This window comes from Nitrosospira multiformis (assembly GCF_900103165.1).
GTDB classification, from domain to species: Bacteria; Pseudomonadota; Gammaproteobacteria; order Burkholderiales; family Nitrosomonadaceae; genus Nitrosospira; species Nitrosospira multiformis_D.
In genome coordinates, this window is sequence record NZ_FNKY01000001.1 from 1,268,772 (window position 1) to 1,499,457 (window position 230,686).

The 230,686-nt window shown below is 52.4% G+C and carries 202 protein-coding genes, 1 tRNA gene, 1 pseudogene and 1 CRISPR repeat array (2 of these 205 only partly in view); of the genes and pseudogenes, 99 read left to right on the forward strand and 105 right to left on the reverse strand.

Annotation, left to right across the window (positions count from 1 at the left end):
* Window positions 1–249, forward strand: partial view of a cytochrome B6 gene (locus BLR00_RS05675; protein WP_074631396.1) — the 3' portion only. It extends 1,296 nt beyond the left edge of the window; the window shows 249 of its 1,545 coding nt (coding positions 1,297–1,545); its start codon lies off the left edge, out of view; its stop codon occupies window positions 247–249.
* Window positions 250–345: 96 nt separating this feature from the next.
* Here BLR00_RS05675 and asd read toward each other — a convergent pair whose 3' ends face one another.
* The 6 genes from asd to BLR00_RS05710 all read right to left on the reverse strand — a co-directional run bounded on the left by asd (window position 346) and on the right by BLR00_RS05710 (window position 7,883).
* A complete protein-coding gene (gene asd / locus BLR00_RS05680; RefSeq protein ID WP_074631398.1) occupies window positions 346–1,203 on the reverse strand; it encodes an archaetidylserine decarboxylase in 858 nt (285 codons plus the stop codon).
* 435 nt (window positions 1,204–1,638) lie between these two features.
* Entirely contained in the window at window positions 1,639–3,477 is a 1,839-nt protein-coding gene (locus BLR00_RS05690; protein ID WP_074631402.1) for an ABCB family ABC transporter ATP-binding protein/permease, read from the reverse strand.
* Between the two features lie 44 nt (window positions 3,478–3,521).
* Window positions 3,522–4,580: a transporter family protein gene (locus tag BLR00_RS05695; RefSeq protein ID WP_074631404.1), complete on the reverse strand. Its 1,059-nt coding sequence runs from the start codon at window positions 4,578–4,580 to the stop codon at window positions 3,522–3,524.
* A 242-nt stretch (window positions 4,581–4,822) separates the two neighbouring features.
* Entirely contained in the window at window positions 4,823–5,779 is a 957-nt protein-coding gene (gene cbbX / locus BLR00_RS05700; protein ID WP_074631407.1) for a CbbX protein, read from the reverse strand.
* A 177-nt stretch (window positions 5,780–5,956) separates the two neighbouring features.
* Window positions 5,957–6,391 (reverse strand): ribulose bisphosphate carboxylase small subunit, encoded by a 435-nt coding sequence (locus BLR00_RS05705; protein ID WP_074631410.1) that lies wholly within the window; start codon window positions 6,389–6,391, stop codon window positions 5,957–5,959.
* Between the two features lie 22 nt (window positions 6,392–6,413).
* Window positions 6,414–7,883: a ribulose-bisphosphate carboxylase large subunit gene (locus BLR00_RS05710; RefSeq protein WP_074631412.1), complete on the reverse strand. Its 1,470-nt coding sequence runs from the start codon at window positions 7,881–7,883 to the stop codon at window positions 6,414–6,416.
* A gap of 148 nt (window positions 7,884–8,031) precedes the next feature.
* Between BLR00_RS05710 and BLR00_RS05715 the strand changes: the two genes are divergently transcribed.
* Window positions 8,032–8,955: a LysR family transcriptional regulator gene (locus tag BLR00_RS05715; protein WP_074631414.1), complete on the forward strand. Its 924-nt coding sequence runs from the start codon at window positions 8,032–8,034 to the stop codon at window positions 8,953–8,955.
* A 6-nt stretch (window positions 8,956–8,961) separates the two neighbouring features.
* On the opposite strand, the gene BLR00_RS05720 is transcribed toward BLR00_RS05715, so the two are convergent.
* The 6 genes from BLR00_RS05720 to BLR00_RS05745 form a co-directional block, all read right to left on the reverse strand.
* Window positions 8,962–10,362, reverse strand: a complete 1,401-nt coding sequence (locus BLR00_RS05720; protein WP_074631416.1) for an efflux transporter outer membrane subunit — start codon at window positions 10,360–10,362, stop codon at window positions 8,962–8,964.
* A gap of 23 nt (window positions 10,363–10,385) precedes the next feature.
* Window positions 10,386–13,562 (reverse strand): multidrug efflux RND transporter permease subunit, encoded by a 3,177-nt coding sequence (locus BLR00_RS05725; RefSeq protein ID WP_074631419.1) that lies wholly within the window; start codon window positions 13,560–13,562, stop codon window positions 10,386–10,388.
* Entirely contained in the window at window positions 13,559–14,722 is a 1,164-nt protein-coding gene (locus tag BLR00_RS05730) for an efflux RND transporter periplasmic adaptor subunit (RefSeq protein ID WP_256324059.1), read from the reverse strand. The genes BLR00_RS05725 and BLR00_RS05730 overlap by 4 nt, the downstream gene beginning before the upstream one ends.
* 213 nt (window positions 14,723–14,935) lie before the next feature.
* Window positions 14,936–16,348, reverse strand: coding sequence for an efflux transporter outer membrane subunit (locus tag BLR00_RS05735; RefSeq protein ID WP_256324189.1), 1,413 nt, complete (start codon window positions 16,346–16,348; stop codon window positions 14,936–14,938).
* A gap of 110 nt (window positions 16,349–16,458) precedes the next feature.
* Window positions 16,459–19,575 carry an efflux RND transporter permease subunit gene (locus tag BLR00_RS05740; protein ID WP_074631424.1) on the reverse strand — a complete coding sequence of 1,039 codons (3,117 nt, stop codon included), beginning with the start codon at window positions 19,573–19,575 and terminating at the stop codon, window positions 16,459–16,461.
* Between the two features lie 11 nt (window positions 19,576–19,586).
* Window positions 19,587–20,810: an efflux RND transporter periplasmic adaptor subunit gene (locus tag BLR00_RS05745; protein ID WP_074631427.1), complete on the reverse strand. Its 1,224-nt coding sequence runs from the start codon at window positions 20,808–20,810 to the stop codon at window positions 19,587–19,589.
* Between the two features lie 150 nt (window positions 20,811–20,960).
* On the opposite strand from BLR00_RS05745, the gene BLR00_RS05750 reads away from it, so the two are divergent.
* From BLR00_RS05750 to BLR00_RS05790, 9 genes are all read left to right on the forward strand, one after another.
* Window positions 20,961–21,578, forward strand: a complete 618-nt coding sequence (locus tag BLR00_RS05750) for a TetR family transcriptional regulator (RefSeq protein WP_074631429.1) — start codon at window positions 20,961–20,963, stop codon at window positions 21,576–21,578.
* A gap of 344 nt (window positions 21,579–21,922) precedes the next feature.
* Entirely contained in the window at window positions 21,923–22,432 is a 510-nt protein-coding gene (locus BLR00_RS05755; RefSeq protein WP_074631431.1) for an Rrf2 family transcriptional regulator, read from the forward strand.
* Window positions 22,433–22,503: 71 nt separating this feature from the next.
* Window positions 22,504–22,845: a HesB/IscA family protein gene (locus BLR00_RS05760; RefSeq protein WP_074631433.1), complete on the forward strand. Its 342-nt coding sequence runs from the start codon at window positions 22,504–22,506 to the stop codon at window positions 22,843–22,845.
* 101 nt (window positions 22,846–22,946) lie between these two features.
* Window positions 22,947–24,383, forward strand: a complete 1,437-nt coding sequence (gene sufB, locus BLR00_RS05765; protein ID WP_074631435.1) for a Fe-S cluster assembly protein SufB — start codon at window positions 22,947–22,949, stop codon at window positions 24,381–24,383.
* Window positions 24,380–25,168 carry a Fe-S cluster assembly ATPase SufC gene (gene sufC, locus BLR00_RS05770; protein ID WP_074631437.1) on the forward strand — a complete coding sequence of 263 codons (789 nt, stop codon included), beginning with the start codon at window positions 24,380–24,382 and terminating at the stop codon, window positions 25,166–25,168. Before sufB ends, sufC begins: the two co-directional genes overlap by 4 nt.
* A gap of 8 nt (window positions 25,169–25,176) precedes the next feature.
* On the forward strand, window positions 25,177–26,481 hold the full coding sequence (gene sufD, locus BLR00_RS05775) for a Fe-S cluster assembly protein SufD (RefSeq protein ID WP_081346828.1): 1,305 nt from the start codon (window positions 25,177–25,179) through the stop codon (window positions 26,479–26,481).
* Between the two features lie 3 nt (window positions 26,482–26,484).
* Window positions 26,485–27,744: a cysteine desulfurase gene (locus tag BLR00_RS05780; RefSeq protein WP_074631440.1), complete on the forward strand. Its 1,260-nt coding sequence runs from the start codon at window positions 26,485–26,487 to the stop codon at window positions 27,742–27,744.
* The gene (gene sufU / locus BLR00_RS05785) at window positions 27,744–28,226 is read left to right on the forward strand and encodes a Fe-S cluster assembly sulfur transfer protein SufU (protein WP_074631442.1); all 483 of its coding nucleotides are present in this window, start codon (window positions 27,744–27,746) and stop codon (window positions 28,224–28,226) included. The genes BLR00_RS05780 and sufU overlap by 1 nt, the downstream gene beginning before the upstream one ends.
* A 20-nt stretch (window positions 28,227–28,246) precedes the next feature.
* Complete coding sequence (locus BLR00_RS05790) at window positions 28,247–28,807, forward strand: NifU family protein (protein ID WP_074631444.1); 561 nt, start codon at window positions 28,247–28,249, stop codon at window positions 28,805–28,807.
* Between the two features lie 27 nt (window positions 28,808–28,834).
* Here the strand turns inward: BLR00_RS05790 and BLR00_RS05795 are convergent, their stop codons facing one another.
* Window positions 28,835–29,185, reverse strand: a complete 351-nt coding sequence (locus tag BLR00_RS05795) for a DUF488 domain-containing protein (protein WP_074634157.1) — start codon at window positions 29,183–29,185, stop codon at window positions 28,835–28,837.
* Between the two features lie 291 nt (window positions 29,186–29,476).
* On the opposite strand from BLR00_RS05795, the gene hemJ reads away from it, so the two are divergent.
* From hemJ to BLR00_RS05850, 10 genes are all read left to right on the forward strand, one after another.
* On the forward strand, window positions 29,477–29,890 hold the full coding sequence (gene hemJ / locus BLR00_RS05805) for a protoporphyrinogen oxidase HemJ (protein ID WP_004178352.1): 414 nt from the start codon (window positions 29,477–29,479) through the stop codon (window positions 29,888–29,890).
* Between the two features lie 125 nt (window positions 29,891–30,015).
* Complete coding sequence (gene aroB / locus BLR00_RS05810) at window positions 30,016–31,116, forward strand: 3-dehydroquinate synthase (RefSeq protein WP_074631449.1); 1,101 nt, start codon at window positions 30,016–30,018, stop codon at window positions 31,114–31,116.
* On the forward strand, window positions 31,109–32,230 hold the full coding sequence (locus tag BLR00_RS05815; RefSeq protein WP_074631451.1) for a deoxyguanosinetriphosphate triphosphohydrolase: 1,122 nt from the start codon (window positions 31,109–31,111) through the stop codon (window positions 32,228–32,230). Before aroB ends, BLR00_RS05815 begins: the two co-directional genes overlap by 8 nt.
* A gap of 372 nt (window positions 32,231–32,602) precedes the next feature.
* Entirely contained in the window at window positions 32,603–33,670 is a 1,068-nt protein-coding gene (gene hemE / locus BLR00_RS05820) for a uroporphyrinogen decarboxylase (protein ID WP_074631453.1), read from the forward strand.
* Between the two features lie 377 nt (window positions 33,671–34,047).
* Window positions 34,048–34,731 (forward strand): response regulator transcription factor, encoded by a 684-nt coding sequence (locus tag BLR00_RS05825; RefSeq protein WP_074631455.1) that lies wholly within the window; start codon window positions 34,048–34,050, stop codon window positions 34,729–34,731.
* Entirely contained in the window at window positions 34,691–35,989 is a 1,299-nt protein-coding gene (locus tag BLR00_RS05830; protein ID WP_074631458.1) for a sensor histidine kinase, read from the forward strand. Before BLR00_RS05825 ends, BLR00_RS05830 begins: the two co-directional genes overlap by 41 nt.
* A gap of 635 nt (window positions 35,990–36,624) precedes the next feature.
* The gene (locus tag BLR00_RS05835; RefSeq protein ID WP_308811293.1) at window positions 36,625–36,966 is read left to right on the forward strand and encodes a carbonic anhydrase; all 342 of its coding nucleotides are present in this window, start codon (window positions 36,625–36,627) and stop codon (window positions 36,964–36,966) included.
* Window positions 36,967–37,159: 193 nt separating this feature from the next.
* Window positions 37,160–38,110: a sodium-dependent bicarbonate transport family permease gene (locus BLR00_RS05840; RefSeq protein ID WP_074631461.1), complete on the forward strand. Its 951-nt coding sequence runs from the start codon at window positions 37,160–37,162 to the stop codon at window positions 38,108–38,110.
* 157 nt (window positions 38,111–38,267) lie between these two features.
* Window positions 38,268–38,585, forward strand: a complete 318-nt coding sequence (locus BLR00_RS05845) for a P-II family nitrogen regulator (protein ID WP_074631462.1) — start codon at window positions 38,268–38,270, stop codon at window positions 38,583–38,585.
* 834 nt (window positions 38,586–39,419) lie between these two features.
* Window positions 39,420–39,911, forward strand: a complete 492-nt coding sequence (locus tag BLR00_RS05850; RefSeq protein ID WP_074631463.1) for a winged helix-turn-helix domain-containing protein — start codon at window positions 39,420–39,422, stop codon at window positions 39,909–39,911.
* Window positions 39,912–40,113: 202 nt separating this feature from the next.
* Here BLR00_RS05850 and BLR00_RS05855 read toward each other — a convergent pair whose 3' ends face one another.
* Window positions 40,114–40,455 carry a carbonic anhydrase gene (locus BLR00_RS05855; RefSeq protein ID WP_308811292.1) on the reverse strand — a complete coding sequence of 114 codons (342 nt, stop codon included), beginning with the start codon at window positions 40,453–40,455 and terminating at the stop codon, window positions 40,114–40,116.
* A 922-nt stretch (window positions 40,456–41,377) separates the two neighbouring features.
* Here BLR00_RS05855 and BLR00_RS05860 point away from each other — a divergent pair.
* The 5 genes from BLR00_RS05860 (at window position 41,378) to BLR00_RS05880 (ending at window position 45,006) form a co-directional block, all read left to right on the forward strand.
* Window positions 41,378–42,733 carry a SulP family inorganic anion transporter gene (locus tag BLR00_RS05860; protein WP_074631467.1) on the forward strand — a complete coding sequence of 452 codons (1,356 nt, stop codon included), beginning with the start codon at window positions 41,378–41,380 and terminating at the stop codon, window positions 42,731–42,733.
* A 75-nt stretch (window positions 42,734–42,808) separates the two neighbouring features.
* On the forward strand, window positions 42,809–43,234 hold the full coding sequence (locus BLR00_RS05865) for a universal stress protein (RefSeq protein WP_074631469.1): 426 nt from the start codon (window positions 42,809–42,811) through the stop codon (window positions 43,232–43,234).
* A gap of 176 nt (window positions 43,235–43,410) precedes the next feature.
* On the forward strand, window positions 43,411–43,617 hold the full coding sequence (locus BLR00_RS05870) for a hypothetical protein (protein WP_107797639.1): 207 nt from the start codon (window positions 43,411–43,413) through the stop codon (window positions 43,615–43,617).
* A 128-nt stretch (window positions 43,618–43,745) separates the two neighbouring features.
* Window positions 43,746–44,174 carry a hypothetical protein gene (locus tag BLR00_RS05875; protein WP_074631473.1) on the forward strand — a complete coding sequence of 143 codons (429 nt, stop codon included), beginning with the start codon at window positions 43,746–43,748 and terminating at the stop codon, window positions 44,172–44,174.
* Between the two features lie 298 nt (window positions 44,175–44,472).
* Window positions 44,473–45,006: a gamma-glutamylcyclotransferase gene (locus tag BLR00_RS05880; RefSeq protein ID WP_074631475.1), complete on the forward strand. Its 534-nt coding sequence runs from the start codon at window positions 44,473–44,475 to the stop codon at window positions 45,004–45,006.
* 129 nt (window positions 45,007–45,135) lie between these two features.
* Here BLR00_RS05880 and rsgA read toward each other — a convergent pair whose 3' ends face one another.
* From rsgA to BLR00_RS05895, 3 genes are all read right to left on the reverse strand, one after another.
* Window positions 45,136–45,933, reverse strand: coding sequence for a ribosome small subunit-dependent GTPase A (gene rsgA, locus BLR00_RS05885; RefSeq protein ID WP_256324060.1), 798 nt, complete (start codon window positions 45,931–45,933; stop codon window positions 45,136–45,138).
* Between the two features lie 110 nt (window positions 45,934–46,043).
* Complete coding sequence (locus BLR00_RS05890) at window positions 46,044–46,385, reverse strand: 4a-hydroxytetrahydrobiopterin dehydratase (RefSeq protein WP_074631479.1); 342 nt, start codon at window positions 46,383–46,385, stop codon at window positions 46,044–46,046.
* 279 nt (window positions 46,386–46,664) lie between these two features.
* Window positions 46,665–47,921 (reverse strand): M48 family metallopeptidase, encoded by a 1,257-nt coding sequence (locus BLR00_RS05895; protein WP_074631481.1) that lies wholly within the window; start codon window positions 47,919–47,921, stop codon window positions 46,665–46,667.
* A gap of 95 nt (window positions 47,922–48,016) precedes the next feature.
* Between BLR00_RS05895 and orn the strand changes: the two genes are divergently transcribed.
* From orn to BLR00_RS05990, 18 genes and pseudogenes are all read left to right on the forward strand, one after another.
* Window positions 48,017–48,562 (forward strand): oligoribonuclease, encoded by a 546-nt coding sequence (gene orn / locus BLR00_RS05900; protein WP_074631483.1) that lies wholly within the window; start codon window positions 48,017–48,019, stop codon window positions 48,560–48,562.
* A gap of 210 nt (window positions 48,563–48,772) precedes the next feature.
* The gene (gene glgP, locus BLR00_RS05905) at window positions 48,773–51,328 is read left to right on the forward strand and encodes an alpha-glucan family phosphorylase (protein ID WP_074631485.1); all 2,556 of its coding nucleotides are present in this window, start codon (window positions 48,773–48,775) and stop codon (window positions 51,326–51,328) included.
* Window positions 51,329–51,682: 354 nt separating this feature from the next.
* Window positions 51,683–51,907: pseudogene (locus BLR00_RS05910) on the forward strand (IS3 family transposase); the annotation flags it as partial.
* 714 nt (window positions 51,908–52,621) lie between these two features.
* Window positions 52,622–52,864 (forward strand): type II toxin-antitoxin system Phd/YefM family antitoxin, encoded by a 243-nt coding sequence (locus BLR00_RS05920; protein ID WP_074631491.1) that lies wholly within the window; start codon window positions 52,622–52,624, stop codon window positions 52,862–52,864.
* On the forward strand, window positions 52,861–53,274 hold the full coding sequence (locus BLR00_RS05925; RefSeq protein ID WP_074631493.1) for a type II toxin-antitoxin system VapC family toxin: 414 nt from the start codon (window positions 52,861–52,863) through the stop codon (window positions 53,272–53,274). The genes BLR00_RS05920 and BLR00_RS05925 overlap by 4 nt, the downstream gene beginning before the upstream one ends.
* A gap of 203 nt (window positions 53,275–53,477) precedes the next feature.
* Window positions 53,478–55,016: a glycerol kinase GlpK gene (gene glpK, locus BLR00_RS05930; protein ID WP_074631495.1), complete on the forward strand. Its 1,539-nt coding sequence runs from the start codon at window positions 53,478–53,480 to the stop codon at window positions 55,014–55,016.
* A gap of 35 nt (window positions 55,017–55,051) precedes the next feature.
* Entirely contained in the window at window positions 55,052–55,597 is a 546-nt protein-coding gene (locus tag BLR00_RS05935) for a hypothetical protein (RefSeq protein WP_143007625.1), read from the forward strand.
* 235 nt (window positions 55,598–55,832) lie between these two features.
* Window positions 55,833–57,065, forward strand: a complete 1,233-nt coding sequence (gene sucC, locus BLR00_RS05940; protein ID WP_074631497.1) for an ADP-forming succinate--CoA ligase subunit beta — start codon at window positions 55,833–55,835, stop codon at window positions 57,063–57,065.
* A gap of 2 nt (window positions 57,066–57,067) precedes the next feature.
* Window positions 57,068–57,952 carry a succinate--CoA ligase subunit alpha gene (gene sucD, locus BLR00_RS05945; protein WP_074631499.1) on the forward strand — a complete coding sequence of 295 codons (885 nt, stop codon included), beginning with the start codon at window positions 57,068–57,070 and terminating at the stop codon, window positions 57,950–57,952.
* Between the two features lie 25 nt (window positions 57,953–57,977).
* On the forward strand, window positions 57,978–58,901 hold the full coding sequence (locus BLR00_RS05950; protein ID WP_074631501.1) for a CobD/CbiB family protein: 924 nt from the start codon (window positions 57,978–57,980) through the stop codon (window positions 58,899–58,901).
* Window positions 58,902–59,099: 198 nt separating this feature from the next.
* Complete coding sequence (locus BLR00_RS05955; RefSeq protein ID WP_074631503.1) at window positions 59,100–60,635, forward strand: helicase HerA-like C-terminal domain-containing protein; 1,536 nt, start codon at window positions 59,100–59,102, stop codon at window positions 60,633–60,635.
* Window positions 60,636–60,744: 109 nt separating this feature from the next.
* Window positions 60,745–61,020, forward strand: coding sequence for a hypothetical protein (locus BLR00_RS05960; protein WP_074631505.1), 276 nt, complete (start codon window positions 60,745–60,747; stop codon window positions 61,018–61,020).
* 70 nt (window positions 61,021–61,090) lie between these two features.
* Entirely contained in the window at window positions 61,091–62,242 is a 1,152-nt protein-coding gene (locus BLR00_RS05965; RefSeq protein ID WP_074631507.1) for a D-alanyl-D-alanine carboxypeptidase family protein, read from the forward strand.
* Window positions 62,243–62,284: 42 nt separating this feature from the next.
* Complete coding sequence (locus tag BLR00_RS05970) at window positions 62,285–63,157, forward strand: D-amino acid aminotransferase (RefSeq protein WP_074631510.1); 873 nt, start codon at window positions 62,285–62,287, stop codon at window positions 63,155–63,157.
* Between the two features lie 12 nt (window positions 63,158–63,169).
* The gene (locus BLR00_RS05975; protein ID WP_074631513.1) at window positions 63,170–63,538 is read left to right on the forward strand and encodes a YbeD family protein; all 369 of its coding nucleotides are present in this window, start codon (window positions 63,170–63,172) and stop codon (window positions 63,536–63,538) included.
* Between the two features lie 61 nt (window positions 63,539–63,599).
* Complete coding sequence (lipB, locus tag BLR00_RS05980; protein WP_074631515.1) at window positions 63,600–64,250, forward strand: lipoyl(octanoyl) transferase LipB; 651 nt, start codon at window positions 63,600–63,602, stop codon at window positions 64,248–64,250.
* Window positions 64,251–64,358: 108 nt separating this feature from the next.
* Window positions 64,359–65,303 carry a lipoyl synthase gene (gene lipA / locus BLR00_RS05985; protein ID WP_074631517.1) on the forward strand — a complete coding sequence of 315 codons (945 nt, stop codon included), beginning with the start codon at window positions 64,359–64,361 and terminating at the stop codon, window positions 65,301–65,303.
* Window positions 65,304–65,362: 59 nt separating this feature from the next.
* Window positions 65,363–66,043 carry a DUF4197 domain-containing protein gene (locus BLR00_RS05990; RefSeq protein ID WP_074631520.1) on the forward strand — a complete coding sequence of 227 codons (681 nt, stop codon included), beginning with the start codon at window positions 65,363–65,365 and terminating at the stop codon, window positions 66,041–66,043.
* Window positions 66,044–66,056: 13 nt separating this feature from the next.
* Here BLR00_RS05990 and BLR00_RS05995 read toward each other — a convergent pair whose 3' ends face one another.
* Genes BLR00_RS05995 through BLR00_RS06010 form a run of 4 tightly spaced genes read right to left on the reverse strand, consistent with a single transcriptional unit; the run spans window position 66,057 to window position 69,559 of the window.
* Window positions 66,057–66,710 carry an ABC-type transport auxiliary lipoprotein family protein gene (locus BLR00_RS05995; RefSeq protein ID WP_074631522.1) on the reverse strand — a complete coding sequence of 218 codons (654 nt, stop codon included), beginning with the start codon at window positions 66,708–66,710 and terminating at the stop codon, window positions 66,057–66,059.
* Window positions 66,707–67,630: an MlaD family protein gene (locus BLR00_RS06000; protein ID WP_074631525.1), complete on the reverse strand. Its 924-nt coding sequence runs from the start codon at window positions 67,628–67,630 to the stop codon at window positions 66,707–66,709. Before BLR00_RS06000 ends, BLR00_RS05995 begins: the two co-directional genes overlap by 4 nt.
* A 9-nt stretch (window positions 67,631–67,639) precedes the next feature.
* Complete coding sequence (locus BLR00_RS06005; protein WP_074631527.1) at window positions 67,640–68,443, reverse strand: ABC transporter ATP-binding protein; 804 nt, start codon at window positions 68,441–68,443, stop codon at window positions 67,640–67,642.
* 9 nt (window positions 68,444–68,452) lie between these two features.
* Window positions 68,453–69,559, reverse strand: coding sequence for an MlaE family ABC transporter permease (locus BLR00_RS06010; protein ID WP_256324062.1), 1,107 nt, complete (start codon window positions 69,557–69,559; stop codon window positions 68,453–68,455).
* A 549-nt stretch (window positions 69,560–70,108) separates the two neighbouring features.
* Here BLR00_RS06010 and xdp1 point away from each other — a divergent pair.
* Window positions 70,109–70,915 carry an exosortase-dependent surface protein XDP1 gene (xdp1, locus tag BLR00_RS06015; protein ID WP_074631529.1) on the forward strand — a complete coding sequence of 269 codons (807 nt, stop codon included), beginning with the start codon at window positions 70,109–70,111 and terminating at the stop codon, window positions 70,913–70,915.
* Window positions 70,916–71,283: 368 nt separating this feature from the next.
* On the opposite strand, the gene BLR00_RS06020 is transcribed toward xdp1, so the two are convergent.
* The 5 genes from BLR00_RS06020 to rluD form a co-directional block, all read right to left on the reverse strand.
* Complete coding sequence (locus tag BLR00_RS06020; RefSeq protein ID WP_256324063.1) at window positions 71,284–71,754, reverse strand: hypothetical protein; 471 nt, start codon at window positions 71,752–71,754, stop codon at window positions 71,284–71,286.
* A 166-nt stretch (window positions 71,755–71,920) separates the two neighbouring features.
* Window positions 71,921–73,258, reverse strand: coding sequence for a 30S ribosomal protein S12 methylthiotransferase RimO (gene rimO / locus BLR00_RS06025; protein ID WP_074631534.1), 1,338 nt, complete (start codon window positions 73,256–73,258; stop codon window positions 71,921–71,923).
* A 110-nt stretch (window positions 73,259–73,368) separates the two neighbouring features.
* Window positions 73,369–74,175: a ZIP family metal transporter gene (locus tag BLR00_RS06030; protein ID WP_074631537.1), complete on the reverse strand. Its 807-nt coding sequence runs from the start codon at window positions 74,173–74,175 to the stop codon at window positions 73,369–73,371.
* 226 nt (window positions 74,176–74,401) lie between these two features.
* On the reverse strand, window positions 74,402–75,151 hold the full coding sequence (gene pgeF / locus BLR00_RS06035; protein ID WP_074631539.1) for a peptidoglycan editing factor PgeF: 750 nt from the start codon (window positions 75,149–75,151) through the stop codon (window positions 74,402–74,404).
* Window positions 75,148–76,074 (reverse strand): 23S rRNA pseudouridine(1911/1915/1917) synthase RluD, encoded by a 927-nt coding sequence (rluD, locus tag BLR00_RS06040; protein ID WP_256324190.1) that lies wholly within the window; start codon window positions 76,072–76,074, stop codon window positions 75,148–75,150. The genes pgeF and rluD overlap by 4 nt, the downstream gene beginning before the upstream one ends.
* A gap of 113 nt (window positions 76,075–76,187) precedes the next feature.
* Here rluD and BLR00_RS06045 point away from each other — a divergent pair, with 113 nt between their 5' ends.
* Window positions 76,188–76,994, forward strand: a complete 807-nt coding sequence (locus BLR00_RS06045; protein ID WP_074631541.1) for an outer membrane protein assembly factor BamD — start codon at window positions 76,188–76,190, stop codon at window positions 76,992–76,994.
* Between the two features lie 76 nt (window positions 76,995–77,070).
* Here BLR00_RS06045 and BLR00_RS06050 read toward each other — a convergent pair whose 3' ends face one another.
* From BLR00_RS06050 to BLR00_RS06060, 3 genes are all read right to left on the reverse strand, one after another.
* Window positions 77,071–77,580, reverse strand: coding sequence for a universal stress protein (locus BLR00_RS06050; protein WP_074631544.1), 510 nt, complete (start codon window positions 77,578–77,580; stop codon window positions 77,071–77,073).
* Between the two features lie 392 nt (window positions 77,581–77,972).
* A complete protein-coding gene (locus BLR00_RS06055; RefSeq protein ID WP_074631547.1) occupies window positions 77,973–78,677 on the reverse strand; it encodes an MIP/aquaporin family protein in 705 nt (234 codons plus the stop codon).
* A gap of 93 nt (window positions 78,678–78,770) precedes the next feature.
* Complete coding sequence (locus tag BLR00_RS06060; protein WP_074631549.1) at window positions 78,771–79,442, reverse strand: arylesterase; 672 nt, start codon at window positions 79,440–79,442, stop codon at window positions 78,771–78,773.
* Between BLR00_RS06060 and BLR00_RS06065 the strand changes: the two genes are divergently transcribed.
* The 3 genes from BLR00_RS06065 to BLR00_RS06075 all read left to right on the forward strand — a co-directional run bounded on the left by BLR00_RS06065 (window position 79,441) and on the right by BLR00_RS06075 (window position 84,612).
* Window positions 79,441–80,127, forward strand: a complete 687-nt coding sequence (locus tag BLR00_RS06065; protein ID WP_074631552.1) for an ABC transporter ATP-binding protein — start codon at window positions 79,441–79,443, stop codon at window positions 80,125–80,127. The two genes, BLR00_RS06060 and BLR00_RS06065, sit on opposite strands and share 2 nt — an antisense overlap.
* Window positions 80,088–81,326 carry an efflux RND transporter periplasmic adaptor subunit gene (locus BLR00_RS06070; RefSeq protein ID WP_256324064.1) on the forward strand — a complete coding sequence of 413 codons (1,239 nt, stop codon included), beginning with the start codon at window positions 80,088–80,090 and terminating at the stop codon, window positions 81,324–81,326. Before BLR00_RS06065 ends, BLR00_RS06070 begins: the two co-directional genes overlap by 40 nt.
* Before the next feature lie 187 nt (window positions 81,327–81,513).
* Window positions 81,514–84,612: an efflux RND transporter permease subunit gene (locus BLR00_RS06075; protein ID WP_074631555.1), complete on the forward strand. Its 3,099-nt coding sequence runs from the start codon at window positions 81,514–81,516 to the stop codon at window positions 84,610–84,612.
* A gap of 31 nt (window positions 84,613–84,643) precedes the next feature.
* On the opposite strand, the gene BLR00_RS06080 is transcribed toward BLR00_RS06075, so the two are convergent.
* From BLR00_RS06080 to BLR00_RS06090, 3 genes are read right to left on the reverse strand one after another with little or no spacing between them, the layout of a single operon-like run.
* A complete protein-coding gene (locus BLR00_RS06080; RefSeq protein ID WP_074631558.1) occupies window positions 84,644–85,924 on the reverse strand; it encodes an amidohydrolase family protein in 1,281 nt (426 codons plus the stop codon).
* A gap of 59 nt (window positions 85,925–85,983) precedes the next feature.
* On the reverse strand, window positions 85,984–87,129 hold the full coding sequence (locus BLR00_RS06085; RefSeq protein WP_074631561.1) for a glucuronyl hydrolase: 1,146 nt from the start codon (window positions 87,127–87,129) through the stop codon (window positions 85,984–85,986).
* Between the two features lie 13 nt (window positions 87,130–87,142).
* Window positions 87,143–88,594 (reverse strand): alginate export family protein, encoded by a 1,452-nt coding sequence (locus tag BLR00_RS06090; RefSeq protein ID WP_074631563.1) that lies wholly within the window; start codon window positions 88,592–88,594, stop codon window positions 87,143–87,145.
* Window positions 88,595–88,741: 147 nt separating this feature from the next.
* On the opposite strand from BLR00_RS06090, the gene BLR00_RS06095 reads away from it, so the two are divergent.
* Window positions 88,742–89,563 carry an alpha/beta fold hydrolase gene (locus BLR00_RS06095; RefSeq protein ID WP_074634161.1) on the forward strand — a complete coding sequence of 274 codons (822 nt, stop codon included), beginning with the start codon at window positions 88,742–88,744 and terminating at the stop codon, window positions 89,561–89,563.
* Here the strand turns inward: BLR00_RS06095 and BLR00_RS06100 are convergent.
* The 8 genes from BLR00_RS06100 to BLR00_RS06135 form a co-directional block, all read right to left on the reverse strand.
* Entirely contained in the window at window positions 89,513–90,754 is a 1,242-nt protein-coding gene (locus tag BLR00_RS06100; protein ID WP_074631564.1) for an MFS transporter, read from the reverse strand. The genes BLR00_RS06095 and BLR00_RS06100 overlap by 51 nt on opposite strands.
* 129 nt (window positions 90,755–90,883) lie before the next feature.
* The gene (locus BLR00_RS06105) at window positions 90,884–92,098 is read right to left on the reverse strand and encodes an acyl-CoA dehydrogenase family protein (RefSeq protein WP_256324065.1); all 1,215 of its coding nucleotides are present in this window, start codon (window positions 92,096–92,098) and stop codon (window positions 90,884–90,886) included.
* The gene (locus BLR00_RS06110) at window positions 92,086–93,750 is read right to left on the reverse strand and encodes a class I adenylate-forming enzyme family protein (protein WP_074631565.1); all 1,665 of its coding nucleotides are present in this window, start codon (window positions 93,748–93,750) and stop codon (window positions 92,086–92,088) included. Before BLR00_RS06110 ends, BLR00_RS06105 begins: the two co-directional genes overlap by 13 nt.
* On the reverse strand, window positions 93,747–95,630 hold the full coding sequence (locus BLR00_RS06115; protein ID WP_107797646.1) for a CoA transferase: 1,884 nt from the start codon (window positions 95,628–95,630) through the stop codon (window positions 93,747–93,749). The genes BLR00_RS06110 and BLR00_RS06115 overlap by 4 nt, the downstream gene beginning before the upstream one ends.
* Window positions 95,631–95,669: 39 nt before the next feature.
* Window positions 95,670–95,942: a MoaD family protein gene (locus BLR00_RS06120; RefSeq protein ID WP_074631567.1), complete on the reverse strand. Its 273-nt coding sequence runs from the start codon at window positions 95,940–95,942 to the stop codon at window positions 95,670–95,672.
* Between the two features lie 116 nt (window positions 95,943–96,058).
* Window positions 96,059–96,502, reverse strand: a complete 444-nt coding sequence (locus tag BLR00_RS06125) for a M67 family metallopeptidase (RefSeq protein WP_074631568.1) — start codon at window positions 96,500–96,502, stop codon at window positions 96,059–96,061.
* A gap of 192 nt (window positions 96,503–96,694) precedes the next feature.
* Window positions 96,695–97,867: a molybdopterin-synthase adenylyltransferase MoeB gene (moeB, locus tag BLR00_RS06130; protein ID WP_074631569.1), complete on the reverse strand. Its 1,173-nt coding sequence runs from the start codon at window positions 97,865–97,867 to the stop codon at window positions 96,695–96,697.
* Window positions 97,868–97,968: 101 nt separating this feature from the next.
* A complete protein-coding gene (locus BLR00_RS06135) occupies window positions 97,969–99,843 on the reverse strand; it encodes a TonB-dependent receptor (RefSeq protein WP_256324066.1) in 1,875 nt (624 codons plus the stop codon).
* Between the two features lie 526 nt (window positions 99,844–100,369).
* On the opposite strand from BLR00_RS06135, the gene BLR00_RS06140 reads away from it, so the two are divergent.
* Both BLR00_RS06140 and dinB read left to right on the forward strand, forming a co-directional pair.
* Entirely contained in the window at window positions 100,370–102,874 is a 2,505-nt protein-coding gene (locus BLR00_RS06140) for an ABC transporter permease (protein WP_074631570.1), read from the forward strand.
* Between the two features lie 167 nt (window positions 102,875–103,041).
* Window positions 103,042–104,205 (forward strand): DNA polymerase IV, encoded by a 1,164-nt coding sequence (gene dinB / locus BLR00_RS06145; RefSeq protein WP_074631571.1) that lies wholly within the window; start codon window positions 103,042–103,044, stop codon window positions 104,203–104,205.
* Between the two features lie 14 nt (window positions 104,206–104,219).
* Here dinB and BLR00_RS06150 read toward each other — a convergent pair whose 3' ends face one another.
* From BLR00_RS06150 to BLR00_RS06160, 3 genes are all read right to left on the reverse strand, one after another.
* The gene (locus tag BLR00_RS06150) at window positions 104,220–104,513 is read right to left on the reverse strand and encodes a hypothetical protein (protein WP_074631572.1); all 294 of its coding nucleotides are present in this window, start codon (window positions 104,511–104,513) and stop codon (window positions 104,220–104,222) included.
* Between the two features lie 235 nt (window positions 104,514–104,748).
* Entirely contained in the window at window positions 104,749–106,401 is a 1,653-nt protein-coding gene (locus tag BLR00_RS06155) for an MFS transporter (protein ID WP_074631573.1), read from the reverse strand.
* A 149-nt stretch (window positions 106,402–106,550) separates the two neighbouring features.
* Window positions 106,551–107,612 carry a phytoene/squalene synthase family protein gene (locus tag BLR00_RS06160; protein ID WP_256324067.1) on the reverse strand — a complete coding sequence of 354 codons (1,062 nt, stop codon included), beginning with the start codon at window positions 107,610–107,612 and terminating at the stop codon, window positions 106,551–106,553.
* 472 nt (window positions 107,613–108,084) lie between these two features.
* Between BLR00_RS06160 and BLR00_RS06165 the strand changes: the two genes are divergently transcribed.
* The 9 genes from BLR00_RS06165 to BLR00_RS06205 all read left to right on the forward strand — a co-directional run bounded on the left by BLR00_RS06165 (window position 108,085) and on the right by BLR00_RS06205 (window position 123,300).
* Complete coding sequence (locus BLR00_RS06165) at window positions 108,085–108,306, forward strand: HD domain-containing protein (RefSeq protein WP_218124308.1); 222 nt, start codon at window positions 108,085–108,087, stop codon at window positions 108,304–108,306.
* Between the two features lie 128 nt (window positions 108,307–108,434).
* Entirely contained in the window at window positions 108,435–110,918 is a 2,484-nt protein-coding gene (locus tag BLR00_RS06170) for a CRISPR-associated helicase/endonuclease Cas3 (protein WP_074631575.1), read from the forward strand.
* Window positions 110,911–111,642 carry a type I-C CRISPR-associated protein Cas5c gene (gene cas5c, locus BLR00_RS06175; RefSeq protein ID WP_074631576.1) on the forward strand — a complete coding sequence of 244 codons (732 nt, stop codon included), beginning with the start codon at window positions 110,911–110,913 and terminating at the stop codon, window positions 111,640–111,642. Before BLR00_RS06170 ends, cas5c begins: the two co-directional genes overlap by 8 nt.
* Complete coding sequence (cas8c, locus tag BLR00_RS06180) at window positions 111,639–113,621, forward strand: type I-C CRISPR-associated protein Cas8c/Csd1 (protein ID WP_074631577.1); 1,983 nt, start codon at window positions 111,639–111,641, stop codon at window positions 113,619–113,621. The genes cas5c and cas8c overlap by 4 nt, the downstream gene beginning before the upstream one ends.
* Window positions 113,622–113,631: 10 nt before the next feature.
* A complete protein-coding gene (gene cas7c, locus BLR00_RS06185; RefSeq protein ID WP_074631578.1) occupies window positions 113,632–114,477 on the forward strand; it encodes a type I-C CRISPR-associated protein Cas7/Csd2 in 846 nt (281 codons plus the stop codon).
* Between the two features lie 45 nt (window positions 114,478–114,522).
* A complete protein-coding gene (gene cas4, locus BLR00_RS06190; protein WP_074631579.1) occupies window positions 114,523–115,146 on the forward strand; it encodes a CRISPR-associated protein Cas4 in 624 nt (207 codons plus the stop codon).
* A 6-nt stretch (window positions 115,147–115,152) separates the two neighbouring features.
* Complete coding sequence (cas1c, locus tag BLR00_RS06195; protein ID WP_074631580.1) at window positions 115,153–116,187, forward strand: type I-C CRISPR-associated endonuclease Cas1c; 1,035 nt, start codon at window positions 115,153–115,155, stop codon at window positions 116,185–116,187.
* A gap of 2 nt (window positions 116,188–116,189) precedes the next feature.
* Complete coding sequence (cas2, locus tag BLR00_RS06200; protein ID WP_074631581.1) at window positions 116,190–116,480, forward strand: CRISPR-associated endonuclease Cas2; 291 nt, start codon at window positions 116,190–116,192, stop codon at window positions 116,478–116,480.
* Window positions 116,481–116,661: 181 nt separating this feature from the next.
* Window positions 116,662–122,497: direct repeats of the CRISPR family, unit length 37 nt; unit sequence GTAGCGCCCAGCGAACTGGCTGGGCGAGGATTGAAAC.
* A 266-nt stretch (window positions 122,498–122,763) separates the two neighbouring features.
* The gene (locus BLR00_RS06205; protein ID WP_074631582.1) at window positions 122,764–123,300 is read left to right on the forward strand and encodes a dihydrofolate reductase family protein; all 537 of its coding nucleotides are present in this window, start codon (window positions 122,764–122,766) and stop codon (window positions 123,298–123,300) included.
* Between the two features lie 160 nt (window positions 123,301–123,460).
* On the opposite strand, the gene BLR00_RS06210 is transcribed toward BLR00_RS06205, so the two are convergent.
* Window positions 123,461–124,726 (reverse strand): PQQ-dependent sugar dehydrogenase, encoded by a 1,266-nt coding sequence (locus BLR00_RS06210; RefSeq protein WP_074631583.1) that lies wholly within the window; start codon window positions 124,724–124,726, stop codon window positions 123,461–123,463.
* Between the two features lie 339 nt (window positions 124,727–125,065).
* Here BLR00_RS06210 and BLR00_RS06215 point away from each other — a divergent pair, with 339 nt between their 5' ends.
* Window positions 125,066–125,560: a macro domain-containing protein gene (locus BLR00_RS06215; protein WP_074631584.1), complete on the forward strand. Its 495-nt coding sequence runs from the start codon at window positions 125,066–125,068 to the stop codon at window positions 125,558–125,560.
* A gap of 97 nt (window positions 125,561–125,657) precedes the next feature.
* Here the strand turns inward: BLR00_RS06215 and BLR00_RS06220 are convergent, their stop codons facing one another.
* The 4 genes from BLR00_RS06220 to BLR00_RS06235 all read right to left on the reverse strand — a co-directional run bounded on the left by BLR00_RS06220 (window position 125,658) and on the right by BLR00_RS06235 (window position 130,227).
* Complete coding sequence (locus BLR00_RS06220) at window positions 125,658–128,063, reverse strand: penicillin acylase family protein (RefSeq protein ID WP_074631585.1); 2,406 nt, start codon at window positions 128,061–128,063, stop codon at window positions 125,658–125,660.
* Window positions 128,064–128,175: 112 nt separating this feature from the next.
* Complete coding sequence (locus BLR00_RS06225) at window positions 128,176–128,664, reverse strand: DUF1499 domain-containing protein (RefSeq protein WP_074631586.1); 489 nt, start codon at window positions 128,662–128,664, stop codon at window positions 128,176–128,178.
* Window positions 128,665–128,837: 173 nt separating this feature from the next.
* Window positions 128,838–129,146 carry a c-type cytochrome gene (locus tag BLR00_RS06230; RefSeq protein WP_074631587.1) on the reverse strand — a complete coding sequence of 103 codons (309 nt, stop codon included), beginning with the start codon at window positions 129,144–129,146 and terminating at the stop codon, window positions 128,838–128,840.
* Window positions 129,147–129,330: 184 nt separating this feature from the next.
* Window positions 129,331–130,227 carry a carotenoid biosynthesis protein gene (locus BLR00_RS06235; protein WP_256324068.1) on the reverse strand — a complete coding sequence of 299 codons (897 nt, stop codon included), beginning with the start codon at window positions 130,225–130,227 and terminating at the stop codon, window positions 129,331–129,333.
* 205 nt (window positions 130,228–130,432) lie between these two features.
* On the opposite strand from BLR00_RS06235, the gene BLR00_RS06240 reads away from it, so the two are divergent.
* Window positions 130,433–133,573 (forward strand): transglycosylase domain-containing protein, encoded by a 3,141-nt coding sequence (locus BLR00_RS06240; protein WP_074631588.1) that lies wholly within the window; start codon window positions 130,433–130,435, stop codon window positions 133,571–133,573.
* A gap of 302 nt (window positions 133,574–133,875) precedes the next feature.
* Here the strand turns inward: BLR00_RS06240 and BLR00_RS06245 are convergent, their stop codons facing one another.
* The 10 genes from BLR00_RS06245 to BLR00_RS06290 all read right to left on the reverse strand — a co-directional run bounded on the left by BLR00_RS06245 (window position 133,876) and on the right by BLR00_RS06290 (window position 142,548).
* Window positions 133,876–134,079, reverse strand: coding sequence for a DUF2905 domain-containing protein (locus BLR00_RS06245; protein WP_074634166.1), 204 nt, complete (start codon window positions 134,077–134,079; stop codon window positions 133,876–133,878).
* A gap of 125 nt (window positions 134,080–134,204) precedes the next feature.
* Window positions 134,205–134,879, reverse strand: coding sequence for an alpha/beta hydrolase (locus BLR00_RS06250; protein WP_371130370.1), 675 nt, complete (start codon window positions 134,877–134,879; stop codon window positions 134,205–134,207).
* A gap of 27 nt (window positions 134,880–134,906) precedes the next feature.
* Window positions 134,907–135,218 (reverse strand): (2Fe-2S) ferredoxin domain-containing protein, encoded by a 312-nt coding sequence (locus BLR00_RS06255; protein ID WP_074631589.1) that lies wholly within the window; start codon window positions 135,216–135,218, stop codon window positions 134,907–134,909.
* 109 nt (window positions 135,219–135,327) lie between these two features.
* On the reverse strand, window positions 135,328–136,446 hold the full coding sequence (locus tag BLR00_RS06260) for an ABC transporter substrate-binding protein (protein ID WP_074631590.1): 1,119 nt from the start codon (window positions 136,444–136,446) through the stop codon (window positions 135,328–135,330).
* Window positions 136,446–137,249, reverse strand: a complete 804-nt coding sequence (locus BLR00_RS06265) for an ABC transporter permease (protein WP_074631591.1) — start codon at window positions 137,247–137,249, stop codon at window positions 136,446–136,448. Before BLR00_RS06265 ends, BLR00_RS06260 begins: the two co-directional genes overlap by 1 nt.
* Window positions 137,246–138,160 (reverse strand): ABC transporter permease, encoded by a 915-nt coding sequence (locus BLR00_RS06270; RefSeq protein ID WP_256324069.1) that lies wholly within the window; start codon window positions 138,158–138,160, stop codon window positions 137,246–137,248. The genes BLR00_RS06265 and BLR00_RS06270 overlap by 4 nt, the downstream gene beginning before the upstream one ends.
* Complete coding sequence (locus BLR00_RS06275) at window positions 138,153–139,238, reverse strand: ABC transporter ATP-binding protein (RefSeq protein ID WP_074631593.1); 1,086 nt, start codon at window positions 139,236–139,238, stop codon at window positions 138,153–138,155. Before BLR00_RS06275 ends, BLR00_RS06270 begins: the two co-directional genes overlap by 8 nt.
* 208 nt (window positions 139,239–139,446) lie before the next feature.
* Window positions 139,447–140,961: a ubiquinone biosynthesis regulatory protein kinase UbiB gene (gene ubiB, locus BLR00_RS06280; protein WP_074631594.1), complete on the reverse strand. Its 1,515-nt coding sequence runs from the start codon at window positions 140,959–140,961 to the stop codon at window positions 139,447–139,449.
* A 106-nt stretch (window positions 140,962–141,067) separates the two neighbouring features.
* A complete protein-coding gene (locus BLR00_RS06285; RefSeq protein WP_074631595.1) occupies window positions 141,068–141,670 on the reverse strand; it encodes a ubiquinone biosynthesis accessory factor UbiJ in 603 nt (200 codons plus the stop codon).
* A gap of 11 nt (window positions 141,671–141,681) precedes the next feature.
* Window positions 141,682–142,548 (reverse strand): Tim44 domain-containing protein, encoded by an 867-nt coding sequence (locus tag BLR00_RS06290; protein ID WP_074631596.1) that lies wholly within the window; start codon window positions 142,546–142,548, stop codon window positions 141,682–141,684.
* Between the two features lie 504 nt (window positions 142,549–143,052).
* Between BLR00_RS06290 and BLR00_RS06295 the strand changes: the two genes are divergently transcribed.
* Window positions 143,053–143,958, forward strand: coding sequence for a GGDEF domain-containing protein (locus tag BLR00_RS06295; RefSeq protein ID WP_081346659.1), 906 nt, complete (start codon window positions 143,053–143,055; stop codon window positions 143,956–143,958).
* A 60-nt stretch (window positions 143,959–144,018) separates the two neighbouring features.
* Window positions 144,019–144,921 (forward strand): universal stress protein, encoded by a 903-nt coding sequence (locus tag BLR00_RS06300; protein ID WP_074631597.1) that lies wholly within the window; start codon window positions 144,019–144,021, stop codon window positions 144,919–144,921.
* Between the two features lie 354 nt (window positions 144,922–145,275).
* Here the strand turns inward: BLR00_RS06300 and BLR00_RS06310 are convergent, their stop codons facing one another.
* From BLR00_RS06310 to ppsR, 3 genes are all read right to left on the reverse strand, one after another.
* Window positions 145,276–145,620 carry a DUF1360 domain-containing protein gene (locus BLR00_RS06310; RefSeq protein WP_074634169.1) on the reverse strand — a complete coding sequence of 115 codons (345 nt, stop codon included), beginning with the start codon at window positions 145,618–145,620 and terminating at the stop codon, window positions 145,276–145,278.
* Window position 145,621: 1 nt separating this feature from the next.
* Complete coding sequence (locus BLR00_RS06315; protein ID WP_143007626.1) at window positions 145,622–147,787, reverse strand: hypothetical protein; 2,166 nt, start codon at window positions 147,785–147,787, stop codon at window positions 145,622–145,624.
* Window positions 147,788–147,903: 116 nt separating this feature from the next.
* Entirely contained in the window at window positions 147,904–148,743 is an 840-nt protein-coding gene (ppsR, locus tag BLR00_RS06320) for a posphoenolpyruvate synthetase regulatory kinase/phosphorylase PpsR (RefSeq protein WP_074631600.1), read from the reverse strand.
* Window positions 148,744–148,851: 108 nt separating this feature from the next.
* On the opposite strand from ppsR, the gene ppsA reads away from it, so the two are divergent.
* The 3 genes from ppsA (at window position 148,852) to BLR00_RS06335 (ending at window position 153,208) form a co-directional block, all read left to right on the forward strand.
* Window positions 148,852–151,263, forward strand: coding sequence for a phosphoenolpyruvate synthase (gene ppsA, locus BLR00_RS06325; RefSeq protein WP_074631601.1), 2,412 nt, complete (start codon window positions 148,852–148,854; stop codon window positions 151,261–151,263).
* 29 nt (window positions 151,264–151,292) lie between these two features.
* Window positions 151,293–151,907, forward strand: a complete 615-nt coding sequence (locus tag BLR00_RS06330) for an undecaprenyl diphosphate synthase family protein (RefSeq protein WP_074631602.1) — start codon at window positions 151,293–151,295, stop codon at window positions 151,905–151,907.
* An 899-nt stretch (window positions 151,908–152,806) separates the two neighbouring features.
* Window positions 152,807–153,208 carry a hypothetical protein gene (locus BLR00_RS06335; RefSeq protein ID WP_074631603.1) on the forward strand — a complete coding sequence of 134 codons (402 nt, stop codon included), beginning with the start codon at window positions 152,807–152,809 and terminating at the stop codon, window positions 153,206–153,208.
* Between the two features lie 339 nt (window positions 153,209–153,547).
* Here the strand turns inward: BLR00_RS06335 and BLR00_RS06340 are convergent, their stop codons facing one another.
* On the reverse strand, window positions 153,548–153,826 hold the full coding sequence (locus tag BLR00_RS06340) for a hypothetical protein (protein WP_074631604.1): 279 nt from the start codon (window positions 153,824–153,826) through the stop codon (window positions 153,548–153,550).
* Window positions 153,827–154,199: 373 nt separating this feature from the next.
* On the reverse strand, window positions 154,200–154,532 hold the full coding sequence (locus tag BLR00_RS06350) for a hypothetical protein (protein WP_074631606.1): 333 nt from the start codon (window positions 154,530–154,532) through the stop codon (window positions 154,200–154,202).
* 612 nt (window positions 154,533–155,144) lie between these two features.
* Between BLR00_RS06350 and BLR00_RS06355 the strand changes: the two genes are divergently transcribed.
* On the forward strand, window positions 155,145–155,324 hold the full coding sequence (locus tag BLR00_RS06355; RefSeq protein WP_074631607.1) for a hypothetical protein: 180 nt from the start codon (window positions 155,145–155,147) through the stop codon (window positions 155,322–155,324).
* Window positions 155,325–155,531: 207 nt separating this feature from the next.
* On the opposite strand, the gene BLR00_RS06360 is transcribed toward BLR00_RS06355, so the two are convergent.
* The 10 genes from BLR00_RS06360 to petA form a co-directional block, all read right to left on the reverse strand.
* The gene (locus tag BLR00_RS06360; RefSeq protein WP_074631608.1) at window positions 155,532–156,377 is read right to left on the reverse strand and encodes an aldo/keto reductase; all 846 of its coding nucleotides are present in this window, start codon (window positions 156,375–156,377) and stop codon (window positions 155,532–155,534) included.
* A gap of 159 nt (window positions 156,378–156,536) precedes the next feature.
* Window positions 156,537–156,947, reverse strand: coding sequence for a hypothetical protein (locus BLR00_RS06365; protein ID WP_074631609.1), 411 nt, complete (start codon window positions 156,945–156,947; stop codon window positions 156,537–156,539).
* 190 nt (window positions 156,948–157,137) lie between these two features.
* The gene (locus tag BLR00_RS06370; RefSeq protein ID WP_074631610.1) at window positions 157,138–157,677 is read right to left on the reverse strand and encodes a DUF1269 domain-containing protein; all 540 of its coding nucleotides are present in this window, start codon (window positions 157,675–157,677) and stop codon (window positions 157,138–157,140) included.
* A 484-nt stretch (window positions 157,678–158,161) separates the two neighbouring features.
* Window positions 158,162–159,211 (reverse strand): DUF4394 domain-containing protein, encoded by a 1,050-nt coding sequence (locus BLR00_RS06375; RefSeq protein ID WP_074631611.1) that lies wholly within the window; start codon window positions 159,209–159,211, stop codon window positions 158,162–158,164.
* A gap of 899 nt (window positions 159,212–160,110) precedes the next feature.
* Window positions 160,111–160,186 (reverse strand) — tRNA-Thr (locus tag BLR00_RS06380).
* Window positions 160,187–160,258: 72 nt separating this feature from the next.
* Complete coding sequence (locus BLR00_RS06385) at window positions 160,259–160,687, reverse strand: ClpXP protease specificity-enhancing factor (protein WP_074631612.1); 429 nt, start codon at window positions 160,685–160,687, stop codon at window positions 160,259–160,261.
* Window positions 160,684–161,283, reverse strand: a complete 600-nt coding sequence (locus tag BLR00_RS06390; RefSeq protein WP_074631613.1) for a glutathione S-transferase N-terminal domain-containing protein — start codon at window positions 161,281–161,283, stop codon at window positions 160,684–160,686. The genes BLR00_RS06385 and BLR00_RS06390 overlap by 4 nt, the downstream gene beginning before the upstream one ends.
* Before the next feature lie 55 nt (window positions 161,284–161,338).
* Window positions 161,339–162,076, reverse strand: a complete 738-nt coding sequence (locus BLR00_RS06395; RefSeq protein WP_074631614.1) for a cytochrome c1 — start codon at window positions 162,074–162,076, stop codon at window positions 161,339–161,341.
* Window positions 162,073–163,320: a cytochrome b gene (locus BLR00_RS06400; protein WP_074631615.1), complete on the reverse strand. Its 1,248-nt coding sequence runs from the start codon at window positions 163,318–163,320 to the stop codon at window positions 162,073–162,075. Before BLR00_RS06400 ends, BLR00_RS06395 begins: the two co-directional genes overlap by 4 nt.
* A complete protein-coding gene (gene petA, locus BLR00_RS06405; protein ID WP_074631616.1) occupies window positions 163,320–163,922 on the reverse strand; it encodes a ubiquinol-cytochrome c reductase iron-sulfur subunit in 603 nt (200 codons plus the stop codon). Before petA ends, BLR00_RS06400 begins: the two co-directional genes overlap by 1 nt.
* Window positions 163,923–164,191: 269 nt before the next feature.
* Here petA and yacG point away from each other — a divergent pair, with 269 nt between their 5' ends.
* On the forward strand, window positions 164,192–164,380 hold the full coding sequence (yacG, locus tag BLR00_RS06410) for a DNA gyrase inhibitor YacG (protein WP_074631617.1): 189 nt from the start codon (window positions 164,192–164,194) through the stop codon (window positions 164,378–164,380).
* Window positions 164,381–164,449: 69 nt separating this feature from the next.
* Here yacG and BLR00_RS06415 read toward each other — a convergent pair whose 3' ends face one another.
* Together BLR00_RS06415 and BLR00_RS06420 are read right to left on the reverse strand one after the other, a co-directional pair.
* On the reverse strand, window positions 164,450–165,391 hold the full coding sequence (locus BLR00_RS06415) for a Nudix family hydrolase (protein ID WP_074631618.1): 942 nt from the start codon (window positions 165,389–165,391) through the stop codon (window positions 164,450–164,452).
* A 15-nt stretch (window positions 165,392–165,406) separates the two neighbouring features.
* A complete protein-coding gene (locus tag BLR00_RS06420; RefSeq protein WP_074631619.1) occupies window positions 165,407–166,285 on the reverse strand; it encodes an ATP-binding protein in 879 nt (292 codons plus the stop codon).
* A 406-nt stretch (window positions 166,286–166,691) separates the two neighbouring features.
* Between BLR00_RS06420 and BLR00_RS06425 the strand changes: the two genes are divergently transcribed.
* A complete protein-coding gene (locus BLR00_RS06425; protein WP_074631620.1) occupies window positions 166,692–167,171 on the forward strand; it encodes an EF-hand domain-containing protein in 480 nt (159 codons plus the stop codon).
* A gap of 180 nt (window positions 167,172–167,351) precedes the next feature.
* On the opposite strand, the gene argJ is transcribed toward BLR00_RS06425, so the two are convergent.
* The 6 genes from argJ to BLR00_RS06455 all read right to left on the reverse strand — a co-directional run bounded on the left by argJ (window position 167,352) and on the right by BLR00_RS06455 (window position 171,510).
* Entirely contained in the window at window positions 167,352–168,590 is a 1,239-nt protein-coding gene (gene argJ, locus BLR00_RS06430) for a bifunctional glutamate N-acetyltransferase/amino-acid acetyltransferase ArgJ (RefSeq protein ID WP_074631621.1), read from the reverse strand.
* A 107-nt stretch (window positions 168,591–168,697) separates the two neighbouring features.
* Window positions 168,698–168,925, reverse strand: coding sequence for a sulfurtransferase TusA family protein (locus BLR00_RS06435; RefSeq protein ID WP_074631622.1), 228 nt, complete (start codon window positions 168,923–168,925; stop codon window positions 168,698–168,700).
* A 96-nt stretch (window positions 168,926–169,021) separates the two neighbouring features.
* Window positions 169,022–169,975 carry an ADP-ribosylglycohydrolase family protein gene (locus BLR00_RS06440; protein ID WP_074631623.1) on the reverse strand — a complete coding sequence of 318 codons (954 nt, stop codon included), beginning with the start codon at window positions 169,973–169,975 and terminating at the stop codon, window positions 169,022–169,024.
* Between the two features lie 74 nt (window positions 169,976–170,049).
* Window positions 170,050–170,229, reverse strand: coding sequence for a Trm112 family protein (locus BLR00_RS06445; protein ID WP_074631624.1), 180 nt, complete (start codon window positions 170,227–170,229; stop codon window positions 170,050–170,052).
* A 216-nt stretch (window positions 170,230–170,445) separates the two neighbouring features.
* Window positions 170,446–170,859: an ExbD/TolR family protein gene (locus BLR00_RS06450; protein ID WP_074631625.1), complete on the reverse strand. Its 414-nt coding sequence runs from the start codon at window positions 170,857–170,859 to the stop codon at window positions 170,446–170,448.
* A gap of 36 nt (window positions 170,860–170,895) precedes the next feature.
* Window positions 170,896–171,510, reverse strand: coding sequence for a MotA/TolQ/ExbB proton channel family protein (locus BLR00_RS06455; protein ID WP_074631626.1), 615 nt, complete (start codon window positions 171,508–171,510; stop codon window positions 170,896–170,898).
* 380 nt (window positions 171,511–171,890) lie between these two features.
* On the opposite strand from BLR00_RS06455, the gene xseA reads away from it, so the two are divergent.
* From xseA to htpX, 6 genes are all read left to right on the forward strand, one after another.
* Complete coding sequence (xseA, locus tag BLR00_RS06460; protein WP_074631627.1) at window positions 171,891–173,234, forward strand: exodeoxyribonuclease VII large subunit; 1,344 nt, start codon at window positions 171,891–171,893, stop codon at window positions 173,232–173,234.
* 217 nt (window positions 173,235–173,451) lie between these two features.
* Window positions 173,452–173,826, forward strand: coding sequence for a DUF423 domain-containing protein (locus BLR00_RS06465; protein WP_074631628.1), 375 nt, complete (start codon window positions 173,452–173,454; stop codon window positions 173,824–173,826).
* Between the two features lie 46 nt (window positions 173,827–173,872).
* A complete protein-coding gene (locus tag BLR00_RS06470) occupies window positions 173,873–175,051 on the forward strand; it encodes a THUMP domain-containing class I SAM-dependent RNA methyltransferase (protein WP_074631629.1) in 1,179 nt (392 codons plus the stop codon).
* 105 nt (window positions 175,052–175,156) lie between these two features.
* Window positions 175,157–175,822, forward strand: coding sequence for an epoxyqueuosine reductase QueH (locus tag BLR00_RS06475; RefSeq protein ID WP_218124349.1), 666 nt, complete (start codon window positions 175,157–175,159; stop codon window positions 175,820–175,822).
* Between the two features lie 317 nt (window positions 175,823–176,139).
* Window positions 176,140–176,652, forward strand: a complete 513-nt coding sequence (locus BLR00_RS06480) for a disulfide bond formation protein B (protein ID WP_256324070.1) — start codon at window positions 176,140–176,142, stop codon at window positions 176,650–176,652.
* 64 nt (window positions 176,653–176,716) lie between these two features.
* Entirely contained in the window at window positions 176,717–177,598 is an 882-nt protein-coding gene (gene htpX / locus BLR00_RS06485) for a protease HtpX (protein WP_074631631.1), read from the forward strand.
* 228 nt (window positions 177,599–177,826) lie between these two features.
* Here htpX and BLR00_RS06490 read toward each other — a convergent pair whose 3' ends face one another.
* Together BLR00_RS06490 and murJ are read right to left on the reverse strand one after the other, a co-directional pair.
* Window positions 177,827–178,720, reverse strand: coding sequence for an MlaA family lipoprotein (locus BLR00_RS06490; RefSeq protein WP_074631632.1), 894 nt, complete (start codon window positions 178,718–178,720; stop codon window positions 177,827–177,829).
* A 523-nt stretch (window positions 178,721–179,243) separates the two neighbouring features.
* Window positions 179,244–180,782, reverse strand: coding sequence for a murein biosynthesis integral membrane protein MurJ (murJ, locus tag BLR00_RS06495; protein ID WP_074631633.1), 1,539 nt, complete (start codon window positions 180,780–180,782; stop codon window positions 179,244–179,246).
* Between the two features lie 209 nt (window positions 180,783–180,991).
* Here murJ and rpsT point away from each other — a divergent pair, with 209 nt between their 5' ends.
* Window positions 180,992–181,255 (forward strand): 30S ribosomal protein S20, encoded by a 264-nt coding sequence (gene rpsT / locus BLR00_RS06500; RefSeq protein WP_074631634.1) that lies wholly within the window; start codon window positions 180,992–180,994, stop codon window positions 181,253–181,255.
* A 167-nt stretch (window positions 181,256–181,422) separates the two neighbouring features.
* Here the strand turns inward: rpsT and BLR00_RS06505 are convergent, their stop codons facing one another.
* Window positions 181,423–182,196 (reverse strand): slipin family protein, encoded by a 774-nt coding sequence (locus BLR00_RS06505; protein WP_074631635.1) that lies wholly within the window; start codon window positions 182,194–182,196, stop codon window positions 181,423–181,425.
* Window positions 182,197–182,295: 99 nt separating this feature from the next.
* Entirely contained in the window at window positions 182,296–183,714 is a 1,419-nt protein-coding gene (locus BLR00_RS06510) for an NfeD family protein (protein WP_074631636.1), read from the reverse strand.
* 357 nt (window positions 183,715–184,071) lie between these two features.
* On the opposite strand from BLR00_RS06510, the gene BLR00_RS06515 reads away from it, so the two are divergent.
* From BLR00_RS06515 to BLR00_RS06535, 5 genes are all read left to right on the forward strand, one after another.
* Window positions 184,072–186,051, forward strand: coding sequence for an aminotransferase class I/II-fold pyridoxal phosphate-dependent enzyme (locus BLR00_RS06515; RefSeq protein WP_074631637.1), 1,980 nt, complete (start codon window positions 184,072–184,074; stop codon window positions 186,049–186,051).
* A 270-nt stretch (window positions 186,052–186,321) separates the two neighbouring features.
* Complete coding sequence (locus tag BLR00_RS06520; RefSeq protein ID WP_074631638.1) at window positions 186,322–187,494, forward strand: aspartate aminotransferase family protein; 1,173 nt, start codon at window positions 186,322–186,324, stop codon at window positions 187,492–187,494.
* A 90-nt stretch (window positions 187,495–187,584) separates the two neighbouring features.
* Window positions 187,585–188,541, forward strand: a complete 957-nt coding sequence (gene argF, locus BLR00_RS06525) for an ornithine carbamoyltransferase (RefSeq protein WP_074631639.1) — start codon at window positions 187,585–187,587, stop codon at window positions 188,539–188,541.
* Window positions 188,542–188,647: 106 nt separating this feature from the next.
* Window positions 188,648–189,889: an argininosuccinate synthase gene (locus BLR00_RS06530; RefSeq protein ID WP_074631640.1), complete on the forward strand. Its 1,242-nt coding sequence runs from the start codon at window positions 188,648–188,650 to the stop codon at window positions 189,887–189,889.
* A 71-nt stretch (window positions 189,890–189,960) separates the two neighbouring features.
* The gene (locus BLR00_RS06535) at window positions 189,961–190,446 is read left to right on the forward strand and encodes a YajQ family cyclic di-GMP-binding protein (RefSeq protein ID WP_074631641.1); all 486 of its coding nucleotides are present in this window, start codon (window positions 189,961–189,963) and stop codon (window positions 190,444–190,446) included.
* 32 nt (window positions 190,447–190,478) lie between these two features.
* Here BLR00_RS06535 and BLR00_RS06540 read toward each other — a convergent pair whose 3' ends face one another.
* The 6 genes from BLR00_RS06540 to BLR00_RS06565 form a co-directional block, all read right to left on the reverse strand.
* A complete protein-coding gene (locus tag BLR00_RS06540; RefSeq protein ID WP_074631642.1) occupies window positions 190,479–191,180 on the reverse strand; it encodes a type 1 glutamine amidotransferase in 702 nt (233 codons plus the stop codon).
* Between the two features lie 126 nt (window positions 191,181–191,306).
* Window positions 191,307–191,828: a FecR domain-containing protein gene (locus tag BLR00_RS06545; protein ID WP_074631643.1), complete on the reverse strand. Its 522-nt coding sequence runs from the start codon at window positions 191,826–191,828 to the stop codon at window positions 191,307–191,309.
* A gap of 104 nt (window positions 191,829–191,932) precedes the next feature.
* On the reverse strand, window positions 191,933–192,352 hold the full coding sequence (locus BLR00_RS06550) for an ExbD/TolR family protein (protein WP_074631644.1): 420 nt from the start codon (window positions 192,350–192,352) through the stop codon (window positions 191,933–191,935).
* The gene (locus BLR00_RS06555) at window positions 192,352–193,104 is read right to left on the reverse strand and encodes a MotA/TolQ/ExbB proton channel family protein (protein WP_074631645.1); all 753 of its coding nucleotides are present in this window, start codon (window positions 193,102–193,104) and stop codon (window positions 192,352–192,354) included. The genes BLR00_RS06550 and BLR00_RS06555 overlap by 1 nt, the downstream gene beginning before the upstream one ends.
* A 4-nt stretch (window positions 193,105–193,108) precedes the next feature.
* A complete protein-coding gene (locus BLR00_RS06560) occupies window positions 193,109–193,756 on the reverse strand; it encodes an energy transducer TonB (RefSeq protein ID WP_074631646.1) in 648 nt (215 codons plus the stop codon).
* Window positions 193,757–193,760: 4 nt separating this feature from the next.
* Entirely contained in the window at window positions 193,761–194,339 is a 579-nt protein-coding gene (locus tag BLR00_RS06565) for a TlpA family protein disulfide reductase (protein ID WP_256324071.1), read from the reverse strand.
* Between the two features lie 463 nt (window positions 194,340–194,802).
* Here BLR00_RS06565 and BLR00_RS06570 point away from each other — a divergent pair, with 463 nt between their 5' ends.
* Genes BLR00_RS06570 through BLR00_RS06585 form a run of 4 tightly spaced genes read left to right on the forward strand, consistent with a single transcriptional unit; the run spans window position 194,803 to window position 196,562 of the window.
* The gene (locus tag BLR00_RS06570) at window positions 194,803–195,372 is read left to right on the forward strand and encodes an RNA polymerase sigma factor (RefSeq protein ID WP_074634172.1); all 570 of its coding nucleotides are present in this window, start codon (window positions 194,803–194,805) and stop codon (window positions 195,370–195,372) included.
* Window positions 195,369–195,737 (forward strand): DUF3619 family protein, encoded by a 369-nt coding sequence (locus BLR00_RS06575; RefSeq protein ID WP_074631647.1) that lies wholly within the window; start codon window positions 195,369–195,371, stop codon window positions 195,735–195,737. Before BLR00_RS06570 ends, BLR00_RS06575 begins: the two co-directional genes overlap by 4 nt.
* A 20-nt stretch (window positions 195,738–195,757) precedes the next feature.
* On the forward strand, window positions 195,758–196,111 hold the full coding sequence (locus tag BLR00_RS06580) for a DUF3106 domain-containing protein (RefSeq protein ID WP_081346660.1): 354 nt from the start codon (window positions 195,758–195,760) through the stop codon (window positions 196,109–196,111).
* A gap of 28 nt (window positions 196,112–196,139) precedes the next feature.
* Window positions 196,140–196,562, forward strand: coding sequence for an RDD family protein (locus BLR00_RS06585; RefSeq protein WP_074631649.1), 423 nt, complete (start codon window positions 196,140–196,142; stop codon window positions 196,560–196,562).
* A gap of 88 nt (window positions 196,563–196,650) precedes the next feature.
* Here BLR00_RS06585 and tldD read toward each other — a convergent pair whose 3' ends face one another.
* From tldD to BLR00_RS06600, 3 genes are all read right to left on the reverse strand, one after another.
* On the reverse strand, window positions 196,651–198,111 hold the full coding sequence (gene tldD, locus BLR00_RS06590; protein ID WP_074634173.1) for a metalloprotease TldD: 1,461 nt from the start codon (window positions 198,109–198,111) through the stop codon (window positions 196,651–196,653).
* A 37-nt stretch (window positions 198,112–198,148) separates the two neighbouring features.
* Window positions 198,149–199,012: a carbon-nitrogen hydrolase family protein gene (locus tag BLR00_RS06595; RefSeq protein ID WP_074631650.1), complete on the reverse strand. Its 864-nt coding sequence runs from the start codon at window positions 199,010–199,012 to the stop codon at window positions 198,149–198,151.
* 554 nt (window positions 199,013–199,566) lie between these two features.
* Window positions 199,567–203,370: a YhdP family protein gene (locus BLR00_RS06600; protein WP_256324072.1), complete on the reverse strand. Its 3,804-nt coding sequence runs from the start codon at window positions 203,368–203,370 to the stop codon at window positions 199,567–199,569.
* A gap of 323 nt (window positions 203,371–203,693) precedes the next feature.
* On the opposite strand from BLR00_RS06600, the gene glnE reads away from it, so the two are divergent.
* The 5 genes from glnE to BLR00_RS06625 all read left to right on the forward strand — a co-directional run bounded on the left by glnE (window position 203,694) and on the right by BLR00_RS06625 (window position 210,166).
* The gene (gene glnE, locus BLR00_RS06605) at window positions 203,694–206,486 is read left to right on the forward strand and encodes a bifunctional [glutamate--ammonia ligase]-adenylyl-L-tyrosine phosphorylase/[glutamate--ammonia-ligase] adenylyltransferase (RefSeq protein WP_074631652.1); all 2,793 of its coding nucleotides are present in this window, start codon (window positions 203,694–203,696) and stop codon (window positions 206,484–206,486) included.
* A 131-nt stretch (window positions 206,487–206,617) separates the two neighbouring features.
* On the forward strand, window positions 206,618–207,538 hold the full coding sequence (locus BLR00_RS06610) for a branched-chain amino acid transaminase (RefSeq protein WP_074631653.1): 921 nt from the start codon (window positions 206,618–206,620) through the stop codon (window positions 207,536–207,538).
* Window positions 207,539–207,592: 54 nt separating this feature from the next.
* Window positions 207,593–207,799, forward strand: a complete 207-nt coding sequence (locus BLR00_RS06615; protein WP_074634174.1) for a zinc-finger domain-containing protein — start codon at window positions 207,593–207,595, stop codon at window positions 207,797–207,799.
* Window positions 207,800–207,825: 26 nt separating this feature from the next.
* On the forward strand, window positions 207,826–209,202 hold the full coding sequence (locus tag BLR00_RS06620; protein ID WP_074631654.1) for a phosphomannomutase/phosphoglucomutase: 1,377 nt from the start codon (window positions 207,826–207,828) through the stop codon (window positions 209,200–209,202).
* A 247-nt stretch (window positions 209,203–209,449) separates the two neighbouring features.
* Window positions 209,450–210,166, forward strand: coding sequence for a DUF3313 domain-containing protein (locus BLR00_RS06625; protein ID WP_074631655.1), 717 nt, complete (start codon window positions 209,450–209,452; stop codon window positions 210,164–210,166).
* 100 nt (window positions 210,167–210,266) lie between these two features.
* Here BLR00_RS06625 and BLR00_RS06630 read toward each other — a convergent pair whose 3' ends face one another.
* Window positions 210,267–210,737 carry a hypothetical protein gene (locus BLR00_RS06630; RefSeq protein ID WP_074631656.1) on the reverse strand — a complete coding sequence of 157 codons (471 nt, stop codon included), beginning with the start codon at window positions 210,735–210,737 and terminating at the stop codon, window positions 210,267–210,269.
* 70 nt (window positions 210,738–210,807) lie between these two features.
* Window positions 210,808–211,869: a hypothetical protein gene (locus BLR00_RS06635; RefSeq protein ID WP_074631657.1), complete on the reverse strand. Its 1,062-nt coding sequence runs from the start codon at window positions 211,867–211,869 to the stop codon at window positions 210,808–210,810.
* 252 nt (window positions 211,870–212,121) lie between these two features.
* On the opposite strand from BLR00_RS06635, the gene BLR00_RS06640 reads away from it, so the two are divergent.
* Window positions 212,122–212,685: a lipid-binding SYLF domain-containing protein gene (locus tag BLR00_RS06640; RefSeq protein ID WP_074631658.1), complete on the forward strand. Its 564-nt coding sequence runs from the start codon at window positions 212,122–212,124 to the stop codon at window positions 212,683–212,685.
* Window positions 212,686–212,822: 137 nt separating this feature from the next.
* Here BLR00_RS06640 and BLR00_RS06645 read toward each other — a convergent pair whose 3' ends face one another.
* The 6 genes from BLR00_RS06645 to BLR00_RS06675 form a co-directional block, all read right to left on the reverse strand.
* Complete coding sequence (locus BLR00_RS06645; RefSeq protein WP_218124309.1) at window positions 212,823–214,136, reverse strand: hypothetical protein; 1,314 nt, start codon at window positions 214,134–214,136, stop codon at window positions 212,823–212,825.
* Window positions 214,137–214,281: 145 nt separating this feature from the next.
* Window positions 214,282–215,208: an Lnb N-terminal periplasmic domain-containing protein gene (locus BLR00_RS06650; RefSeq protein ID WP_218124310.1), complete on the reverse strand. Its 927-nt coding sequence runs from the start codon at window positions 215,206–215,208 to the stop codon at window positions 214,282–214,284.
* Window positions 215,209–215,458: 250 nt separating this feature from the next.
* Window positions 215,459–215,923 carry a YMGG-like glycine zipper-containing protein gene (locus BLR00_RS06655; RefSeq protein WP_256324073.1) on the reverse strand — a complete coding sequence of 155 codons (465 nt, stop codon included), beginning with the start codon at window positions 215,921–215,923 and terminating at the stop codon, window positions 215,459–215,461.
* A gap of 87 nt (window positions 215,924–216,010) precedes the next feature.
* Window positions 216,011–216,505, reverse strand: coding sequence for a hypothetical protein (locus BLR00_RS06660; protein ID WP_074631660.1), 495 nt, complete (start codon window positions 216,503–216,505; stop codon window positions 216,011–216,013).
* A 378-nt stretch (window positions 216,506–216,883) separates the two neighbouring features.
* On the reverse strand, window positions 216,884–217,687 hold the full coding sequence (locus BLR00_RS06665) for a DUF3313 family protein (protein ID WP_107878352.1): 804 nt from the start codon (window positions 217,685–217,687) through the stop codon (window positions 216,884–216,886).
* 607 nt (window positions 217,688–218,294) lie between these two features.
* Window positions 218,295–221,036: an MGH1-like glycoside hydrolase domain-containing protein gene (locus BLR00_RS06675; RefSeq protein ID WP_074631663.1), complete on the reverse strand. Its 2,742-nt coding sequence runs from the start codon at window positions 221,034–221,036 to the stop codon at window positions 218,295–218,297.
* A gap of 407 nt (window positions 221,037–221,443) precedes the next feature.
* Here BLR00_RS06675 and BLR00_RS06680 point away from each other — a divergent pair, with 407 nt between their 5' ends.
* Entirely contained in the window at window positions 221,444–221,932 is a 489-nt protein-coding gene (locus BLR00_RS06680; RefSeq protein WP_074631664.1) for a low molecular weight protein-tyrosine-phosphatase, read from the forward strand.
* Window positions 221,933–222,200: 268 nt separating this feature from the next.
* Here the strand turns inward: BLR00_RS06680 and BLR00_RS06685 are convergent, their stop codons facing one another.
* Window positions 222,201–225,002 (reverse strand): Rne/Rng family ribonuclease, encoded by a 2,802-nt coding sequence (locus BLR00_RS06685; protein WP_074631665.1) that lies wholly within the window; start codon window positions 225,000–225,002, stop codon window positions 222,201–222,203.
* A gap of 412 nt (window positions 225,003–225,414) precedes the next feature.
* Here BLR00_RS06685 and BLR00_RS06690 point away from each other — a divergent pair, with 412 nt between their 5' ends.
* Together BLR00_RS06690 and BLR00_RS06695 are read left to right on the forward strand one after the other, a co-directional pair.
* Window positions 225,415–226,446 carry an RluA family pseudouridine synthase gene (locus BLR00_RS06690; protein WP_081346661.1) on the forward strand — a complete coding sequence of 344 codons (1,032 nt, stop codon included), beginning with the start codon at window positions 225,415–225,417 and terminating at the stop codon, window positions 226,444–226,446.
* Between the two features lie 229 nt (window positions 226,447–226,675).
* The gene (locus BLR00_RS06695; RefSeq protein ID WP_074634178.1) at window positions 226,676–227,626 is read left to right on the forward strand and encodes a S49 family peptidase; all 951 of its coding nucleotides are present in this window, start codon (window positions 226,676–226,678) and stop codon (window positions 227,624–227,626) included.
* 10 nt (window positions 227,627–227,636) lie between these two features.
* On the opposite strand, the gene BLR00_RS06700 is transcribed toward BLR00_RS06695, so the two are convergent.
* Both BLR00_RS06700 and BLR00_RS06705 read right to left on the reverse strand, forming a co-directional pair.
* Window positions 227,637–228,344 carry an SAM-dependent methyltransferase gene (locus tag BLR00_RS06700; RefSeq protein ID WP_074631666.1) on the reverse strand — a complete coding sequence of 236 codons (708 nt, stop codon included), beginning with the start codon at window positions 228,342–228,344 and terminating at the stop codon, window positions 227,637–227,639.
* Complete coding sequence (locus tag BLR00_RS06705; RefSeq protein WP_074634179.1) at window positions 228,341–228,937, reverse strand: Maf family nucleotide pyrophosphatase; 597 nt, start codon at window positions 228,935–228,937, stop codon at window positions 228,341–228,343. Before BLR00_RS06705 ends, BLR00_RS06700 begins: the two co-directional genes overlap by 4 nt.
* A gap of 204 nt (window positions 228,938–229,141) precedes the next feature.
* Here BLR00_RS06705 and BLR00_RS06710 point away from each other — a divergent pair, with 204 nt between their 5' ends.
* The 3 genes from BLR00_RS06710 to plsX all read left to right on the forward strand — a co-directional run.
* A complete protein-coding gene (locus tag BLR00_RS06710) occupies window positions 229,142–229,639 on the forward strand; it encodes a YceD family protein (RefSeq protein WP_074631667.1) in 498 nt (165 codons plus the stop codon).
* Between the two features lie 27 nt (window positions 229,640–229,666).
* Window positions 229,667–229,846: a 50S ribosomal protein L32 gene (gene rpmF / locus BLR00_RS06715; protein WP_074631668.1), complete on the forward strand. Its 180-nt coding sequence runs from the start codon at window positions 229,667–229,669 to the stop codon at window positions 229,844–229,846.
* Window positions 229,847–229,911: 65 nt separating this feature from the next.
* Window positions 229,912–230,686 carry the 5' portion of a phosphate acyltransferase PlsX gene (plsX, locus tag BLR00_RS06720; protein WP_074631669.1) on the forward strand. It continues 287 nt past the right edge of the window, so only the first 775 of its 1,062 coding nucleotides appear in the window; it begins with the start codon at window positions 229,912–229,914; its stop codon lies beyond the right edge, outside the window.

Genomic DNA, 230,686 nt, shown 5'->3' on the forward strand with positions numbered 1-230,686 from the left:
TGCCATAAGCCGCCCGCTTTCCTCGATCATCAGATGCACGACCTGAAACTTGAGCGTTTTGTCAATGAGCCGGGCGACGGGCCGATGAAGACCTTTACCTTGCGCGGCATCAAGGACAGTCCGCCCTATCTGCATGATGGCCGTTTGCTCACGCTCGAAGATACGGTTGAGTTCTTCAATCTGGTGTTACAGCTCAAGCTCACGGACGAGGAGAAATCTGATCTCGTGGCCTACATGCGGCAGTTATGAGGCTGATTTTGCCCCGGATGCGATGCGGAGATAGTTCGGGCAATCGGCAAAAAGGTGGAACACCTTTGGGTGGTCCGTCTGGTTGCCGATTCAGGATTATTGAATCCCGCCGGCTTCCGTTCCCATCATTTCCCCGAAGCGAATGGTTCGGCCGGGTGTCCAGAGCGGATTAAACACGATTCTGTTTTTGGGGAATAACATTACCACCGTTGAGCCGAGGAGAAATCGGCCCATTTCATCGCCTTTTTCGAACATCCGAGCCTGTGAATCATATCGCCAGTCGCGAAGTTGGCCGGCACGCCGGGGATTCACGACACCATGCCACACGGTGGATATACTGCCCACGATCGTCGCACCTACCAATACCAGTACAAACGGTCCGCGTTCCGATTCAAACACGCACACCACACGTTCGTTGCGTGCAAACAGGCCGGGTACGCCCCGAACCGTACCTGGATTTACCGAGAATAGAGTGCCAGGGATATAGATCATGCGAGTCAACCGGCCACCGCATGGCATATGCACCCGATGATAATCCTTGGGACTTAAATACAAGGTTGCAAAGTTGCCATCATGAAATCTTTCAGCCAGCTCGCTATCGCCGCCCATTAGCGCAGTAGCCGAGTAATTACGTCCTTTAGCCTGAATTATTTGGTTGCTACGGATGACTCCTAACTGGCTGATGGCACCATCAACCGGACAAATATAGCTTGCCTGGGCTATGGGGCGCTTTTCTGTCAGTAGCGCACGGGTAAAAAAATCATTGAAGGTTCGGTAACTATGGATATCAGGATTAACCGCCTCACTCATATCTACCGCGTAATGCTGGATGAAGCGCCGAATGGCAAACGTGGTAAGTCCACCGGCATTGGCTTTGGCAAACTTGCCCGCCAATTCGGTGAGCGTCTGCTTTGGCAGCAGATATTGAGGAAGTACTGATAAAGCAGTGAACACTTGGAATACCCGAAGCAAAAATAGGGAGGATTATAATGGTTTGAGTTCATTAAGTCTCGGCATGATCGTTCAGGATTGCGTTTATCGTTTATGGAACATGAAACCGATCGGTCCGAAAGGTATGTACCGGTGATACGAATCAATTCTGGGTGTCAAACATATACGTTTACGCGTCCCGCACAGATTTTCAAGCCCATCAGCTTTCGGCTGCATCTCTTTCTTATGACACATGCTCACGATAAAAAATCCGGGACGGATGTCTTGGAACCCAACAATCTTTCGTTTACGGAAAGCAACCTCCCGGATGCTCAATCTATTGATAGCTCTCGCGGCGGGATCAGGGATGCGGAGTTCGCGCACCATTTGGTAAAGCCGATCGACCCGGATGCGATCCATAAGCTGATAATTCCGCTAAGATTGAATGGCGGCTGAGCATTAACCAAGCGTTGGTATGGCGTCCGGTTTTTGCGTGATGTCGTTTATCCCTTGCAGCCGCGTCTGTTCTTCCTGCTGCTGGAGTTCCCACATCTGCGCATAGGCGCCGCTTGCCGCGAGTAGCTCCCGATGGGTGCCACGCTCGATAATACTACCTTTGCTCATAACCAGGATCTGATCTGCATCAGCAATAGTGGACAGCCGGTGAGCAATGGTCAGCGTGGTACGGTTGATGGCAACACGTTTTAATTCCGCCTGGATGGCCTTTTCCGAGTTTGAATCCAGTGCTGAGGTGGCTTCGTCAAAGATCAGTATCTCAGGTTCTTTCAAAATCGCGCGGGCGATCGCAACACGTTGCTTTTCCCCGCCAGATAGTTTCAATCCACGTTCTCCCACCATGGTTTCGTACTTATCTGGCAGACTTTCGATAAAATCGTGAATGTGTGCCGATCGGGCAGCTTCGAGTACCTCTTCGCGGCTTGCATCAGGTCGTCCGTAGGCGATGTTGTAATAAATGCTATCGTTGAACAGGACAGTATCCTGCGGGACGATGCCCACCGCCTTACGCAGGCTTTGCTGTGTCACGTGGCTGATGTTCTGGCCACTTATCAGAATCCGGCCACTGGTGACATCGTAAAAGCGGAATAGCAGCCGTGCCAGTGTCGACTTGCCTGAGCCGCTGTGTCCGACCACGGCTATGTTGCGGCCTGCAGGGATATCGAAACTTACATCAAACAGAATCTGGCGATTAGATTCATAGCTGAAATCCACTCCCTCGAAGCGAACCGCCGCATCTCCCGGAATGAGACTGGTTGCGCCCGGCTTATCCTTGATTTCCTCACTCTCAGCCAGTAAATTGAACATTTTTTCCATGTCCGCCAGCGAATGTTTAATTTCACGGTAGACAAATCCGAGAAAATGCAACGGCATGGATAGTTGCAGCATGAATGCATTGATCAGTACCAGGTCGCCCAGTGTCATGCTGCCCTTGATCACCCCATCGGCCGCCAGCCACAACAGCAAGGTGACGCCTACCGCGATAATGGCGCTTTGCGCGGAGTTGAGTGCGGCGAGCGAAGTCTGGTTACGCACCGCTGCGGCTTCCCATTTCTGCATGTGCTCGTCATAGCGCCGCGCTTCCCAGGATTCATTGCTGAAATATTTGACCGTTTCGTAGTTCAGCAAGCTATCAATCGCCTGGGTATTGGCTTTTGAATCCATATCGTTCATGGTCCGGCGGAAAATCATACGCCATTCCGTAACAATTAGCGTGAGCGCAATGTAGGCGACAAGTGTCACAAAGATGATCACTGAGAACCAGATGTCATATCTGGAAAGGAGGATAGCCGCCACCAAACCGATTTCGAGCAATGTCGGCAGGATGTTGAATAGCATGAAATTAAGCAGAAAGGAAATGCCGCGCGTCCCGCGCTCGATGTCGCGCGATACGCCGCCGGTCTGACGTTCCAGATGAAAGCGCAGTGACAGTGCATGCAGGTGGCCAAACACCTTGATGGCTACCCGCCGGATCGCGCGCTGTGTCACCTTGGCGAATATCGCATCGCGCAATTCGCCGAACAGCGTACTGCACAGGCGCAGCGCACCGTAGCCCAACAACAGCAGAACCGGCAGGACCAGCAGGGTTTGCGGCTGGTCGAGTGCATCGACAATTTCTTTCAGAACCAGTGGTACGGCGACATTGGCGAGCTTGGCCATCAACAGGAGTGCCAGTGCCACCACTACCCGGCCTTTAAATTCCCACAGATAGGGCAGCAAGGCGCGAATGGTTTGCCAGTCGTTGCGATTAGCCGATGGTTTTTCCAGGCGAGTGGGACGCATTATCCTAAATCCGGTAGCTGGGTGGGTGAAATGGAATATCCGGGCTAAAAACTGGGGAACATATAGCGAATGCCACCTTCGATGTTCCAGTCATAGGCACCGCGAAGATTCTGTCCAAAAATTCCGATACCTGGACGTACGAATACCCCTAATTTCCCCACTACATTCCGGCCGACTTCGAGTTCAAGGACCATGCTGCCGGCCGTGCTTCGTTCCCAATCGATCTGCCACGCGGCCTGCGCGATGGTCCACCATTTGTCGGCCCAAATTGTGTTGACTTGAACCACTGCTCTCGAAAGATTGACAGGATTTCTCACAGAATCACCGGCAACGGAGATTTGTTGTGTAATTGACCCTATCAGCAAGGATTTCCATCTGGGAAGAAATCGGGCTGTGGCGATGGTCGGGCCGACCGTATACCTGCCAAGGCCCAATCGCGCATCCTCAGCGGTGGGTAATGTCGTTATCACGCCAAGCAGCACGGCGTATTCGGGCGTGTTGTACGCACGCCATGCAGTCAGGATGGAAAGGTCACCGAAGCCTTGCGTGGTCATGGTACCCGAACGACCTGGAATGCTCGTACTCACATACGGCGCTGATATGCTGAGCACGTAATTTCGCTGGAATGGTAGATCGACACGGCCCGCGCCAAAGAGGACTCGCCCGCCTTCCGGGGCATCAATGTATTGGGAGGTGAACTGTACCCGTCCCACGATCGCCGTGGGGTCGGTTCCGAACTTGGCGGCCTGTTGTCTGAGATGCTCCGCTTCTTCCCGCTGCTCCGGCGTGAGGTGCTGAGGTCCCAGCCGAGGAAAGAGTCGACGCTCCCGAGCCGGGCCATCATGCTCTTCCGCGGGATCGTTTATTTCCGTCTGCGGGGCTGAGGCGGGTTCGCTCCGCACCGGCGGTTTTGGCACTGATTGTTGTCCCAGCGCTAGAGGAGAATATACCGTCAGTAGCGGAATTATCGCTATAAGCCCACCGCATGCTGTGGCGAGACTACAACTCAAGTCCTTTACCTGATGCAGCATTTGGGAATGGTAGCGTATGGCGAAAGGTTCTTTCAGAACCGGGGGTACGGCGATATTCGCGAGCTTGGCCATCGCCAGAAGTGCCAGAAAGGAGCAAATGGTTAGTTATAATTAGCCAATGGTTTTTTCAGACGGGTAGGGTGCCTCACCTACTGGCCCGGAGAGGAAATAGTATACCGGGGAAAGCCGGTATTGCGGGGGTTCAAGGTAAGTTAGTGCTAGGTTGGACTGGATTTTAGGATCAAGTCCTGTACGAAGAATTTCAGGTGAATCTGCCAACCCAGACTGCACCTGAAGAATCTATATCAGATCAATCAGTTGGCGGGTGGTATCTGGTTCGCACCTTCATCGCCATCCAGATCAACCGCTCCTTCCTTGAAGACCCGGCTCGCGCGAATGTCCTCGGCCTCGATAGTCATCAGGTCGATCCGCGAAAGATTTTTCTTTGCTCCTCCGAATAAGCGATTGGCCTGCCGCAGGCGTGCCCGGTCAAGGGCGTTGCGAATGGAGCGCGCATTGGCAAAATGCTCCAGCTTCATTCGTAGCCGGATATACTCGCTGAATGCATTTTCGCCCTCGGGACTGAGGCGGTAGTTCTGTGCAGCCAGCATGAGTTTGGCGATCGCAAGCAATTCATCGGCGCTATAGTCGGGGAAGTCGATATGATGGGCGATACGTGAACGCATACCGGGATTGCTGTGGAAGAACTTGTCCATCCGGTCTTTATAGCCCGCCAGGATGACAACCAGGTCTTCACGATTGTTCTCCATTGCCTGCAAAAGGATTTCTATCGATTCCGCACCGTAATCACGCTCGTTCTCAGGTTTGTAAAGGTAATACGCTTCATCAATGAACAATACTCCACCCATTGCCTTCTTCAGTACTTCCTTGGTTTTGGGGGCGGTATGTCCGATATATTGTCCAACCAGGTCATCACGGGTGACAGAAACAAGATGTCCTTCACGCACATAACTCAGACGGTGCAAAATTTCGGACATGCGTAGCGCCACGGTGGTTTTTCCGGTGCCTGGATTCCCGGTGAAACACATGTGTAAACTTGGCGCACCAGCGGTCAAATCCAGTTTCTTACGCACGCGATCTACGAGCAGTAGTGCCGCAGTTTCGCGGATGCGGGTTTTCACGGGCTTCAGGCCAATCAATTCGAGATCAAGCTTATCCAGCACTTCCTTGATATTGGAAGAACGAAATTCGGCGTCCAGATCGACTGAATCATTATCGGAGGCAGCGGGTTCTTTAGTCTGTTTTTTCACGTTTAATCCACATGGCAAAGCACGTAAGCTTTTTAGCCCGCGCTCTGATTCAATATTGGTTTAGAGGAAAGAATTAACATAAGAAAACGGGGCGCAAGTAAATTACAGCAGCTAATCAATTACTCCACCTGCACCCCGATTAATAGATCCCCTTACTTGAAAGTAAGGGGGTCTTCCTTAATACCGCTCGGATTCCGGTTTGTCGGTTGCGTAGGAGTGGATGGTGTAGCGAATGCTACGGCCTTCCGCTTCCTGGCGAACTACCTTGAAGCCAGGTTCTGTCTTCGGACGGTTGACAATATACGACATAGTCGGGCTTTCCACCCCACGCGTGGAATTGAACGCGGTGACACGAATATAATGATTCGGATAGGTCTTCCGGCAGTCATTGATTTCCGAGAGGATCCCGGCAGGATCTTTCAAGTCAAACATCGGGTTGCCGAACATTTCCCAGTAGGTATTGCGCGGATGGGGGTCGTCGGTATACTCGACTCCGATGGCCCATCCGTTCTTCAGCGCATACTTGATTTGAGCCGCGATTTGTTTATCTGTCAATGGGGGCAGGAACGAGAATTGCCCTTGCGTGACATGATTTCCTACATTGGTCATCATAATTATTTTCTCCTTTTTATGGTTAGACGCTGGCCGTGGTCGAAGGAACGAAGTCGGCAGTGTCGGTGGATTCGTAATTGAAAGTGATATCCTTCCAAGTATCCAGTGCCTGTTTGAGCGGCGTGCACCATTTGGCGGCGGCCTCAAGGATCTTGGGACCTTCTTTCACATAGTCCCGGCCCTCGTTACGCGCCAGCACCATCGCTTCCAGTGCAACACGGTTTGCGACCGCACCGGCCTGAATGCCCATCGGGTGGCCGATGGTACCGCCGCCAAACTGCAGTATCACATCTTCACCCAGATAATCCAGCAACTGGTGCATCTGACCGGCGTGAATACCGCCCGAAGCAACTGGCATCACCTTGTTCAGCGAAGCCCAGTCCTGATCGAAGAAGAGGCCCGTTTCGAGATTCCTGACAGTACGGGTATCGCGCAGGGTATCGTAGAAGCCCTTGATCATGAGGGGATCGCCCTCAAGCTTGCCCACAACGGTACCGGCGTGAATATGATCCACACCCGCCATCCGCATCCACTTGCAGATCACGCGGAAGTTCATGCCATGATTTTTCTGGCGCGAATAGGTTGAGTTGCCGGCACGGTGCAAATGCAGAATCATGTCATTCTTGCGCGCCCATTTGGCCATTGATTGGATTGCCGTATACCCGACTACCAGGTCAATCATAACAATGACAGATCCAAGCGATTTGGCAAATTCAGCGCGTTCGTACATGTCTTCCATGGTGCCAGCGGTGACATTCAGGTAATGTCCCTTGACTTCACCGGTAGCGGCAGAAGCCCGGTTGACCGCTTCCATGCAGTAGAGGAAACGATCCCGCCAGTGCATAAAGGGTTGAGAGTTGATGTTCTCATCGTCTTTCATGAAGTCGAGACCACCCTTGAGACCTTCGTATACCACGCGTCCATAATTGCGGCCGGAAAGTCCCAGTTTCGGTTTGGTGGTGGCACCCAGCAGGGGACGCCCGAATTTATCGAGGCGTTCGCGTTCCACCACAACGCCAGTGGCGGGGCCTTGAAAGGTTTTCAGGTAAGCAACCGGAATGCGCATGTCTTCAAGGCGCAACGCTTTTACGGCCTTGAAACCGAATACGTTACCAATGATCGAGGCCGTCAGGTTGGCGATTGAGCCTTCCTCGAACAGATCCAGATCGTAGGCGATGTAAGCGAAATATTGCGCTTCGTTCTTGGTGCCGGGGCCGGTATTAGGTACCAGTTCGGAACGGTAGGCCTTGGCGCGATAGAGTTCGCAGGCTGTTAACCGGTCGGTCCATACCACAGTCCAGGTCGCGGTGGAAGACTCGCCTGCAACAGCGGCAGCCGCTTCTTCATGATCAACTCCTTCTTGGGGAGTGATACGGAATAATGCAATAATATCCGTATCCTTAGGTACGTAGTCGGAATCCCAATAACCCATTTTTTTGTATGGAATTACGCCTGATTTATAGCGTTCCTTACCGGTAACTTGTCCACTCATGTTCGTTTCTCCTCGTAAAGGTAGATAAAAGTACTACAGAACGAATTCTAGACTGAATTATCATAAATACCAGTCACATGTTTTGATTGTTATGATAATATTTTGCTTATAGATTAGCATTCAAAATACACCTTGGTCGAAATAGCTTATGCTGCATCTCACTCTGCGGCAATTAAAAGTTTTTGAATCGGTTGCCCGCAACCTGAGCTTTTCGCGCGCTGCGGAAGATCTCTTTCTAACCCAGCCCGCGGTTTCCATGCAAATCAAACAATTAGAGGACAACATCGGTCTCCCCCTATTTGAGCAACTGGGCAAGAAAATTTATCTGACGGATGCCGGGCGCGAACTTTATCATTACAGCCGGGCGATTTCCCAGCAACTGGCCGATATGGAACTTGCGCTGGATGAATTGAAGGGTCTCGAGCGGGGTAAGCTCCATATCTCGGTGGTGAGCACCGCCAATTATTTTGCCCCGCACCTTCTGGCCAGGTTTTGCCAGCGCTACAGCGGCATTACCGTCAACCTTAATGTTTCCAATCGCGAAACGGTGTTGAAGCAATTATCCGACAATGTAATCGATCTCGCCATTATGGGCCAGCCGCCGGATGGCCTGGATATCGCCACTGACTCATTCATGGAAAACCCGCTCGTGGTCATAGCTCCACCGGATCACCCGCTATGCAAGGTGCGTCAAATTCCGGTAAAAAGACTGGAGCAGGAAACGTTCCTGGTGCGCGAGCCCGGTTCCGGCACACGTGGAGCGATGGAGCGCTTCTTTATGGCACATCATGTTTCCATTAACCGAGGCATGGAAACCGATACCAGCGAGGCGATCAAACAGGCGGTGCAGGCGGGAATGGGGCTCGGTATCATGTCATTGCACACCGCCGAACTGGAGCTGGAAACCAAGCGGCTGAAAATTCTGGATGTACAGGACTTTCCTATCATGCGTCACTGGCACGTGGTGCACCGGAAAAATAAGCGTCTTTCAAGCGTGGCTCAGGCATTCAGAACGTTCTTACTGAAGGAAGCGCCTGAGCTGATGCCAAGCTTAACAGGCGTGGCAAAATAGAGGCCACTAGCTTGGGGTGGGTGACCAACCTCCACCCAGAGCCCTGTAAAGTTGAACGACGGACACCAGATGCAGACGGTGTGTTGCCGTGAGGGCAAATTCGGCATTGAATAGATTACGCTTGGCAAGAAGTACATCCACATAGCTTGTAATGCCTCCCTTATAGCGAGCGTCGGCCACACGCAACGCTGAGCGCAGCGCGTCAACCTGCTCCTGCTGCGCTTTGCGCTGATCATTGGCGGTGCGGATAGCCACCAGGGCATCTTCTACCTCCTTGAATGCCACCAGGATGGTTTGTTCATATTGTGCCAACACCTGCCTTGCCTGGGCTTCCACGGCCCGTTGATCGAACCCCAGGCTTTGCGCATTCAGCAATGGGCCGGCCAGCCCGAGTCCGCCCGCCCCAAACTCGCTTCCTGAGAGCAGCAAGTTGGATAAAGCCGGACTGGCTACCCCCAGAAAGCCCGTAATCGTAAGCTTGGGAAATCGCGCTGCTTTGGCCATCCCGATTCTGGCGGTGGCCGCCGCCAGCGTTTGCTCCGCCTGGAGAATATCGGGACGCCGTTGCAACAACTCGGAAGGCAGTCCAGCTGGCACTTCCGGCGGCATCAGTTGTGCGGTCAGCGAGTAGCCTCGCGTAATCGGCACCGGGTTTTTTCCGAGCAATACACTCAGTTCATTTTCCTTCTGAACCATTTGCCGTTCCAGTTCCGCCACTCTAGCCATCGCGTTGGCCCGCTCCGCCTCGAACTGATCCAGATCAATGCGGGAAATCAACCCGCCTTGCAATTGCGCCTGTGAAATGGCAACCGATTCTTCCCACGACGACAGGGCGCGGCGGGCAATACTCATCTGCATATCAAATTGCAAAAGATCGAAATAGGATTGTGCCACCGAGCTTACCAACGTCAGCACTATCGCCCGGCGATTCTCCTCGCGCGCCATCAGATCGGCACGGGCAGCCTCATTGGCACGGCGGAGCCTGCCCCAGATATCCAGCTCCCAATTCAGGGTCGTCTGTCCGAAATAATTGAAGGGTGTCGGGAAGCCGGGAATAAGGAAGCCGCCGAGGGTGCCCATCGCAGGTGCATTGGCACTGATGTCCATTTTGGGAAGAAAATCCATGCGCGCTATGCGCAGGCGGGCCTGGAGTTCCTCGACGCTCGCCACCGCCTGTTTGAGATTCCTATTCTCCAGCAAGGCCTGGTTGATGAGCCGCTGAAGTTCTTCATCCTTAAGAAGCTCCCACCAGGGAAGATTGGCGATGGATTGCCCTTCCGTTTCCGACATACGAAACTTCTCGGCGGTGTCGATAGGGGGCCGGAAATAGTCGGGTCCCATGGCGCAAGATGCCAGGAGCAAGCTGGAGATTAATAGAATACTGACCTTATTATGGTGTTGCATCATGCCGTTTCCTGTCGGGTGCACATTTATGATTCTTCTTTTGTGGAGGAAGGGACCTCAGTTAAAACCCGCTGAGTTTCAGCCGTTGAACCCTTACTTCGCCGCACGATCTTTCCAATGGTCACAAAAAAAAGCGGCACAAAAAAGATGGCTAGAAATGTGGCGGCCAACATTCCTCCAAACACGCCCGTTCCAATGGAGTTCCGGCTCGCCGCACCAGCGCCGGAAGCCACCACAAGGGGAAACACGCCCAGAATAAAGGCCAGGGAAGTCATAACAATAGGTCGAAAACGGAGACGTGCCGCTTCGAGCGCAGCATCAGCCAGTGACACCCCCGCTGCATATCGTTGATTGGCAAACTCGACGATCAGGATTGCATTTTTTGCTGCCAACCCGATCAACGTCACCAGTCCGATCTGAAAATAGATGTCATTGGATAGCCCCCGCGTCCATATGGCCAGCAACGCACCCAAAATTCCAAAAGGTATTGCGAGAATGACTGCGAGTGGAATGGACCAGCTTTCGTACAGTGCGGCCAGGACCAGAAAGACCATGAGCAGGGCGAAGGCAAATACCAGGATGGACTGTCCTCCCGCTTTATGCTCCTGGAACGATATCCCGCTCCAATCGATTGCGTAACCCCGGGGAATCAGGATTTCGTTCGCGACCTGTTCCAATGCCTCAAGCGCTTGTCCTGAACTGTATCCTGGCGCGGCGCCTCCCAGTACAAGCGCGGTGTTGAACCCGTTGAAATGCGTGACCGGGTCCGGTCCGCTGGTAAATTCGGTGGTGACGACCGAGTCCAGCGGAATCATGGTGCGCCCTTCGTTATTCTGGGCGCGCACATAGACCTTGCTGATATCGTCGGGGCTGGACCGATACTCCGGAAGCGCCTCCGTTTGCACCCGATAGATACGGCCGAATTTTACGAAATCGTTGATATACAGATTCCCGAAATAAGCTTGCATGGTATCGAAGACTTCGGAAATGGGCACCCCCAGCGCCTTTGCCCGCTCCCGGTCTACCGTGGCATAGAGACGAGGGGCGCTCACACGAAAATTCGTGCTGGCAGCCGCGATCGCCGGATGTTCTACCGCCTTGGCTACAAATTCCTCAGCGACGGCGGCGAACTCGGCAAAATCGCCCCCGCTGGGGTCTTGTAATTGGAGGGAAAAACCTCCTGTGGAACCGAGGCCCCTGATCGAGGGGGCATTAAAAGCAAGGATTAAAGCCTCGGGGATTTTGGCAAATTCCTGAAAAGCCGCTGCAATAAGGCCGGGCGCCTGCTCTTCGGCATTCCTGCGCGTATCCCAATGATGCAGCGGGATAAACATCGTTGCCTGATTCGTCCCGCGCGTCCCGAAAACAAAATTCTGCCCGGCCAGCGTATCTGTCGAGTGAACGGCGGGAATCGATTGGAAGTAACTTTCGATTTTACTCAGTACCTCTATCGTTCGTGCCTTGGAGGCGCCATCCGGCAGTTGGACGATGGTAATAAAGTAGCCCTGATCTTCCTCCGGAAGGAAACTGCCCGGAATGGTTTTGAACAGGCCCAGGATGACCGCTATCAGTGTTCCGAAGACTACCAGGGCTATCACCGATCGTTTCAGGATGACTCCAACAGTCCCCACGTAGCGGGTCTGAACCCAGTCAAACGACCGGTTGAACATTTTCCAGATTCCCTTGGGCTGGCCGTGACCCGGCTTGAGAACCAGGGCGCACAGCGCGGGGCTCAGGGTGAGCGCCACGAATCCCGAAATGGCCACCGACAGGGCGATGGTAATCGCAAACTGTTTGTACAGTTCACCGGTGATTCCACCCAGAAAAGCAACCGGCACAAACACGGCAGCCAGCACCAGGACGATTGCAATGACCGGCCCGGTCACTTCGTCCATCGCCTTTTTAGCCGCATCCTTGGGCGACAGGCCGCCCTGGGTCATGTGCCGCTCAACATTCTCCACCACCACGATCGCATCATCCACCACGATGCCGATGGCCAGAACCATGCCGAACAGGGTTAGTGTGTTAATCGAAAATCCCAGCGCCGCCATGCCGGCAAGCGTTCCAATGAGCGAAATGGGAACGGCGATGGCTGGAATGAGCGTTGCACGCCAGCTCTGTAAAAAAATAAAAACGACCAGGATGACCAGGAGGGTCGCTTCAACGAGTGTCTTCACGACCTCCTTGATGGAAACTTCGATGAAGGTAGTGGTGTCGTAGGGGATATCGTAGGACACCCCCGCAGGAAAACTCTTGGTGAGCTTGTCCATTTCCTGGCGAACCCGCTGGACGGTGTCGAGCGCATTGGCTCCCGGCGCAAGAAAGGTTAAAAGAAACGTATTGGGCTTTCCATTCCATCGGCCTTCAAGGTCATAAGATTGGGCGCCCAGTTCTACTCGCGCGATATCCCGCATTCGTACCATGGAGCCATCCGGATAGGCTCGCACGATCATGTCCTCGAATTCGTTTACCTCGCTCATTCGGCCGCGCGTAATGACCGGGATGGTGAGTTCCGTGCCCTGAGACGTGGGCTCACGGCCTATTCTTCCCGCCGGGAAATCCCGATTCTGCTCACGCACGACTGCCGCAACCTCAGTCGGCGTGAGATCGAGTTGCGCCATCCGGACGGGATCGAGAATCAATCTCATGGAATAGTTCTGGCCGCCAAAGATGGTGGCGTCCCCGACACCCGGAAGCCGTTTGACGCTATCGAGAATTCGAAGCAGGGCATAGTTTGAGAGGAAAACGGTGTCATGCCTGGGGTCGGTGGAGCTCAGCGCAATGACCGCCAGCAGATCCGGTGACGTCTTTTTAACGGTGATGCCCTGGCGAACGACCTCGTCCGGCAACTGCGGTTCGGCAAGGCGCTGCCGGTTCTGTGTCTGGACCTGTGCGATATCCACGTCGGTTCCAATTTCGAACGTGAGCCTCATTGTCATATGCCCGTCATTCGTGCTGGTGGAATCGTAGTACAAAAGGTTATCGATACCGGGGAGTTGTACCTCGATCGGACGCGCCACGGCCTCCGCGACGACTTCCGCGCTGGCACCGGGATAGTCCGCGTCAATCTGCACCATGGGCGGCGTAATTTGTGGAAACTGTGCGATGGGCAGCGTCTTTAACGAGACCAGGCCGACCACCACAATAATGATGGACAGGACCGATGCAAAAATTGGACGATCAATGAAAAAATGGGGACTCATGGTGTCTTTTGCGCGCCTTGTTCCTCCGAACGGTTATTCGAGGAAGTCTTTCCATTCTGGTATGGGATGGCGCTCACTTGAATTCCTGGCCGCACGCGATGAAATCCTTCCACGACCACCCGTTCTCCAGAATGGAGACCGTCTTCGATCAACCATTCGTTCCCACGCCACGAACTGGCATGAATCGGACGAAACTCGGCCTTGTCTTCTGCATCGATCACATATACGAACGATCCTCTGGGTCCCTGCTGAACGGCCCGCTGGGGGATGAGGATAGCGTTGGTACGGATGTAGCCCTTGAGACGAATCTTGACGAACTGTCCAGGATAAAAGTAGGACTGCCCGGGAGAATACCCTCCTTCGGGATTGGGAAACATAAACCGCGCCTGTAGCATCCCCGTCTCGGATCGTACGGTAACATCAGCAAAATCCAGTATCCCTTCCCCAGGATATACACTTCCGTCCGAAAACGTCATGATGCCGCGTAATTGAAAAATATCCGGTCGCTCGACTTTATGTTCAGCGAGTTCGCGGCGGCGCCGGAGCAGATAGCTTTCCGGAACGCTCACATTGACATACATGGGATCCAGTTGGTCAATGGTGGTCAAAAGGGTTGTCTGGGCGGAGATCAATCTCCCTTCATAGAAATGGCTGCGACCGATGCGGCCATTCACGGGAGCGGTGATGAGGGTGTTGTCGAGATCGAATTTTGCCTTGACCAGATCGCTTTGCGCAGCCTCCAGCGCGGCCTTGGTTCCCAGAACTGCCGCTACGGCATCATCAACATTTTTTCGGCTGACGGCTTGTTCTTCAAGAAGTGGTTTCACGCGAGCCAGGTCCTGCTCAGCCTGGACGAGCTGGGCCTGAGCCTGGGCCACCCTGGCTTTGCCGCTGAGGTAGATGGCTCTGAAGGGCACAGGATCGATGAGATACAGCGGGTCATCCTTCCTGACATTTCGGCCCTCGGTAAAAAAGACCTTTTTAATGATCCCGGTTACTTGCGGCCGAATCTCCACCGGGCGGAAGGCCTCCGTTTGACCAATAAATTCCGGCTCATCCGGGACCGTTTGAGTAGTGACGGTAATGACTTCTACTTGAGGGACGGGCGGAGGAGGAAGGGGCGCTTTCTCCGAGCAACCGGCAAGCAGGATCAGAAGCATCGGAAGTAACCCGGCATTCATGCGACCAATGACAGCCCTATCTCTGATGACCGGCGTTATTAACCAGTGGATTGTCAAGTACATATGCGTGACTCTTGGGTTATCCCGGAAAAAATGAAGTATCGGGAAATAAGATTATGGCCGTCAAGACGTTAACGAAAGGTAGAAATCCAACGAATCTCCTGTTCGCGGCCGCTGAGGACGCGGCATCGATCATCCCGGCATCCAGCCTCCGCCTAAGGCCTTGTAGAGCTGAACGACGGACACCAGATGCAAACGGTGTGTAGTCGTGAGAGCAAATTCGGCCTCGAACAGCAAACGCTTGGCAAGGAGCACATCCACATAGCTCGTAATGCCCCCCTTGTAGCGAAGGTCGGCCACACGCAACGCTGAGCGCAGCGCTTTGACCTGCTCCTGCTGCGCATTGCGCTGATCATTGGCGGTGCGAATCGCCACCAGGGCGTCTTCCACCTCCTTGAATGCCACCAGGATGGTTTGCTCGTATTCGGCCAATACCTGCCTCGCCTGGGCTTCAGCTGCCCGCTGGTCGAACCCCAGGCTTTGCGCATTCAGCAATGGGCCGGCCAGCCCGAGTCCGCCCACTCCAAACTCGCTGCCGGAGAGTAGTAGATTTGACAAGGCCGGGCTCGCTACCCCCAGAAAACCGGTGATCGAGAGCTTGGGAAATCGCGCTGCTTTGGCCATCCCGATTCTGGCGGTGGCCGCCGCCAGCGTTTGCTCCGCCTGGAGAATATCGGGACGCCGTTGCAGCAGCTCGGAAGGCAGGCCGGACGGCACTTCCGGCGGCATCAGCTGTTCCGTCAGCGAGTGGCCTCGCGTAATCGGCACCGGGTTCTTTCCGAGCAATACACTCAGTTCATTTTCCTTCTGAACCATCTGCCGCTCTACTTGCGCCACTCGGGTAGCGGCGTTGGCCCGCTCCGCTTCGAACTGATCCAGATCGAGGCGGGAAATCACGCCGCCTCGCAGTTGTGCCTGGGAAATGGCAACCGATTCTTCCCATGACGACAGGGCGCGAAGGGCAATACTCATCTGCATATCAAATTGCAGAAGATCGAAATAGGACTGTGCCACCGAGCTTACCAACGTCAGCACTATCGCCCGGCGATTCTCCTCGCGCGCCATCAGGTCGGCGCGGGCGGCCTCATTGGAGCGACGAAGCCTGCCCCAGATATCCACTTCCCAATTCAGGGTCGTCTGGCCGAAATAACTGTAGGGTGTTGGAAAACCGGGGCGAAGAAATCCACCGAGCGTGCCAAATGCCGGAGCGTTGGCACTGATGTCCATTTTGGGAAGAAAATCCATGCGAGCGATGCTCAGGCGGGCCTGGAGTTCCTCAATGCTTGCCACCGCCTGCTTGAGATCCCTGTTTTCGAGCAAGGCCTGGTTGATGAGCCGTTGAAGTTCTTCATCCTGAAGAAGCTCCCACCAGGGAAGATTGGCGATGGATTGCCCTTCCGTTTCCGCCATGCGAAACTTCTCGGCGGTGTCGATAGGAGGCCGGAAATAGTCGGGTCCCATGGCGCAGGATGCTAACAGAAGGCTCGGAAGTAACAACAGTATGCGGATTCGGCGGTAATATCCTGTCTTCAATGAAAGAGCCACCGCTGTAAATTTTCCGGGTGTAGCGGAAGATGCAGTGGCCGCAACGATCGATTTAACACCGCTGACCAAGGCAGACACCGCCACCGGATGGGGTAATCTTAAATGTGGCATCATGTCATTTCTGCCTGCGCATCTTTAACCCGCTTCTCCGTTTGCTTGCCGGTAAGCCAGGTAAAGAACAATGGAATGAATATGGTGGCGACAAAGGTCGCAAGTATCATTCCGCCAAACACACCGGTACCCATGGAGCGGCGGGCAGCAGCTCCCGCTCCCGTGGCGATCACGAGCGGCACGATACCCAATACAAAAGCCATGGAAGTCATGACAATCGGGCGAAAGCGCAGACGCGCGGCCTCAACCGCGGCTTGTGCAACTGGCATGCCTTCTCTCATTTTCTGACTGGCAAATTCCACAATCAGAATAGCATTTTTTGCCGCCAGCCCTATTAGCGTAATCAGGCCTACCTGGAAATAGATATCATTAGGCATCCCGCGAATTAAAACGGCAAGCAGGGCGCCAACCAACGCAAAAGGCACCGCCATGATTACGGCCAGCGGCAATGTCCAGGTTTCGAATTGTGCCGCCAGGATAAGAAACACCATGATGATGGCGAAACTGAAAGCAAGGATCGCCGCCGAACCGGTACGTTTTTCCTGATAGGCTTGTGCTGTCCAGGCAATTTGATAATTATCCGGTAAATTCTTTGCCGCAATCTCTTCCACCAGTTTGATGGCGTCGCCCGAGCTTACACCCGGCGCGCCGCCTCCCATTACTTTCGCGGAAAGCAGGCCATTGTAACGCTCCAGTTGCTCTGCGCCTGCAATGGTGCTGATTGTGCTGAGTGCCGACATAGGCACCATCTCTCCGGATTGTGACCGCACGTATACTCTGCCGAGATCCTCTGGTTTCATGCGGTATTGAGGTTCAGCCTGTAATTGTACGCGATAGGTGCGTCCGGCCTTATTAAAATCATTGATATAGAGCGAACCCATGGTGCTCTGCAAGGTGGCATACAGGTCGGCAATCGATACCCCCTGTGAAATTGCCTTGGCTTCATCTACTTCAATAAAGAATTGCGGTACCGTAGGACGGAAAAAAGTGGCTATACCGGCAAGACGGGGTTCCTGATTGAGTGCATCAATGAAGTTGTTCACGACACCCGATAATTGCACGGGAGTTGCGCCAGCGCGGCTCTGTACATAGACTTCAAAGCCTCCCGCAGTGCCCAGACCACGAATGGCCGGTGGATTAAACGCAATCGCTATGCCGTCAGACTGCTGCATGCCGATACCAGACAGCTTTTTGACAATGTCCTCCGCTGTGGAGGTGCGCTCGGACCAGTCTTTAAATGCAACAAACATGGTAGCCGAGCTGGTTTTATTGCCCCCGCCAATAAGGTCGAAGCCATTGACCACAAATTCATGGGCAACAGCCGGATCCTCCGCGATGGCGGCGCGCACCGCTTCGGCGGTTCTGGTTGTTCGAGCCAGTGTTGCACCGTCAGGCAAGATTGTTGCGGTCACCACATAACCCTGATCTTCAGGCGGCACAAAGCTGTCAGGAACTATTTTAATCAGGTAGAGTGCAACAGCGATGATACCTGTGAATACGAATGTCCCAATAATCTTGTGTTTCAAGGTGGTGCTGACCATACGGATGTAAAAATGGGTCAGGCGGCTGAAGCCGTTGTTAAATGCGCGAAAGAACGCGGACTCGCCATGCGTATGTTTCAGCAGGATCGCGCATAATGCGGGCGTGAGCGTCAGGGCTACCACACCCGAGATGGTGACCGCGACAGCGACTGTCACCGCAAACTGGCGATATAGCTCGCCGGCAATGCCGCCCATGAAAGCCACGGGCACAAATACCGCGCAGAGCACCAATACAATCGCCACGACGGCGCGCGCGACCTGCTCCATCGATTTGATGGCGGCTTTCATCGGCGACAGTTTTTCTTCGTCCATCAAACGTTCGATGTTTTCCAGCACGACAATCGCATCGTCCACCACGATCCCGATAGACAGCACCATGGCAAACAGGGTGAGCGTATTGATGGAAAAGCCGAACACCCACAGGCCGGCAAAGGTACCGATCAGGGAAATGGGTACTGCGATAAGGGGAATCAGCGTAGCGCGCCAGCTTTGCAGGAAAACATATACAACCAGAACAACGAGGATCATCGCTTCGCCGAGTGTTTTGACCACTTCCCACATCGAAGCCTTAACAAATATGCTGGTGTCGTAAGGCACGACATAATCCATTCCTTCCGGAAAATACTGCTTCAGTTCCTCCATCTTGGCCATCAATGCTTTGGCCGTGTCGAGCGCGTTTGCGCCGGGTTTCAGAAAGATAGGGATACCTGCGCCGGGTTGCCCGTTTAATGCCGTACGCACGTCATAGCTTAGCGCTCCCAAGTCGATCGTGGCGACATCCTTGAGATAGAGAACACCCTGGGGTCCCTCCGCCCGCAAAATGATATTGCCGAATTGCTCGGGTTCCAGCAGGCGGCCTTTGGCGTTAACCGTATAAACCAGTTGCTGATCCGCCGGTGCCGGTTCCTGGCCTATCTTACCGGCGGCATACTGTGCATTCTGTGAGCGAATAGCCGCGGCGATGTCTGTTGTGGTCACTCCCAACTGCGCCATGCGGTCAGGGCGCAACCAGATGCGCATGGAGTAGTCTTGCCCCCCAAACACCAGCGCGTCACCCACACCTTTGGTGCGTTTTAGCTCGTCCAGCACGTTAAGCGTGGCGTAATTGCTTAAATATAGCGGGTCGTACTTTCCTTTCTCCTTCGAGATCAGCATAAAGACCAGCAGAATGTCATTGGAACGCTTTTGAATTACCAGGCCGGTGCGGCGGACTTCATCCGGCAGGCGCGGCAAGGCAATATTGACACGGTTGCTTACATTGAAAGTTGCCTGGTCGATTTCGGTGCCGACCTCAAAGGTCGCAGTGATGGTTAGCGTACCGCTGGAGTCGGCACTGGAACTGAAGTACAGGAGATTATCGACGCCGCTCAACTGCTCTTCAATCGGGGCGGCAACCGTTTTAGCCAGGGTATCAGCACTCGCACCGGGAAAGGTCGCGGTGATCAACACGGTGGGAGGCGCTATTTGGGGGTATTGTGCGATGGGCAGCTGCATCGCGGATGCCAGCCCTGCCAACACGATGATGATGGACAATACCGATGCGAAAATCGGCCGGGTAATAAAGAATCTGGTCATGAGATTCCCGCCTACGTCTGCTTATCAGGGTCGGACTGGGCAGGGGATTGAGCAGGGGCTTCAACCAACGGTGCCGCAGGCGCTCCTCCTGGCGCATGGGATGACACAAGCGTACCGGGACGCAGTTTGATAATGTTATCGACAATAACCTTGTCACCGGCTTTGAGTCCCTCAAGAATCACCCAATCCTTGCCTATCCAGCGGCCCGCCACTACCGGTCGTACCGTCGCCTCGTTTTTCTCATTCATTACATAGACACTTTTACCCAGATCGGATGTCTGCACCGCAACCTGGGGGACGAGAAAGACCCCATCGCGTTCACCCGTGATGACGCGTGCACGGACAAATTGTCCTGGCAGCAGCCGCTGATCGGTGTTTTCAAATGTCGCGCGTAACTGTTGTGTACCCAGCGCCGGGTTGATCTGGCTGGCGGCAAAATTCAGCTTGCCTTTCTTTTCGTATTCCGTCCCGTCTGGCAATACCAGCACAACGTGTTGTACATTTTCTTCATTCAGGTGGCCACCAAGCTGTGCCAGTTCACTGTCGGAAAGACTGAAGCGCACCCATATGGGTGATAGCTGAACCAGCGTGGTCAGCAGGCTGGCGTTGGCTTCCACGAGTGCGCCCTCGGAGAATTGGAAGCGGCCCGATATACCGCTTACCGGCGCTGTCACGGTGGTATAAGAAAGATTGAGCTCGGCGTCGCGTAAACGTGCTTCGGCCTGTTGTAAGGCAGCGCTGACGATTGCACTGTCAGAGGCGGCGTTGTCATACTCACGCTGACTGATAGCCTGCGTATCCAGCAAATCACGCAAACGGTTTTCTTCCCGCTCGGCCTGCTTGATACGGGCTTTTTGTTCAGCAAGTTGCGCCCTTGCCTGGGCCAGGGCATTTTGATAGGGTACGGGATCAATCTGAAACATGGGCTGACCCGCTTTTACCGCGGTGCCTTCTTCATACAGGCGTTTGAGCAAAATGCCGCCAACGCGTGGCCGTATTTCGACTTCCTTGGCGCCTTCGGTTTGTGCAACGGCTTCGGCACTGATCGGCACGCTGGTGGGCTGTACTTCAACCACGCTGACAGGAAGCGCCATGCCGGCCTGAGATTGGCTGGCCGCCTGATCGCTTTTGCCGCATGCGCCCAACGCAACGCCCATTACCAGCGCAATGACTAATTTTGAGTGAATTACCCATGAACTACGAAATTTATTCTTATAATGCCTGGGAACTGCCATTTTTAACTCCATGCCGGATAAACTTAATGTTCCAAATCCGTACCAAACTAAGCGGATCAAAACGGAATACTTGCATACATTCGTGTTTGTATGTAAATTATATACAAAAATCTATCGGTGTAAATAGTCAATAAGGAATTCACTCGCACGATGGCCCGAAAAACTAAGGAGGACGCGGAATTAACCCGGCAACGTCTTATTCAGGCGGCACGCGAGGTATTTTTGACGCGCGGTGTCAGTCGCACCACGATGGAGCACATTGCCGTTCAGGCGGGCGTTACGCGCGGAGCCATCTATTGGCACTTCAACAATAAAATCGCCTTGTTTCAGGCGATGCGCGAACAGGTATTTCTACCACTCATTGATCGCATGGACGATACCTTGCTGGTGGAACGCTCTGAAGATCCGCTTGCGTGTGTAGAAAATTTTTTATGCGGCACTATCCAGAACCTGACTGATAGTATCGAGACACGGCAGATTTACGAAATCATGATGATCAAGTGTGAATATGTGGACGAATTCGCTACCGTTTTGCGGCAAATTTTATCAAACTGCTCCGGTATCGAGGAAAAGCTTAAACTGGTTTATGAGCGTGCAAAAGCTCGCAAGCAATTGCATGCCTCCCATGATCCTTCTCAATTAGCGACGGATACGCATCTATTTTTTATTGGCTTGCTGCATATGTGGGTGAAAGATACCGATGGCAATCGATTTCGCTACCAGGCAATAGAATTGGTCAAATCTCATATGAGACTCCGGCGCCGCTAAACGTTGTGTGCTCAAGAGCATACCGTTCCTGATTCCCTAACCACTGAACCTGCATCGCATGGCGCTTGCTATGGCGGATCGCAAAGTTTTTTGCGGCGTATGCCCACAAATTCCATGCTGTTCGGCGGCCACCGCTGCGCCCGACACGTGCGAATCCGGATGAACGAAGTGTATTCGGCGGTACCCGTTTTTTCGGTAAAATATAGTTGACTAAATCGATCAGGTATCTTATAGTTGACTAAATCAGTCATGTATTGATAAAGGTACTCACTGAGGTACTGGCTGGATCCGCTATGTTTAATATCTCTATTGATTGAATTTACGAGAGTAAAGAGGAGCTTACCATGAGGCTAACAACTAAAGGACGGTTTGCGGTAACGGCGCTGTTGGATCTTGCAATGCAGCGTAGCGCGCATCCCGTGACGCTCGCTGAAATCAGCCAGCGTCAACAAATCTCGCTATCCTACCTTGAGCAACTGTTTGCCAAGCTGCGGCAACGCGCGCTTGTCGACAGTGTGCGCGGCCCGGGTGGTGGTTATTGTCTTGCCAGGGACATGGCGGAAGTGTCGATTGCCGAGATCATCCTTGCGGTGGACGAACCGATGGATTCAACACAATGCAGCGGAAAGGAAAATTGCCACAATGACAAAAAGTGCATGACACACGATTTGTGGATAAAGCTTAATGATCTGATTTTCGATCACCTTGGCGCGATTACGCTGAAGCAGCTGGTTGATGACCAGAGAGCGAGGCAAGCGAAGCAGAGTGGCGTGGTCCCAATGCTGGATATGCGAAAGGTCATGCCCGAGCGTGGTGTTATGGCTGAACGTGAGCACTCCGTATATCCGGCCTGATCTGACCTGATCCGACCTGGATAGCACACGTTTATTTCGATCATCATTTAGAATGGCGCGCGGGAATAGTGATGGCGATAACATTAACTGAGAATGCCGCGAAACAGATCCGGAAGCAGCTTGCCAAGCGTGGCAAGGGATTGGCCTTGCGTGTCGGCGTAAAGAAAGTGGGCTGCTCTGGTTTTGCCTACACATTTGATTACGCGGACGATATTGGCGCGGACGATAAGATGTTCGAGTCTTGCAATGCTAATGTGGTGGTGGATGCCGGCAGCTTACCGTTTCTCGACGGTTCGCGTATTGATTTCGTCAAGGAAGGACTCAATGATTCGTTCAGATTCGAGAATCCTAATGTCGACAATATGTGCGGCTGTGGCGAAAGCTTCAGTTTGAAGGAACCCGCCAAGGTTTAACCTGTCGGCGGAGGGCGCCAAGGTGGCGAAAAGGTGCAAAAGAATTTCGAGTAACGGGTACGAAGAATTTTCTTCGACGTAAACGATATTGGAGCAATCTAATGAGTGCAGTATTACAAAATCTGGTCAACCAGCCCTACAAGCACGGTTTTGTTACGGACATCGAGTCCGACGTTGCGCCGAAGGGACTGAGTGAAGACACTATCAAGCTGATTTCGGCCAAGAAGGATGAGCCCGAATGGTTGCTCGAATTTCGGCTCAAGGCTTATCAGCAATGGCTCAAGATGGAAGAACCGAAGTGGTCGAGCGTTAAATACCCGAAGATCGATTTCCAGGCGATCAGTTACTACTCTGCACCCAAACCGAAGAAGAAGTTGAGCAGCATGGACGAGGTTGATCCTGAGTTGTTGCGCACCTTCGAGAAACTTGGCGTGCCGATGCACGAGCGTGCCGCCCTTGCCGGCGTGGCCGTCGATGTGATTTTCGACAGCGTGTCGGTGGCAACGACCTACAAGCAGAAACTGGCCGAGGTGGGTATTATTTTCTGTTCGATTTCGGAAGCCGTCCATATGCATCCGGATCTGATGAAGCAATACCTCGGTACCGTGGTGCCGGTGGGTGACAATTACTACGCCGCGCTTAACTCGGCGGTCTTCACCGATGGCACATTCTGCTTCCTTCCCAAAGGCGTCAAATGCCCGATGGACCTGTCAACTTACTTTCGTATCAACACCGAGGAGTCGGGGCAGTTCGAGCGCACTCTCATTATCGCCGAGGAGGGAGCGTCGGTTTCCTACCTGGAAGGTTGTACCGCACCCAAGTTTGATACCAATCAATTGCATGCGGCGGTGGTTGAACTGGTGGCGCTCGACAATGCCGATATAAAATATTCGACAGTGCAGAACTGGTATGCGGGTGACGAAAATGGCCTGGGTGGCATCTATAATTTTGTTACCAAACGCGGTCTGGCCAAAGGTGTCAATTCGCGCATTTCATGGACCCAGGTTGAAACGGGTTCGGCAATTACCTGGAAATACCCTTCCTGCGTCTTGCTGGGTGAGAACTCGGTCGGTGAGTTCTATTCCGTTGCGGTCACTAATCATTATCAACAGGCCGATACCGGCACCAAGATGGTTCACTTGGGAAAGAATACGCGCAGCACCATAGTCAGCAAGGGTATCTCAGCCGGTCATTCCAACAATAGCTACCGTGGGCTCGTCAGAATCGCGCCGACCGCCGCCGGAGCCCGCAATTATTCGCAATGTGATTCGATGCTGATCGGCGACGAGTGCAGTGCCAATACTTTTCCCTATATTCAGGTTCGTAACCATACTGCCAAAGTCGAGCACGAAGCATCAACGTCAAAGATCGGCGAAGATCAATTGTTTTATTTTGCACAACGCGGTATCGGCAACGAGGAAGCGGTATCAATGATTATTAATGGATTTTGCAAGGATGTATTTCAACAGTTGCCGATGGAGTTTGCGGTCGAGGCGACCAAACTGCTCGGCTTCAAGCTCGAAGGGAGTGTCGGATGATTTATCAGGACAGCAAAACGCTGCTTGAGGCGCGCGGACTGCGGGCGACCGTTAACGGAGTAGAGATTCTCAAAGGTATCGATCTAACGGTCAGAAGTGGTGAAATACATGCAATCATGGGAACGAATGGTTCGGGTAAAAGTACCCTGGCAAAAGTACTCGCCGGTCATAATGCCTATGAAGTCACCGATGGCTCGGTGACGTTTGAAGGCAACAACCTGTTCGATCTTGAACCGGAGGAGCGTGCGCGTGCTGGCCTATTCCTTGCTTTTCAGTACCCGATAGAGATACCTGGCGTCGCCAACAGCCATTTCCTGCGTCTTGCTTACAATACCGTGCAGGCCCAACGCGGCAAGGAAGAACTTGATCCGCTCGAGTTTGAGGACTTTGTGCGTGAAAAGATGAAGTTGCTTGAAATGAATCCGGATTTTCTCGATCGAGGTGTCAATGAAGGTTTTTCCGGTGGAGAGAAAAAGAGAAACGAAATATTACAGATGGCGTTGCTTGAGCCACGGTTGGCGATTCTCGATGAGACCGATTCCGGCCTTGATATCGATGCGCTCAGGATCGTCACCAATGGCGTGAATCAGCTCGCAAACAAGGACAATGCAATCATATTGGTGACGCATTATCAGCGTCTGCTCAACTATATCGTGCCGGACTACGTGCACGTGATGGAGTCGGGCCGTATCATCAAGACGGGTGGAAAAGAGCTGGCGCTGGAACTTGAGATGCGTGGTTACGATTGGGTCAGCGTCGAGCAACGTGCCGCGGCCAGAGTATGAGCGTGATCATGGTTACCGGTAGCAGCTATCTTGAAAGCCTGCTTCAAGGGCAGCCGCAATTGCCATCAAGCCCGCTGGCATGGCTTAATCAGTTGCGGGCCGACGCCGTCGATCGTGCCGGTACGCTGAAAGTACCGACTACACGCGATGAGGAATGGCGCTTTACCGACATTTCGCCGCTGTCCAGGCTATCGTTCCAACCGGTACGGGCCGAGCCGTCGTTGAGCGCAGCGGACGCCGAACATTTTTATCTGGAAGAAGCCAAGATCCGGCTCGTGTTCGTCGATGGCGTGTACGCGCCGCAGTTGTCCCGGCAGCCAGATGGCGCTAAAGACCCTGGCCTGGTCGTTACCAATTTATCGGAATCGGTAGCCGCGTATACAGCGGCGATAGAGCCGCATCTTGGCCGTCACGCCGGGTTTCAAGACAATGTGTTTACGGCGCTCAATACTGCGTTCCTGCATGACGGAGCGCTAATCATCGTGCCGCGCAATGGAGTGGTTGATGAGCCGGTGCACCTTTTGTTTATCGCGACGCAAAAGGAGGCGGCAAGTCATCCACGTTGCCTGTTGATAGCCGAATCCGGCAGTGTGGTAACGGTCATCGAGGATTACGTTGCGTTGCAGGAAGATGCTTACGTAACCAATGCGGTGACCGAGATCGTGCTTGCCGACAATGCTCAGGTCGATCACATCCGGGTTCAGCGCGATAGTACCGAGGCGTTTCACATTGCGAATTGCGCGGTGTCGCTCGCGCATGCAAGCCGCTATCGATCAGTCAGCGTCGCGCTTGGCGCACGCATCTCGCGCTACAACCTGAACACGCTGCTTGCGGCCGAAGGGGCGGAGTGCACCATTGACGGACTGGCGTTGATCACAGGACGGCAGCTTGCCGATACGCATACCTGCATCGACCATGCGAAACCTCATGGTACAAGTACCCAGTCACATAAATGCATTGTGGATGGGGCTGCGCATGCGGTATTCAACGGTAAAATCATGGTTCGCCCGGGTGCGCAGCGCACCGATTCCTCGCAGTCGAGCCGTAATTTGCTGCTGAATGCGAAGGCGCGCGTGGATACCAAGCCGCAGCTGGAAATTTTCGCGGATGATGTGAAGTGTGCGCACGGGGCAACTGTTGGCCAACTCGATAATGAGGAAGTATTTTATCTCAAGAGCCGGGGGCTATCCGAAACCACGGCACGCAACTTACTGACGTATGCATTTGGCGCTGAAATCATCGATCGCATATCGATTGCATCGCTGAAACATCGACTTGAGCAGACGGCACTTGAGCAAACTCAGAGAAACTGAATTATGCAGCTTATAGAATCCGCTTTGGAGTCACAATTCGATTTGATGTTTGATATTGAGAAAGTTCGCGCTGATTTTCCGATTCTCAAGCTCCAGATCGACGGTAAACCCCTGGTCTATTTCGATAATGCGGCATCCTGCCAGATGCCGCAGCCAGTCATCGACCGTCTGGTGCGTTATCAGACCACGCAACATGCCAATATCAATCGTGGAGTGCATTACCTGTCGGAAACGGCAACCGCGGAATACGAGGAATCACGCCGCAAGTTGCAGCGCTTCATCAATGCGCGCGAAGACAGGGAAGTTATCTTTACCAGCGGCACCACGGATGCGATCAATCTGGTGATGCACGGCTACGGCCGCAAGTTCATCGGCGCTGGTGACGAGATCATTCTGACTACGCTGGAACACCATTCGAATATAGTGCCGTGGCAGATGCTGGCGGAAGAGAAAGGAGCAAAAATCCGTGTTGCGCCCATCAACGACGCGGGCGAACTTCTTATTGACGAGTACGAGAAACTTTTTAACGAGCGCACGAAATTTGTTGGCGTGATGCACGTGTCGAACGCGCTGGGTACGATCAATCCGGTCAAATCCATGATTGCATTCGCGCATGCGCGCGGGGTACCGGTACTGATCGATGGGGCGCAGGCGGTGCCGCATATGAAAGTCGATGTGCAGGACCTCGATTGCGATTTCTATGCGTTCTCAGGTCATAAGATGTGCGGCCCGACGGGTATTGGCATTCTTTATGGGAAGGCCGAGTTGCTCGAGCGCATGCAGCCGTTCAAGGGTGGCGGGGATATGATTTTGTCGGTGACGTTTGAAAAGACCACCTACAATACTATCCCGCACAAGTTTGAAGCGGGTACGCCCCCGATTGCGGCTGCGATCGGACTGGGTGCCGCGGTTGATTATTTATTGTCGGTTGGCATGGATACCATTGCTTCGCAAGAACTTGATCTGCTCAACTATGCGACCGAACAGATAAGCCGTGTACCGGGTGTGCGTATTATTGGCACCGCCGCAATGAAAACCGCGGTGCTGTCGTTTGAGGTCAAGGGCGTGCATCCGCATGATATCGGCACGCTCCTGAATCAGGATGGAGTCGCGGTACGTACGGGCCACCATTGTGTGCAGCCGGTGATGCTGCGTCTCAAGGTGCCGGCAACGACACGCGCCTCTTTTGCATTTTACAATACGCTGACCGAGGTGGATTCATTTATCGCGAGTCTTCGCACCGTACAGAAGATTTTCACGTAATGAGTACGAAATCACTTTATCAAGAGGTTATCCTCGACCACAACAAGAAGCCGCGCAATTACGGTACGCTCGATAACGCAAGTCATCACGCCGTCGGTCATAATCCGCTGTGCGGTGACCACCTCGATATTGCACTCAATCTTGACGGGGAGCGCATTGATCGTATTGCTTTCCATGGTGAGTCATGTGCGATCTGCAAGGCATCGGCCTCAATGATGACTGCCGTCGTAAAAGGCAAGACACGGGCGGACGCTGAAACATTGATTCAGGAATTTCGTGATATGGCAATCGGCAAGCTCAACCTTGACGGTGATCATCATCTGGGCCGGCTCACCGTTTTTGCAGGGGTACGCGATCTTCCGACACGCGTCAAATGTGCAATTCTGCCGTGGCATACCTTGCAGGCGGCGCTCAATTCGGTGACCACCACATCCACGGAGGCTGAAGACGATCCGATGCATGCCGCAATCGGTGATGCTTAACAGGAAGCAGGAAAGGAAAAATGCCAAAGATATCTGAGATAGAAGGTACGCCAAACAAGAATGCGTTGAAATTCATTCTCAAGGAGCCATTGACCTGGGGCGTGACGCACTCGTACGATAATGCCGAGCAGGCCCAGGACGATCCCCTTGCCGCCGCGCTATTCGATATCGATCATGTAACCAATGTATTTTATGTCGATCGCTGGATCACGATTACGCAGGATGGTGGCGCCGATTGGCAGGATCTGGCCCGCGAAGTCGCCGATCCGATCCGGGCCGCGCCCGCGGCGACTTCGCAGTCAGCTGCTACCGTTGCGGCGGCATCCAGCGCCATTGCCGGTTTGAGCCCGGAGGACCAGCAGCGCCTTGAAACGATCAATACGCTGCTTGATGAGGAGATACGTCCTTATTTGCAAAATGACGGCGGTGATCTTCATGTGCTCGGCCTCGACGGCAACAAACTCAGCGTTCACTACCAGGGCGCCTGCGGCACTTGCCCGAGCTCAATTTCGGGCACGCTCAGAGGCATTCAGAATTTGTTGAGGTCGATAGAGCCCGATTTGGAAGTAGTCGCGATGTAGTACCGCTTGTCCGGGTGTAAGGCGCCTTTATCGTAATGTTTCCAGATATTCCTTTAGCACGACGGCGTTATTGTGATTGAGCTCCCTGGAACCAAAGAGAAGCGTGGCGTTTCCGTTTCCAAGTTTCGCGATGAGTTCCTTGACAGCCGCGTCGTTGTTCTTAAGCTCTTCCTGGTATCTGCGCCGGAATTCAGGCCACTTCTCCAGCTCATGTTGATACCAGTCGCGTAACTCATTCGAGGGCGCTACTTCCTTGGCCCAGAAATCGATCCCGGCCTTAGCCTTCGAGAGACCGCGTGGCCACAAGCGGTCGACGAGGATGCGTATTCCATCCGGGTGTGGGGGTGGCTCGTATACTCGTTCAAGTCTGAGTCTCATCGTCATTACAAGGCATATCGCCTGCTATCGGTCGGTTATAATTCGACCCATGTCCCAGAAACTCGTTCCTGGTTTCGGGGTAGTTTGCATGATAATTATTTCCGAAGATCGCTTAATCCATTCGATGATGCCGATCGGCTATAGTATTATCCTGAAGCCGATAGTTGGTCTCGTCTCATTGGAACCCGCCAGGGGTGAAGGTCAAGTGATGCGAGGAGTCATTGCGGATCATGTCGCTTAATTGACAAATGAACCGGGAATGAGCGGTCACTGCTGGATTTAGGTTATCAGATGCTCTGGATAAAATCGCTACATATTATTTTTATGGTGACCTGGTTTGCCGGGCTCTTTTATTTGCCTCGCCTGTTCGTCTATCATGCGATGAGCGATGATGCGTCCGGCATTGAGCGTTTCAAGGTGATGGAACGCAAGCTCTATTATGGCATCATGACACCAGGTGCCGTATTGACGATTCTTTTTGGCCTGTGGCTTTGGCTGGGTTACGGTATTTCCGGCGGATGGTTGCATGCCAAACTTGCATTGGTGATCGTACTGATTGGATACCACCTCTACTGCGGCAGATTGCTTGCCGATTTCAAGTATGACCGCAACCGCCATAGTCACGTTTATTACCGCTGGTTCAATGAAATTCCGGTGGTGATTCTGATTGTGGTGGTGATACTGGTCGTGGTGAAACCATTTTAAGAATTGCTATCCTTCATGAAATTCTCCGGATGCAACGCTTTCTATCAGCGGATAGAGAAGAAAAGCGAGATCATGCATTCAAACCCCTCGGAAACCCTTCAAAGTCCTTCCAAACCGGCTAATCCATGAAAACCATTACGGTAGATCTTGATGCTACACCGAGCGAGCGCAGCTATCCGATACATATCGGCAGCGCCATTTTGAGCCAGATCGAACTTATCATGACCCACCTACCGCGGAAGCGCGTTGCTATCGTGACCAATACCACGGTGGCGCCGCTTTATCTGGAACGGTTGCGTAGTGCACTGGAGAAGCAAGATGTGGCGTCAGTCCCCATCATTCTTCCCGACGGGGAAGAGTACAAGAACTGGCAAACACTCAATCTCATTTTTGATGCGCTGCTGACAAACCGCTGTGAACGCGGCACCCCGGTTATCGCGCTCGGTGGGGGAGTTGTCGGTGATCTGGCCGGCTTCGCCGCCGCCACCTATTTGCGTGGCGTGCCATTTATTCAATATCCGACCACGCTGCTGGCGCAGGTTGATTCTTCGGTCGGTGGCAAGACGGGTATTAACCATCCGCTTGGCAAGAACATGATCGGTGCTTTTTATCAACCCAAGGTGGTGGTGGCTGACAGCACGATACTGGAAACCCTGCCCGAAAGAGAATTACGCGCAGGTATTGCCGAGGTGATCAAGTATGGTCTGATCCGGGATTCTGCTTTTCTGGTGTGGATCGAACAGAACATGACAAAACTTCTGGCGCGTGATCCTGAGGTACTGATCGAAGCAATATACCGCAGCTGCAGGAATAAAGCCGAGGTTGTGGAGGCCGATGAGCATGAAAGCGGTGTCCGCGCACTGCTCAACCTGGGGCATACTTTTGGTCATGCCATCGAAAATGCATTGGGCTATGGCACGTGGCTGCATGGTGAAGCCGTCGCGGCAGGTACGGTACTAGCGGCGGAATTGTCGCGGCGCATGGGTATGATCAGCCAGATCGACGTCGAGCGTATCCGCAACATCTACGTGCAAGCCGGACTTCCTGTCGCCGCTCCCAATCTGGGTCCGGAAAAGTATCTGCATTTGATGGGGCTGGACAAGAAAGTAGCGGGCGGGAAAATGCGTTTCATCCTGCTCCAGCGGATTGGTGAAGCGATGGTTCACTCCGACGTGCCCGCTGGAGTCCTCACTGAAACACTTCTGGGATGTACCGCCCATGCATGAGCTGGCGCCTTATGCGGTATGCTCGATAAATTCGCGCGGCCGGCGTATCGAGGAAGAGTCGTCCCCCGGCCGTACGGAGTTCCAGCGCGATCGTGATCGCATTATTCATTCCACCGCATTTCGCCGCCTCGAATACAAGACCCAGGTTTTTGTCAATCACGAGGGAGATCTTTTCCGCACGCGCTTGACACACAGCCTGGAGGTGGCGCAAATCGGCCGCTCCGTCGCCCGGAATCTGCGTCTTAATGAAGATCTGGTTGAGGCTATCGCCCTGGCGCATGATTTAGGCCATACCCCATTTGGTCACGCGGGGCAGGATGCGTTAAATGATTGCATGAAAGACTACGGCGGCTTCGAGCACAATTTACAGTCTCTGCGGGTGGTAGATGTGCTGGAAGAGCGTTACGGGGCATTTGATGGTTTGAACCTGTGCTTCGAAACGCGCGAAGGCATACTTAAGCACTGCGCCAGGAAAAATGCCCGAAGACTTGGTGATGTAGGTAAACGTTTTCTCACCGACCAGCGCCCATCGCTGGAAGCGCAGCTTGCCAATCTTGCCGATGAGATAGCCTACAATAATCATGATGTCGACGACGGTTTGCGTTCAGGTCTCATTACGCAGGGACAGCTTGAGGAGATCGGGCTTTTTTCCCGGCACCTGGCGCTGGCTAAAAAACAGTATCCCGACATCTCGGGACGGCGCTTGATTCATGAAACGGTACGGCGCATGATCAATACGCTGGTAGCGGATCTGATCAGGCAAAGCGCGATCAATATCGCCGATGCGCATCCGGATGATTTATCCGCGGTACGGGCCGCGCCTGTACTGATTGGTTTCAGCAATAAGATCCTGCGGGAACAGCAGGAATTGAAAAAATTCCTGCGCGATAATCTTTACCGGCACTACCGGGTCGCGCGCATGAGTACAAAGGCGCGTCATACCGTCGAGATGCTATTTAACGCGTTCCACTCCGATATCCAGTTACTCCCGCCTAAGTATCAGACTAAATACTCCCAGGATAAACACCACGTTATTGCCGACTACATAGCAGGCATGACCGATCGTTATGCTATTCGGGAGTATCGGCGATTGTTCGCTATTGATGAGACCTAGGAATCTCTCATAAGCTCCCAATTTGCCGGCAACGTGTTCCATGGAGAAGAATCTTTCCTCCCCCAGTCACTTTCCACTTCAAGCTTCAAGTGTGGCGGGGTGCCAGGTAAATGATGAGGTCTTCAGCCGAATGCCAACGTTGGAACAAATGCCAAATGTGAGGCATTAATCGTCAATATCGCGATTGTATTCATCAGGGATAATGTACCCGAAGGCCAATCGCTGGTAATATCGACAGTTCGGGAAAGCAGCAATCACCCTCTGCGAATTGGGCTTCGATGGAATTTGGTTCATGCGCGCGGGGCTACGATCCGAACACATGTTTGACCAGGAACGCTTCCCTATCGAATTTTAGAAATTAAATAGATCCCGATGACAAAATTAAAAAACGATACCCTGCTGCGAGCCCTGCTGCGGCAACCTACCGAGTACACGCCTGTGTGGTTGATGCGACAGGCGGGCCGTTACCTGGCTGAATACAATCAGACTCGGGCCCGCGCCGGTAATTTTCTGGCGCTGTGCAAGAATCCCGATTTTGCCACCGAAGTTACCATGCAACCCTTGGCGCGGTTTCCGCTCGATGCCGCGATACTGTTTTCGGATATTCTTACCATTCCCGATGCAATGGGACTGGGGCTCTATTTCTCCGAGGGCGAAGGCCCCAAGTTTGAGCGTCCATTGCGCGAGGAATGGGAAATTCGTGCGCTTACGGTGCCTGATCCCTCGGTGCACTTGCGTTATGTGATGGATGCTGTTTCGCAAATTCGCAAGACGCTGGATAATCGCATTCCGCTGATTGGTTTTTCAGGCAGCCCCTTTACGCTTGCCTGCTATATGGTGGAAGGATGCGGCGGCACCGATTTCCGCCAAATCAAAACCATGTTGTACCAGCGGCCGGATTTGCTGCACCACATACTCAATATCAACGCACAGGCGGTAATCGCCTATCTGAATGCACAGATCGAATCCGGTGCCCAGGCGGTGATGATTTTTGATACCTGGGGCGGAGCATTGTCGCATGCCGCCTATCAGGAATTTTCTTTGCGTTATATGAGTCAGATATTGGCCGGAATCAAGCGCGAGCATGGGGGCGGACGCATTCCCAATATTATTTTTACCAAGGGTGGCGGCTTGTGGCTGGAGAGCATTGCCGACAGTGGTTGTGATGCGGTGGGTCTGGACTGGACCGTCGATATTGGTGAGGCACGCAGGCGCGTGGGTCACAAAGTCGCGCTGCAAGGTAATCTCGATCCCGCGGTGCTGTTTGCCGCACCGGAAATCATTACCGCAGAGGTGGAAAAGATTCTTGCCGCCTATGGTGACGGCTACGGTCACGTATTCAACCTCGGGCACGGCATCTCCCAGTTTACGCCGCCTGAGAGTGCCCTGACGTTAGTGGAGGCTGTTCACAGTATCAGTCGAAAATATCGTCCGCACTAGCAGTCTGTCGGACAAGGAGAATCGGCTGCAAAAAGCGTCTGACCTGCCCATATTTTGCTGTTTTTTCAGCCAATAGAGCCCGTATTGGTCTTCAAAATCGTCAAAATCTGTTCTCGTCCGTCGCTTTTTCGTTTCAATTCTTTATGTCCGAGAGGCTACTAGTTTTTTAAAAAAGGGTATAGACTACAATGATATATCTTTCAGAAGGGGGTGCCCCACCATGCGGGATATTGCATGGGCGCGGGGGGTGATTACTTCATCTTTCATATGAAATAGTGGAATGATGATTGATAAAAAGCAGGATACATCAGTTTCCTGGTGCAGTTTGTCAGTTCGGTTGAGCCTTCGTTATCTCATATTCTCGATAGGAATCTTTCGTGCACATACTTATTATTGAAGACGATCCCGCGATTGCCACTAATCTTTACGACTTCCTGGAAGCCCGCGGCCACAGTGTTGATGCCGCCGCGGACGGCATTACGGGTTTGCATCTCGCGGTTACGCAGCGATTTGACGGTATTCTGCTCGATCTTGGTTTACCAGGCATGGATGGCATTACCCTGTGTCGGAAGCTTCGCCAGGAAGCGAATCTCGATACGCCCGTGTTAATGCTGACAGCGCGCGATACGCTGGCAGACAAGCTGAAAGGTTTTGATTGCGGAGCGGACGATTATCTGGTCAAGCCATTCGCGCTGAAGGAGGTCGAGGCGCGTCTGTCCGCGATGCACAAACGGCATGGAGGTAAAGTTACCAGTCGCATACTGGAAAGCGATGATCTGTCGTTTGATCCAAAAACATTGTCGGTCCGTTTTGCCGGCGCAGCCGTCAAATTGCCGCCAAAATGTATCCGCCTGCTTGCGCTCATGATGGGGGAACCTGGCCGCGTATTCAGCCGGAGGGAACTGGAGTCGGAAGTCTGGGGCGATGCGCAGGGAACCAGCGATACCTTGCGCAGTCATATGCACGAATTGCGCCGTGCATTGACCCGGGCTGGCGGCTATGATCCGATTGAGACAGTGCATGGCCTCGGCTACCGCCTCATTTCCCGTGCCGGGGTTTAAGCGCGGCCTTCGCCTGCGTGTCGCGCTGGCATTTGCGGTATTCTGCATAGTTGTCGTTGGGACCCTCGGTATCAGTCTTTATATCGCCTCCGACGATATCGAAGAGGCGCATATCGAACAGATCATCGAAACCGAGATGGATTACCTGCTCCAGCGCTATCGCGAGCGTGCAGATTTTGTACCGCAGGTCGGATCCAATCTCGAGAAATACATTGTCCATGATTCCATCGAGGAATCCCAGCTTCCGTCTTATTTGCAAGGCCTCAATTACAGGCGCCACAAGGTTTTCCGGGGTCCGGAGGAGGTTCGTGTCGCGGTACGGCATGTCGATGGCGTGAAATTTCTCGTTGCCTATGAAATCGGACTCCATGACCAGCGGCAACAGGAACTCAGGCTGCTTATCGTGTTATCCCTTCTCTCGGTGGTGGGTGTCGCGCTCGTGGTGGGATACCTGCTTGCGGGATTGCTTGTCAAACAAGTCACTGACCTTGCTGAACGGGTAAGGCACCTTGCGCCCGGCGATGTACAGGGTACAACCATGATACAGCCGGGGCAGGATGAGGAAGTGGCACAGCTCGCCCATGCATTGGACGACTATCAGAACCGTATTACGCGCATGCTGCGGCGTGAGCAGGAATTCACCGCCAATGTCAGCCATGAATTGCGTACTCCGATTACCACGATCCTGACGAGTTGCGAGCTGCTGGTTACGGAGCCCAATCTCTCCGAACGAACGCGCTCCCGCATTGGGATGATCGAAGCCGCAGCGACGCGCATGGGTGAGCAATTGCAGGCCTTGCTATTTCTCGCCCGTGAACAGGCCTTAGGCATCATGGAGCCGGTCGCACTCGCCGAGTGTGTTTATGACGCCGTGGAGCCCGTGTGCACGGAAATCTATCGTAAGCGCCTTATCTTCGAGGTAGCGATAGCACCAAAAGCTGTCCTCACGTTAAATCGGCAGGCGCTTCATACCGCGCTCGTGAATCTGCTTCGCAATGCGGTGCAATATACCGAACGTGGTTTCATCCGGGTGAATTTCAGTCGAAACCGGCTCTCGATTTCCGATTCCGGTATCGGAATCGAACCCTTTTATATGCCTCTTCTGTATGAACGTTTTTTCCGCGGATCGAGCCAGGGCGAGGGGCTGGGGATCGGCCTTGCCATCGTCAAGCGTATTTGTGATCACTACGGCTGGACCATAGAGGTTGAAAGTACCCCAGGAAAAGGAGCCACCTTCCACATTACCTTTCCGTCATAGCCTTCCTTCTAAGAATCAGCACTCATTGTGCTTTGTTCTGCAGCATTTGCGGGTCACCCTACGATCCGTTTATGCGCCTTTTAATCCCGAATTCGCTCGGCAACGTGGCTTAACGGAGACGTTCCCCCTTACGCTATTCTGAGTTGTTTGCCGCCACCGCCGGCGTAATACCGGCGGCCTATCTCCTTCTTGTTTCTGACTCTTCCTCATTGATGCCGTCGAGTTGCCTTCTGTGTGGAGGCAATCGCTGTCCATGGCATTTTTTTTGAGAATACACTTGGCCGTAAATTCTATTTTAAGCGGCGCTATTCGTTACATGAAGATCAAGTGATATTTATTTACTGGTTTCACAAATTTATCACATATGCACGACATTCTCTTCACATCTACTGTGGCAATCTGTGGACCATAAACCCAACTGTAATATTAATATAGCAACTGTAATGCAGAAGGTTATCTAATGATTTCATGTGGTTTAAATAAAATATTATGGTTGTTCCATAGATTACTGCAGTAAGCCATTAAGGTCATCTCAAGCTGTAAATACTGATGCAAGCCATCAGCATTTGGAATAGAAGCGACAATTATTCAGTGATCTTGGTGTTCATTAAATTAAACGAGATAAGGGTATATATATGCATACATGTAGTCACGCGGTTATTGGATGTATGGACTTCCGGATTCAAAAGACCATGACAAAGCTGCTTGAACATTTAAATGTTCAGGAAGGAACGTTTGACCGGGTGACGTTTGCCGGCGGCGCGGCCAACATGGAACAGCTCAAGATCCATTTGGGGCTTTCCAAGAAACTGCATGACAGCTGTATGGCGGTGCTTTCCGTGCATGAGGATTGTGGCGCCGGCGCCGTCAAGGAGGATCTTTTCAAGGCAGCTGACACCGCACGCTCTCTGGGATTCGACCCAAAGTTGTTTTTTATCAAACTCGATGGAACCTGGGAAGAAGTGAAGGCGACATGATGAACGGCTTGGTTCTCGATTAGAAGATTCATAGCGATAGTAATAGTAATGTCACCACAAGCACATTCGGGGAGGGGTAGATTGATGGAACGCCATAAGAAAATGAAACTACATAAGAAATGCTGCAATACAGCGCTAGGAAAATCGCGCGAATCTTTACCAAGATTAATAATGACGATAGGAGGATAACGCAATGGCGACTATACAACCTGTAGTGATATTCTTCATCTTGGGGGTTTTAGCCGGCGTGCTCAAATCCGACCTCAAGATCCCCGAGGCCCTATACAAAAGCCTTAGCATCTTCCTGCTGATCGCCATCGGTTTCAAGGGTGGAGTGTCGATGGCCAAGTACGAGATCACGGAGGTGCTGCCAATCGCCCTGTCGATGGTTGTGCTCGCGGCGTTGGTGCCACTGACAGCCTATCCCATATTGAAGAAGCTGGGGAAATTCAGTCAGGCCGATTCTGGCGCTATCGCGGCCCACTACGGTTCGGTGAGCGCGGTGACTTTTGCCGTAGGCATTGCTTTCCTGGATGGGATCAAGGAGACGTCCGAAGGCTACATGGTCCTGATCATGGCGCTGATGGAGATACCGGCGCTGGTGACTGGCACGGTCCTGGCGCGGCGTGGTGCTGGGGGCGAAACCCAGTGGGGCAAGCTGATGCATGAAATCCTGACCGGCACGAGTATTTTTCTGATGGTTGGCGGGGTCATTGTCGGTTATTACGCTGGAATAGTAAAACTTGTCTCGCCGCTGGATAAGATGTTCATGGACCTGTTCATGGGCGTGCTGGCCCTGTTCCTGCTGGAAATGGGCTTGCTGGCCTCAGCGCGGTTATCGGCAATCAGGGCAAAAGGCCCGTTCCTGCTCGGGTTCGGCATACTGTTTCCATTAACAGCCGGATTCTTTGGCGCATTCCTGGGCGCCATATTCCAGTTATCCTTGGGCGGCACCATGATGCTGGCTGTGCTGTACGCCAGCTGTTCCTACATAGCGGCCCCCGCAGCCATGCGTATCGCGGTGCCGGAAGCGGATCCGGCGGTATCGATCGGCGCTTCGCTGGGCGTGACCTTCCCGTTCAATATATTCATCGGGGTACCGATCTACTTTGAAATGGCGAAATTCTTCAAAGCAATGTTTTAAAGCATCGGCATGATTCGCGCAAAAAACGATGGACGTACTATCATTACGGAATGAATTAGGAAAGCACGTTGTCCGGGTGATAGTACGTTTCGGTAGCAAGTTACATCAATACTGAGTGGCGCGGTTATACGACACTCTTCACTTCTAGGAGGAAACAATGAATGCCACGATAACATTGAAACGGCTGGAGATCGTAATTGATGAGGAAAAGCTCGAAGAGCTGATAAACATATTGAATGACGTCGGTGTACGCGGCTATACATTCATCAAGCAAGCGGGTGGACTTGGTTCGCGCGGTACACGGCGTCCTGACGATATCTTTTTTGAGCAGACGAATGCCATGTTTATTCTCGCTTGTGAAGAAAAACAGGCGGAGAGACTTGTTACGGCGCTGCGCCCCAGGTTAAAGGAGTTTGGTGGAATGTGCCTGATTTCGGATTGCGAATGGGTGATTGGACCGGCAGCTTCATACTAATTCATCTATTAAATTTTGAAATGCTTCAGATAAGTAAAGTCTGTCTTTTAATATTCGGTGGTTGGTCATGTTACAGCATCAAATATTGCGAAAAATATTGCTGGGCGGCATTAAGATCTCACTGTTGTCCAGCTTATTAATGGTACAAGCCACACCCATTAATACGGCGGAACCCTATGCTAAATTTAATAAGAATGCCGAATAACCTCCCCCTTCAAGTACCGGGGGATTTTTTGTGGGTTCCGCCAGTCATTACGGAAAATATGAGTGATGGCAACTGTATTCCTGGAGTTTCACGACAGCTGCATTGATCCTGCAAGCTGGGCTCACTGGAAAAGACTGAAATACTTTCGAGGGGTTCCATTTTTGTTCTCGAAATAGTTAGCTTGGGTGACAAGGGCGAGTGGGAACCGTTATTTTCAGGGGGAATTTGGTGGTATCGCGGCAGCCGTCAAAAGCGGAAGACGCTTTTCCGACACGCCTAAACAAATTGAGCTTACTTCGGTTTTAGCGACAAACCAGCCGCCGCGGCAAATCTTCACCCACTATTCTGTATTGCGTACTGGCAAGGCAAACTCAAGCAGAAAAGACTTTTTGAGCGTTGGTGCCTCTGATGGCAAAAGATTTTACCTCTGAAAATTTGGCTGGGAACGTCCATTCTCCCGGCAGCTCCACCGATCTGGTGATCAATGCTCTGTCAACATGCGGCGTCGTTGTTTGACATAGTGCCGAGTGATCGGAAGTATTTGTTTGATCAGAAGAGACGGAATCATTGCATGGTTATCCAAGTTTCATTCGATAGGTTTTATTTATTCACCCTGATATGAGTATGCAATGGCGAGACCTGTGACGGGACGTGAATTTGTGAAGGCAGCAAAGGAAAAAATCGCGACGGCAAAAACGGTTGATGCCCTGCGGGCGGCTCAGGCTTTGCTTTTGCCGCTGGAGTTCGGTCTCTCGCTGGAACAGACAGCTATCATCATCGGCCTTTCTAAAAGCCGTACAGGAAAATTACGGACGCGGTTTCAACGTATTGAGGCTGGTGTTGAGCAAATTAAAACAAAAAAAGGGCTTCGTAATCATGCGCGAATGAGCCTGGACGAAGAAGTGAAGTTTCTTACTCCTTTCATTATCGAGTCTCAAAATACAGGCGTCCTGCATATTCAACAATTGAAAGCGGAGCTTGAACGGTGCGTCGGCAGGTCGGTATCGACGTCGACGGTGTATCAATTACTCAGACGTCACGGATGGTCAAAACTTGTACAGCATCCAAGAACCGATGTGGAGGTAGTGCAGGCATGGAAAAGAATCACTCAGAGGAAGTAGGCATTGCAAGGGAAAAACGCCAACAGCCCCGTATCAATGCCGTAAATCCAGGGTTCATTATATCCGTGTACTGAGCATCCCTACCGATATCAGGGCGTGCGTGGAAGAACGCCTAATCGGCAGCTCGAATGGAATGTTATACCCGCGCATTCAGCTAATTCCTCTCCCGCCATGCTTCAGGCAAGCGATCCTACGCACACGGTTAGGCTTCCTTCACTTCTTCCCAGGTTCCGTCGAGTTTAATAAAAAACAACTTTGGCTCGAATCCCAGAGAGCGGGCAGTGTCCGCCGCCTTGAAAAGATCCTCCTTGACGGCACCGGCGCCGCAATCTTCATGCACGGAAAGCACCGCCATACAACTGTCATGCAGTTTTTTGGAAAGCCCCAAATGGATCTTGAGCTGTTCCATGTTGGCCGCGCCGCCGGCAAACGTCACGCGGTCAAACGTTCCTTCTTGAACATTTAAATGTTCAAGCAACTTCGTCATGGTATTTTGAATCCGGAAGTCCATACATCCAATAACCGCGTGACTACATGTATGCATGTTTTTGTCCTTAATAAGTTTATCGTATCAGCGGTAAGATTTTGCCTTTGCGCAAGCTGTCTCGTCAAGCAGAGAATTCAGAGCCGGGGCATTCGCTGTACAAATGGCTTTACCGGGCTTCGCATCTAAAGCTTCGCTCCCATCCCCATTCCCAACAGATCACTAACAAGCCATCACCACTTTTCGTTGCGAACCAGCCCAAGCTTTCCTAAACCACTTCGCCAGTTTGCCGAACGCGCAGAGGCCACAGGTCTGCCTTAGCCAGCGCTCGAGCGCTCTACCGAGTGGCTTCTCCGCCCGCTATTGGCTTGGTGGAGACTGTGCAAATCTATCTGCAAAGCACAGCTCTTATCCACGTTCCAGCGAAACTTGGAGCTATACAATTCGATACCGATTCAACAATAACTTTTTTCAAATAAAGATCACAAATGAGAAATTCTTTATTTTTATTCGAATGGTGCGATGCCTCAGGCATTTTTCAAATAATCATAAATCAAAGAGTATAATATATTGATTAATAGATAAATATTAGAAAAACTTCTTGCTTTCCTTTGTGCGGATAATTTCAATACATAATTTCCTCAGAGATCAATCCTTAAATAACTTCACAAAATCTTTACAAATACAAGACAGTTTCTTCACAGATGTAGTGATATGTTAGCGCCGTGTTTAAGGCATTAATGGAACGCGGCAATGAAGATAACGTTTTCAGCAAAGGCGGTTGTATAAGCGAAGGGGTTGAAATTATCGGAGGAGCGGTTGGCATACGCCGTTCATAAGGTCATATGCGTCAGATCAACTGCTTCATTTATCCGTACGGGCAGCAGGGATTAATCAAGATGGAACAGGTGCCGTGACGGTTTTATTCTTTTTGTATGTAAATCTTTTTGATATATAAATTTTTTTAAAAAGGATGGGTATTATGAGTTCATATACTTCAGAAAAACCGCTTGTGCCATCGGATGATCACCAATCCAGCGGGGCATCGGAGCCTGTGGTCCCCGTGGGATCAGCGGGGTTTCAAGCTAAATACCTTGCCCGCGATTTCCAGGCGGGAATCATAACGGGAGCCATGGCGATTCCCCTGTCCGTGGGTATCGCCTTGATGTCCGAATATCCCATCAAGGTCGCCCTGGCAACCGTTGCGTTCGCCTGTTTTATCGGCTGGATCAATGCGTTCATCAGGCCGGGCAACTATATTGGTACTCCTGGGGTGGCGGCGGGCCTGGCGCCAGTCCTGGCGATGGGGGTTCACAGCTTTGGCATCGAAAACATGGCGTTTGTTATTTTCCTGACCTCCGCCATGCAAGCGGTGATATGGAAATATGATTGGCAAAAATATATTTTGCTGGCAGTGCCAAGCTATCTTGTCGAAGGGCTGCTGGCAGGGGTCGGATTGAAGATCGCCCTCAAGTTTCTGACATTTACTTATGAGCTGCCTGCCGAGCAAGAGTCGGCTGATGCATTCTGGAACGGCGCGCGTATACAAATGGCACTCGTATCCTTGGCCGGTTTTTCCATGTTCGTGTATCTGTTTTCAAAATTCAAGGACACGAAGCCAGCGATTCCCTATTTTCTCCTGATTGGGGCAAGCATCGCACTCGCACAATTCATGCCCATGTCCATGTTGCACGTGGACGATGTAGATCTTGCACTGGCTTTGCCGATGCCGAACTTCGATAGCGGATTGACCTGGATGTATGTGATCGGCTTTGCGGCCATGCTGGCGGTGATCGATGTGATAGAGCAGGTCATGAGCAACGCCGCCATCGAGAAAATAGATCCGCTAAAACGCAAATGCAACACCAATAACAGTTTGCTGGCTATCTGGATATCCAATATGGGTTCCAGCTTCTTCGGCGGCATGACCAATCTGGACGGTCTGGCAAAAAGCACCACTAACAGGTTAGCCGGTGCCATGACCAAGTTCTCCGTCCTTATCGTTGGCATCGTGGTCACATTCTTTGTCCTGAACTCACAATATCTTGAGTTTCTTCCCAAGTTTTCACTGGCGGCCATCATGATTTTCTCCGGCTGGAAAATGATTATGGGACTGTGGCACGTGGCGCATTACGGCCAATATGCGATGATACTCGCCACCCTTTGCGGGTTGCTGGTCTATAAAGTGGGCATTTTCGAAGGTCTGCTGATCGCCATGGCGGTGCATGGTCTGGTTAATTATCTGGTTTTCAAGCAAGCTGGCAAAATACCGAGCAAGGTCATTGTCAAGAAGTATTTTGAGAAATTCTCCGTTAACGCAAATGGCGGTGCTGACTGATCGAATAGCCTTATCGCTGCAATGGCGGGCGATTAAACGCCCGCCACTTTGTCATAGTTAATAATAGGAGTCAGTATGTACAAAAAGGTTATGGTAGCTATTGGCGATGATGAAACGTCCCAAGTTGCTTTGCAGGAGGCCCTGCATATTGCTGTCACAGATGGTGCCAAACTATGCATCGTTCATGCCATGGCGGAATCCTCCAATGGTGACACCCATGGCAACACCGGCCAGCAAAGCGGTGTGGGCCTGCTGGAGAGGGCCAAGTCCAGCGCTGGTAATGCACTCGCAGTGGAAACGCGTCTATTGCCGGCGGAAGGTGAATATGGTGTGAATGGCGTTTCAGAAGCCATCGCCAATGCGGTCACAGAGTGGGGAGCCGATCTGCTTGTGGTAGGAACAAAGGGCCGGCGAGGCTTGGAGCGGCTTGTCATTGGTTCGGTGGCCGGACAGCTGGTAAATACCGTTGATATTTCAATTTTATTGGTTCGCCCCCACTAAAAAATTCAGGCGCCCAAAAAAATTTAATCAGAATGTGAAAAATATGTGGATAAAGTGTAAAAAACTTGTGAATATGTGAAAAATATGTATACTTTATGTTAAGTATTTGTGAAGTTAATTAGAGTTAAATGATTAGCGCGGTATTTCTTAAACAGCACTTTTTAGGAGCATTTTTCATGAAAACGACCTTTGCCTTAATTTTGACCGCGGTTCTTGTGCTGCTGTGGGCTTTTCCCGTTTTGACATCAAAGGATTTTGATATGGGCCGGTTTGCTATCGACTTTTGCCTGTTTATGGGGACTTACCTAATGCTCGTATGCCCCGAGCTTTTTAGTCCCCTAGCGCGCCGCACGAAGCAATTAACCAGTCGCGTTCCTGCATAACGGGAAGCATCATCTCGATTTGGCGGGCAGGCGAAAGCGGGTTTGAAATACAGGACTTTCAGATTAATTATGATCGGTAGCAAATCTGCCTCATCCACGCCCGCGGGTTTGCATTTTTTGGAAGTTACATGAGAAATGGTTTGGTTAAAGTACTGCTGCTCGCAGGTGTAATGTGTATTGGATTTCCGGTTTTAGCGCAGGACGCGGCAAGTAAGGGCACACCCAAGATAGATGTTTCGTGCATACAGAACGCTATTGACGAACGTGATAACTCGCTGGTGGCTATGGTTGATATCTGGTCGTCATCTGTCAAAAGTGCGCTTGAAACACGGCGTGACTTAGAAAGAAGCAGTTGGGATATTCCCGGCTATAAAGAACGACGGTTAGCTCAAAGAAAGGCGTGGAGCGATTATGGCAAAGTTCTTCGTTATGCAAATAACCAAAAAAAGAAAGAGCGGGTCAGCGCATGGAAAAAATTTGAACATAATCGCAAAGAATGTGAGGGCGCCTACTCTCCCGAAATGAACACGGGGAGCACTTATGACGCAAATCTCTAGAATCAGAAAGTAGTTGCACCAGCCGTAAAAGATGAATGAATTGCTCGAAGTAGAACACGGTGTTTTTCAGTTAAAAGTAGGAAAAAATGTTAGGAAAGTATGCCGAATAATCAGTCCCATTACATAAGATGAACGATGTAAACGGATAATTCTTATCCTAATTGTTAAGTGTTAGACGATTTATTTTATTTTTGCATCTTGGCATTTTTAAATTTTTTTAACCTTTTATATATATAAAATCATGTTAAAAACCTCTACATCAACCAGCACATTTCTTTATTTTGCATATGGCGCAAATATGTTATCCCGGAGACTTCATGCATCGGATAGAGCGCCGTCCGCTGTAGCAATAGATATTGGTTTCGTCCAGGGACGAAGATTCTCGTTTGACAAGGTGAGCCGCGATGGGTCCGGCAAATGCGATCTCGAAGCAACGGGCAATCTGAAAGATCGGGCTTATGGCGTTCTTTTCAAGATAAATGTAAAAGAAAAGCCGAGTCTTGACAAGGCAGAGGGCCTCGGAACCGGATATAGCGAAGCGAATATCCAGATCGTTACCGCGACCGGTGTCTATACCGCGTTAACGTACGTAGCGAGCTACGAGGAAGCTTCTCTCCTGCCATACCAGTGGTATAAAGCGTCCGTTATAGCGGGGGCCGTCGAGCATGGTTTGCCGGCTGAGTATGTTGAATGGCTGCGAACATTTGAAGCGCAACCCGATGCAAATGCTAAGCGCAGCACTGAGAGGGAATCATTGATATTCGGTGATTTGCCGTTGCATCGCTTCCAGCTTGACATGGGTAGGCGTCAGGTAGCCGTTAACGAAGCGTAGCAGGCAGCATGACTTAAACACCAAAAATCAGCGACGGCGTTCTACATCATTTGAGCTTAGGGTCATAAGCTCAACGGCTATTCGACTATAGCAAAAAAATATGTATCCGCCGCCTTTCAGGGTATAGATTTAAGCTCGCGACATGGCACCAGGTAATATAGCCAGCTTGCGATAAAAATCAAGGCGCCGCCCGCTGATTTTCCCCTCTCGCGCCGCTTCTCCCAGCGCGCAGCCAGGTTCATCGGCGTGGCGGCAATTATTGAATTTACATTGTCCAAGGTAGGAACGAAATTCGATAAATTCCCAAGCCAAATCTTTCCCATCAATATGATGCAAACCAAATTCCTGCATTCCTGGGGAATCAATAATGCGGGTATCTTCATCAAGGTGAAAAAGCCGGGCATGGGTAGTCGTATGGCGCCCGCTATCAAGTGCGATGGAAATACCGGCGGTGGCGCGTTCTGCATCCGGAATCAGCGTGTTGATGAGGGTGGACTTGCCCATGCCGGATTGACCTACCAGAACGCTAAGCTGGCCTTTGAGGTAGGGCAGAAGAGGCGCAACGCTGGTCTTGGCGCTAATTTGCAACAGGGGGTAACCAAGCTCCCGGTAAAGCGAAAGTGAGGCAGCGGCAGTGCGCGTAGGTTCGATGAGATCAGCCTTGTTGAGTACAATCAGCCCCCTGATACGTTGATTCTCGGCGGCCGCGAGACAACGGTTGATAAGTTCTTCGCTAAAGCTCGGCACGGCTGCCACCACGATGACCATCTGCGTGACATTGGCGGCGATGATCTTTTCACGGTAAACGTCGCTCCGATACAGTAAGGCGCTGCGGGGCAGAATCGTTTCTATGACACCCTGTCCTGCCGTAGTGAGCTTGATTTCCACCTGGTCACCACACGCTGCCCCCCCTTTTTTTCCGCGCATCACGCAGGAAAGCGGAGTATGGCTCGCGGTTTTAACAAGAAAATGCCTCCCGAATGCGGCAACTATCTGTCCCGAAATTGATGATGAAGTAGAGACGCGGCGAGTTGAGCTCAAATCTTGAACAGCGTGTCTATTTTTGCGGCACAAATGAAATCATTCTCGGACAATCCATTGATGGCGTGTGTGGTGTATTCCACGTGGCACTTATTGTAACCGACCAAAATGTCCGGATGGTGGTCTTCGCGATGCGAGATCCATGCAATTGCGTTGACAAAAGCCATTGTCTGATAATAATTATTAAAATTGTAGGTCTTCGCAATAAGCTTATCGGAAAACTCCCACCCATCAAGCTGATCCTTCAATATGGCGACTTCCGCGGGTGAAAGCGGCGGCATCCCGCCTTCACAGGGCTTGCATTGTTTAGTGGCCAGATCATTGACAATAGTATCCATTAGCGCTCCTGCTGGTTAGTGATTAATCAAGCCGATATCCGGGTATAAGAAAGAGCAACCTAAAAAAGGAAGAACCCCCCCCAAAAAGCTTTAAATTTGCGACCATTGATCGCGAGTGCCCGTTTACGCCGTTTTATCGCGACGCTTTGCTGATGCTGATGCTGAAAATATCTCTCAAAATATCAACAATAGGGCAGTATATTTAGTCACGCTTCCGATTGATCAGTATCGTTATCGGGGGTTTTGAATTTTCAAGGCTGCGTAAATATCAGGTGAGCATCAATTATGCGCCAGGTTTTGTAGTCGCGCTATTCTCATTGCTGCCGGCGGATGCGTATCATAAAACGCCGAATGCAAGGGATCGGGAGTAAGCGTTGCGGCATTGTCCTGGTAGAGTTTGACCAGCGCTCGTATGAGATCGTTGGCAGACGCATTGTGCGCCGCATACTCGTCCGCTTCGAACTCGTGTTTGCGTGAGTATAGGCTTGCCATCGGCTGGAATAGGAAGGTAAATGCGGGCATGATCAAAAAAAACAAAAGTAGCGCCATTGCGGTTGAAGGGATAGCGGAAACGGAGACGCCCAATCCCCGGTAAAACCAGTCCTGTTGCATCAAATAACCCAGTACCCACAAGAATATCAGACTCATGGCAAACGTCCACAGGATGCGTTTAATAACATGACGACGCTTGAAATGTCCCAATTCATGGGCCAATACTGCTTCAATCTCGGATCCATCCAGACGAGAGAGCAGGGTATCAAAGAAAACGATCCGTTTGGTTTTACCGAAGCCGGTAAAGTATGCATTGCCGTGATTGCTTCGACGCGAGCCATCCATCACGAAAAGCCCGCTGGACTTGAAGCCGCATTTCTGCATTAACCGTTCAATACGCACCTTCAGTGGAGCATCTTCCAGTGGCGTGAATTTATTGAACAGGGGGGCGATCCAGGTGGGGTAAATGGCCAGAACCGCCAGGTTGAAGCCCATCCATGCGAGCCAGACATATACCCACCAGTTTGCGCCCATTTTTTCCATTAACCATAGAACGGAAAATAGCAGGGGTATGCCCAACAGCATTCCCAGCACAGTCCGGCTGGCGAGATCCTTCAGGAACATGCGGGGCGTCATTTTGTTGAAGCCGAATTGTTGTTCGATAACAAAGGTCCGATAATAGCTGATGGGAATTCCGGCCAGACTCATCAGCAACATGGCGCTGATGATGAGCGCCATGCCATGAGCCAACGGATCGTTCAACCAGCCTGACCAGAATGCGGTCAGGACGTTCAGCCCGCCTCCCAAGGTAAATATCAGCAAAAGTATTGTTTCCAGCAATATGCTGACGTAACCCAGGCGAGTTTTCGCACAGGTGTAGTCCGCTGCCTTCTGGTGCGCTTCAAGATTGATGCGTGAAGAAAAATTCGCCGGCACGCTATCACGATGGGCGAGGACATGATGAATATGCCGCGTTGCCAGCCACATCCGCGTACAGAACGTGAGCAGCAGAGTAACGAGAAATACGGCTGTAAAGGTTTGCATGTATATATTAGCCGATGATGCGCCTGACGAAAGATGACGAGGCTCCATCGATATGACACAATTACAGATTGAAAATTCAGGAGGTTGGTTCAATTATGGCACAAGATAGCAATAACCTCATCTGGATAGATATGGAAATGAGCGGGTTGAGCCCGGAAAATGACCGCATCATCGAAGTCGCTCTGGTAGTCACTGATTCTCAATTGAATGTGCTGGCTGAAGCGCCGGTACTGGTGGTATCGCAACCGGAAGCGGTGCTGGATGGAATGGATAGCTGGAATAAATCCACCCATGCCAAATCCGGTCTGATAGACAAGGTCAAGGCATCCAGGCTGAATGAGGCCGAGGTGGAAACACGCATGACCACCTTTTTGCAAGAACACGTTTCACCCGGGGTCTCTCCCATGTGTGGTAACTCGATCTGCCAGGACCGGCGTTTCCTGGCCCGCTGGATGCCGCAGCTGGAAGCCTATTTCCATTATCGTAATCTCGACGTGAGCACCCTGAAGGAATTGGTAAAACGCTGGAAGCCGGAGATCGCGGCGGGGCTGACCAAACAGTGCAAGCATGAAGCGCTGGCGGATATTTACGATTCCATTACCGAGATGAAATATTATCGCGAACATTTTATTAAAACATAGAATAATCCTAAATCCGGTAGTTGATCGTCCCGTTTTTGCAGCACATGGCTGCGTTGCAACTTCTCGGAATGGAACGGCTATTCCGTGTCATTGCGCCTTGCCCTGCACTCCAGAAACAGCATACTTCACCCCGTCCAGCTATCGGATTTAGGATAAACGGGATCTCTGGATCGAGATAACCTTTTTCCAACTCTTTCAAGGAAATCACGCATGTCTTCCGGCACCGTTTTCACTATTGCTGTCAATCCAAAAATCCCCCTTCGTCTGGCGCGCCTTGAGGAGCTTGCCAATGACCTCTGGTACAGCTGGGATCGCTCCACGCGCTCGCTGTTTTCGCGCCTGCATCCCGGACTCTGGGGAGCAGTGGGGCATAATCCGAAGGCTTTTCTCAAGCGTGTGGACGAATCGATACTGCTGAAAGCGGCAGAAGATCCGGTGTTCATGGCTAATTACAACAGCATAATATCTGCCTATGATTCCTATCAGTCGGGGCCGGCACACCCTGATAGCGGCGGAGGTTTTCAGCCAAATGATCAAGTAGCCTATTTTTGTTTCGAATTTGGATTCCACGAGAGTTTTCCAATTTATTCCGGAGGTCTTGGCATTCTGGCCGGCGACCATTGCAAGGCAGCGAGTGATTTGCGCTTGCCATTGATCGGTGTCGGGTTACTCTATCGTCAAGGATATTTTTTCCAGACTATCGATAATCATGGGAACCAGCAGGTCACCTATACCGACTCGGATTTCGAGGATCTGCCGGTAGTACCCGTATTGCATGAGAACGGTTCAGAAGTACGCATCGAGGTGGAATTGCCGCACCGCAAGGTGGTGGTGAAGGTCTGGCGGGCTAAAATCGGTCACGTTACGCTCTATTTGCTTGATACTGATCTGCCGGAAAACTCAATGGGCGATCGTGATATCACTCATCAACTCTATGGCGGCGACAGGATCATGCGCATCGAGCAGGAAATAATACTCGGCGTTGGTGGTGCCCGTGCACTGCGAGATATCGGAATAACACCGACGGTATGGCATATCAACGAGGGGCATGCGGCATTCATGATGCTGGAGCGCATGCGTAATCTGGTGCAGCATGGTCTGGATTTCGCCAGTGCGCTGGAGGCGGTTGCGGCAAATACCGTATTTACCACTCATACCGCAGTCCCGGCGGGACATGATTATTTTGGCGATGATATGATATCGGCATATTTTGAGGGATTCTGCCAAGACCTGAAGATCACTCGCGAGGAACTTATTTCATTGGGCCGTGTACCAGGCAGCAACGACTTCAACATGACAGCCCTCGCCATTCACGGTTCGCGCTTCCACAATGGCGTAAGCAAGATACATGGCAACGTATCTGCGCGTATCTGCAAAGATTTATGGGCTCAGATCGAGCCGGAAGAGAATCCGATGGCGTACATCACGAACGGTGTTCATGTGCCAACTTTTCTGGCGCAGGAATGGTCTGATTTATTCGATCGCTATCTCGGCTATGAGTGGCGCACCAATATAACCGATCCTGAATATTGGTCGCGTATAGAGACTATCCCTGATCATTTGTTCTGGAGCGTGCGGCAAACGTTGAAATCGCAAATGCTCTACGGCATACGCGCCCGTCTTGCCGTACAGAATTCGCGCAATCATGGCTCTGAAGCGCATCTTGATCGCTTGCTCAGATTCACTGATCCCATTAATCCAAATATTCTGACACTCGGCTTTGCCCGCCGCTTCGCTACTTATAAACGCGCCGCGCTGTTGTTCGAAGATCTTGACTGGCTGCGGAGAATTGTGATTCATCAAGAACGGCCAGTGTTGATGATTTTTGCGGGTAAAGCACATCCTGCCGATGTACCGGGGCAGGATTTGATCCGGCGCGTCAGCCAGATTGCACAGCGTCCCGAATTCGAGGGGCAGCTTCTGCTGGTCGAGGGCTATGATCTCCGCCTTGCCCGCCGGCTGGTGGCGGGAGTGGATGTGTGGCTTAACAGCCCCGTATATCCTCTGGAAGCCAGCGGTACCTCGGGAATGAAAGCGGGTATAAACGGGACGATTAACCTGAGTGTCCTCGACGGCTGGTGGGGAGAAGGCTATAACGGCAAGAATGGCTGGGCTATCAAGCCGGGGCCGGAGAATATGGCTCCATCGTTACGCGACAAGGAAGAGAGCAGGGATTTCTACGAAACGCTACAAGATCACGTAGTGCCGCTTTATTACAGCCGCGATAAATTCGGTTACTCGCCGGAGTGGGTAAAAATGGCCAAAAACTCGATGATGTCGTTGCTGCCGCGATACAACGCTGCACGCATGGTGGGTGAGTACGCCAAAAATTTTTATGTGCCGGCCAGCAGGCAGGGCGCGCTTTACGCCGATAAAGATTTCAGCGGCGCAAAAAAAATCGCCGCCTGGAAGGCTTTTGTGAGAAAGGCGTGGCGTGGCGTATCGATACGCCGCCTGGACACACCAGGCAAGCGTATTAGTTTTGGCGAGGCGTTGTACTTCGATGTCGCGGTGAGACTGAACGGCTTGCAGCCTGAGGATGTGGTGGTGGAACTGCTGATTTGCCGTCAGTTCAAAAAGAGCAAGCTATGCGATTTCAAACACTTCAAGTTTGAGTTTTCCGGTATTGAAGAATCGGGTGAGCATCAGTTTACGTTGAATCTTACCCCGGATTTATGCGGAAAACTGGAATATTACATTCGTGTTTATCCTTCTCATCCATTGCTGACGCACCCCTTCGAAATGGGCATGATGGTTTGGCTATAAAATTGGGAGAAGTAGGTTAGCCGCCCTGGCGCGGCGAAGAGAATCGCAAACTGGGGTCGGCGACGCTCCGGCAGTGTGGGAAATATCCCGGTTGGAGCGACCGCATTCGTGATGTAGCCGGAGTGTTTCTGTAATCTTGCGCATGGCTAACCAGTTGTTGGCCCGTGGCTCTCCGGAGAAATCTCCGAGGTTGTCACGGTTATCCCGCGTACCGCGACATCTTAATTTTACCGTCCAGTTTGCCGTGGAATGCGTGTCCAGTTTGAGCCGGAATTCGCACGAGCCTGCGCCTGGGTTGCTGCTCCATTCGGATCGCGGCAGTTAATATGCCAGTCTGGAATAGCAGGCATCAGGAGCGTCAATGCCGTGATGGAACGCTTCTTTCCGAATTTGAAAATGGAGCATGTATGGCAACGTGATTATGCCAATCATGGCGAAGGCCAACTCGATATTACCGGATATATCGTTGGTTTTTATAGTTGCGTCCGATTGCACTCAAAACTGGGCTATCCAACGCCCGCTGCTTACGAACGAGAAATGGCAGCAATACCACCTATCCTGGTGTCTGAAATTACTTGACCACTACAGTCTGTTATTCAATAGGAGCCAAAAAGGTGAGAATAATTGTAGTTCTGTTGCTCGTGGGGCTATATGGATGTTCGACGACTCCATCCTCTTACTACGGAGAATATACCCGTGGAGGAGAAAAGGTAGGTTACATGACGGCGCTAAACGAATGTCGAGTTGTGGCAAAGAATAAGGCCGATAAGGATAATTACGCAGACGCCTGGACTGCCGTTTGGTTGAGTTATGTTGATGATTATGTATTGGCCTGCATGCATGAAAGGGGATTCGAGCTGGTCAATGGAAAATCACCTTCCAAGACTTCCCCGTCTTGGGGGGATTAGCAAACGACCATGCTCGGTTTGTCACGCATAACCCGCTTGCACCGGCAAAAATTCGATCCCGGCTTGCTCCAATCTACGCTGGGAAAGCTTCGGCGCAACCCATGTATGCAGGTTATCAGGGGCTATACGTGGTCTTTGAGGCGTCCAGATGCGGCGGTAGGGGCTATTCACCCCACTCACTGCGAACGCAGTAAAGTGGCCAGTAAATGCGCGAACTACGTTTATTTGGATAACTGACTGTTTGTAATTGAAATGATAGGAATATCAAAGTGAGGATCAACAGAGATAAATATCATTTTCTGGTTCCTACTTCGTTATTTTAGGGCGGGTTTAAATTTGGGTATATACTAAAAGCTAGACTTAATCTAGATTATAGAGGCATATTATGCGTGAGATTGGAGCGTTCGAAGCAAAAAATAAGCTGGGCACTCTGCTTGATTGGGTCGAGGGGGGTGAAGAAGTTCTTATCACCCGACATGGTAAAGCTGTGGCACGATTGGTTCCGGCTGAGCCTGGCTTTAATCGCGCGAGAGCACGCCAAGCTGCGCGTGGTCTGCTTGAGGCGAGTCAAGGGGTAACTTTGAATGGCCTCAACATCAAGGATCTCGTTAATGAAGGACGTCCATGAGTCTGGTCCTCGATAGTTCGGTGGCTTTGACCTGGTGTTTCGAGGATGAACGTACTCTCGCGACTCTTGCACTACTAGATCAAATTACTGAAACCGGGGCCACCGCGCCGGCGCTTTGGCCGTTGGAAGTTCTTAATGCTCTAACCATGGCTGAGCGACGAGGCCGGTTAGATGGCACGCAGCGTCATCAGCTTGCGGGGTTCTTGCGCGATTTGCCTGTTAGTCTCGATCAAGAAACCGCTGATCAGGCTTGGACGATAACGATGCGGCTAGCCGAACGTTACCGGCTTACCCTATATGATGCAGCCTACTTGGAATTGGCTCAGCGTCTTGAGCTACCGTTGGCTACGCTCGATCAGGAACTTCGGGTCGCTGGAAATGCGCTCGGCATCACTCTGCTTGGAAGCTGACGCATGAATGTAATTGGCGGTTATCAGCGGTGAAATGCCAGAAACTGACTTTCGCCGCCTCTTCGAGCGGGCACGCTTCAGGATAGGATCCACCGCTGCATATCGCGCCCGTGCGAGCATTTGCCTGCCGGGCAGGATCGGCAAGTTAACCCGACAGAACCTATTCGTCACCGTAATCTGAATCTGGTCAGAGTCTTAATAGCATGCGCTACATCCTCGCCCTCGATGCCGGTACGACCAGTGTGCGCGCCATTATCTTCGATCACGATGGTCAGATCCGTGCCATTGCGCAAAAGGAAATACGCCAGATTTTTCCCCAGCCCAGCTGGGTCGAACACGACCCGCAGGAGATTTGGCTCACTCAAATAGCGGTAGCCATGGAAGCGCTGGATCGCGCGCATATTGGGCCGCGCGACGTCGTTGGCGCCGGTATTGCCAATCAGCGCGAGACCAGCATCGTGTGGGATCGGGAAACCGGCAACCCTGTGTACAACGCTATCGTCTGGCAGGACCGCCGCACTGCCGGAATGTGCGATGAGTTGCGCGCTGCGGGCCATGATGGAACGATTCAGAAACTCACCGGATTGATCCTCGACCCGTACTTTTCCGCAACAAAGATCGCCTGGATTCTCGATAATGTCCCCGATGCGCGCACTCAAGCGGAGGCGGGTAAGCTCATCTGCGGCACGGTGGAAACGTGGCTCATCTGGAAACTGACTAGCGGTAAGGTGCACGTCACCGACGTGAGCAACGCATCGCGAACGATGCTGTTCAACCTCCACACCGGCGCGTGGGATAAGGATCTGCTCAAGCTTTTCCGCATCCCGGAGAGCATGCTGCCCGAGGTGCGCTCCTCGAGCGAAGTGTATGGCGCAATCAATGCTGTGCCCGGCCTTGCACATATCGTGGTAGCGGGCGCGGCAGGTGACCAGCAGGCGGCTCTTTTCGGGCAGCTATGCGTACAGCCCGGGCTGGCGAAGAACACCTACGGTACCGGTTGTTTCCTGTTACAGAATATCGGTGCCAAGCCGGTCGCGTCCAAGCAGCGCCTGCTTACCACGGCAGCGTGGAAAATCGGTGAAAAACAGGAGTTTGCGCTGGAAGGTGGTGTCTTCATCGGTGGCGCGATTGTGCAATGGCTGCGCGACGGGCTGCAACTCGTGCGTTCCGCGCAGGAGGCGGACATGCTGGCGGCATCGGTACCGGATAGCGGTGGCGTAGTTCTTGTCCCGGCCTTCACCGGACTTGGCGCCCCTCATTGGGACCCCTACGCGCGCGGGTTGATAATCGGCCTCACGCGTGACACCCGTGCCGCGCATATCGCGCGCGCCGCACTTGAAGGTGTTGCTTTCCAGGTCGCGGATCTGATCGATGCGATGCACGCGGACACCGGTAAGCCCTTTACGGAGCTGCGCGTCGACGGTGGCGCGTCGCGCAGTGAACCGATGATGCAATTCCAGGCTGACCTGCTTGGTGTACCCGTGGTGCGCCCTGCAGTGGTTGAGACGACTGCGCTGGGCGCCGCTTATTTCGCGGGACTCGCGGTCGGCTTTTGGCAAAACACTGCCTCGATCGCCGCGCATTGGCAGGTCAAGAGAGTTTTCGAACCCAGGATGCCGCGCGCCCGCGCGACCGAACTCCGCGGATGCTGGAACGAGGCGCTGGGCCGCGCGAAAAATTGGGAGCCGAAAGAAAAGACCCTGCATCCAAAAAAGCGCAAAAATAACCGTTATGAGAAATAGGGCCAAATAAAATTATTGCTTTAGAATCCCTATTTTTGAACTATCTGCTTGACGGGGAAGGCTCGGCCTGTCCAGTTAAATTTATGCGCACCCTTTTAACCATTCAAGCGTTACTATTTTTCCCGTTATCAATGTTACCCGCCATCCTCTTTGCTCAACAGGTAACGACATGCATAAACCCCGCGGGCCATGCCTATTTTGCGCACATGGGCGTGTTGTCTAAGGAAGACAGTGACTGGAAGATGGATACTGTACCGAAAGGCGCTTTTACCCTGCGGAAGTTTGGAAAGGATGATTTCGATATTATTTTCATTGATTCCACCGCGCGGAATCATTCGACAACTCAGGATGGCGCAAAGGTGTTTCCGCTTCGCCGTAACGAAACAGAGGCAGCCTTTCTGATTCATTATCATGACTCCGGAGAGTCTCAAATCTATTCGTTTTTTAAAGAAAACAGCGGGGCAGCCAGGTTTTCTATTCTTGTCAGCAAAGGTGGCCCGTCAATATATAAAAGCAGCGTGATGGTAGGTGATTGCACGCCTATTGACTTTAAACTCATGAATGAAGGCGATAGCCAGTAAGCCAACGAGCCTGTTGTTATTCCGCACGCGGTGTGTCCGAGCTGGGCGCGTGTGCTATAAGTGTTAACAGGCCCTAGTGACCATGGGTGGATAAACTCGAATATCACGCCAGTTGTCCCACTTTCAGTGCCATCCGTTCAAGAACCCATACGGTTAACTGGGAAACCATTTCTTCTGTCGGTAACGCTGTAAAGTTATTACGCTATACTTCATTTTCCGAATCGCCGGAGGGACCATGAAAATCCACGAATATCAGGCTAAAAAGATTTTGCGTGAGTTCGGCATCGCCACACCCGAAGGGATTGCCTGTTTCAGCGTAGAGGAGGCGATGGATGCCGCCAGAAAGCTGGGTGGCGATGTGTGGGCGGTCAAGGCGCAAATCCATGCCGGTGGGCGCGGCAAGGGGGGTGGCGTGAAAGTGGCAAAGTCACTCGATGAAGTGAAGCAATTTGCCGGGAAAATACTGGGAATGACGCTTGTTACGCATCAGACCGGCCCTCAGGGTCAGGTTGTGCGACGGCTTTTTATCGAGCGGGGCGCCGAGATCAGAAACGAGCTTTACGTCGGCCTGGTGGTGGATCGGGGCAGCCGGCGCGTTTGTCTGATGGCGAGTTCGGAAGGTGGCATGGATATCGAGGAAGTCGCCACCAGGACGCCTGAAAAAATTCACAAGGTGTTTATCGACCCCATGACTGGGCTCAGTGCGTATGACACTGACGACATCGTACGCAAGATCGGTTTTCCGGAATCCGCCGCTGCGGAAGCGCGCACCCTTTTGCAGGGTTTATACCAGGCATTTGACAGCACCGATGCGTCCCTGGTCGAAATCAATCCGCTGATACTCACCGCTGATAATCATGTCGTTGCGCTCGATGCAAAAATGAATTTTGACGACAACGCACTGTTTCGTCATCCTGAGATTGCCGCCTTGCGTGATCTTGACGAGGAAGACCCGGCGGAGATCGAGGCGTCTAAATATGATCTCTCCTATATTTCGCTGGATGGCAATATCGGCTGCCTGGTGAATGGCGCGGGCCTGGCGATGGCAACCATGGATATCATCAAGCTCTATGGCGGAAGCCCTGCCAACTTTCTCGATGTGGGCGGGGGCGCGACCGCCGAGAAGGTGACAGAGGCGTTCAAGTTGATGCTGCGTAACCCGCAATTGAAGGCCATACTGGTCAATATATTTGGCGGCATCATGAAATGTGATGTGATCGCCGAGGGTGTGGTTGCCGCGGCGCGGGAAGTGAAGCTGAATGTTCCGCTGGTGGTGCGCCTTGAAGGCACTAATGCGGATCTGGGCAAAAGGATTCTCGCCGAATCCGGCCTGCCGATCATTTCGGCGGGTAATATGGCGGATGCTGCGGAGAAGGCCGTGAGAGCGGCCGGTTTGGTATCAGAGGTGACGACCCAATTGACCGAGGCATCAACCAGGGTATCGGCACCGGCGGAAGGGGGCGTATAGTTATGGCGATCCTGATTAACCGGAACACCCGGGTAATGACGCAGGGCATTACCGGCAAGACCGGGCAATTTCATACCCGCATGTGCCGCGACTACGCCAATGGAAAGAATTGTTTTGTTGCCGGGGTAAATCCGAAGAAGGCGGGTGAGGATTTCGAAGGTATCCCGGTTTATGCCACCGTGAGAGAAGCGAAGCAGGCGACCGGGGCGACGGTCTCGGTGATCTATGTGCCACCGCCATTTGCCGCTGCCGCGATTGACGAGGCAGTGGATGCAGAACTGGATCTGGTTGTCTGTATTACCGAGGGTATCCCGGTTCGCGACATGTTGCGCACCTGCCACAACATGCGGGAGCGAAAAACCCGGCTGATCGGCCCTAATTGTCCCGGTATTATCACGCCCGACGAAATCAAGATTGGTATCATGCCTGGCCATATTCACAAGAAGGGACGTATCGGCGTGGTGTCGCGCTCCGGCACCCTGACATATGAAGCAGTGGCGCAATTGATGGAGCAGGGACTGGGACAATCCACTTGTATCGGCATTGGCGGCGACCCCGTGAATGGATTGAAGCATCTGGATGTCATGAAGCTATTCAACGACGATGATGAAACGGATGCGGTTTTAATGGTAGGTGAAATCGGCGGTTCCGATGAGGAGGATTGCGCCCGTTGGGTCAGGGACAATATGAAGAAGCCAGTGGTGGGTTTCATCGCGGGCGTAACCGCGCCACCGGGCAGGCGCATGGGACACGCGGGAGCAGTTATCTCCGGCGGCAGGGGCACGGCGCAGGAAAAGCTTGCCGTAATGGAAGCGTGCGGGATCAGAACGACACGCAATCCGGCGGAAATGGGCAAGCTGCTGAAATCGGTGCTGAAATCGGGTTGACAAAGACAATCATGGCCCTTTCGCAATGACCTTATCTTCGCTAATTTTTGCTCTTCTGCTGGAGCAATGGCGTCCCAGCGGAGATCGAAACCGCATCGTCTTGCTGTTTCTCTCCTATGCTGACGCGCTGGAACGCTACTTCAATACCGGGGCGCGCCGTCATGGCGTTGCCGCCTGGATCGTCGCAGTGGTTCCGGTACTGATACTCACGGGATGGATCTATTATCTCTTGTATAACCTCAGCCCGCTGCTGGCGTGGGCATGGAATGTGGTAATACTTTATCTCACCATCGGATTTCGTCAATTTGGTGATTTATTCACTGAGATCAAGGATGCGCTCAGGAATGGGGATCTACTTCTGGCCCGCAGGTTGTTGAGGGGATGGTGCGGCGTACCGGTGGATGAACTCGGCAGCCAGGAAATTGCGCGGAACACGATCGAATTGGGGCTGATTCATGCGCATCGCTATGTATTCGCTATCATTGTCTGCTTTGTTGTTCTGCCAGGGCCACTGGGTCCGGTGCTCTATCGTCTCGCGGAATTATTGAGTGAGCGTTGGGGCAGCCGGGCGGAGCAAGCACCGGACGCGTTTGGCCATTTCGCGACCAAGGCGTTCGAGGTTATAGACTGGATACCGGCAAGGTCAACCGCCGTGAGTTTCGCCATTGCCGGCAATTTTGAGGATGCGGTTTATTGCTGGCGCGCACAAGCTGCTTCGTGGATTGACCAAGCCGAGGGCATTATTCTCGCCAGTGGGGCCGGCGCGCTTGGAGTTCGCCTGGGAGATTCGTTGCGGGAGCACGCCGGGCAGTACCACCGCCCGGAATTAGGCGTGGGCGAAGAAGCTGACATGGATTTTCTGCAAAGTACCGTCGGCTTGATCTGGCGCACGCTGGTGCTGTGGCTTCTGCTGCTCTTACTGCTGGAGATTGCGAGTTGGGCCGGATAAGGAAAAAGTAAAATATCGGATCTGAATCCGGCAGTTGATCGCTTATTTTTCCCTCATTTCTCAGCTCGGTGCTATGATCAACAAGGACTTTTTGCATCACGTAGCCTCTTTATGGTGAATTCGCTAAGTCAGGCCAAATCAGGCATGCTGATGCAATCGTGAAGCTTCATTAAACCACCTACGATCTACGGGGTATTTATGCCAGAACCACTACTGATCGCAACTTCCGGTCATCCAATCGCGTTGCTGCCTGGTTTCGCCAATCGACATGGACTTATCACCGGCGCGACCGGTACCGGCAAGACCGTTACGCTACAGGTATTGGCTGAACAATTCTCCTCCATCGGTGTGCCGGTATTCATGGCTGATGTCAAGGGCGACCTGTCGGGGCTCGCCGCACCGGGCAAGAGTTCCCCAAAAATGGAGGAGCGGCTGGCGCAACTCAAACTCGACGAACCGCGGTGGACGGCGTGTCCAGCCACGTTCTGGGATATATATGGCAAATCCGGACATCCGGTACGCGCAACAATATCCGATATGGGACCGCTGCTGCTCGGGCGGCTATTCAATCTGAACGATACACAGCAGGGTGTGCTGACGCTTGTATTCAAAATCGCGGACGATAACGGCCTCTTGCTGCTTGACATGAAAGATCTTCGTGCGATGTTGCAGTTTATCGGTGAGAACGCGAAAAATTTTACCGTTGAATATGGCAATATCTCTGCTGCCTCGATCGGTGCGATTCAGCGCTCGCTGCTTGAGATCGACCAACAGGGAGGCGGTCAGTTTTTTGGTGAATCGATGCTCGACATCAACGATTTGATGCAAACTGACAGCCAGGGTCGCGGAATGATCAATATTCTCGCCGCCGATAAGCTCATGAATTCGCCTAAATTGTACTCGACGTTCTTACTGTGGATATTGTCCGAACTATTCGAGCACCTGCCGGAAATTGGCGATCCTGAGAAGCCTAAACTGGTATTCTTCTTTGATGAAGCCCATCTGTTATTCAACGAAGCACCCCGCCCACTGCTGGAGAAAATCGAGCAGGTAGTGCGATTGATACGCTCCAAAGGGGTCGGGGTGTATTTTGTGACACAGAATCCGCTTGATGTACCCGAGAGTGTTTTGGGTCAGCTTGGCAATCGTGTACAACATGCTTTGCGCGCGTTTACGCCGCGCGACCAGAAAGCAGTCAGGTCGGCGGCGCAAACCATGCGCGCCAATCCTGATTTCGACACCGAGAAGGCCATTACGGAACTCTCGGTTGGCGAGGCACTTGTGTCGTTATTGGACGAGAAGGGCCGCCCTTGTATGGTTGAGCGGGCATTCATTTATCCACCAGCCTCGCGAATAGGCCCGCTCACCGATGCGGAACGTGCGGCCATTATCAAATCGTCTATTATTTTTGGACATTATGAACAGATAGTGGATCGCGAATCGGCTTATGAAATAATCAAAAGCCGCACCGCAACCAGTCAAGATGAGGGTAAGGCAGCGCCACAGGCAAGCAGTAGAACACAGCCTCAACAGACTCAGCTTGAGCAGGGCGGCGGCATAATGGACATGCTGGGTGGTATGCTTGTCGGCAAAACCGGACCGCGGGGCGGTCAACACCCGGGGATTCTCGATGCGGCTGCCAAAAGCGCGGCGCGTTCAATCGGCTCGCAGGTTGGCCGCGAGATCTTCCGGGGCGTTTTGGGAGGCATCTTCGGAGGTGGACGCAGGCGCTGATAGTTTCAACCGGCGGTATTTGTTTCGCGGAATAACTTTGACTGATGGGCTGACCGTTGGTTTACCGTGGTGAGCCGCAGGCGAATTCCAGGAAACGGGGGAGATAGTGATGCGTTTAATTACGGCGATCTTTTTGGTTATGATCATTACGGGCTGTGCAACGACAGGGCAGGGTCAGCGTCCTTCAGGACCTCCGCCGCCAAGCACACGACCCGCCTATAATCTTACAGGCTACTCACCCGCCTTCAAGGATGGCTATATTGATGGCTGCGAAACCGCCAAGAAAACTTCCTACGGATTCAAGGACGAACGCCGCTTCTCCACCGATACCCAGTATCGAATGGGTTGGAATGACGGATTGAGCGTGTGCCGCGGCAAACAGTAACGCAGATAGCTGTTGCAGCCGGTACGTGTTCCACGTGGCTGGGATATAATAACGTTTTTTGCAGTTTGCCATGAAACGCTTATTCTCGTTATTGCTGTGCTTTGTAATGCTCCCAGTGCTCCCGGTAGCCGCCCAGCAAACCAAGTATGATGTGGTGCCGCAACCTCCTTTATCGGTAGCCGCCAAATCCTACATTCTCACCGATTTTCAGAGCGGGCAGACTTTAGCCAGCCTGAATGTGCGTGAGCGCGTGGAACCCGCATCGCTCACCAAATTGATGACGGCGCACGTTGTCTTTTCAGCCCTGCAACAGAAGCGTATCACGTTGACGCAAGCCGTAACGGTGTCCGACCGTGCCTGGCGCGCGCAAGGTTCGCGCATGTTCATTGAACCCAACAGGCCGGTAACGGTTGACGAATTAATGCGCGGCATGATCGTGCAGTCAGGTAATGACGCCTGCATAGCACTGGCGGAAGCTATCGCCGGTTCAGAGAGCGCTTTCGTACAGCTGATGAATAAGGAGGCGGTACGTTTGGGCATGAAGAACACACGCTTTGCCAATTCCACCGGGCTGCCGCATCCTGATCACTACACTACCGCTGAAGATCTTGCTTTGCTGGCGGCGGCCATGATCCGTAATTTTCCGGAATACTACCCGCTTTATTCGTTGCGGGAGTATACATACAACAAGATCACGCAGCCCAATCGTAATCGTCTGCTGTGGCTAGATCCCAATGTGGACGGTATCAAGACGGGCCATACTGACGCCGCCGGCTATTGCCTGATTACTTCCGCAAAACGCGGCGATCGGCGGTTGATTTCCGTGGTGATGGGAACCGCCTCCGATAATACGCGTACCATGGAAAGTCAGCGCCTGTTGAATCACGGTTTCCAGTTCTACGATACCGTGCATCTGTATCACAAAGAACGCGAGGTGACTACCATTCCGCTATGGAAGGGTTCGCAGAACAAGCTGAAGACCGGGTTTGGCTATGACGTTTATTTTTCGCTCCCCAAGGGCCAGGCCGATAAACTGAAAGCCAGGATGGAATACAAGCAGCCTTTGATTGCTCCCATCAGTGCGGGACAAAAAGTGGGGGTGGTAAAATTCACGCTCAATGACAGGCCTATGGCAGAACATCCTTTGGTAGCATTGGAGACTGTGAGTGCGGCAAATTTTTTTGGCCGTGCCTGGGATAGTATGCAGTTGTTATTTAATTAGACCGTATGCGCTCCCTTACCGATTTTATATACAAGGATCGTCATGATTTATCTCAACGGTGATTTTATGCCTATCGAGGAAGCCCGTATTCCCGTGCTGGACAGGGGCTTCATTTTTGGTGACGGTGTGTACGAAGTGATCCCTGTATATTCCCGCAAGCCCTTTCGTCTGGCTGAGCACCTGCACCGCTTGCAGCACAGCCTCGATGGCATTCGCTTGTCAAATCCACATTCCAACAAGGAATGGAGTCATTTGCTGGAACGAATCATCGCTGGCAACGAGAGCGATGATCAGTCTCTATACTTGCACGTTACTCGTGGCGTAGCCAAGCGTGATCATGCTTTTCCGAAGGGTGTTATGCCTACGGTATTCATCATGAGTAACCCGCTGCTGGCGCCGCCGGCAGAGTGGCTCGCTACCGGCGTTGCCGCTATTACAGCCAGCGACAACCGATGGCTCCGCTGCGATATCAAGGCAATTTCCTTACTGCCCAATGTGTTATTGCGACAGATGGCAGTTGATGCAGGCGCGATAGAAACAGTGCTGTTGCGGGAGGGCTTTATGACTGAGGGCGCGGCGAGCAATATTTTTGTGATAAAAGATGGAATACTGTTGGCTCCGCCAAAAAATCATTTGATGCTGCCTGGCATTACTTATGACGTGGTACTTGAACTTGCGTCCGCCAATGAGATCCCGCACGAAGTGAGAGAGGTGTCCGAGTACGAGGTGCGTACTGCCCAGGAAATTCTGTTGACATCTTCGACCAAGGAGATCATGCCCATTACTCGTCTCGACGGAAAATCAGTGGGCGACGGTAGACCGGGAGCGATGTTCACCCTGCTGCACCAGCTCTATCAGAATTACAAGAGCACCGTAATGCGGGGTGGTACTTCAACATTCGAAGGAAACCATTAGTGTTCTCAGCCTATGGAGACTTCCGTGCAGCCCTCCTTAATCGAATACCCCTGTGATTTTCCCATCAAGATCATGGGGCGCGTGGATGGTTTACCGGCCAAGCCGGCCGTTTACCAGAAAAGCAATGCCATCCTGCCTTTTGCGGATGATTCCATTACCGCTATTCCGGTGGAGCATGGCGGGCAAGATTTTACCCGAGCGGTGCTGATGATTGTGAAGCGCCACGCCCCGGATTTCGATGAGGCAAGCCTGGAGGTCAAGTTCAGCAGAAAGAATACGTATCTGAGTCTAACCTGCACAGTCCGCGCCATTTCCCGTGAGCAACTGGATGCGTTATATCAAGAATTGTGCGCTCACCCCATGGTGGTCATGGCGCTTTGAGCATCCTGAGATTTGGACTCTGAGTAATTTTCCGGATATGCTTTTGGAGCATGGATATCTTATGCCTGGAATCAGGCCGGTGGAATTAAGCCAGGGATCGGAATTGAAGGTTCAAAGATACTCCGGCCTGGCGGACTATCTTTCCACCTGGCAGGCGATGAAAGACTTTACAGCATCTCGCACGGAGAATACGCCTGATGAGATCTGGCTGTTGCAGCATACGCCGGTTTACACCCAGGGCATTGCGGGCAAGCCGGAGCATCTGCTCCATAACAACGGTATTACCGTGATCCGGACAGATCGCGGCGGACAGATTACGTATCACGGTCCCGGTCAAATTGTCGCGTATCTGTTGCTCGACATGCGCCGCCTTAAACTCGGCGTACGCGAGCTGGTCAGAAGAATGGAGGGTGCCGTGGTAGACTTGCTGCGGGATTATCGTATCGGTGCCGAAGGCCGTGTGGATGCTCCAGGGGTATATGTAGACGGTGCAAAAATTGCGGCGTTGGGGTTGAAAATAAAGAACGGCTATTGCTACCATGGTCTGGCTCTCAATGTGGATATGGATTTGAGCCCGTTTGCCGCAATTAATCCTTGCGGCTATTCGGGATTGCAGGTAACGCAGACCAGAGATCTTGGGGTGGCAGCCGGACTGGAAACGCTGAGCGGAGAACTTGCCGGTAAATTGCAAATGAGACTTTTCGGGATTTGAAGAATGGAAAGTCCGATGCAGTACAAACGGAAAGTATCGGTACAGCATATATTGCAACACAAATAATCATTTAAATGTACCGTTATTGAGGAATGAGATTATTTTGCCATGACAATTGAAACTCGCCAGAAAGGTGCGGCTAAAACCGCACGGAATCCCATCAAAATTGCACCACAATTGCACAGTGAGTTGCTGCGTAAACCGTCATGGATCCGGGTACGCTCGTCCAATAGTCAGGAATTCCACGAAGTCAAAAGAATTTTGCGGGAACAAAAACTGCACACCGTGTGCGAAGAAGCCTCCTGCCCCAATATCGGCGAATGTTTTGGCAAAGGTACCGCCACCTTCATGATATTGGGCGATCTTTGCACACGCCGTTGTCCTTTCTGCGATGTGGCACATGGCAAGCCCTCGCCACCGGATGCCGAGGAACCCTTGCATTTGGCGCAATCCATTGCAGCCATGAAGCTGAAATACGTCGTCATAACCAGTGTGGACCGCGATGATCTGCGTGATGGCGGTGCGCAGCATTTCGTGGACTGCATACGTGAAGTCCGCACCCACTCGCCGCGGACAAAAATAGAAATTCTTGTGCCGGATTTCCGTGGACGGCTGGAAGTCGCGCTGGATAAATTATTCGCCTGCCCGCCTGACGTGTTGAATCATAATCTCGAAACAGTGCCGCGCCTCTATAAACAGTGCCGCCCCGGTGCTGATTACGCGCATTCGCTCAAATTGCTGAAAGACTTCAAGGCACGTTTCCCGGACATTCCCACAAAATCCGGGTTAATGCTGGGCTTGGGAGAGACTGACGAGGAAATTCTTGAAGTGATGCGCGATTTGCGTAAACATGATGTCGAGATGCTCACAATCGGCCAATACCTGCAACCCAGCATTGGACATTTACCTGTTTTGCGCTATGTGCCGCCGGAAGGATTCAAGGAATTCGAGCGTGCGGCGATCGAGATGGGTTATAGCAACGCTGCCTGTGGTCCGATGGTGCGCTCGAGTTACCATGCCGATCAGCAGGCGCATGAAGCGGGCGTAGCATAGCGATTCATTCAAGGATAGCGGTTCACTTAATCAGCCAAGCGTCCAACAGGAGTTGCACCATGCGCACCATTGCCGTCATTTTTGCCTGGTTTCTGGTTTCCATGCCTGCCTTCGCCACCGGAATTGAAGCGCTATCCGATGACGATGCGGCTGATGGCTTGAAGCAGGCGCTTACTCAAGGTGTCAATGTGGCGGTAGACAGATTAGGCGTCGCGAACGGATTTCTTGATAATCCCAAAGTCAAAATTTACTTACCCGGCACGCTACAAAAGTTGGAAGGGGTTATGCGAACTTTAGGTGCGAGCAAGCATGTTGATGGTTTGATCGTCACCATGAACCGCGTAGCAGAAGTGGCAGCGGCTGAAGCCAGGACGCTGATGGTGGATACAGTGGAAAAGTTGCCGGTGGAGAATGCCAAGAAAATTCTTGCCGAGGGTGACGATGCGGCCACCCAATATTTTCGCGACACCGCTTCAGAGGAACTCACTCAAGAATTCCTGCCTATTGTGAAAAACGCCACAAACCAAGTGGATTTGGCCAAGAAATATAATGATTTTGTCCGAAAAGGCGGAAAATTTGGCCTGATAGCGGAAAAATATGCAAACATTGAAGGCTACGTTACACAAAAAACGCTGGATGGGCTATATCTGATGATGGCGGAAGAGGAACGTCTCATTCGTAATGAACCGATGGGTCAGGATAACAAGGTTCTGCAGAGAGTATTTGGATCATTGAAATAAAAAATCGTCAAGGTCAAGGATTCTCCGGCAGTGCTTTCGTCTCCTCGGGTAATTTCTCGCCAAGCCAGTTAACCAGATTTTCGATCAGCTTATCGCTTGCTTCGGTCAGACCGCGCACCGCACCTGCGGCGTTGGGCGTGGGCGCTGCCTGTTCCGTGCCGAAGTTGCGCTGTGCCAGTAATGAACGAGTATTACGCTCGATGAGGCTGGCACGTAATCTGATTACAGCGCGGCTTTGATGGGGCGTATCGAATATCTGGGTGAATTCTTCCAGTTCAAGGCGCAACATGTAGTCCGTCCGCACGCCGTCACCGGCGCTTACCACTCCCTTATTACTGACACCGGCAATGTAACCCTTGACTCGCTGCGTGAGCAAAGTCGCGGGTGCCGCCGCCCAGCGACTGCTTGCATAGGTATATGATCGCGCGGGATCATGATATGCCAGCCGATATTGGATCGCAGGGTTATCCAGCCACGTGGGAGAGGTCGCCGCTACCAGCAGGCTCGCGAATAGCTGTGGCGGGCTGGATGATGTATCGGCGGAATCGGATGCAATGAATGGCCGCTCCAAGCCGAAGTCATATACCGCCGTGGGTGTCTGAGCTCGGGGAGTTGCGCATCCCGCAAGCAGCAGAACTGCAAGAACCGGAAATAAAAATTTTATCATTTGGAAATTCCCTGAGGGGATGCCTGGGGTGAGACAAAGCCATCCTCTCCCGGACCCGGCGGCGGTGGCGATCTGCCGAACAGTAAGCTTCGGGGTTGCTCTTCCAGTTGCAGCAGAACGCGATCCACGCTACGGGAATTACGTGCGATGCCTTCGGTAGCTTCACGCAGTTTATGCATGGTGTCGGTCAGTTCTCCTGCCGTATGAGACAGACTGTCGACAGGTCCTCCCTGCCGATTGATCTTTGCCGTGATTTGGTTAAGATCGATTATCAACTGATCGGTGTGCTTCAATACCGAACTTGCGTCGGCTGCCAGGCCAGGCAGGGACTTGAGTCCAGGTTCCAGTTGGCTGACAGCGCCGCGCAAACGGCCGGTTAAACCCTCGGTATTCTCCAGTATGTGCGAAAACCGGGTCTGGTTCTGATCGCTAAGCAGCAGATTCAGACGCTCCATCAATCCATTTGCATTACTGAGCAGGAGTTGCCCTGACTCGGCTATGCTATCCAGTGCGGAGGGACGAAAGGGAATCTGCGCGGGATTGTCGGAGTCGGTCTGCAATCGTTCAGCTTGTTTGCCGTCGTCATTCAATTGCACAAACGCAAGCCCCGTCAAGCCCTGATAGCCAAGCTGCGCGTATACATTTTTGGTTAGCTCCAGGTCTGGGTCCACAGCAATGCGAATTAGAATCAAATGCGGAGTTTTTGGATCCAGACGGATGCTCTCCACCTTGCCGATACTCACCCCGCGATAACGCACCACCGCCTGGGGGTTAAGTCCGTTAACGGGGAATTCCGATACCAGCAGATATTTGTCACGCGTGGCAGTCCCTCCGCTGAACCACATCGTAGCCACTGCGATGGCCGCACTCAGAAGAATTACGAATAAACCCGCCGTCAGGGCATGGGCACGGTTTTCCATAACAACTCCCTATAAAACGTCGCAAATGCTTTCGGGCTCATCGCCGGTACATCCCAGCGCTTTCCGGCCACGCTCACCGCGGAAAAAGTTTGTAACGAATGGATGATTTGTACCCACAACCTCCGGCAGACTGCCCAGCGCCACGATACGCTGTTCCGCCAGGACGGCTACGCGATCGGAAAGCGCCACCAGTGTATCCAGATCATGCGTCGCCATGACAATGGTGAGCGTCAACTCGGTGCGCATTGTCCGGATCAGTTCGACGAATCCCTCGCTAAGCTCCGGGTCCAGTCCGGCGGTAGGTTCGTCCAGGAACAGCAGGTCCGGATCCAGGGCTATGGCCCGCGCCAGCGCTATGCGTTTGATCATGCCGCCGGAAAGCTCAGCGGGCATCTTATTCGCATGCTCCGGTGCGATATCCACCATTTTCAGTTTGAGCATGACCAGATCGCATATCATGCTCTCGTCCATTGTGCGCAGCTCGCGCATCGGCAGCGCGATATTGTCAAACACCGATAGTGCGCTGAATAGTGCGCCTTTTTGAAACAACACTCCACAGCGGTTGCGCATGCCTTGCAATTTCTCACGGTCATGGCTATGCAGGGGTTCGCCACAAACCCGAATAATACCTTCCGTCGGCATCTCCAGACCCAGCATTTGCCGCATCAAGGTAGTCTTGCCACTGCCGGAGCCTCCCACCAGTGCGAGCACTTCCCCGCGATATACGCAAAGATTAATATCTTCGTGTACTACGTGGTCACCGAAGCGGGTATGCAATCCTTCCACCTCAATAAGGCACTCGCCGTTCGTCATTAGATCGCCTTACTTTAATCCAACATTGGAAAAAACAACGGCGAAAATCGCATCAATAATAATCACGACAGTGATCGCCGTTACGACTGAATTTGTGGTGCCTTCGCCCAGGCTCTCGGTATTGGATTTGATTCTCAAGCCGAAATGGCACGAAACCAGCGCAATCATCATACCGCACACCACGCCCTTGCCCAGCCCCAGCCATAAGTTGGCAACCGGCACCACGTCCTGCAATTTATTCAGGAAAAATTGATAACTGAGTCCCAGTTGAATTTCGGCAACAACCATTCCGCCCACCAGCGCGACGGCGCTGGTCCACAATACGACCAGCGGCATCGCTATCCCCAGTGCCATCACTTTTGGCAGGATTAGCCTCAGACTGTGAGGTATCCCCATTACAGTCAACGCATCCAGCTCTTCGGTTACCCTCATCACGCCCAGTTGTGCGGTCATGGAAGAACCGGACCGTCCGGCCACCAATATTGCGGCAAGCATGGGGCCGAGTTCACGAATAATGCTGACGCCAAGGATATTGATGATGAATATGTCGGCACCAAACGTCTGCAACTGCCTGGCGGAGAGGAAGCTCAGCACGATCCCAATGAGAAATCCCACCAGCGCGGTGATACCCAGCGCCTGTGCGCCGGTACGGTATAGATTTGCCGAAATCTCACGCCACGGAATATGAGCGGGGTGACCGGCCAGATATATTACATCCAGCAGCATTTGACCAATCAGCATAACGAGACCGGTCAAATGTTCCCACAGCAAAAAAAACGCCTTCCCGAGATTTGTGATGGGCCACAGCAAATCACGTGGAACGGGTGCGGACGGGGCCGGCGCCTCCTTCATGCGGTTAAATAATCTCTCGTGCTCCGGCCGCAACAATAAATGGGAAGGACGGCGCGAGCCCCACGCTCGCCACAGCAGCACCGCTCCGGCATCGTCCATTTGCTCGATTCCGGTCAAATCCCACCGTAACTCGGTGTCGGCCGCATACGCAACCAATTCGGCGGGCAGCGTATGCAACCGCTGCCCAAGGTTAGCCAGAGTGTAGTTACCGGCAAGTACCAACCGCGGTGCGCCATTCTCACTGGTTACACGATGTAATACCATTAACGAATCACCTTGATTCTCCGGCATCATGGTTGGGTGTGGTCGATATAAACGATACATAATACGGTAATCGGGCTTTCATAGCCCAATCTCAACCATTTTCTACTCGCCCTTTAGCGACGGTGTTTTGCCCGCTCCAATAGGATTCGAACATTCCAGGAGCGTCGAATTGTAGTCTTTTGTAGTAGAACCCATTCAAGGTTTTCAGGTCAAGCACCGAGTACCTCATTGGGCAGGTTAAGGGCTGATTATAAAAACCAGATTATGCGCCATGTTGGTTTGACCACAATTTAACCGCCGAATTTCCTCCACCTTCTTTTATCAGCGCCCCTAAGTATTCCACCATTTTTTCGTAACATTCAGCTTGGGACTCCAGCATAATGCTGCCCCACGCGAGTGTCGGAGCTCTTTACATCAGCCATCTCTTTAATTTTGAATAGATAGGTAAGTAGCTGTTGCATATTATTATTAATATCTGGCACAAGATTTGCTTAAAGGATATTGGTGCAATAATATAAAACTTAAACGTACCTGAGGATGGAGATAAAAGTGAAAAAGTTGATTGTAGGGGGGGCGGTGATTCTGAGTGCGGGATTGGCCGGCACTGCCACTGCAGCCGTCATAACATGGGATACGATTAGCAACTCAAGCACGACAGCAGATGCTTGCACCAATGGTGTGGGAAATGCTTGCACATTTACTAAAGGCACCGAAATACTTACGGCTCGAGCCTATGCTACCAATGATAATGCAGGATCAGGCGCATTCGAGAAGGCAACGATCACTGTCTATAGCGGTGGAATAGGTGTCAAGAACCCTGATCAAGTGGGCAGGTCTTACTCAAATAACGAAAATGATTCGCCCGACCATGCGATTGATAACGATGGAAGGGATGATCTCGTTGTCTTTGAGTTTAGCAATTCGCTGTTTGACCTTGACAGTTTCCAGATTGGCTGGAGGGATAACGATTCCGATATTCGCTGGTGGATTGGCGGAGCAAGCCTCGGGGCGAATTTTGACTTTACAGGACAAACATTCTCAAGTCTCTCAGGTCTCGGTTTCAACAGCTCAGGCGGTTTCAATAATGTTGCCATTAATACAACAAAATCTGTCTCTGGGGATGAGACGGGCCGTTATCTGATTTTTGCGCCGTCACTACAGGACACTGTTCGGCATAGCCCCCCCGACAGTAAGTACGACTATTTCAAGCTCAGCCAGATTACGGGTACGCTAGGAACCGTGGTGGTTCCTCCTCCCGATCCAGATCCGCAAACCACGGTACCGGAACCCGGAACCGCGGCCTTACTCGGCATTGCTTTGGCCGGGTTATGGGCAAGCAGGCGGCGGAAGAGTTAGCGAGGTCGAGTCGCGCTATTGATTGGTTTTTTAGAGGCTCAGGGAAGAGAAACAGGAAGTATGGAAGGGGCAACAATAATAATAATGCAGTAAGAATAATAATAACAATGGCAAAATCAGGATCGGGGTAATATTTTCAAGACATGAAATCTTGCCCTGACCCTGATTATTTTTTTGCATCGTCTCCGGGGTGTTTCATAAATTCGTGTAAAAAGCTTCCTTACGAAACGAGAGACCAGTGAGGGCACGTGAATTTATGAAACATTCGGGTAAAATTACGCCTGCTGAGTAGTTTTTTATACAAACTCACCGGCAGCCGTTTTGCCATCTCCTCCCGTTACGTCAAATACTGCTGGCGTTTTGCGTTGCTAATGCTGATGATGGGAAGAATGCATTCCCGGTTGAGCGGATTGCTCCTTGACGCGAATCTGATAGCCGGCGTGGCAGGCATTGCACTTTTTCATGGATTCGCTCAATTGCCGTAGCGTATGCTTGGGATCTTTCAAGGATTCAGCATCCATGGCGATCTGGTCGAAATCCTTATGTACCGACATGCCAAGCTGCATGAACTCCTTCGGTAGTATCGCCTTGAGATGGTCTTCGGCTTTGTGCGTCATCCCCATGCCTAGCGGTCTCGCGTAACGCGCGACCGCTATCATATCTTCCCTTAGAAGTGCATCCAGAATATTCTGCGTTCCGGTTAGCAGGGCTCGCATTTCGGTAAGCACATGATCGCGTTGCATTTCATTAAATGGCAGTATCCGGCGTTTATCGACCTCGTTTGCCGCCACCGTCGTCGTGGCAATTAAGCTCAGCGCAATAGCAAGAATCTTTTTCAAATTAATCTCCCGCATGAATTGATTTAATTTTTTGCTCGATATTCAAGTCATAGTCCCTTGATTCGCTGTACATGCTTTGGAGTGCAATGGCATACCATTGCTTCCGGTGTTGAGGAAACTCATGCGGCGCAATGCGCTTCGCTTATTACGCCCCACGCTGGTTGTATTATGCAACCATCCCCTTGGCCCATAAATCATGCGCATCAGAGCTGGTAATTTCGACCTCGATAAACTCGCCGGGTTTCATTGTTTTTGCGTTATCGATGTAAACCACGCCATCGATTTCGGGCGCATCGGCGCTGCTACGAGCGATGGCCTTGTTTTTCTGTATTTCGTCCACCAGCACGGTCATGTGTTTGCCGATTTTTCGGGTAAGCAGCGCAGTACTGATTTCTTTCTGCACCGCCATGAAGCGGGCGCGGCGTTCTTCCTTTACCTCTTCGGGGATGTGATCGGGCAGCGTGTTTGCTGCAGCACCCTGCACTGGCGAGTAGGCGAAGCAGCCGACGCGGTTCAGTTGCGCTTCCTGCAGGAATTCCAGAAGTTCTTCAAACTCCGCTTCCGTTTCGCCGGGAAAACCAACAATGAAAGTACTGCGCAGCGTAATATCCGGGTAAACCTCCCGCCATTGTCTGATGCGTGCCAGGTTGTTTTCGGAACTGGCGGGGCGTTTCATCGCCTTCAGGATGCGCGGGCTGGCGTGCTGAAACGGCACGTCGAGATAGGGCAGAATTTTCCCTTCGGCCATCAGTGGAATCACTTCATCGACATGAGGATAGGGATAGACGTAGTGCAATCGCACCCACACGCCGAATTCCCCCAGAGCACGTACTAGCTCGGTCATGCGGGTTTTGAGCGGCCTGCCTTGCCAGAAGCCAGTGCGATATTTCACGTCAACGCCATAGGCGCTCGTGTCCTGAGAAATGATGAGCAACTCCTTGACACCGGCGTTAACCAGATTCTCCGCCTCCTGCATCACCTGATTAACGGGACGGCTGACCAGATCGCCGCGCATGGAGGGGATAATGCAGAAAGTGCAACGATGATTGCAGCCTTCGGAGATCTTGACATAGGCATAATGCCTGGGAGTGAGACGTATCCCCTGCGGGGGGATCAGGCTGGTATAAGGGTCATGCGGCTGCGGCAGATGCATGTGTACCGCCGCCATGACCTCCGGCAACGCATGCGGGCCGGTGACCGCCAGCACCTGTGGATGCGCTTGTTTGACCACTTCGCCGCCGCCTTTGGCGCCGAGGCACCCGGTGACGATGACCTTGCCGTTCTCCGCCAGCGCTTCGCCAATGGCATCCAGTGATTCCTCCACCGCGCTGTCGATAAAACCGCAGGTGTTGATGACTACCAGGTCCGCGTCCTCGTAGGTGGAGGAGATGTCATAGCCTTCGGCACGCAACTGGGTAAGAATCTGCTCGGAATCGACCAGCGCCTTGGGGCAACCGAGCGAGACAAAACCGACTTTGGGAGATAAGGGTTTGGGAGAGGACATGGCTACTGAAATATTGGCTATGAAAGAAATAAAGTATCGGAACAGGGCCTGCTCAGCCTATGAGAGCTTCGACTGATTCGACCGGTTAACTGATCTGGCGATTCGATGGTTCAGGCATGATGAGAGAAAAGGCTGCCGGCCAGCCAGATGGAACTGATGCCCAGTGTGATAAGTGCAACCTGCTGTATGGTCGCATCGATTTCAGGGCGTTTGTGCAGGCCGGGAATCAAATCGGACATTGCCACATAAATCATACTGGCCGCGGCCAATCCCAGCAGCGATGGGAGAAGATGATTCATGTCTTGCAACATGAAGTAGGTCAACATGGCGCCGATCAGCGTGGCAAAGCTGGATAACAGGTTAAAAAGCAGCGCCTGCCGGCGAGTATAACCGGAATTGAGCAGAATCAGAAAGTCACCGGCTTCCTGCGGAATCTCATGCGCAATAATGGCGATAGAGGTGACAATACCCAGTTGTATGTCGGCCATGAACGCCGCCGCAATGAGTATGCCGTCGACAAAATTGTGAAACGTGTCGCCCAGCATGATCAACATGCCGCTGCGGCCATGATCGTGATCGTTCACAGGTGCGGCCACGATATCGGCGGTCCCGTGCAGTGGATCATGTACCTCGCATTCTTCCAGGTGACAGTGGCGCCACAACACCAGTTTTTCCAGAATGAAGAATAGCAGGATGCCAAATAGCACCGTGCCGGTCATTTGGGCGGGATCTTTTGATAACTCGAGCGCTTCCGGCAACGCGTTGAGAAATGCGGCTCCCAGCAGCGCCCCTATCGCGTATGAAACCAGCATTTGTACCCACGAGACGCGGGTATTGAGTGTCAGCGCGGCAGCGAACAATACGCTTAATGCGCCGCCAAACAGAGTCGTGATGATGATCCACGTGAGAACAGACATTAATCTAAATCCGGCAGTTGTAGCGAATTCACTAAGAAAGTGAAGGTGGAGTGATGCAGTACATCATTACGGGTCATGGCGCTTAACTGGAAACGAGCTGAAAAATGAGCGGTCTACCGCTGGATTCAGGCTTAAAGATGATTTTCGGAAAATGCGGGATTATACGCTTTTGCGGGGTGTAAAACCGAAGCAAAAGGGGCAATGGCGGCAGGGCTTCGCCGCATATTCACCTATCCAGCCAGATCAATCCTGCCATTCGTCCGGTACTGCCGTCCCGGCGATAGGAAAAGAATTTTTCCGGATTGCTGAAGGTGCATTCGCCTCCACCGTAAACTTCGTTGACGCCGGCTTCCGTCAATCGCTGTCGCGCCAGCAGAAAAAGATCGGCGAACCATTTGCCGTTGTGAGCGTGGTGTGGCCGGAAAGCGATAGCGGATTTCCTGTCATGCTCGATAAATGCCTGGCGCACTTCCTCACCCACCTCAAAATGGCGAGGGCCGATTGCAGGCCCGAGCCATGCCATGATCCGGAGGTCTATCCCGTCTGCCCGGTTTATCTCCGATAGCGTGCGTTCGATAACTCCTCCCACCATTCCCCGCCAGCCCGCGTGGATCACGCCGGCCAGGGTACCTGCATGGTTGCACAATAGGACGGGCAGACAATCGGCGACAAGCACCGCACAGACGTTGCCGGCGCATCGGCTGAACGCGGCGTCACCATCACAGGGGGTTGAACAATCATAATCGTCGATCCTGACAGACGTCGTGCCGTGTACCTGTTTCAGCCACCGGGGTTCGCCCGGCAAAATTTGACACAGTAGAGAGCGGTTTTGTTCGACCGCTACAGGATCGTCGCCCACATGATCTCCCAGGTTAAAACTGGCGTAAGGTCCACTGCTGACCCCACCATTTCGTGTGGTAAACAGCGCCTTGACATTGCCGGGTGCGGGCCAGTCTGGAACGATCCAGTCGTTCATGCAGGTGAATTGACAAGCGTGGAATTACGTTCGCGATGTTGTTGCAGCATCAGCAGCAATCGGTTCATATCCTCGGGTAATGCCGCCTCCCACATCATTCTTCTGCTGTGTTGCGGATGGGATAACTCCAGTTTTTGTGCATGCAACGCTTGTCTTGGAAAACCGGCAATCAGTTGTCCTGTTTCTCGCGAGATTTTTTTCGGCTTGCCGCCATAAACCGGATCGCCCACCAGCGGATGGCCAATGGAGTGCATGTGCACACGAATCTGATGCGTGCGGCCGGTTTCCAGGCTGCACTGAAGCAGGGTGCAGCCATCGAATTTTTCCACCACCCGATAGTGGGTACGTGCCTCCTTGCCGCTCGCGGTAACGGTCATTTTCGTACGCTGTACCGGGTGCCGTCCCACCGGTGCGTCAATCGACCCCTCGACGGAAACATGGCCCAGCACCAACGCCAGGTAATCACGCTTCACGGTATGTTTTTGCAATTGCCGCACCAGACTGGTTTGTGCTTCCAGGGTTTTCGCCACCACCAGCAGCCCGCTGGTTTCTTTATCCAGCCGGTGTACGATGCCCGCACGCGGCACGGCGCTCAGTTGCGCCGCGTGGTGCAGCAGCGCGTTCAGGAGGGTACCCTGCCAGTTGCCGCTGCCGGGGTGTACAACCAATCCGGCCGGCTTGTTGATAACCATGAGCACATCGTCTTCGTAAATAATATCAAGCGGGATGGCTTCGGCGGCATAAGCGGTTTCGATGTGACCGCTTATGGGTTGCCTGACCTGTATCTTTTCTCCCCCCCATAATTTTTGTTTGGGAATGGCTTCCCGCTCATCCACGCTAATCCGTTTTTCCAATATCCAACCCTGTAGCCGGCTGCGAGACCAATCGGGCAGCAGGCGCGCCAGCGCCTGGTCAAGCCGCATTCCCGCGTAATCCGGGGGGATGGTCAATTCGGTGATGCTGTCAGCCGATTCAGACGATAGGGGGCTTTGCGCTATAATAATAATATTCGTCCTTACTTTCCGGTGAATTTGCCATGTCGCGTAGTGTAGCTTTATTTCTGGTATTGCTGCTATCAGCGTGTGGCCTGCTGCCAAAACAGAACAACCCGGACGATTCCAAGAATTGGTCTGCCAGCAAGTTCTATTCCGAGGCGAAATCGGAGATGTCCAGTGGAAATTACTCGGCCGCAATTAAACTATTCGAGCAGCTGGAAGCCCGTTATCCCTACGGACGCTATGCGCAGCAGGCGCAGCTTGAGATTGGCTATGCGCATTACAAAGACGGCGAACAGGCCACGGCTATTGCCGCCGCCGACCGTTTCATCAAGCTGCACCCGAATCATGCGAACGTGGACTATGCTTATTACCTCAAAGGGTTGGCGAATTTTAATGATGACCTGGGGCTGATGGGCATCGTGTCGGAAAAGATTCTCGGCCAGGATATGAGCGAGCGCGACCCGAAGGCGTCACGTGAGTCATTCGATAATTTCAGGGAATTGGTTACCCGTTTTCCCGATAGCAAATACACGCCCGATGCGGTACAACGCATGAAGCATCTGGTGAATGTAGTGGCGCTAAACGAGGTGCAGGTAGCGCGTTATTACATGAGACGAGGCGGCTATGTCGCCGCTCTGAATCGTGCGCAATTTACCCTCAAGGAATACCCGCAGACACCAGCCACGGAGGAAGCGCTATTCATCATGATAAAAGCCTATGATGCGCTGGGAATGACCGATTTGCGTGACGACGCCGCGCGCGTGATGACAAAAAATTTCCCTAACAGTCGATTCTTCCCTGATTCGACCGCGGCGACCGGCGATTCCTGGTGGAAATTCTGGTAGCACGGGTCCCGGCCTGAAACTTCCACCGGAACCCTCTCCAAATTATCGATTCTTCAGGTCTGGCAGGTTGCGGGCGTCAGGCGGTCTTCGGATTCAATGTGATGGAGTGTGCGCTATCTCTCCCGGCAGATTGCTTGTGTGTGGTTTCGTCCTGCAAGCGGATTGCCATCACATCGCATGTGGCATGATGCAGGACACTGTTTGCCGTTGATCCCAGCAATAGAGCGAGGCCATGACGCCCATGCGAGCCGACAATAATTAAATCCACCTGCTCCTGCTCCGCAATCCGCACGATTTCCTGCCCCGGGACCCCCCAGACCATCCAGCGGCAGCCAGGGTCGACATTCAGTTGGTCACCGAGTTGCATCAACCTGGATTTCTCCGCTTCCAGCAATTCGTATGATGAATCTTTGTACAGCGGAATAATTGTGCCATAGGCCGTATCCGGCATTGGAATATTATCCAGTACATGAATAATGCTCAGTTTCGCATGAAAAATATTTGCGAGATGCTGTGCTTTTTGGATCACATAATCGCCATGTGGGGAAAGGTCCACTGCCAGTAAGATATGCTGATAGCTATCCATGGTTTTCCTGTGTGTTTATTGATACCAGATCTGTTTTTCCAATATCCGGGCAGCTATTTTAAGCGTGTCCCTGATTCTGCCAGATGTGAATTTACCATTTCAATATCTCACTATGCTCTGAATCATGGGTATTCGATGGCGATGCCAATCGGATCATATCAGGTGAGGAGGGGCTGCATTCGCATCATTAATGCAAGCCGGCGAGCATGCTGGCCGCCTGGGTACCGCTAACGGCAGGGACAATTCCGGCAATATCAAAGTACCGGGGATTCAACTTCTGCGCGAATGGAAGAGATTGAAGAGGTGGAATAAAAATTGAGATGGGTCAAAGTGTTAACATAATCTGCATCGAGAAATTCTGTTCCTTTTTTTGACTCTCGCAAGAAACTTGATCACAACAATTTAAAAATAGAAACAGCAAGAAGGCCTCCAACTATGGGGCCGATCACTGGAATGTACGCGTAGCTCCAATCGCTGTCCCTTTTATTGGGTATTGGCAGAATGGCATGCATAATGCGCGGCCCCAGGTCACGAGCCGGGTTAATCGCAAAACCCGTCGTCCCACCCAGTGATAAACCGATGCCGAATACCAGCAAAGCGGCTGGCAGGGCGTCCAGTGATCCAAGACTGCTCTGCGGGGCAACCATATGCAAAATGCCAAAAATCAATATAAATGTTCCGACAATCTCGGAGACAAGGTTATTGAAAGGACTTCTTATCGCGGGTCCGGTACAAAATGCGGAAAGTTTCGCGTTCGCATCTTGCGTTTGTTCAAAATGTTGACGATAGGTCACCCATACGATCAGCGCACCGATCATCGCACCCAGCATTTGTCCGGCAATGTAAGTGGGTACGTCGCCCCACGCGAATTTACCCGCGGCAGCCAGAGCAATGGATGCCGCCGGGTTGATATGCGCACCGCTTATAGTGGACACCGCATACACGCCGACGAATACAGCAACTCCCCATCCCAGAGTAATGGCAATCCAGCCGCTATTATTGCCTTTTGTTTTACTCAATACGACATTGGCTACCACACCGTTCCCAAGTACGACCAGCAGGCAGGTACCTATCAATTCGCCGAAAAAAGGTGTCATCTTTTTAAGTGAAGCGCTAAATTGGGATCAAGGATAAAAACCACACTCGCATTATAAGTATAGCTCAACAGTGCACCGGGTCAATGTAAAGTTTCAGGGGCGTCCATCAGCAATGGTCGGCTGTGATTTAAGCATTGTTCGTAATACTTTCCACACATTTTCCATGATTTTTTGTTGTGCGTGCCCATTCGGATGTATTCCATCCGCCTGAAAGAATTCACGCTTGTCGCCAAAACCGTCCAACAGAAAGGGTACCAGTTTGAGCCGGTGGCGTTTTGTCAGCTGCGTGTAAATATCCTGAAATTTTTGTGTGTATGCTATACCATAATTGGGCGGTAGTTGCATCCCCGCCAACAGCACCGTAGCGTTATTTCTCTGGCAGGCTTCAATAATGGCTTCAAGGTTGTCACGAATGGAATCGATGGATGCGCCGCGCAATCCGTCATTGCCGCCGAGTTCGAGAATGACGATGTCCGGGCGATGGATTTTTAGCGCCTGTTCGATACGATTGCGTCCACCCATCGCGGTTTCGCCACTGATGCTGTTGTTGATTAGGTGAATCTGCGATTGCGTTTGAAGCCGTTTTTTCAGCAGACTGACCCATCCAGCCTCCTGCGGCAGGCCGTAGCCGGCAGACAAGCTGTCGCCGAACACCATAATGGTAGTGCCCGCTGGGGTGGCCGCGGCTCCGGGCACGGCTGTGGCGCCCGAGTTGGTGGAGATAAAAGTAAATAGCGTATAGAGGATAATCAGGAAATATTTCATGACAGATAACCTTGTTGAAAAGCCTATTGTGCAGGCAATCGCCTTGACCAAACGAGTCAGCACTGGCGACGATCAGCTCACCATTCTGGAGGACATTCACCTTAAAGTAAATGCGGGCGATTCCGTTGCCGTGGTGGGCGCATCGGGTTCGGGTAAATCGACGTTGCTGGGATTGCTGGCAGGATTAGATACTCCCTCAAGCGGCAAGGTTCATCTTGATGGAGAAGATATTTTTTTGCTGGATGAAGATGCGCGGGCGGCACTGCGCGGACGCATGCTGGGTTTTGTATTCCAGTCATTTCAGTTGCTGCCCGCGTTAACCGCGGTTGAAAACGTAATGTTACCGCTGGAACTCGCCGGTGCAAACAATGCAAGCACTGCCGCACTGGAATTGCTTGAACGCGTTGGGTTGGGAATGCGTCTAAAGCATTATCCCAGGCAATTGTCCGGGGGTGAGCAACAGCGCGTTGCCATTGCACGCGCATTTGTCACGCAGCCGCAATTATTGCTGGCTGATGAACCTACCGGCAATCTGGATTCTGCCACAGGTGCACAAATCATAGAACTCATGTTTGAACTGAACCGCGAACGGGGAACGACATTGGTTCTGGTTACGCATGACGAAGCCATTTCCAGCCGCTGCGCATGGCGGATACGGTTGGCTGGGGGAAGGGTTATAAATTGACCGGCTCGATGGAAGGCAAGCCCCAAACAAAACCGGTGCCGGGTACCAGGCGGCGTGCATGGGTCACAATGGCCGGGATTTTGTTCGTTGTGTTGATTGCCGCTACCTGGATCTGGCGCAACCAGAGTGGTGCGGCGGATGTGAAGAGTAAGCGTGACAGGGGCAATAGCGCGATTCATGTCGCCACCGCCTTGGCTACCCGAAGTAATATGGCGGTCAGGTTGACGGCCAATGGCACGGTGACCGCACAGCAGATGGTGGCGGTGCGGCCACAGCTTAGCGCCATGATTAGAGCCGTGCATATCAAGGAAGGGCAATTTGTGCAAAAGGGCGAGAAGATGTTCACGCTTGATGCGCGCACCGAGGACGCCAATCTCAGCCGGACTGAAGGACAATTGGCCAAATCCCGGGTTGATTTGACGAATGCCGAGCGTAATCTTGAGCGCCAGCGCGAATTGTTTCGGCAAAACTTTATTTCGCAGGCTGCGCTCGAGGTGGCGGAGAGCCAGGTAGACGGGCTCCGCGCCCTACTTTCGGTGGATCAGGCGACGGTGCAGGCAAATCGCGTCACTCGCGGTTTCAGCGAAATCACCGCGCCTATTGCCGGGCGCACAGGTGCCATTCCAGTGTATCAAGGCAGCCTGGTACAACCGAATGATGCCTTGGTAAGCATCACACAGATCGATCCGATCAATGTCAGTTTTACCTTGCCGGAGCGCGAGTTTGTCTCTTTGCAACAAGCGCTCGCCAAAGGTGAAGTACCCGTTAATGTAGTGCTGGATGCGGCCGGAAAGCAAACACGCCAGGGCCGGTTGATATTTGTCGATAACATGGTAGATACGGCGAGTGGCACCATTGGTCTCAAAGCGGAATTTCCCAACGCGGACAGGCATCTGTGGCCGGGCATGTTTGTTCCCGTAACGCTGACGCCGCGCACACTGGCTGGCGCCCTTACGGTTCCCGTGCAGGCAGTGCAGAATGGTCCGGATAGGAAATTTGTTTACGTAATTGGAGAAGATGGCAAAGCGAACTCGCTGACCATTGAGGTACGTTTGATTCAGGACGGGCTTGCCGTAATAGAGGGAGAAGGCGTCGCGCCGGGTACGCGTGTGGTGGTTGAAGGGGCGCAGAATCTCAGGCCGGGCAGCGTGGTAACAGAGGTCAAGCCCCGTAGTGGTGAGGCTGGAGTTGGCAGCTAGATGATGAGTCAATCAACGGATCGGCAATTGCACCTGAATTCGATAGTTGACCGCTCATCCCGCTTCGGGATCGCATCTTCCTGCGGAAGGCGCTGCTCCGCCCTAAGCGGTCGCATCCCGCATCGTTGCGCCTTGCCCCGCACCCCAAAAATCGCACACTCCACCCTGCTCAACTGCCGGATTTAGGATGAATCTCTCCGAACTGTGTATTCGCCGTCCGGTAATGACGATACTGCTATCGGCTTCTGCCGTCATTGCCGGGATCATTGCCTACGGCGGTTTACCGATTGCCGCGCTACCAAGTTACGATTCGCCCACCATCACGGTAAGCGCGGTGCTTCCGGGTGCAAGTCCCGAGACGATGGCCTCATCGGTGGCGACCCAACTCGAGCGGCAATTCTCCACCATCTCCGGCCTCTCGGTCATCAGTTCGACCAGCACGCTGAGCAATACCACGATAACACTGGAGTTCGACCAGAATCGTGATATCGACAGTGCTTCCATTGATGTGCAGGCGGCATTGTTGCGTGCCCAGCGATCGTTGCCAATCGAAATGACTGCGCCCCCGTCCTACCGCAAGATCAATCCTGCCGATGCTCCCATTATTCATCTTGCCCTGACGTCGCCCTCGATGTCGCTATCGGATCTGAACAGTTTCGCCGAAGATCTTATCTCGCCAACGCTATCGACAATTACCGGTGTGGCACAGGTACAGATCAATGGCCAGAAGAAATACGCTGTGCGTGTGCGTGTGAACGCGGAAGCGCTTGCGGTCCGTGATTTGACGCTTGACGACGTCGCTGACGCCCTGCGCACCGCAAATGCCAACTCTCCCATTGGCACGCTCGAAGGTCCACGTCAGAGCCTCACCATCGAAGCCAATCGCCAGCTCAACAATGCCGCCGAATTTGCGAAACTGATTATCGCCACCTCCCCCAGCGGCAATCCAGTACGGCTGTCGGAGGTGGCGGAAGTTGAAGACAGCGTAGAATCTGTAAAAACTGCAAGCTGGGTCAACGGCGAACGCGCCATCACGCTGTCGGTGCAGCGCCAGCCAGGCGCAAATACCGTTGCCACGGTTGATGCCATCAAGGCGGTCATTCCGGAACTGGTCGCGCAGATGCCGTCCTCGGTTCAGCTCACACTGACCAGCGACCGTTCGGTTTCGATCCGTGAATCCATCCACGATGTGCAGGTCACGCTGGGGATAACCATTGTCCTCGTCTTGCTGGTGATTTTCCTGTTCCTGCGCAAGGCCTCCGCCACGCTGATTCCGGCGCTGTCATTGCCGATTTCGCTATTGGGAACAGTGGCGCTGATGCGCGTTTTTGATTACAGCCTGGACAACATTTCATTGCTCGCCATCACGCTCGCGGTCGGGTTGGTAGTGGATGATGCCATCGTGATGCTGGAGAATATCGTACGCCACATCGAGAAGGGCATGTCGCCTCTGCAGGCCGCCTTGCAGGGATCCAGGGAAGTAAGTTTTACCATCATCTCGATTTCCCTCTCCCTGGTTGCCGTTTTCATTCCGATTTTTTTCATGCCTGGTGTGATCGGGCTGCTTTTTCATGAGTTTGCCGCCGTCGTGGGGATCGCCGTCCTGATGTCCGCTGTCGTATCGCTCACGCTGGTTCCGGTGATGACCAGCCGCTATATTACCGGGCATGAAAGCGAAGGACGCAGCCTGAGATGGACCGAATGGTTCGAGCGCGGGTTTACTAAACTACTGGGCGTCTATGAACGCATGCTTGATTTGGCGCTCCATCATCACCGGGTGGTGTTGGGTATTGCCGTCGGCACCTTCGTTGCGACGGGTCTGTTGTTCATGGTGCTGCCCAAAGGTTTTTTTCCTACCGAGGATATCGGTCAGGCCCTGATCACAGTGGAGGCTGTGGAGGATATTTCGTTTCCCGCCATGTCCGAGCTATTGCAGCGTACCGGCGACGTCATTCGCGCCAATCCCGCGGTCGATACATTAATTGTCAACGCTACCGATAGCAATAGCGCCCGGCTATTCATGACCCTTAAGCCGCGTGGGGAGCGAGCGTCCCTTGATAAGATCATTGAGAACTTGCGCCGGGACGTGAGTGCCGTCCCAGGCGTGAATGTCTTCATAAACCCCATTCAGAATCTCAGGCTTGGCGGCCGCACCAGCAAGAGCCGCTATCAATATGTCATGCGTAGCGTACGTGCCGGCGAGTTGCGCACCGCGGCGGATAGCCTCATGTCACGTATGCGTGAAGATGCCATCTTTCGGGATGTGACCAGCGACTCTCAACTAAAAGGGCTGCAGGCAGTACTCGATATCGATCGCGATAAGGTCAACCTGTTAGGTGTGCAAATGGCCGATATTCGTTCCGCACTTTATAGCGCCTTCGGCGAGCGCCAGGTTTCCACAATCTTTACCTCAACCGATAAGTATCAAGTCATTTTGCAGGTCACCGCCGAAGATCGTGCTGACGAAAGTGCTTTTAACAAGATCTATTTGCGCGCCAAAAATGGTGTGCTGGTTCCGTTATCGAGCGTTGCTTCGGTCAAACGCGAGGTAGGGCCGGTCGCTATCAATCATGCGGGGCAACTGGAGGCCTTGACCATCTCCTTCAACCTTGCTCCCGGCGCGGCGCTGGGGGATGCCTCGGCTCGTATTGACCAGTTCAAGCGCGAACTGAATATGCCGGTGAGTGTTCTGACCAGCTATGCGGGCGATGCCGCGGCGTTCCAGTCTTCACAAGCGAGCCAGGTGGTATTGATCGTTGCCGCATTGCTGGTAATCTACGTGCTGCTTGGCGTGCTGTATGAGAGCTACATCCATCCTCTCACGATTCTTTCCGGGCTGCCCTCCGCGGCGGTGGGTGCGTTGGCGACGCTGTGGTTATTCAATATGGAGCTATCCATCATCGCCATGATCGGTATCCTGATGCTGATCGGTATTGTCAAGAAAAATGCCATCATGATGATCGATTTCGCGCTCGATGCGCAGCGCAATGCCGGCATGCCGCAGCGCGAAGCGATCCGGACTGCCTGTCTGTTGCGTTTTCGCCCCATCATGATGACCACCCTGGCGGCACTGATGGGGGCGCTTCCCATCGCGCTTGGACTGGGTGCAGGTGCCGAGTTGCGCCAACCGCTGGGTCTCGCCGTGGTCGGGGGGCTATTGTTCTCGCAGATCATTACGCTTTTCATTACACCCGTGATCTATCTTTATCTGGATCGCTTTTCCGGCAAGGGGCCGCTCAAATTCGAGACGGATCGGGAATCCTGGCCGCGGCAAGAATTGCCGTAAGGTGACTTGTATGCCGATGACGAACCAGCAATTAATTTCCAAAATTATTCACCACGATTTTGCCCCCCGAAATAACAAGATCGGGATATTCCAGAATTTTCAGATTTTGGGCGGGATCGCCTTTCACCGCAATAATATCGGCCGGCGCACCGGATTGTAAGGTACCCAGCAGCGGCAAATTCAGGTGCTGACCCGCTTTGGATGTCGCAGCGCGCAGGACATCGATCAGTCCCATTTTTGCCATTTGCCTCATATAGATCAGCTCCTGCGCATCGATTCCCCAGGGAATATCCGGATGCGCAATTTCAGCCCCGTACAAAAATTCGCCACCCAGCGCCGCCCAAGTGCCGGCATTGTGAGCCACGCCCGAACATTTGGACAAGGTATCCAGTGTAGTGACTATTTTTACATTCTGCTCCACCGCCTTTTTTAGCAACGACGCAGGAATAATGTCACAAGGCACGTGGGCCCATTCATCGATACCCGCGTTGATGGCAATGCGCGCACCGGTTGCTTCGGCAATATGTACTGTTACCTTACGATTATTTTTATGGGCTTCATCCACAATCGCTTTCACGATATTTTCTGGTAATAGCGGCCATGCTTGCTTCAAAGCGTTATGGGCAGGCTTGGGATGAGCGTGCGCGTGTTCTACACTCCGTTGATCATGATGATGACCGTGGCCATGACCAGAGTCATGACCATGACCGGATGACCAGGGGGCGCCCGCCTCGCCACCGGGCTCCAGTGCGACCTTGATCACGACTGCGCCACCATTTATAAGATCACGGACAGTCTCCCGCGCTTCTTTCTCGCTGGAAACCTCCGTGGCAATGTTTGTTTTTCCCAGCATCGGAATGGGATAACCATTCGGTGCGGTAATAATCGGTCCGGAGGTTAATACACGCAGGTTGCCGTTCCCGCCGTATGGCTTGTGCACCGGTCCACCCACATCCCGAATCGTTGTAATGCCATGTTTCAGAACGGTATCAGCCGGAACATTCTGGAATGAGAGATGGGCATGCAATTCGATAAAACCGGGTAGTATGGTTGCATCACCCAGATCAATGACTTTGGCATTACTGGACTTGAATGATTCGCGTGTCCCGATTTGAGCCACTTGCCCGTTTATCACTAACACTGAAGTATCCGTTCTGATGTTGCTGCCGTCGAAAACCCGCGCGGCATGCAGGAGAATAGATCCATGCCCGGTTTCCTGAGCGATCACTAGGGAGGAAGTAAAGATTGCCGGAATCAAACATAAGCAGGAGGTGAACCGGCTGATCAATCCAAAAGGCATACATTTCATCATTTCATATCCTTCATTCATAGATGTTTTGGAATTTAGCAATCATTGCGTAACAGATATTGTTAACAATGGCCCGGCTGGATGACATCAACGAGAACACATAGCGCCACCATGAGAAAATAACTGCCCCAGGCCGACTCAACCAGTTCGTTCTTTCCCTGACTGGTTTTGTAGCAGCAACCCCAGAATATTCCCGAAGCCACCCGGTCTCCATTTTTCTGATGATGGCTATTTCCGTGAAGCCCGGTAAAGTATTGGCTGCGAATGATCGCGGTAACCTGTTGATGGGCATGAGCACGCCATTGTTCTCCATCAGGTATCAGGTCCGCGAGGGAGAGCATTGCCAGCGACGCGATTACAGAGGACAAGGGGTCGCAAAGTCCTGATGGATGGTTCAGTCGATCCGGCGGCAAAGACTCAGGCCGCGAACGTCTCCAATATTCACAAGCGGAATGGGTATGGGTCAAGTAAGGTTCCCCCCATTGTGCCGCCGCCCGGCTTAATCCCAACATGGCCCAGGCCTGGCCGCGAGACCACTTGCCGGCGTGATCAGCAGCTCGAAAACTCCCGTGGCTAAAGTAGGCGCCTGGGTGAAATGCGCCGCCATCGCTGCGGCATGCAGTCAATAGGGTATCCGCATGACAACGTGAGATTTGATGATAAACGCTATGTTCACTGCGGTTGAGAAGTTGGATCAGGGCGGCAAGAGTGTCTATCGTAATTCGTTGATTCCCTTCCTTTCCGCCACCCATGCCGGTGCCAAGGGGAATACAATTTATTTCCGGGTCATAGGAACTCGCAATTGCGGCAATAGATTTTTTCGTGAGCTCGCGTGCAGCGCTATTACCAAACCAGACATCGCCGAGGGATGTCCCGTGCCAAAAAATCAGGCTGCGGTTAATAGTGTCGACGCTGATTTTCGAGGATAAGCGCTGACAGATATCTGACGCCTTGCGTAGATCCAGTGCTGATCCTGTTATCCGTGATCGCAGCCACCACCATCCGCTCCAGAATCCTCCCACCCAGGAGCCTCCCGACGAGATAACCCACTGATCTGCAGTTCCTGGTGAATAGAGAGGAAAACCATCTGTGCAGCGGGAATCAATGGCCTCCATGCGATGAATCATCAACGCAAGCGCATTCGTTATTTCTTCCCGGCTCAACAGCTGCTCGTCGGTGTTCCAGGACTTCCTTTCCAATAGGTGCATGAGTCATCCTTTTTCAGAAAATAAAGTTGAAATCTACGTAGACCATGTCGGCATCCTTTTTTCCGCTATAAATATTTCGGGTGACGCTGCCGCCGAAGGCATGCCCGTAATAGAATCTCCATGACAGTTCCTTGGTGAGAGCATGTGTGAAACTGATATCCACCAATTGACCCACGTCGCTTTTGCCGCTTGAAGGCTTTCCTGAATAGCCGAATGCTCCCGAGCTCGACGTCGGTCCCAACCCACCGTAGAACAGATCGGCCGAGTTGGTGAGTGACAGATGATGCAAGTCAATGGTTACCCGGGTCTGTGGAGTGGGTGAGACGGTCATCTGGATGAACGCATCTTGCATATTCATCAGGTTGTAGAATGGGAACTTGGCATAGCCGCGCCCATTGGGAAGCACCGAAAAGAAAGTTTTGTGCTTGCCATCGCTTGCATCATCATCGCCCGAGCTTAGAAAATAATGGGCACGCAACCATGGCTTAAAGTCAAGGTTGGTCCATTGGTAACCGGCCTCGGCAGCGATAGCCCAAGCCTGATGGTCCTGGCTGGTCCAATCGCCAAACTGATAAGCTCCCCACAATAAAGCGTCGACACTGCCCGAGTTCAGTTGATGAAGGGTCAACAGGTGAGCGCCTATGGTATGAATATTCAGGTTCTGGCTATCAAGCCTCGGTCGATCAGCAGCGGGGCGGTTGTCCACCACCTGAGTGTTACGCTTGTCATCGTAATTGATATAGAAGAGTCGACCCTCGGTTCCCGGCAGCAGCGCATCCTTCTTGCTGGTGAGCGCCCCATAAAACAGATTGATGTCGCTAATTTCATTTTGCCCCTGGACGGTAAATCCACCCTGGGTTGGGCGCATGCCACTTGCCGTGATATTGAAAGCTGGCCGGTCATAAACAGCGTTAAAGCCATCGAAGCTTCGCCCCACATGGACAATATTCGACGCCACGAGGCGTTGCGCGACACGTGCCCTTTTGAGTCCATCGAACTTGTCATTGCCAGATCTGTATTCCATGCCATCCATAAACTCGAATCGGCCAATCTTCAAGAATGTCCCAGGCAGGCCCAGTGAATTGAACTTGAAATTCAGATAAGCTTGTTTCAGAAAAATATTGCTGGCATTAGTGGACTGATTTGCCAGGAAATAGGCGCCACCCAGCCCTAAAGGGCCACCGGGTGACGCAACCGCATCATTGGGCAATCCATATAAACCAACGTATTGGGCTTGTGCATAGCCATCGACGTATGAAGTCGTGAGCAGCGCTCCGAGCCTGGCGCGCAGTGCCCATAAATCATATGAATTGTTATTATTCATTGCTGGGCTGGGCCGAAAATAGTTCCATGCCTCGTAGCTGCCATAAAATTCGCCGGTGATGCGCAGGTAGGGATTGATCTGACCCAGGAATTTGGGTTCTTCAGCACCCAATGCGCTGCTGATTTGTAACATGGACCCCATAACAATCCATGGAATTAACAGTTTTAGCCGCATACTGTGTGGATTGACTTGTTTATTTACAGGCACGGGCTTAAATTCTTCCGCTTGCTCAATTTTGTTTCTCGTTTAAAAAGTCCACAGTCAAAAAAATTCACAATCAGAAAAATCATGGAATTGATTTCCTCCAAGGATGGAGTACCCATCGCATGCTGGCATGGCGGCGTAGGGGAGACCTTGTTACTTGTGCACGGCACCTCTGGCGATCACTTCGCATGGGCACCGGTATTGGCCACGCTTGAACGCCACTTCAATGTGTGGACCATCGATCGGCGGGGACGTGGCCACAGCGGCGACGCCAACCGCTATGCACTCGAACGCGAATGCGAAGATATCGCCGCGGTCATTGATGCCATAGGGGGTACCGTGCACCTCCTCGGACATTCCTTCGGAGGGCTCTGTGCCCTGGAAGCTGCAAACCTGACTTCAAACATCGGCGGACTTGTCCTCTATGAGCCACCCATTTCGCTGGCTGGGAGCGGTTGGTCGGCCGAACTTGACAGATCCATGCAAACGTTGCTGGATGCGGGAAATCGAGAGGGAGCACTGCTGCTTTTTTTTCGAGACATCGTCAAAACACCATCCCATGAGATTGCTGCCATGCAGGCTGGATTGCACTGGCCAGAACGAATCGCCGCAGCTCACACGATTCACCGCGAATTGCAGAGTATTGACCGCTACGTCTTCGAACCCTTCCGGTTTCATGCCCTGCGAATTCCTGTTTTGCTCCTGCTCGGTGGCGAAAGTCCCTCACGTCGCCATCTTATTGCCGAAACGCTTCACCAAGCTCTGGCTTGCAGTGCGATCAAGATCCTCCCGGGACAGCAGCATAGTGCGATGAGAACCGCTCCCGATTTATTCGCTCATGAAGTTGTAAAGTTTTTAAATGTCCGCGGCCTTCGTACGCTCAGCGGCGCAGACCATCATGGTTGATGCCTGTGTCTTGCTCCGGCGCGTGGAGGCCAACGCCAACGACATGATGCAGGCGCATAGAAGCACACCAATCAGCGTACTCCAGCCCAGCGACCCTTCGGAATAGCTGGACAAGGCGCCATACAGCGGCGGGCCCAGCGCGAAGCCGCCGAAGAAGGCAACCGAAATAAAGCCGGATGCGGCAGTCACCGGACCAAAAGCCGGATCTCGTATCAACATGCTCATTGCTATTGCATTGGTGCCTACCGCGGTAAGTCCCATGCCAATCGCGCCGATCCATAGCCGCCAGTGGGTTTCCGGGCTCGCTAGCATCGTCACTGCTATCGTGCAAGCTGCAATCGTTATCAGCATGAGCAGAAGCAGCGATTCGTCCTTGAGTTTCGCTCCTATAGGCGTCAACACTATCCTGGAGATGATTCCCATCACGCCAAAAACCGCAATCAAGGTGCCGGCCAGGGATAACGGCATACCTTGCCGGATGGCAAAGCTGGGCAGGAATGTGACGAAGGCAGAGAGCGATATTCCGACGCAAAACTGAATGCCCATCAACCGCAGCAGGAGCGAATTTGGCAGCGAGAACATGAAGCCCTTAACTGTTCCGCCGCGCTTCCCGGGAGTGAACAAAGGCGTCGAGATTGCGAATAACAGCGCGACCGGAACAATCATGCCCAATGCGGCACGCCAGCCATATTGAAATGCGATACCGGGGAGTATCAGGCCGGCGAAGAGGGCCGCTACCTGAACACCGGATTGCTTGAGCCCCACGACTTTTGCTTTCTTATCAGGCGGAACCTGCTGCGCGATCAGCAAATTTGTGACAGGGTTCGCGAGTGCCTGGGCGATACCGCAGATAGCAGTCGCCGCCACTAATCCATAAAAATCTTTTACTGTTGCCATCAGGGTGAAAGCCAACGCGATGGCAGAGAAAAGCACCATCAACGCATAACGTGAACCCATGCGATCCACGATAGCACCCGCCCAGAGTGATAAGATGGCCGCTAGGCCAAATGAACTCATTACCAGGTAACCCAGTAGTGCGGGTTCAAAGCGTAAGTCGCGGCCAAGGAGCGGCCCAAGGGTGCTGATGGCATATAAGATCAGCATAGGCAAGGCCATGGCAAATACCAGGACAATCCGGAACCCGATGTCTACAATCACTGTGTGCCGGGTGGTAACGGTCATTATCGGCATTGTCCGTACCCTCCGCCGATGAGCAGGTACTGGCGCCGGTACCATGATGCAAGCGAGTAAAAGCACACCGCCAGTACACTGTATCCAGGCAAGTCACGGGAAATATTCGGAAAGCTCGCAAGAATCGAATCAGTCAAAGTAATAGACGTCCTCTTCTTTATAGAAATTGATGAGCCGGCGGCCCACCGAACTGATAAGCGACTCATCCGAACCGTCAAGGATGCGCGACGTGCGCGCTATTCTGTAGATACCGGAAAGCGGGGTAAGATCGCTGATGCCTTCGGCGCCATATAGTTGTACCGCAGAGTCCGAGGCGATGCATAAAGCTTGTGATGCAGCTATTTTTGCGATATTGATCTCGATATCATTTGAACGCCGGGCATCGACACCCCTTGCGGCTACCCGGATGAGCGCACGCGCACTTGCAATAGCCTGGTACGCCTTGGCAACATGTTGGCGCACCAGCTGCTTCTCTGGCAGCCGGGCGGATCTGCCACGATCAGAATTAATTCGGGCGCCCATTAAATCGAAACATCGTTGCGCCAATCCCACCCAGTTCATTGAGCGAAGCTGGCGGCCCATTCCGAGCCGCCAGCTCATTAAATCAATACCGCTGCCGCGGGTACCCAGCAGATTATGCGAAGGGACCCGCACCTCACTAAAAGATATCTCGCCCTGACCCAGGGAGCGGTCCATCACGGTAATCTGACGCTCGACCCTGAATCCAGGTGAATCAGCCGGAACGACAATCATGGAAAGGGCCTTGCCGGGTGCTGTATTTTCTTCGGCCGTGCGCGCCAGGACAGTGACAAAAGTCGCCCGGTCCGTATTGCCGACAAACCATTTTCTGCCATTGATAGTCCAGTTGCCATTCGACAGATATGCGGAGGTCGTTATCAGGGCGGGAAACGATCCGCCATGCTCCGGCTCCGTCATGCCGTAGCTTGGAATGGCTTTCCCGGCCACCATGGGTTGCAGGAAATTCTGGCGGATTTCATCGGTGCCAAATTTCAGCAGCATATGCGCATCGAGTGCAGAGTGGCTGCCAAGGATGGCCGGGGAGAATTCCGAGCGCCCCTCCTGTTCAGCGACGATCAGATAGTCTTCCAGAGACGCTATTCTTCCGCCGTGGGAGAGTGGATAAAACAAACCCCATAGTCCGGCATAGCGGGCTTTCTCGGCCAATTCCGATTGCAGGCAAAATGATGCATTTCCGTCTTGAGCCAACCGCGATTCGTTTGGAATGATCATTTCATCGACAAACTTTCTCACTTCGCTCGCAAGTACTCTGGCTAGTTCCGTGTGTGCCGATTTTTCGTGTATTTCCGGCATCAATGTGCCCATTGAGCAAAGCCGGGTTCAGTCATGCGCTGGACAAATTCGATTTCCGCGGTTAACTGCTTTTTATCGATCTTTCCCGCCGGACTGAGTGGCAGTTGCCGGTAGTAGCGTAAATATTCCGGAAGCTTGTTGGTTTCCAGACCCTGTTCACGCAGGTAGCGGGCGAATTGGGAGAGCGATGGGCGCTCGACCTCGTCGCGTAATACCAGGCAGAGACAAACGCGATGCCCCAGATCCGGATCGGCAACCGGTACACAGGCGGCGCTGACAACGGCTGGATGAGAGACTGCGATATTCTCAATTTGGGCGGGACTGATATTGATCCCGCCACGAATAATGATGTCTTTTTTACGACCGGACAGCACCAGATATCCGTCATTATCAATAAGACCAAGGTCTCCGGTATAAACCCAGCCTTCCTCATCCCGGTATAGCGCATCCAGGTCTGGAGCATTGACATATTGCATCGGGCTTATCGGGCCTCTGGCGGTAATTTCACCGATGCAACCTTGCGGCACCTCCTGCTTCTGGTCATCGACTATGCGGATGGAGCAGACGTCCGGATTAGGCCGGCCCGCTTTACGAAAAACAGTCTCCAAATCATCATCAAGGGTAGTGTGGCAGTTAACACCGTCCGCCGATCCGTATAAGCTGATAAACCCGCATCTGAATGCGTCGGTACATCGGCGGATTGAGGCTTCATCGATTTTCGCTCCGCCACTGATAATAGCCATCAGACTGGAGGTATCGATTTTAGATAATGCCGGGTCCGCGGCGATGCGTTGAAACATGGTGGGGACGCCAAAGATGTAGGTCGGCTTCAGCTCCGCGATGGCCTGAATGGCAGCCGCGACATCGAATTGCGGCAGAACAATAACCGATCCGCCGAGCCAGGACAAAATGCCGAATGTCGCGGTTGAGCCAAATGCCGTGCCAAGCGGCATTAAATAAAGTCCCCTGAAAGTACCTCCGTCAGGATGTATTCGTTGCAGAAAGCGTCCCCGTCCACCAGCCAGCGCATTATGCGAATAGGCAACCCATTTCGGCTCGGATTCGGTTCCGGATGAGATCAGGAGGCGAACGGGTGATTCGGGAGAGACTTCCGGTAATTGACTTAATTCAACTGGCTCGGCTTGAAACAGGTCATCCATTGTGTGCCAGCCTTTTCGGCTTCTTCCATCAACAACGAGAATACGGAGTGACAGCACAGTCGGCCGTATTGTTTCAATCATCTTACATAGATCGGTTCCGGCGTATTCCTGCTCGACAACAATTAAACGCGCGTCACACCGTCTCAGCAAGGACTGGATATCAAGGCGGCCGCGCCCTGGGGGAAAAGGCGCCACAATCGCGCCCAATGCGGCCGCCGCGAGATCGATTACGCAGCTACGCCAACTGTTAGGGAGCTGGTATGCCACAACGTCTCCGGAAACAATCCCCAGCGCTTTGAGACTGCCAGCCAGGCGATGGATCTTATCCAATAGCTCTGCGTAAGTGATGGTTTGATCGAGAGATATAACTGCCGGACTGTCGGGGTGCCGCCGTACATGCTCGCAAAACAATTCATATACGGATTTATCAGGATAAATTCCATTTTGGGCCCACTGCTTGCGAATTTCAGCGGGAACCATATCTATGACGCCAGAATGATTCATTTGAAACTCCAGGGAGAATTAACTCTTGTATAAGAGCCAGGACTTAAGCCTGGCTGCAGATGCGCTGTGGTCTGCAAGTCAGCGAGATCTTCAATAACAACGGCTGAAGGTACGCGTGCCTGTTCAAAAATCTCAGCCCACTCATACGCCGTTCTTGACAGGAACAGGTCACTCAGGCACTGCTCAAAATCATCTTCCATACCGATGCCGACTTCAAGCACTTCGGATAATCTCACCAGCGTTTCCAGGTCACAGCACTCGATCGCAATTTTTCCCTGCTTGGTGTCATAGACATTGTCGATAATGCTTCCGGGGATTGAGCCAGTGCCCGGCAAGCTATATAAGTTCTGAAAATCATCTGCACACAAAAGTGTTGACGCGCTCATCAGCGATGAGGTGACTTTCCCGCCTGCATTATTCATACATCGATTGAGCAGTGCGATAGTGATTCCCTGTGCCGCGACAACGCCTCCTAGTACATCAAGTACCGTAAATAACGATCCGCCAAGCGTGCCGGAAGCCTCAGCGACTCTTTTGGCGATGCCGGAGTAGGCTTGAGCCATAAAGTCCGTGCCGGGCATTGGACTTGAAGGGGAATGTGCGGCGCTGTCTGTCGCCCAACCGGCGGCATAGGCATAAATCAGGGAAGGATTGATCGTAGCCAAATCATCATGGTCGAGATTTAACAGCACCGCTTTACCGGGTGCCCAGTTATGCAGGAATACATCGGCATGGCGCGCCAACTCCTTGATTTCCGCTTGCCCGGCTGGAGATTTGATGTCCACTTCCCGAATGGTTTTAAGGCGATTGAGCGCATCGAATCGTGCAGAACAGCCTTCGGCCATCGGTGGCATACCTCGCAGAGGGTCACCACCCGGTGGTTCTATCCTGATAACCGTCGCACCCAGAAGTGCGAGCAGGTGTCCCGCAAGGGGGCCTTGAATCCGCCGGCAGGATTCGATGATGGTAAGTCCACTCAACGGTAAGTCATTGGTGACACGACTTGACGCCGTGCCGTTGAGGTTTGTCTCGAAAACGAATTCCCACGGACCCTGAAGCCATACGTATTTACTGTCATTGTCTTTGGCCCTATCGTCGATCGAGCGCACCGGGCAAATAGCCATGCCAGTGCGGATACATATTTGTGAAATATGGGAGTAAGAAAATTTCGATATTGCGCTAACCAATTCCTCAGGCAGAGGAGATACAGCTTTGGCATATCTCAGCAAAAAGGCCATCCATCCCTTGCCGGCCACTGTTGAACTCACACCGATCTCGGTCCAGAATTTTTGCCAGGGTCCGACGTCAAGTGTTTCGAGTTCAAAGATGACACCATCCAAGGAAACAAAGGGAAGGCAGGCAGGATGTGAAATCTGGTCCGGCAATAGCGTTTCGGGAGATTCTGAAGCGGTGGCCCCCGCTATATACTGCCCCACGCTCAACAGGGCTGCGGATGCCATCGAAACACTGCTATTGGACACCGAAAGGCCTCGTAGCTGACCTATCGAGGCAGCCACTCCTCCCTGGAGTGCCAATGCGGCAGTCAAGGTTGAGACGTAGTTCAACCCCAGAGGTCGAGATTTACCGCTGGCTCGTCCATGCACCGACATGAGCCCGCAAGCCGCCTGCATGATATTTTCAGTCACAGAAGCTTGCCTGGAGGTGTCATCCCATCTCGTCACGCCGCATATGACAGGCGTGGTATGAGGAGTCTTGAATTCAAACGAGAGTACGGCATTGTCCGCCGAATTCTCGTTTGGAGCGATTTCCATGCCCAGTGCGGTAGACTGGTAAATCAGCGAAGATGCGATGGCGGTAAAATCAGGCGCCGGGTTTTTTAATGCGCCCGCTATCACACAACCCGTTAATGTTCGATTCATGCTCATATTTCTTATATATGAAAAAGGGTTGGATTCCGTTTATCCTCCGGCGACGGCGGGCAGAATGGTTAACGAATCGCCATCTCGCAGGCTTGTGGAAAGACCGTTACCGAAACGAATGTCATCATCATTCACGTATATATTGATAAAGCGGTGCGCTTTTCCTTCGGTGATCAGTTTTTCCTTGACGCCCGGATACTGCTGTTCCATCTGTTCGATGACTTCAAGAACATTGAAACCGGAAATTTCGATACGCTTGTGATTGTTGGTGAGCGGTCTGAGTATGGTTGGGATATTCACGGTGATTGGCATATTTATTCCTTTGGAAATTCATTCTTGAGAGAAACCAGAAATCGTGGATAAGATAGTAAGGCTGATAAAGATTTGACTTTGGTTAACGTCAAAGCTCGCTATGGAATCCGAGTTTCTTAAGCCACCATTGCCAATTCCCACCCTGTTTTGTATGACTCCAGTATTCTCACCCGCTCTTCGGTAACCATCCCGTCCGCGATGCGGAAACTGCGAATCTCTTCTCCATGCCTGGCGTCTGTTGGAATAATGACGTAATGGGAGCGGGGCTCGGTCGCATGCTTGACGTCGGTACGGCTCGGATAGGCTTGCGTACCGGTGTGCGAGTGATAGATGACGATCGGCTCTTCACCTCGCGCCTCCATCGTTCTCCAGACCTGCAGCTGCTGCTGCGGGTCGAACTCAAAGAAAGTCTCTGAGCGGGCCACATTCCGCATGGGGATCAGACGTAATGGAAGATTGGATCCTTCGAGGCCGGCGATGACGCCACAGGTCTCGATGGGATGATCTTTGCGTGCTTGAGCAATCATTGCCTCAACAAGCTTAGCGTGTATGGTCAGCATATTTTTTCAACTCCTGATATAAGTATGTTGATCGAAACGACAAAAAATCTCTGTCCTGCCAAAAAAAGCAATTTTTCAAAATCTGGTGAATGATGGGTAACCAGTCAACGCGCTAGGTAGAGCAGGACCGCGGTGGCAGAGTAAACGGTTACGATGAAAAAATAGAAACGGTGATTTGCTTACACGCCTCGACTAATAACGAGGTAGAGACCGATCCACATCTCTAATCCACGCTAAAATCCCGCCATCCAGGCTTTTAACGTTTGTAAAGCCTTGCTTGCGCATCTCAAAGAGAACATCCTTGGAACGAACGCCCATCTTGCAATGAAGTACAATGAAATCCTCTTTATTGAATTGGGATAAGACATCCTCGGACATTATTTTATTTTTGGGGATATGATTGGCGCCTTCGATATGAACAATGTTCCATTCTTCGATTCCGCGCACATCGATCAACTGCAAGTCTGTGCCGCTTTCCCGCATTTTTTTTAGCTCCAATGCGCTGATTACCGGCACATCCGTTTTACTATCAGTTACCGCCCGCTTTTGTCCGCAAAATTCCTGATAATCGATCAATCCGGTTATGGGAGTTCTCACGGGCGCCCGCCGTATCGGAATAAATCGATAGGTCATATCCAGCGCATCATAGACAGCAAGCCGGCCAAGCAGGGTATCACCCAGCCCGGTAATTAACTTAATAGCCTCTGTTGCCATGATTGCCCCGATCGAAGCACAGAGGATGCCTAATACTCCGCCCTCCGCGCATGAGGGCGCCATTTCGGATGGCGGCGGTTCGGGGTACAGATCACGATAGTTCAGACCGCCTCCACCCGGCGCATTTTCCCAAAAGACGGAAGCCTGCCCTTCGAATCGGAAGATGGATCCCCAGACATAGGGCTTTTCCGCAAGCACACAGGCATCGTTGACAAGATAGCGCGTGGAGAAATTATCCGTTCCGTCCACAATCAGGTCATAACCCGAGATTATTTCTACGGCATTGGTTGCTTCGAGGCGTTCGTTATGAAGCTGAACGTGAACATAGGGATTTAACTCGTTGACCGAGTCTTTCGCGCTCCTGGATTTGAATCTGCCAATATCCGATTGTCCGTGAATGATCTGTCTTTGCAGATTGGATTCATCGACAATATCGAAGTCAATGATTCCCAAAGTCCCCACTCCGGCTGCCGCGAGATACAGGAGCACCGGGGACCCCAGACCCCCGGCGCCTATCACCAGGACTCTGCTGTTCTTGAGGCGTTGTTGTCCTTCCAGACCAACGTCGGGAATCAACAGATGACGGCTGTACCGAGAAATTTCATCGTTGGTCAAGTCTTCAGAAGGGTGTACTAGTGGTAGCAACTGCATCAAAAACCTCCATGTTTAAAACATAAAACTCGTCATCAATACTCACCGGTCTCAACAGAGATCCATTACCCACGCCTTGCTTTATAACCGTGCCTTCGTATTCAGAAGCTCGCGGATAAGCCGATTTGACCCCAGCGTCCCGGCATGGGATACCCTGGGCGATAGGCATAGTTGGCATCCAAAAGATTTTCCATGGCCACGAAAATTTCACCTCTTTTACCCAGCATCGGCATCCGGTGAGATACACGCGCATTCATGATTACAAATGAATCGACTTCCTCGGTGTTGATGGCTCCCGCCGCGCGCGGGCGGCTCAGCGCCAAAATACTGGACTGATACTGAGTATCGACTGTCAGGCGGATGGGCCCCATCTGCCCGTTTATACCCGCTGTGACCGCCCGCTTGGGTGTATAGGGCAAATTGTCGATGCTGGGGTCGAGCAGGGTCAGGCCGCCAAATACGGTCCAGTTCGGCGTGATATTTTGTCTGATTGCAATTTCGGCGCCGCGCATTACATAGGTACCGAGATTCAAAAACTGGGGAGGGGGCGGAACATTGGGCGGGAAGCCAAAGATATAGCGATTTTTCACCTGATCGATAAACAGGCTGATGTCGATCTGCGTTGATTCCATGGGAGTCAACTTCACGCCGACCTCGGCGTGATTGAGCTCTTCCGCGGAGAGTTGCTTCCAGCTTTGTCCCAGCGGGGGAATCAGGGAGGAGAGAATCGGCGCATCCAAACCCGGATAATTGATACCGCGCGACACATTACCAAATACCGTAATCCTCTCGGATATCAGAGACAGGCCGGCGTGTGGCGAGGTTCTGGTTCGAAATTCGCTATGGTCATAAACGCGCATGCCGATTGCTGGCACGAGTGACCAGCCTTTGCCTAGATCGATCGTTTGGCTCAGTGCAATGTAGGGCGAAGTAACGCGAAAAGTCGGCGAATTAAAGCTGCCCTGCGGTGCTGGCGCCACGCGATTGAATCGCGAATCACCCGAGACCCAGTCGCTATCCAGTCCGGCAATAATAGCCCCACCTTTCCATAAAGAGAACTCTTCTTTCCAGCGAACGCCAGTCATCTGGAAATTATTGAACTGATTCCCTTCCAGTCCGGGTTGGTGCAGCCAGTTGCCTTCTCCTCTGTTGTGGTAAACACGAAGGTCGCCACGCCAGTTACCATGACGATGCGATGCAAAAACAGAGACCATTCCTGCCTGGGTATTGTATTGCGGCGCCACAGCAGGTACTGGGAGACGATTGTCACCCGGATCGCGTGCCTGGTTATTGACATAAAGAAAGCTCGTGCCAATCGACCAATTGGCATTCAGCCGCAAACCAATGCGTCCCATTACATTATTCAATTCGCCGCTTGCATTGGGCCGGTGACCATTCGACTGGGCATGACCCTGTGCCAGCATGAAATCCACGTTACCCCGGCGGCCGACCAGATCCACCTGCTCGATGAAGGTGCTAAAGTAGCCCCCGGATATTCTTCCGTTGGCCTGAATACCATCCTCGATTGCGCGTTTGGTTTCCAGGTTGATCGAGGCAAAGTTGTTACCGTTGATTTGCGGCTGCGGACTTTTGTAGACAGTGATGGACTGCATGCCATTGACCGGTAACAGGTCGAGCAATGGATGATTCCATACTCCCATGTAAAACGGGATGCCATCAATGTAAGTCTTGATTTCACTGCCTGGACGGCTTACGCCCATTCCGCGAATATAGACGGCGCCGCCCTGATCGCCGCCAAAACCGCCCACCGGGTTATAGCGTGATATTTGCACCCCGGGGGTGCGGCGAAGTGCCGTGGCCAGATCGAATGCATTCTGGTCGCGTAACTGGCTTTCGCTGACCACTGCAGATGTGCTCGAAAACGGGTCGATGAGAACGCGATCAATAATCGGATTAGCCGTCACGACAACCGGAGATAGTGTAGTGCCCGGAACTGGAGTTGTACTCTGTGCCATTGAAAATCCTGAGAAGATCATTATTACGACGGCGGATGTTACGGTGACTGCGGTTTTTTTTCTTTTCATTTTCCTTATTTTCATTTGAGTGGCCGGTGTCAGTGAAGACAAGGCCAGATCGTGCCAGTGGCATATTATTTTCTCTAATCTTATGACAAAAGCTTGTGAGCTTATTGCAGGCGCTCGTATGACTGCTGGCGGAAAATATAATGGAAATCGATAAAATTAGGAATGTGGCATATTGTCACACGCGGCAAGTTGTCGCATGTGTCATATTGCCGCACCTATTTAATGATAGTAGCCATGCGGATTTAAGCTTGATACTCCCCGTAAAAATTCTCCGCGGAGTGTTTTTTTTGGCAACTTAGTTGACAACTAAGTCTGAAAAATCGGCAATGAATTCAGAGGTTCGTTAAATAAGGAAAGGTTCAAAGAAATAGTAAAGCGTATATATGATGAATATATAAATGGTGGAATTTTTGAGTAACCCGTATCGGACTGGCATTTGTATCTATAGAATGCCCTTATGAACATCATTAAGCTTTCCTTCCGAATGCTTCGCCGTGACTGGCGCGCAGGTGAATTGCGCGTGCTGGCCTTTGCGCTGGTAATCGCCGTGGGTGGTATGACCACGGTGGGATTTTTTGCCGACCGGGTGCAACTGGCGCTTTCCCGCCAAGGCAATCAGCTGCTTGGCGCGGATCTGATAATTTTTGCCGACCATCCCCTGTCCCCGCATTATGCGGATGAAGCGAAACGGCGCGGACTGACTGTTTCCACCGCGATTAAATTCCCCAGCATGGCCGCGAAGGGGGAGACCAGTCTGCTGACCGAGATCAAGGCGGTTACCGCCGGCTATCCCCTGCGAGGCGAATTGCGCATCAGTGAAGATTTCAGCGATGTGTCATCTCCCCGGCCTACGCATATCGCCAATGCAATTCCCGCACCCGGATCGGCATGGGTAGATGAGAAGCTCATGATTCGTCTTGGGCTCAATCGGGGCGATACGATTGAGCTGGGCGCAGCACACTTTACTGTGACTGCGTTGATAACGCAGGAGCCGGACTATTCGATTGGTTTCATTAATTTGCGGCCGCGTGTATTGATCAACAAGGTTGATCTGCCTGCGACCGGGTTGGTGCAGCAGGGGAGCCGGGTTGGCTATCGTCTTCTGGTTTCGGGAGAAGATGGCGTGGTGGAAAATTTTCGGAGTTGGGCTCAGTCGCATTTGACACTGGGAGAAAGAATCGAAGGCATCCGCGATGCCCGCCCTGAAATCAAGTCGGCGCTGGAGCGGGCGGAGAAATTTCTCAGTCTGGCCGCCCTTGCAAGCGTGGTGCTGGCAGCGGCGGCAGCGTCGCTTGCCGTGCGCCGTTTCACGCAGCGCCATCTCGACGGTTGTGCCGTGATGCGTTGTCTGGGTGCCAGCCAGGCGTCAATGCTACGCCTCTATCTGTGGCATTTCGCCGCACTGGGATTGATCGCCAGCGGGGCCGGCTGTCTACTCGGTTTTTTCGCACAGGAAGCGTTGACTTTTTGGCTCTCGGGGCTGGTGAAGGCGGAATTGCCGTATCCCAGCGTGTGGCCTGGCGTGCACGGATTGCTGACCGGCATGGTGTTATTGCTTGGCTTTGCACTGCCGCCTCTACTCAATTTGCGCAGCGTGTCCGCATTGCGCGTATTGCGCCGGGATATCGGGATGACAAACACTCACAGTCTGACGGGTTACGCGTTGGGACTGATAGCGCTAGCGGCACTATTCATGTGGAAAGCTGGCGACGTGCGTCTGGGTGCTTCCGTCATGGGCGGATTCGCCGCGGCAATAGCGGTTTTTGGTTCCCTGGGATTTCTACTGGTAAAAGCCTTGGCGCATATGCGGGGTCAAACAGGCGGTGCGCTGCGCTATGGATTGGCAAGTATCCGGCGGCGCGCCACCGCCAGCGTGGTGCAGGCAGTGGCGCTGGGATTGGGATTGATGGCGTTGCTGGCGCTGACACTGATTCGAGATGATTTGCTGCAAAACTGGCGCACCAGCCTGCCCCCGGACGCACCCGATCATTTTCTGGTAAATATCCAGGATGACCAGCTGGAGCCGCTGGCCGCATTCTTTGACCAGCATGGCCTCAGGCGGCCGCCGGTTTTTCCCATGGTTCGCGGGCGCCTGACAGCGATCAACGGTAAGGCCATAGCGGCCGGGGATTATGCCGACATCCGCGCCAGACGGCTGGTTGAGCGCGAATTCAATCTTTCGTGGGCAGAGGAAATGCAGAGCGATAACCAGATTATCGAGGGCCAGTGGTGGAAAAAGGGAGATAAGGGAAAGGCGATGATGTCCCTGGAGGAGGGTATCGCAAAAACGGTCGGTGTCGGCCTTGGCGACACATTGACATACGACGTGGCGGGCAGCACGTTTTCCGCCACGATCACCAGTCTGAGAAAGGTGGACTGGGATACGTTTCACGTTAATTTTTTTGTGGTTACACCGCCCGGCGTACTGGAAAAATATCCGGCGACCTACATCACCAGTTTTCATCTGCCACCGGAGCGTATGGAGGTGACAAACAAGCTGATCAAAGCCTTTCCCAATCTGCTTGTGATCGATGTGGCAACTATCATCAGTCAAGTCCACAAGGTGATTGAACAGGTGACCAAAGCGGTCGAATTTGTTTTCCTGTTCACGCTGCTGGCGGGATTGGCGGTACTGTATGCCGCGATTGCTTCCACCCAGGACGAACGCATTCACGAGGCCGCCATATTTCGTACGTTGGGGGCCAAGCGTAGCCAATTAGCACGCGCCTGGGCCGCCGAATTTGCCATACTCGGCGGGCTGGCCGGACTTTTCGCCGCAGCGGGGGCCAGTGCGCTGGGCTATGTCATCGGTGAATATGCGTTGAATTTAACCTACACTTTCGACCCATCGATATGGCTGACCGGCTTGCTTTCGGGAATGATAGGCGTCACCGTGGCGGGACTGATGGGGACTCGCTCCGCGCTTTCAACTCCACCACTCATGACACTACGGAAAGTTTGATTAACCTGAATCCGCCCTGTAGCGAACTCATCACAAGGTGGAAGATCAAGTATGCGTCAAGAGTCTTTGTGGACAGGGTGCCTAATTGAAAAATGAGCGGTCAACCGCTGGTTCGGGTTAACGTCAAGGAATTTGTTGTTTACATTTTGAGCAGGTAGATTGGTAAAATGGTTCGGCGCATAGCTCATCTTGATATGGATGCTTTCTACGCGTCGGTCGAATTGCTGCGCTACCCCGAGTTACATGGATTTCCTGTCGTGATTGGTGGACAGAGTGATCGGCAACCGGCGCTCCTCAAGAATGGCAACCGCCTTTTCGCACGGCTGCGCGATTACGCCGGACGCGGCGTGGTGACCACAGCCACTTACGAGGCCCGCGTTTTCGGCGTCTTCTCCGGCATGGGGCTCATGAAAGCTGCGCAACTGGCGCCGGATGCGATCCTGCTGCCCGCAGATTTTCACGCCTATCGCCATTATTCACGGCTTTTTAAATCTGCCGTAGCCGGGATCGCTCCCCGGATCGAAGATCATGGCATTGACGAGATCTACATCGATCTGAGCGAGCTGCCGGGCGATACGATGACGCTTGCCCGGCGCATCAAACAGGCGGTATATGAAACCACTGGGCTCTCTTGTTCCATCGGCGTGACACCCAACAAACTGTTATCGAAAATCGGTTCGGATCTCGAAAAACCGGATGGCCTCACCATTCTGGGCCTGCCGGATATTCCCAGCCGGATCTGGCCTTTGCCGGTCAAGAAAATCAATGGTATCGGCCCCAAGGCAACCGAGAAGCTCGCGGCGCTTGGCATCACCACCATCGCCGAGTTGGCGGGAGCCGAGCCCTCATTTCTGCAGATGCACTTCAGCCCTGCCTATGCTCGCTGGCTGCATGACGTTTCTCACGGGATTGATGACCGTCCGGTGATCACGCATGCCGAGCCCAAGTCGATCAGCCGGGAGACCACTTTCGAACGGGATCTCCATGCCCGCCAGGATCGTTCCATTCTCACGGAAATTTTCACGGCGCTATGTACCGATGTGGCACATGACCTGCAGCGTAAGGGTTACCTCGGCCGTACCATCGGTATCAAGTTGCGGTATGCCGACTTTCGCACCGTAACCCGCGACCTTACGCTATCCCTTCCTACCGCCGATCCCGTTATCATTCGCCGGGCGGCCGAGGAATGCCTGCGGCGCGCGCCGCTGAATCGGAAGCTGCGGTTGCTGGGCGTGCGAGCCAGCGCGCTATCTTCAGGGGGCGCTGCGCAGAGTGCTGGCATATCCCGCCAAAGAGAGCTGCCGCTGACCGCATCCATCGAAAAGCAATAGGAAGCAGCGAGCCCTCAAGGCTTCCGGTCTTTGCGCAGCCAGCGGAAAAAGAATACGTAAATGAAGGCTGGTACGAAAGGAAGAATCCATGGAAACATCTGTGCAAGCCATGCGGCATAGAAGCTGTTCATATAGCGAGCCTTGGCCGAAACGCAGGCCTCCGCGGCGGGCAGGCGGCAGGCGAGCTCGATCTCCAAGGATACCTGGGCATGGGCGCGCCAGAGCCAATATGCCATGGATGCCGCAAAAATGATCAGCAACAGTGTAAACAGCGTTACACCGCCTTTTTGTCGCGAGATTGGTTGCATTTCTTCCCGCTCCCCGGAAGGAGGGCTTGATTTGAAGAACAGGAAATTCAATGGCTTTGTTCGAGCCAAGTGTCGGATGGGCGGGAAATCCGATCGAGCTAATACTTTCTTTCCTGGAAGCTCAATCCCTCACCCCGTCGAATGATGTACTCCGGGTGAAATGTTGTCAAGTGATGGGTAATTCGGAAAGCAGATCCTTGATAACACGTCTGCATTTTTAATCGGGATAACCGATTCAGGCGTTACGAAAGCGTGTTCGTTTGACGAGTAAAATGGCCAGTAGCGGCAGCGCAAAGCCGATGGCGGTCACGGTGATCAGGAGCAGGCCCAGTTCACTATAATCGGCGGGTACCGTGATCTCGGCGGTGACAGGGTCCTTCACCTCGCGGGCAACCACAAAGATTTGATTCATGTACTTGGTTGCAAGCTGCGAAGCAGACAGAGCAAGGTTGGTGAATGAGGCCATTACCGCAAAAAAGGTCGCCTTGAGCTTTTCCGGCGCCGAGTTGGCGATCCATGCCAGCATCGGGATCATGGCGATCTGGCCCAGGGGCGACTCCAGCGCGGTATCGATAACGGCGATAAACCGGGCGTCCACGACGCCGCCGGTAAGGGAAGCAGTCCACTCATGCAAGCCGAAATACATGCCGATTACCGGTAATGACAGGAAGGTTCCAGCGATGGTAAGTGCGCCGATGATATAGGCAATCGAACGCTCAGCCATGAAGCGGCGAAAAATGAACATTCCGGCGAGCGTCAGCGTCGCGCCAATCAGCGACAATGCGGCAAGAAACTGTTGATCGAAACCCAAGTCGTCGATCATCCACCATGTCGAACCGGCGCCCGGCCCCGGCATGGCGCGGAATACAAATATCAAAACTGCGGTACCCACCAGCACGTTGCGTGCCTGGGGTTCGAGTTCTCCGGTTAGCCGCCACATCAGAAATAGCACGATTGCCATGGAAACGCAGAAGACGATTTCTTCCCCGCCGGCAACGCGACTGAGACCAACGCTCAGGGAGACCGCGGTAAAGGCCAATCCGCCGCCGAGAATCCACCAGTTGACCGGAGGCGGCTCGCTATCGACACCAAGCAATGCCTCGCATTCTTCGCGGCTATGCCCTAATGCCGCAAACCGCGCCATATCACGCCGCCGCAGCCAGGTAGCGAATAAAACCCCGAAAACCGAAACCAGGGGGATTATCAGGGCGAGCTCATAGATGGACAGATAAGTGGCCGCCTTCTCCGCTTCGGGCAGCTCACCGACACCCTGCAACAGGAAGACATTCATCACCGAAACCAGCACTCCGCCGCTGATAATGGCAACACGCCCCAACGTTTGCATGGTGACATGCATGGACTTGCGATGATCCAGCGCCAGGGGCTGCCCATACTCGTCCGTACGCGGCACCGCTTCGACTGTCATGGCATCCGCAACCACGTCCTGCAGTACGTAGCCGATAGGGGCGAGCAATGCCGCGGTAACGTACCAGGCTTCCACCGTGGCTATGGCGCGCATTGCGTCCGTGTGGCCAAGCAGCCCGATCATGATCAGCAGGCTTACCGTAATGAGGCCTGCACCCAGATATACGAGCAGCCCCTTCCAGCGCCATACCAGGTCGACCAGATGGCCGAGCGGCATTTTCAACGCCCACGGCAGCATCATCCAGAACCCGAGTGCCGCCAGAAACTCGGCGGAAAGACCCAGCCGCTCCTTGACGTAAAATGTGCCCACGATCCCTGTTAGGCCGGAAATGCCGGCGGCGGCATAGACCATGAGCGGCGGCAGATACGACAAACGCATTTCCCGTCCCAATGCGAAAATATTGGCATCGAGCCAGCGGTCCACAGCAGCAATGAATCCAATGGAGGGGGGTGGGGTTGTCATAAGAATATTTTTTAATGATTGTTACCCGGACTGCGTCCTAACGCGTCTTTGCCGGCATTATCTTCGGATTGCGTGCTTTGCCCCGCCTGGGCTCTCGTGAATTCTCCGGAAAAATTACCGGGTTAGGTTGCGCCGACGCGCCCGCGGGTCTACGGCTCAGACAAGATACCTTTGAGACGGTTCCAGTAGGCGGTCGCTACGTATTCATTGGCGCAGGTAAGTATTGTTATTGCCATTACACGATACACAGTGCCGCGGGGCGCCTTCACATTGACGGCGGGGTTGAGTAAATCAGGAGCAACCAAGACGCGTTTCAACGTCTCGCCAGCCAATAAAATTGGCCACATGCAGGCTAATCGCTGGCGAATCTCGGATCGAGGAATAGCCAGGGTGTACCGCCAACCCTCATCCAGATGTGCCATGGCAAGCTGGATGAGCCGATTCAAAACGGGCCTGAATTTCGGCAGATTGTCTTCATCCAGCAAATCAGCAGGCCGCAATCCGGCTTCTTGCAGGAGCGGCTCCGGCACATAGCAGCGGCCATTATGCAGGTCACGGGCGATGTCCTTTACAATATTGGTAAGTTGCAACCCTTTTCCAAATCTCACACCCATGGTGGACATTTTCGTGACATCCCACCGGGCCATTTCCGGGCTATGCGCGCAGACCATCCTGGTCCAGAATTCTCCGACACAACCTGCAACATAGTAAGTGTACTGATCCAGCTCGTCCAGCGTGGATAATGCAGTAAGCTGCCCGGCTGATTCACCGGGAAACCGGGTCAGATCCATTTCCATTCCATTGGGCAGGACCTCCATCAGCCATTGAATGCGCTCCCGATCTCCGGCGGAGTATGTTTCATACAATTTCAAACAGTCCTCCAGCCGCTGGAGAAGGATGCTTTCAGCGGAGTCTTTCTGATGAGGAATAAGTACGGCCTGAATCTCCTGGATAGCCTTCCAGTCAATCTTATGAGTTTGAAACTGCGCTCGAAACTGATTCAGGTATTTCAGGCGTTGCCCACGATCGATAAGATCCGTATCGGCGATGGTATCGGCCGCGCGTGCAAACAGATACGACAGTCCCATCTGATCGCGCACCCCTGCCGGCAACACGTTAAGGGTGAGGTAAAACGACCGGGAGACCTGCTTGAGAATGTCATGCAGAAGCTCGTGTGTGGCGGGATCGGTGCTCAAAGATAGGAATTCCAAGACGCTCAATCAGGGCCGAACATTACATGGTGCCGAACCTGAACGTCAAGACATTGCGTTTTTCAAGTTGGTATTTAGGAAGAGAAACTTCAGATTTTGAGCGTGTGGCGTTAATGAAGCCGCAATAAAAACGATAATTTGGAGCCCAAGCAAAATCAGGGCAGATTCATTGTTTATGCTGCTTGCGTAGGATGGGTGGAGTGTAACGTAACCCATCGAAAGATCTTACGCAAAATGGTTGAAGCATAGCGTAACTCACCAATCAATTGAAATAACACTGTTGCACATGGCTGACACCGCCGCTTGGAATCAACAGCGCAGAGACTATCTCAAACTCGGAAAGTAGTACTTTGGTCTAATTGTGACGACGAAATCTATGATACATAGTATCAAAAAGGCTTTGCTATATGCGAAAAAGGGATAATGGTTACCGCGCTAGGTATTGGAATAAGATGGCGGAGTAAACAAGAAAATGACAAATGAGAATCAAGATGAAGTGGATGACATGAGCCATATACTTATGGCTCATGTCAGGAAAGATGCCGATGGCGTCTGGTACGAGCATTTATTAAATGACCATTTACAAAAAGTTTCTCGCTTGGCAGGTGGATTCGCTCATACGTTTGGTGCCAGCGAGTGGGCGGAACTCGCAGGTTTATGGCACGACCTTGGCAAATACTCAGCGAGCTTTTAGGACTACATAAAGATCTGCCAGCGGTTATGAGCGGCAAGATGCTCAGGGCGCAATGGGCCTTGATTATGGGACCACTTTATACAACCAAGCTCAGTTAGCATAAATGATCAGTATGGGCACCAGCTACCATGAGTAATGCCGCTTTATACATCGCGCATCAACGAAAGTCGGATGGAGCTGTCCAAAGTCTGGAGGTCCATCTACTTGAAGTTTCGCGTATTGCGAAGTCCTTGGCAGCCAAAATCGGCTTGCAGGATCAGGGTGAATTGATTGGTTTGCTCCATGATTTAGGCAAATATAGCAGTGAGTTTCAGCATTATCTGAAATCCGCCGTTGGTTTGATAGACCAAGATGAAGATGAGTTTATCGATGCAAGAGGCATGAAAGGAAAAGTGGATCATTCCACTGCCGGAGCTCAGCTCGTTTGGCAGGAGCTTGCCAACCACGGTGAAATCGGACGGGTTGTAGGTCAAATACTCTCCTTGTGTATTGCCTCTCATCACTCCGGTTTGATTGATTGCCTATCCTCTGACACCAGCAGTTTTGGAGAAGATCGTTTCACAAAAAGAATCAACAAGTCCGATAATCGCACCCATCTTCAGGAAGCTATCGCGAAAATGGATAATACCGTTACGGTGCGCTTCCGTGAATTAGCAAATAGCCCTGAAATCATTAAAGGTATTAAAGAATCCATTAGCAAAATTGTGCGTAGAGAAGAACTCGGGGATGAGCAGATTATCCGGTTCAAGGTGGGGCTGTTAGTTCGATGCTTATTTAGCTGCCTGATTGATGCTGACCGCATGAATAGTGCTGATTTTGAAAAGCCTCACGCTGCAAAGACAAGGCGGAACGGACAATACAGCGAATGGACACACTTGATATATCGGCTTGATAATTACCTATCAAGTTTTGTGGCCAATCAATCCATCGACAAACTTCGCGCTAATATTTCTCTACATTGCCGGGACAAAGCGGGGAATGGGAAAGGCATCTACACCCTGACAGTTCCTACAGGCGGAGGCAAGACACTTTCCAGCCTACGCTTCGCTTTGCATCACGCTGAAAAGCACAAGATGGATCGGATAATTTACGCCATTCCCTTTACTTCCATCATTGACCAGAATGCAGATGTGGTTCGGAAAATTCTTGAGCCGGATGGTGCGAAATCCAATAACGTTGTGCTTGAGCATCATTCCAATCTCATGCCGGAAGAGGAAAATTGGAAAACCAAAATGTTGGTCGAAAATTGGGATGCGCCGGTCATTTACACTACCAACGTGCAGATGCTTGAAACGCTGTTTGGTGCAGGTACACGCGGGCCACGGCGACTGCATCAATTGGCGAATGCTGTATTGGTCTTTGATGAAATACAGACGCTCCCCGTCAATTGCATTCACCTCTTCTGCAACGCTATCAATTATCTAGTCGAGCATTGCGGCACGACAGTCGTGTTGTGCACAGCCACACAACCACTCATGGATATGGTGGAGCAATCAAAAGGAGCGCTACGCATCCCACCAAGCAATGAAATCATGCCTGATGTGGGTGAGCTTTTCAGGAAGCTCAAACGGGTCGAAGTTCTCAATCGGAGAAAGCCCGGTGGCTGGTCAGATAAAGAAGTTGCAACGCTTGCAATGGAAGAAGCCAAGAAAGCCGGTAGCTGCTTGGTGATCGTCAACACCAAGAAATCAGCCCAAGCGCTATTTCAGTTATGCCGCGATGAGAAGGCAGCCATGCCGATTTACCACCTGAGCACGAACATGTGCCCAGCCCACCGCCGCTTCATTCTCGATGAAATTCGGCAACGCCTTGAAGCCAAGGAGCCAATACTATGCATCAGCACCCAGTTGATTGAAGCGGGTGTGGATGTGGACTTTGGTGCAGTTATCCGCTCGGTTGCGGGACTGGACTCCATTGCGCAGGCAGCGGGCAGATGCAACCGGAACGGGCGGCGAGATATTGGGCATGTCCATGTCGTCAACCTCAGCGAAGAGCGCGTAGATATGCTCACGGATATCGCTTGTGGACAGCGCATTACGGAACGGCTTCTCGACGAGTTTGAAAAAGACCCCGCCCGATTTGATAACGACTTGCTTGGGCCGACCGCAATAGCGTGCTACTTCAACTATTATTTTGCGGAGCGCCGTGGCGAAATGGATTACCCAGTGGGTAGTAAAGTATTGGGGCATGACGACACACTGCTAAACCTGCTTGCTGGTAATGCCAATGCAGCAGAAGAATTTCACCGCTGTCAGGGTTCGCCATTCAATCTGTATCTTCGCCAGTCATTCATGGCTGCCGCCAAGGCGTTCAAGTCGATTGATGCGCCAACCCGCGGCGTTATCGTTCCTTACGGAAGTGCAGGCAAAAAATTGATTGGTGAGCTATGCGGGGCATTCGATGTTGAAAAACAATTTAAACTCTTGCGCCGGGCGCAGCAATATACCGTCAACGTATTTCCTCATCAGTTAGAAAAGCTTCAAAAAGAAAAAGCCTCGCATGAGATACAGATGGGGGTGGATATTCTCTATCTTGCAGACGCCCGCTACTACAACGAGGATTTCGGGTTGAGCTTAACCCCCGAAGGGAAAATGGAGGTTTATTGTGTCTGATTTCAGAAGAAGCAGCATTGAATTCAAGGTCTGGGGGCGATTCGCGCTCTTTACTGATCCGCTGACAAAAATCGGAGGCGAGAAGTGTTCCTACCATATCCCGACTTACGAAGCGCTCAAAGGTGTTGCAAAGTCTATCTACTGGAAGCCCACCATTGTTTGGGTGATTGACGAAGTTCGGGTGATGAAGCGCATTCGCACTCAGACCAAAGGCACCAAGCCACTCGAGTATGGTGGTGGCAACACTTTGGCGATCTACACCTTTCTGTCTGATGTTGAATATCAGGTGAAAGCACATTTTGAATGGAATATGCACAGGTCTGAGCTGGCGGAAGACCGCAACGAAGCCAAGCATCATATCGTTGCCAAGCGAATGCTGGAACGTGGCGGTCGCCAAGACATTTTCCTTGGCACCCGAGATTGCCAAGGCTATGTCGAACCCTGCAAGTTTGGCTCGGGTGAAGGAGCTTACGACACCGCTGGTGAGCTTGCTTATGGGCTCATGTTTCATGGGTTTGATTATCCTGATGAGACTGGCGGCAATAATCTCCACACTCGTTTTTGGCAACCCACAATGGTGAATGGCGTGATTCGATTTATTCGCCCAGAGAACTGTAAAGTTCGTAAGCTTGTCAGGAAAATGTCCGTCAAGAAATTTGAGCAAGGCCGGAATCTTCTTGGTGTAGAAAGCGAGGAACCTTTGTCTTTGCGGGAGTTGGTATGAGCTGGATCCAGAAACTTTATGAGACGTATGGGCAATGTGCCAGTCAGAGAGATTCATCGGATAGCGATGTATCACTGGAACCAATATGCCACACTTCCCAACAAGCCCACATTGAGGTGAGCCTTGACAACAATGGGCGGTTTTTACGCGCCAATGTAATTCCGAAAGGGCAAGGCGTGACACTTGTACCATGCACAGAAGCATCTGTTGGTCGGGCAGGAAGCAAGCCCGTCAGTCATCCGCTTTGTGACAAACTCCAATACCTTGCGGGTGATTTTATTAAGTATGGCGGTGTGGTTAAATCGGGATTTGCAGGCGAGCCAACAGAACCTCATAAGATTTACCTGTCTCTTTTGTCCGACTGGGCGAATTCATCTTTCGCGCATCCAAAAATAACTGCGATTCAAACTTATGTACAAAAGGGGAATTTGCTTGACGATCTTGTGCGAGAAAAAATCTTACCCATTGATGAGGATAAACAGTTGCTGGCGGAGTGGATAGGCGATAAAAAAGAAGCGCCATCGATATTTGGCATCATGCCTAATGGCAACCCCCCTGACGGCGCTGTCATTCGCTGGCGAGTAGAAACCCCCGGGGAAGCATTGCCGGAAACATGGAAAGATCAGGGTTTGATAGATGCCTGGATTGGTTTTTACACCAGCCAAAAAGATAACAAAGGTTTGTGTCTGGTCACAGGTGAAAATCTGAGTTTGGCCGAGCAACATCCTTCCAAACTCAGACATGGTGCGGATAAAGCGAAATTTATTTCATCCAATGACACCAGCGGTTTTACATTTCGCGGGAGATTTGTTGATGCTGACCAAGCATGTGGTGTGGGCTTTGAGGTCACACAAAAAGCACATAACGCGCTACGCTGGTTGATTGACTCCAAACGAAAGCAGGCTTACCGAAATGGCGATCAGGCTGTTGTCGCGTGGACTGTATCCGGCAAAAGAATACCTGCCCCGACGGACAATTCTTTCGAGCTATTTGGTGTCGAAACAGATGGTCCGGATACCCAGCAATTGCACGAGCAAGTATATCAAGGTGATGCAGGACAAGCTTTTGGGCAGCGACTTGCAAGGTTGCTTGCTGGGTATCGTGCTGAACTCGGTTCTACCAATAAAGTTATGGTGATGGGGCTGGATTCAGCAACCCCCGGTCGTATGGCGATGACCTACTATCGAGAACTCGACCACACCGAATTTCTTGACCGAATTGAGGCATGGCATAGAGACCATGCCTGGTATCAAAACTATGGTCAGGATTCTGGTAAGGAAGTGAAGTTCATCGGTGCTCCAGCCCCTAAGGATATTGCTGAGGCTGCTTTCGGCAGCAGGAATGAGAAGCTACTCAAAGCAACTGTAGAACGTTTACTACCCTGCATTATTGATGGGCACCTGATCCCTCGTGATTTGGTGGAATCAGTAACCAGAAGGGCTTGCAACAGACTAGGGATGGAAAGAAAAAAGCGCAATGGCAAGATATATGAGGATGAGTGGGAAAAAGTGTTGGGCATTGCCTGTGCATTATTTAAAGGCTATCACAAAAAAAGGGGTTACCAAATGGCATTAGAACTGAATCGAACCAGCCGCGATTACTTGTATGGCCGACTTTTGGCAATTGCGGAGAATATCGAGAAATTTGCGCTCGATATGACAAAAGAGTCACGAGATACATCGGCTGCAAAACTCATGCAGCGTTTCGCCGATCATCCGAACTCGACATGGCGAAACATTGAGCTTTCATTGGTTCCCTACAAGTCGCGCCTCCGTTCAAGAGCACCGGGATTTTTATATACAAGGGAAAGGCAACTTGATGAAGTCACCTGTTTGTTTCAGGGTGACGACTTCATGGATGAAAGAAAACTATCTGGGGAGTTTTTGCTGGGTTATCACTGCCAACGACAGGCACTCCGAATCAAGCCTGAAACGGAGCAAGATGAGAATACTGAAACCACTACTGCCAAAATCAATTAAGGAAGACATTATGAGCACATTGCAAAACAAAATCGACTTTGCCGTTGTCCTGCGCGTTACTCACGCCAACCCTAACGGTGATCCACTTAACGGAAACCGCCCACGCGCCGACTACGACGGCTTTGGGGAAATTACCGACGTTTGTATTAAACGTAAGCTCAGAGATCGATTGCTGGAGAGTGGCCAAAGTATTTTTGTACAGTCCGATGATCGAAAAATAGACGGTGCCAGAAGCCTAAAAGCTAGAGCAGATGCTGCACTTGGAAAAAAACTTGGCTCAAGTGAGACAGCAAAATTGGCTTGTGAACAATGGTTCGACGTTCGTGCATTTGGTCAGCTTTTTGCGTTCAAGTCTGACAAGAAAAGCAAAAGGGAAGCTGACAGCGAAGGCGATACCGGCGTATCCATTGGCATTCGTGGCCCCGTCACTGTTCAGTCTGCGTTCAGCGTGGAACCAGTCGATATCAGCAGCACACAGATCACCAAAAGCGTTAGCGGCGAAGGAGACGGCAGCAAACGCGGTTCCGATACAATGGGCATGAAACATCGGGTTGACAAGGGAATTTATGTTTTCTATGGCAGCATGAATCCGCAATTGGCTGAACGAACAGGGTTCAGCGATGCCGATGCTGAAACCATCAAGCAGTTGCTACCAAAGTTATTAGAGAACGATGAGTCATCTGCAAGGCCAGCGGGAAGCATGGAAGTTCTGAAAGTGATTTGGTGGAAACACAACTGCAAATCAGGTCAATATTCCTCAGCTAAAGTACATCGCAGTCTGGCGGTGCAGCCTGATGGCGGCATGCAGCTTGATACGCTTGATGGTTTGTCTCATGAAATTCTTGGTGGTTTTTGAATAAGGCTCGAAAGAAGGGCATAACGTAAACGTCGAAGGCTGGTAATGGTTGACGACTCCAGTGAACCCATCATGATTTCCGCGCTACAGCACTTCAGCTACTGTCCACGACAGTGCGCCTTGATTCATGTCGAGCAGCAATTTTCCAGCAACGTTCATACGGCCCGAGGTGATGCTGTGCATGCTCATGTGGATAAGCCAGGATGGGAAGCGCAACCGGGTGCGCGTGTGGAGCGGGCGCTGCCAATCTGGTCCGACCGTCTTGGCTTAACGGGCCGATGTGATGTCGTAGAGTTTCGCCACGATGGCAGTATTTATCCCGTGGAGACCAAGCATGGTCCACGCAAAGCTAAAGTACACGATGATTTGCAGCTCGCCGCGCAGGCGCTCTGCCTGGAAGAAATGACAGGCAAATCAATCCCGCGTGGGGCGATTTATCACCACTCTTCCCGCCGTCGGCGAGAGGTAGTGATAACTGACGCATTGCGCCGTCAGGTAGAAGAGGTAACGGAGGCGGTACGCGTCTTGCTGGCTTCCGGCAGACTGCCGCCGCCAGTGAACGACGCACGTTGCAAGGAGTGTTCGTTGAAAGATATTTGCCAGCCGGAAGCGTTAACGGCTAAACCAGCGCAAACGGCCTTGTGTTCATCTCTTTTTATGCCCGATTAAACCAGTATGCGGCAAATCCTCAATACGCTTTACGTAATGACACCTCATGCCTATGTGCATCTGGAGAACGATACGCTACGGATTGACGTGGAGCGTCAAAAGAAAATGCAAGTGCCGCTTCACCATCTTGGCTCCGTGGTCTGTTTTGGCAATATTATGGTTTCTCCCGCATTGATGCATCGTTGTGCCGATGACGGCATCAGTCTGGTACTGCTCGATGGCAACGGACGCTTCAAGGCGCGGTTGGAAGGGGCAGTGAGCGGGAATATCCTGCTGCGGCAGGCACAGTATCGCATGGCGGGTGACGGACAATTCTCTCTAGCAGTGGCACAGGCAGTAATTGCGGGAAAGTTGCGGAATTCTCGGCAGGTGCTGATGCGTGGTGCGCGCGAAGCGGACGACGAACATGACCAGAAAGTATTGAGCGGGGCGGCGGAGTCTTTGGCTCGTTCGATTCGTAATCTATCGGTAACTGGCGATCTCGATGTGGTGCGTGGAATCGAGGGCGATGCCGCGAAGATCTATTTCTCTGCGTTACCGTGTCTCGTGCGTCGTAACATACGTGAGTTTTTTACGATGAACGGACGTTCGCGCCGTCCGCCTCGTGATCGCTTCAATGCGCTGCTATCATTTCTTTACTCGATGGTAATGAACGATTGCCGTTCGGCACTGGAAAGCGTGGGACTGGATCCTCAATTGGGTTTTCTCCATGCCGTGCGTCCCGGACGGGCAGCGTTAGCGCTGGACTTGATGGAGGAGTTCCGCGCTATTTTGGCGGATCGACTGGCCCTGACTTTGATTAATCGTGGTCAAATTACCGCCGATGATCTCAAGGAACGTGAAGGCGGAGCGGTATATCTGGAAGGTGATGCGAGAAAGGCTGTGGTGGTGGCATATCAGGAGCGCAAGCAGGAGGAAATCACCCATCCATTGCTGGAGACAAAAATATCTATAGGGTTATTGCCGCAACTTCAGGCGCGTTTCCTGGCGCGAACCATACGCGGCGAGATGGACGGATATATACCCTTTCTGGCGAAGTAACCATGCTCATTATCGTGACTTACGACGTATCAACCGAAACCCGGGAAGGGCGAAAAAGGCTGCGGCGTGTGGCGAAGATATGCGAAGGGATAGGGCAGCGTGTGCAAAAATCGGTGTTTGAGTGCCGGGTTGATTTGATGCAGTACGAAGAGCTGGAGCGACGGTTGTTAGCAGAAATGGAGCAGAAAGAGGACAATCTTCGCATATACCGTTTGACTGAACCGGTTGAGTTGCATGTGAAGGAATACGGAAATTTCAAGGCAGTAAATTTTGAAGGACCTCTGATTGTTTGAGGCGCGCGAACCCTAAGTGATGGCGAAATAGTGGGGGTGTTCGCGCTTTGGCCAGGTATCTGGCAAATATGAGAAATTCCATGCAGATTCTATTTTTCAGATCGCTTATTCGAACTAAGGGCAAGGGGTTCGCGCATTCGCAGGAAAATTTTCTGTTGTATGATGAAGTTGTAGTTGTACTGTAGCGCCCAGCGAACTGGCTGGGCGAGGATTGAAACTAACAGGACGGCGAGCAGAAGGTCTCATAATAAAAAGTAGCGCCCAGCGAACTGGCTGGGCGAGGATTGAAACGCTTTGCAGAGTGAGAGATTGATCCTCACACTTAAGTAGCGCCCAGCGAACTGGCTGGGCGAGGATTGAAACCCACCAGGTGCAACAGATAACATAGGGTTTAGACCGTAGCGCCCAGCGAACTGGCTGGGCGAGGATTGAAACACGTTGATGCGCAGTATTGGACATGCGCTCCTGAGTGTAGCGCCCAGCGAACTGGCTGGGCGAGGATTGAAACATCAGAAGTGAATTTTGTATGCCAGAAATAGTCTGTAGCGCCCAGCGAACTGGCTGGGCGAGGATTGAAACTTCATCCAGGCCGAATCCTGGGCATTTGCAAAATTGTAGCGCCCAGCGAACTGGCTGGGCGAGGATTGAAACCAATTTTCCGCCCATAATTGTATTGGTGTAGGCGTGTAGCGCCCAGCGAACTGGCTGGGCGAGGATTGAAACATGGAATGAGGCTTTAAATCGCGGATCAATGTCGGTAGCGCCCAGCGAACTGGCTGGGCGAGGATTGAAACTTTATAGATTTAATAAGATAGGAACTTATCCACGGTAGCGCCCAGCGAACTGGCTGGGCGAGGATTGAAACTTGTGTCTCGTGATATTTGCTGGCGTAGCGTCCGCGTAGCGCCCAGCGAACTGGCTGGGCGAGGATTGAAACATACCATAGTCCGATCGGTACGGACTCAGTTAGGTGTAGCGCCCAGCGAACTGGCTGGGCGAGGATTGAAACTCCGAAGAGATCCACGTTGACAAGTACCTGAATCGTAGCGCCCAGCGAACTGGCTGGGCGAGGATTGAAACAATTCTGTAGTCATAGGTTATCCCTGTTATATGGGTAGCGCCCAGCGAACTGGCTGGGCGAGGATTGAAACATACCATGCGTCTCCGTCTGTAGAGTTGTGCTGAGGTAGCGCCCAGCGAACTGGCTGGGCGAGGATTGAAACTAGTTCCCGCGCGATTATGAAGGATGGCGCATGGGTAGCGCCCAGCGAACTGGCTGGGCGAGGATTGAAACGCTGTAGACATTGAACATGCTACCGAAATGGCCGCGTAGCGCCCAGCGAACTGGCTGGGCGAGGATTGAAACCGGGATATCCATGACAAACGGACCATACAGACGCCGGTAGCGCCCAGCGAACTGGCTGGGCGAGGATTGAAACACCTCGCTTGCATCTGATCTCTTGCCGACTCTGATGTAGCGCCCAGCGAACTGGCTGGGCGAGGATTGAAACTGGCGCATTTAGATCTGGATATCCAGCAGCCGCCATGTAGCGCCCAGCGAACTGGCTGGGCGAGGATTGAAACCCCGTTTCGAGCCCTCGTATTCCGGTCCGGACAAAGGTAGCGCCCAGCGAACTGGCTGGGCGAGGATTGAAACATGATCGTAGTAATACCTCTCTGATTTGCTCAGCGTAGCGCCCAGCGAACTGGCTGGGCGAGGATTGAAACCTCTCCACCAGCCTCTAAGGCATAAGCCAGCCGCGTAGCGCCCAGCGAACTGGCTGGGCGAGGATTGAAACGCTTTCGATGGACGTAAAAAAGCCCTCGGGTGAGGGGTAGCGCCCAGCGAACTGGCTGGGCGAGGATTGAAACGAGTTCAATCGAATTATCGGCAACGAGCGGATCAGGTAGCGCCCAGCGAACTGGCTGGGCGAGGATTGAAACTGAAGCACGGCGGGATTCTTATCCATGCGCGCCGGTAGCGCCCAGCGAACTGGCTGGGCGAGGATTGAAACTGCCCCACATCGAAGGTCGTTACCTGGACGACCTGTAGCGCCCAGCGAACTGGCTGGGCGAGGATTGAAACTAATGTGCCGCTGCGGATTGAAGAGAAATTGACGTAGCGCCCAGCGAACTGGCTGGGCGAGGATTGAAACCTTAATTGATCGAGCTAGGGCGGATTGCCCCCCAGTAGCGCCCAGCGAACTGGCTGGGCGAGGATTGAAACATGATCACGTGGGAAATGTTATCCGTCATGGTTTGTAGCGCCCAGCGAACTGGCTGGGCGAGGATTGAAACATCCACAATCCAAGCGATGATCGGAGGATTGAAACGTAGCGCCCAGCGAACTGGCTGGGCGAGGATTGAAACTATCACGCCCTCTTTATGTAGAAAATCAATTCGCGTAGCGCCCAGCGAACTGGCTGGGCGAGGATTGAAACCCGCGCGAGATGTAAATGGCCTGCCATGGGACGAGGTAGCGCCCAGCGAACTGGCTGGGCGAGGATTGAAACCATTTAAATGGCGCACAGACAGAATATGCCCATGGTAGCGCCCAGCGAACTGGCTGGGCGAGGATTGAAACGTGTTAGGAATGGTTGAATCTCCATCCGTAATTTTGTAGCGCCCAGCGAACTGGCTGGGCGAGGATTGAAACGAACCTGAAGCGGATCAATGAAGTCGAGGCCGAAGTAGCGCCCAGCGAACTGGCTGGGCGAGGATTGAAACACTGTCAACCCACCCCTGAATCATGTTAGCCATGTGTAGCGCCCAGCGAACTGGCTGGGCGAGGATTGAAACTATTTGGACATTATACCCCTCATCTACTAAAAGAGTAGCGCCCAGCGAACTGGCTGGGCGAGGATTGAAACCATCCTTACCGACACTGGCTTGCTCGACACCGATCGTAGCGCCCAGCGAACTGGCTGGGCGAGGATTGAAACATCGTGATCGCAAGCACCCCGGTTACGGCGTCATACGTAGCGCCCAGCGAACTGGCTGGGCGAGGATTGAAACGACTACACGAAGTATATCCGCTTGGCTGCCAATGGTAGCGCCCAGCGAACTGGCTGGGCGAGGATTGAAACCTAATATCGACATGCCTTGTGCGCTCGCGCCGTGTAGCGCCCAGCGAACTGGCTGGGCGAGGATTGAAACTGTAAAAGTTCCAGCTGGCAATACTTCCCACTCACCGTAGCGCCCAGCGAACTGGCTGGGCGAGGATTGAAACTGCAATGGATTTCTGGAACTCACGCGCGCACAGGTAGCGCCCAGCGAACTGGCTGGGCGAGGATTGAAACTTGAGCGCGACGCGCGAGGCGGTACTCGCTATACGTAGCGCCCAGCGAACTGGCTGGGCGAGGATTGAAACCTAAGATTTATCAGGAAACTGAAACTTCTTCTGCGTAGCGCCCAGCGAACTGGCTGGGCGAGGATTGAAACGGATATCAGGAGCGTTGGGCTGAGTATCGCTATTGTAGCGCCCAGCGAACTGGCTGGGCGAGGATTGAAACGTTTGCATTCCAAGACTGGTGGTAATGAGCTGTAGTAGCGCCCAGCGAACTGGCTGGGCGAGGATTGAAACTTGAGCGCGACGCGCGAGGCGGTACTCGCTATACTGTAGCGCCCAGCGAACTGGCTGGGCGAGGATTGAAACAGCTTCACCGACTGCAGGGGTTGATCCATGTCGTCGTAGCGCCCAGCGAACTGGCTGGGCGAGGATTGAAACACAAATCCGATATTCAACGATGTCGCATTCCGAAGTAGCGCCCAGCGAACTGGCTGGGCGAGGATTGAAACCTCTTCAACAGGTGCTCCATCGTCGGTTGCCTCAGGTAGCGCCCAGCGAACTGGCTGGGCGAGGATTGAAACATCATAAAACCTCCTATAGTCGGGTGGTACATCATGTAGCGCCCAGCGAACTGGCTGGGCGAGGATTGAAACCTGAATAGCTACTAACGCAGCGCGATAGTCCGTGGTAGCGCCCAGCGAACTGGCTGGGCGAGGATTGAAACTGAAGCATGGTGTGGTTACCTGGGTTGGACTGGTGTAGCGCCCAGCGAACTGGCTGGGCGAGGATTGAAACTGAAAAATCAACCGACATGCCCGCCGATAGCGTTGGTAGCGCCCAGCGAACTGGCTGGGCGAGGATTGAAACTGATCGATTGCGCCCTTATCGTCATTAGCCGCCGGTAGCGCCCAGCGAACTGGCTGGGCGAGGATTGAAACATACCCTTATCCCCTGAAAAGGTGCCGGACACTAGTAGCGCCCAGCGAACTGGCTGGGCGAGGATTGAAACGTTTGCAACTTCAACAAGATGCTAATTCTATGATGTAGCGCCCAGCGAACTGGCTGGGCGAGGATTGAAACTTTCAGATTCGTACTGTTCGTCCGATGCCGATGTAGTAGCGCCCAGCGAACTGGCTGGGCGAGGATTGAAACCAGACAAAATGATAGAGGGGTATACGCATGACTGAAAGTAGCGCCCAGCGAACTGGCTGGGCGAGGATTGAAACCCTTTGATGCGCAGTATTAGACATCCGCTCCTGAAGTAGCGCCCAGCGAACTGGCTGGGCGAGGATTGAAACGCACTACAGGCGGACGGATGGTATCTAAGGCAAGAGTAGCGCCCAGCGAACTGGCTGGGCGAGGATTGAAACCTTATTAAGAACCGCCTGTTCGCCGAGCATGGCGAGTAGCGCCCAGCGAACTGGCTGGGCGAGGATTGAAACTGTTTCAAGGGCTGTGACATTGGCGGTCAAGGCAGCGGTAGCGCCCAGCGAACTGGCTGGGCGAGGATTGAAACTGCGGCCAAGGTAAACAAGACGTAAAATAATCGTGCGTAGCGCCCAGCGAACTGGCTGGGCGAGGATTGAAACTCTGGCTAATGGCACCAGACTGGCTACCTTCCGGGGTAGCGCCCAGCGAACTGGCTGGGCGAGGATTGAAACGAACTAATCCGGGCGCAATTGCTGAAGAAAAAGCGTAGCGCCCAGCGAACTGGCTGGGCGAGGATTGAAACAATTTGTCGGTGGCGCTCCGGTGACTACATGGCGGTAGCGCCCAGCGAACTGGCTGGGCGAGGATTGAAACATTAGCGCAATGGGCTGTGTCCAGATTGTTTTCAGTAGCGCCCAGCGAACTGGCTGGGCGAGGATTGAAACAAATTCATCCACGAAATCATGGCCGTATTTGAAATGTAGCGCCCAGCGAACTGGCTGGGCGAGGATTGAAACGTAGACGCTGCCATTTTCTACCTCGGTGGTTAGGTAGCGCCCAGCGAACTGGCTGGGCGAGGATTGAAACGGTTTCCGAGCGCAATTCAACTGGCGAGAACTTAGTAGCGCCCAGCGAACTGGCTGGGCGAGGATTGAAACTTGCTGTCGGGCAGACTGATCCATGCCTGATCATGTAGCGCCCAGCGAACTGGCTGGGCGAGGATTGAAACAATAAAGGTCTGATTCAAAGTAGGAAGAGAAGTGTAGCGCCCAGCGAACTGGCTGGGCGAGGATTGAAACTCTAATGACTGGGCAAATTACAACGTGGCAAACAACGTAGCGCCCAGCGAACTGGCTGGGCGAGGATTGAAACGTGTATATAAATCCAAGATTCACCGTGGCACGAGAGTAGCGCCCAGCGAACTGGCTGGGCGAGGATTGAAACACTTTCCGGTACCTCTACCACTGGAACAGCGTCTGTAGCGCCCAGCGAACTGGCTGGGCGAGGATTGAAACCTCGACGCCGCCAGGTTTGCTGCAGATACCGCTGTAGCGCCCAGCGAACTGGCTGGGCGAGGATTGAAACAAAGGTATTAAAGTCTGGCTCCCACATCAGCTTGGTAGCGCCCAGCGAACTGGCTGGGCGAGGATTGAAACATAGGTCGTACCATTGGGGATATCTTCTTCCTCAGGTAGCGCCCAGCGAACTGGCTGGGTGAGGATTGAAACATCAACTCAACCGTTACCGGGTAGCTCCCGCCGAGTAGCGCCCAGCGAACTGGCTGGGCGAGGATTGAAACGCATCTTCGGGATCGATCACCCCATCGGCCCAGGCCGTAGCGCCCGGCGAATTGGCTGTCCTTGCCACCGTAGCGCTGCACGAGTGTCGCTGGCGATAGCCCGGCAACTTTGCCAGCCTAGGCGAAGGTCAGATTGGACGGATCGATGGACAACATTTGATCCAGCACGGCGTCAAGGGGAGCTTCGTTAGATATGCTTTTGGATCTTGCCATGGATAATTTGTAAACGTATATTCATTTATAAAATCAATAGGAGGTTGGAACGAATGGCGAGAATTCTCGGCTATATTGCCTCAAGCCTTGACGGCTTCATTGCGACCGACGATGACAACCTGGACTGGCTCTTCCAATACAACGATATGGATTTGGGAGAACATGACTACAAGTTGTTTATCAAGGGTATCCGTACGGTTGTTATGGGGCGCGGCACCTACGATTTTATCGCCAACGATCCGACTCCATGGAATTATGGAGACCAAAGGGTTTTGGTTGTTACTTCAAGCCCCATCGATCGCCCGAAAGGGGAACTTGAGGTGCGCAGCGACGTCGACGCTCTCATCGCTGAGTTGCGTGCATTGGAAGATGGTGACGTATGGATGGCCGGAGGCGGGCAATTGCAAATGACATTTTTGGAAAAAGGTGCCCTGGATGAGATCGAAATCTACCTCATTCCCGAGTTGTTGGGCGGTGGACGCCCGCTGTTTCCCGCTACAGGTTATCGCGATAGTCCAAAGCTGATTAGTGCGCAACAAATGGATAGAGGATGCGTACGTCTTCACTACCGCTTTGACCGTTTCGAGTGAGCCGAAAATTGTCGCAAAACTACCGGAGACTGTGACATGCTTCACCGCCAGGTGGGCGACTTCCTGGACATCGCCTTAAGCTTCATGGTGCTGTATTTAGGCGTGGTGATCTGGCGTTGACTGACAGCATTTGGGCATCACGCGTCGTGATGCAAGCATATCAAGATAATATTAATCCCGGCATATTCTCTCTACGTCTGACCCATAGCGCTATCAGAATCATTCCCGCCAGCATCATCGCGTAACTTTCCGGCTCCGGTATGGCGGTAATCATTCCAATCTGGCCGTTGAGGCTCACCAGATACAAATTACCAAAGCCATCTTCGCCGAATGAAGAAATTCGTCCGGAGATGCCGGTTGGAGATAGCAGTTCGGCGGTTCGGTCAGTGAGGTCCGTAATGCCGGAGCCGATGAAGCGGAAAGACATCACGTGGTCGGTAACAAAGTCGGCGAAGAAGTAAGTACCTTGCAGGCCATCGATCAGCGATCCGCGGTATACATAGCCGCCGGTGATTGAAGCGCCTAAACCGTTATGATCATATTCGAAGATTGGTGGCGTGTGATTTGAAGGTTGCGTATCGTTAGGAAAATTCAACCCGGTTCCCTCAAACACGCGCCAGCCGTAATTGGCGCCGGCACTGCCGATGTTGATTTCTTCGCGATTGTCCTGCCCGACATCAGCGATATAGAGAGCGCCGGTTTCCCGGTCGAAGCTGTCGCGGTATGGATTACGCAGTCCGTAAGCATAGATTTCAGGGTTGATTCCGGGGTTGCCATTCGCCAGATTGCCGTCGGGAATCGCGTAGCCATATTGTGTGGTGTCATTGGGGAAGCGGTCGGCCGCTACGTCGACACGCAGCATTTTGCCAAGATTATCCTTGAGGTTTTGCGCGCGATTATCTGGATCATCACGAGATCCGCCGTCTCCGGTGCCGATATAAAGATTGCCAGTCTCGCCGGGGCGAAAACCAATCCAGCCCGCCTTGTGGTTGCTGAATCCGGTCTGCGCAATGGTGATCACAGTCTGCGAGCTGGTGGCATCCGCTACATTAGGTTGGGCGGTGCTGGCTTGATAGGTGGCAACCACCGTATTGAGAGTGGTCTTGTCGATATAGTTGACATAGAAGCGTCGATTATCCCCGAAGTTCGGATCGAACGTCATGCCAAGCAGGCCACGCTCACCCCTGGTATCGACCGAGCCGGATAAATCGAGGAACGGGGTTGGCAGCACTGCCCCATTCTCGAGGATCTTGATCAAACCGCCTTTCTCGACAATGAACAGGCGTGAATCCCCCTCGGGCGCAGTGGCGAACAACGGCTGCTCAAGGCCTGTCGCGACGATCCGGGTTTGCAGGGCGGGAACCGTTTGAGCAAATGCGACGCCGGCAAATACGGTAGCGAATAGGGCAGAGAATATTTTAATCATGATAGCTCCTCAGAATCGGAACCCATGGCGAAGTCATACCGGCACAGTATTTTCACCAAGTTTCCAATGGATGATTGGATCTCACTAAAAATAGTATCTCTTTTTATATAGAAAACTCAAAGCTGCGTGTCAACCCGAATATGAAAAATTACGTTTGTCAATTTATTGGCCAGACTTGTAATTCTTATGAATAAGCATAAGGGTACGTGCGCGAAATACTGTTTCGGTACAGCAGGTTCTTACGCATTTCGTTCTAATTTTTTACAGATTCGGTGCGCCAGCAAATAAAAATTAAGTTGCTATACTGAGTTTTTAATTGTCCCCGTTACTGGAGGCCGCATGATTCATGAAGTAAGGGGCGATATTCTGTTGAGTCATGCCCAGGTCATCGCTCATGGGGTTGCTCCTGATGATCATTTCAATCACGGGTTGGCCTTGAGTCTGGGTGAGCAATGGCCGGCCATGGTCAAGGATTTCCGGCACTACTGCCACACTGCACAGCCGAAATCCGGTAATGCGTGGGTGTGGTCCGGTGCGATGAGTAAACGCATTGTCAATTTGCTTACTCACGAAGCGTTGCATGGTCCAGGTAGCGGATCAGGGCGTGCCACAACCAAGTATGTCAATGAGGCACTGCGTGAATTGCGTTATCTATTGGAGAATGACAAATTCACCAGCCTGGCGTTGCCGCGTCTTGCCACCGGCGCAGGTGGACTGGATTGGGATGTGGTGCGGCCACTGGTTGCGCATCATCTTGGTGAGTTGGCGTTGCCCATCTATATCTATACTCATTACGAGAAGGGAATCCAGGCCATCGAGCCGAGACCGGGGTGAGCTTCTGTAATGGAGCAATGGGAAATCGATGATATTGGTTTCTTGCCCAATAGTGCAGTTCATCATGCCAAACTGGTTTTTGCTTGAATCTTAGTCATCATGGCGCATTGGTGGCACGATGTGTGACGGGATGAAGTCGCAGGGTCTGCCGGGGTGGACCCGGCAGAAACGGCGTTGGTTTGCCGGCAACCCAATCGGCATGACCGCTACCATAGTATGGCGAGAGCGGGTGGCCGCTCTGTCCGCCGGGCATTTCGAAATAGCCATGCTCTTCATCGCCTGGTGCGACCGCAAAACGCTGTGAAGCACCGAAATCCGGCGCTTGCACGCGTGGCATATGGATGTCACCAGGGAGTGCGTCTTTCCGCATGTCCAGCCAGTTTGCGACAAATTCCGGCAGAATGCGGCTAAGCGGATGCCGGATGCGCGCGGTGTTACGCTCGCCCCAGCTGCGTTCGGCGATACCACCCGGCAGACTTTGCATGCGCATGGCCAAGCGTTTGGCACAGCTGACGAACAAGTCATCCCAGCCAGCGTAAACCGGCGGCAACAAGTGCTGTGGACGATGCTCGATCAATGTCCACACCACATATTCGGCCTGATTCAGCTTTGGCAGCACAAAGTTCGGGTCGTTGCGCCTGATGGCAGCGGCAAAGCCGCTGAGCACACTGTCGATGACTTCCTGGCGGAATGCGCGCACCAAGCGATAAGCCACGGAATCCGTAGAAGCATGTCCGTTCCAATCGAGGAGCGCCTGCTGCATTTCGGTGCGCCAGGGCGCTGGTTCCATTCGATTCAAGGTGAGCTCGAGAAATTTTTTCCAGCGCGCGAGGAATAATGCGCGATCATCAAGCTGGATCGCCAGCATGCTGGCTGGCGAGAAGCGGTCATGTTCGCGCAAGCCGTCGCGAATTTGCATTGCGCGCGCGCCAAGGTCGTAGCCGCCATCGCCGAGCCGGTCGAGCAGCAAACCATCGACGGTACGTGCATTGGCGGTCCAAAGACGCCGCTCCGATGGATCGACAATCAGCGGGTACTGTGTGGGCATGAGCCAGCCATTCCATCCGGTATCCGGTTTGCTCCAGTCCGCGGGAAGTGTTGGATCATAGCCGCTGGTCCGCGCGGGAATCCGGCCTGCGATGGTCCAGGCAATTCTGCCATCCCGATCGCCGACGATAAAGTTCTGGGCCGGAATGCCCGCATTCTGCGCAATTGTGATTGCCTCATTCACGGTTTCCGCCTGCTCCAGGAGAGTGAGCTCCATATTTACCGCGCCAGGCCGGTGCGCGGCCCAGGCCAGCGCGAGCGGCGTACCGTCGTGGTCGGTAGCCAGGACAGGACCCCACTCCGTCTCGTACACATCCAGCGTCTCATCATCCCCGCCCCGTGCACGCAGGATTTCGCGTTGAATGGTAACGGAGCTCCATCCCGTCGCGCTGCGATAACGGGAAGCATCCTCCGGATGATGGATAACGCGAACCCAATCGGCGTAATCACCATAACTGTTGGTAAAGCTCCAGGCGATCTTGCGATTTGAGCCGACGACGATGGCGGGTGTACCGGGCAGACTGGCACCGATGATATCGTTCATGAGTCCGGTTTGGCGCGTGTTCGGATAGATCAGGCGCGTGCGGAACCAGATATTCGGTACACGAAGAACCAGATGCATGTCATTGGCGATCAGTGCGGCACCAGCAGCCAATGAGCCAGCGACCGCAAAGCTGTTACTGCCGGGAAGAAAGTCGTCGCTGTACTCATCGTCGTGCATGAGGCCAAGGTCAAGCTTGTGCAGATCCAGCTCGTCTGCGGAGGGAAGCCGTGGCCACTCAAGCGCCGTGCCGAAGAGCGGCGCATCCCATGCACCGCCACCGGCGGTAAGAAACCGATAGGCGGCTTCCGGGAGAGCTGCGTGCATGGTGGAGAACGCAAGCTCGCGACGATTATCGCCACCACTCAGCATGAAGTACATTGCCTTGACGACCAGTATGCTGTCCTCGCTGCGCCATGCAAGCGGGCGTGCGCGCGTCAGTAGATACGGAAATGGCCGCACCATCAGGGCATCGAGACCCTCATTCACGCCATCGCGATAGACATCGAGCAATTCGCGCTGTATGGCTGGTAACCCTTCCAGTATTGCCGACGCACGTGCGCGCATGCGATGCATCCGTGCTTTGCGGTCCGCCGGCAACGCGGCAGGCCCGAACAATTCGGCCAGTTCTCCGGCTGCCTTGCGCCGCATCAAATCCATTTCGAAAAAGCGCTCCTGCGCATGGACATAACCGAGTGCCCGAACCAGATCGTGACGATCCTGCGCGCGTAGTGTCACGCTGCCAAGCGCATCTCGCTCGACGGTTACGGGCGCGGTCAGCGCCGTCATGTCCACTGTTCCGTCGTATTGAGGCAGGCTGCCGCGTAGCACCAGCCATGCGGTGCCTACTAGCAGCAATGTCAGTATCAGTAGTCCAGGCAGGAGCCGGGAGATCTGGCGCAGCACGGCGGTCATATAGGAAGCGTAGAAGTTGGAAACGGTTGTGCCGGTGCCAGCTTGCCTTGGCGCATCCGGTTTCCGGGAACCAGGCTTGCGGCCAACCGAGGCTCATGCTGATCAAGCAAACTCAGGAAGATTCTAGTTTTTGGCGGATGAACTCGATACGTTCGCGGTTTACGCCTAAATCGCTGCTTCCCAGGCGCGAGGACGAGCGTACTTGAATCACGCCCGCAGCCGGGTCAAACCAAAACTCGGCGTCATCCACATACTTCATGATCCGGGTAGTAAATTGTGCGTAAAGATAATCGGGGTCCATTTTGACTATTTGCGCGCCGTTCATCGTCTTGATGATGCTGGCGATGCGGGTCAGCGTGGCGGCGCCGTCATCCTTCATCGATAGTGGCGCGATGCTGGCATACGCACGCTGAGGATGGTCCGGGTAGAGCGATGCCTGACTTGAGACACTGTTTGGGGTTTTTGAGGGAGGCTTAAGTCTTCCCTCATGCACACCCAGATCGGTGGGCGGCGTGCCCTTCAGCAGCCCGAGTTGACCCGCAAGGACTCCCGTGATGATCACGAGGGCAATGATAATAAGCAGCCACTTAATAATAACCATAGTGAGATCCCGCCGCAAACTGAAGTAATAGAGAAGACGATGTGTTTAGCAGCTCCGCCGGATTTTTAATTTTTTGCTTCGATTCTTCAAATCCGGCAGGCTGCCCGCGGATGCGGTCATGCTATCATTCTATGTATTCTTCCATTTTGGATAATGGCTTTCCACTCGGTAGCCTACTTGGTTTTGCTGTTTGAGAGTATAAATTCCGCTAAGCGTTGCGCTGACTCACCCTTGATATTGGGGAATGCGGGCATGGACATGCTTCCTTTATGTATTTTCTGGATAATGGCATCCTTGTTCGCCACGGCGGCAGTCAATGTCATCACATTGCCGGCTGCTTCCGGCTTGTGGCATTTGGTGCAGTTTGCGTAGAATATATCTTCCCCGCTTGCACTCTCGGGTGGCGTGTAACTATCGGTCTTCGAGCAACCAACCAAACTCGCCAATGCAGAAACCGCTAACAGCAAGGTTATTTTCTTCATTTTTTATTCTCCAATTTATTGTCTGAGGGTGGGGATTCTGGAATTACTTTTCATGGATAAGTATTATCCTGATTATATCCCGTCAGCCTGATAGTTCAGGTACTGTATTGCCCGGCGCCAGTTTTGAGCGCGGCCATGAAATATGGTGTGTTGCCTGTGCGAGTAGAATTTCCTCAGACTGGAATTATTCGGAACTTCCCGAGTGACCGAGGAGCCGCAGGGCCAGCAGCAAAGTCAGCGGAAGATAAATGAGCAGTCCCGTCATGCCGAGAAGTGATTCACCAATCCAGAATGTGACAGTGAGATTGAAGATCAATACGCCATAATAGAGACCGCAACCCAGAAGTATATGCCCGGTCACCGACCGGTCAATGGAGAGACCGGTCTGAAGGAGCTTGCGATCCAAAGGAAGATAGGCGCAAAGCGAGAGGAAGCCGACAACAGCCCAGCCAAGATAATTTTCCACGGGTACACCAAAGTGTGTGCCGGGATCAGGGTAGTAATAAATCTGACCGAGGAACCAGCGCTCCCCGCGAAGCGCGACCGGATCAATGATGATGTCGATGAAGACGAAAAAAAGAATGGTCAGGAGCATAACAGGCCAGCCCGTTCTTGTAGCGAGAGGGAACTGCATTCTGATTATGCCGCCCCGCCCGGTGTTCCGTTTGCTGAAGGCGGGCAGGAGAAAAGCCAGAGCCATGCAGTAACTCGCATAAAGAAGGAAAGGAAATGAGAGAGAATCCATAAATGGAATATCCGTGATATACAATTCCTGTCCGACGGTCGAACCGGTATAGTGGTACCAGCCAAACGGGATACCGGTGCGGGTGGAAGAGAACTCGCACAGAAGTGCCACAATCCATGCGATTACGAAGAAATACCAAGTTCTCCGCCAACCGATCAGGCGGGGTGCAGAGAATAGGAATGCCGCGAGAAATGCGAATACATAAGGGCGGAGGATAATTGTTTTAAGGAAGAGGCTCAAGAATTCCATCAAGGTTCCATCGGTTCGGGGAGTCAGGCTCACAATTCCGAGATGCCGTTGCAGACTCCCATCCATATTGTTTATTATGCGATTCAAAATTCCCTTGTTGCAGCGTATGACTGCTGCAATGTATGAGATTATCGGGCATTTATGGTATCGAATGCTGAGAAATCAACGATATCAATGAATCTGCCGTATATCTCGCTTACTCAATCAATCATGCAATGTAGCGTAGAACTGAATCCATATCCGGATCTTCAATAACCTATAGAGATCAAAATACAGTTTTGATAACTCCATCGTGAGGCGTGCGCTCAAGTTTCTTGCCCTTGTTGTCCTGATCCTGCTTCTCGTCGCGCTGACTATTGCCGCTTTCCTTCTCTACTGGGAAGCGGAAACTTCCACATACCAGGCACACCGTCTCGGAAAGTTGGCCGATGAGCTGAGCTGGGAAGTAAAAAGCGGACCGAGTGAGGATTCCCATTTTCCGCAATCAGGACCCTATGATATACGTCTGGGCTATAGCCGATTGCCGGAGCTGCTTCATAATCTCGTCATACACGGTTTTCATGTGCAGGCGCAGGCACGAGCTTCCGCACGCATGAAGGAACTTGTTGCGCAGGGCTTGTTTGTCCCTTATCACGAGAAAACCCAGGCTGGCCTGGAAATTTCCGCCGGCGGGGGGCAACCATTGTATCGCGCCATATTCCCCAGCCGTGCTTACGAAAACTTCGAAGCGGTTCCATCGTTGGTGACGAACAGCCTGTTATTCATCGAGAATCGCGAGTTGCTGGATCCCACTCGCCCAAGAAAGAATCCCGCTATCGAATGGGATCGGCTAGGCAGGGCAATACTGGACAAGATAATCCAGGTCTTCCGTCCCGAACACGGCGTCGTAGGGGGCAGCACGCTGGCAACACAGATCGAGAAATACCGCCATTCCCCCAACGGAATGACGATTACGCCGCAAGACAAACTTCAGCAGGTCGCGTCCGCCTCCGTGCGCGCTTACCTGGACGGGGAGGAAACGTTATCCGCCCGTAAGCGTATCGTAGTGGATTATCTCAATACGGTCCCCCTCGCCGGTGCCGCAGGTTTCGGCGAAGCGAACGGACTGGGAGATGGTCTATGGGTATGGTACGGCCTGGATTTTGATGAAACCAATCATATCCTCGGTTCCCAATTCGTCGAAGGTGATGCTCTTATCGAGCCGGCGCGCTTCTACAAGCATGTACTAAGTCTGATCATCGCGCAGCGTAGACCTTCCTATTATCTCCTCGCTGGACGCAAGTCGCTTGAAGAACTTACTAACAGTCATCTGCGGGTGCTTGCCCAAGCTGGCGTGATTCCTCCCAGCCTCAGGGATGCCGCGCTGGAAATCCCGTTACGCTTCCGCAATACCGCGGCACCTGAAGAAATCAGGAACTTCTCCGCTCAAAAAGCCGTTAATGCGGTGCGCATGCGTCTCGCGTCCCTGCTCGGATTAAAGCGCATGTATGATCTGGACCGGCTGGATTTATCGGTGCAAAGCACTCTTGACCAAGATCTCCAACAGAAAACCACTGATATGCTGCGCCGGCTAAAAGACCCGGAATATGCAAAAGCGGCGGGACTTTACGGGTCCCGTATGCTGGATACGGAGGATCCGGGCAAGATTGTCTACAGCTTCACGCTCTCGGAATTGACTCCGGAAGGAGCGAAATTCCGGATTCAGGCTGATAATTTCGATCAACCCCTGGATATCAACAAAGGGACCAAGCTTGATTTGGGTTCCACCGCGAAATTAAGAACGTTGGTAACTTACCTTGAAATTGTCGAAGCACTGCATGGAAAATATGCGGCGTTGGACAAGAAATCTTTACTTAAACAAGAGGTGGATCCAAGCGATATGCTTAGCCGCTGGGCGATCGGTTATCTACTGCAGAGCCCGGACAAGAGTCTGGCAACCATGCTGGATGCCGCCCTGGAGCGCAACTATTCGGCCAATCCTGACGAACGTTTTTTTACGGGTGGCGGTGCGCATGTATTTCACAATTTCACGCGTGAAGACAATCGCAAGTTTCTGAGCGTCCGCGAGGCAACGCTGAAGTCAGTCAATCTCGTATACATCCGTCTGATGCGGGATATCGTGCGCCACTATATGTTCCACATTGCGGGTTCGTCCGCCAAGATACTGAAGGACGCCGGGGACCCTGACCGGGAAGGGTACCTCAGACGATTCGCGGACAAGGAAGGTAAGCAGTTCATTAACCGGTTTTATTCTAAATATAAGGATAAAACGGCGACACCGGATATGATTCGTAGCGTTTTCTTTGCCAGCTTCCGGCACACGCCGCGCCGTTTGGCAGCCGCATACCGTTACCTTTATCCCGATTCGACATTCGCGGAATTCGAGAAGTTTATGCGGCCGTATCGGTCCGTTTTTAAACGCCTGACCCCGGATTTTCTTCAAGATCTTTATGAGGGCTACGGCCCCGGCAAATACTCACTGGCCGATCAGGGCTATATTGTCACCGTCCATCCCCTGGAGTTATGGCTGGTGCGCTATTTGACCACTCATCCGGGCGCTCAATATGCGGATGTGATCAAGGCCAGCACTGATGAGCGGGTAGCTGTCTACCGCTGGCTGTTCACGACGAAATACAAGAACTCGCAGGATAGCCGAATTCGCGGACTTCTGGAGATTGAAGCATTTCTTGAAATTCATCGCAGCTGGAAGCGGCTCGGCTATCCTTTCGATTCACTGGTGCCGTCGCTCGCCACCGCTATCGGGAGTTCGGCGGACCACCCGGCTGCACTTGCTGAACTGATGGGCATCATTCTCAATGACGGAGTGCGGGTTCCAGCGGTGCTGATCGAACGCCTGCACTTTGGCGCGGGCACGCCTTTCGAAACCATCGTCGAGCGGGTGCCCGTCCAAGGAGAAAGGATTTTTTCCCCTGAATTGGCAGCGGCGGTGCGTGGCGTGTTAACCGACGTGGTGGCGACGGGAACTGCTTCGCGACTCGCCCGCGCCATGGTGGAAGAAGATGGTAATGTGGAGGAGGACGGCAATGAAATTCTGATCGGGGGAAAGACGGGGACGGGAGATCACCGTTACATTACCTTCTCGTCTCCGGGTGTCGTCAAGGAATCCCGTGCAGTAAACCGTTCTGCCACTTTTGTGTTCTTCATCGGCGATCGTTTTTTCGGAACGATGACCGCATTTGTGCCGGGTGCGGATGCCGCGGATTATAAATTCACGTCGGCGCTTTCCACGCAAGTCGTGAAGCATCTCTTGCCCGTCCTGAAACCACTCACCGATAAGGCTCAGCCGCTGCCTGAACAAATTTTGGAAAAAAAACCGATCAAACGCGAATTGCCTAAAGTGAAAAAAAAGTCTGAAATGAACAAAAGAAAGCCTGAAATGAATAAGAGAAAGTCCGAGATGAACTCGAGTTAAGGAACCTCCGGAATATTGCGAGACTCGCAAAATGGTTCAATCGCACCTTCCCGCGGAAGGCATCGCTCCGCCCCGCACGGTCGCATTCCGCGACGGTCCACCTTACCCGGTACCCAAAAATCGCGCACTTTACCCCGCCCCGCTGCCGGATTAAAGTTCAATCATCACTGCTGATCCATCGTAAGAAAACGATTAATCCTAGAATAAATCCAAGACCTAAAACGGCCTTTAGAAATTCCTTGACGAACCAAAACAGCATAGATTCATAAAGATCCAATTATTCTTTCCTTTCAAAAGGGCGGTTATTTCCGGGACCACCACCACAGCAACAGTGACAGGAAAAGGGATACCAGCAGGCCCGTGGTCAGAGGAAAGTAAAGCCTGAAATTCTCCCGTTCGATAATAATGTCTCCCGGCAGCCGCCCGAAAGGCAGTTTCGACAGCCACGGCCATGCGAGGCCCATAAACACCAGCAGTATCCCGAGCAAGATGAGTAGGCGTTGCATAACGATGCGGCGGGGATTGGGTTTGCCTGGCGCAGCGAAACATAATTCTGTTCTCCACAACGTTTAGCTGGTTTTGCGCCGTGAGCCTCCAATTATCCCTTGCAAACCCTCCAGATTGATGACAGTCAGGGCCGGCATGAATCTTGAACGATACGTTTGAGAATGTGCAGCCGGTCATGAAAAAAATGTTCGGCGCCAGGAACGACAACCACCGGCAATTCCTGAGGGGCGGCCCAGGCCAGGACAGTCTTGAGAGGAACCACGTCATCCTGATCACCGTGAATGATAAGGATATCCGTGATAGGTTCCATGTCCTGTCCGGCGCCGGGATGAGCGATGGGTGGAACGTTCAATCGTTCCACCGATGGCGCTACCATGATTAATTTTTGCGGCCTGAGCCGTTGCGCGGCATACGCCTGAATTGCCCCGCCGAAGGAAAATCCAACCAGCATCAATGGCGGAGACTCATTGAAGGCGGAAGCAAATTGATTTCCGGTGGTTTCAACCACCGCAAGCACGTCTTCGATCTCGCCCGTCCCATTGTCGTTACCTGAGTAACAATTACCTTCGCTTTGTTCCACACCGCGAAAATTGAATTTGACTGCGATGAATCCCAGTTCGAGCAAAGTCTTGAAGAGGGTATAAACAACCTTGTTGTTCATCGTTCCGCCATACAGCGGGTGAGGGTGCGCAATGACGGCTATACCGCGTGGATGATCAATATCCGGCTTGGCCAGAACCGTTTCCAGCTTTCCCGCAGGACCATCAATAAAAAACTTTTTGGGACGTGAATCCAGCAATGAGCGCAGCCCTATAATTCGCCTGTGTCAGATTCTCAGCCGTTCGACCACCCGGCCATTTTTCAGATGTTCCTCAATGATTTCATCGATGTCTTCCTTATCCACATACGTATACCAGACATCTTCCGGATAGACCACAATAACCGGCCCCTCATTGCAACGATCAAGACATCCCGCATTGTTGATCCGCACCCTTCTGTTCTTGCTGTCGAGCCTGAGCGCCTTGACACGATCCTTGGCGTAATCGCGCATGACTTGAGCGCCATGATTATTACAGCACGCTGCTCCCGCTTCGCGCTGATTGACGCAGAAAAATACGTGCCGCTGGTAGTAGCTCATAAAAAATATTTTAGAAGTGGGTGGCTAAAGATTATACCGGAACGGATGAGTATTTCCATGGTGGATGGCTATATCGGCGAAGTGTGGTTGTGACTGGACAGGCCGCCGGCTATCTCAATTTTATTTCGGTCCATAACCGGCTTAGCAGACGGCGTTGCTTGCGGTCAAGGTCACGAAGCATTTCCAGCCGGCTGAGCAATGCAGTGTCTGGAAATATCGCTTCGTTGTTGGCAATTTCAGGCCGGATATATTGCATTGCATCCGTGTTGGGATTGCCGGATCCGATGAGATTGGTCAGCTCGGCGGAGTTTCTTCCGTCCAGCATGAAATTAATGAATTGATGAGCGAGATCGGGACGGTTCCCGCTTCGATGCAGCACCATGCTGTCGAGTGCCAGCACCGCGCCCTCCTTTGGGCTTGCGTAGCTGATCGTGAATTCACGCTTCGTCTTTGCGGCATCAAGCGCCGCCTGAAACATGTCATTAGAATATCCGTGCGCCACCCACAGGTTGCCTACCGCCAACTCCTTGACATAGCTGGTGTTGCTGAAAGCTGCCCAGTAAGGCTTCGCACGCACGATCAGTTCCGCTGCCTGCTTCCAGTGCCCCTCATCGGTATCGTTAACCGAATAGCCCAAATACTTTAGTGCCGCCGCCATCAATTCTCGCTGACTATCGAGTACGGTTACGCGACCCTTGATTTTTTCCAGGTATTTCGGCTCAAAAATGATTGCCCAGGTATCGGTAGGTAAACCGAGCTCCTTTATTTTTTCCTGATTGAAGCCGAGCAGGGTAAGCGTATAGGCATAAGGAACGGAATACTTGTTGCCGGGATCGAAAGCGGTATCGAGGTATGCGGAATTGATGTTTTTGAGATTGGGCAGTAACGATTTATCCAGCGGCTTGAGTGCGCCCTGCCGAATAAGCGTATCCATCGCGTTGCCGGTGGGGACGATAAGATCATAGCCAGTCGCGCCGGCCGCCAGCTTCGCCAGCATTTCCTCGTTGTCGGAATAATAGTCCTGCGCAAGTTTGCAATGGCAGAGTTCCTGGAAGCGCTCGATTATTCGCGGCGCGATATAGTTATTCCAGTTGAATAGATGAAGAATATTTTCGGCCGTGCTGGCCGTATTCTGATCCTGTCTTGTACAGCCCGTAACGAATGGAATCAGCCACGCGAGCAATAAAAATGATATCAGCGGTAAAGTGAGCAAACGCCGTGAACTCATTATTTTACTATTCCGGGCGGCATTTTGACTCCGCCCGATGAAGTGCGCGATTCCAGCCTGGCCGCGATGATGATCATGACCAGCGTAAGCAGCATCAGCAACGTGGAAATGGCATTTACTTCCGGCGTCACCGCGACCTTTATCATGGTATAGATCTGGATGGGGAGTATCGGTTCGCCGACACCTTTGGTAAAGAAGGTAATGACGAAGTCATCAATGGACAGGGTGAACGACATCAAGGCACCCGCCACCACCGCCGGCATGATAAGCGGCAAGGTAACAAGGCGGAAAGTCTCCCATCGGGATGCACCGAGATCGCGTGCCGCCTCAAAGATGCTTTCATCCATGCCCTGAAGCCGCGCCCGTACGATAATGGCGACGAAGCCGATACAAAACGTGGTGTGCGCGATGATGATGGAAACCATGCCGAGCGTCATGTTCAGGACTTGCAAAAAGAATAGCAACAACGACACACCCAGCAGGATCTCAGGCATTGCCACCGGCGTGAATACCAATATCGGCAGAACCTTGAGTTTGTATCGATGTATCGCCAGGCCGGCCATCGTGCCAAGCACGGTGGCGCTAAAACTCGCGCTGAGTGCGATGATGAGCGAATTGCGCGCGGCGGTGAGCATTTCCGTGTTGTTGAACAGCGCCTGGTACCAGGACAGTGTAAAGCCCACCCACTCGGCATTCAGCCTGGAGTCGTTGAACGAATACATCACCACGATCGCGAGCGGGATATACAGAAAGGCGTAGATCAGCACCGCTACGAACCACAACCAGATACTGCCGCGGCTCATGCTACGCGCTGTCCGGTGGCGGAGCGCGCGAACCATGTCGCCAGCCCGGCGATGGATAGCACCGCCAGTGTCAGCATGATTGAAAGCGCCGAACCGAAAGGCCAGTCGCGGGTACCGAGGAATTGATCCTTGATCAGGTTGCCGATGAGAATATCGCCCGTACCGCCCAGTATATCGGGCACCGCGAACATGCCCAGCACCGGAATGAATACCAGCGCGGAGCCTGAAAATACACCCGGCAGGGATAAGGGCCAAGTGACGCGCCAGAAGCGCTGCCACCCGGTGGCGCCAAGATCTTGCGCCGCATCCAGCAGGGAGGGATCGTGCTTCTCCAGATTGGTGTAAAGCGGCAATATCATGAACGGCAGGTGCACATAAACCATGCCTACCAATACCGCGAACGGCGAGAACAACAATGTCACCGGCCCGATGCCGAATGCGTCGAGGATGGCGTTGATGAAGTGGCTGAGTGCGGATTCCGGTCCGAGAATGATTACCCAGGCATAAATGCGGATGAGGAAATTGCTGGCGAACGGCAGTACCACCAGCAGGACCATCAGATTGCGGAAGCGTTTTTCGCTGCGTGCGATCAGCAATGCCAGCGGATAGGCCATAATGAGGCAAATCAACGTGGTGGCTAGCGCGACGCCGAAGGATTTGAGGAAAATTCTGGCATACAGAACGTCGCTGAAAAAGAACTGGTAAGCCTCCGGTGTGAGTCCATATTCGCCGGGAATTTTTCCCACGGGCGCGGCAATGGGTGCCAGGCCCCCAAACTCACCCGGAAAGCGGAATGAGGTGAGAATCATGATCAGGCTCGGCGCGACAAAGAAAACCACCAGGAACAATAGTGGCGGACCACTCACCAGGAATCTGGCGGCACGGTTCTCTCTCGGAGTTTCCTTAGTCATTGAGGAAAATACCCGCATCGTGGCGCCACGAGACGCCGACTTCATCCCCAACTTCGAAAAATGTGGCGCGTCCCGGTGATGAGTTGGGCAGCAACGCCTCGATATAAGCGCCATTGGAGAGTTCCACGATATAGGTCGTGACATCTCCGATATACAGAAAATCATGTACTTTGCCGATAAAATGGTTCTTCAACCGAGGCTCTTCCGAAGGATGGGAAATTCGAACCTGTTCGGGACGAATTGCCATCACGCCGTTATCGCCCACTTTTGCACCTTCCTTCCCGGCAGTGATCACTTCGCCCAGCTCCCCTATATCAAGCTTCAGGTGCGAAGGTGCGGCTTCCACGATCTTTGCATTCATCATGCTGATCTTGCCGATGAAATCCGCCACGAAACGGTTTCTTGGGAAACCGTAGATTTTGGAGGGCTCGTCAATCTGTTCAACATTGCCGTGATTCATTACTGCAATGCGATGTGACAGCGCCAGGGCTTCATTCTGGGCATGGGTAACGAAAACGAAGGTAACGCCTACTTCCTTCTGAAGGTTGATGAGTTCGATCTGCATCTCCTCGCGCAACTTCGCATCCAGCGCGCCCAGCGGTTCGTCCAGCAGCAGTAGCCGGGGGCGATTGACCAGTCCTCTGGCAAATGCCACGCGCTGTTTTTGCCCGCCCGACAATTCGTGTGGAAAACGGTTGCCGAAATCCGGTAAACGCACGCTATCCAGCGCGTCTCCAACCCTGGTTTTTATTTCTTGCGGCGTTTTTCTCGCCATCTTGAGCGGGAATGCGATATTGTCCGCTACCGTCATATGCGGAAACAACGCATAGGTTTGGAATACGGTATGGACGGGGCGTTTTTCCGGCGGCGTGCCCACCATATCCTTGCCGTCCAGAAGAATTTGACCGGAATCGGGAAGATCGAATCCGGCGATCATTCGCAAGAGCGTGGTTTTGCCGCAACCCGACGGCCCCAGCAGCGTGAAGAACTCACCTGTCTCAACGCTAATGCTGACATTATCGACCGCGGTGTAGCTGCCAAAGCGCCGGGTTACATTACGGATTTCCAGGAGCGACATAGTCGTGCCATTGAAAAATCGGGGATTTTACCAAAATTCTTTCAGATCGCCGCGTCTGGTATTGCCGCCGCATATACATGACACTCATAGAGTGCCTCGTGGAGTTGATGTGGAGCGGGGTGGATCCAGCCCGCGGCGGGACGATCAGATTTGCCGGGTTTTTGTCTCCTTGTATGGGGGAGAACCGATGGCTCGGAAACTTATAACCTTATTGCAACATCTGCCACAGCATTGCTACCGCCAACAACATCACAAGGATGGAAAGCAAGCGATTCTGACGTTTTTTTTCCACTACAAATTCACTCATTTTTTGTTCCAGCTCCTTTGTGCGGATTTCGCTTAAGGAATGATGAAGCAGACGGGGAAACTGCGGCAGCATTACCGCCCAGCTTGATGCCTCTTTGCCCAAACGGCGGGTGAGTCCGCGCCAGCCGAGTTGTTCAGACATCCAGTTTTCCAGGAATGGTTTTGCGGTTGTCCACAGATCAAGGTCGGGGTCGAGATCGCGCCCCAATCCTTCGATATTCAATAGGGTCTTTTGTAACATTACCAGTTGCGGCTGGATTTCGACGTTGAACTGGCGCGATGTCTGAAACAGACGCAACAATACGCGGCTAAAGGAAATTTCCTTTAGCGGTTTGTCAAAAATAGGTTCGCAAACGGCACGGATCGCAGTTTCAAAATCATCAACACGGGTATTTTTCGGTGCCCATCCCGCCTCGACGTGCGCTTCTGCGACGCGCTTGTAATCACGGCGAAAGAACGCCAGGAAGTTCTGCGCCAGATAATTCTTGTCCTCGTCAGTAAGCGTCCCCATTATGCCGAAATCCACCGCAATGTAACGGCTGTCACTGCCAACAAAAATATTACCGGGATGCATGTCGGCATGGAAATAGCCGTCACGGAATACCTGGGTAAAAAAGATTTCCACGCCGACGCGGGCGAGTCTTGGGATATCCACCCCCTGCTCGCGTAATGCCGTTACGTGGCTAATCGGCGTGCCTTTTACGCGCTGCATCACCATGACACCGGAATAGCAGTAGTCCCAGTAAACTTCCGGGACCAAAAGCAGGGGGGAATCAAGAAAATTGCGCCGCAACTGACTGCAGTTGGAGGCTTCGCGCATGAGATCGAGTTCGTCGCCCAAATGCCGGGAAAATTCGTTCACCACTTCGCGTGGTTTCAATCGTTTGCCGTCAGGCCACAGCGCTTCAACCAGCCAGGCGCCGGTCTCCATCAATGCCACATCATGAGCGATTATCGGGGCAATGCCGGGGCGCAGCACCTTCACCGCGACTTCTGTGCCATCTTGCAGCACCGCCAGATGGACTTGGGCGATTGATGCGCTGGCTACCGGCTCCGCGTCGAATAGCAGGAAGACTTCGTTGACAGGTTTCCCATAGATCTGCTCCAGTGTCGCAAGGGCGAGGCTGGAAGGAAACGGCGGAACCTGATCCTGCAGTTTGGCCAGTTCGTCGGCGATATCCTGCGGCAGAAGGTCGCGGCGGGTGGAAAGCATTTGGCCGAACTTGACAAAAATAGGTCCCAACGCTTCCAGCGCCAGACGGAGGCGTTCACCACGAGCCCTATCCAGCCGTCGCCAGAATGTGGCCAGCTTGACAACAGGTCGCAAGAAACGCAGCCGCTCATGGCCGAGAAAAAATTCATCAAGGCCGAAACGAAATGCTACCGCGAGTATTTTGAGAAGACGAAAGAAACGCATTTATTCCGAAAACGCCAGTTCATCCGTAGTTGGAAACCTCTGAGTAAGCGATCTGCGTTTGCCGCAACGCGCTTCAAGAAGTGGTTCCTTAATAATCTTCTCAGGTTTATAGAGGTGTTTTGTTACCTTGTAGCCTATCGGCTGCCAAGGCTATTACCCGCTCTTCCAATTGTGCTGCATCGTCCCGCAATGCATTTATTTCCTGAACAAGCCCGTGCATATCAATGGGTTTGGCCAATAGCGGCTGCTCTTCCGTCAGATATTCCACCAGCGTCTGAGACAGGTTGCGAATGGTTTCCGTATGCCAATGCATCAGACGGTCGCCAGCCTGCACCACGCGATGTGCGACGATATCACCCACTACCCCGCTTAAATCCTGCTCTACGTCCCAATGCAGGTTTTTTCCGATATGGAGAATTTCTTCGGCAAATGCACTATCGCCGGAAATCCGGATTTCACGGTAGGCGTCCTCCTCATGGGCAAGCAGGCGTGGCAATAAACGGGGAGTCAGGGTGAAGACAGCGTCGTCCGGGACGCCGCTCGATGCGGTGGATACCTCGCCGCTGGCCTGTACCGTCAGGGCGAGGTTAAGGAAAGGCGGAAGGCGAAAACGCGCAGTCTTGCCCGCACAGGGTTGTAACCGTTTGCGCGCCCAACTTTCCCCACGCAGCAGGTGGTTGAGCGGGGCTATCGCGACGGATGCCAACATGACCACTAAATCTAGGAAACCTGTTGAATTCCCGCCAGCAGCCAGACGGATTCAGGGTCCTTAAGGTTTTTCTGCACGTGCCAGATTTCATCAAACGCTTCCGGTGAGCCGCCGGGGGCTTCGCGTAGCTGCCCATTGAAGCGGACACTGGCGATAGCCAGGTCTTTTTCGGTAACGACTTCAAGTAAATCCGCGTTAATAGTCATCACCTCGGTTCTTTGGGGTGCATCGTTGCGCTCGTTGATCTGCATGCTTATTTCGGCGAACATTTCGGGAGTGGTGTATTCCCGGATATCACTCACGTCGCGCGCATCATTGGCCGCTTGCAGGCGAATGAACGAAGTTTTGGCATTGCGCAGAAACGGCTCCACCTGAAAATCAGCAGGAATATTCGCTGTGCCACTTTGTGCAGGCGTGGCCGTCGTACTTGCTGTAGATGCTGCTGGCGCCGGGGTCGTCGGAGGAACATGGGTGTTTCCGGTATTTGCTTCCATACCCGAATACTGCATCGGACGCGTAGACTGTTCTTGCCGCGACCTGCGCATCATGCGCACGACAAAGAATACCGCGGCCATCAGCGCGGCCAGCATCAGTACATCCATCATGTTGATACCTTCGAATGCGCCACCCATGAAAAGCGCTGCCAGCAATCCGCCCGCGGCTAAACCCGCCAGGGGCCCCATCCATTTACTGCCACCTGCGGCTGCGGCGGGCGCGGCAGAAGGCGCTTGTCCGGGCTTGGGTGCGGCTTGCGGACTCACAGCTTCACGTTGCTTGCCAATGCTTTTACCCCCGCCAAAGCGTTTTGCTTCAGCATCAAAGGCGGCCAATCCGAAGCTAAGAATGGCCAAGGTGAGCAGGGTCAATATTTTCTTCATGAAGGTCTCCTGAAATAGGGTTGAAGCGGAGAGTATAGCACTATCGATTCATTCGAACGGGAGACTGTATTATGAAAATAATCGATATCTGGCGCGCGGGGAATTTGTAACATGCGCACATCTGGCTGACATACCAAGCCAATGGAAATGGTATCGTCTTATTTGCCGGTTAGACTTGCCGATTGAAGGGAATACTTACCATAATCGCCGCCGGAGAAAGCAATCCTTGATGATTTCGTATTATGAGAGTTTTTCTTACTTCCGCATATATTGTGTAATCAGTTGTAATCCTGAAGAACGCTGATAGTATGTGGAGGTTTATTTGATAACGCCATGATTGCCGTTGCTTTTTACGACACCAGACTTTATGGCCGTCAATATTTCGAGCGAACGTCGGAGCCGGGCGACCCCGTTTTTCCGGGGGTTACTTTAAATCCGGCGAGCTGCTAATGATTTTGACGCGTTACAAGCAGATCGCATTCCCATGATATATATATAATCAATATGACCTCAGATCACGGCTCATCGCGGACGTCGACGGTGGATAGCTCTCCGTTGCTGGTAAAGGCACTTGAAAAAAGCCTGGAAGTGAAGGATAAGGTGGAGAAGTGTGCTAATGAGCTTTCTACCGTTAACGAAACGATAAAGAAGGAGATGGCGGCTGGTATTACATTGCATCAGGCGGAAAAAGCGCTTGCACAAAGCGAGAGCGTGGAAGATAGGGTGCATGAGTGCGCAGGTGAGCTGAATGAAGTCAATAATGTTCTGGCACAGGAAATTGATGACCGCAATAAGCTCAATCGAGAATTGATCGAAACGCTGCAAGAGCTGTCCACTACACAAAATGTTTTATCCGATTCACAGAATGTGCTGGCGATTGCGCATGAGGTGGTGGAGGAGGCAAAACAACGTACATTGCGCGATTTTGCTACAGGAATTCCCAATCGTGAGCTATTCAACGATCGCCTCGACCAGGCGATTGCCCTTGCCAGGCGGTGCGACTGGATATTGGCAGTGATGTTTATTGATCTGGATGGTTTTAAGCAAATTAACGATACGCATGGTCATGCCATCGGTGACAGGGTCTTACAGGTTGTGGCACAGCGATTGTACGAACAGGTTCGTAGTGAAGATACCGTCTGTCGTTATGGCGGTGATGAGTTTCTTTATCTATTGGTCAACCCTCGGAGTATCGCAAATATTCAAAGGGTTGCACATAACGTGTTCGATCGAATTTCGCAAGCTTTGTTTATCGATGATCTGACGCTGACCGTTGCACCCAGCATCGGTGTTGCGGTGTATCCTGGTGATGCAAGTACGGGCCAGGAACTGGTGGCGAATGCCGATGCCGCCATGTATCGGGCGAAAGAGAAAAAAGCCGGTTGTATCTTTTTCGCTTCGATTCCTTAAGTCCAGCTGGCTGCTGACGCCACAAGAGTGCGTCAGGCCTTATTATGAGGAACCTGTACTGTGGAAAATATTCAACGCATTGTCGTCGCCACGGATTTTTCTTCCCGGGCCGATCAGGCGGTGCGCCGCGCCGCGAAGCTGGCAGCCGGACACAAGGCAGTATTGTATTTACTGCACGTTCTTCCGTCGTTTCCGCTTGAAGCCTTCAAGCATTTAATGACGGACACTCCACTGGAAACGGAACAGAGACTCTACAATCAAGCCAAGGTAATACTGCAAAAGAAGGCTGAAACACTTGCCAGCGAGGGATTGGACGTCAAGCATCACGTTGCGATCGGGAGAGCCCATATTGAGATCAATCACTACGCTGAATCCCACCAGGCCGATCTGGTCGTGATCGGCGATCAGGGCGAAAGTTTTCTTAAGGAATTCTTTTTGGGTACTACCGCATCAAAAACTCTCGGGAAGGGTCATCATCCGTTGCTGATCGTAAAACAGGAGGCCGGGGATCCGTATCATCGCGTACTGGTGCCGGTGGACTTCTCGTACCCTTCACGGCTGGCGCTACAGATGGCGCTGAAAGTTATCCCCGCCGGAATAGCACCGATAGAGGTTTCAATTCACGTGCTGCATGCGGTTGAGACCCCGCTTGAACGGAAAATGCAGCAAAGTGGTTTAGAAGCGGAAACGATTGCGCTCTATCGCACCGATGTTCTTTACCGTGATCGTTGTGCCATGGAGAATATTATTGTCGACTGCGCATCTGGCGATACCCGGGTGACTTCCATTGTCGAGTACGGTTCTCCGCCTGACGTGATTCGGGACAAGGCACGATCTCTCGGTATCGATCTGATTGTCATTGGCAAGCGCGGAGAAACGGAGCTGGACGAAGCGCTATTCGGGTCCGTTACCAAGCATGTTCTCTACGAAACGCCATGCGACGTACTGGTGGTCAGCCCGTAAGACAAGCACGGGTAAACGCATGCGCAATTTCTTGTGACTACGGAACCTTTGAATGAGTCTCCGAGTTTGCCGGCAACACGCTCTTGTTCAGAGGTCTCTTAGCCCCCATTAGGGGTTGTTGGGGGCTTGGTCTTGCGCAGGTTGGGCACCCCCATCAGTGATGCAGCATCACGTTCGTCCACGGGCAACTGCATTCCAGCGTACGCGAAGCGGTAACGCCGGCCGGTTATTGGGCCAAATGCGGTGAGGCCTGTCTTCCCGACATACTCAAAATATTGCGCGCTTGGTGTTTGGGGCGTGTGCATGATACGTGAGGGAATACTCCCCTCTGTTCTCTTGATCTGTGGCGCAGACCTATTTCTTCCGCAACATCCCATCGTCGTCCTCCGGGTCCTCGGTGTAGGTCGCAAACGGGACTTCATTGGACCTGGTTGTCGCTCGCTCCAGAAGAATGGCGGCACCGGAAAGTGCAAACCACAGTAATACCCATTCCTTCCAGTCTTCGCCAATCAGCCAGGCCACTGGCGCCGCGACCCACAGACTCAAACAGTAAAAACAATCGAACAGTTCAGCGAAGAATCCATTATTCGCTCGCCGCCGAAATTCGGCTAGCGACTGCCAAGGGCCATCCTCAGCGGCGAGCAGGTGCGTAATTCTCCAGACCGCCAGTATCCCGACAATCAACCAGTAGAAACGCACCTCACTGCTGGATGCCAAGCAAGTACTGTACCGGTCCGAACGAATCTTCAGCCGAATTGTACCCGTTGGTTCGGCGCATCGTTGCGCCAACATTTACGGAGAACGTGCAGAATGGCTGGTCCGGTGAAAGCCAATTGCCGCTGTCCGGAATGATATATGCCGTTACATAATCGGCAGCATCAGCCAGCGGCTCGTCTGGTGGTCGCGTTCCGAACAATTGACCGCAATTGACAGCGCTTCCGTGAGTGTAAGTGCCAGAGAGGGCGCCACTTGTCTCACCTGCCGGTCCCGTTGTGCTCTTGATGGGGAATCCGCCAATGTTGCCTTTACGCACAGTCAGGCTGTAAGAGCCAAGGAATCCCCGGTTCTGAACCGCCTTGAAGAGTACGGTGAGCTTTGCGGGATCGGGTTCACCAGTGAGGCTGAACAACGCACAGTCTCCTCCCGTTTGCGCTCCCATCTGTACGGAAGGCAGATCAAGGTCGGGTATCGTATTATCAATATACATCGTAACTGTATCGGTGGCGCCCACGACAAAATTTCCCGCGGCATCGTATCCCTGTATCTGGAACTGGACGGTACCGGGAGAGGGTGCGTAGGCTGGCGAGCCGCCGGCAGTGTTGATTACCGCCTTTAGAAACCAGTCTGAGGCTGCCCAAGCCAGGTTCTGTTCAATGTTGTCATAGGCTTTTGCCGCGATCATGCCCCCACCATTCACGACCTCGAGATTGCGATCGAATGGCCCGATTTGTTGTGGCTGCAGAAAACCAATTTTCTGCAGGAACATACCCTCCTGATAGAACTCCCATGCGCCGAATCCCATCCCCACCTTACGCCGGTGGCGAATCGTGTACTGCGTGACCGCTGTTCCACTGCCGATGAAGCAGCCGAAGAGACGAACCTTGCCAGCCCATGCGGCACAGCGGGCTTGTGGCACGTCAGATAGTGACATGTCGGTGCAGGTGATGCGTCCATCGCCATCGAAAACCGTATCCGAGATTCCCAGGCGGATGGCGCCCAAGGACTGGATATTGCGGCCTCCCTGGCATCCCATTCGTGCCGGCTTTGGGAAGCAAAGGTCGACGCGTTTAAATACCGGCACATTCCAGTAGGGTGCGCTTTCGAAGGCAACACCCCCGGGCGCCATGGCATCCAGGACTTTTGCAATGAGATCCGGCATTGACTGCACGACTTCGTCTTCACCGGTGCCGACATCAATGCTGCTTTCTTCAATGAACTCGGCGATTGATCGCGAGAAGCGAAAAACATAGTTGCCATTCCGATCTGTAACGGTCTGACCGAGATTCTCTCTATTGCCGGTGCCAGAGTATGCGCCCCCGCCCAGTTCGGTACCCGTACGGTCGTACTCTTCAAAGCTGATGGGAAATCCAGCGAGCGTTTGAGTGGTGCAAATCGGAATGACTCTGTCGAGTATGGAACCGATAGCGACACGATCGATTGCGAGGGTAGCGCCTGCCGTGACATCCGTAATAGCCGCTGTCCGTACACGGAATGGCTGCCTCGCCGCTTCCGTGGGTCTGGCGCGCGCGCGGTTCGCGTTTTCACCGGGCAGGCGTATGACCTGTACTCGCCTTGGCGGAATCAACCTGTTTTCGTCCAGCGGAATCATCATTGGAACGAATGGCGGCGGATCGGGCTGTGGAATCGGTTTGACCCGTACCCGCTCGGGATACAGAGTCTCGATTGCCTTGCGTATTGGCGGGTAGGTCAGTGCGCGACCTAGAGCGGCCCAGGAGTCGATGATGAGCCAGTCGCGCCTGCATGGGAAGAAGCAAAGTCCGCTGTAGGATGTTGCGCTGCCGTAGACGACAAAGTCGGTTGCGGTAATGGGAGTGGAGCACGTGAGGATCAGGTCATTGAAGTCCTCATCGCCACCCGCATCGTTGCTTTCGATATCGAACTGATATTGTCCGCCGGAGGCCGTCGGGAACTTGATCTGGTCCGCTGAATCGATGAATCCCCCTCCAGGATTATTTTGAATCTGGATGTGCCAATTGTCTCCAGTAACGAGAACAGCGGGTGTGATCACGTCACCAGCATAGGTACCATTTCCGGAATCTGCCCCGGCAATAACGAAGCGTTGTGCAAATGCGGCGTTCTTCGATTTGACCGATACGGTCCACGCACCCTGCATAGGTATAGCCATGATCCATCTCTCCCCGTAATTAGAAAATTTAATTCCCGCTACGTTTTCAATCTAGACCAAGATCCGCGTATGTCAAGATGAATGACAGCTTACCCACACACCATCGATATTTTGCATTAGTAAATTTTGCGTTCTAGTTTCACCTCATGCAGCACAGCCGTTGCCAGCTCCTCAATGGATTTGTTGGTTGCATCAAGGTAGGGAATTCCTTCCTGGCGCATTAGCGCTTCAGCTTCCCGCACTTCATATTCGCAATTCTTGAGAGACGCGTACTCGCTGCCCGGTTTGCGTTCATTGCGTATCTGGTGTAGCCGTACGGGATCGGTGGTAAAGCCAAACAGCTTATCACGCAGATTCCTGAGCTCTGCCGGTAGCTGCCGGTAGCGAAAATCCTCGGGAGTAAGGGGATAATTGGCGGCACAGATACCATATTGCAATGCAAGATAAAGACAGGTAGGGGTCTTTCCGCTGCGGGAGACCCCTATCAGAATAATGCCGGCCTGCTGCCAATTTCTATGTGAAATGCCATCGTCGTGTTCCAGGGTATACCTTATCGCTTCGATACGGTGGCCGTAATCCATACCGTCCTCCACCCGATGGGAATGCCCCATGGTATGCGACGAACGTATGCCCAGCTCGGTTTCCAGCGGACTAATGAAAATATTAAAGCAATCTAGGTGGAGGGCGTTGGCGGAGTCGAGAATGGCTCGAATCTCGGGATTCACAAACGTACTGAATATCAGGGGTCGCATACCGTCCAGGACGGCGCAATCATTGATCTGCGCCACAATGGTTTCAGCTTTTTCTGTAGTATCCAGGTAGGGCAGGGTGATTTCAGTAAAAGACAGGTTTTCAAATTGCCTTAACAGGCTGTGCCCCAGCATCTCGATGGTGATGCCGGTACGGTCGGAGAGGAAGAATGCGCTGCGCCGGGGTGGCCTCGCTATAGTTGACATTTGTTGTAATGCGCCAATAATGTAACTGTGATCAAAATATCGCGTTTTGACATGTAACACAATCCAGCCGGGCACGATGCTGCCGCAAATGTGCGAACGGGGGTGGAAATGAACGATTCACGATATGTAGTCTGGTTCGACGAACTACGCCTCACCGATGTGAGCAGCGTTGGTGGCAAGAATGCCTCGCTGGGGGAGATGATCAACCAATTGTCTCGTGCGGGAGTTCGGGTTCCCACCGGTTTTGCCACGACAGCGGGTGCTTATCGCGATTTTCTTGCTCACCGCGGTCTCGCGCAGCGTATCGAAAATGCCCTTGCAACCCTGGACACCGGAGATGTCGAGGCGTTGGTGACGGCCGGTGCGCAAATTCGTGCATGGATAGTGGAGACGCCATTACCGGCGCGGCTGGAGCAGGAAATATCCATTGCCTACGAGAAAATGTTGCGGGAAGCGGAGACCCACGACATCTCCGTGGCGGTGCGTTCCTCTGCAACCGCCGAAGATTTGGCCGATGCCTCCTTCGCGGGACAGCAGGAAACTTTTCTCAATATACAAGGACTGGATAAATTACTGCAAGCGGTCAAAAACGTATTCGCTTCGCTCTACAATGATCGTGCCATTTCCTATCGCGTCCACCACGGATTTGCCCATTCCGAAGTAGCACTATCCGCCGGCGTGCAACGGATGGTGCGCAGCGACATCGGCGCTTCCGGCGTAATGTTTACACTGGACACCGAATCGGGTTTTGACCAGGTAGTACTTATTACAGCTGCCTATGGTCTAGGCGAAACCGTAGTGCAGGGTGCGGTTAATCCCGACGAATTCTATGTTTACAAGCCTGCGCTGGAGCAGGGAAAACCCGCGATCCTGCGGCGGAATCTCGGTTCCAAACTCATTAAGATGCAATTTGCCGCAAGTCACGAAACCGGCAGTCCGGTGGAAACACTGGATGTGGATGAAGCAGAGCGCAGGCGGTTTTCCATCACCGATACGGATGTGGAGGAGTTGGCGCGCCACGCACTCGTCATTGAGCGGCATTATCAAAGACCGATGGATATCGAATGGGGCAAGGACGGCATCGACGGTAAGCTCTATATCCTGCAAGCGCGGCCCGAGACGGTGCAGGCCCGGGCAGGCGGGGAGATATTGCGGCGCTATCGCTTGAAAGGCAAATCGGAAGTATTGATATCGGGGCGTGCAATTGGTCAGAAAATAGGCATCGGGCCAGTGCGTCTGATCTTGAATGCCAGAGAAATGTCGCGGGTGCAAACCGGCGACGTATTAGTAACCGATATGACCGATCCCGACTGGGAGCCGGTAATGAAACGCGCCGCCGCCATCGTCACCAATCGCGGCGGCCGCACTTGCCATGCCGCAATCGTTGCGCGTGAACTGGGTATTCCGGCAGTGGTGGGCTGTGGTGACGCGACCAGCGTATTGTCTGAGAATCAAATGGTTACAGTATCCTGCACGGAAGGCGATACCGGCAATATTTACCGCGGTGTGCTGGAAACCGAAGTGATTGATCTCGCGCTGGAGCAGATGCCAAAGCCTCCAGTCAAGATTACCATGAATGTGGGTAACCCGGAGCTGGCGTTCGATTTTCAGCGCATACCCAACGATGGCGTAGGGCTGGCGCGATTGGAGTTCATCATCGCCCGCATGATCGGAGTACATCCCAGAGCGGTACTGGATTATCCCGATGTCCCGCCGGATTTGAAAAAGGAAGTGGAAAACCAGTGCGCGGGTTATCGTGATCCGGTCAGTTTCTACGTGGAGAAGCTGACCGAGGGTATCGCTACGCTGGGTGCCGCATTTTTTCCCAAACCGGTGATCGTGCGCTTGTCGGATTTCAAGTCCAATGAGTACTCCAGTCTCATTGGCGGGCAGCAATATGAACCCAAAGAGGAAAACCCGATGCTGGGCTTTCGCGGCGCTTCGCGTTATATAGCGGAAAATTTCCGTGACTGCTTTGAACTGGAATGCCGGGCATTGAAAGAAGTGCGCGACAAAATGGGGCTTACCAATGTGGAAGTCATGATCCCGTTTGTGCGAACGGTGACCGAGGCCAGACGCGTGGTCGAGTTGCTGGCGGCAAATGGCCTGAAACGGGGCGAGAACGGGCTACGCCTGATCATGATGTGCGAGATTCCGTCCAATGCGCTGCTGGCGAATCAATTCCTGGAGTACTTCGATGGTTTTTCCATCGGATCCAACGATCTTACCCAACTGACTCTGGGGTTGGATCGCGATTCCAGCCTGGTGGCCGAATCCTTCGACGAACGCGACCCGGCGGTGAAAACCTTGTTGCGTCTGGCCATACAGGCGTGCCTTAAAGCGGGTAAGTACATCGGGATTTGTGGTCAGGGGCCATCCGATCACCCTGATCTGGCACAATGGCTTATGAAGGAAGGTATTGAGAGCCTCTCACTTAATCCTGATACAGTGGTGGAAACTTGGCTGTATTTGGCGGAAGAAGCAAAAAAATCGGTATTGCCTCAGAGCGAAGCCGTGTAACTCCCAGATCACGTCTATTGAGGACCACCATGGCAAGAAACAGCACCCCGCGTCATATTGGTTTCATTCCTGACGGAAATCGCCGTTGGGCCCTGGACCAGGGTTTGCCTAAAGAGCAGGGGTATGTTCATGGCATCGATCCGGGATTGTCATTGTACGAAATATGTAAAGAACGCGGGATCCCCGAGGCTTCTATTTATTGTTTTACGCAGGATAATACCAAGCGACCTTCCGCTCAGAAGCTTGCATTTACCGATGCATCCGTGGCATTTGCTTTTGAGATTGCGCGGCGCGGCGCGGCGCTGCTGGTCGTTGGTGATGAAACCTCGGCACAATTTCCCAAGGTCCTGGACGTGTTCAGGCAGCGCCAGGGCACCGGGATGAAGGTGAATCTCCTCATTAACTATGGCTGGGAATGGGACCTGGGTGGTCTTAAGAATGGGAGCCTGCGTTCAAACGAAGTTTCACGCCTGGATCTCATAGTGCGATGGGGAGGCGGGCGCCGCTTGAGCGGTTTTCTTCCGGTGCAATCGGTGTATGCGGATTTTTATGTTCGAGACGAATATTGGCCGGATTTTGATCCCCAGCATTTCGAGCACGCGCTATCCTGGTTCAAGAGGCAGGACCGGTCATTTGGCGGGTGATTCAATCGACCATTCAACGGCACCTGCTACTCGCATCCCGAATGAAACATGCGCCATCCTGTATTGAACCCAAATTCGGCAGTTGACCGCTCATTTAATAGATCAGTATTATGATTAATAACAATATCTCGTATTATTTCACGCTCACCTTCTGGGTGAGTTCGCTACGGGGCAGATTGCACGGTTTTTACGGCGCATGGCAGTGTTGCAACTCCTTGGAATGGAATAACCATTCCGCGTCGTTGCGCCTTGCCCTGCACCCCAAAAACCGCACACTCCGCCCCGTCCAACTGCCGGATTTAGGTTGAACTTAAATCCGGTCCCGTTGCGGGTCACACCTTCCTGCGGAAGGCACTCTCCATCCTCGCGGTGTTGCACCATTCCGTATCGTTACGCCCTTGCCCTGTGACCCCCCACAGCAGCACACAACCCATCCAACTGCTGGATTTAGGGTGAAGATCAGTGAACAGAATGTCTTTTTTCTGATCCATTAATCGGATAATTCGCTTTTCAGCACGATTGCCTGATCACACTATTCAGGTCCGGCCACGGCACAACTTCCATGTCCCAATTTTGTTGCCGCAGCGATTCCACGAGGTGCCGTTCTTATACGTAAGATAATGATTTTACTATGGTTAGCATCGATCGCTTTACGGCCGCATTTTTTGTCATTATCCCTAAGCACTAAATTCAAGATTTCACAAATTAATCACATCTATGTGACATCTTCTTGACATATGGTGTGGCAGTCTGTTCATCATGAAATATACATAGAGCAAGAATTATTCTATACATTTCATAAAGCGGGGAAAGTAATTCATGAGCTCGTCCGCCCTATTAGGCTATTCTTCAGGCAACTGCCAGGTGCTTATCTCATGTTGGATTAAAGGAGAGATACTATGAAGCAATTGCTTTTTCATGTTTTGATGGTTTGTCTGTTTCTCCCCATCCTGTGGTTAATCGGTATTTCATTAAATGACTATGGCTTCCCTTTAATGGAAAAATACCACGATAAGTCCATAAAATTTTTCGTCGCACTTCCTTACTGCCTGCTTATTGCGGCATCGTTATATGGATCTGGTTGGGTTGCAGAGCGCTTATCCGGTTCTCTGGTAAGGAAATTCGGAAAACCCGATGAAAATCCCCAGCTTGAAACCGGATGGCCGACCAAGGTGTTCGACCCGAAACTCATGGAAAAGAATCGTTCTGTTTTCATAAAAAATGTCGACAACTGGTTAAAAGATAATATGCTGGCAAGAGTGATTTTTGGCCTCATTATTGGCCTTGTCATAGTTTTGTAATGACACCAGAACGGGTTGTAGCTGCTTTGGGTTTTATGCCCGTTTGCTGGTATATTCATAAACAATAAAGAAAAACTAGATTTAATGTGTTGATTGGGGCGCTGTCATAAATCCTGCATGTTGGTCTGATAAGATCATTCCAGGTGTTTACATTTCCCCTTTTGTAAACATCCTGGATCGCTATCTCCTCTGGTAGTGATCACCGAGCCCGGCCACGGTGAATTCCGTCCCGGGCTTTTTTTTGACCGGAAATCGTGCCACTCGCGCGACGGGCGTTGATTCAACCTGAATCTGGCAGCTGGATGGGTGGAGTATGCGATTCTTTTCCTAAAATCCAGCTCAATGCTTTGTTTGTCCCGATCCTCCACAGACGTTCAATAGCACGCCTATCAGGTTCACCATGCCGTCAATGAGCAAATCCAGATGCTCCTTGTCGGGCTCGAATGCACGCAATAATGCCAGTGTTTGATCTACCGGCACTTCCCCATGGTTTATCTGATGGTGCGCAAGATTCAAGGCAAGCAGTCGCGCGCATTCCGCAAGCTGCTCTTTTGTCGCTTTCTCCATCAGCATATCCGCCAGTTCATATGTCTGGTCGAACGTTGACATCTCAGTCATAATATTTGCCTGTTATGAGGTAAATCCAATTGCGTACCGATTACGCCCGTTCATGGATTCTCTCCGCCTATCCCTGCTCCAAGCGAGCATAAATGAGAAACGCCAGATTCGTCGTTCCGCTCGTGTTCAAGAGACGAAAAATAGTCAATCAGCGGGAGAAATCATTCCCTCGCATGTTAACCGCATTGCCAGGTTTTACTATTGGACTGAAGTACGCCTATCTGACTGATGGGCAAGGAGCAAGCCGGGACATTAAAAAGTCACTGATGGCCTGCGGGGAAGCGAATCGGAGAAGCGGTGCGTGAGAAATTGGTAACCCTGAACTGCCAACGCGTATCGATTGAATTTTACTTGCGGGTGATATGCTGCATTCTTATTTCTTCCGTCTGTCACGCTGCCGTCTCTCCCCCGTTTCCTCCCTATTTGTCTCGTCCTCGGGTTCATTAGCATTAGCGGCATTGGGTTTGCAAATATCGGACACAATCTGCAGAGCCCTTTGGTGAGCCGAAGTAATGGCTGCTTGAGATTCGCCACCCTTGGCAAGCGTTTGCAGAAGATCAACAAGCTCTTTTTTAGTGTGGGAAGGCAGCGTTGCCATAAGAGCCTCAACGATGTAATGAGACCGTTGAAGTTCCTCAAGCGAGGGGCCCGAGACTTGCTGAGTGGGTTCAATAACTTCCTTATTTGATGCTTTCGCATGTTTCATGGCCAATATCTCCTAAAGAGGCTACGAGCACGATGCACTCTCAATACCTCGGGATCAATCTATTCAATGGCGCCGGCCATGGCTGCGCCGGTCGGGTAGCTCTCTCTCACCGGGGCCTTGCTGATTATTGGGATCGGGCCGTCTTCTACTATATTGCCGCCTTTCCGGTCCCCTTCGTTTATATTCCCGCTTTGAATTCAAGTCTCTGGAAGGAAAAGAACGGAATAAGGGAATAACATTGGGCGGCAGCGATGAGTCATCCATTTTCATAGTCCTATCATTGATCGATCAAATTCAAATTTAAGTGGAGCCTGATGCCGGATCATTTGCGCCGTCAGGTTTAATACTCTCGTCTACACTGTTTCCATTAAGGAAATCGAAAACATACCTGTGCCAATCTTAGCATTCCCCTTCTAAAATGACAAAATCCCTTGCGGATGGATGCCATGAGCATTCAAGAAAGCGGTTGGAAGGCAGGGGATTGAGTCAAGTACGCGGCTATATGACAGGTGTCACGGCGTGGTGTTCATTACCCTGTTGTGATGCCCGTTGATCCGTGCGATCCTTCTAATATTAAAGTGAGACCTATCAACCATTTTTAAGGAGTTCAACATGTCAGCAGCCTCGGATGCAAAAAGAATGTTTGTTGAAAATCTCAATTCATTTGGCAATGAGCAAAGTCAGCCGGAAAAATATAAGCTTTACCTTGGCCTGATCTATCTGGTTGCATCGGTAGAACAGATCCAACAGGATTTGGATCAAATTAAGCAACTATTAGCCAAACGGCATTAAATTTCTATATCCATATGCAGAAAAGCCTGCAATTCTTGCGACAAATGGCAATTTTTATCGTTGGCGGCGAACAGGTATTGTCGGCCCCAGGAAACAAGTCGTGCCCGGAAAATCGGAACAACTATGCATGTGGAAGTCAGTATCAGGTAAATTGTTTCAAGGGCTATGGAAAAGTGTGGCTTCTCTATATTTTTACTATTTTGAAACCTAGAACTCTTCGTATCGGGCGGGATCCTGATCGGAGGTACGGCCGTCCGGGCGCGCGAGGGTAGCGATTACGTTCATATCTTCAGGCGAGAGCTCGAAGTGGAAGATGGACAGATTCTCGATCTGGCGCTCCCTGGAGGCCGCCTTCGGCAGCGGGATTGCGCCGAGCTGGACATGCCAACGCAGGATCACCTGCGGGATCGTCTTGCCGAGGCGATCGGCAACGGCTTTGATTGTTGCGTCCTGAAGAAGTTGGTTCGCCCGACCGAGCGGGCTCCATGATTGCGTGACGATGCCATGGGACTTGTCCCACATGCGCTGCTCGGCCTGTGGAAAGTATGGGTGCAATTCAACCTGGTTGACGCTCGGCGTTTCGCTCGTCTCATCTATGATCTTCTCCAGATGTTCGGGCAGGAAGTTACACACGCCAATGGAGTGGATAAGCCCCCGCGTCCTTGCCTCGACGAAGGCTTGCCAAGCTTCGGTATAGAGGCCTTTGCTCGGGTTAGGCCAATGGATAAGATAAAGGTCGTAGTAATCGAGCTGCGCCCGGTAGAGCGATTCCTCGATGGTGGTGATCGCCTCGTCGAAGCGATGATGGCGTCCGGGCAGCTTCGAGATCACGCGCAATTCCTCGCGCGGAACGCCTGCTCGCCTGATCGCTTCGCCAACGGCGCCCTCGTTTTCGTAGTTGAAGGCGGAATCGAGCAGCCGATAACCCGTCTTGATGCCGCTGACGATACTTGCTACTCCGGCTGAGCCATTCAGTCTATAGGTGCCGAAGCCGATGGCGGGCAAGGTAGTGCCATCGTTGAGCGTGATGTCGGGGATAGAAACATTCGTCATCGTCTTTTCTTTTGCATTCTTATTGTGCTGGGGTTTGGTCTGCTACGTGGGCTGTCTGAGCTGGACGATGGGGTCAAGTCTTGTTTCTTGCTAGTCGTTGCTCATTCATAATGCGACTCACTCGGGAGTAATCCAATCTGAAATGATCCCCGATCTCCTTCATACTGTAACCACCGTGGCATAAGCATCGAAGATCACCTCGTCTCGTCCATGTGCCTCGTCGATCTGGGTTAACGGCTTTGGTGGTGGCCGTCGCTGGGCGGTAGGGATTTCTCGATAAAAAGCATCCGCATCGAGAGTGCGCTGCAGGCTCGCCACAAATTTATCAGAACCCAGAAAAATCTGGTTCTTCAATTTCTCCCACGGCCCCGGTTGATGTTTACCGTCTGCCACAAAATCCATGTAACGCCGTATGGCCTCGCGACGATGCTCAGAAAAGGCAGCCAGAAGCCCGTCGATTGTCAGCCAGGACGGTCTCTCACACAGCCTCGCCGTGGCGCGATAACTGCTCCATGGACCATTGGTCTGGAGCATGCACCATACGAGCCCTGACCGGATTGAGGACAACATAGCGGGCCAGTTCCAACAGGTACGATTCCTTCTGCACGATAATCGCCTTGTAACGGCCCTGGAATACATGCCCCGCCCGTCTGACCCCAGGTAGGATCTACTGGACTACTTGAAGCGTAGTGATAATCAGGCATGCATCGGAACCGCCATACGGTGCAATGCGCATTGCTTATTGTACCCTACATCTCAGCTATGCTGTGATGGGAGGTGTTGAATCTGCCAGGGCTTCCTGAAGCTTTTTCTCCTGCTCGGGAGACAGGGACGTTCGCATGACCTTGCCTTTAATGCCAGAGAGCTCCGCCAGAACTCTTTCCGGCTGCGCCTTACGTACGAGAATGAAAAGTGCCGACGAGTTGATGGGAATGGTTTTGCCCAACGACTTGATGAAATCATCGTCGATGCCGTAGTCGGAGAGCGAGCCGGACAGCGCACCTGCCCCGACGCCGATTGCACCGCCCAATATAAAGCCGGCAAAGGGATGTAGAAATAGCAGTCCGACCAGGGCTCCCCATAAGCTGCCGGAAATGAAAATAAAACTGGAACTGGTCGTCGATCCGGTAGTGGTAAGATTAATGCTCTGCTTGAGGTGGATCTTGCCGGCCTCGTCGCGGATGACGACAACGGCGTCCTCAAGATCTATCAGGTGTTCCTTTTTTAATTTGGCAAGCTTGAACAAAACACGATCGGCTTCTTCGGCATCTTTAAAACCCACTACAACCAGTTCAGACATATTTTTCTCCTGTCATAAAGATATTGCTAGCCGGAATGCATAAAACTATCCGGTCAAATTTCCGAAAGAAAGTTCATGGGGATCTTTTGTGTTCTTCCCTCCATCGGTCAATGGGGTTCATGAGACGCAAATTGTTCCACTTGAACTGGGATTTGGACGATGCCTAGCCTGCGGCTGCAATGGGAATAATATAGTAATTATCGGATCTCATTGCGCCGGTCTTCCGTTCGGCGCCGTACAGAAAAGAGTGGGGCATACGGTATGGAATGCGCTTCTGGCATGACATAAAAAAGACGGCGGACTCAAGTCTTGTTTCTTGGCATTGCCAATCGTTGCTGTTTCACAATACGGCTCACCCGGGAGTAATGCAATCTGAAATGATCCCTGATCTCCTTCATACTGTAACCACCGCTGGCGTATGCATCATAACGATGCAATAAGGCTAACCACCTATTGCACCGTATGGATTGCGTCTTGCTGCGTTCTACCTGAATGCATTGATTACAATGTGCGACAGAATCCGCCGCCGACGCATCGCAAATCCAAAGACTCCCAAGCCGAGTAACGCTAAAGTGCTGGGTTCTGGCACGGTGGCCAAAGACGTGAGGCCACGCAAGGTCTGACCACCACCAATGGCACCGATGGAAGTGGCGTTTCCAGAAGCCAAGTCAATCGTGACCAGATCCGAAAAGAGGCTACCAGGCGCTGTCAACACGGCAAAAGCGACATTATTGGCTGTGATCTCAAGCTCGGCCAATTCCGACGTGTCGAAGCCCAACGCACCTATCGTGGTCAGTACTCCAAGGTTTGGGTTCAGCGGGCTGCCCCCGGGGGTGCCTATGCCGCTGCCAGGATGGCCGCCTTGAAAAACAAGGATGTCCAACACAGAGTCGATGTCGTACATCGTGGTTTCGTCCGCACCGGAAAAATTATTATTATAGGCTTTCGCGACGATGTGGGGAGCGCTCCCCGCGTTGGGGTCCCCCGCGGCGAAGGCCAAGTTTGCGTCAGATTGCACACCTAGCGTCGCCGGATCGAAGTCGACCACCGCTCCACTGTCGGGATCAATCCGCTGGTTTTGCGAAGTGTTACTGACTAGGCGAAGGCGGTCGTATTCGGGATTAAAGTCAACACTGAACTTTGTGCCGCTGAGAGCCACGGCAAAGGCGTTGCCGACCGGGGACGCCATTCCGCTGATCATGTCAATGGTGTAAAGGTGATTGGTGCTTCCCACCCCGTAGATTAGTCCGTTGGCTGGTCTCCGATCGATGCTTACGATTTCTTCATTGAGCTGCAAGCCAGTGATAGCCACGTTGTGGCTGATCACGCCAGGCGTAGCACTATTGAAAGTTAACAGATGATTCGACGTCGTGAGCCCGACGAGTAGTGCGGCTCTCGCTTCCCTGTCTCCGCCGAGAAGCAAGCCTAAGATAACCAGACCAAATGCGATCAGTCCTCGCATCTCCACCCTAATGAAATACGTAACACCCATACAGTTGGCTTCAGATGCAACAAGTTTCGACATTTCGTTCATGTAGGCCTCCTTTGATTGGTTCTGTCGCGTTAATTGTGAAAATGTAGATGAATGGATGAGTATGTATGGCACCCTAGACAAAACTCGCGGACTGGGCTGATCCGAAGCGGACGTTCAACGGGCGGCGCTATTCGCTACGTCCCTATCGAAGGAGCTCTCTAACCAAAGCTGTTGTTCATCGTGTCAGGCCTAAATTTTCGATGAACCCAATGCAGACCAGGGGAAAAGTGTTCGGTTCCGCAACGTTAGCCACAACAATGGCATCAATCTGGACAATCTTGTCGAAGCTTTATATCGAACGAATAATGCTGAAGATTTGATGCAAGTTTCGGACCAAAAGGTCAAGTACCTGTTTTATATGGTCGCGATGACCACACCCAAAGCCGACCTGTAAGAATTTTCGACAGCAACTTTCAGAATGCGATACGACTTGGACGACTTTAGCCGGAGGCGACAGCCAACTGTCGCTCATGACTTCACGCCCCAGCGACTTGCCGATGAGTACTGACGATGACCTGTTGGAGGCCTGGCGCCTTGGTGGCGAATCCGTGAATGGCAGGTCATGGCACATGCCGGCGAATGGGCCAGTGGTATCTGCTAGCTATCTGCTAGTTCAAGATGTACCCTCGAATTTTCTGGGAAATTGAAAATTTCAGGAAGCGGGGTTGAAATAAACAATTACTTACATAATTATGTAAGTAATTGTTTATATTTATTATTCTATGGATCCACAACTAGGGCTCGAACCTGGGACCTGCGGATTAACAGTCTCTAGCACTGATCGGTCACTTTTTGTAGGTATTTACCGGATTTTACGTAGGCCATTCCTAGAGAGTTACCCCGGCGTTACCCGATCATAAATAAAGAATAGCTTCCTCACAGTAAGCCATTGTTATTATTGGTGCCGACACCAAGAGTCGAACTCGGGACCTTCTGATTACAAATCAGCTGCTCTACCAACTGAGCTATGCCGGCGCGGGTGTCATTATAGAGATTGGAAAGCGAGGGAGCAAACTTGTGAAGGGGCGTTGCAAAAACGATCGGGAATTATTTGATGACCTGGAAGCGACGCTTTTTACCCATAAGGGCGGGCGAAATTTGCGGAGATGACGGCGGTTTATCCGGATTCTCAACGTCATTCGCAGGTTGTGCCGTATCTGCATCCTCCTCCGGTGGGAAAAGAATACCCTGTGTGGTTTCCTTGGCAAAAATTCCCTGAACTGCATTCACCGGTATTGAGATCTCGTGCGATAAGCCGCTAAAGCGGGCAGAAAACTGGATGATATCGTTGCCTAGCGTAAGATGATGCGCCGCATCAAAACTGATGTTGAGTATGATCTCACCGTTCCTCACAAATTCGTTTGGTACACGAGTCTGGCCGTCCACCTTCACCGATAGATAGGGGGTATAACCACTTTCGGAACACCATTCGTAAATGGCGCGAATCAGATAGGGTTTGGTGGAAAGCTCTTTCATTTGCGCATTGCTTTCTCGGAAGCGGTGAGCGCATCAATGAACGCCGGTCTGCTGAACAAACGCTCGGCAAACTTCAATAGTGGCGCAGCTTGCTTGGGCAACTGAATGCCATAGTGATCTAGCCGCCAAAGAAGTGGCGCAATCGCTACATCGAGCATGGAAAACTCATCTCCCAGCATATATTTCTGTTTGACGAATACCGGTGCAATCACCGTCAGATTATCGCGGATCGTCGCGCGCGCCTTATCTGATGTTTTCTGATTGCTGCTCTCGACGAAGTCGATATGGCAAAAAAGTTCCTGCTCGAAGCGATGCAGAAACAGCCGTGCACGGGCACGCATTACCGGATCCGCGGGCATGAGTTGCGGATGGGGAAAGCGGTCATCAATGTATTCGTTGATGATATTGGATTCATACAAAATGAGATCGCGCTCCACCAGTACCGGCACCCGGCTATAGGGCGTCATTACCGCCAGATCTTCCGGCTTGTTGTGAAGATCGACATCGATAATCTGAAAATCCATTCCCTTTTCATACAGCACGATACGGCAGCGATGGCTGAATGGGCAGGTGGTGGCTGAGTACAGCGTCATCATAAATTGTTACTTCCCAACATAATTGAACTAAACACCTTCGGCGAAATTGGGATAATTAGTGGACATCCTTCCAGTATTCCAGTTTCAGGGCGTAGGTCAGCCCCAGCATGGCGAACAGGAAGAGCATCACGATAATTCCCAATTGTACCCGTTTTGTGGCTGCAGGTTCCCCCACGTAAACCAAATAGTTCACCAGATCAGCGATATACATATCATATTCAGTTTTCGAAAGCGTGCCGGGTGCATCCTGTTTCAATTCCTTGACTTCATGCTTGCCACCGTGGCCGTCATCGATGGTTTTAACCGCAACAGACTGTATTCCTTGTAATTGATAGAGTGCATGGGGCATGGCAACCTTATCGAATAACAGGTTATTCCAGCCGGTCGCTGTCGATTCATCACGGTAAAATTTGCGAAGATAGGTATAGAGCCAGTCTGCGCCACGAGAGCGGGCAATCACCGACAGATCGGGTGGAGGTGAGCCGAACCACTGTTTAGCTTCCTTTTTCCTCATGGCGACCGTCATGAGTTCACCTACTTTTTGCCCGGTAAATATCAGATTATCGCTGATCTGAGTTTCGCTGAGATCCAGGTCTCTGAGCCGGTTGTAGCGCATGTATTCGGTGCTGTGGCAAGCCAGGCAATAATTGACATAAGCCTGTGCGCCGCGTTGCAGGGAAAGCTTATCCGTGGGATGAATGGGCGCTTTATCCAGTTTCATTTCGGAACCGCTGGCAAATGCGACAAGGGGAGCCAGACAGAAAATAAATAAAATATGGGCTATTTTTCTCATTCTTTCACTCTTGTCGGCTCAGGCTTGGTTTTGTCTATCTTGCTGTACCACGGCATAAGAATGAAGAAGGCGAAGTAGATGACCGTGAATATTTGTGCCAGCAGCGTATAGAGAGGCGTGGGGGATTTCGTGCCGAGCCAGCCGAGCACAAAAACGCTAATGACGAAAAGCGTGAGGGCGATCTTGAAATAAGGCCCCTTATAACGAATCGATTTTACGGGGCTGCGGTCCAGCCAGGGCAACAGGGCAAAGATCGCGACCGAAGCGCCCATCAGCACGATGCCCCAGAGTTTTGCGTCTACCCAGAGAAAGTTGACGGTAACCGCCCGCAACATGGAGTAGTAAGGGGTGAAATACCATACCGGGGCGATATGATCGGGGGTTTGCAGCGTATTGGCGGGAACGAAATTATTATACTCAAGGAAATAACCGCCCATCTCCGGTGCAAAAAATATGATGCCGCAGAACACGATTAAAAACCCAACCACCCCGAAAATGTCCTTCACCGTGTAATACGGGTGGAAGGGGATGCCATCCACCGGAATATGGGTTACCGGATCCTTGTTTGCCTTGATTTCAATGCCGTCCGGATTATTTGAGCCAACTTCATGCAATGCGACGACATGGACAAATACCAGCGTCACGAGCACGACTGGCAGGGTCACCACATGATAGGCGAAGAAACGGTTAAGCGCGGCATCCGACAGCATGAAATCGCCCAGGATCCAGTTGGAGAGGGTTTGTCCGACCACCGGGATTGCGCCAATCATGCTTATGATCACCTGGGCGCCCCAGTAGGACATCTGGCCCCACGGCAAAATGTATCCCGTAAACGCCAGCATCATCAGGATAAAGAAGATGCCCATGCCGATCAGCCAGAGGAGCTCGCGCGGCTTCCGGTAGGAACCATACATCATTCCGCGAAACATATGCAGGTAGACCACCACGAAGAACATGGATGCGCCGGTGGAGTGCATGTAGCGGATCAGCCAGCCGAAATCGACGTCTCGCATGATGTATTCGACCGAGGCGAATGCCATGCTGGCGTCCGGCTTGTAGTTCATGGTGAGAAAAATGCCGGTGAGAAGCTGGTTCACCAGCACAAGGAAGGCAAGTGAGCCGAAGTAGTACCAGAAATTGAAATTCTTCGGTGCGTAATACTCGGCGAGATGGTACTTCCAGGTCTCGGTTAAAGGAAAGCGCGCATCCAGCCATTCCCTCATTGAATCCAGTCGCTTGCTCATTATGCGGACTCCTTATCAGATCCGATCAACAAGAGGTTGTCGCTCAAATACATATGAGGAGGAACAAGCAGATTGGTTGGTGCGGGAACACTTTTGTAGACGCGGCCCGCCAGGTCGAATTTGGAACCATGGCAGGGACAGAAAAAACCACCCAGCCAGTCGGCTCCAAGATCCGCGGGCGCGATGTCCTTGCGATAAACGGGAGAACATCCCAGGTGGGTGCAGACACCTTCCACTACCAGAATTGCCGGCTTGATGGAGCGCGTTTCATTCTGGGCGTAAGCAGGCTGCTGGGGTTTTTCCGATTTGGGGTCGGTGACCTGATTGTCAAGTTTCTTCAGGGTGGCCAGCATCTCGGGGGTGCGGTCCAATATCCACACAACCTTGCCACGCCATTCCACCATCAATAGCATGCCCGGTTCAATTTTGCTGATATCAACCTCAACCGGCGCCCCGGCCGCCTTGGCGCGTTCACTGGGCATCATGGCCATCACGAAGGGTGTTGCGACGGCGGCGGTTGCGATCGCGCCCCCTACCGAAGTTACGGCGATGAGAAAACGCCGGCGGCTACTCATTTCCTGTTTTTTTTCAATGTCTGCCATATTTTGCAGTCCCGTTTTCCGGTTTGTAATCTTTAAAAAAAACCTGTAAAAAACTTAACCATTTTAGCATAGTATGTATTGGAAAATAAATATTGATAAGAAAACATATTGATTGCATGGCGGAAATCGTAAGAACCTTGGGTCATCCAGCGCCGGATACGTTATCTTTTCTTCGGTCTTATACTTACCCCCGGTTATCCGTACAGGGGAAATGTCGCGATTTCTCATTTTAATCTATAATATTTCTACAATTAGCCCGGATGTTTTATATGAAGCAACCCGTCGTCAATTGCCCCCAGTGCGGTAAGATTATTATCTGGAATTCCGCCAATCGTTACCGCCCATTTTGCTCGGAGCGCTGCAAGATGATCGATCTGGGACAGTGGGCCACCGAATCCTATCGTATTCCGGAATCGGAGAAACAAGAAGGTGAGACATTAAAGAAGGATGAGAAATAGAGAGCTGGCTCAAGTTGGGTTGGCAAACTGCAAACTGTTAATACAGCTCCATTCACTAAAAAATAATGTCTACACAATAGCTCGCATCATGGCGATGCCGTGGCCGCCATGTTCCCATGCCGTGGTTAAATCCTCCTGGCGCAAGCCGCCCAACGCATATACTGGAAGTGAGCACTCCCGGACAAGCGTGGCAAATTTTTGCCATCCCAACGTTTTCGATTCAGGATGGCTCAATGTTGGCAGCACGGGCGCAAGTACTACAAAACTCATACCTAATCGCTCGGCTTGAAAAAGCTCCTCCGCATTGTGACAGGATGCCCCACACAAGTCGATGCCGGGCAGCTCCGTAAGATTCATCAATTGTGATGACGGGAAATGGACTCCATCCGCACCAACTTCGCGGCACAAGCGAATGTCCTCGTTTATTAACACCTTAGCGCCGTAACGATGAGCCAGCTTAACCACTTCACCAGCAAAAACATGCAACGCTTCTTTCATCATTCCCTTTTCACGTACCTGCACCAGCCGCAAGCCCGCTTGCAACGCATGTTCTATCCGCGTTAATGAAAGTTTTATTCCCAATTCCATTGCGTTGGTAATTGCATAAACCGGCGGCAAATCGAGTGCTCGCAATACCGGCGCATTGGCCGGCAGCATGGGTTCAACTGCGACATTGTTCGCAAACTGCCACGACAATTCCTGATTTTCTTGAGGATAGGGTTCACCATGCCATTGCACCACGCGATAAAAATGCAGACATACGGCAGCATGGGGATAGGTAAACGTGCGGGTGATCCAGGGATAGGCATGTTCGACATGTATGCCCAGTTCTTCCAGCAGTTCACGCCTGAGTGCATGCAACAGCGATTCATCAGGCTTCACTTTGCCGCCGGGGAATTCCCAGTAACCGGCATAGGGCTTGCCTGCAGGCCTGCGAGCGAGAAGGAAGCTGCCATCAGGCCGGGTAATGACCGCGGCGGCGACTTTGACAATATCAGAAGGATGAAACATGGTGAAAGGAATTTCTTACCGCTCCCCGCCGAATCCCGCTTTCTGTTTCCCTGCCCAATCACGCGCGAACTGCCAGGCGACGCGTCCACTTCGGGAACCCCGTCCCAGCGCCCATTGCAACGCCGCTTCGCGTATGGGAGGAGTCACTTCCTCGATACCGAAATAGGCGAGCCACTGGCCGGCAATGTCAAGGTATTGATCTTGATCGAAAGGATAGAATGATAGCCATAGACCGAAGCGTTCCGACAGCGAAATTTTCTCCTCGACAGATTCACTTGGATGGATTTCTCCCTCGATATGCCGGGTATCCAGATTGTCGCGCATGGATTCCGGCATCAGATGACGGCGATTGGAAGTGGCGTAGACCAGCACATTCTCTGAGGCGGTAGCGATGGAACCATCCAGCACCACCTTCAATGCCTTGTAGCCAGGCTCATCGGATTCGAACGACAGATCGTCGCAATACAGGATGAAGCGCTCCGGACGCCGGTATATCTTTTCGACGATATCGTGCAAGCCGGTGAGATCATGCTTTTCCACCTCAATTAAACGTAATCCGGCGGTGGCGTACTTGTTAAGCATTGCTTTCACCAGCGACGACTTGCCTGTACCACGTGCGCCTGTAAGCAGTACGTTATTGGCGGGATAGCCCTGCACGAACTGATAGGTGTTTCGGTCTAGCAGTTCTTTTTGCCGCTCGACGCCTCGCAATGCATCGAGCGAAATGCGATGAGGGTGGGTGACAGGCTGTATGAACCCGGTGTGGCCGTGTTTTCGCCACCGGAACGCTACAGCGGTATCCCAGCCGGGGTCAGGCTGTTCAGCGGATAGCAGCCCTTCCAGACGGGAGAGCAACGTTTCGGCGCGATTGTATAGGGTGTCCCGGCTATTCATGTGCATTAATAGTGGATATCTGAATAATAATCAGCCAGGAATAGTCATTTATCATCGATCTACCTGACCCCCGCGATTCCTGATCATACAGTTTATTCGACAGGTAATTGCCAAATCTCTTCAAGGGGCAGTGCTCCTGATGACGGCACCGCCATACGATCTTGGGGTTTGCACTTGAGCATCTCCCTTATGTGCGCTATCGTACGGAACGGTACCCTGGGAAACGCGACAATTTAGTGTGTTACAGCAGTATCCGCAAGGGTATCGGTTTTCCGAAGCGTAACAGATCGCTCATGCGCAGGTCTTTAAAAACAGATCTTCCTAATGAGTTACCACCAGCGGCAAGCGCGTGCCTTTTTGAAAGCTTGCTATCAAAAACCAAGTACGACAACCAGGAGAAAATACCATGAATAAGATGCCCAGCAAAAAATCAATTACTTCTCTCGCCCTTGGAACCGCCATTGCTGCTGCGCTTAGCGCTGCGCCCATCGCCTCCGCGGGAGAGAGTCCTTTTGCCGTGCAATCCATAGGTAAAGGCTACATGGTGGCGGAGTATCATGAGGGAAGTAAAAAGGAAGGATATGGTGAAAAGAAATCCGGTGAAGGCCGATGTGGAATGTCCATGGCGGATACCGATAAAGATGGCCGAGTCAGTAAGGAAGAGCATGCCCGCCATAGTCAGTTAATGTTTGAAAAAATGGATGCCAATGGAGACGGGTATATCGACAAGGACGAAGCGGATAAAATGAGAATGAAATATAAGCGTAGTCATTCGCAAGGGTCTGGTCAGGGATACGGAAATCCCGGTCAAGCTCCGCTGGCGGGTGAATACGCAGCAGGCTGGGGTGGGAAAAACCTGCAGCACATGAAACCCATGGGCGAATAGGAATACCCGATGTTGACCACTTTATCCGGCCAGCATCGGTGATAGGATTTGAAAGCGCGGGTCGTTGAAAGGAAGGATAGTTGTGCGCTTTGTCAGGGCGCGCAACTATCGTCTTTTATACGGTTAGTTTTGAGGCCTGCCTTGCCTCGCTGATTATTGCCTATTGCACAGGTGTATGGGCTAACTTCGATAATCCGCATTGATCTTTACATAATCATAAGACAGATCACAGGTCCATATCGTGGTAGACGCCGAGCCTCTATCAAGCACAACCCGCACGGTGATTTCAGATTGTTTCATTACTCGCTGTCCGTCCTGTTCCCGGTAGCCGGATGCCCTGCCGCCATTCTCTGCGACCAATACGTCATCCAGATAGAGTTGCAACCTGTTCACGTCAAGCCCATCTATACCCGCGTAACCAATAGCCGCGAGTATTCGGCCCAGATTAGGATCGGATGCGAAGAAAGCGGTTTTAACGAGCGGTGAGCGAGCAATGGCGTATGCAGCCTGGTTGCATTCGTCTGGTGTCTTACCGCCTTCAATTCGTACGGTGATGAACTTGGTGGCGCCCTCCCCATCACGTACGATTGCTTGCGCAAGCTGCGCCGCAACTTCTGTTACCGCATCCTGTAGTGCGGTGAATCCGGAGCTTGCTTTATCCGTGATTGCCGGATTGCCGGCATGACCTGTGCCAATCAGAATGAAAGCGTCATTAGTGGAAGTATCGCCATCCACGGTGATGCGGTTAAATGACTTATCCGCTGCATGCCGCACGATTTCCTCCAGCAGCGGTTGAGTCAAGGCCGCGTCGGTGGCTATATAACTCAACATTGTTGCCATGTTGGGGTGGATCATCCCGGAGCCTTTCGCAATGCCGGTAACAGTCACGGTCGTGCCGTCGAGTGAAATCTGCTTCGAGACCGCCTTGGAGACGATATCGGTTGTCATGATTGCCTGGGAGGCAGCGAACCAGTTGTCCGGCTTGAGGTCGGCTATCGCCGCGGGCAAGCCCGCGACAATTTTTTCCAGCGGCAGGGGCTCCATGATCACCCCGGTGGAAAAGGGCAGCACCTGATGACTGCCACAGCCCAGCAATCGGGCGAGCTCGGCACAAGTGGCGCGGGCGTGTGCAATCCCCTCCTTACCCGTGCCTGCATTGGCATTACCGGTATTGATGACCAATGCGCGGATCGAAGATCTGGAATCCGGATTCGAAAGATGCTCTTTAGCAATGACTACCGGCGCGGCGCAAAAAACGTTCTGCGTAAATAGGCCGGCGACGTTTGTACCCTCATTCAGTGTGATCACGAGCAAATCCTTACGGCCGGTTTTCCGGATTCCGGCTTCTGTAATGCCGAGAGATACGCCTTTTATCGGAAGCAGTTGTTCGGGGAGCGAGGGTATGAAATTAACAGGCATAATGATGTGGCTGGTGAGGTAATAAATAGATTCAAGGATTCAAAGTACAGGATTCAAAGAAATACGTTATGTTGCGATACTGCTATGTATATTAGTCACTAGTACATCTATTTTTTTTTAAAATAAAACATGAACTCTCCGGCTGTTTCCGAGAAGGATAGAAGTTCATTACCTGTCTGATCAGCGAAGACCTGGAAATCAATCACCGCACCAGGATCGGTTGCCAGGATTTTTAGTACTTGCCCGGTAGTCATTTCCGCCAGGGATTTTTTTGTTCGCAGAATAGGTAAGGGGCAGTTCAGCCCGCGCACATCCAGTTCACTGTCGCAATTCATGCGTCTCTTCCTCGACTCATTAACGGCTGGCTCATGCTATCCGGTTTATTATGCCCGAAATACGGTAAAGTGATCTCAGAGGGGAATGCGCAAGTTTCAGAGTGCCGCAAACGCGTCGGCAGCCGCGGCAAACTTTCCGTATCGTGCCAGCCATGAGAGTGGAATAGGGGATCCGGAGCTATTCTGTGTTGCCGCATGTGCCGCAACCAAGGCACCAAGCACGATTGAGCGCCCGCAACTATCGCCGCCGGCGCGAATGTTGGACTCGACTGCATCACGATAGCCGGACGCGTGTTGCGCAATATGGAAAATTACCGGCAGGCCTTCCGCGACATGGCAAGACATGCCAAAGTGCTGTGCAACCGCAACGCAATCCAGCGTGGGTAGGGCGAGCACCTCTTCAAGCAGGGGGGTGAGGGTATCCCCCGCAAATGGCAGGGCATTCGCCAATGCCTGGCCAATCGGAGTACCCTGCAGCATTTCAAACAAGGCCGCCGCCGAACACCGCGCCGCGGCGACCGCCAGTTCATTATTATTGGTTACGCGCACGGCTTCCTCGATCTGTCCAAGCAGCCCATCCAGCGTCCCGACGTGAGCCGCGACCAGCGCCGGGAGCGCTGCCAGGGCGGGAAGCTGATCATCATCGGCACCGGACGCCGCCGGGAATTCCGGGGGCTCCGTTGATAACAGCGTGCGCAAAGTCTGACGGGTAGGGGAGTCGATATAACCCACGAATGCACCGCCGGGCCCAAAATGTGCGCGATATTCGGTCTGATACCCGACACGATTGAATTTTCCATGTTTTGCCAGATGCTTCAGCATCAACAAGCACGTCTCGCCATAGCTGGTTGAGTCTCCGGGAGATTTGCTGCCATGGGCGAAGTACCCTTTAGAACCCGCATAATTGTCAGCATCAGGGTGCAGAAACACTAACCCCCTGGCAGCTTCAATTTCCGCAATGCGCGCTGGATCGTAGAGCCAGTGAAGGCCAAGCGCGGCGGAATCAGCCACGAGAGCGCCAAGGATAGCGGTGGTATTTGGATTCTTCATTGTATTGGGGGTCTTAAGTTCTGCGGAAAGGTTCTGCGTAAAGAATTACCCGGATTTCGATTATCAGGCGAACGCTAAACTTCTTCTTCGGGAGACAGCCTGCGTGCCTCGTCTTCCAGCATCACCGGGATACCGTCCCTAATGGGAAAAACCAGCCGATCCGCTTTGCAGATCAGTTCATTTTCCGATTTTCTGTAAAGCAGTGGTCCTTTGCATAATGGACATACCAGAATATCAAGCAATTTTGCGTCCATAAGTTATTACCTCAATTTTATAAGATCTTTTTAACCAGGCGGGATCAGCCTTCACGTTCAGCCAGCTACATAACCCTGAATCCGGTGGTTGTGCCTTATGCTGCACCAAAATTGTACGCTTCACCCTGTCCAACTACCGGATTCAGGATAATCCCAATTTCTTATTCGCAAAAGTCGTACATTTTAACGTCCGTTTCTATGACTGCGGGAATGCTATCAGGGATTTTCTGTCGTGAAAGTAATGTGACCATATCCCGCCAGGCGTGCAGCCTCCATAACCGCTATAACCGACTGGTGCGTGGCGTGCGCATCCGCATTAATGACAATTACCGGATCAGGGCGATCCCCCGCTGCGGCGCGCAATTCACTGCTGAGTCCTTCAGCGCTGGGATGTTTAACGGGTGTACGATTGACCATATAACTTCCGGCAGCGCTAATCGAGACGTCTATGACATTAGGGCGGTCAGCAGGCTTGCCGGATGTCGCCTGGGGCAGATTGATTTCAAGTTCGGAGAATTTCGAGTAAGTCGTGGTAATCATCAGGAAAATTAGAATGACCAATAATACGTCGATCATTGGCACCAGATTAATTTCAGGCTCTTCTTTTTGTCTGCCGCGCTGGAAATTCATAGGATTAGCAGTGTCGTGGCAACTGACGATAATTGATTAATCACGCCGCTCGCCGTGTATGATTTCCACCAGCTTGAGTGCCTGCAATTCCATTTCCACCACCAGCGCGTCGACTTTGGCACGGAAATGACGATAAAAAATCATGCTGGGAATAGCCACCAGGATACCAAATGCCGCATTATAGAGCGCCACGGAAATACCATGAGCAAGTTGTGCCGGATTGCCGCTTCCGGTAGAAGGCGTGTTCACACCGAAAATCTCGATCATGCCGACCAGGGTTCCGAACAGACCCATCAGCGGGCTCAGGGAAGCGATGGTTCCCAGCGTGGTGAGATAACGGTCAAGGTCATGCGCCACTGAACGCCCCGCTTCTTCGATGGATTCTTTCATGATTTCGCGCGTACTCTGGTCATTTCTCAAACCCGCCGCAAAAATCTGTCCGAGGGGAGAGTGATTCTGGAGACGGGTAAGCATATCTTCACTGACACCGCTTTTACGGTATTCGTGCACTACCTTTGGCAGGAGGTCTCTCGGCGTTACCACACTCAGGCGCAAGGTCCAAATGCGTTCACCAATAATGCCGGCGGCAACGACGGAAGCCAGGATAATCGGCCAGATTGGCCAGCCGGCAGCTTGAATCAAAGCGAACACGCGACAGTCTCCTTAGTAATCCGGTGCGTAAAATCAGAGCCATAATCTCAAATCCAGCCGCAAAAGCCGCATACTCCCACCGCTCGTTCAATTACCGGATTTAGGATAATGTATCTTGCTCATGTAATTTCGGCAAGGATAAGAGGATAAGAAGAGTTATTTTCTTGTCCACAATTGCTGTGGATAAGTTTGTGGATAATTTGCAGATAAGGGCATTAAGTCGGCCTCCCATAACAATATTTTTTGGGTAGGTTAATTTTTATACTTCTATATAATCGTTGTAAAACAGATAGTTATCCCTATCGATAGGATTCATGCGGGTTTGACCGGGGCAATTACGCAATTTCTGTTACAAATGTGGATTACTGTAGAATGTCAAGATGAATTTTCTTATGGAAATGGAGATTGCTCGCACCGTCGTGAGTGTGAGTGAATTAAACCGTGGTGCCAAGGACTTGCTTGAGCAGGCGTTTCCATTGTTATGGGTGAGCGGCGAAATCTCGAATATCAAATGCTACGGTTCGGGTCACTGGTATTTTTCTCTCAAAGACTCAAGCGCTCAAGTACGCTGCGTCATGTTCCGGGACAAAAATCAGTATCTCGGCTGGGAGCCCAGGGATGGCATGCAGGTGGAGGTACGTGCGCTTGTGACGTTGTATCAAGCGCGCGGAGATTTTCAGCTGAATATCGAGACCATCCGGCGGGTGGGGTCAGGTACGTTGTTCGAGGCTTTTGAGCAACTCAGGACTCGATTGGGAAAAGAGGGGCTGTTTGAGCCTGAGCGGAAAAAACCACTGCCGGTATTCCCCAAACAGATCGGTATCATTACTTCTCCAGCCGCCGCTGCATTGCATGATGTGCTGGTCACATTGCGGCGGCGCATGCCTTCGCTGCCGGTGATCGTATATCCCACGCCGGTGCAGGGTGCCGGTGCGGCCATAAAAATTGCGGCGGCTATTCAGAAGGCTGCAAGCCGCGCCGAGTGCGACGTACTGATTATATGTCGAGGCGGTGGCAGTATCGAGGATCTGTGGGCGTTTAATGAGGAGATTGTGGCACGGGCGATTGCTGCTTGTCCGCTTCCCATCATCAGTGGCGTGGGTCACGAGACCGACTTTACCATTGCTGATTTTGTTGCCGACATTCGCGCACCTACGCCAACCGGCGCATCCCAGCTCGTCTGCCCGGATCGGGAAGAATTGCTGCATCGTGCGAATATTCTGTATGGCCGCGTACAGCGGGATATGCGGCGCGGGATTGAAAGCCGCATGCAGAATACCGATTTGCTCGCAGGCCGGTTGGTGCATCCTGGAGAGCGGATTGATAACCAGCTGGCACACCTTCAGCGTTTGCGCGAACGGCTGGCTGGTTCGTGGCAACGGAACGCCGAGATCAGGTATTGGTGCTTACGCGACCTTGATCGGCGCATTGCCGTTATCCGGCCTGATATCTCCCGGCTGATCGAACGGCAGCAGGAACTAGGCCTTCGGTTGAATCGCGCAGGAGCCAGCCGCATCGAGATGCTCATAACGGGTTTACGGCGTCAGCAGGCCAACCTTGCGCATCTTCATCCGGCCTCGGTATTGGAGCGCGGCTACAGTATCGCGTATACCGCTGATGGCACAATACTGAGAGATAGTAGCCAGATAGACGTCGGCGATGTCATACGGATGAAATTTGCCAAAGGGTGGAGCAAGGCAAACGTGTCGGAGAAAGGTGAGTAGTATGGCGTATCCGACGCGCCCCAACGCTGACATCAACGTGATTATAAAAAATTTACGATCATTGTGGACATTTAGGGTGCGGTAATGCAGACTTGAGATATGCCTGATACCCCGCATTAATCCTCAGTACGCCAGGTACTGCTTTTCAGTATTAATCTATACGATTCCCCGGCTACTTTATTTTGTTTAGCCTTTTTTGCCAGGAAAATTATCTCCAATGCCAAGAACCTTCCTCATGCTCGGCGCTATCAATGCATTTTTGTGCGTAGCTCTCGGCGCTTTCGGTGCGCATGGTCTTAAACAGAGACTTTCCACAGATATGCTCGCGGTATATCAAACGGGGGTACAGTATCATTTTTATCATGCGCTGGGCCTGCTCGCGGTGGGTCTGATATTGCTGCATTTTCCGAAATCCAGACTGATCGTGTTCTCGGGTTGGTCGATGGTCGCGGGAATCATTCTGTTTTCAGTCAGTCTGTATGTGCTGAGTTTGACGGGGATACGCGGACTCGGCGCGATAACGCCGCTTGGCGGTGTTGCGTTTCTGAGTGCATGGGCAATGCTCGCTTATGGCGTATGGTCTGAAAAATGAGCCATGCTGTCGTAGTCCTGGTGGTACCGGTAACGCCATTGCAGCAGTGACGCTTCATTATTTTTTCGCTCCTTGCCCGCGCGGACTGGAGTCCGTACTCGTCACCGAGCTGGAACAACTCGGTGCTTCTTCTGTGCGGGGACGCGATGGCGGGGTACAGTTTCAGGGCGACTGGCGAATCTGCTACCGGGCTAATCTGGAAAGCCGCATTGCCAGCCGTGTTCTTTGGCAGGTTGCAAGCCAGCCTTATGCGAGTGAAACTGACGTATATAGGATCGCTCGCGCCTTGCCGTGGATTGAATGGTTTGCTCCCGCGCTCACTATCCGGGTTAATGTGGCTGCGATCAAGTGCCCATTGCGCAGTCTCGATTTTGTCACCCTAAAAATCAAGGATGCGGTCTGCGACAAATTTCGCGAGATTACCGGCGGTCGTCCCAGTGTGGATACGGTGCGGCCGGATATACGCATTCACGGCTTTCTTGATGCGCAGAAGTTTTCTTTATATCTGGATACCTCCGGCGATGCATTATTCAAGCGCGGTCTAAGAAAAACTTCCCGAGACGCTCCTATAAGGGAAAATCTGGCTGCCGGAATTTTGAATCTGACGGGTTGGCAGCCAGGCGTTCCACTGCTCGACCCGATGTGTGGCAGCGGTACCTTCCTGTTGGAAGCAGCGCAAATTTCATTAAATATCGCCCCTGGAGCGGGGCGCAGTTTTGCTTTTGAGAAGCTGAAGAAATTTGATGAGAAACTCTGGGTTCAGCTTAAGGATGCCGCCACGGCGCGGCAAAAACCGGTAGTCCGCCAGCCCTTATTCGGCAGCGATTTGTATGGTGACGTGTTGGCGGATGCTCGTGCAAATTTATCCGCCGCGGGATTTTCCGAGATTGTTACCCTGAAGCAGGCGAATGTGCTGGAGATCTCCGCACCCACACCGATGGGTTTTCTTGTCACCAATCCTCCCTACGGGGTTCGCCTGGGTGAGTCGGAAAGGCTTCTGGAGTTTTATCCGAAACTGGGAGATGTGTTGAAGAAAAAATTCAGTGGCTGGAACGCTTATATTTTTACCGCTGATCCGCTTCTGCCAAAATGTATACGCTTGACCGCCTCACGTCGCACGCCTCTGTTCAACGGCGCGCTGGAATGCCGTTTGCTGGAATATAAGATGGTTGCAGGTGGAATGCGGAGGGTTCGAGAAACGGATACTACACACCAGACAGACTAAGATTCTTCAAGTCCGACAGGCTGCTAGCCTATGAACTTGAAGAATCGTGCGTGTCTGACGGTGGAAAATTACGCGCAAGTCTGATAGCCTGTTGCCATGAATGAAATGATACGACCAAACCTTATTCCTCCAGGCGGCCACAAGAAAGTGCTGCTGCATTCGTGCTGTGCGCCTTGTTCGGGAGAGGTCATGGAAGCCATGCTGGCCTCCAATATCGACTACACAATTTTCTTCTACAATCCGAACATACATCCCGAGCGGGAATACCTTCTGCGAAAGGACGAGAATGTCCGATTTGCGGATAAGCATGGGATCGAATTCATCGACGCCGACTACGATAAGGAAAACTGGTTTGCCCGCGCCAAAGGGTTGGAATGGGAGCCCGAACGCGGCATTCGATGCACCATGTGCTTCGATATGCGCTTCGAGCGCACGGCGTTGTACGCGTCCGAGAATGGCTTTCCCGTGATGACGAGCTCACTCGGTATCTCGCGCTGGAAGAACATGGAACAGATCAACGATTGCGGTCGCCGTGCGGCGGGACGCTATGATGGACTCACCTATTGGGATTTCAATTGGAGAAAAGGCGGCGGCTCGGCACGCATGATTGAAATCAGCAAGCGGGAAGAGTTCTACCAGCAAGAATATTGCGGCTGCGTCTATTCCTTGCGCGATACCAATCGGCACCGGCGAAATCAGGGCCGCGCCCTGATTGAGCTTGGCACCCAGTTCTATGGCTCCTCGGCTGCGGAGAAAGAGCCGCCAAAGTAGCAGTCTGGTAGCAGTCTGCAGCATGTCCCCGTCAGGCTGTATTCACCGGCGTTCTGGAGCGGCTCGCTCCATCCGTTTAGCCATCTGGCTCGAAACTTCTGTAAGAATAATTATAGCCAAGGCGATGGTGGAACGCTCGCTCAAACTGGGCAGACTGTCTTACCCTGATTACCTGCTACCAGCCGTAGACGGTCACGATCTTTGGATTTGCCGAATCCAATTCGCGCTATCAGCAGCTGGCGGTCAGGCATCAAGGGAAATTTCAACCTTCTGCTAAGCCGGCAGGCCGCAGATCTTAACAGCCGTATAATTAGTCGATGAAGCCGGGAATAAGAGCGATTTTTTTATTGATATTTCTAAGCTGTGCCAGCCTGATCAGCTACGCCCTTTATCTTCAACTGATAAAAAACCTTTTGCCGTGCCCATTGTGCGTTGTCCAGCGCGTGGCCTATTGGTTAGTGGGTTTAACCGCACTATTGGCGTTTCTCCATAATCCCCAGGTAACGGTCCGCCGGATATACAGTGGTGCGATGGTGGTTTTCGCATTCGCCGGGGCGGTGGTTGCGCTGCGTCAGGCATGGCTAGTGCGCTATCCCGAGGCATTCGAATGCGGTATCAGCCCGGAAGAAAAATTCTTGAATGCTCTGCCCATTGCGCAATGGTGGCCCACCATGTTCGAAGCAAACGGAGACTGCGCAGATGCGATCTGGAAATTCGCATCGCTCAATCTTCCGGATTGGTCGGCGATTTTTTTCTTGATCTTTGGTGGCTTGGCGGTTTATATTTTTTTGCCGGTCGCAATAGGTGGTAGAGAGCAGTCCCGCACTTGAAAACTGAATGCACGGCCCCATTTACCATCCGTCTCCCCTATGGATAAAAACGGAATCTACCTCTATGAAACGAATTTTCTTATTTTTAATTACCAACCTGGCGATTCTATTGGTACTGAGCATTACCCTGCGCCTGTTAGGCGTGGACCGCATTTTGGATGCGGAGGGTAGCGGCATAGATTTCAATTCTCTGCTTATCATGGCGGGAGTGATTGGATTTGGTGGGTCTCTGATTTCCCTTGCCATGTCCAAGTGGAGTGCAAAACGTATGACTGGCGCGGTGGTGATCGAGCAGCCTTCCGATCCAACCGAGCGCTGGCTGGTGGAAACTGTCAGGCGTCAGGCCGATCTTGCCGGAATTGGCATGCCGGAAGTGGCGATTTATGATGCGCCCGACGTGAATGCCTTTGCCACCGGCATGAACCGCAATGATGCACTGGTGGCTGTTAGCACCGGTCTGCTACATAGCATGCAGAAAGATGAAATCGAAGGGGTACTTGCGCATGAAATAAGTCATGTCGCAAACGGCGATATGGTAACACTTGCGCTGATTCAGGGTGTAGTCAATACCTTCGTGATTTTTCTATCGAGAGTGGTTGGCCACCTTGTGGATCGAGTTGTGTTTAAAACCGAGCGGGGCCACGGTCCGGCTTTTCTGATCACAACTTTAGTAGCCCAAATGGTGTTGGGAATACTTGCCAGCATGATCGTCATGTGGTTCAGTCGCCAGCGCGAGTTTCGTGCCGATGCGGGCGGTGCGCAACTGGCTGGCAGGAACAAAATGATTGCCGCATTGGAACGTCTTAAACAACAGCATGAACCCTCGCAGCTGCCGGAGAGGCTGGCGGCATTCGGCATTTCCGGAGGAGATGGCGGCCTCAAGGGACTATTCATGTCGCACCCGCCACTCGAAGCACGTATCGCAGCATTACGTGCAATGTCTTGATTTAGGGGTTTACCTATAATTCTGGGAATAAACGGCGGAAAGCGTTATACAACCCGCCATTTTTTGAGACAAGACTCAATTCAGAAAATGAGCTTGATTGAGCATACACGGGATAGCGGGGGAGGTATTTCCTCCCCCGAGAAGAGTCCGCTCCCTCGTCGCGCTGTTTTGTATAGCGCGGACTTCTTTACCCGGAGCGGAACTGCGATCCTGAATATTCAGGATCGCTCAATCTTCTTCGATATCTTCTTTGCTCTTGGGCGGATTGCCGTCATGCACTAAACTGCGGCGCCGCTGGAGGTAGGCATCACGTACGAACTCATACTTATCCAATGCGGCTTCATCCAGCGTTTTCTCGGATTTAAGCAATCCGGCGCGTGTATCGGTGGCCCGGGTTCCGCCAACTATGGGACCGATAAAAGGTGCTACAAAGAAGCTGCCTATAAAAACCGGATCGGTAGCCAGGTCAAGCACACGGCCGCCAGCGTCCCGAGTCGTGCTGGGACCAAGAAAGGGCAACACCAGATAAGGTCCGCTTCCGACACCATGATAGCCCATGGTTTGCCCGAAGTCCTCGTCGCGCTTTTCCAGGCCAATATCGCTAGCCACATCAACGATGCCTGCAAGGCCGAGGGTGCTGTTGACGAGAAAGCGAGTTGTGCTCGTCAGTGCATTACCGAATTTGAGCTGTAGCAGGTTATTAACTGTTACGGGGACATCATTCAAATTGGAGAAAATGTTTCCCACCGCCGTTTCAATCGGATCGGGCACCAGCCACTTGTAGCCCTTTGCCACCGGTTTGAACACATAATTGTCAACCGACTCATTAAACCCGAATATCTTGCGATTCACGGGTTCCCACGGGTCTTTCTTTTCAGTATATTTCGGATAGGCGGTTGGCGCGCCATTTTTGAATACGGGACCGCTTACTGATTCCGGTGCGCTTTTTTCACTATTGGTTGCGGCACTCTTCTCGGCTGAAGCGCTTGTGCTTGTGCTTGTGTCAGCCGAAGTACTGGTGCTAGCGCTCGTATCAGTCGGCATGCTCGTAGCGGCGGCGCCAGAGTCAGCCGAAGCATTCGTGGCGGCAGCGCTATTAGCCGAAACGCTCTCGCTAGTCATTGCGCTCTTATTGGTTGTGGCGCAACCGCTAAGAAGAAATCCCAGAAGGAATAATGATAAGGTGGAAGATCTGACGAGGTGGGCCATGTTTAAAATATATAAATTATGTGCAGCTAGCACAAAGTAAGCGTCGCCATTATAGGGCTAATTCGGGTTAAAAATGAACTTTTTTCTCATGTGCGGCGCAGCTTCTGTTTTTGCGTGCTGCTGTCAGTAAAATTCACTTTTAAAAAGAGTGCTTACCATGATTCTGGATGTCAATGACAAACATCTAATATATATTATAATATATTAATTTAATAGCATATATTATCTATTATTACGATTCTTAATGTGGGTTCCGTGAAAGGAATTAGAGGCGTGGGCGCCGAGGGAAAACAGTAATTTGAACATACTGTTTTTACGGCTGAGGTGCACGATTAGTAAGATAGGAAATTGTACCGCGGTAATTAATGATTGTAGGTATCGACAGGCATATGCAGGCGGATTTTATTCCAGTTCTTGTTTCAACTCCGGCTTCGGCTTATGTCGCGTCGCGTCGCGTAAAATTCTTGAGACGGAAACCGAGCAGCCATAACATAGCGAAGTAACTTAAAGCACCGGCCACTACTACCCATGTCAGCCGGGCAGCGCGCTCCAGGGTGGGGGCCAGCAACCATGACGCGTCGCTACCCGAGGCAAACCACAATACGCCACCCATCGCTGTGAGCGCCATCAATATCTTGGCCAGAAAAATTGCCCATCCCGGTTGGGGTTGATAAATCTGTTGACTACGCAGTTTATAGTAGAGCAACCCGGCATTGAGGCACGCACCCAGACCAATGGATAGCGCCAGCCCCGTATGGCGCAATGGCATGATAAATGCGAGATTCATTAACTGGGTTGCGATAAGCGTGATGATGGCGATTTTCACGGGTGTTTTGATATTTTGCCGTGCGTAGAATCCGGGAGCGAGCACCTTTACCAGGATGAGTCCCAACAGTCCCAAGCTGTAAGCCACCAGCGCATTACGCGTCATCCACACATCATTGACGGAAAACTCGCCGTGATAAAATAGCGTGGTGATAAGCGGAGTGGCGAGCAGCGCCAGCGCCAGCGCTGCAGGTAGCGTTAACAGCATGGTCAGGCGCAGGCCCCAGTCCAGCAGGCGCGAATATTCTTCAGTGCTATTGTCGGCGTAGTGGCGGGACAATGAGGGCAGCAATATTGTTCCCAGCGCGACACCCAGCAGGCCGGCCGGGAATTCCATCAACCGGTCGGCGTAGTAGAGCCACGATACGCTGCCCGTAATAAGGAATGAGGCAAATATTGTGTTGATGAGCAAGCTCAGCTGTCCGATGGAGACGCCAAACACCGCAGGACCCATTTGCTTAAGTACGCGCCATGCGCCGGTATCAGGGGATTTCAGCCGCAGACGCGGCATCAGCTTGAGACGCATTAGAAATGGTGCCTGGAAGGCGAGCTGCAGCATGCCTCCGATGAATACTGCCCAGGCGAGCGCAAGTACCGGCGGATCCATGAATGGCGCAAGCCACAAAGCGCAGCCGATGAACGACAGGTTCAACAATGCCGGGGTGAGTGCCGGCACCGAAAATTTGCCGTGAGTATTGAGTATCCCTCCTGCCAGGGCGACCAATGAGATGAACAGGATGTAGGGAAAGGTAATTTGCAGCAGCTCGACTGTCAGCTCGAATTTCTGCGGGCTGGCCGCGAATCCCGGCGCGCTTACGTATATGATGAGGGGTGCGGCGATGATACCTATCAATGTAACCAGGAATAACGTAATCGACAGCAGTGTTGTGACATGATCGATTAATTCACGTGTTTTCTCCGGGGTGCGGCGATTTTTGTATTCCGCAAGTATGGGCACGAATGCTTGCGAAAACGCACCCTCTGCGAACAGGCGGCGCAACAGGTTGGGAATGCGAAAGGCAACGAAGAATGCATCAGTCGCGATTCCGGCACCGAAAATACGCGCGATCAGTACATCGCGTATAAACCCCAAAATACGGGATATCAGCGTCATCCCGCTAACGGTGGCAAGGGTTTTGAGCAGATTCATGGGGGAGTATGTTAACCTGAATGCTTCTGTTGTGGCCGCGTATCACTGATTTTGCTTTGGAACAACCGGGATTCAGATGGATTTTCGCTGGATTTTCGCGCCGCCAGTTCAATTGACGAGGGCGGGCCGCGTGGTTTTTCCTTGCAATATGGTGAAAATATCCGTAATATTCAAAGATTTTAAGCAGTCGTCAATTTCGAGGAATTTACATGGCCAATAGTGCACAAGCGAGAAAACGTGCGAGACAAAATGTTAAGCAACGTGACCACAACACCAGTCTGCGTTCCCAATTGCGCACCGCGATCAAGCATGTGAGGAAGGCTGTTGGGACCACCGACAAAACTGTCGCACAAGCTGCGTTCGCGGCATCCATTGGCACCATCGATTCGATTGCCGATAAAGGAATCATCCACAAGAACAAGGCTGCTCGTCACAAGAGCCGCTTGTCTGCCGCTATCAAAGCGATGGCCTGATCGGTTAATCGCATTCAAGAAAAGAAGTCCAGAATTCACCGGACTTCTTCGCTCTCTCCGTTCTTTTCGTTTACCCTTCGTTTGTGCATTGCCAGTGCCGCTATTTTCGGAAAACCTGGGGGTCATCGAATATATCCTTGGCTTGTCAGTGGCACGCCGCAGAGGATTTATTCAGAGGTCTTCTTGGGATTACGGTTGAGGGAATCCGTCAGTGCCGATACCAAATCCATCGGTATTGGAAATATGATGGTATTGGATTTGTCCGTAGCGATGTTGGTGAGAGTCTGTAGATAGCGCAGTTGCATCGCGCCGGTTTGCTGAGAAAGAACTTGTGCCGCTTGCATCAATTTGTCCGATGCCTGCAATTCACCTTCGGCATGAATGACCTTGGCGCGCCGCTCGCGCTCCGCTTCCGCCTGGCGGGCAATGGCGCGTATCATGGATTCGTCGATATCCACATGCTTGATCTCGACGTTGGAGACCTTGATGCCCCAGGCGTCGGTCTGAATGTCAAGCGCCTTCTGGATGTCCATGTTGAGTTTCTCGCGTTCCGCCAGCATCTCATCGAGCTCGTGCTTGCCCAGCACGGAGCGCAGAGTTGTTTGCGCGAACTGACTGGTGGCGGCAAGGAAATTCTCCACCTGAATGATGGCTCTTTGCGGATCGACTACGCGAAAGTACACCACCGCACTGACTTTCACCGAGACATTGTCCCGCGAGATCACGTCCTGGCTGGGTACATCCATTACGACAGTGCGCAGGTCGACTCGTACCATTTTCTGGATGCCGGGAATTATCAGGATCAAGCCCGGACCTTTTACCTTGTGGAAGCGGCCAAGCATGAATACGACGCCTCGTTCATATTCCCGCAAGATGCGAAATGCTGTAAACAGCACGATGAGAATAATGACAAGGGTACCAAATCCGAAGTTGGCGAACATGAATGTCTCCTTTGATTATCCTGAATCCAACAGTTGACTGCTCATTCTTCAGTTTAGAGATGTGATCCACAAAGGCTTTTCGCTCCACCTCACCTTTTGTCAGACTGAGGATTCTTTCTCCGCTGAAATGACCTGTAAAACCAGACCGTCCATTCCTGTTACACGCACCTTCTGTCCCTGGATTAGAGGTTGGGCGCAACGTACATTCCATATTTCGCCATGAATGCGCGCCATACCCTCTCCCGAGATATCTTCCAGCATCTCTCCCACGGCACCGATCAATTCTTCACGGCCACTGACAATGGGGCTACGCCGCGACTTCAGCGCCATGCCGATGACAGAGATCAGGAATAATCCGCTGGCTAGCGTGATTCCGGCAATCACAGGCCAGGAAATGCCGTAGCCAGGCATATCGGTGTCAATCAGCATCAATGAGCCGACGACAAAAGCAATAATGCCGCCCATGCCAAATGCGCCAAAGCCTGATAGATAGACTTCCGCTGTTATGAATGCGATACCTAGCAGGATCAAGGCAAGGCCGGCATAATTCACCGGCAGCAGCTGAAATGCGTACATGGCAAGCAGCAGGCAGATAGCGCCTGCCACACCGGGTAATACAAACCCGGGATTGGAAAATTCGAAGAAAAGTCCGTATATGCCGATAAGCATCAGTATATATGCCACGCTGGGATTGGTGATTACCGCCAGTAATCGCGTCCGCCAATCGGGTTCGACGATTTTCACCGTGGCCGGAACCGTGTCCAGGGTGAGATTCTGACCCAGTATGGTGAATTGTCTGCCATTTACCTGTTTCAATAGATCCACCACGTCAGTAGCCACATAATCGATGACTTTGAGATCCAGCGCTTCAGTCGCTGACAGGCTTACCGCTTCGCGCACAGCTCGCTCCGCCCATTCCGCATTGCGCCCGCGCATTTGCGCAAGCCCACGGATGTATGCGGCGGCGTCATGGATCATTTTGCGCGACATCTTATCTTGCGGCGGCACGCTGTCATCTTTTGCATTCTGATCGTGGCTCTCGTCCGGCTGTGCCGCGGGTGAGCCCTGTGATGGCTTCGGCTTGGTTTTGGGCCCGGTTGAAGGCTCGGGCGATTCCGGTAAGCCACCGATCTGAACGGGTGTGGCTGCCCCTAAATTGGTGCCTGGAGCCATCGCGGCAATGTGGCTGGCATAAAGAATATAGGTCCCGGCACTGGCTGCTCGCGCTCCGCCCGGTGCCACAAAAACCGCCACGGGGACCGGTGATGCCAAAATGTCGCGCACGATCTGCCGCATCGAGCCATCGAGGCCGCCGGGTGTATCCAGTTGCAACACGATGAGTAATGCCTTCTCTTCGGCGGCACGTTGAAAACCGCGTTCGATAAAGTCAGCGCTGGCCGGTGCGATCGGACCCTGTACTTTCAGTACTATCACGGGTGCAGCCAGAACGAAAGTTGGCAGCAGAAGAAGCAGCATCATCGCCACAACATGATGCGAAACAGAAATGATCGGTTTCATGTTTCTTAATATAGACCGTTTCAGTCTTGACTGCATTCGGTCACCACAATCGAAGTGTGCACCAGCAATGTTGCTGCAGGGTGCCTGACTTGAACCCGGATAATCCATTAAACAGCCCCCCGAGCCTACGCGAATACTGACGGTCCGTTTGCGGCCATTTTCGCCGCCGTTTTTGCCACTGGCGTGGCGTCCATAGACCCAGCTATGGATTTCTCCCAACCGGCAAAACTGCCTCGCAACCTTGCCTCACCATCATCTCGCGTCCTGATGGATTATCTGGGTTGAAATATCTTTCTGTACTTGCAATCAATGTGGTTTTAGCGCATAAAGCGGTTTTTATATTGAAAGCAGTATTTCATGAAGAGACCAGTCAGCCGGATTCTCGTCATCAACGATGAGAAACTGATATTAAAGGAACTTATCAAGGGGCTGAATGCGGCAGCTAAATCCCTGGAAAATCCGTTAGGTATCACTTTTGCCGGTGTTACCACCGCGCGCGAAGCACTGCAGGCAATCGAGCAGGATGGCGACATTCAGTCGGTGGTAGTCGACGATACGCTCTATACCCTGAAAAACGGTGAAAAGGGATCGCGTAACTTGCAAATGACGGCGTTGACGCTGGTACAGAAAATCACCCGATTTCGTCCGGAATTGGATATCTATATCCTGATCGCACAGGAAAAAGAGGATGAAGTGGTGGATGCGCTCTTTTCCGAAACGGTGGACGGCTACTTTTACCGTGAGGAGCGTGATTATCGGGGGATGTACCGCATTCTCAATGCTCAGCTTCAGGAAAAAGCACGCACGCCGTTTTATGACCAGCTCAAAAGTTATGTGCTCATGGCAAAAGATGCCTGGCATACGCCGGGGCATTCTTCCGGTGACTCGCTCCGTGACAGCCCTTGGGCCAGTGATTTCTATCAGTTCATTGGTGAGCATATTTTTCGTGCGGACTTGTCGGTGTCGGTACCGATGCTTGATTCGCTGATGGAACCCTCCGGCGTGATTGCGGAGGCGCAGAAGATTGCGGCAAAGGCATTCGGCGCGCGGCGTACCTTTTTTGCCACCAACGGTACTTCCACCGCGAACAAGGTGATATTCCAGACGTTGCTCGCTCCCGGCGAGAAGTTGCTGCTGGATCGGAATTGCCACAAGTCCGTACATCACGGTGTCGTGTTGTCCGGTGCTCATCCGATTTATCTTGACTCGTCGGTCAACAAGAAATTCAGTGTTTATGGACCGGTGCCAAAGCAGACCTTATTCAACGCCATTGAAGAACATCCGGATGCACAGGCGCTCATACTCACCAGTTGTACGTACGATGGTCTGCGTTACGACTTGCCGCCTATCATCGAGGCCGCGCATGCCAAGGGAATCAAAGTGATCATTGATGAAGCCTGGTACGGATTTGCCCGCTTTCATCCGGCTTTTCGCCCAACCGCAATGGAAGCGGGCGCAGACTATGCTACCCAGAGTACGCATAAGGTACTGTCGGCTTTTTCTCAATCCAGCATGATTCATGTCAACGACCCCGGCTTCAAAGAGCATTTGTTTCGGGAGAACTTCAACATGCATACATCCACCAGTCCGCAATACAGCATGATTGCAAGTCTTGACGTGGCACGCAAGCAGGCGATGCTGGAAGGATACAAACTGCTCTCCCGTACGCTGGAGCTGGCGAAGGAAGTGCGTACGCAAATCAATTCCACCGGGGTATTCCGGGTACTGGAGCTGCCTGATTTGCTGCCTGACGAAGTCAAGCATGACAATATTCAGCTTGATTCCACCAAGGTTACCGTTGACATTTCCCGCTGCGGCTTCACGGTGGAGGATTTAATCCGGGAATTGTTCGAGCGTTATAATATTCAGGTGGAAAAATCCACATTCAATACCTTGACGCTACTACTTACCATCGGCACTACCCGCAGCAAGGTTTCGCGGCTCTATGATGCCCTGATGCGCATTGCGCGAGAAGGCCGCGCGCCCCGCCGGCTCTATCAGACCCCGGAAATTCCCGGTTTTACCGATCTGAAATATCTGCCGCGTGATGCATTCTACTGCGGGGGTGAACTGATGCCGCTGCTGGATGAGCAGGAGAGAGTAAACAACAATCTGGATGGCAGGATATGCGCGGATCAGATCACTCCTTATCCGCCCGGCATACCCGTGCTGGTGCCGGGACAAACCATCACGCAAGCCGTCGTGCAATATCTGGTGAGCATGTTGCGTTCACAGAAACGTGTTGAAGTGCATGGGATCGTTTATGATGGGTATCTGCCGTGTTTGCGGCTGCTGACGGCCGCTGAGGAAAAAGGCTTGAAAAAGCTGGTTAAATAGGTAAAGATACCGATTGTGCAAGAAACAAACAGTTCACGGCGGCTCATGCCGCCGTGCTGCATTCTGGCGCTGGGAAAACATGTTTGTTTATAGGTAAGGTGTTTCCAGGATTATGAGCATCTTTCTAAATGAGAAGCCAAAGTCCGCTTATTGCCAACCGGGTGCCGGCTGAAAGCGCACAAGAAATTTTTTGCGCGGCACATAGATTTACCGATACGTAATGGCAGAATGTAGTATCACGATAAAATTTGGATTTATAGAGACGTACTTATGTCAAATTTGATGAACACCTACCTGCAGCTCCCTGTCACTTTTGCCCGAGGGGAGGGCGTATGGCTGTGGGATGAAACGGGGAAGCGTTATCTCGATGCGCTTGCGGGCGTTGCGGTGTGCGGTCTGGGACATTGTCATCCAAAACTTGTCGCGGCGCTTTGCGAACAGGCCGGGACGCTAATCCATACCTCCAATCTTTACCATATAGGCAGACAGGAACAACTGGCCAGCAGGCTGGCGGCATTGTCAGGTATGGACAACGCTTTTTTCTGCAATTCAGGTGCGGAAGCGAACGAAGCAGCGATCAAGCTGGCAAGGCTTTATGGTCATGGCCGGAATATCGATCTGCCCACCATTATCGTAATGGAAAAATCCTTTCATGGACGCACCATGGCAACGTTGACCGCAAGCGGAAATCGCAAGGTGCAGGCCGGTTTCGAGCCATTGCTCACTGGTTTCGCGCGGGTACCTTACAATGATCTGGAAGCCGTGACGCAAGTGGCTGTGCACAACAAGAATGTTGTCGCAATACTGGTTGAACCCTATCAGGGCGAGGGGGGAGTCAACGTGCCCCAGGCAAGTTACCTGCAAGGTTTGCGTCATCTATGTGATCAGAATGGCTGGCTGCTGATGCTGGACGAGGTGCAATGCGGGATCGGCCGTAGCGGTAAATGGTTCGCTTTTCAACACAGCGGCATTATGCCTGATGTAATAACGCTGGCTAAAGGTTTGGGTTCGGGTGTCCCCATCGGCGCTTGTCTTGCGAAGGGTACCGCGGCGGAAGTATTCAAACCCGGTAATCACGCTTCCACTTTCGGCGGTAATCCCCTGGTCTGTGCCGCTGCACTCACCACGCTTCAGGTAATCGAAGAAGAAGATTTGCTGAGAAATGCGATGGAAGTGGGTGATTTCATGCGCAGTATGTTTAAAGCACAACTGGCCGGCTTGCCTGATGTCAGACAAATCCGGGGACAGGGGTTGATGATCGGTATCGAGCTCTCCAAACCCTGCGGCGAGCTTGTGAAAGAAGCGTTAAAACGAGGGCTGCTGATCAACGTGACCTCGGATAAAGTGGTGCGCCTGTTGCCGCCGCTCGTGATGCAACGGAGCGAGGCGGAGCAAGTGGTGGATACCTTGTCCGCGCTGGTGAAGGAATTCCTGATGGCATGACGGAGAATCAGAATCATGAAAAGTGAAACGTGAGATCCTCAGTTCATGTTTCCGGCTTCGAAGGTCTCCATCCATGATTCAGGAATAATTATGCAGATCAATCATTTTTTACAGTTTAATGATTTCTCCCGGGAAGAATTCGAGTATCTGTTCGAGCGGGCGCGCTGGATCAAGCATGAGTTCAAGCAATACCGCCGGTACTGGCCATTGGAAGATCGTACCATGGCGATGATTTTCGACAAGCATTCGACTCGCACCCGCTTATCGTTCGAAGCGGGTATGCACCAGCTGGGCGGTGCGGCGATCTATCTCTCCACCCGAGATACCCAGTTAGGGCGCGGCGAGCCAGTGGAAGATGCAGCGCGCGTCATTTCACGCATGGTGGATATCGTCATGATCCGTACCTATGAGCACGATATTATCAGGCGTTTCGCCGCACATTCGCGAGTCCCGGTGATCAATGGACTGACTGACGAGTATCACCCCTGTCAAATCATGGGTGATATTTTTACGTTCATCGAACGATGTGGAAGCATTTCGGGCAAGACCGTGGCGTGGATCGGGGATTCCAACAATGTTTGCAACACCTGGCTTCAGGCGGCGGAAGTATTCGATTTCAACGTACACGTCTCGACCCCACCTGGTTATGAAGTCGAGCCGGAACGAGCCGGGCTTTATGGAACCGGTCACTATGAGGAATTCGCCGATCCACATGATGCTGTAAAAGATGCCGACCTTGTCACCACGGACGTTTGGACCAGTATGGGTTTCGAAGCCGAAACCGAAGAGCGGAAAAAAGACTTTGCCAATTTTCGCGTGGATGCTGAAATGATGTCCTGTGCCAAGAAAGAAACTTTGTTCATGCATTGCCTGCCGGCACATCGGGGCGAGGAAGTGGCCGCGGAGGTCATTGATGGCCCGCAGTCGATCGTATGGGAAGAAGCCGAGAATCGCCTGCACACACAAAAGGCACTGATGGAATATTTGTTGTTGGGAAGATTAAGCGGTGCTTCTGCTAATCCAAATTCTAGTAAAGCACACTCCTAGCAGCCTGCCGGAGTGAAAGCGGGAAAGCCCGCAGAATTATATTCCAAGAGTCCTGAAGTACAGCGTATTGCGAACAATTCCGAGTGTTTTTATCAATGAGTCAAGCATGAAAAAAATTAAGAACGGTGGTGCACCCAAAGTTAACAAGGTCGTTTTAGCCTTTTCTGGCGGACTTGATACCTCGGTGATTTTGAAATGGCTGCAAGATACCTACCAGTGTGAAATTGTTACTTTCACTGCGGACATCGGCCAAGGGGGGGAAGTAGAGCCTGCGCGCGCAAAGGCAAAACAGCTGGGAGTGAAGGAAATTTTCATCGACGATCTGCGCGAGGAATTCGTGCGCGATTTTGTTTTTCCCATGTTCCGCGCCAACACCGTTTATGAGGGAGAATACCTGCTCGGTACCAGTATTGCCCGCCCGCTGATTGCCAAGCGGCAAATTGAAATTGCGCGTAAAACCGGAGCAGACGCAGTTTCGCATGGTGCAACGGGCAAGGGTAACGACCAGGTGCGCTTCGAACTCGGCTACTACGCGCTCCAACCCGATATCCGCGTGATCGCGCCATGGCGTGAATGGGATCTTACCTCCCGGGAGAAGCTTCTGAACTATGCGGAACAGCATGGCATCCCGGTGGAAATGAAGAAAAAGGGTGGCTCTCCTTACAGTATGGACGCCAATCTGCTGCATATCTCCTATGAGGGCCGTATTCTGGAAGATCCTGCACAGGAGCCGGAAGAATCGATGTGGCGTTGGAGCGTCTCGCCAGAGAAGGCGCCCGGCGAGGCGGAATACCTCGATCTGGAGTTCAAGCAAGGCGATATCATCGCCTTGAATGGGAAAAAGCTCTCTCCCGCGCGCGTGCTCGCCAAACTCAATCAATTAGGCGGCAAGCATGGGATCGGACGCCTGGATCTGGTCGAAAACCGCTATGTCGGCATGAAATCCCGCGGCTGTTACGAGACCCCCGGCGGTACTATAATGCTGCGTGCTCATCGCGCCATTGAATCCATTACCCTCGACCGGGAGGTGGCGCATTTGAAGGATGAGTTGATGCCACGTTATGCTGCCCTGATTTACAACGGCTACTGGTGGAGTCCGGAGCGCAGAATGGTGCAAACCATGATTGACGCATCCCAAAGCCATGTAAACGGCTGGGTGCGAGTGAAACTCTACAAAGGTAATGTGATCGTGGTTGGACGAGACTCCAAAACGGACTCATTGTTTGATCCACGCATTGCCACCTTCGAGGAAGATAAGGGCGCCTACAACCAGGCCGATGCGGCGGGATTCATCAAGTTGAATGCGCTACGCATGCGTATTGCGGAAAATTTGAAAAGAAGAAAATAATTAGCGGCTTACGATTTGGCTTTGCCTTCGGGGTCAAGCATGCTGCCATGGGTAATTGAAGGAGTGCGTTGGTGCCGTCATTCGACATTGTTTCAGAAGTAGACAAACAGGAAATCAGAAACGCGATTGACCAGGTGAATAAGGAGGTCGGCACGCGTTTTGATTTCAAGGGGTCCGATGCGCGTGTGGAGCAGACGGACTATACGCTTACTATTTATGCTGATGATGAATTCAAGCTGGGCCAGGTACTGGACATTCTGATGGCCAAGCTCGCGAAGCGCGGTGTCGACGTGCGCTGCCTGGACAAGGGGGAGGTAGAAAAAGTCAGCGGCAATAAAGCTAAACAGCAAGTCACGGTTAAAACCGGGGTGGAAAGCGATCTGGCAAAAAAGATTATCAGGCTTATCAAGGACAGCAAACTCAAGGTACAGGGCAGCATCCAAGGTGAGGCAGTGCGTATTTCAGGCGCGAAGCGCGATACCTTGCAAGAAGCAATACAACTAATAAAGAAGTCGATCACGGAATTTCCGCTGCAATTTCAGAATTTCCGTGAATAACTTACAAGTTTATTCTGCACCAGAATAGTTTGCTATATCAGGCTGGAAATCCATTTTCCGTATAAGCGATGGGCGATCTGATTGAGTGCTGACACCCGGTTGAGCAGATCCGTTTGTATAGCCGCTGCCGATTGCACCGCCGGTCCGGAACTGCCGGCAATTTCGTCAGCACCTATTTCGCACCAGGCTTTTACCATGTCTTCAGTCATTTCGACATGGCACTGCATTCCCAAGTGCATATTCAACGCGAATGCCTGATTTTTGCAATAGGGGCTGGAAAGCAGGCAAGTCGCGCCGTCGGGAAGTGTAAAGGTTTCACCATGCCAGTGGAACGACTCGAATCTGGATGCTTCTCCGAACCATTCGCGGGCAACAGCATTATCCGCGACGCTGACCTCGCCCCAGCCGATTTCCTTGACTGGGCTTTTGCTTACCGTGCCGCCCAGTGCCTTTGACATCAATTGTCCGCCAAGACAGTGGCCCAATACTGGGATATCGTTCGCTACCGCTTGCTGGATGAGTGCAAGTACCGGTGCAATCCAGGGTAGATCGTCGTTCACGCTCATGGGACCACCCATGAACACCAGTCCACGGAACTGATTTGTATTCACCGGAAGCGTCTCATTGGCGTCGATCTTTACGAGCCGCCATGGAATGGAATGTGAATCAAGGAACATAGTGAAATACCCCGGACCTTCAGTGGGGAATTGCCTGAAGATGGCAACGGGTTTCATGGGAGTGCGCTCGTTCGTTATCCGCTGTGATACATGTGTAAAGAAAGTGACGGTTGAACCGCCAGGAAAAAAATACGGTGACGGAGTACTGCTGGTTTTTCATCAGGCAGTGCGGCAGCACATCTGCTACCGGCGGGGACGCCATGGTGCGATATCTGCTTCAGCGATGACCCTTTGTCCGGTAACGTTCGTATTATTGAAATCTGCTCGTTCATGAGCGCCAACCAGGTACTTTCCCGTCTCCACCTGAATCTCGACCTGTCCGCTCGCGACGGCGACGCTACCGCCATCCATTCGCTTGCTGACACTAAAGCGCGTGCCGATATCTTTTATATAGGTGGTGCCTACCTTTACCTGCAGTTTGCCGACGTCATGACCCTTGACGTCGAAATAAGCGTTGCCCCGCAGCAATTCGACGCGAGGAGGTTCAGTGTTGGTGATTGTTACGGTGCTGTCGGCATCCAGGCTGATATCGATATCTGGCGTCGCAGCGAAGGTCATGCGCTCTCCCGGCACAGTTTCATGCAAGCGCGTTGCGGTGGGTTTGGCGATAAGCCATGACACAAGGCCCAGAAATAGGGCCGCGGCGACAATTGAAAGATTTATCAGAAAGCGGCGCCAACCGCGAAACCGCATTACGGCAGGCATAGAGTCATGGCCGCCGAGGCCGCAAATTGCTTGCCAGGAATCAGATAGACAACGATCGAATTTTCAGCAAGCGATGTTCCGATTCTAGCCATGCCTAGCGGTTGCTACTGTAGTGACGGATCGGTAACAAATCCGATTCGTACCAGTCCGGCTTTCGCCGCAATAGACATAACCTTTGCCACATACTCGTAGTGAACATGTTTGTCGGCACGTATGTGGAGTTCGACATTGGGGTCTTGTTTTGCCGTTGCGGCGAAACGCGGTGCGAGCTGATCCATCGTCACGGGTTCACCATTCCAATAGAGGCTTGCATCGTCGCGAAGACCAAATTCGATATGCTCCGGTTTAGTGATATTCGGACTACTCGATGCCTTGGGCAGATCTACTTTAACCGAATGTGTAAGCAATGGCGCGGTAATGATAAAGATTACCAGCAGTACCAGCATTACATCCACCAGCGGCACGACATTAATCTCGGTCATTGGTGTCTGGCGGCTACCGCCATTCATGCTGCCAAATGCCATTACAACCTCCTTTCACTGGGGGTAATCATGGGGGCAACTACGCGCAGTTGACGCTCATCCCCTGCGGAGCTATTCGTTTTGGCTCCAACGGCGATCAATACGAACAAATCATGCGCGAAGGCATCAAGACGCGCCAGCCATATCCGGTTGCGCCGCACAAATGTATTGTAGGCCAATACCGCCGGAATCGCCACAGCCAGTCCCAGCGCCGTCATGATTAACGCCTCGCCCACCGGACCGGCTACTTTGTCCAGGGTACCCTGACCGGAAAGTCCGATTTGCACCAACGCGTGGTAAATGCCCCATACTGTGCCGAATAACCCGATATAGGGAGCTGCCGAACCCGCCGAGGCAATCACCGTGAGACCGTTCTCGACGCGGGTCGCTTCCTGATCAAGGCCATTGCGCAGTACGCGTGTAATGAACTCGCTTGCTCCGCCCGCTGCAGCCAGTTTCTGCAAGCCGTGTTTTTCGGAGTCAACCGCGGCATTCATCGCAAGCTGCGCAAGTTGGGCAAATGCATTATTGTCGGAGCCTTCTTTCAAGGTCGAGTTTACCTCTTGCAATGAACTGGCGCTCCAGAAGCGCTTGAGAAAAGCGTCAGCGTGCCGTCCCGTCAGATAGTTGGAAATACTCTTGGTGAGTATGAGGTACCAGCTTGCCACCGAAAGTGCCAGCAGTAGTACCAGTACGCTGATACCGACGCCATCTACCTGGGCGAGAAAGTTTGAGAATCCGAGTCCTTGTTCCATTAGATCAATCTCCTTGCAGTACAAAGTTAAAGGGTTGCAGCGCAATGGCTCTTACCGGCTGGCCATTACGCTGGGGCGGCGTACAGCGCCAGGTCTTTACTGCAGCCAGGGCGGCCTCATCCAGACGTTTGAAACCGCTGCTATTGATGATCTGCGCCACACTAATGCGACCGATCTCATCCAGCTCGACCCGTAGCACCAGTTTTCCTTCTTCGCCAAGCCGGCGTGAAAGAGATGGGTAGGCAGGTGCATTCAATTCCGGGCATGCGACCGATAGCTCCGAGGAAAGCGTGACCGGGCCGGCCGCCATCTGCGGACGGGGCGCTACGGCTACCGGTTCCGGAACTGGCTCCGGCTCTGGTTCTGGCGCAGTGGGCGGCGCCACCGGCTCGCTGGGGGACAATACCGGCGCTTCCGCTACCAATTGGCGTGATTGCGGCGGTTTCTTTACCGGTTGAGGCTTGGGTGGGGGCGGCTCGGCCTTGGGCTCTTCCTTCGGCCTGGTTGCCGGAATAAAATTAACGATCAGCGTCGCTAATTGCTCCGGTGGGGGAATCAACTGCTGCTTAAACAGAAAATACAATAACGCACCATGCGCGGCAAGAACAAACATCAGGCCGGGTAAAAAGGCAGGATTTTGCTTGATTATCATGCGTTCAATGCCCGGAGCCAGTCACGGCATTGCGAGCTATCCAGTCCTCAAAAAACTTCTTGCTGACCAGACCAGTCTTGGCTTCACGTTGATGCTTTCGATCGTAAAAATACGTACGCGGCACTTCGCCATACCAGCGGCGATCAATTTCAAAACGCAAGCGCTCTGGCATGTCCTCCGCAAAAACCCATTGCTCGGCCTTGTTCATTCCATAGCTTTCCGTTCGCGCGATAAGCTGTGGTGCATCACTCACTGAGTCAGTGGCAATGAGAACGACATCCAGTGCCGGGTGGCTGCGCTTGAGTTCACTCAGCATCTTCAATTCAGTTGGACAATATTGACAATCAAGCGACCAGAACACGAGGATGAAAGGCTTATCTTCGCGAGCGCCAAGAACTTTCTCAAGACTTCCCAGTGTGAATGGACGAACGCTTTCAGCTGCACCGCTAGCGTTCATGAAAGTGAGCGCCAATACGAGAAGCAACCCCCCCATCATGGGGCGATGCGGGGTGCGGGCCATGACGCCTAAACCGCCGGTTCGCAACGAGCAGATAACGATTATGGACTTGAAGATATTGAACATTAAGTAATGTAAATCTAATTAAGAATCAGTCGCACTCATAATATTTTACCACTTAATTTGCAATTGATGCGCAGCATGCAGGGTATTGAGAATATTTTTGTTGCATTACAAGTCTGTTCGTCGGCAGTTCTCAATTAAACCGGGAAAGGGAATAATAGGCGTGAGATTCGCGTACCACAATGCGGCAAATTGTCGCAGTTAGAATCGGTTAAATTATGATGACAATTTGGGACTGAAATTCCCTTGGTCAGATCTTCGCTATTTCATATATCCGGACAGCTATGCTTTCCATCATTGAACGGAATCAACCAAAGTTGATTCAAACAGTTTGCAGTGCTGATTAATTAGTGTTCGGCCTCTTCTTTAGTAAATTCTTTCGGAAACCAGAAAAAATTTGCTAACATTATTGGCGGTATATGTTGTTTTTCTACCATTTTTTTCATCTACTTATAGGCAAATTGTCCTGGCTACTCAACAGGAATTTTCAAATTTTCTGGCCGAAGTCGAGCGACGCGCCTATAAACAGGCACTATTTGCGGTACGCGACGAACATGTGGCGCTGGATATTGTCCAGGACTCCATGACGAAGCTCATTGAGAAGTATGCCGCCAAGCCAACAGAAGAGCTTCCGCTTCTGTTTCAGCGTATCCTGCAAAATACCATACGGGATTTTTACCGGCGGCAGAAAACACGCTCCTTGTGGACTACACTTTTCTCATCTTTCACACCTAAACAGGAAAAGGATGATGAAGACTATGACTTCCTGGAAACTTTGCGGGTAAAAGGAAAGTCGGATTTTGATGATCCTCATGCGCAATTGGAGCAAGCGCAACTTGTCAGTTTGATTGAGAAAGCCATTGAAACCCTTCCGGCGCGTCAACGGGAAGCCTTCCTGCTGCGTTACTGGGAGGAAATGGATGTTACGGAAACCGCAACGATTATGGGGTGCTCTGAAGGAAGCGTGAAAACTCATTGCTCGCGTGCAACTCATGCTCTTGCTACTATATTAAGAAAAGAAGGAATTGATCTATGAATGAACCGGAGTTGGGGAGAAAAGTTACGCGGCTGCTGGATCATGGTCTGCATGATATCAAGCAGAGCACGGTGAATCAGCTGCAATCGGCACGCAGAGCCGCTCTCGAGAATTATCATATGGCCGAGGAAATCGTCACGGCCGGTCACGGTGTTTCCGCACGAGGCGGACATGACTCGCACGTTAAAACGAGAAAATTGCTATCCTTGGTAACTTTGCTATTCGCTCTTTTAAGTGTGATCTATTGGCAGACGCTACAGCAGAGCGATGAAAACGAGGAAATTGACATAATGTTGCTAGTTGATGACCTCCCAATCAACGCCTATCTCAACGACGAGTTTGATGCATGGCTAGATCGCCCCTAGCGGTAGCGTTCTGGCTATGCATGTCGCTTTCAGCTCCTGCACTATCTGAATCCAGTCAGCCTGTCTGGAATGGATTGAATCCTCAGCAGCGGGAAGTTCTCGCTCCGCTTGCGCAAGAGTGGGATAGTATGGACGCCACAAAAAAAAAGAAATGGCTGGGCATTGCTAAACGCTATCCAGGAATGACGCCTGCAGAGCAGCATCGCACGCAGTTGCAGATGCGCGATTGGTATTCGCTGACCCCTGAGCAGCGTGAGCTGGTGCGTGAAAAGTACAAAACAATCAAAAAGCTGCCACCCGACAAGCGCCAGGAAATAAAGCAGAAATGGCGAGATTATGAGCAGATTCCCGAAGATCAGCGAGGCGGCAAATAGCCTGCTTAGCGCGTTATTCTGGTAATAAATGAAAATTTCCGCACCTGGATTCTGGCGGCGGCTGGTGAGTATGATTTATGAGTCGCTGCTCTTGCTCGCGATTCTGCTTATCGCTGGCTTCGTTTTTCATCTTATCTTTCGCGACACCGGTTCCATTTTTTTCAGACCCGCATTTCAGCTTTATCTGCTGCTGGTGGCAGGCACTTATTTTTCCTGGTACTGGACCCATGGTGGGCAAACGCTGCCCATGCAAACCTGGAAATTTCGTGTTATCAGCGCTGATGGTAATCAGCTTTCGTTAAAGCAGGCGATTGCACGCTATTTATTTGCGGTGATCGGTATTTTTTTCTTTGGTTGCGGAATACTCTGGGCATTATTTGACCGTAATCATCAGTTTCTGCATGACAGGCTGGCAGGTACCCAAATCGTAAAATTGGAGGATAGCGTATGAATTCGAGGCCACCTCTGATAAGCGGGGCCATCTTTGAATCTCACGCGTGTCAGACAGCATGCTCCACGGAGACTTATTTCGGTTACCCTTAGGCGGTACCGCCTACTGTCAGGCCATCTATACGTAGTGTTGGCTGACCTACTCCTACCGGTACACTTTGCCCTTCCTTTCCACAGGTGCCCACGCCGGGATCGAGCGCCATGTCATTGCCTATCATTGAAACTCGCGTAAGCACATCGGGGCCATTACCGATCAAAGTCGCGCCTTTCACCGGATAAGAAATTTTTCCATCTTCGATCATATAGGCTTCCGCAGCGGAGAAGACAAATTTTCCGCTCGTGATATCCACTTGTCCACCGCCGAAATTCACCGCATACAGACCATGCTTCACTGAAGCAATAATCTCCTCGGGGCTTTTGTCGCCGTTCAGCATATAGGTATTTGTCATGCGTGGCATGGGGATGTGGGCGAATGATTCGCGCCGCCCATTGCCTGTGACAGGTACATTCATCAGCCGCGCATTCAGGCTGTCCTGCAAGTAGCCCTTGAGTATTCCGTTCTCGATCAGCATGGTGCATTGAGTGGGGTTTCCCTCATCATCGATATTCAGCGACCCGCGCCGCCGCGCAATCGTGCCGTCGTCCACCACAGTCACGCCGGTGGCTGCGACGCGTTCGCCGATCCGGCCGGAAAATGCCGAACTGCCCTTGCGGTTAAAGTCGCCTTCCAATCCATGCCCGATGGCCTCATGCAGCAATATTCCCGGCCAGCCTGCGCCAAGTACCACCGTCATGGTTCCGGCAGGAGCGGGTTTTGCAGCCAGATTAATGAGGGCCTGATGCACCGCCTTCGCCGCATAATCCCGCAGTACGTCATCAGTGAAATAAGCGTAGTCGAAGCGTCCGCCCCCACCGGCCATGCCTTGTTCGCGATTGCCATTTTCCTCGGCAATGACTTGTAACGAGATTCTTACCAGGGGCCGCACATCCGCCGCCACAACGCCATCACTGCGCGCTACCAGTACCACTTCATATTCTCCGCCAAGAGATGCCATGACCTGAATAACACGCTTGTCAATGGCGCGGGCATAACCCTCAAGCTTTTCGAGCAACGCCACCTTGTCCGTATCTTTAAGGCTTGCGATTGGATCCTGAGGCAGATAAAGCTCTCGTCCTACGCTGCGTCTGACTGCCTGCACCGATTGTGTCGTCCCCTGCCGGGCAATGGCACGGGTAGCCTGTGCCGCCGAGGCAAGCGCGGGCATACTGATGTCGTCAGAGTAGGCAAACGCGGTTTTATCACCGCTCACCGCGCGTACGCCCACGCCCTGATCGATGCTGAAACTGCCTGACTTGACGATGCCTTCTTCCAAAGCCCAGCCCTCCGCGCGGCTATACTGGAAATACAGGTCGGCGTAGTCGACATGATGCGCAAGCATTTGCCCAAACACCTGCTGTAATCCGGCTGTATCGATCTCGTGGGGAGCGAGAAGACAACTGTTGGCAGTGGCGAAGAGATCATTGGGCTGGGTGACGGTTTCTGTGATCATGGCGTGTCCCGGGTCAGGAAAAATCATCGGTGAGAGATTAGCAGTGATATAGAGTGCGGTGTTTCAATGCGGGGAGACTATTGCGCAGGCTTGCCTGATATTCTCGATTGATATTTGCAATGACTACGCCCGATCCGCGAGGGAGGCGATCAAGCACGACTCCCCATGGATCAACAATCATGGTGTCACCGTGCGTTTCCCGGCCATTAACATGATAGCCTCCCTGAGCGGGCGCAACAACATAGGCAAGATTTTCAATGGCGCGGGCACGAATTAATGTTTCCCAATGCGCCTTGCCGGTGGTTGCAGTGAAAGCTGCCGGGGCAAAAATGATGTCCACCTTTCCCATTGAACGATAAAGCTCCGGAAAGCGCAGATCATAGCAAATGGAAAGACCGATGCGGCCGAACGGTGACTCCAGGGCAACCACTCCGCAACCCGCCTCGATAGTTTCCTCCTCGGCATAGCGTTCATTGCCAAGTTCAAGACCGAATAGGTGTATTTTGTCATAACGTGCCACTTGCTTGCCTTTGTCGTCATAAACCAGGCAACTGTTCCGTACCTTGTCGGGCCTGGAGGACGCCAATGGTACGGAACCGCCTACCAGCCACATACCGAGGCGTTTAGCGGTCTGGCTCAGAAATTCCTGTATCGGCCCATGATTATCCTGCTCGCGCGCCGCGACTTTATCGGCATCCTGCATTCCCATAATACAAAAGTATTCCGGCAATGCCGCCAGTTTTGCTCCCTGGGAGGCGGCCATATCAAGCAGTCGCGCAGCTTCCTCCAGATTGCCGGATACATTGGGCCCTGCCGCCATCTGAATGGCGGCAATGCGAATAGAACCATCGTGTGCTTTTCCCGGCGCGGATGCAGTACGAATGGCTAGATTATCGAGCATTATTTACGTACCTGATTTCCATGAGCGGCAAAAATAAGTCCTCGCGTTATTCGAACGCCAGCCGGATCAACCGCGGAATCGCTGCGGTCATATATTCCGGTACTCGCACAGCGTAAGATGCGGTTGCAGCATGTAAGCCGCACTTAACCAAGCTTCCATCCCTTTGAAGAGGGCAGCACCTGTGATGAATCCAACCGTAAGAAACAGAGTAACTCAAAAGAATGTCTTAATAAACCCTTTAAGCGCAATACCGTTGACACGCGAGGCCTGTATTTTGCGATTGGAGGTTCGCAGTATGAGTCATTTTACCAATTCGTGTTGATGATAAAGGGGATTTCAAATCCGCACTGGTAGCAATTTCGCCCCGGAGGATGAAAGAAGATGAGGTGACACAGCACATGTGCCTGGAACATAGGGCCAGGCTGGGCAATGCGTGAAAATTGAGGTTCCATACCAGACCGGTCCAAAAATTATCATAAGCGGCGTGAATAGCGTTGAAATCCAGCTTTCACCACAGCCTTTCGGTAAAATATTGAGCAGGAGCTGTTCTTGGCTTACTGCGGTATTCTGGTCATGATCGGATCCGCCCAGGTACCGGTTACGCTGTAATACCTGGATGGCGAGTTTTGCAATGCCTGGCTTACGATGCCAACTACCGGAGTGACTAATCCGAGTGAGGGTGTGACCGTCACGTGCAGCTTTTGTGTTTCCGCCTCCAGATTCAATTCCCCATCCATGATAACTCTTGCCGCGGGCCCTTCGATTCTGAGGTCGTCGGTAGCTGCCACCCCACGAATTATTTTAACATCGCCGGAAATCTCGTCGAAACCAAATCCTTCACTGAAGACGTCGTGAAAATCCAATGTTATTCTTCGAGGGAGTGCTCGCAGATCGAACATTCCGAACAGCCTGCCAATTCCCGGCTCAAATTTGGGAAATTGCCCACGTCTTGCTTTTATCTTAAAGCTGCCAGCCAATGTGGGATAGTCGATTGATTGCGGGCTGCCTTGCCACGACAATTCTCCTTCAAGCTTGCCGCTGCCGCGTTTCACGCGATCAGGATAGCCGAGATGCGCCAGAAGCTCGCCAATGTCGGATGCATTCAGTGTAATGGTGGTCTGTATGCGCGGTGGAGTGGCACGGCTTTGCCATATTCCCCGTGCCGTCAGGGAACCGTCTGAATTGATTATGTGCAGCTTCTCGATACGCCAACCCTGCTCCTGCTGACCGCCTATCAATTCCAGTTCGCCCAGGAGTTTCTCGCCGATAACAAAATTGTCCGCGGTCACATCAAGCGCAGGCGGGTTTTTTTCTCGATACTGCACTGCTGTTACCAGGTTCGGGTTGGCCGGTGAGTCAGCGGGTATTGTCAGTGCCCTCAAGCGCGCTACTATTTTGCCATTGCCCGTCAAGTCCCAGCTAACGCCACCTTTGATTTCCCTGCTTGTGACGGTGGAATGCCATAATTCATCTTCCTTGCTGGCGTTCAGTGTAATATCGTTGAGGCGCTTACCCAGAATGTCGAGTGTGCCGATATGAGCGTTGATTCTTGCAAGATTCAGAGGCGGCGCCGCCTCGTCACTACTGAATTGTTCGAGCAGATTTCGCCAACGGTCCAGATCCAGCCTCGGCAAGGTGCCAGTCAACGATATTCCCTTTCCTTCAGGTGATATGGCGGCTCTTGTACCGAAATTCACGACGCCACGCTCTACATGATATTTGCCTGTCTTATCTTGACTACGCCTGATCCTTGCAGTTGCCAGTCCGCCATAGCTAAAACTCAGGACATCTCCCTGTTCCGATACCCTTCTCTCAAAGCGAAGCAGCGTGCTATCCGTAGCAGCTTTGGAAAAAGGCTCAGGCAGTGTCGAAGTCATGCCCTGCAGCGATGATTCAATAGATATATTTACCAACTTGTTATGTATATGAACGGATGCTCGCCAATCAGTGGTGCCGCGCAGATGCCGTGTCCATACCTCGGCGGGATTCACGGCTCCGCTCGGCGAGAATTGATACAGGTTGCCCGGATTGACTTTTCCAATAGCGGACAGATGCATGCCCTCGCCAGGCGTGGTAGTGGAATTGACAGTTATGGGTCCACCAAGGAATTGGGCAGTAACGTTTTCTAACTTTATCTCGGAGCCGGAAAAAGCGAGAATACCGTTGATGTTACCGATGTTGGGTATGTGCGCACCAGGATTGATCTGGTTGTCGATGAACCGGTAGTTTCCGGTCAGCTTGATATCACCCTTGTTGTGCAGGGGAATATCAAGCTTAAACAATAATTTTCCATTTCCAGTAATGCTGACATCATCGGCGAAACTATTGGCTTGGTTGTCTACTACATATTTTGTGGCAAATTTCAGAAACTCACTCGTTGGGCCATTTGCCTCACCCTGGCTTTCCAGCATTGCATCGGATGCAGTCATGTCTGCAATTTGCAGCTTCACCTTGCTTAATTTCGCACCTGAGATACTTGCCTGCGAAGCGTCAAGTTTCATATCGTTGCCTTGAAACTGCAGATTCCCCGATATGTTCTCTATGCGCGGCCATCCCGGGATATGATCCAGCACCACTTCCGACACTTTCGTATGTAGCCGGAATATGCCGGTATTGCCACGAATGAAAGGAAAGTCGACCAGATCGCCCTTGAGATGCAGCCGCGCATCCAGAAATTCTCCCGCAACGATGGATTTGCCAAGCCAATCTTGGACGTAATGATTTGCCGTTATGGGCGTGTAATGCCGTAGATAGCCGGCATCCACACGGGTCACGTGGCCCGTCAGATCAACTACACCGGGTTTACCTGGAATGAAACGATAACTCCCATAGGCTACTCCGGCCGCATGGTGATTGGAGAAAGAAATGTTGTTGAACTTGAATGCGATGGAGTTTCCCTCGGGCAAAAATTTCCAGCTTGCCTGGCCGGTAAAGACATCCAGCACCAGCGGTTCATGGAATATATGGGGCAATTCGACCCTGACCTGTTGAGAATTAAGATTCAGAGTACCGCCTCGTTCCGTAATGTCGATATTTCCGGTAACACCGCTAAAGGCTGGCAGGCTTTCATGTTTTCTCATGCCCAGATTGGCAAACCCCCCTTTCGCACTGAAATAGACGGGTCTTTGCCATTCCCCATCCCATTTTGCCCGCATATGATGAATTTCTCCCCGAGGCGATACCCTGTCAATCTGCTCGCGCAGTGGTTGACCGATCGGCAAATACTCCATCAAATCCCCCAAAACTTTCAGATCCAGGTTTTCGACACTTAATCTTCCACCCCCGGATTTGGTGCCGCGAGGAGAAATCAGCCGCAGTGAGAAATTTACCGGCTGTAATTCTCCTTCGCCGCGAACCGTTGCATCCAGTCCGCGCACAAATAGTTCCATGCCCTCTTTCGTATCGTCATTGACCCTTTGCCAACCAATCCTGCCCCGCAAACGGATGAGATTCAACTCGGGCAAGTTCTCCGCCAGTTGCGTCTCAACATTATTCAGGTGCATGTCAGCCGTCAATTTTTTTATGTCTCCCCGGTCTACTTGAGTCCACATGCGCCACGCTCCAACGCCGCGGCTAAATTTTATTTCCTGGGGGAAGGGCAGCCAGACACGCAAGGCCGCCATATCGGCATGATCGATTTGCGCGAACAGTTGGCCCCGCCACTGTTCGGGAATGTTCAATGATTCACCGGTAAAATCGCCACGCATGTCCAGTTGTGCGGCAAGCTCGGCGGGGGGAGTGGCGCGGATGCCGAAGCGATGGCGATTTCCATGGTTTTCAAGGCGCAAGTTGACCAGCAACTCCAGCTCAGGGGCGCCGCGCAGGTCATCTTGCCAGAGGATGCTGGCGTTATGGATGATGACTTGCCGCTGACGCAGCAACCAATCAGAAAAACCATTTGCGTCGTCCGTCAGTTCACTGGTAAGCGCGAAGCCCGCCACATGGATCGCGCCCGAGGAGTCGCGGTGCACGATCAGGTCGGGTTGTTCGATTCCGATTTCGCGAAACCGCAATTCACCATGCAATAATGAGCGCCACGAAAGCGTGCCTTCCACTTGATGTAGCAATAATGAAATGTTGCCTGCTTTATCATGCACCTTGATGGTGCGCAGCATCATATGAGGGCGAAATCCATCCCAGTTCGCGCTGATTCCACCGAGGGTTATGTGCTGCCCGGAAGCTTGGCTGATGACGGAGGCGATAGTATCCCGGTAACGCTCAATGTCGGGTAGCAGCCAGTAGCGTAATGATAGCAGCAGGAAAGAGAAACCGATCGTCGCCACAATCAGCATCCACGTGAATAACCGGAATAGACGGCCACTCCCTCTTGCAAGAGGTAAAATTACCGATGGGTTCAATAAATAATTCCAGTTTTATATTCAGGCACGGTGTTTTTTTCGTATCCGGCGGGGGAAGATACAAAGCTTACTCAGTTGAAAGAATTAGCCCGGATGTTTCATAAATTCGCGTGTCTTCGCTGGCTTATTGTTTCATATGGAAATTTTATTCAGTCGAGCGTATGAATAGCCACGCCATCTTTTACAAAATCTCCCATCCGGTCTAGTAATTAACGAAGTAGATACGGTGACGCCATGCTTTGTTCAATCGTTCGGGCGAATTATGCCATGCTGCTGGATAGCTGCCATTTTGAAAAATTTATTGTAACTCCGAATCCTAAACTATGCATGCCGATCATTCCCACGAAAAAATAATTGAGTCTGTTTTACCCTACAGCCGTTATGTGCAGCGCTTGTTGGAAAGCGAGCCCGAGTTGCTGACGGAACTCAGACAAAATGTGCATCACTCTTTCTTCCGGGAAGAGATGCAGGCATTTCTGCATGCAAATCCCGATGCCGCAAATGATGAGACAGAACTAAACAGTACCTTGCGTAGCTTGCGTAAACGGGTAATGCTGCGCTTGGCGGTACGTGATCTGGGCGGACTGGCCGATCTTGCCGAAGTCATGACGTGCATGACCGATCTGGCGGAAACCACCATCGATTTCGCGCTGGGACGTCATCATGCGTGGTTAGCCGCTCCTGACCGTTACGGTCAACCCGGAAGTGCCGAGAGTGGAACTCCCCAGGAAATGCTGGTGATCGCCATGGGCAAGCTGGGTGGAGGCGAACTTAACGTTTCATCGGACGTGGATCTGATTTTCATTTATCCGGAAGATGGTGAGACCAACGGTATCCGGTGTATTTCCAATCAAGATTTTTTTGCTCGCGTGGGCCGCAAGCTGATTGCCAGTCTTAATGATATGACTTCCGACGGTTACGTTTTTCGGGTGGATATGCGGTTGCGCCCCTATGGAGAGAGTGGTCCCCTGGCAATGAGTTTTGCCATGCTGGAAGAATATCTCGTCACACAGGGACGCGAATGGGAGCGTTACGCCTGGATCAAGGGCCGGGTCATCGCAGAACCCTGCGCGCAAGGATCAGCCCTTGTGGAGCAGATAACGCGACCGTTCGTATTCCGGAAATACCTGGATTTCGGTGTCTACGAATCGATGCGCGATCTCCACTCGCAAATTCGTCAGGAGGTCAGCCGTCGCGAAATGCATGAAAATATCAAGCTGGGTCCAGGCGGTATTCGCGAGATCGAATTCATTGCACAGGTATTTCAACTGATTCGCGGCGGGCGTGACGCCGATCTGCGCGTTCGTCCCACACTTGCGGTATTGCAGCTTCTGCGGGAAAAACGCCAACTATCGGACAAAGCAGCCGAAGAACTTTCCGATGCCTATTGTTTTCTGCGTAATCTTGAGCATCGCTTGCAATACCTCGACGACCAGCAGACCCAGACGTTGCCGGAAAGTCCCGCCGATCAGGCGCTCATAGCGGTCACAATGGGTTTTCCTGGCTATGACGATTTTTTGCGGGAACTCGACAGTCATCGCCGCAATGTAACCGGCCACTTTGAGCAAATATTTGCGGCGCCACAGAAATCCCAAAAACTCGATACTCTCGGATGGCTGTGGCAGGAACAAGTGATGGAAGGGGCTGGAGCCCAAGCTGCCACAGCACAATTGGTTACGATGGGATTTTCCAGCCCGGAAAGAGTTCTCGGATGCTTGCAGGGGTTTCGTGCCAGCGCCCGTTACCGTCAATTGCCCAAAACCAGTAAAAAACGGGTCGATGCGCTTGTCCCCACCCTGATCGAGGTGGCTGCTAAATTCCCAACTGCGGACATTACCCTGGAACGTTTGTTATTGTTGCTTGAAAGCATAAGCCGGCGTGCCGCCTATCTCGCGCTATTACGGGAATATCCGCAGGCACTGGAGCGCGTAGCCAAGCTTGTCAGCGCAAGTCAATGGGCTGGCGAGTACCTGAGCCAGCACCCTATTTTGCTGGACGAACTGCTTAATCCCGCCGACTTCCAAAGCGTACCCGACTGGTCTCAGTCAAGCGTGAGGTTAACTCGGCAATTAAGCGACATTGGCGGTTCCGGGCATGACGATATCGAGCAGCAAATGGATGTGCTGCGGCATTTTCACCATGCCGAAGTATTCCGGTTGCTGGCCAAGGATGTGGAAGGGTTGCTGCCACTGGAAACATTGAGTGATCACCTGAGCGACCTGGCCGATTTGATACTCGATACCGTGTTACGCCTGGCCTGGTCAGGGTTGAGAAGGAAGCATCGGGATGCTCCGGCTTTTGGTATCGTCGGCTACGGCAAACTGGGTGGAAAAGAGCTGGGTTATGCATCTGATCTGGATATCATTTTTCTTTATGACGATCCGCACCCCGATGCACCGGAAATCTACGCCAGGTTATGCCAGCGTGTTAATTCCTGGCTTACCAGCTATACATCGGCCGGGTTATTGTATGAAACCGATTTGCGGCTGCGTCCCAACGGTGGCAGCGGCTTGCTGGTAAGTTCCCTCGACGCATTCGATCAGTATCAGCGAAATCAGGCTTGGGTGTGGGAACATCAGGCTTTGACAAGAGCACGTTTCGTGGCAGGAGATGCCCATGTGAGAGAGATTTTCGAGCATACCCGCAAAGCGGTCCTTTCCCAGCGGCGCGACTTGGCGAATCTTGCATGTGAGGTTTTGAGGATGCGTCAAAAAATGCTGGACGCCCATCCCAATTCAAGCGGATTGTTCGATATCAAACATGATTGCGGTGGCATTATTGATGTTGAGTTTATCGTGCAATATCTGGTCCTGGGCTATGCTTGCGACTATCCGGAATTGACGAACAATATCGGTAATATCGGACTGCTGAAACTTGCTGGCGAGCTTGGGCTTATTCACGTGGAAACGGGGGAAAGGGCGCTTCGGGCTTACCGGGAATTCCGGCGGGTACAGCATCGGTTAAGATTAAGCGGGGATTCGGGTCTTGGGGGTATCCCGTCAGCAGGTAACCAATCACAACAGTTTGCGCGTGTCGAATTGGATTATTTGAGGGATAACGTTGATGCGGTATTGCGTCTATGGGAAGAGGTATTTAAAACACAGCGTCATTCTTAAGCTCCGTAATTTCGTTATAGGGCTCGGAAATAAACGTAAAATCAGCGCTAACGCGGCCTCGGGTGTTTCATTTTTTCACATGAAAATGCGTTAGAATACCTGGATACGAAATTTTCCTTGGGAGTCTCTGCATGTCAATGGCTGACCGCGACGGCGTGATCTGGAGCGATGGTAAAATAATTCCGTGGCGCGATGCTACTACACATGTACTTACCCATACGCTGCACTATGGCTTGGGGGTATTCGAAGGCGTGCGTGCCTATCAGACACCCCAAGGTCCCGCAATTTTCCGTCTGCGGGAACATACCGACCGGTTATTCAATTCAGCACATATTTTCATGATGAAAATGCCCTATGACAAGGCAACGCTGATGCAAGCCCAATGCGATATGGTAAAGCAGAATAACCTGGAATCGTGCTATATCCGTCCGATCGCCTTTTACGGCTCGGAGGCCATGGGCATCTCCGCCAAGACGCTCTCCGTGCATGTGGCTGTCGCCGCCTGGCCGTGGGGTGCCTACCTGGGGGCGGATGGTCTGGAAAATGGCATTCGTGTCAAGACCTCATCATTCACGCGCCATCACGTTAACATCAATATGTGCCGTGCCAAGTCGGTTGCCACCTACGCTAACTCAATCCTGGCTCACCAGGAGGTCGTCAATGACGGGTATCATGAGGCCCTGCTACTGGATGTGGATGGTTATGTGGCGGAAGGATCCGGTGAAAATATATTCATCATCAAGCATGGCAAGCTCTACACGCCGGACATGACCTCCTGTCTGGAAGGTATTACGCGTGCATCTATCATAGAGCTGGCTGCGGAAATCGGAATCCCGGTGATTGAAAAGCGTATTACCCGTGATGAAGTTTATTGTGCTGATGAGGCATTTTTCACCGGCACCGCGGCTGAAGTTACACCGATTCGCGAGCTTGATAATCGCAGTATCGGTAACGGTGAGCGTGGCCCAATCACCGCCAGACTGCAAGCCATGTTTTTCGACTGTGTCAATGGAAAGACCGAGAAGCATGCCGCCTGGCTTACTTACGTCTGACTATGTCTGGTTACATCTGATTAATATCCAATGATCCATCCGAGAGAGCAGTCGATGCAGAATCAAGTTAACGATAGCAAACAGCGCCAAATCGAAGTCACTGCGGACGATCTGCCGCTGCATTGTCCCACGCCATCAATGCTATTATGGAACTCGCATCCGCGCGTGTTTTTACCAATAGAAGATACGGGTGAAGCGCTGTGCCCCTACTGCGGCACACGCTACACGCTCAAGGGCGGTGTGGTGGCGGGACACCACTGAGTGGAGCGTAGTTTCACGAAACTCCCATGCATAACCTTCCACACGAAATTTTTAAAGCCTATGATATTCGAGGTATCGTAGGTAAAACGCTGACGGCCGAAATCGTCGAAGCCGTCGGGCATGCTATTGGTTCCGAGGCACGCGTTCGTGGACTCACATCGGTAGCGGTAGGCCGGGATGGCAGATTATCAGGACCGGATCTTATGCTGGCGCTGGCGAGGGGTTTGCAGAAAAGCGGTGTTAACGTGGTCGATGTAGGGATGGTCGCCACCCCCATGCTGTACTTTGCAGCCCATACGCTGTGCGATTATTCCGGTGTAATGGTCACCGGCAGCCACAATCCACCCGACTATAATGGTTTGAAAATGGTACTGGGTGGTGAAACCCTGGCCGCTGAATCCATCCAGGCCCTGCGTTCACGTCTTGAAACCAATGATCTTATTCATGGAGAAGGCGAATACCGTAAGCATGACATTTCCGAAACCTATCTCCAGCGCATAATCGGCGATGTCAGGCTGACGCGCCCGATGAGAGTTGTCATCGATTGCGGCAACGGTGTAGCCGGTGCCTATGCGCCAACGTTGTATCGCGGACTGGGGTGCGAGGTAATCGAGCTGTTTTGCGAAGTGGATGGCGCATTTCCCAATCATCATCCTGATCCGTCCGTTCCCGAAAACCTGCGCGACCTGATTCAAGCGCTCAAAACCACCGGCGCGGAAATCGGACTTGCCTTCGACGGCGACGGCGATCGTGTCGGCGTGGTTACTAAAGACGGCAGCATTATTTATCCTGACCGCCAATTAATGCTGTTTGCCGCCGACGTGTTATCCAGAAATCCCGGCGCCCAGATTATTTTCGATGTGAAATGCACCCGCAATCTGGCGCCATGGATCGAGCGTCATGGCGGCAAGCCTGTCATGTGGAAAACGGGACATTCGTTCATCAAGGGCAAATTGAAAGAAACCGGCGCGCTGCTGGCGGGAGAGATGAGCGGCCATATTTTTTTCAAGGAGCGCTGGTATGGGTTCGACGATGGCCTCTATGCCGGTGCCCGTCTGCTGGAATTGCTCAGTTACCATGAGGACATCGACGCTGTCCTGCATGCCATCCCCGATGCGATCAGCACGCCGGAATTGCAGATCAGATTGAAAGAAGGCGAAAACTACGCCGTCATCGCGCAGTTACAGGAATCCGCTCGCTTCGATAACCCGGAGCGCATCATCACTACCGATGGACTGCGGGTGGAATACAAGGATGGTTTTGGTCTGGCTCGCTCATCCAATACCATGCCTGTGATCGTACTACGCTTTGAGGCGGACAACGAGGCAGCCTTGAAACGTATCCAGGATGATTTCCGCGCGGTCATTTTGCGGGCCAAACCGGATGCGGTACTCCCGTACTAGCCTTTGTCCAGCAATGGGTGCGGCAGGGGATGCGATTGCTAGTAATGTGTTTATACCTGAAGTGCTGCAACCGGCCTGACTCGGTACCGTTCGACTCCCCCCAACCGTGTGATGAAAATTCAATCGCGGAATTCTGGACTGAGAATCAGGGATAAATAATCAGATTGCTTTACCCGTGCAAGTTGCATAGAATCATTTTCACCGTGAGGGATAAATCACGGCGTAGACAATCTAATGGAGGCTACTCATGAATATGAATATGCAGCGATTGATGTTGGGCGGGCTATGCGCGGTGATGCTCACGGCATGCGCCACTTCCGAACAGGCTGGAGGGTTTGGAAAGGCGGAGCCAAGCGGGTTTTTGAAAGACTATTCAAAGCTGCGTACAGCGGCGAACGAAACCGAGGCGACGATGGTGTATTTCACGCCGGATAAGGCCAAGTTCAAATCTTATACGAAAGTCCTGCTGGAGCCGATTCAAGTTTATCGTGGGGAGAAATCGAGCGCCAAGGATCTTGACAAGGAAGACGCAGATTATTTGTCCCAATACCTCTGGTCACGCACCAATGAGGAATTGAGCAAGGATTACACCATGGTCCAGGAGCCAGGTCCGGGAGTAATAAGGATTCGTGTCGGGATCACGCAAGCCGGCAAGAATATTCCGGTGCTGGACAACGTCACTGCGGTGCATCCAGGCTCAATTCTGATGTCGAAAGGGAAAAAGCAGCTCACTGGCACGGAGGCCCTTGTCGGCAGCGCATCGGTTGAAGGGGAGGCGACAGACAGCCAGACTGGCGAATTACTGGCTGCTGCAGTTGATCGCCGCGGTGGCGGTAAATACGCCTGGAAATCATTGAAGTCATGGGAAGACGTCGAGCAGGCTTACGCTTATTGGGCAAAGAAGACGCGGTGGCGGTTTTGCGATATGCGGGGTGGCTCCGCATGCGAGCTGCCCAAGGAATAGCGATTTGTGGCCGTAGCCGGCACGTTTAATATACACCTGAAACTCAGCTGGGAAATTAGAATGCAAGACCCGCATCCGTCCGCTGCGGATGCGGGTCTTGCTATTTGCAGTTGCCGGTGCAGCGAATCACCTGTTCGGCACAAGTGATGGCATCAAACGGTCCTATTAGAGACTCATCAATCTCCGTGCCGGAGTGGGTCATCTCAGCATTGTTGCACTGGTACTGGGAGGTCACGTATCGGACCCCGGAAACCCACTGCACATCTGTACAATCGGGCTTGCCGACGCCAAAACGCATTCCGGCTTCGTAGGTGCCGCAGAGCATTCCACGGTGACGGACTGGTCCTTCGATGTGCCATTCTCCGCCGCGTTTCAACCAGGCGGTAAAGCCGAAGAAACGGAAATCCTTGCGTTGCAGTTCAAACCCTTCGACTTTGCCCTTGGCAAATTGTGCGGCGGCCTGTGACCGCCGCTCGGTCGCGTTGGCCTCTGCAATCCCGGTAGCGGATAGCACCGCGATCACCAGTGCGGATAGACTGAGGATCAATGACCCGTTATTAAATTGACTCATACGTCCCACCTGGTTTCGCCATGTGTTTCCGCAACAGGAGATTATATTTCGAGTCATCATAATGCTGGCCTTAGTAAGATTGAATTGAGGAACGCAGTCTCATCAGATTCTTGGTCATTTCCCCCTTCATCTGATCGCGGCCAATGCTATGCTTTAAGCTGCTGCCCATGCCGGCAACTTGATCAGTGGAAGTCCGGTGGCCGTAAAATATGATGGAGCCGTTACGGTAAGGCAGGCAGCCGACGATTAGTTGACTGGAGTTGTAGGAGTGCCCGACATAGAATTGCCGTGCGAGAATTACCGAACCAGTATCGGAAGTTTGCAGGATGCGGTGGCTGAGTATAGCCGTAGGCCGGTCCTCTACTTTCCGGTTAAGCCAATAAAATTGCTCTTCGACGCCGGAAGGCAATTTATTTGGATGATTCAGCCAAGCCTTGTACAGATCGGGGAAATAGCTTTCGAACAACTTGCTGCTGGCGGTCGCAGTTTGCAATTCCTTTGCCGGGCTAGCTTCAGCTCCGTCACGGGCGTAAGGTGCAATACCTGCCAGGCCCTCTTTGTGGTAAGCTTGCCAGCGCTGCAATAAAATCTCCCGGTAGTGTTGCGATGCCGCGGCCACCAAGGCGGCTTTATCAGCACTCGCTAATTTCTTCTTTAGCAATGCAAGACCTTGAATTTCCGCACTGGATAAATTAAACCGGTCACCCGCCTTGGCATTTAGCAGATCCCGGGCTTCGTCGCTCTGCTTAAATGTATAACCAAACCCTTTGAAATCATCGGCGACGGGATCCGGTCGCACTTGCCCCTGCGCAATGATATCGGGGTCGATTGTAGCCAACTTGCCGCTTTTGAAATAAGCAACAAGTTTCGCCGGTGGTGACGGCAGGTAAATGGCCAAGCCCATTGCGAGTTCTTTCTGAGTGGCCTCGCCAAGCTCCAGCGCAATGACGTCGCCTCCATCGAGCTTCGCAACCTGGTCCTGTTTAAGTGAGAGCGCGGTAATGACCTCCTTGGCCGTGGGCAGGGGAGCCGCGAAGGCCGCGACAGACGACAACAGCAGGGGCACCAGAAAAGAGCGGTAGCACGCAGCATGCGCCGGATATCCCTTTCGGGCATTAGCCAACTTATCCATTTATTTTCCCTATTAAGGTCGGTTTAAACTGTTAAGCATTTTTAGCCTCGATGAAGAACCGGTTGTCGAAGCAGGGGGGAGGGACAGCAATTATTCTATCTGTGAAATAATAAAAAACCAGTCGGCGTTACGCATCAGCGGGGCAAATCCTTGCAACCAATAGCTCATATGCTATGCTGCATATTACGGGGGATTGTGAAAAAATCCCGTCGTACTATCCGGGTGGTTGTTTAATTATAAGGAGATAAAGAAATGTTGAACAGAACTTTGTTAAGTGTATTACTGATGAGCCTGCTCGCCCTTACCGGTTGCCAATCCACGGGAAGTCCGCTGTCGGGTACCAAAGCGGAGATAGATCGTGGTGCTGACAGGGCATTGAATGACCTTTACGCATCCACTCCGGCTGCCAGAGCTCTTGCAGCGAAAGCGAAAGGCATATTGGTGTTTCCAACTATTCTCAAAGCCGGCTTCATAGGCGGCGCGCAATATGGAGGCGGCGGGGCCTTGCGTAAGAACGGCAAGACAGTTGCCTATTACAACACCGTGGCTGGTTCGTATGGTCTTCAAGCTGGCATACAGAAATTTGGCTACGCATTATTTTTTATGACTGATGATTCCCTCAAGTATCTTGACAAGTCCGGAGGCTTTGAAGTGGGGGTAGGCCCGAGTATCGTTCTCGTGGACGAAGGAATGGGCAGGAGTTTAACTACGAGCACCTTGCAAGATAGCATTTATGGATTCATTTTCGATCAAAAAGGGTTAATGGCTGGTTTAGGTTTGCAGGGTTCGAAAATCACGCGTATTTATCCAGATTAAGGATAGAGAAAGAATAGTCGCGAGTAGGCTGTGACTCACACATTGAAGCCTCAATAACCCCCAGCTTTAGCTGGGGGTTATTGAGTGAATGGGAGCAGTTATAGCGGTCTTGATCATTTGAGGCACCACGCTGTCATTTACTCGACTGTTTTTGTAAATTCACACTTTTGCGTAATAAGCGGCGATGTATTGGGATTGCCGATTCCCCTGGCAATCAGGGCAACAATACGATCATCTGTATCGTAACCCACGTGGGCGTACATTGGATTGGCAAGACCGCTGATACCGAAGGCATCGATAGTTTTGGCCACATTGATATTGACGTTAGTGATGCGTGGACATAGTCTGGAGTCAAGATATTTTTCACTAAACCCTGGAGGTATCCCGTAACTTAATAAGTCATTGGGATCACTAAAGGCAATAATGGATGTTTCACTGACTAAGCGCTGTTGATAATTAGGACCTTCAGGTTCGCAATATTCTGCTATCTGTCCGGTTACTTCGGGAAGCTCTCTGCCCAATTGCAGCATCGGCAGTTGATTGGACAGCATGAAAATAGGGATGCGCTTATTACGGAGTGCCTGGATCACCTTTTCAGACACGCCAATTTTTATGTTTTCCGCCGCACGGATTTTTTCCTGATTTGGCAGCATTCCAGCAATACGCTGCATGCCATCAATCGTGATACGGCTACCCAGGCTATGTGAAATAAAAATATAGTCATCATTGATCATATTATAGGTATCGGTATCGGTAGCATCGTCCAAGCCAAGGCATGGATGTTTACCGCTCTCGGGAATGTTTTTCCAGTCATGTTTTACCATCCAGCAGAATGATTGCGCGAACGCCGCCTGAATAGGCACTCTGCTTTTTCCCAAATAAATAAGTGGATCGGGGCCTGTATCATTGCTGAATTTCTTTAGCATGCTGTTCATGGTAGCTCTCCGAAACTCGTATTCTCCGGAATTATCGAAGGCCAGCAGCTTTTTCTCTTCTCGGGTAATTTCCGACCAGGTGAGCTCGTAAAATATAAATTCCTTGCCATTCTTCTCATTCAGCAGGCGCACTATGCGCAAATTGCCAAGATTCATGTCGGGGAACAATGGTGTCGTTATGGTGATATTTTTAGGAGCTCCCGAACGAACGTTCAGGTCCAACTCCTTGGCTAATTTTCCCAGAAATTGGGTGGTAAACCCTGGAATATGATCGCCTACGCCATGTACCATCAGAACCTTGGTTTTCCCCTGTTTTTTGGCCAGTCCCGGTTCAATACCTGAAAAGGGTTGGCCCCACACCTGACATAGGCGAGTATCCGCACTTTCGGATTTTTCTAGAATGGCTGCCGTCACGCCTTTACTGATACTGGCGCAACCGGATAAGAAAATGGAAATTAAGAGAAAGGAAATCAACCATAGAATTTTTATGGGTAGATAGTCAGCACGTGTCATCATGGTTTGATTGTTTCAGCTATTAATAAAGTTAAAGTTACAATCTCATTAAAGCAGATTGGACGCGGCTTGGTGAGGAAAAAAGTAAATGTTCTCTTCCACGCGGTGTTCCGGTTGTGCTGTATTTTTCCAGATGGTCAGCGCCCATTCAACGCGAGGTTTGAGGTGTTGCGGGAGCCGTCATCCCGGGCTCCTGCCGGATGCGGCGCGAAAAATCCGCTGCGCTGTCCGCCGCCTGCGCCCGGGTATTGATGTGGGCGCGTCGCTGGAGCTCAGGGAACGGCATGCGGGTATCAAGGCGCCCTGTTTCATAGGCACGCTCGGGAACATAGCCGCTCACCAGGATCTTCCAGCTGAAGGGCAGATGTTCCGGGTTGACCCGCGAGTGGAGCCAGATATTGGTCGTGCAGTTGGTTGTCAGGGTATTGTAAAACTCGGGATGGTTATTGAGTGCATTGATCTTTTTTATATAATCCAGAAACACCCGCCGGCCATTTTCAAGCGGGCCTTGCAGCCGGTATACATAGACATCCTCAGGCGGATTGCGGCGATAGTTGGTGCGCAGCCGTATGACGTCGCGTTCGTCGGCTACCACGTAGTAGAGTTCATATTGCCGGAAGAAACCCTTGATGGTGGAATAGTCCTCTCCCTTCTCCTTGCGCGTCTCGATGGAAACGGCCAAGTGGTCGCCGCCGGCAAAGGCAAAACTTACGAATATATGGGCGATGGCCGGTCCCATCCAGTAGACGGCCACAAGATCGATGCCTTCCAGCTTGCGCAGATCGAAGCGCTTGTCGTAGTAGGCGGGGGTGTAGTCGGTCTCGCTGCGGTAGTCGAAGTTGCGAATGTTGTGCATCGTGACCACATCGCCTTCGATGGTGGCGTAAGGCAACACCGCCACGTCGGTTTGCCAGTCGCGCTCGTTGGACGGCTCGATGCCGCGCCACCATACCACCAGCACCGCGAACAGCACGAAGTAAGCGGCAAGGGCAAGCCAGCGCCAGCGGGGAAAGCCAAGTGCAATCAACGCCGCAAGCGATGCCACCGCAAATGCCGCGGCTAGGCTGCTACGCACCATATCGCTATGCGGCCCTGAATAAGTGAGGGCGAGTACGCCCCAGCCGCCGGTCGCCACCATCAGCAAGCCGAGCATTGTCAAGCTAACGATGGTGGCGATTTGGCTCAGAATAACCCCCTGGCTGGAGTAGCCTTGGCGAAATTGCTGCCCAGTTTTTGCTGCGTTCGGACCGAATCCCTCTCATAGACGATGCCATTGTGGTTGACGATAAAGCTCGTCAATCCGGAACCGTCATGGTTGGAGTGGTTTACCTTACCGTATAGCCCCGGCCTTCGAAGCAGGCGCCATAGGCACGCTGAAAATTCTGTTGCTGTTGTCCTGCGGCCTGCTGGTACTGTGCTGCAGCGTATTCATTCTCGTCCCGCTTACGACGCTGCCTTGCGCCACCCACCATTGTTCCTCCTACAGCGCCAATCGCGGCCCCCTTGCCGGCGTCACCGGCAATCGCGCCAATCAGGGCTCCACCAGCTGCCCCGCGAGCGGCACCCCTTACCCGCTCGCCCCCGATCTCCTGCTGTGGGGGCGCTGATGCGTACGCGGTGGCCTGTGCCGGATCATAGCCTGTCTGTCCCTTGGCCCATGTGTAACACTCGGCTTCGTCCTTCTGCTGTTGCGCCGCCGATTGACCCTTTGCAGGATAGATGACCTGCTGCGCAATTGCCGGGGCGCTGACGAGGGCTGCCAACACCGCTATTGACATTATCGATTTCAAAATCATTTTCCTTGCCTCTGGTATAGGTATATTTAAGAAAAATCCCATTTATTTACCTGAAAGCCGGTTACGCTGAACCTTTCTGACTTACTCCACCAATGGAATAGCGGCAGCGAGTTCATAGCGAACAATGGCCCGGATCTTGTTCTCGATCTGCAAGTAACGTGCCACCTTTACTCCAGGAAGAACCTTGCTGAGCTTGGGTGCATACGACTGTTTCAGCTTGACTTCCGCCAATTCGACAGCGATTGCTTCATCAAGCAGTTTCTTTGCCGTATTGTCTAGTAACGCTCCCTTGTTATAGGCCAGGGCGTAATCATTGATTACCTTCGCCAAGCGTTCGTTGATCTGGTGCAGATCTTGCTGGTAGGCGTCATAGATAGGCCAGAACGCTTTTGCTTCTGCCTCGGTCAGCTTCATGTTATTCGCAACAACAAATTTCTTATCCGCAACGACCTTGTCACGCAAAATTTCCATATTGCTTGCCGGAGCAGCGTCATCTTCGGCGAATGCGGGCAGCGCCAGTGTCGCGGCGATAATCAACAAAGCTGAGCGCAGCATGTTCGTTAAATTTTTCTTCATTATTTATTACTCCCTAGGAAGTTAAGGTTGGTCGGTTGAGTTTTGTGTGAAATGTTATTTCATTGCCTGAGCCGGTTGAAAGAACAGGCTTACATCCTTTACCCGGACGTCAAACATTAGCTTAATACATTCAGTATAATGCATGGCTGACGAACTGCGCGACATTTTAGATCTCTCCCGTAGCCGGAGAACTGACCCGCATAGACTGGCAGTCTGCCAGACTGGACTTAAAGTAAATTGGCTGAAAGCATGTGGCTGGTCCATATTTCGCCGCTTTTGGCCCATAAAGGCAATAGAATAACTATTGGCCTTCAAAATTGTCAAACTCTGTCCTCTTCAGTCACTTTTTCGCTTCGATTCTTCAAGTCCGGCCGGTTGCTAAAAAGGCCGCAACGTATATGCAGTCGGATCGGTCACCGCTTCGCCGGGCTTGCGATTAGCGATTTTCACAAACTGCTGCGCCCATCGGTCCAGGATACCTCTGGCAGGGCCGTACCAGGTAAGGCGAGTCAGATCGAGTGGACCGGCATCCTGCGTGTCGCGGTCAGCGAAGGTCGCCACGATCTCGTCGGTGTTCAGGTCCCGCAACCGGCCTTCGAACGCGGCTCTGCGCTGATTGACCGCCCCGGCGGCGGTGCCGGTTCCCGGAGGCCCGGCCCAGGCGAGGGCGTGCAATACGGGTTGGGAAGGGTTGACTTCAATCAGGGCCAGTTCCAGGCGTAGCGTCCCCGGGCGCTTTTGTTGACCGGAATACTCGATAACCCGGAAGCGGTGATTCGGATCCTCTTTGAATTCTTTCACTACCTGATCATGAAAGTAGAGCGCGAGTTCTTCGATATCCTTTTTGACATCGCTGAGCCAGTTGGCTGAACCTGCGCTGTGAAGCCAGTCCATCTCCAGCATATACCGGGTGTTCACCGGCGCGACAATCAGTTCGTGGTAGCCACTTTTATCATAGCCGGGCTTAATCCAAACTTTCTGGAACGGCAGATCGGTGGGCTTACTCTGTCGCTCGGGGTGTTCGATGAAACCGGCATCAGGCGCAGGTTGGACCACTTTGTCCTTGGCCTTATTCGACTCCGACTCCATGGAGGCACATCCGGAAAGCAGCGCGCCAACAACGCATAACGATAATACCCATTCTCTTGAATTATTGAGTATTTTCTGACTATAGGTGTTCAATGCATTTCTCCTCGTAAAATAAAAAGGGACTCACGCTGGGAACAACAGGGGAAAAAGGTTGGTAACGCTTGGAATGACAAAATGCATCATATCGTATAGCTGGATCAATGGCCCGTGGTTTTTTTATCGTGCTCGTCCGCATCCTCTGAGCCAACCCAATGTTCCGCCCCCATATGTCAAATACGTGATAGGCCCATGCCGGCGCGTCCACATAAAGACCTTGCATGGCCAGATCGCTTCCATTCCTCTCATAAATCGCCGTCCCCATTCGATCGCACAGTCCGAGGTCCAGTTGCCGTCCCAAGCGGGACGACACTCAAGCAACCGCCAGCTGCCTTCACGAAAGACCGGGTCCCGCAGGCACTCGAGCAACGCAGTATAAAATTCGGCGATAGCATGATCCCCCGGCTCCCCCGCCCTCGCCGCAAATAGACTGGGATCCGTGTCTTCCGGCCCACGAATTGCTCTTGATGGAAAAAACTCAACCCCGGTGTCAGATAAGTGATAATCGCCGCCGGCCGGCCTAACTCAGCGGCGCGGTCCGACAGATAAACGCGAGTATCGACCTGAAGCAGGGAAAGATACCGGGGTAGCGCAGGTTTTCATCTTATTTCCCGGTCTCGTCCTCGCCACCCGCCTGCTCCTTCACGAGCCGGTCAAATATGTCCTCGCGTTCGGTCTCCAGCCCGATCTCGGCGTCGAGGCGACCAAAGAGATCCAGAAGGGAGGCGATCAGACCGGTCCAGCCCGTCTGGTGGCTGGCCCCAAGCCCCGCTCCGTTGTCGCCGTGGAAGTACTCATAAAACAGAATCAGGTCGCGCCAATGCGGATCTTCCTGGAACTTGGCCGTTCCGCCGTAGACCGGTCGCCGTCCGTCGGCATCGCGCAGGAAAATGCTTGCCAGCCGGCGTGAGATTTCCTGCGCGACTTCGAACAGCGTCATGTATTGGCCGGAACCGGCCGGGCACTGAACCTTGAATTCGTCACCATAAAAACTATATAAATTCAATAGTGCCCGGATAATCAGCGTATTGACCGGCATCCATACCGGACCCCGCCAGTTGGAATTCCCGCCGAACATTCCGCTATCCGATTCGGCTGGCAGATATTGGACCTTAAGCTCCTGATGGCCCACCCAGAACCTGAACGGATGATCCAGGTGATAGCGCGAAAGTGAACGAATTCCGTGCGGCCCGAGAAATTCGTTCTCGTCGAGCAGGTAACCGAGCACTCGCTTAAGCTTCTTTTTGCTGAGGATCGATACCAGTCGCCGCCCTTTATAGCCGATGTAACCCTCTTCAGTCGGGGCGAGGTGGGAAAACACCTCCGGATGGCGTTTCCGGAACAAGGCCGTCATCTCCGTCAGCTTCGGATGTTGCATCGCCACGTTCGCCCCGAATACCGTGGATGCGCACAGCGGCAGCAGTCCTACCATCGACCGCACTTTTAGACGCATCGCCTGGCCGTCCGGCAGGCGCAGCAGATCATAGAAGAAGCCGTCCTGCTCGTCCCACATCTCGTCGTGATGTTCGCCGATGCGGTCCATCGCATAGGAAATCCAGATAAAATGCTCGATGAATTTGTAGGCAATGTCCTCGTATATTGTGTCGTATTCGCACAGAATAAGGGCCATTTCGAGCATGCACTGGCAGTAGAACGCCATCCAGGCCGTCCCGTCCGCCTGCTCCAGCGTTCCGCCCGTTGGAAGCTGTGCGCTCCGGTCGAATACGCCAATGTTGTCCAACCCCAGAAAGCCGCCAGCGAAGACGTTGCGCCCCGTGGGATCCTTCCGGTTCACCCACCAGTTGAAATTCAGCATCAACCCCTGAAATGATCGTTCCAGGAAACGAAGGTCCGGCCGGCCGAGTGCGCGCCCCGTTTTGTAGAGGGACAGCGTAGCCCAGGCATGCACCGGCGGATTCACATCGCTGAAGTTCCACTCGTAGGCGGGAATCTGTCCGTTGGGATGAAAATAGAGATTACGCAGCATCAGCAGAAGCTGCTCCTTGGCGAAATCGAAATCCACCAGTGCCAGACCCAACGTGTGGAAGGCCAGATCCCAGGCCGCATACCAGGGGTATTCCCACTTGTCCGGCATTGAAATCACGTCGGCGTTGAGCATGTGGAACCATTCTGTGTTCCGCACTCCGTGCCGGACGGATTCGAGCAGCGGATGACTATTGTGCTCGCTCAGCCACTGCTCCAGGTCGAAATAGTAATACTGCTTGCTCCACAGCATTCCCGCCAGTGCCTGACGGTGCACCCGGCGTTCATCTTCGTTCAGCGAGTTTGGTGAAATCCGGTCATAGAATTCGTCGGCGTCGGCGATCAGGCTGTCAAATATCGGCTCGAAACCGCCAAATGCATCGTCCATGCTGGCGTTTGTCAGACGGAGGCGGACGGTCTTGCTTTCGCCGCCGGGCACGTCGAGAATATAGTGGGCTGCGGCCTTGGTCCCTACCTGCGCGGGATTCACCGCCTCGTCCTGACCCGAGATGATGTAAGCGTGGAACGCATCCTTGACGTAGGGAGAAGCATTAGGTTGCTTCCAGAGGCGCTGCGCATTGCTCTCATTCTCCGTGAACAGTAGCTCGGGCGCTCCATCGCAATACAGCCAGTACTCGCCCAATTCATGGTGGGAGGCTTGAATCGTACCTGGCGCCACCATGCGCAGTGAGAGCTTTTGATCATCCGTGCCCCAAGACCACGTGTTTCGGAACCACAGCGTCGGCAACAGACGGAGCCGGGCTGCTTCCTGCCCGCGATTGTGAGCGGTGATACGGATGAGTATGTCTTCCGGGCCGTTTTTGGCATACTCCAGGAACACGTCAAAATACTGGTTGTCGTCAAACACGCCGGTATCGAGCAATTCATACTCGAACTCTTCCCGTGACCGTCCCCGGTTTTTCTCGATAAGATCGCGGTAGGGAAACGCCCGCTGCGGATACTTGTACAGATACTTCATGTAAGAGTGGGTGGGCGTGCTGTCGATGTAGAAGTAGTACTCCTTGACATCCTCGCCATGGTTGCCCTCGCTGTTGGTGAGCCCATACAGGCGCTCCTTCAGGATAGGGTCATGCTCGTTCCACAGAGCGAGGGCAAAGCACAGCCGCTGTTTTTCATCGCAGATTCCCCCCAGCCCGTCCTCGCCCCAACGGTAGGCGCGCGAGCGCGACTGATCATGGGAAAAATAGTCCCACGCGTTGCCGTCCTCGCTGTAGTCCTCGCGGACTGTGCCCCACTGCCTCTCGCTGAGGTAGGGTCCCCATTTCTTCCACGGGATTCCCGCCTCGCGGGCGTCATTCAACCGCTTCTGTTCCGTTACGTCGACGATTTTTTTCTCCGGCATGGGTTTCCTTCCTTTTTCTTCTTTTGGAGAGAGTATTTATTTCTACTGTATACCTCCGCTGTTTATACGGTCAATACGTTTTATTGCCGTGCGTAGCGGGCAAATATATTGTTCCGTTTATGCTATCCCGAAGCCGGGGATGGGCATGAAATGGACAGAATGGTAAAGAAACATCGAGATGAAATATGAGAGATGTATATAGGGGAGTCGCAAGGGCAGTCAAAACAGGAATAGGTGGCACGATTGCTTGGAGGTATGCGACCGGATGTTCCGATCCACCCAAATCCTATCTCATCTTTGGTACACTTTAACATCAGCCCCTATGGAGTTTTCCACACTGTGCCGGCCTTATCTTGACGATATATCCTGGTTAAGAAATTGGTTATAACGTATTGATTGGAAAAATAATGATTAAAGTTCTTTTTGTCTGCATGGGTAATATTTGTCGTTCACCTACCGCGGAGGCGGTGTTCAGACATCAAGTCAAGGCCGCCGGCTTTGAAGAGGCGATCTATATCGATTCCGCCGGTACCCATGATTTTCACACTGGCGAGCCGCCGGATGAAAGGGCTCAAAGAGCAGCCGTGCGGCGTGGCTATGATGCGAGAGAATTACGTGCGCGGCAGATACATGAGAGGGATTTCGAAGTTTTTCATTATATTCTGGCGATGGATAGGGGAAATCTTGCCATACTCAAGCGGGAATGCCCGCCTCAATACAGCCATAAGCTCGGGCTGCTGATGCAATATGGCAAACAGTTTTCTGAAGGTGTAACAGAAGTACCCGACCCCTATTTTGGTGGACACCAGGGCTTTGAACACGTTCTGAACTTGGTAGAGGAAGCGGGGAGGGGGTTGCTTGATAGAATTCGTAATGAAGAGATAATTGAACCCTGAATTCGGCAGTTGGCCACTATTCAGTTTAGTACCAAGCGCCGCAAAGAATACCTGCGTCACCTGCGTTTTTTCGTGAGCTGGCTACAGGGTCGACTTAGGTTAAAGTAAATTTAAATCTATCTTCTGCGCAGATTTGTCACGGTAAGATAAAAAAGGCGGAAGTCATTTCCGCCTTTTTTATTTCTTCGGGTCGAATTTTCCGCCATTTGTGGCGTTGCAAACAGGCCCTAGATTACGAGTAGTACCCCGCCCCTTTGGGACGGGTTGTTTATTTATGCGTTTCGATTTGTACTAACGGTTCATTATGCTCCACCAATGGTGGGGGAGTGGATCTTTTCCGCCGCGGCTCCGTCAAAGTGGGTTCCTCTGCTGCATCAGTCTCCACGGGTTTTATTTTTTCCGGAATGGTCTCTATCATGATCAATCCGCTTTCCGCCAGATTCGGTGATTCAGTGACTTGCGGCGCTTGAGGCTGCGGAGATTCTCGCAGTTCTGGTGCGGATGTTGTCTCAAGCGCTGGCGCGGGAATTCCATCCTGTATCCCAGCTTCATCCTTGATGGGTTCCAGCGCCAGGGTGACGAGGGCAGGCGCATTGACAGACGGAGATTCCGGAACGGGCTCCTGCACGGGTAGCTGTTCGCCGGCTCCGGTTTCCGGTTCAACCAATATGGGTACATTGGCGGGTGCCAATGATTCGTCCAGTGCCGCCGGCTCCGCTACCATGGGTATGGTCTCGTTCGTTTGCAACGATGCGGGAGTGAATGCGGTCTCCGGTTCTGAGAGGATATCCACTGTTCGCACGGAGGAAGCAGCAGCAATAAGCGCGGAAGCCCCCTGTACAGATGCGGGAATGGCGACTGCCGCCGATGGAAGGTTTCCTTCCGGCGTAGCCTGGTTGGCTGCATGTTGTGGATGGAGATCTCGCCCATTGGCTTGTTTGTTTTCGTGCGGAAGGCGCTCTGAGCGCTCACCCCGATCACGCTGCCTTCCACCACGACGACGGCGGCGTCCGCCATCTTCGCTTTGCTGCAAGAGGTCTTCGGTCGCTGGCCGCTCTTCCCCTGCGGGTAACTTGGCATCGGTCCGGATTTTCTCTTCACGCGGCGCGCGCTGCTGCTTTTTTTGAGTGGATCGTTCGCCCTGGAGTTTTGGTTCGCCGCGATCGAGCCGCTGAGGTGCGGCTTCCTTGGCCGGACTCGAAATACCAGGGGCCTCGCCGCCACGCTCCTCACGTGCGCGTTGACCGCCACGTGGCGGTTTTTCAGTGTATTCACCATCCCGTCCTTCACGGCCGCGATCGCGTCGCCCGCGTCCGCGCTCTGGCCGCTGCGGCTGGGTCGTGATCGGTTCCGGCTGGACTTTCCTTTCCTCCCCGCTCATTTGCTTGAACCAGCCAAATATTTTATCCATAAACGAGAGTTGCTGAGGCTCATGGAGTGATTTTTGCTCACGTACCGGAGCTGGCTGTGATGGCGTGATGCCACGCACCGCCGCCTGCTGCCGTGCCGGTTTGGCTTCCTGTGCGGCTGACGGCAAAGCAATTTCCTGTGCTGGTTTTTCTACCATCTGATAGCTGGTTTGAACTTCACCAAGCTTCACATCGTCATGGCGCAAACGTGTGATGTTGTAGTTCGGAGTTTCCAGATGAACGTTCGGGATTAACACGACATTAACCTTCAATCGTGCTTCAATGGCATGTATTTCCGCTCGTTTTTCGTTTAACAGGTAGGTGGCGACATCAACCGGTACCTGGGCGTGAAGCACGGCGGTGTTCTCTTTCATCGCCTCCTCCTGGATGATCCTGAGAATATGCAATGCGGAGGAATCGGTGCCGCGAATGTGTCCCGTGCCATGGCAACGTGGACAAGAAATGTAGCTGCTCTCGCCCAGCGAAGGGCGCAAGCGCTGGCGCGACAACTCGAGCAGGCCGAAACGCGAAATCTTGCCCATCTGTACGCGGGCACGATCATAACGTAATGATTCATGCAGACGATTTTCCACTTCACGCTGATTACGCGTGATTTCCATATCGATGAAATCAATCACCACCAGTCCGCCCAAGTCACGCAGGCGCAGTTGCCGTGCGATTTCATCAGCGGCTTCCAGATTGGTGTTCAGCGCGGTTTGCTCGATATCGGAACCGCGCGTGGCACGTGCGGAATTTACGTCGACCGACACCAGTGCTTCGGTATGGTCGATAACGATCGCGCCACCCGAGGGCAGCGTCACCTGGCGTGAATAGGCCGTTTCAATTTGGTGCTCGATCTGGAAACGTGAAAATAACGGTACATCGTCGCGATAGAGCTTAACGCGGTTTACGTTGGCGGGCATGACATGACTCATGAACTGACAGGCCTGCTCGTAGATGCTTTCGGTATCGATCAGGATTTCGCCGATCTCCTGATGAAAGTAATCGCGGATGGCGCGGATTACAAGGCTGCTTTCCTGATAAATCAAGAAAGCGCCATTCTGATTCTTCGAGGCGTCTTCAATAGCTCGCCACAGCTGTAGCAGATAATTGAGGTCCCACTGTAATTCTTCTTCACTGCGTCCTATTCCTGCGGTGCGGGCGATAATACTCATGCCCGCAGGGACATTCAGTTGCGACATTACGTCACGCAGTTCCGCACGATCTTCGCCTTCGATGCGGCGTGATACACCGCCGCCGCGCGGATTGTTGGGCATCAGAACCAGATGACGGCCCGCCAGTGAAATATAAGTAGTGAGCGCCGCGCCTTTAGTCCCGCGTTCGTCTTTATCCACCTGCACGATGAGTTCCTGGCCCTCATGCAGCACTTCCTGAACGCGAACCCGGGCCGGGTCGGCATTGTCCTTGAAGTAAGAGCGGGAAATTTCCTTGAATGGAAGAAAACCGTGGCGTTCGCCGCCATACTCAACAAAAGCGGCTTCGAGACTGGGCTCGAGACGGGTGATGACTGCCTTGTAAATATTGCTCTTGCGTTGTTCCTTGCCGGCGGATTCAATGTCGAGATCAATAAGCTTCTGACCGTCAACAATGGCGACACGGAGTTCTTCCGGCTGTGTCGCATTAAATAACATGCGTTTCATTTTATGCCTCCCGCGCTCTGGTCACGGGCAGACAGCCTACGCGTGACGGAGACTGTGTCCGACGCACGTATACGAGAACTTTTTAGTCAGGCAACTTTGATCATGGTGTCGGGCTGCTTGTTAAAGATGACTATTTCTCTGGCTTGTCACTGGGGGCCCTGCTTTCTTACAAGCAGAACCGGAAAATTAAGTTTCAATCAGGTTTCGACTATGGCTGTTCCGGCAAGCGGACGCTACGAAACTGAAAACTGAAATCTACGTGTGCTTTGAGCGCGCAAATCAATTACCATCGCTACTTTATTGGTGAGCGACATTAACCAGGTTTTCGAAGTCGGCTCTTGTCTCTGTCGGACAAAATCTCATCAACAGCGCCATTTTGCGCACCGGATAAAGGATAGGCTGGAACTTCGAATTGGTAAGTATAAGTAGAATTAAGGATTTAGGCAAAGAATTTCCTCCACGCGCTGTAATCAAGGAAATCGTAGGGGAGGACAGCGACGGCCAGCGCATAGATAATTTCCTGATGAAGCGCCTTAGAAGTGTGCCTAAAAGCCATATCTATCAGTTATTGCAGAGTGGACAGGTACGGCTTAACAGCAAGCGCGTCGACGTCGGCCATCCGCTCAAGCTGGGCGACATTGTGCGTATTCCGCCGGTGAGAATAGCGCAGGATAACCCTCTTTCCAAAAAGAAGATCACCAAATCCGCATTTATTCCATTCAAGGTATTATATGAGGATGAAACACTCTTGGTAATCAACAAGCCGGCAGGGCTTGCGGTGCATGGCGGCAGCGGTGTGAGCTTCGGTGTCATAGAGCAACTGCGTGCTCAGCACCCAGACTGGAAATTCCTGGAATTGGTTCATCGGCTGGACAGGGAAACTTCCGGAGTTCTGCTCCTTGCCAAAAGCCGCGCGACACTCGTGGACCTGCACCGTCAAATCCGTGCGGGATTGATAGCAAAGCGTTACCTGACGCTGGTGAAGGGCAGGTGGCATAATGCGCGGCAAAGCGTGAAACTGCCCCTCAACAAATACGTGACGGCCGCCGGAGAACGGCGTGTAGTCATTGCCACGGGTGCACGGGATAAAATCGGGGGAATGACGGCTCATACGGTATTTACGCTGAAGAAATCCTGGCAGGGCTTCAGTCTGTTGGAAGCGGAACTAAAAACCGGCCGTACTCATCAGATTCGGGTGCATCTTGCTCACCTCGGTTTCCCTATAGCGGGTGATGACAAGTATGGGGATTTCACCTTGAACAAGAAGCTGGCGAGAGGCGCCGCAAAACCAAATCTGGAGCGTATGTTTCTGCATGCCTTCCTGGTTGAAGTGGTGCATCCCGTGACGGGTAAGAGTTTGCTTCTGGAAGCGCCGTTGGCGAAAGATTTACAGGAATTTCTGAATGGATTGGATGTCGACAGTGGCGGCGGATTCACCGGATAACCGCAAATTATCCTCACGCCAGTCTGTTAGACCGGATAGAAAGTGAATTCCATGATTCGCGGTTATACTTGATCCGTCTCATCCATACTGCGATTTGGATTTTTTGGTGACGCACGCCCTACCACTTATAGGGCTACAAAATCGAAAAGCGAGAGGGTAATATTTTTATGAGCAGCAACTATGCCTATATGGATTTGCTGGTTATTTCACTGGAAGGATGAAACAAATCATGGCGGATTCAGATAATCACAACGAAAACTGGGATAAGCAGGTACTTGAAAAACTTCTGCTTTCTTCCGTGCGGGAACAGCGCAAGGCACGGCAATGGGGCATATTTTTCAAATCGCTCACGTTTGTCTATCTGTTCATGCTTTTATTTTTTGGTTTGGGATGGCTGGGTGACAGCGAAATGTCCATTTCCGGCAAACATACTGCCTTGGTTGAGCTGCGTGGCATTATCTCGTCCGACAGCATTGGCAGCGCGGATAATGTGAACATGGGCTTACAGAGTGCATTCAAGGATAAGAAAACGCAGGGCGTGATTCTGCGTATCAACAGTCCTGGCGGCAGTCCAGTGCAGGCGGGTTACATCAACGACGAAATCCGCCGCTTGCGCGCCGAATATCCTCAAATTCCACTTTATGCTGTAGTTGAGGACATTTGCGCCTCCGGTGGTTACTATGTTGCCGCCGCAGCTGACAAGATTTACGTCGATAAAGCCAGTATTGTTGGTTCCATCGGCGTGCTGATGAATGGTTTTGGTTTCACCGGTGCAATGGAGAAGCTGGGCGTCGAGCGGCGATTGATCACGGCGGGAAAAAACAAGGGTTTTCTTGATCCTTTTTCACCGCCTAACACCGAACAGGAAGAATACGCCAAAGAGATGCTGGGTGATGTCCATGAGCAGTTTATTCAGGTGGTCCGGCAAGGCAGGGGAGAGCGTCTGAAGGATGCACCGGAAATATTCAGCGGCATAGTCTGGACCGGCCAGAAAAGTATCGACCTCGGACTTGCCGATGCCATGGGTAGCGCCGAATATGTGGCGCGCGAAATTATCAAGGCCGAACACATCGTGGATTACACGGCCCGGGAAGGATTTGCCGAGCGTTTCGCCAAGCGCTTTGGGGCGGTGATGGCGGACACGCTGATCAGTACAGGAAGTGGTTGGGGATTGCGGTAACAGGTCCTAGTTAACCCTGCAGCAAAAAAATGGCAGGCTTGTTATTAAGATCGGGTAAAGTGTTTTTCCATTCCTTGACTGTTCTGGTTGAAATATACTCGCTTGCCAGCGTGAGATTGCTAGCAACGCAGAGAACTGTGTCATCGTGACAGGTAAAAACAAGGGATTCCAGCAGCTTCTGATTGCGATACGGGGTCTCAATGAATATCTGGGTCTGATCGCGGGCTATCGAGTCTCTTTCCAACTCAACGATTGTCTTGACACGTTGGCTTTTCTCTACCGGGAGGTAGCCGTGAAACACGAAGCGCTGGCCATTCAATCCAGACGCCATGAGTGCCAGCAATATGGAAGATGGCCCCACCAGCGGCACCACCCGAAGATTCTTTTGGTGAGCAAGACGCACTAATCCTGCACCAGGGTCGGCTACCGCGGGGCAACCGGCTTCAGATAGTAACCCGACATCATTTCCCGCAAGCAATGGTGTAAGTAAGCCTGAAAGTTCTTTGGGCTGGGTATGTTCATTTAGCACCTGCATGCTGATTTGCTGTAACGGCAGGATACAGCCAATCTGTTTCAGAAATTGTCTGGCGGTTTTTGGATGCTCGACAACATAGTGGCCAAGCCCCGTTATACATTGCCTTACGGCGGCGGGGATCATCCAGGCAATATCACCTTCGCCAAGCGGGGCGGGAATGAGATAGAGCGTACCGGAGTTCATACTATCCTTACACCTTCATATGCCAGCATCTCCACCAGTGCGATCAGCGGCAAGCCAATCAACGCACTGGGGTCGTCGCTCACCATACGTTCGATCAATGCGATACCCAGCCCCTCTGCCTTGGCGCTTCCCGCACAATGATACGGCTGTTCTTTATCGAGATAGTTGTCGATTTGCTGGTCGCTTAATTGGCGAAACTTGACATGGGAAGGAATAAGTCGTGTCTGCATGTTGCCGTTGCGGGCATTGAAGAGGCTCAACGCTGTATGAAATACCACTTCTTTCCCACGAATGAATTGTAGCTGCCTGCTTGCATTGATACGGTTCAATGGTTTGCCGAGCTGGATGCCTTCCAGCACTGCTACCTGATCGGCGCCGATAATGAGCGCATCAGGATAGGTTGCCGCAACCGCACGCGTTTTTGCAGCCGCGAGGCGAAGCGCGGTGGTTTCTGGAATCTCATCTATCAGAGGGGTTTCGTCAATTTCCGGACTAAATACTTCAAACGGAATTTGCAGGCGTTTGAGTAGTTCATGGCGATAAATGGAGCTGGATCCCAATATAAGTCGTTGAGCGGTTTGTTGTGTTTTCAAGTTTGCTGTGAGATGGATTTTGACACCCGGAGGCAAAAAATATATTATGCGCGCCGTATGGGCAGTTGGGCAGCTTCGGGATTCTAATACTAAAAGCGTTGACTTACCAACTGAAGGCGCGCAGCGCGCGGCCGGCAGGCAACCCGCAACCTGACTGGCGGGGCAATGACGGGATGTGCGCAATTTGATTTTATAAAGACTTATATGCCAGGACATCTCATCATAGATGCCATCGATTTTGCCCGTAATGCCGGCGTGCATCATGGTAAAATCTCGATTTCCGAGCTTGGGCGCTTGCAGGATTATCTGGTTGGTAATTGCGGCGAATTGAAGTATACCGTTGCCGGCACTCTGAGTAAGGGCGAACCGGTTTTGCAAATCACTGTTCAGGGATCCATAAACCTCCAGTGCCAGCGTTGTCTCGGGGAACTCAAGCACGTACTGGATGTGCGGACGGATTTATTGCTGGCAAGTAATGAAAGCGAACTTTCCCGTATCGATGAAGACGAATCGATTGATGTTATTTTGGCGAGATCCGACATGGATGTTCTGGCGCTGATTGAGGATGAAATAATCCTGAGTCTGCCGATTTCGCCGCGTCATAGAGAGAGTGAATGCGCGATCATCACGGCCGGTAGCGGGGATACAGCGGGTAAAAAAACTCCATTTTCCGCGTTGGCGCACCTGAAAAAGCTGCATTGAAACTTATATTTAAGAAGGAGAAACACCATGGCAGTCCAACAAAACAAAAAATCTCCATCCAAGCGCGGTATGCACCGCTCACATGATTTTTTGACCAGTTCGCCGTTGACGGTGGACTCTAAAACCGGTGAGGTCCATTTGCGTCATCACATCAGTCCCAACGGTTATTATCGCGGCAAGAAAGTCGTCAAGACCAAGGAAGATTAAATTTCGCCCCATTGTTCCGGGGACATCGAAATTCCGGCTTATCCCCGGTCTCAAAGGCGTCAATATTGGATATTACCGTAGCTATAGACTGCATGGGTGGCGATCACGGCCCTCATGTGACGGTTCCCGCAGTCGTCGATTATCTCCATCATAATCCCGGAACGGATATTGTTCTGGTGGGATTGCCCGACGCCATTGAGTCGGAATTGCGCGCCATCAAATTTGCACCCAGTCCGCGACTTAGAATTCACGCCGCGAGCGAGGTGGTGGGTATGGATGAGTCGCCCGCCCTGGCGTTACGCAATAAGAAAAATTCCTCGATGCGAGTTGCGCTCGATCTCGTGAAAAACGGTGAGGCTCAAGCTTGTGTGAGTGCGGGTAATACGGGGGCATTGATAGCAACTTCACGTTTTGTATTGAAGATGCTTCCCGGCATTGACCGGCCTGCGCTCGCGGTGGTGTTGCCTACGATACGGGGACGCACGTATGTGCTTGATCTGGGCGCCAACGTGGATTGTAGCGCCGAGCATCTGCTTCAATTCGGTATCATGGGGGCTACCCTGGTATCCTCCGTTGAAAATAAAAAGAGACCCAGCGTCGGCTTGCTGAATATTGGCGAGGAAGAGATTAAAGGTAATGAAGTAGTGAAACAGGCTGCGGAATTGCTGAGGGACAGCGGACTCAATTTTTACGGGAACATCGAAGGCAATGACATTTATAAAGGAACGACCGACGTGGTTGTGTGTGATGGCTTTGTCGGCAATGTTGCCTTGAAAACGTCGGAAGGGGTAGCACAGATGCTTTCCACTTACCTGCGCGAAGAATTCAAGCGAAATTTTC

What these genes read in the sequence shown, in the direction of transcription:
- lipA (WP_074631517.1), top strand. Translation starts at nt 64,359, where the DNA reads ATGACAATTGAAACTCGCCAGAAAGGTGCGGCTAAAACCGCACGGAAT.
- BLR00_RS05865 (WP_074631469.1), top strand. Translation starts at nt 42,809, where the DNA reads ATGTACAAAAAGGTTATGGTAGCTATTGGCGATGATGAAACGTCCCAA.
- BLR00_RS06115 (WP_107797646.1), bottom strand. Translation starts at nt 95,630, where the DNA reads ATGAATCGAACATTAACGGGTTGTGTGATAGCGGGCGCATTAAAAAAC.
- cas8c (WP_074631577.1), top strand. Translation starts at nt 111,639, where the DNA reads ATGAGCTGGATCCAGAAACTTTATGAGACGTATGGGCAATGTGCCAGT.
- BLR00_RS06055 (WP_074631547.1), bottom strand. Translation starts at nt 78,677, where the DNA reads ATGACACCTTTTTTCGGCGAATTGATAGGTACCTGCCTGCTGGTCGTA.
- BLR00_RS05710 (WP_074631412.1), bottom strand. Translation starts at nt 7,883, where the DNA reads ATGAGTGGACAAGTTACCGGTAAGGAACGCTATAAATCAGGCGTAATT.
- BLR00_RS06480 (WP_256324070.1), top strand. Translation starts at nt 176,140, where the DNA reads ATGAAGCCGGGAATAAGAGCGATTTTTTTATTGATATTTCTAAGCTGT.
- lipB (WP_074631515.1), top strand. Translation starts at nt 63,600, where the DNA reads ATGCCTGGAATCAGGCCGGTGGAATTAAGCCAGGGATCGGAATTGAAG.
- glgP (WP_074631485.1), top strand. Translation starts at nt 48,773, where the DNA reads ATGTCTTCCGGCACCGTTTTCACTATTGCTGTCAATCCAAAAATCCCC.
- BLR00_RS06375 (WP_074631611.1), bottom strand. Translation starts at nt 159,211, where the DNA reads ATGAACGAAATGTCGAAACTTGTTGCATCTGAAGCCAACTGTATGGGT.
- BLR00_RS06630 (WP_074631656.1), bottom strand. Translation starts at nt 210,737, where the DNA reads ATGAGTCAATTTAATAACGGGTCATTGATCCTCAGTCTATCCGCACTG.
- BLR00_RS05695 (WP_074631404.1), bottom strand. Translation starts at nt 4,580, where the DNA reads ATGGCCAAGCTCGCGAATATCGCCGTACCCCCGGTTCTGAAAGAACCT.
- rsgA (WP_256324060.1), bottom strand. Translation starts at nt 45,933, where the DNA reads ATGCGCGGAAAAAAAGGGGGGGCAGCGTGTGGTGACCAGGTGGAAATC.
- BLR00_RS06415 (WP_074631618.1), bottom strand. Translation starts at nt 165,391, where the DNA reads ATGTTTCATCCTTCTGATATTGTCAAAGTCGCCGCCGCGGTCATTACC.
- BLR00_RS05795 (WP_074634157.1), bottom strand. Translation starts at nt 29,185, where the DNA reads ATGAGACTCAGACTTGAACGAGTATACGAGCCACCCCCACACCCGGAT.
- BLR00_RS06275 (WP_074631593.1), bottom strand. Translation starts at nt 139,238, where the DNA reads ATGTCGCTCCTGGAAATCCGTAATGTAACCCGGCGCTTTGGCAGCTAC.
- BLR00_RS06575 (WP_074631647.1), top strand. Translation starts at nt 195,369, where the DNA reads ATGAATGAACCGGAGTTGGGGAGAAAAGTTACGCGGCTGCTGGATCAT.
- glpK (WP_074631495.1), top strand. Translation starts at nt 53,478, where the DNA reads ATGCGCTACATCCTCGCCCTCGATGCCGGTACGACCAGTGTGCGCGCC.
- xseA (WP_074631627.1), top strand. Translation starts at nt 171,891, where the DNA reads ATGAATTTTCTTATGGAAATGGAGATTGCTCGCACCGTCGTGAGTGTG.
- yacG (WP_074631617.1), top strand. Translation starts at nt 164,192, where the DNA reads ATGAAGCAACCCGTCGTCAATTGCCCCCAGTGCGGTAAGATTATTATC.
- BLR00_RS06610 (WP_074631653.1), top strand. Translation starts at nt 206,618, where the DNA reads ATGTCAATGGCTGACCGCGACGGCGTGATCTGGAGCGATGGTAAAATA.
- BLR00_RS05740 (WP_074631424.1), bottom strand. Translation starts at nt 19,575, where the DNA reads ATGACCAGATTCTTTATTACCCGGCCGATTTTCGCATCGGTATTGTCC.
- BLR00_RS06400 (WP_074631615.1), bottom strand. Translation starts at nt 163,320, where the DNA reads ATGAGCAAGCGACTGGATTCAATGAGGGAATGGCTGGATGCGCGCTTT.
- BLR00_RS05730 (WP_256324059.1), bottom strand. Translation starts at nt 14,722, where the DNA reads ATGCTTCTGATCCTGCTTGCCGGTTGCTCGGAGAAAGCGCCCCTTCCT.
- ppsA (WP_074631601.1), top strand. Translation starts at nt 148,852, where the DNA reads ATGAACGATTCACGATATGTAGTCTGGTTCGACGAACTACGCCTCACC.
- BLR00_RS05725 (WP_074631419.1), bottom strand. Translation starts at nt 13,562, where the DNA reads ATGAGTCCCCATTTTTTCATTGATCGTCCAATTTTTGCATCGGTCCTG.
- cas2 (WP_074631581.1), top strand. Translation starts at nt 116,190, where the DNA reads ATGCTCATTATCGTGACTTACGACGTATCAACCGAAACCCGGGAAGGG.
- BLR00_RS05990 (WP_074631520.1), top strand. Translation starts at nt 65,363, where the DNA reads ATGCGCACCATTGCCGTCATTTTTGCCTGGTTTCTGGTTTCCATGCCT.
- BLR00_RS05830 (WP_074631458.1), top strand. Translation starts at nt 34,691, where the DNA reads ATGGCCTCGGCTACCGCCTCATTTCCCGTGCCGGGGTTTAAGCGCGGC.
- BLR00_RS06070 (WP_256324064.1), top strand. Translation starts at nt 80,088, where the DNA reads ATGGCGGATACGGTTGGCTGGGGGAAGGGTTATAAATTGACCGGCTCG.
- BLR00_RS06445 (WP_074631624.1), bottom strand. Translation starts at nt 170,229, where the DNA reads ATGGACGCAAAATTGCTTGATATTCTGGTATGTCCATTATGCAAAGGA.
- BLR00_RS06170 (WP_074631575.1), top strand. Translation starts at nt 108,435, where the DNA reads ATGAGTAATGCCGCTTTATACATCGCGCATCAACGAAAGTCGGATGGA.
- BLR00_RS06270 (WP_256324069.1), bottom strand. Translation starts at nt 138,160, where the DNA reads ATGACTAAGGAAACTCCGAGAGAGAACCGTGCCGCCAGATTCCTGGTG.
- BLR00_RS05875 (WP_074631473.1), top strand. Translation starts at nt 43,746, where the DNA reads ATGAGAAATGGTTTGGTTAAAGTACTGCTGCTCGCAGGTGTAATGTGT.
- BLR00_RS06635 (WP_074631657.1), bottom strand. Translation starts at nt 211,869, where the DNA reads ATGGATAAGTTGGCTAATGCCCGAAAGGGATATCCGGCGCATGCTGCG.
- BLR00_RS06515 (WP_074631637.1), top strand. Translation starts at nt 184,072, where the DNA reads ATGAAGAGACCAGTCAGCCGGATTCTCGTCATCAACGATGAGAAACTG.
- BLR00_RS05715 (WP_074631414.1), top strand. Translation starts at nt 8,032, where the DNA reads ATGCTGCATCTCACTCTGCGGCAATTAAAAGTTTTTGAATCGGTTGCC.
- petA (WP_074631616.1), bottom strand. Translation starts at nt 163,922, where the DNA reads ATGGCAGACATTGAAAAAAAACAGGAAATGAGTAGCCGCCGGCGTTTT.
- BLR00_RS06125 (WP_074631568.1), bottom strand. Translation starts at nt 96,502, where the DNA reads ATGCTGACCATACACGCTAAGCTTGTTGAGGCAATGATTGCTCAAGCA.
- BLR00_RS06580 (WP_081346660.1), top strand. Translation starts at nt 195,758, where the DNA reads ATGTCGCTTTCAGCTCCTGCACTATCTGAATCCAGTCAGCCTGTCTGG.
- BLR00_RS05960 (WP_074631505.1), top strand. Translation starts at nt 60,745, where the DNA reads ATGCGTTTAATTACGGCGATCTTTTTGGTTATGATCATTACGGGCTGT.
- BLR00_RS06050 (WP_074631544.1), bottom strand. Translation starts at nt 77,580, where the DNA reads ATGGATAGCTATCAGCATATCTTACTGGCAGTGGACCTTTCCCCACAT.
- murJ (WP_074631633.1), bottom strand. Translation starts at nt 180,782, where the DNA reads ATGAATCTGCTCAAAACCCTTGCCACCGTTAGCGGGATGACGCTGATA.
- rluD (WP_256324190.1), bottom strand. Translation starts at nt 76,074, where the DNA reads ATGCGGCTTGACCAGGCGCTGGCGCGCCTGCTGCCCGATTGGTCTCGC.
- BLR00_RS06340 (WP_074631604.1), bottom strand. Translation starts at nt 153,826, where the DNA reads ATGACTGAGATGTCAACGTTCGACCAGACATATGAACTGGCGGATATG.
- rimO (WP_074631534.1), bottom strand. Translation starts at nt 73,258, where the DNA reads ATGTCCTCTCCCAAACCCTTATCTCCCAAAGTCGGTTTTGTCTCGCTC.
- BLR00_RS06105 (WP_256324065.1), bottom strand. Translation starts at nt 92,098, where the DNA reads ATGGGCACATTGATGCCGGAAATACACGAAAAATCGGCACACACGGAA.
- BLR00_RS05745 (WP_074631427.1), bottom strand. Translation starts at nt 20,810, where the DNA reads ATGGCAGTTCCCAGGCATTATAAGAATAAATTTCGTAGTTCATGGGTA.
- BLR00_RS06220 (WP_074631585.1), bottom strand. Translation starts at nt 128,063, where the DNA reads ATGACCGCCGTGCTGCGCCAGATCTCCCGGCTCCTGCCTGGACTACTG.
- cas1c (WP_074631580.1), top strand. Translation starts at nt 115,153, where the DNA reads ATGCGGCAAATCCTCAATACGCTTTACGTAATGACACCTCATGCCTAT.
- BLR00_RS06695 (WP_074634178.1), top strand. Translation starts at nt 226,676, where the DNA reads ATGGCGGATTCAGATAATCACAACGAAAACTGGGATAAGCAGGTACTT.
- BLR00_RS06385 (WP_074631612.1), bottom strand. Translation starts at nt 160,687, where the DNA reads ATGAAAGAGCTTTCCACCAAACCCTATCTGATTCGCGCCATTTACGAA.
- BLR00_RS06205 (WP_074631582.1), top strand. Translation starts at nt 122,764, where the DNA reads ATGGCGAGAATTCTCGGCTATATTGCCTCAAGCCTTGACGGCTTCATT.
- BLR00_RS05880 (WP_074631475.1), top strand. Translation starts at nt 44,473, where the DNA reads ATGTTATCCCGGAGACTTCATGCATCGGATAGAGCGCCGTCCGCTGTA.
- BLR00_RS05970 (WP_074631510.1), top strand. Translation starts at nt 62,285, where the DNA reads ATGATTTATCTCAACGGTGATTTTATGCCTATCGAGGAAGCCCGTATT.
- BLR00_RS06120 (WP_074631567.1), bottom strand. Translation starts at nt 95,942, where the DNA reads ATGCCAATCACCGTGAATATCCCAACCATACTCAGACCGCTCACCAAC.
- BLR00_RS06450 (WP_074631625.1), bottom strand. Translation starts at nt 170,859, where the DNA reads ATGAATTTCCAGCGCGGCAGACAAAAAGAAGAGCCTGAAATTAATCTG.
- BLR00_RS06640 (WP_074631658.1), top strand. Translation starts at nt 212,122, where the DNA reads ATGTTGAACAGAACTTTGTTAAGTGTATTACTGATGAGCCTGCTCGCC.
- BLR00_RS06090 (WP_074631563.1), bottom strand. Translation starts at nt 88,594, where the DNA reads ATGGGGTCCATGTTACAAATCAGCAGCGCATTGGGTGCTGAAGAACCC.
- BLR00_RS06230 (WP_074631587.1), bottom strand. Translation starts at nt 129,146, where the DNA reads ATGAAGAAAATAACCTTGCTGTTAGCGGTTTCTGCATTGGCGAGTTTG.
- rpmF (WP_074631668.1), top strand. Translation starts at nt 229,667, where the DNA reads ATGGCAGTCCAACAAAACAAAAAATCTCCATCCAAGCGCGGTATGCAC.
- BLR00_RS05720 (WP_074631416.1), bottom strand. Translation starts at nt 10,362, where the DNA reads ATGATGCAACACCATAATAAGGTCAGTATTCTATTAATCTCCAGCTTG.
- BLR00_RS06005 (WP_074631527.1), bottom strand. Translation starts at nt 68,443, where the DNA reads ATGACGAACGGCGAGTGCCTTATTGAGGTGGAAGGATTGCATACCCGC.
- BLR00_RS06255 (WP_074631589.1), bottom strand. Translation starts at nt 135,218, where the DNA reads ATGAGCTACTACCAGCGGCACGTATTTTTCTGCGTCAATCAGCGCGAA.
- htpX (WP_074631631.1), top strand. Translation starts at nt 176,717, where the DNA reads ATGAAACGAATTTTCTTATTTTTAATTACCAACCTGGCGATTCTATTG.
- BLR00_RS06350 (WP_074631606.1), bottom strand. Translation starts at nt 154,532, where the DNA reads ATGAAACATGCGAAAGCATCAAATAAGGAAGTTATTGAACCCACTCAG.
- BLR00_RS06010 (WP_256324062.1), bottom strand. Translation starts at nt 69,559, where the DNA reads ATGGTATTACATCGTGTAACCAGTGAGAATGGCGCACCGCGGTTGGTA.
- ppsR (WP_074631600.1), bottom strand. Translation starts at nt 148,743, where the DNA reads ATGTCAACTATAGCGAGGCCACCCCGGCGCAGCGCATTCTTCCTCTCC.
- glnE (WP_074631652.1), top strand. Translation starts at nt 203,694, where the DNA reads ATGCATGCCGATCATTCCCACGAAAAAATAATTGAGTCTGTTTTACCC.
- BLR00_RS06295 (WP_081346659.1), top strand. Translation starts at nt 143,053, where the DNA reads ATGACCTCAGATCACGGCTCATCGCGGACGTCGACGGTGGATAGCTCT.
- BLR00_RS05950 (WP_074631501.1), top strand. Translation starts at nt 57,978, where the DNA reads ATGACCTTATCTTCGCTAATTTTTGCTCTTCTGCTGGAGCAATGGCGT.
- argF (WP_074631639.1), top strand. Translation starts at nt 187,585, where the DNA reads ATGCAGATCAATCATTTTTTACAGTTTAATGATTTCTCCCGGGAAGAA.
- BLR00_RS06425 (WP_074631620.1), top strand. Translation starts at nt 166,692, where the DNA reads ATGAATAAGATGCCCAGCAAAAAATCAATTACTTCTCTCGCCCTTGGA.
- BLR00_RS06560 (WP_074631646.1), bottom strand. Translation starts at nt 193,756, where the DNA reads ATGATAATCAAGCAAAATCCTGCCTTTTTACCCGGCCTGATGTTTGTT.
- BLR00_RS06700 (WP_074631666.1), bottom strand. Translation starts at nt 228,344, where the DNA reads ATGAACTCCGGTACGCTCTATCTCATTCCCGCCCCGCTTGGCGAAGGT.
- BLR00_RS06060 (WP_074631549.1), bottom strand. Translation starts at nt 79,442, where the DNA reads ATGAAATATTTCCTGATTATCCTCTATACGCTATTTACTTTTATCTCC.
- BLR00_RS06435 (WP_074631622.1), bottom strand. Translation starts at nt 168,925, where the DNA reads ATGAATTGCGACAGTGAACTGGATGTGCGCGGGCTGAACTGCCCCTTA.
- BLR00_RS06315 (WP_143007626.1), bottom strand. Translation starts at nt 147,787, where the DNA reads ATGGCTATACCTATGCAGGGTGCGTGGACCGTATCGGTCAAATCGAAG.
- cas4 (WP_074631579.1), top strand. Translation starts at nt 114,523, where the DNA reads ATGGTTGACGACTCCAGTGAACCCATCATGATTTCCGCGCTACAGCAC.
- BLR00_RS06110 (WP_074631565.1), bottom strand. Translation starts at nt 93,750, where the DNA reads ATGAATCATTCTGGCGTCATAGATATGGTTCCCGCTGAAATTCGCAAG.
- rpsT (WP_074631634.1), top strand. Translation starts at nt 180,992, where the DNA reads ATGGCCAATAGTGCACAAGCGAGAAAACGTGCGAGACAAAATGTTAAG.
- BLR00_RS06100 (WP_074631564.1), bottom strand. Translation starts at nt 90,754, where the DNA reads ATGCCGATAATGACCGTTACCACCCGGCACACAGTGATTGTAGACATC.
- BLR00_RS06095 (WP_074634161.1), top strand. Translation starts at nt 88,742, where the DNA reads ATGGAATTGATTTCCTCCAAGGATGGAGTACCCATCGCATGCTGGCAT.
- BLR00_RS06540 (WP_074631642.1), bottom strand. Translation starts at nt 191,180, where the DNA reads ATGAAACCCGTTGCCATCTTCAGGCAATTCCCCACTGAAGGTCCGGGG.
- sufC (WP_074631437.1), top strand. Translation starts at nt 24,380, where the DNA reads ATGATTTATCAGGACAGCAAAACGCTGCTTGAGGCGCGCGGACTGCGG.
- BLR00_RS05690 (WP_074631402.1), bottom strand. Translation starts at nt 3,477, where the DNA reads ATGCGTCCCACTCGCCTGGAAAAACCATCGGCTAATCGCAACGACTGG.
- sucC (WP_074631497.1), top strand. Translation starts at nt 55,833, where the DNA reads ATGAAAATCCACGAATATCAGGCTAAAAAGATTTTGCGTGAGTTCGGC.
- BLR00_RS05750 (WP_074631429.1), top strand. Translation starts at nt 20,961, where the DNA reads ATGGCCCGAAAAACTAAGGAGGACGCGGAATTAACCCGGCAACGTCTT.
- BLR00_RS06555 (WP_074631645.1), bottom strand. Translation starts at nt 193,104, where the DNA reads ATGGAACAAGGACTCGGATTCTCAAACTTTCTCGCCCAGGTAGATGGC.
- BLR00_RS05705 (WP_074631410.1), bottom strand. Translation starts at nt 6,391, where the DNA reads ATGATGACCAATGTAGGAAATCATGTCACGCAAGGGCAATTCTCGTTC.
- BLR00_RS05790 (WP_074631444.1), top strand. Translation starts at nt 28,247, where the DNA reads ATGCCAAAGATATCTGAGATAGAAGGTACGCCAAACAAGAATGCGTTG.
- BLR00_RS06520 (WP_074631638.1), top strand. Translation starts at nt 186,322, where the DNA reads ATGTCAAATTTGATGAACACCTACCTGCAGCTCCCTGTCACTTTTGCC.
- BLR00_RS05925 (WP_074631493.1), top strand. Translation starts at nt 52,861, where the DNA reads ATGAGTCTGGTCCTCGATAGTTCGGTGGCTTTGACCTGGTGTTTCGAG.
- BLR00_RS06550 (WP_074631644.1), bottom strand. Translation starts at nt 192,352, where the DNA reads ATGGCATTTGGCAGCATGAATGGCGGTAGCCGCCAGACACCAATGACC.
- BLR00_RS05895 (WP_074631481.1), bottom strand. Translation starts at nt 47,921, where the DNA reads ATGCAAACCTTTACAGCCGTATTTCTCGTTACTCTGCTGCTCACGTTC.
- BLR00_RS05855 (WP_308811292.1), bottom strand. Translation starts at nt 40,455, where the DNA reads ATGCATACATGTAGTCACGCGGTTATTGGATGTATGGACTTCCGGATT.
- BLR00_RS06150 (WP_074631572.1), bottom strand. Translation starts at nt 104,513, where the DNA reads ATGCAACCAATCTCGCGACAAAAAGGCGGTGTAACGCTGTTTACACTG.
- BLR00_RS06360 (WP_074631608.1), bottom strand. Translation starts at nt 156,377, where the DNA reads ATGACGAATGTTTCTATCCCCGACATCACGCTCAACGATGGCACTACC.
- BLR00_RS06290 (WP_074631596.1), bottom strand. Translation starts at nt 142,548, where the DNA reads ATGAAGAAAATATTGACCCTGCTCACCTTGGCCATTCTTAGCTTCGGA.
- BLR00_RS06135 (WP_256324066.1), bottom strand. Translation starts at nt 99,843, where the DNA reads ATGGCACAGAGTACAACTCCAGTTCCGGGCACTACACTATCTCCGGTT.
- BLR00_RS06000 (WP_074631525.1), bottom strand. Translation starts at nt 67,630, where the DNA reads ATGGAAAACCGTGCCCATGCCCTGACGGCGGGTTTATTCGTAATTCTT.
- BLR00_RS05955 (WP_074631503.1), top strand. Translation starts at nt 59,100, where the DNA reads ATGCCAGAACCACTACTGATCGCAACTTCCGGTCATCCAATCGCGTTG.
- BLR00_RS06530 (WP_074631640.1), top strand. Translation starts at nt 188,648, where the DNA reads ATGAAAAAAATTAAGAACGGTGGTGCACCCAAAGTTAACAAGGTCGTT.
- BLR00_RS06075 (WP_074631555.1), top strand. Translation starts at nt 81,514, where the DNA reads ATGAATCTCTCCGAACTGTGTATTCGCCGTCCGGTAATGACGATACTG.
- BLR00_RS06680 (WP_074631664.1), top strand. Translation starts at nt 221,444, where the DNA reads ATGATTAAAGTTCTTTTTGTCTGCATGGGTAATATTTGTCGTTCACCT.
- BLR00_RS06155 (WP_074631573.1), bottom strand. Translation starts at nt 106,401, where the DNA reads ATGACAACCCCACCCCCCTCCATTGGATTCATTGCTGCTGTGGACCGC.
- BLR00_RS06510 (WP_074631636.1), bottom strand. Translation starts at nt 183,714, where the DNA reads ATGAAACCGATCATTTCTGTTTCGCATCATGTTGTGGCGATGATGCTG.
- pgeF (WP_074631539.1), bottom strand. Translation starts at nt 75,151, where the DNA reads ATGAACGACTGGATCGTTCCAGACTGGCCCGCACCCGGCAATGTCAAG.
- BLR00_RS05965 (WP_074631507.1), top strand. Translation starts at nt 61,091, where the DNA reads ATGAAACGCTTATTCTCGTTATTGCTGTGCTTTGTAATGCTCCCAGTG.
- hemE (WP_074631453.1), top strand. Translation starts at nt 32,603, where the DNA reads ATGACAAAATTAAAAAACGATACCCTGCTGCGAGCCCTGCTGCGGCAA.
- BLR00_RS06660 (WP_074631660.1), bottom strand. Translation starts at nt 216,505, where the DNA reads ATGAAGAAAAATTTAACGAACATGCTGCGCTCAGCTTTGTTGATTATC.
- BLR00_RS06260 (WP_074631590.1), bottom strand. Translation starts at nt 136,446, where the DNA reads ATGAGTTCACGGCGTTTGCTCACTTTACCGCTGATATCATTTTTATTG.
- BLR00_RS06490 (WP_074631632.1), bottom strand. Translation starts at nt 178,720, where the DNA reads ATGACTAGCGAGAGCGTTTCGGCTAATAGCGCTGCCGCCACGAATGCT.
- sucD (WP_074631499.1), top strand. Translation starts at nt 57,068, where the DNA reads ATGGCGATCCTGATTAACCGGAACACCCGGGTAATGACGCAGGGCATT.
- argJ (WP_074631621.1), bottom strand. Translation starts at nt 168,590, where the DNA reads ATGCCTGTTAATTTCATACCCTCGCTCCCCGAACAACTGCTTCCGATA.
- sufB (WP_074631435.1), top strand. Translation starts at nt 22,947, where the DNA reads ATGAGTGCAGTATTACAAAATCTGGTCAACCAGCCCTACAAGCACGGT.
- tldD (WP_074634173.1), bottom strand. Translation starts at nt 198,111, where the DNA reads ATGATCACAGAAACCGTCACCCAGCCCAATGATCTCTTCGCCACTGCC.
- BLR00_RS06085 (WP_074631561.1), bottom strand. Translation starts at nt 87,129, where the DNA reads ATGCACCTATTGGAAAGGAAGTCCTGGAACACCGACGAGCAGCTGTTG.
- BLR00_RS06065 (WP_074631552.1), top strand. Translation starts at nt 79,441, where the DNA reads ATGACAGATAACCTTGTTGAAAAGCCTATTGTGCAGGCAATCGCCTTG.
- BLR00_RS06545 (WP_074631643.1), bottom strand. Translation starts at nt 191,828, where the DNA reads ATGCCTGCCGTAATGCGGTTTCGCGGTTGGCGCCGCTTTCTGATAAAT.
- BLR00_RS06335 (WP_074631603.1), top strand. Translation starts at nt 152,807, where the DNA reads ATGAAGCAATTGCTTTTTCATGTTTTGATGGTTTGTCTGTTTCTCCCC.
- BLR00_RS06285 (WP_074631595.1), bottom strand. Translation starts at nt 141,670, where the DNA reads ATGTTGGCATCCGTCGCGATAGCCCCGCTCAACCACCTGCTGCGTGGG.
- BLR00_RS05840 (WP_074631461.1), top strand. Translation starts at nt 37,160, where the DNA reads ATGGCGACTATACAACCTGTAGTGATATTCTTCATCTTGGGGGTTTTA.
- BLR00_RS05995 (WP_074631522.1), bottom strand. Translation starts at nt 66,710, where the DNA reads ATGATAAAATTTTTATTTCCGGTTCTTGCAGTTCTGCTGCTTGCGGGA.
- BLR00_RS05835 (WP_308811293.1), top strand. Translation starts at nt 36,625, where the DNA reads ATGCATACATGTAGTCACGCGGTTATTGGATGTATGGACTTCCGGATT.
- BLR00_RS06615 (WP_074634174.1), top strand. Translation starts at nt 207,593, where the DNA reads ATGCAGAATCAAGTTAACGATAGCAAACAGCGCCAAATCGAAGTCACT.
- BLR00_RS05760 (WP_074631433.1), top strand. Translation starts at nt 22,504, where the DNA reads ATGGCGATAACATTAACTGAGAATGCCGCGAAACAGATCCGGAAGCAG.
- BLR00_RS06625 (WP_074631655.1), top strand. Translation starts at nt 209,450, where the DNA reads ATGAATATGAATATGCAGCGATTGATGTTGGGCGGGCTATGCGCGGTG.
- BLR00_RS05860 (WP_074631467.1), top strand. Translation starts at nt 41,378, where the DNA reads ATGAGTTCATATACTTCAGAAAAACCGCTTGTGCCATCGGATGATCAC.
- BLR00_RS05870 (WP_107797639.1), top strand. Translation starts at nt 43,411, where the DNA reads ATGAAAACGACCTTTGCCTTAATTTTGACCGCGGTTCTTGTGCTGCTG.
- BLR00_RS05975 (WP_074631513.1), top strand. Translation starts at nt 63,170, where the DNA reads ATGGAGACTTCCGTGCAGCCCTCCTTAATCGAATACCCCTGTGATTTT.
- BLR00_RS06370 (WP_074631610.1), bottom strand. Translation starts at nt 157,677, where the DNA reads ATGTCTGAACTGGTTGTAGTGGGTTTTAAAGATGCCGAAGAAGCCGAT.
- BLR00_RS05920 (WP_074631491.1), top strand. Translation starts at nt 52,622, where the DNA reads ATGCGTGAGATTGGAGCGTTCGAAGCAAAAAATAAGCTGGGCACTCTG.
- BLR00_RS06165 (WP_218124308.1), top strand. Translation starts at nt 108,085, where the DNA reads ATGACAAATGAGAATCAAGATGAAGTGGATGACATGAGCCATATACTT.
- BLR00_RS06710 (WP_074631667.1), top strand. Translation starts at nt 229,142, where the DNA reads ATGCCAGGACATCTCATCATAGATGCCATCGATTTTGCCCGTAATGCC.
- BLR00_RS05780 (WP_074631440.1), top strand. Translation starts at nt 26,485, where the DNA reads ATGCAGCTTATAGAATCCGCTTTGGAGTCACAATTCGATTTGATGTTT.
- BLR00_RS06045 (WP_074631541.1), top strand. Translation starts at nt 76,188, where the DNA reads ATGTCGCGTAGTGTAGCTTTATTTCTGGTATTGCTGCTATCAGCGTGT.
- BLR00_RS06365 (WP_074631609.1), bottom strand. Translation starts at nt 156,947, where the DNA reads ATGTTGTCCTCAATCCGGTCAGGGCTCGTATGGTGCATGCTCCAGACC.
- BLR00_RS05755 (WP_074631431.1), top strand. Translation starts at nt 21,923, where the DNA reads ATGAGGCTAACAACTAAAGGACGGTTTGCGGTAACGGCGCTGTTGGAT.
- BLR00_RS06595 (WP_074631650.1), bottom strand. Translation starts at nt 199,012, where the DNA reads ATGCTCGATAATCTAGCCATTCGTACTGCATCCGCGCCGGGAAAAGCA.
- BLR00_RS05815 (WP_074631451.1), top strand. Translation starts at nt 31,109, where the DNA reads ATGCATGAGCTGGCGCCTTATGCGGTATGCTCGATAAATTCGCGCGGC.
- sufU (WP_074631442.1), top strand. Translation starts at nt 27,744, where the DNA reads ATGAGTACGAAATCACTTTATCAAGAGGTTATCCTCGACCACAACAAG.
- BLR00_RS06440 (WP_074631623.1), bottom strand. Translation starts at nt 169,975, where the DNA reads ATGAAGAATCCAAATACCACCGCTATCCTTGGCGCTCTCGTGGCTGAT.
- BLR00_RS06080 (WP_074631558.1), bottom strand. Translation starts at nt 85,924, where the DNA reads ATGATGAAATGTATGCCTTTTGGATTGATCAGCCGGTTCACCTCCTGC.
- dinB (WP_074631571.1), top strand. Translation starts at nt 103,042, where the DNA reads ATGGTTCGGCGCATAGCTCATCTTGATATGGATGCTTTCTACGCGTCG.
- BLR00_RS06620 (WP_074631654.1), top strand. Translation starts at nt 207,826, where the DNA reads ATGCATAACCTTCCACACGAAATTTTTAAAGCCTATGATATTCGAGGT.
- BLR00_RS06355 (WP_074631607.1), top strand. Translation starts at nt 155,145, where the DNA reads ATGTCAGCAGCCTCGGATGCAAAAAGAATGTTTGTTGAAAATCTCAAT.
- BLR00_RS06140 (WP_074631570.1), top strand. Translation starts at nt 100,370, where the DNA reads ATGAACATCATTAAGCTTTCCTTCCGAATGCTTCGCCGTGACTGGCGC.
- BLR00_RS06675 (WP_074631663.1), bottom strand. Translation starts at nt 221,036, where the DNA reads ATGCCGGAGAAAAAAATCGTCGACGTAACGGAACAGAAGCGGTTGAAT.
- BLR00_RS06030 (WP_074631537.1), bottom strand. Translation starts at nt 74,175, where the DNA reads ATGTCTGTTCTCACGTGGATCATCATCACGACTCTGTTTGGCGGCGCA.
- BLR00_RS06465 (WP_074631628.1), top strand. Translation starts at nt 173,452, where the DNA reads ATGCCAAGAACCTTCCTCATGCTCGGCGCTATCAATGCATTTTTGTGC.
- BLR00_RS06245 (WP_074634166.1), bottom strand. Translation starts at nt 134,079, where the DNA reads ATGCAACGCCTACTCATCTTGCTCGGGATACTGCTGGTGTTTATGGGC.
- sufD (WP_081346828.1), top strand. Translation starts at nt 25,177, where the DNA reads ATGGTTACCGGTAGCAGCTATCTTGAAAGCCTGCTTCAAGGGCAGCCG.
- BLR00_RS06475 (WP_218124349.1), top strand. Translation starts at nt 175,157, where the DNA reads ATGATACGACCAAACCTTATTCCTCCAGGCGGCCACAAGAAAGTGCTG.
- BLR00_RS06215 (WP_074631584.1), top strand. Translation starts at nt 125,066, where the DNA reads ATGATTCATGAAGTAAGGGGCGATATTCTGTTGAGTCATGCCCAGGTC.
- hemJ (WP_004178352.1), top strand. Translation starts at nt 29,477, where the DNA reads ATGCTCTGGATAAAATCGCTACATATTATTTTTATGGTGACCTGGTTT.
- BLR00_RS06395 (WP_074631614.1), bottom strand. Translation starts at nt 162,076, where the DNA reads ATGAGAAAAATAGCCCATATTTTATTTATTTTCTGTCTGGCTCCCCTT.
- orn (WP_074631483.1), top strand. Translation starts at nt 48,017, where the DNA reads ATGGCACAAGATAGCAATAACCTCATCTGGATAGATATGGAAATGAGC.
- BLR00_RS05850 (WP_074631463.1), top strand. Translation starts at nt 39,420, where the DNA reads ATGGCGAGACCTGTGACGGGACGTGAATTTGTGAAGGCAGCAAAGGAA.
- BLR00_RS06265 (WP_074631591.1), bottom strand. Translation starts at nt 137,249, where the DNA reads ATGAGCCGCGGCAGTATCTGGTTGTGGTTCGTAGCGGTGCTGATCTAC.
- cas7c (WP_074631578.1), top strand. Translation starts at nt 113,632, where the DNA reads ATGAGCACATTGCAAAACAAAATCGACTTTGCCGTTGTCCTGCGCGTT.
- BLR00_RS06565 (WP_256324071.1), bottom strand. Translation starts at nt 194,339, where the DNA reads ATGTTCAATATCTTCAAGTCCATAATCGTTATCTGCTCGTTGCGAACC.
- BLR00_RS05845 (WP_074631462.1), top strand. Translation starts at nt 38,268, where the DNA reads ATGAATGCCACGATAACATTGAAACGGCTGGAGATCGTAATTGATGAG.
- BLR00_RS06420 (WP_074631619.1), bottom strand. Translation starts at nt 166,285, where the DNA reads ATGAATAGCCGGGACACCCTATACAATCGCGCCGAAACGTTGCTCTCC.
- BLR00_RS06645 (WP_218124309.1), bottom strand. Translation starts at nt 214,136, where the DNA reads ATGATGACACGTGCTGACTATCTACCCATAAAAATTCTATGGTTGATT.
- BLR00_RS06210 (WP_074631583.1), bottom strand. Translation starts at nt 124,726, where the DNA reads ATGATTAAAATATTCTCTGCCCTATTCGCTACCGTATTTGCCGGCGTC.
- BLR00_RS06225 (WP_074631586.1), bottom strand. Translation starts at nt 128,664, where the DNA reads ATGGTTATTATTAAGTGGCTGCTTATTATCATTGCCCTCGTGATCATC.
- BLR00_RS06390 (WP_074631613.1), bottom strand. Translation starts at nt 161,283, where the DNA reads ATGATGACGCTGTACTCAGCCACCACCTGCCCATTCAGCCATCGCTGC.
- ubiB (WP_074631594.1), bottom strand. Translation starts at nt 140,961, where the DNA reads ATGCGTTTCTTTCGTCTTCTCAAAATACTCGCGGTAGCATTTCGTTTC.
- aroB (WP_074631449.1), top strand. Translation starts at nt 30,016, where the DNA reads ATGAAAACCATTACGGTAGATCTTGATGCTACACCGAGCGAGCGCAGC.
- BLR00_RS05890 (WP_074631479.1), bottom strand. Translation starts at nt 46,385, where the DNA reads ATGGATACTATTGTCAATGATCTGGCCACTAAACAATGCAAGCCCTGT.
- BLR00_RS06330 (WP_074631602.1), top strand. Translation starts at nt 151,293, where the DNA reads ATGGCAAGAAACAGCACCCCGCGTCATATTGGTTTCATTCCTGACGGA.
- BLR00_RS06685 (WP_074631665.1), bottom strand. Translation starts at nt 225,002, where the DNA reads ATGAAACGCATGTTATTTAATGCGACACAGCCGGAAGAACTCCGTGTC.
- BLR00_RS06505 (WP_074631635.1), bottom strand. Translation starts at nt 182,196, where the DNA reads ATGTTCGCCAACTTCGGATTTGGTACCCTTGTCATTATTCTCATCGTG.
- BLR00_RS06585 (WP_074631649.1), top strand. Translation starts at nt 196,140, where the DNA reads ATGAAAATTTCCGCACCTGGATTCTGGCGGCGGCTGGTGAGTATGATT.
- moeB (WP_074631569.1), bottom strand. Translation starts at nt 97,867, where the DNA reads ATGCAGTTGCTACCACTAGTACACCCTTCTGAAGACTTGACCAACGAT.